At 47.4% G+C, this 181,674-nt stretch carries 163 protein-coding genes, 6 tRNA genes and 1 pseudogene (1 of these 170 only partly in view); 98 read left to right on the top strand and 72 right to left on the bottom strand.

Translation table 11 applies throughout. From position 1 onward, the window contains the following. Positions 1-569: 569 nt before the first annotated feature. The 23 genes from rpmH (at position 570) to FIU82_RS15040 (ending at position 21,778) form a co-directional block, all read left to right on the top strand. The gene (gene rpmH, locus FIU82_RS15150; RefSeq protein WP_045980711.1) at positions 570-704 is read left to right on the top strand and encodes a 50S ribosomal protein L34; all 135 of its coding nucleotides are present in this window, start codon (positions 570-572) and stop codon (positions 702-704) included. A gap of 3 nt (positions 705-707) precedes the next feature. Further along, complete coding sequence (gene rnpA, locus FIU82_RS15145) at positions 708-1,133, top strand: ribonuclease P protein component (protein WP_022944874.1); 426 nt, start codon at positions 708-710, stop codon at positions 1,131-1,133. A 93-nt stretch (positions 1,134-1,226) separates the two neighbouring features. Continuing rightward, entirely contained in the window at positions 1,227-1,478 is a 252-nt protein-coding gene (gene yidD, locus FIU82_RS15140) for a membrane protein insertion efficiency factor YidD (RefSeq protein WP_082079318.1), read from the top strand. 27 nt (positions 1,479-1,505) lie between these two features. Beyond that, a complete protein-coding gene (yidC, locus tag FIU82_RS15135; RefSeq protein ID WP_152441435.1) occupies positions 1,506-3,131 on the top strand; it encodes a membrane protein insertase YidC in 1,626 nt (541 codons plus the stop codon). 105 nt (positions 3,132-3,236) lie between these two features. Continuing rightward, positions 3,237-4,601, top strand: coding sequence for a tRNA uridine-5-carboxymethylaminomethyl(34) synthesis GTPase MnmE (mnmE, locus tag FIU82_RS15130; protein ID WP_152441434.1), 1,365 nt, complete (start codon positions 3,237-3,239; stop codon positions 4,599-4,601). A 906-nt stretch (positions 4,602-5,507) separates the two neighbouring features. Then, on the top strand, positions 5,508-5,945 hold the full coding sequence (gene mioC, locus FIU82_RS15125; RefSeq protein WP_053911005.1) for an FMN-binding protein MioC: 438 nt from the start codon (positions 5,508-5,510) through the stop codon (positions 5,943-5,945). Positions 5,946-6,355: 410 nt separating this feature from the next. Beyond that, positions 6,356-8,245, top strand: a complete 1,890-nt coding sequence (gene mnmG / locus FIU82_RS15120; RefSeq protein WP_152441433.1) for a tRNA uridine-5-carboxymethylaminomethyl(34) synthesis enzyme MnmG — start codon at positions 6,356-6,358, stop codon at positions 8,243-8,245. A 15-nt stretch (positions 8,246-8,260) separates the two neighbouring features. After that, entirely contained in the window at positions 8,261-8,881 is a 621-nt protein-coding gene (rsmG, locus tag FIU82_RS15115) for a 16S rRNA (guanine(527)-N(7))-methyltransferase RsmG (protein ID WP_130146647.1), read from the top strand. 16 nt (positions 8,882-8,897) lie between these two features. Next, a complete protein-coding gene (locus tag FIU82_RS15110; RefSeq protein WP_022944881.1) occupies positions 8,898-9,683 on the top strand; it encodes a ParA family protein in 786 nt (261 codons plus the stop codon). A 20-nt stretch (positions 9,684-9,703) separates the two neighbouring features. Further along, positions 9,704-10,624 carry a ParB/RepB/Spo0J family partition protein gene (locus FIU82_RS15105; RefSeq protein WP_045979461.1) on the top strand — a complete coding sequence of 307 codons (921 nt, stop codon included), beginning with the start codon at positions 9,704-9,706 and terminating at the stop codon, positions 10,622-10,624. 145 nt (positions 10,625-10,769) lie between these two features. Further along, the gene (locus tag FIU82_RS15100) at positions 10,770-11,150 is read left to right on the top strand and encodes an ATP synthase subunit I (RefSeq protein WP_045979460.1); all 381 of its coding nucleotides are present in this window, start codon (positions 10,770-10,772) and stop codon (positions 11,148-11,150) included. Between the two features lie 15 nt (positions 11,151-11,165). Next, positions 11,166-12,023 (top strand): F0F1 ATP synthase subunit A, encoded by an 858-nt coding sequence (gene atpB / locus FIU82_RS15095; RefSeq protein WP_022944884.1) that lies wholly within the window; start codon positions 11,166-11,168, stop codon positions 12,021-12,023. A 57-nt stretch (positions 12,024-12,080) separates the two neighbouring features. Beyond that, positions 12,081-12,314 (top strand): F0F1 ATP synthase subunit C, encoded by a 234-nt coding sequence (atpE, locus tag FIU82_RS15090; protein ID WP_022944885.1) that lies wholly within the window; start codon positions 12,081-12,083, stop codon positions 12,312-12,314. A 45-nt stretch (positions 12,315-12,359) separates the two neighbouring features. Then, positions 12,360-12,830, top strand: a complete 471-nt coding sequence (gene atpF, locus FIU82_RS15085; RefSeq protein ID WP_022944886.1) for a F0F1 ATP synthase subunit B — start codon at positions 12,360-12,362, stop codon at positions 12,828-12,830. Positions 12,831-12,846: 16 nt separating this feature from the next. Continuing rightward, a complete protein-coding gene (gene atpH, locus FIU82_RS15080) occupies positions 12,847-13,380 on the top strand; it encodes a F0F1 ATP synthase subunit delta (protein ID WP_022944887.1) in 534 nt (177 codons plus the stop codon). A gap of 14 nt (positions 13,381-13,394) precedes the next feature. After that, positions 13,395-14,936, top strand: a complete 1,542-nt coding sequence (atpA, locus tag FIU82_RS15075) for a F0F1 ATP synthase subunit alpha (RefSeq protein WP_022944888.1) — start codon at positions 13,395-13,397, stop codon at positions 14,934-14,936. Between the two features lie 53 nt (positions 14,937-14,989). Continuing rightward, positions 14,990-15,850, top strand: a complete 861-nt coding sequence (gene atpG, locus FIU82_RS15070) for a F0F1 ATP synthase subunit gamma (protein WP_022944889.1) — start codon at positions 14,990-14,992, stop codon at positions 15,848-15,850. A gap of 32 nt (positions 15,851-15,882) precedes the next feature. Beyond that, positions 15,883-17,268 (top strand): F0F1 ATP synthase subunit beta, encoded by a 1,386-nt coding sequence (gene atpD, locus FIU82_RS15065; protein WP_022944890.1) that lies wholly within the window; start codon positions 15,883-15,885, stop codon positions 17,266-17,268. Between the two features lie 13 nt (positions 17,269-17,281). After that, positions 17,282-17,704, top strand: coding sequence for a F0F1 ATP synthase subunit epsilon (locus FIU82_RS15060; protein WP_022944891.1), 423 nt, complete (start codon positions 17,282-17,284; stop codon positions 17,702-17,704). Between the two features lie 227 nt (positions 17,705-17,931). Beyond that, entirely contained in the window at positions 17,932-19,293 is a 1,362-nt protein-coding gene (gene glmU, locus FIU82_RS15055; RefSeq protein ID WP_152441432.1) for a bifunctional UDP-N-acetylglucosamine diphosphorylase/glucosamine-1-phosphate N-acetyltransferase GlmU, read from the top strand. 200 nt (positions 19,294-19,493) lie between these two features. After that, the gene (locus FIU82_RS15050; protein WP_152441431.1) at positions 19,494-20,441 is read left to right on the top strand and encodes a hypothetical protein; all 948 of its coding nucleotides are present in this window, start codon (positions 19,494-19,496) and stop codon (positions 20,439-20,441) included. Then, entirely contained in the window at positions 20,442-20,978 is a 537-nt protein-coding gene (locus FIU82_RS15045; RefSeq protein ID WP_152441430.1) for a hypothetical protein, read from the top strand. Positions 20,979-21,103: 125 nt separating this feature from the next. Continuing rightward, entirely contained in the window at positions 21,104-21,778 is a 675-nt protein-coding gene (locus tag FIU82_RS15040; protein ID WP_152441429.1) for a hypothetical protein, read from the top strand. On the opposite strand, the gene FIU82_RS15035 is transcribed toward FIU82_RS15040, so the two are convergent. The 3 genes from FIU82_RS15035 to FIU82_RS15025 all read right to left on the bottom strand — a co-directional run bounded on the left by FIU82_RS15035 (position 21,775) and on the right by FIU82_RS15025 (position 25,896). Beyond that, positions 21,775-23,004, bottom strand: coding sequence for a LysM peptidoglycan-binding domain-containing protein (locus FIU82_RS15035; protein ID WP_172972736.1), 1,230 nt, complete (start codon positions 23,002-23,004; stop codon positions 21,775-21,777). The two genes, FIU82_RS15040 and FIU82_RS15035, sit on opposite strands and share 4 nt — an antisense overlap. Positions 23,005-23,197: 193 nt before the next feature. Next, the gene (locus FIU82_RS15030) at positions 23,198-24,493 is read right to left on the bottom strand and encodes a PAS domain-containing sensor histidine kinase (protein ID WP_151173664.1); all 1,296 of its coding nucleotides are present in this window, start codon (positions 24,491-24,493) and stop codon (positions 23,198-23,200) included. Positions 24,494-24,498: 5 nt separating this feature from the next. Next, a complete protein-coding gene (locus FIU82_RS15025) occupies positions 24,499-25,896 on the bottom strand; it encodes a sigma-54 dependent transcriptional regulator (RefSeq protein WP_152441427.1) in 1,398 nt (465 codons plus the stop codon). Positions 25,897-26,115: 219 nt separating this feature from the next. Here FIU82_RS15025 and FIU82_RS15020 point away from each other — a divergent pair, with 219 nt between their 5' ends. The 5 genes from FIU82_RS15020 (at position 26,116) to FIU82_RS15000 (ending at position 33,477) form a co-directional block, all read left to right on the top strand. Further along, positions 26,116-27,369 (top strand): efflux RND transporter periplasmic adaptor subunit, encoded by a 1,254-nt coding sequence (locus FIU82_RS15020; RefSeq protein WP_152441426.1) that lies wholly within the window; start codon positions 26,116-26,118, stop codon positions 27,367-27,369. Positions 27,370-27,379: 10 nt separating this feature from the next. After that, positions 27,380-28,087 carry an ABC transporter ATP-binding protein gene (locus FIU82_RS15015; RefSeq protein ID WP_152441425.1) on the top strand — a complete coding sequence of 236 codons (708 nt, stop codon included), beginning with the start codon at positions 27,380-27,382 and terminating at the stop codon, positions 28,085-28,087. A gap of 2 nt (positions 28,088-28,089) precedes the next feature. Then, a complete protein-coding gene (locus FIU82_RS15010) occupies positions 28,090-30,483 on the top strand; it encodes an FtsX-like permease family protein (RefSeq protein ID WP_152441424.1) in 2,394 nt (797 codons plus the stop codon). Between the two features lie 169 nt (positions 30,484-30,652). Then, a complete protein-coding gene (locus FIU82_RS15005) occupies positions 30,653-33,058 on the top strand; it encodes an ABC transporter permease (RefSeq protein WP_152441423.1) in 2,406 nt (801 codons plus the stop codon). Positions 33,059-33,156: 98 nt separating this feature from the next. Continuing rightward, a complete protein-coding gene (locus tag FIU82_RS15000) occupies positions 33,157-33,477 on the top strand; it encodes a DUF6482 family protein (RefSeq protein WP_138507928.1) in 321 nt (106 codons plus the stop codon). 5 nt (positions 33,478-33,482) lie between these two features. Here the strand turns inward: FIU82_RS15000 and FIU82_RS14995 are convergent, their stop codons facing one another. After that, a complete protein-coding gene (locus tag FIU82_RS14995) occupies positions 33,483-33,977 on the bottom strand; it encodes a DUF6436 domain-containing protein (protein WP_152441422.1) in 495 nt (164 codons plus the stop codon). 10 nt (positions 33,978-33,987) lie between these two features. Then, positions 33,988-35,460, bottom strand: a complete 1,473-nt coding sequence (locus FIU82_RS14990; RefSeq protein WP_152441421.1) for a methyl-accepting chemotaxis protein — start codon at positions 35,458-35,460, stop codon at positions 33,988-33,990. A gap of 241 nt (positions 35,461-35,701) precedes the next feature. On the opposite strand from FIU82_RS14990, the gene FIU82_RS14985 reads away from it, so the two are divergent. Then, positions 35,702-36,466 (top strand): DeoR/GlpR family DNA-binding transcription regulator, encoded by a 765-nt coding sequence (locus tag FIU82_RS14985; RefSeq protein ID WP_022944907.1) that lies wholly within the window; start codon positions 35,702-35,704, stop codon positions 36,464-36,466. A 63-nt stretch (positions 36,467-36,529) separates the two neighbouring features. Further along, positions 36,530-38,350: a glutamine--fructose-6-phosphate transaminase (isomerizing) gene (glmS, locus tag FIU82_RS14980; protein ID WP_022944908.1), complete on the top strand. Its 1,821-nt coding sequence runs from the start codon at positions 36,530-36,532 to the stop codon at positions 38,348-38,350. 390 nt (positions 38,351-38,740) lie between these two features. On the opposite strand, the gene FIU82_RS18805 is transcribed toward glmS, so the two are convergent. From FIU82_RS18805 to FIU82_RS14945, 5 genes are all read right to left on the bottom strand, one after another. Next, positions 38,741-38,863, bottom strand: coding sequence for a hypothetical protein (locus FIU82_RS18805; protein WP_301539933.1), 123 nt, complete (start codon positions 38,861-38,863; stop codon positions 38,741-38,743). Positions 38,864-39,369: 506 nt separating this feature from the next. Further along, complete coding sequence (locus tag FIU82_RS14965; protein ID WP_152441420.1) at positions 39,370-39,735, bottom strand: hypothetical protein; 366 nt, start codon at positions 39,733-39,735, stop codon at positions 39,370-39,372. Positions 39,736-39,816: 81 nt separating this feature from the next. Continuing rightward, the gene (locus FIU82_RS14960; RefSeq protein ID WP_152441419.1) at positions 39,817-40,161 is read right to left on the bottom strand and encodes a hypothetical protein; all 345 of its coding nucleotides are present in this window, start codon (positions 40,159-40,161) and stop codon (positions 39,817-39,819) included. Positions 40,162-40,288: 127 nt separating this feature from the next. Further along, the gene (locus tag FIU82_RS14950; protein WP_152441418.1) at positions 40,289-41,659 is read right to left on the bottom strand and encodes a HEPN domain-containing protein; all 1,371 of its coding nucleotides are present in this window, start codon (positions 41,657-41,659) and stop codon (positions 40,289-40,291) included. A 295-nt stretch (positions 41,660-41,954) separates the two neighbouring features. Then, entirely contained in the window at positions 41,955-42,194 is a 240-nt protein-coding gene (locus tag FIU82_RS14945) for a hypothetical protein (RefSeq protein WP_045979442.1), read from the bottom strand. Between the two features lie 284 nt (positions 42,195-42,478). Here FIU82_RS14945 and FIU82_RS14940 point away from each other — a divergent pair, with 284 nt between their 5' ends. Further along, positions 42,479-43,267 carry a hypothetical protein gene (locus FIU82_RS14940; RefSeq protein ID WP_152441417.1) on the top strand — a complete coding sequence of 263 codons (789 nt, stop codon included), beginning with the start codon at positions 42,479-42,481 and terminating at the stop codon, positions 43,265-43,267. A 175-nt stretch (positions 43,268-43,442) separates the two neighbouring features. On the opposite strand, the gene FIU82_RS14935 is transcribed toward FIU82_RS14940, so the two are convergent. Both FIU82_RS14935 and FIU82_RS14930 read right to left on the bottom strand, forming a co-directional pair. Further along, positions 43,443-43,796, bottom strand: a complete 354-nt coding sequence (locus FIU82_RS14935) for a hypothetical protein (protein ID WP_152441416.1) — start codon at positions 43,794-43,796, stop codon at positions 43,443-43,445. A 59-nt stretch (positions 43,797-43,855) separates the two neighbouring features. Continuing rightward, positions 43,856-44,821, bottom strand: a complete 966-nt coding sequence (locus FIU82_RS14930) for a calcium/sodium antiporter (RefSeq protein ID WP_152441415.1) — start codon at positions 44,819-44,821, stop codon at positions 43,856-43,858. 171 nt (positions 44,822-44,992) lie between these two features. Between FIU82_RS14930 and FIU82_RS14925 the strand changes: the two genes are divergently transcribed. Further along, entirely contained in the window at positions 44,993-45,235 is a 243-nt protein-coding gene (locus tag FIU82_RS14925) for a TIGR02647 family protein (protein WP_022944921.1), read from the top strand. Between the two features lie 70 nt (positions 45,236-45,305). Further along, positions 45,306-45,818: a hypothetical protein gene (locus tag FIU82_RS14920; RefSeq protein WP_152441414.1), complete on the top strand. Its 513-nt coding sequence runs from the start codon at positions 45,306-45,308 to the stop codon at positions 45,816-45,818. On the opposite strand, the gene FIU82_RS14915 is transcribed toward FIU82_RS14920, so the two are convergent. Further along, entirely contained in the window at positions 45,788-46,405 is a 618-nt protein-coding gene (locus FIU82_RS14915) for an aspartyl/asparaginyl beta-hydroxylase domain-containing protein (RefSeq protein ID WP_152441413.1), read from the bottom strand. The genes FIU82_RS14920 and FIU82_RS14915 overlap by 31 nt on opposite strands. A gap of 140 nt (positions 46,406-46,545) precedes the next feature. Here FIU82_RS14915 and FIU82_RS14910 point away from each other — a divergent pair, with 140 nt between their 5' ends. The 5 genes from FIU82_RS14910 to FIU82_RS14890 all read left to right on the top strand — a co-directional run bounded on the left by FIU82_RS14910 (position 46,546) and on the right by FIU82_RS14890 (position 51,310). Then, positions 46,546-47,028 (top strand): DUF523 domain-containing protein, encoded by a 483-nt coding sequence (locus tag FIU82_RS14910; RefSeq protein ID WP_151173767.1) that lies wholly within the window; start codon positions 46,546-46,548, stop codon positions 47,026-47,028. Between the two features lie 81 nt (positions 47,029-47,109). Continuing rightward, the gene (locus FIU82_RS14905) at positions 47,110-47,487 is read left to right on the top strand and encodes a DUF3703 domain-containing protein (RefSeq protein ID WP_152441412.1); all 378 of its coding nucleotides are present in this window, start codon (positions 47,110-47,112) and stop codon (positions 47,485-47,487) included. Continuing rightward, on the top strand, positions 47,484-47,942 hold the full coding sequence (locus tag FIU82_RS14900) for a GNAT family N-acetyltransferase (protein WP_026111105.1): 459 nt from the start codon (positions 47,484-47,486) through the stop codon (positions 47,940-47,942). The genes FIU82_RS14905 and FIU82_RS14900 overlap by 4 nt, the downstream gene beginning before the upstream one ends. Positions 47,943-48,096: 154 nt before the next feature. Then, positions 48,097-50,175, top strand: coding sequence for a TonB-dependent siderophore receptor (locus FIU82_RS14895; protein ID WP_152441411.1), 2,079 nt, complete (start codon positions 48,097-48,099; stop codon positions 50,173-50,175). Next, positions 50,165-51,310 carry a DUF1624 domain-containing protein gene (locus FIU82_RS14890; RefSeq protein WP_152441410.1) on the top strand — a complete coding sequence of 382 codons (1,146 nt, stop codon included), beginning with the start codon at positions 50,165-50,167 and terminating at the stop codon, positions 51,308-51,310. The genes FIU82_RS14895 and FIU82_RS14890 overlap by 11 nt, the downstream gene beginning before the upstream one ends. 29 nt (positions 51,311-51,339) lie before the next feature. Here the strand turns inward: FIU82_RS14890 and FIU82_RS14885 are convergent, their stop codons facing one another. From FIU82_RS14885 to FIU82_RS14860, 6 genes are all read right to left on the bottom strand, one after another. Beyond that, positions 51,340-52,080: a sulfite exporter TauE/SafE family protein gene (locus tag FIU82_RS14885; protein WP_152441409.1), complete on the bottom strand. Its 741-nt coding sequence runs from the start codon at positions 52,078-52,080 to the stop codon at positions 51,340-51,342. Next, the gene (locus FIU82_RS14880) at positions 52,080-52,766 is read right to left on the bottom strand and encodes a pirin family protein (protein ID WP_022944930.1); all 687 of its coding nucleotides are present in this window, start codon (positions 52,764-52,766) and stop codon (positions 52,080-52,082) included. Before FIU82_RS14880 ends, FIU82_RS14885 begins: the two co-directional genes overlap by 1 nt. Before the next feature lie 119 nt (positions 52,767-52,885). Next, positions 52,886-53,770: a LysR family transcriptional regulator gene (locus FIU82_RS14875; RefSeq protein ID WP_138548759.1), complete on the bottom strand. Its 885-nt coding sequence runs from the start codon at positions 53,768-53,770 to the stop codon at positions 52,886-52,888. Beyond that, the gene (locus tag FIU82_RS14870; RefSeq protein WP_152441408.1) at positions 53,771-55,600 is read right to left on the bottom strand and encodes a monovalent cation:proton antiporter-2 (CPA2) family protein; all 1,830 of its coding nucleotides are present in this window, start codon (positions 55,598-55,600) and stop codon (positions 53,771-53,773) included. A gap of 56 nt (positions 55,601-55,656) precedes the next feature. Beyond that, positions 55,657-56,508, bottom strand: coding sequence for a pirin family protein (locus tag FIU82_RS14865; protein WP_152441407.1), 852 nt, complete (start codon positions 56,506-56,508; stop codon positions 55,657-55,659). A gap of 43 nt (positions 56,509-56,551) precedes the next feature. Then, on the bottom strand, positions 56,552-56,971 hold the full coding sequence (locus FIU82_RS14860) for a DoxX family protein (protein WP_152441406.1): 420 nt from the start codon (positions 56,969-56,971) through the stop codon (positions 56,552-56,554). A gap of 190 nt (positions 56,972-57,161) precedes the next feature. Between FIU82_RS14860 and FIU82_RS14855 the strand changes: the two genes are divergently transcribed. Next, positions 57,162-57,587, top strand: a complete 426-nt coding sequence (locus FIU82_RS14855; RefSeq protein ID WP_152441405.1) for a carboxymuconolactone decarboxylase family protein — start codon at positions 57,162-57,164, stop codon at positions 57,585-57,587. A gap of 18 nt (positions 57,588-57,605) precedes the next feature. On the opposite strand, the gene FIU82_RS14850 is transcribed toward FIU82_RS14855, so the two are convergent. From FIU82_RS14850 to FIU82_RS14840, 3 genes and pseudogenes are all read right to left on the bottom strand, one after another. Then, entirely contained in the window at positions 57,606-59,465 is a 1,860-nt protein-coding gene (locus FIU82_RS14850) for a hypothetical protein (protein WP_152441404.1), read from the bottom strand. A gap of 12 nt (positions 59,466-59,477) precedes the next feature. Continuing rightward, a complete protein-coding gene (locus FIU82_RS14845; RefSeq protein ID WP_152441403.1) occupies positions 59,478-59,918 on the bottom strand; it encodes an energy transducer TonB in 441 nt (146 codons plus the stop codon). Positions 59,919-60,134: 216 nt separating this feature from the next. Beyond that, a pseudogene (locus tag FIU82_RS14840) lies at positions 60,135-60,482 on the bottom strand (YbaN family protein); the annotation flags it as partial. A 212-nt stretch (positions 60,483-60,694) separates the two neighbouring features. Here FIU82_RS14840 and FIU82_RS14835 point away from each other — a divergent pair. The 5 genes from FIU82_RS14835 to asnB all read left to right on the top strand — a co-directional run bounded on the left by FIU82_RS14835 (position 60,695) and on the right by asnB (position 67,299). After that, complete coding sequence (locus FIU82_RS14835; protein ID WP_152441402.1) at positions 60,695-62,005, top strand: Zn-dependent hydrolase; 1,311 nt, start codon at positions 60,695-60,697, stop codon at positions 62,003-62,005. A 124-nt stretch (positions 62,006-62,129) separates the two neighbouring features. Continuing rightward, entirely contained in the window at positions 62,130-62,615 is a 486-nt protein-coding gene (locus tag FIU82_RS14830; protein ID WP_152441401.1) for a hypothetical protein, read from the top strand. 8 nt (positions 62,616-62,623) lie between these two features. Further along, entirely contained in the window at positions 62,624-64,048 is a 1,425-nt protein-coding gene (locus FIU82_RS14825; RefSeq protein WP_152441400.1) for a sodium:solute symporter family protein, read from the top strand. A 102-nt stretch (positions 64,049-64,150) separates the two neighbouring features. Then, positions 64,151-65,230, top strand: a complete 1,080-nt coding sequence (locus FIU82_RS14820) for an aspartate carbamoyltransferase (RefSeq protein WP_022944944.1) — start codon at positions 64,151-64,153, stop codon at positions 65,228-65,230. A gap of 29 nt (positions 65,231-65,259) precedes the next feature. Further along, positions 65,260-67,299, top strand: coding sequence for an asparagine synthase (glutamine-hydrolyzing) (gene asnB, locus FIU82_RS14815; protein WP_022944945.1), 2,040 nt, complete (start codon positions 65,260-65,262; stop codon positions 67,297-67,299). A gap of 39 nt (positions 67,300-67,338) precedes the next feature. Here asnB and FIU82_RS14810 read toward each other — a convergent pair whose 3' ends face one another. The 3 genes from FIU82_RS14810 to FIU82_RS14800 form a co-directional block, all read right to left on the bottom strand. Beyond that, positions 67,339-67,878, bottom strand: coding sequence for a carboxymuconolactone decarboxylase family protein (locus tag FIU82_RS14810; protein WP_022944946.1), 540 nt, complete (start codon positions 67,876-67,878; stop codon positions 67,339-67,341). 180 nt (positions 67,879-68,058) lie between these two features. Next, the gene (locus FIU82_RS14805; RefSeq protein WP_022944947.1) at positions 68,059-69,381 is read right to left on the bottom strand and encodes a porin; all 1,323 of its coding nucleotides are present in this window, start codon (positions 69,379-69,381) and stop codon (positions 68,059-68,061) included. Positions 69,382-69,578: 197 nt separating this feature from the next. After that, the gene (locus tag FIU82_RS14800; RefSeq protein WP_022944948.1) at positions 69,579-70,073 is read right to left on the bottom strand and encodes a MarR family winged helix-turn-helix transcriptional regulator; all 495 of its coding nucleotides are present in this window, start codon (positions 70,071-70,073) and stop codon (positions 69,579-69,581) included. 158 nt (positions 70,074-70,231) lie between these two features. Between FIU82_RS14800 and FIU82_RS14795 the strand changes: the two genes are divergently transcribed. From FIU82_RS14795 to FIU82_RS14780, 4 genes are all read left to right on the top strand, one after another. Then, a complete protein-coding gene (locus tag FIU82_RS14795; RefSeq protein WP_152441399.1) occupies positions 70,232-72,190 on the top strand; it encodes a methyl-accepting chemotaxis protein in 1,959 nt (652 codons plus the stop codon). A 112-nt stretch (positions 72,191-72,302) separates the two neighbouring features. Beyond that, the gene (locus tag FIU82_RS14790) at positions 72,303-73,157 is read left to right on the top strand and encodes a D-hexose-6-phosphate mutarotase (protein WP_152441398.1); all 855 of its coding nucleotides are present in this window, start codon (positions 72,303-72,305) and stop codon (positions 73,155-73,157) included. Positions 73,158-73,166: 9 nt separating this feature from the next. Beyond that, entirely contained in the window at positions 73,167-73,682 is a 516-nt protein-coding gene (locus FIU82_RS14785; RefSeq protein ID WP_152441397.1) for a PH domain-containing protein, read from the top strand. Further along, a complete protein-coding gene (locus tag FIU82_RS14780; RefSeq protein WP_152441396.1) occupies positions 73,672-75,210 on the top strand; it encodes a PH domain-containing protein in 1,539 nt (512 codons plus the stop codon). The genes FIU82_RS14785 and FIU82_RS14780 overlap by 11 nt, the downstream gene beginning before the upstream one ends. A gap of 12 nt (positions 75,211-75,222) precedes the next feature. Here the strand turns inward: FIU82_RS14780 and FIU82_RS14775 are convergent, their stop codons facing one another. Then, complete coding sequence (locus tag FIU82_RS14775) at positions 75,223-76,362, bottom strand: PepSY domain-containing protein (RefSeq protein WP_152441395.1); 1,140 nt, start codon at positions 76,360-76,362, stop codon at positions 75,223-75,225. 274 nt (positions 76,363-76,636) lie between these two features. On the opposite strand from FIU82_RS14775, the gene FIU82_RS14770 reads away from it, so the two are divergent. From FIU82_RS14770 to FIU82_RS14745, 6 genes are all read left to right on the top strand, one after another. Further along, positions 76,637-77,251 carry a PQ-loop domain-containing transporter gene (locus FIU82_RS14770; RefSeq protein WP_040643146.1) on the top strand — a complete coding sequence of 205 codons (615 nt, stop codon included), beginning with the start codon at positions 76,637-76,639 and terminating at the stop codon, positions 77,249-77,251. 329 nt (positions 77,252-77,580) lie between these two features. Beyond that, entirely contained in the window at positions 77,581-78,675 is a 1,095-nt protein-coding gene (locus FIU82_RS14765) for an efflux RND transporter periplasmic adaptor subunit (RefSeq protein ID WP_253946369.1), read from the top strand. Between the two features lie 9 nt (positions 78,676-78,684). Then, positions 78,685-81,807: an efflux RND transporter permease subunit gene (locus tag FIU82_RS14760; RefSeq protein ID WP_152441393.1), complete on the top strand. Its 3,123-nt coding sequence runs from the start codon at positions 78,685-78,687 to the stop codon at positions 81,805-81,807. Positions 81,808-82,018: 211 nt separating this feature from the next. Further along, complete coding sequence (locus FIU82_RS14755; RefSeq protein WP_022944957.1) at positions 82,019-82,588, top strand: hypothetical protein; 570 nt, start codon at positions 82,019-82,021, stop codon at positions 82,586-82,588. 58 nt (positions 82,589-82,646) lie between these two features. After that, a complete protein-coding gene (locus tag FIU82_RS14750; RefSeq protein ID WP_253946327.1) occupies positions 82,647-84,719 on the top strand; it encodes a S9 family peptidase in 2,073 nt (690 codons plus the stop codon). Further along, the gene (locus tag FIU82_RS14745; protein WP_138588062.1) at positions 84,712-85,308 is read left to right on the top strand and encodes a DUF938 domain-containing protein; all 597 of its coding nucleotides are present in this window, start codon (positions 84,712-84,714) and stop codon (positions 85,306-85,308) included. Before FIU82_RS14750 ends, FIU82_RS14745 begins: the two co-directional genes overlap by 8 nt. Here FIU82_RS14745 and FIU82_RS14740 read toward each other — a convergent pair. From FIU82_RS14740 to FIU82_RS14730, 3 genes are all read right to left on the bottom strand, one after another. After that, on the bottom strand, positions 85,279-86,418 hold the full coding sequence (locus tag FIU82_RS14740; RefSeq protein WP_152441391.1) for a GNAT family N-acetyltransferase: 1,140 nt from the start codon (positions 86,416-86,418) through the stop codon (positions 85,279-85,281). The genes FIU82_RS14745 and FIU82_RS14740 overlap by 30 nt on opposite strands. Position 86,419: 1 nt before the next feature. Further along, complete coding sequence (locus FIU82_RS14735; RefSeq protein ID WP_152441390.1) at positions 86,420-87,760, bottom strand: carboxylesterase; 1,341 nt, start codon at positions 87,758-87,760, stop codon at positions 86,420-86,422. Between the two features lie 85 nt (positions 87,761-87,845). After that, positions 87,846-88,331, bottom strand: a complete 486-nt coding sequence (locus FIU82_RS14730) for an Lrp/AsnC family transcriptional regulator (RefSeq protein WP_045979413.1) — start codon at positions 88,329-88,331, stop codon at positions 87,846-87,848. 116 nt (positions 88,332-88,447) lie between these two features. Here FIU82_RS14730 and FIU82_RS14725 point away from each other — a divergent pair, with 116 nt between their 5' ends. Together FIU82_RS14725 and FIU82_RS14720 are read left to right on the top strand one after the other, a co-directional pair. Next, positions 88,448-89,623, top strand: a complete 1,176-nt coding sequence (locus FIU82_RS14725; RefSeq protein WP_151173627.1) for a monodechloroaminopyrrolnitrin synthase PrnB family protein — start codon at positions 88,448-88,450, stop codon at positions 89,621-89,623. After that, the gene (locus FIU82_RS14720; RefSeq protein WP_152441389.1) at positions 89,623-90,738 is read left to right on the top strand and encodes an aminotransferase class V-fold PLP-dependent enzyme; all 1,116 of its coding nucleotides are present in this window, start codon (positions 89,623-89,625) and stop codon (positions 90,736-90,738) included. Before FIU82_RS14725 ends, FIU82_RS14720 begins: the two co-directional genes overlap by 1 nt. Here FIU82_RS14720 and FIU82_RS14715 read toward each other — a convergent pair. The 4 genes from FIU82_RS14715 to FIU82_RS18675 form a co-directional block, all read right to left on the bottom strand. Beyond that, entirely contained in the window at positions 90,716-91,330 is a 615-nt protein-coding gene (locus FIU82_RS14715) for a flavin reductase family protein (RefSeq protein ID WP_152441388.1), read from the bottom strand. The genes FIU82_RS14720 and FIU82_RS14715 overlap by 23 nt on opposite strands. Before the next feature lie 521 nt (positions 91,331-91,851). Further along, positions 91,852-91,944, bottom strand: a tRNA-Ser gene (locus tag FIU82_RS14710). 23 nt (positions 91,945-91,967) lie between these two features. After that, positions 91,968-92,058, bottom strand: a tRNA-Ser gene (locus tag FIU82_RS14705). Positions 92,059-92,231: 173 nt separating this feature from the next. After that, the gene (locus tag FIU82_RS18675; protein WP_022944967.1) at positions 92,232-92,372 is read right to left on the bottom strand and encodes a hypothetical protein; all 141 of its coding nucleotides are present in this window, start codon (positions 92,370-92,372) and stop codon (positions 92,232-92,234) included. A gap of 277 nt (positions 92,373-92,649) precedes the next feature. Between FIU82_RS18675 and FIU82_RS14700 the strand changes: the two genes are divergently transcribed. Further along, on the top strand, positions 92,650-93,513 hold the full coding sequence (locus FIU82_RS14700; protein ID WP_152441387.1) for a diacylglycerol kinase family protein: 864 nt from the start codon (positions 92,650-92,652) through the stop codon (positions 93,511-93,513). On the opposite strand, the gene FIU82_RS14695 is transcribed toward FIU82_RS14700, so the two are convergent. Next, positions 93,470-94,417: a DMT family transporter gene (locus FIU82_RS14695; RefSeq protein WP_152441386.1), complete on the bottom strand. Its 948-nt coding sequence runs from the start codon at positions 94,415-94,417 to the stop codon at positions 93,470-93,472. The two genes, FIU82_RS14700 and FIU82_RS14695, sit on opposite strands and share 44 nt — an antisense overlap. A gap of 92 nt (positions 94,418-94,509) precedes the next feature. On the opposite strand from FIU82_RS14695, the gene FIU82_RS14690 reads away from it, so the two are divergent. Further along, complete coding sequence (locus FIU82_RS14690) at positions 94,510-95,955, top strand: PLP-dependent aminotransferase family protein (RefSeq protein WP_045979408.1); 1,446 nt, start codon at positions 94,510-94,512, stop codon at positions 95,953-95,955. Positions 95,956-95,964: 9 nt separating this feature from the next. Here the strand turns inward: FIU82_RS14690 and FIU82_RS14685 are convergent, their stop codons facing one another. Continuing rightward, positions 95,965-96,756 carry a YggN family protein gene (locus tag FIU82_RS14685; protein ID WP_022944971.1) on the bottom strand — a complete coding sequence of 264 codons (792 nt, stop codon included), beginning with the start codon at positions 96,754-96,756 and terminating at the stop codon, positions 95,965-95,967. Between the two features lie 340 nt (positions 96,757-97,096). Between FIU82_RS14685 and FIU82_RS14680 the strand changes: the two genes are divergently transcribed. Next, a complete protein-coding gene (locus tag FIU82_RS14680; protein ID WP_022944972.1) occupies positions 97,097-97,285 on the top strand; it encodes a PA3496 family putative envelope integrity protein in 189 nt (62 codons plus the stop codon). Between the two features lie 33 nt (positions 97,286-97,318). Here the strand turns inward: FIU82_RS14680 and FIU82_RS14675 are convergent, their stop codons facing one another. Continuing rightward, the gene (locus FIU82_RS14675) at positions 97,319-97,618 is read right to left on the bottom strand and encodes an AzlD domain-containing protein (protein WP_026111113.1); all 300 of its coding nucleotides are present in this window, start codon (positions 97,616-97,618) and stop codon (positions 97,319-97,321) included. Beyond that, the gene (locus FIU82_RS14670) at positions 97,618-98,334 is read right to left on the bottom strand and encodes an AzlC family ABC transporter permease (protein WP_152441385.1); all 717 of its coding nucleotides are present in this window, start codon (positions 98,332-98,334) and stop codon (positions 97,618-97,620) included. The genes FIU82_RS14675 and FIU82_RS14670 overlap by 1 nt, the downstream gene beginning before the upstream one ends. Positions 98,335-98,416: 82 nt before the next feature. Here FIU82_RS14670 and FIU82_RS14665 point away from each other — a divergent pair, with 82 nt between their 5' ends. Both FIU82_RS14665 and FIU82_RS14660 read left to right on the top strand, forming a co-directional pair. Further along, entirely contained in the window at positions 98,417-99,052 is a 636-nt protein-coding gene (locus FIU82_RS14665) for a cytochrome b/b6 domain-containing protein (RefSeq protein WP_152441384.1), read from the top strand. A 172-nt stretch (positions 99,053-99,224) separates the two neighbouring features. Further along, positions 99,225-102,617, top strand: coding sequence for a S8 family serine peptidase (locus FIU82_RS14660; RefSeq protein ID WP_152441383.1), 3,393 nt, complete (start codon positions 99,225-99,227; stop codon positions 102,615-102,617). Between the two features lie 115 nt (positions 102,618-102,732). Here FIU82_RS14660 and FIU82_RS14655 read toward each other — a convergent pair whose 3' ends face one another. Together FIU82_RS14655 and FIU82_RS14650 are read right to left on the bottom strand one after the other, a co-directional pair. Continuing rightward, a complete protein-coding gene (locus tag FIU82_RS14655) occupies positions 102,733-103,182 on the bottom strand; it encodes a cytochrome c (RefSeq protein WP_045979403.1) in 450 nt (149 codons plus the stop codon). A 132-nt stretch (positions 103,183-103,314) separates the two neighbouring features. Next, positions 103,315-103,785 carry a DUF2721 domain-containing protein gene (locus tag FIU82_RS14650; protein ID WP_022944979.1) on the bottom strand — a complete coding sequence of 157 codons (471 nt, stop codon included), beginning with the start codon at positions 103,783-103,785 and terminating at the stop codon, positions 103,315-103,317. A 268-nt stretch (positions 103,786-104,053) separates the two neighbouring features. On the opposite strand from FIU82_RS14650, the gene FIU82_RS14645 reads away from it, so the two are divergent. Both FIU82_RS14645 and FIU82_RS14640 read left to right on the top strand, forming a co-directional pair. After that, a complete protein-coding gene (locus FIU82_RS14645) occupies positions 104,054-104,368 on the top strand; it encodes a DUF4870 domain-containing protein (RefSeq protein ID WP_045979475.1) in 315 nt (104 codons plus the stop codon). A 39-nt stretch (positions 104,369-104,407) separates the two neighbouring features. After that, positions 104,408-104,866: a YqaA family protein gene (locus FIU82_RS14640; RefSeq protein ID WP_026111116.1), complete on the top strand. Its 459-nt coding sequence runs from the start codon at positions 104,408-104,410 to the stop codon at positions 104,864-104,866. A 27-nt stretch (positions 104,867-104,893) separates the two neighbouring features. On the opposite strand, the gene folX is transcribed toward FIU82_RS14640, so the two are convergent. The 6 genes from folX to ycaO all read right to left on the bottom strand — a co-directional run bounded on the left by folX (position 104,894) and on the right by ycaO (position 113,916). Continuing rightward, positions 104,894-105,250: a dihydroneopterin triphosphate 2'-epimerase gene (gene folX / locus FIU82_RS14635; RefSeq protein WP_022944982.1), complete on the bottom strand. Its 357-nt coding sequence runs from the start codon at positions 105,248-105,250 to the stop codon at positions 104,894-104,896. An 8-nt stretch (positions 105,251-105,258) separates the two neighbouring features. After that, complete coding sequence (gene folE, locus FIU82_RS14630) at positions 105,259-105,813, bottom strand: GTP cyclohydrolase I FolE (protein ID WP_022944983.1); 555 nt, start codon at positions 105,811-105,813, stop codon at positions 105,259-105,261. Positions 105,814-105,824: 11 nt separating this feature from the next. After that, positions 105,825-106,532: a dihydromonapterin reductase gene (folM, locus tag FIU82_RS14625; protein ID WP_152441382.1), complete on the bottom strand. Its 708-nt coding sequence runs from the start codon at positions 106,530-106,532 to the stop codon at positions 105,825-105,827. A 151-nt stretch (positions 106,533-106,683) separates the two neighbouring features. Further along, a complete protein-coding gene (gene nadE / locus FIU82_RS14620) occupies positions 106,684-107,514 on the bottom strand; it encodes an ammonia-dependent NAD(+) synthetase (protein WP_151173619.1) in 831 nt (276 codons plus the stop codon). A 95-nt stretch (positions 107,515-107,609) separates the two neighbouring features. Continuing rightward, positions 107,610-112,013, bottom strand: a complete 4,404-nt coding sequence (locus FIU82_RS14615) for a PAS domain-containing protein (RefSeq protein WP_152441381.1) — start codon at positions 112,011-112,013, stop codon at positions 107,610-107,612. 142 nt (positions 112,014-112,155) lie between these two features. Further along, positions 112,156-113,916, bottom strand: coding sequence for a 30S ribosomal protein S12 methylthiotransferase accessory factor YcaO (ycaO, locus tag FIU82_RS14610; protein WP_026111117.1), 1,761 nt, complete (start codon positions 113,914-113,916; stop codon positions 112,156-112,158). 153 nt (positions 113,917-114,069) lie between these two features. Here ycaO and FIU82_RS14605 point away from each other — a divergent pair, with 153 nt between their 5' ends. After that, positions 114,070-116,328, top strand: coding sequence for a penicillin acylase family protein (locus FIU82_RS14605; RefSeq protein ID WP_152441380.1), 2,259 nt, complete (start codon positions 114,070-114,072; stop codon positions 116,326-116,328). On the opposite strand, the gene FIU82_RS14600 is transcribed toward FIU82_RS14605, so the two are convergent. Further along, positions 116,325-117,419, bottom strand: a complete 1,095-nt coding sequence (locus tag FIU82_RS14600) for a GGDEF domain-containing protein (RefSeq protein WP_022944989.1) — start codon at positions 117,417-117,419, stop codon at positions 116,325-116,327. The two genes, FIU82_RS14605 and FIU82_RS14600, sit on opposite strands and share 4 nt — an antisense overlap. Positions 117,420-117,646: 227 nt before the next feature. On the opposite strand from FIU82_RS14600, the gene FIU82_RS14595 reads away from it, so the two are divergent. From FIU82_RS14595 to FIU82_RS14585, 3 genes are all read left to right on the top strand, one after another. After that, positions 117,647-118,519: an MBL fold metallo-hydrolase gene (locus FIU82_RS14595; protein WP_172972735.1), complete on the top strand. Its 873-nt coding sequence runs from the start codon at positions 117,647-117,649 to the stop codon at positions 118,517-118,519. Between the two features lie 80 nt (positions 118,520-118,599). Next, positions 118,600-119,526 carry a prohibitin family protein gene (locus FIU82_RS14590; RefSeq protein ID WP_022944991.1) on the top strand — a complete coding sequence of 309 codons (927 nt, stop codon included), beginning with the start codon at positions 118,600-118,602 and terminating at the stop codon, positions 119,524-119,526. A 39-nt stretch (positions 119,527-119,565) separates the two neighbouring features. Beyond that, on the top strand, positions 119,566-120,300 hold the full coding sequence (locus FIU82_RS14585; RefSeq protein WP_152441379.1) for an SDR family oxidoreductase: 735 nt from the start codon (positions 119,566-119,568) through the stop codon (positions 120,298-120,300). Positions 120,301-120,305: 5 nt separating this feature from the next. On the opposite strand, the gene FIU82_RS14580 is transcribed toward FIU82_RS14585, so the two are convergent. From FIU82_RS14580 to FIU82_RS14555, 6 genes are all read right to left on the bottom strand, one after another. Continuing rightward, positions 120,306-120,542, bottom strand: a complete 237-nt coding sequence (locus tag FIU82_RS14580; protein ID WP_152441378.1) for a hypothetical protein — start codon at positions 120,540-120,542, stop codon at positions 120,306-120,308. Next, on the bottom strand, positions 120,539-122,146 hold the full coding sequence (locus FIU82_RS14575; protein WP_152441377.1) for a PepSY domain-containing protein: 1,608 nt from the start codon (positions 122,144-122,146) through the stop codon (positions 120,539-120,541). Before FIU82_RS14575 ends, FIU82_RS14580 begins: the two co-directional genes overlap by 4 nt. Then, on the bottom strand, positions 122,143-122,430 hold the full coding sequence (locus FIU82_RS14570; RefSeq protein ID WP_022944995.1) for a hypothetical protein: 288 nt from the start codon (positions 122,428-122,430) through the stop codon (positions 122,143-122,145). The genes FIU82_RS14575 and FIU82_RS14570 overlap by 4 nt, the downstream gene beginning before the upstream one ends. A 47-nt stretch (positions 122,431-122,477) precedes the next feature. Beyond that, positions 122,478-124,805 carry a TonB-dependent receptor gene (locus FIU82_RS14565; protein ID WP_152441376.1) on the bottom strand — a complete coding sequence of 776 codons (2,328 nt, stop codon included), beginning with the start codon at positions 124,803-124,805 and terminating at the stop codon, positions 122,478-122,480. Positions 124,806-124,988: 183 nt separating this feature from the next. Next, positions 124,989-126,203 (bottom strand): PepSY domain-containing protein, encoded by a 1,215-nt coding sequence (locus FIU82_RS14560; RefSeq protein WP_152441375.1) that lies wholly within the window; start codon positions 126,201-126,203, stop codon positions 124,989-124,991. A gap of 9 nt (positions 126,204-126,212) precedes the next feature. After that, positions 126,213-128,354, bottom strand: a complete 2,142-nt coding sequence (locus FIU82_RS14555; RefSeq protein ID WP_152441374.1) for a TonB-dependent siderophore receptor — start codon at positions 128,352-128,354, stop codon at positions 126,213-126,215. Positions 128,355-128,671: 317 nt separating this feature from the next. On the opposite strand from FIU82_RS14555, the gene FIU82_RS14550 reads away from it, so the two are divergent. Continuing rightward, positions 128,672-130,504, top strand: coding sequence for a fasciclin domain-containing protein (locus FIU82_RS14550; RefSeq protein WP_152441373.1), 1,833 nt, complete (start codon positions 128,672-128,674; stop codon positions 130,502-130,504). 67 nt (positions 130,505-130,571) lie between these two features. On the opposite strand, the gene FIU82_RS14545 is transcribed toward FIU82_RS14550, so the two are convergent. Then, on the bottom strand, positions 130,572-134,744 hold the full coding sequence (locus tag FIU82_RS14545) for a DEAD/DEAH box helicase (protein ID WP_152441372.1): 4,173 nt from the start codon (positions 134,742-134,744) through the stop codon (positions 130,572-130,574). Between the two features lie 122 nt (positions 134,745-134,866). On the opposite strand from FIU82_RS14545, the gene FIU82_RS14540 reads away from it, so the two are divergent. Continuing rightward, entirely contained in the window at positions 134,867-135,553 is a 687-nt protein-coding gene (locus tag FIU82_RS14540) for an SDR family oxidoreductase (protein WP_045979392.1), read from the top strand. Between the two features lie 40 nt (positions 135,554-135,593). Here FIU82_RS14540 and FIU82_RS14535 read toward each other — a convergent pair whose 3' ends face one another. Continuing rightward, positions 135,594-136,748, bottom strand: a complete 1,155-nt coding sequence (locus tag FIU82_RS14535; protein WP_152441371.1) for an iron-containing alcohol dehydrogenase — start codon at positions 136,746-136,748, stop codon at positions 135,594-135,596. A gap of 12 nt (positions 136,749-136,760) precedes the next feature. Further along, positions 136,761-137,615 carry a type 1 glutamine amidotransferase domain-containing protein gene (locus FIU82_RS14530; RefSeq protein WP_152441370.1) on the bottom strand — a complete coding sequence of 285 codons (855 nt, stop codon included), beginning with the start codon at positions 137,613-137,615 and terminating at the stop codon, positions 136,761-136,763. Between the two features lie 103 nt (positions 137,616-137,718). Between FIU82_RS14530 and FIU82_RS14525 the strand changes: the two genes are divergently transcribed. The 3 genes from FIU82_RS14525 (at position 137,719) to FIU82_RS14515 (ending at position 140,548) form a co-directional block, all read left to right on the top strand. Further along, positions 137,719-138,627 carry a LysR family transcriptional regulator gene (locus FIU82_RS14525; protein WP_045979389.1) on the top strand — a complete coding sequence of 303 codons (909 nt, stop codon included), beginning with the start codon at positions 137,719-137,721 and terminating at the stop codon, positions 138,625-138,627. 71 nt (positions 138,628-138,698) lie between these two features. Next, a complete protein-coding gene (locus FIU82_RS14520) occupies positions 138,699-140,231 on the top strand; it encodes a carbon-nitrogen hydrolase family protein (protein WP_045979388.1) in 1,533 nt (510 codons plus the stop codon). Then, the gene (locus FIU82_RS14515) at positions 140,231-140,548 is read left to right on the top strand and encodes a multidrug efflux SMR transporter (RefSeq protein WP_022945006.1); all 318 of its coding nucleotides are present in this window, start codon (positions 140,231-140,233) and stop codon (positions 140,546-140,548) included. Before FIU82_RS14520 ends, FIU82_RS14515 begins: the two co-directional genes overlap by 1 nt. Here FIU82_RS14515 and FIU82_RS14510 read toward each other — a convergent pair. Beyond that, positions 140,545-141,012 carry a hypothetical protein gene (locus tag FIU82_RS14510; RefSeq protein ID WP_152441369.1) on the bottom strand — a complete coding sequence of 156 codons (468 nt, stop codon included), beginning with the start codon at positions 141,010-141,012 and terminating at the stop codon, positions 140,545-140,547. The two genes, FIU82_RS14515 and FIU82_RS14510, sit on opposite strands and share 4 nt — an antisense overlap. 232 nt (positions 141,013-141,244) lie before the next feature. On the opposite strand from FIU82_RS14510, the gene FIU82_RS14505 reads away from it, so the two are divergent. Next, positions 141,245-141,766 carry a hypothetical protein gene (locus FIU82_RS14505; protein WP_152441368.1) on the top strand — a complete coding sequence of 174 codons (522 nt, stop codon included), beginning with the start codon at positions 141,245-141,247 and terminating at the stop codon, positions 141,764-141,766. A gap of 60 nt (positions 141,767-141,826) precedes the next feature. Here the strand turns inward: FIU82_RS14505 and FIU82_RS14500 are convergent, their stop codons facing one another. From FIU82_RS14500 to FIU82_RS14475, 6 genes are all read right to left on the bottom strand, one after another. Next, positions 141,827-142,375, bottom strand: a complete 549-nt coding sequence (locus tag FIU82_RS14500; protein ID WP_045979385.1) for a sugar transferase — start codon at positions 142,373-142,375, stop codon at positions 141,827-141,829. Between the two features lie 51 nt (positions 142,376-142,426). Then, complete coding sequence (locus FIU82_RS14495) at positions 142,427-143,317, bottom strand: NAD-dependent epimerase/dehydratase family protein (protein WP_216651815.1); 891 nt, start codon at positions 143,315-143,317, stop codon at positions 142,427-142,429. Between the two features lie 65 nt (positions 143,318-143,382). Then, positions 143,383-144,156, bottom strand: coding sequence for a glycosyltransferase family 2 protein (locus FIU82_RS14490; RefSeq protein WP_152441366.1), 774 nt, complete (start codon positions 144,154-144,156; stop codon positions 143,383-143,385). Between the two features lie 206 nt (positions 144,157-144,362). After that, a complete protein-coding gene (locus tag FIU82_RS14485; protein WP_152441365.1) occupies positions 144,363-145,235 on the bottom strand; it encodes a DMT family transporter in 873 nt (290 codons plus the stop codon). A 175-nt stretch (positions 145,236-145,410) separates the two neighbouring features. Next, positions 145,411-146,535, bottom strand: coding sequence for a DUF4785 domain-containing protein (locus tag FIU82_RS14480; RefSeq protein ID WP_152441364.1), 1,125 nt, complete (start codon positions 146,533-146,535; stop codon positions 145,411-145,413). A gap of 9 nt (positions 146,536-146,544) precedes the next feature. Next, complete coding sequence (locus FIU82_RS14475) at positions 146,545-147,399, bottom strand: hypothetical protein (RefSeq protein ID WP_022945011.1); 855 nt, start codon at positions 147,397-147,399, stop codon at positions 146,545-146,547. Between the two features lie 227 nt (positions 147,400-147,626). Between FIU82_RS14475 and FIU82_RS14470 the strand changes: the two genes are divergently transcribed. Then, positions 147,627-148,010, top strand: a complete 384-nt coding sequence (locus tag FIU82_RS14470) for an MAPEG family protein (protein WP_152441363.1) — start codon at positions 147,627-147,629, stop codon at positions 148,008-148,010. A gap of 79 nt (positions 148,011-148,089) precedes the next feature. On the opposite strand, the gene FIU82_RS14465 is transcribed toward FIU82_RS14470, so the two are convergent. The 3 genes from FIU82_RS14465 to FIU82_RS14455 form a co-directional block, all read right to left on the bottom strand. Continuing rightward, a complete protein-coding gene (locus tag FIU82_RS14465) occupies positions 148,090-149,289 on the bottom strand; it encodes a M56 family metallopeptidase (protein WP_152441362.1) in 1,200 nt (399 codons plus the stop codon). 1 nt (position 149,290) lies between these two features. Next, positions 149,291-149,668, bottom strand: coding sequence for a BlaI/MecI/CopY family transcriptional regulator (locus FIU82_RS14460; protein WP_022945014.1), 378 nt, complete (start codon positions 149,666-149,668; stop codon positions 149,291-149,293). Positions 149,669-149,729: 61 nt separating this feature from the next. Continuing rightward, entirely contained in the window at positions 149,730-150,428 is a 699-nt protein-coding gene (locus tag FIU82_RS14455) for a pseudouridine synthase (RefSeq protein WP_152441361.1), read from the bottom strand. Positions 150,429-150,528: 100 nt separating this feature from the next. Here FIU82_RS14455 and FIU82_RS14450 point away from each other — a divergent pair, with 100 nt between their 5' ends. From FIU82_RS14450 to FIU82_RS14415, 8 genes are all read left to right on the top strand, one after another. Next, the gene (locus FIU82_RS14450) at positions 150,529-150,834 is read left to right on the top strand and encodes a DUF6482 family protein (RefSeq protein ID WP_152441360.1); all 306 of its coding nucleotides are present in this window, start codon (positions 150,529-150,531) and stop codon (positions 150,832-150,834) included. 128 nt (positions 150,835-150,962) lie between these two features. After that, on the top strand, positions 150,963-152,444 hold the full coding sequence (locus FIU82_RS14445) for an FMN-binding glutamate synthase family protein (RefSeq protein WP_152441359.1): 1,482 nt from the start codon (positions 150,963-150,965) through the stop codon (positions 152,442-152,444). A 96-nt stretch (positions 152,445-152,540) separates the two neighbouring features. Continuing rightward, the gene (locus FIU82_RS14440; protein ID WP_152441358.1) at positions 152,541-154,241 is read left to right on the top strand and encodes an alkaline phosphatase D family protein; all 1,701 of its coding nucleotides are present in this window, start codon (positions 152,541-152,543) and stop codon (positions 154,239-154,241) included. Positions 154,242-154,345: 104 nt separating this feature from the next. Beyond that, positions 154,346-154,585 (top strand): VF530 family DNA-binding protein, encoded by a 240-nt coding sequence (locus FIU82_RS14435; RefSeq protein ID WP_022945019.1) that lies wholly within the window; start codon positions 154,346-154,348, stop codon positions 154,583-154,585. A gap of 87 nt (positions 154,586-154,672) precedes the next feature. Next, positions 154,673-156,403 (top strand): DUF4153 domain-containing protein, encoded by a 1,731-nt coding sequence (locus tag FIU82_RS14430; protein ID WP_152441357.1) that lies wholly within the window; start codon positions 154,673-154,675, stop codon positions 156,401-156,403. A gap of 2 nt (positions 156,404-156,405) precedes the next feature. Beyond that, positions 156,406-157,179 carry an amidohydrolase gene (locus FIU82_RS14425; protein WP_152441356.1) on the top strand — a complete coding sequence of 258 codons (774 nt, stop codon included), beginning with the start codon at positions 156,406-156,408 and terminating at the stop codon, positions 157,177-157,179. Positions 157,180-157,250: 71 nt separating this feature from the next. After that, the gene (locus FIU82_RS14420) at positions 157,251-157,907 is read left to right on the top strand and encodes a glutathione S-transferase family protein (RefSeq protein WP_152441355.1); all 657 of its coding nucleotides are present in this window, start codon (positions 157,251-157,253) and stop codon (positions 157,905-157,907) included. Between the two features lie 55 nt (positions 157,908-157,962). Then, a complete protein-coding gene (locus FIU82_RS14415; RefSeq protein WP_152441354.1) occupies positions 157,963-159,372 on the top strand; it encodes a mannose-1-phosphate guanylyltransferase/mannose-6-phosphate isomerase in 1,410 nt (469 codons plus the stop codon). Here the strand turns inward: FIU82_RS14415 and FIU82_RS14410 are convergent. Next, complete coding sequence (locus FIU82_RS14410; protein ID WP_152441353.1) at positions 159,369-161,528, bottom strand: ATP-binding protein; 2,160 nt, start codon at positions 161,526-161,528, stop codon at positions 159,369-159,371. The two genes, FIU82_RS14415 and FIU82_RS14410, sit on opposite strands and share 4 nt — an antisense overlap. Before the next feature lie 95 nt (positions 161,529-161,623). Next, positions 161,624-161,923, bottom strand: a complete 300-nt coding sequence (locus FIU82_RS14405; protein WP_197275966.1) for a helix-turn-helix domain-containing protein — start codon at positions 161,921-161,923, stop codon at positions 161,624-161,626. Between the two features lie 191 nt (positions 161,924-162,114). Between FIU82_RS14405 and FIU82_RS14400 the strand changes: the two genes are divergently transcribed. The 5 genes from FIU82_RS14400 to FIU82_RS14380 all read left to right on the top strand — a co-directional run bounded on the left by FIU82_RS14400 (position 162,115) and on the right by FIU82_RS14380 (position 164,470). Next, a complete protein-coding gene (locus tag FIU82_RS14400) occupies positions 162,115-162,744 on the top strand; it encodes a glutathione binding-like protein (RefSeq protein ID WP_152441352.1) in 630 nt (209 codons plus the stop codon). Beyond that, complete coding sequence (locus FIU82_RS14395) at positions 162,741-163,109, top strand: nuclear transport factor 2 family protein (RefSeq protein WP_053911097.1); 369 nt, start codon at positions 162,741-162,743, stop codon at positions 163,107-163,109. The genes FIU82_RS14400 and FIU82_RS14395 overlap by 4 nt, the downstream gene beginning before the upstream one ends. Positions 163,110-163,119: 10 nt before the next feature. Beyond that, positions 163,120-163,326: a 4-oxalocrotonate tautomerase family protein gene (locus FIU82_RS14390; protein WP_045979368.1), complete on the top strand. Its 207-nt coding sequence runs from the start codon at positions 163,120-163,122 to the stop codon at positions 163,324-163,326. A 121-nt stretch (positions 163,327-163,447) separates the two neighbouring features. Continuing rightward, on the top strand, positions 163,448-164,086 hold the full coding sequence (locus FIU82_RS14385) for a hypothetical protein (RefSeq protein WP_152441351.1): 639 nt from the start codon (positions 163,448-163,450) through the stop codon (positions 164,084-164,086). A gap of 117 nt (positions 164,087-164,203) precedes the next feature. Next, positions 164,204-164,470, top strand: a complete 267-nt coding sequence (locus FIU82_RS14380; protein WP_152441350.1) for a hypothetical protein — start codon at positions 164,204-164,206, stop codon at positions 164,468-164,470. Positions 164,471-165,174: 704 nt separating this feature from the next. On the opposite strand, the gene FIU82_RS14375 is transcribed toward FIU82_RS14380, so the two are convergent. Both FIU82_RS14375 and FIU82_RS14370 read right to left on the bottom strand, forming a co-directional pair. Further along, positions 165,175-165,831, bottom strand: a complete 657-nt coding sequence (locus FIU82_RS14375) for a helix-turn-helix transcriptional regulator (RefSeq protein ID WP_022946419.1) — start codon at positions 165,829-165,831, stop codon at positions 165,175-165,177. A 216-nt stretch (positions 165,832-166,047) separates the two neighbouring features. After that, positions 166,048-166,413 carry a histidine triad nucleotide-binding protein gene (locus FIU82_RS14370; RefSeq protein WP_045979365.1) on the bottom strand — a complete coding sequence of 122 codons (366 nt, stop codon included), beginning with the start codon at positions 166,411-166,413 and terminating at the stop codon, positions 166,048-166,050. Between the two features lie 98 nt (positions 166,414-166,511). Here FIU82_RS14370 and FIU82_RS14365 point away from each other — a divergent pair, with 98 nt between their 5' ends. Further along, entirely contained in the window at positions 166,512-167,102 is a 591-nt protein-coding gene (locus FIU82_RS14365) for a DUF2057 family protein (RefSeq protein WP_152441349.1), read from the top strand. An 82-nt stretch (positions 167,103-167,184) separates the two neighbouring features. Here the strand turns inward: FIU82_RS14365 and FIU82_RS14360 are convergent, their stop codons facing one another. Further along, entirely contained in the window at positions 167,185-169,023 is a 1,839-nt protein-coding gene (locus FIU82_RS14360; RefSeq protein ID WP_138510047.1) for a M1 family metallopeptidase, read from the bottom strand. A gap of 118 nt (positions 169,024-169,141) precedes the next feature. Between FIU82_RS14360 and murB the strand changes: the two genes are divergently transcribed. The 9 genes from murB (at position 169,142) to FIU82_RS14315 (ending at position 174,730) form a co-directional block, all read left to right on the top strand. After that, positions 169,142-170,170, top strand: a complete 1,029-nt coding sequence (gene murB / locus FIU82_RS14355) for a UDP-N-acetylmuramate dehydrogenase (RefSeq protein WP_152441348.1) — start codon at positions 169,142-169,144, stop codon at positions 170,168-170,170. After that, the gene (birA, locus tag FIU82_RS14350; protein ID WP_152441347.1) at positions 170,157-171,143 is read left to right on the top strand and encodes a bifunctional biotin--[acetyl-CoA-carboxylase] ligase/biotin operon repressor BirA; all 987 of its coding nucleotides are present in this window, start codon (positions 170,157-170,159) and stop codon (positions 171,141-171,143) included. The genes murB and birA overlap by 14 nt, the downstream gene beginning before the upstream one ends. Further along, complete coding sequence (locus tag FIU82_RS14345) at positions 171,140-171,844, top strand: type III pantothenate kinase (protein WP_045979360.1); 705 nt, start codon at positions 171,140-171,142, stop codon at positions 171,842-171,844. The genes birA and FIU82_RS14345 overlap by 4 nt, the downstream gene beginning before the upstream one ends. Positions 171,845-171,961: 117 nt before the next feature. Next, positions 171,962-172,037: transfer RNA gene (locus FIU82_RS14340), tRNA-Thr, on the top strand. Between the two features lie 41 nt (positions 172,038-172,078). Then, positions 172,079-172,163, top strand: a tRNA-Tyr gene (locus FIU82_RS14335). 46 nt (positions 172,164-172,209) lie between these two features. After that, a tRNA-Gly gene (locus FIU82_RS14330) sits at positions 172,210-172,284 on the top strand. A 13-nt stretch (positions 172,285-172,297) separates the two neighbouring features. Continuing rightward, positions 172,298-172,373: transfer RNA gene (locus FIU82_RS14325), tRNA-Thr, on the top strand. Positions 172,374-172,507: 134 nt separating this feature from the next. After that, entirely contained in the window at positions 172,508-173,692 is a 1,185-nt protein-coding gene (gene tuf, locus FIU82_RS14320; protein WP_022946954.1) for an elongation factor Tu, read from the top strand. 426 nt (positions 173,693-174,118) lie between these two features. Beyond that, positions 174,119-174,730 carry a 1-acyl-sn-glycerol-3-phosphate acyltransferase gene (locus FIU82_RS14315; RefSeq protein WP_152441346.1) on the top strand — a complete coding sequence of 204 codons (612 nt, stop codon included), beginning with the start codon at positions 174,119-174,121 and terminating at the stop codon, positions 174,728-174,730. Here FIU82_RS14315 and FIU82_RS14310 read toward each other — a convergent pair. Next, positions 174,724-177,687 (bottom strand): DUF3857 domain-containing transglutaminase family protein, encoded by a 2,964-nt coding sequence (locus FIU82_RS14310; RefSeq protein ID WP_152441345.1) that lies wholly within the window; start codon positions 177,685-177,687, stop codon positions 174,724-174,726. The two genes, FIU82_RS14315 and FIU82_RS14310, sit on opposite strands and share 7 nt — an antisense overlap. Before the next feature lie 127 nt (positions 177,688-177,814). Here FIU82_RS14310 and FIU82_RS14305 point away from each other — a divergent pair, with 127 nt between their 5' ends. Next, positions 177,815-181,261 (top strand): PAS domain-containing hybrid sensor histidine kinase/response regulator, encoded by a 3,447-nt coding sequence (locus FIU82_RS14305; protein WP_152441344.1) that lies wholly within the window; start codon positions 177,815-177,817, stop codon positions 181,259-181,261. A 212-nt stretch (positions 181,262-181,473) separates the two neighbouring features. Here FIU82_RS14305 and FIU82_RS14300 read toward each other — a convergent pair whose 3' ends face one another. Next, positions 181,474-181,674, bottom strand: partial view of a response regulator transcription factor gene (locus FIU82_RS14300; RefSeq protein ID WP_151173577.1) — the 3' end only. Its footprint extends 456 nt past the window's final position; the window shows 201 of its 657 coding nt (coding positions 457-657); its start codon lies beyond the right edge, outside the window — the gene reads right to left on this strand; its stop codon occupies positions 181,474-181,476.

The following is a 181,674-nucleotide window of genomic DNA, read 5'->3' as shown; positions in this document are numbered from 1 at the left end:
AGTGTACTCCCGAAATTAGGTTTGTATTATTGATACCCGTACATCACGGGTGAAGGTTGTCGTTGCTTGTCTTCCCTGAATCTGCGCCTTGGTGCGATCCGGCTGTCCATTATGACGCCTATTTATCCACAACTTCAATATTGATTTTTTTAGAAATTATGCTCCCTGCGCAAAATTTACATAAGGTATTGTTTTTATTTAATATAAATTTTAAAAATAGAAGTTAGGCAGACCATTAATTAGGGTTTGATCGGATTCAATTTTTAAGATCAATTAAGGTTATTAAGTGGATTTATGCACTTTTTAAACAGAGCCTGTGGAAAACTTCAATAAATCACCGATCTTTTTAGGATCGCTCGCCGATCTGAGCACACTTTTTTCGCACCCCTTCTCCTATAGCACTGTTATTTTCATTGACTTTGACCAAGACTATCTATAGAATTCCGCGCTCGCTAAGGCACCGCTTATTGTCCGGTGTAAATCACTTGGCTTTGTGCAGTGTCTGCGTCTGTGTGAGGATCGCGACCCACACAGTTAATTTAAACCTTAACCGATCGGATGGAATTGTTATGAAAAGAACTTTTCAACCTAGCGTACTTAAGCGCAAGCGTACTCACGGTTTCCGTGCTCGCATGGCGTCAGCAAATGGCCGTAAAGTACTAGCACGTCGTCGTGCTAAAGGCCGCAAAGTACTTTCTGCTTAATTAGTGGAAGACTTTCGCTTTGGCAGGGAGTTACGACTGTTAACTCCCTCGCATTATTCCCGCATTTTTAACGAGCCCGCTCGGGCAGCAACCGCCCTATTCACATTACTAGCTAAACCAAACGACTTAGATAATCCTCGCATTGGTTTAACCGTAGCTAAAAAAAATGTGAAGCAAGCCAACCAACGCAACCGCATTAAGCGTATCGCCCGTGAGAGTTTTCGTCTCAATCAACATCAGTTAGATAACATTGATATTGTGCTTATGGTTAAGCGCGGTATTGATGAGCGTTCTAATGCCGAGATTCGTGCTGAACTTGATAAGTTATGGCGAAAAATCAATGAGCGTTGTAAACCCGGATACAAGCCACCACCCAGACGTCATGGCAAAAAGCGTCCTAATGGGCAGCAAAAGCGCCAGCAATCATAGAATTTAGCGTCTTTTTCAGGTATCTTTAGCTCACCTTTTAATCGACACTCACTGAGTATTCACAATCACTCTGCTCAGTACTGAGGCTTACCTATGATCGCCCATATTTTGGCCATACCAAAACACAGCCTCATTATTGTAATTAGAGGTTATCAAAAGTGGATAAGCCCCCTACTTGGGCCCAGTTGTCGCTTTAATCCGAGCTGCTCTTCGTATGCTCTGCAAGCTATAAAAATGCACGGAGCAATAAAAGGCAGTTGGTTGGCAACGAAACGAATAGTAAAATGCCATCCTTTACATGCTGGTGGGGATGACCCCGTACCCAGCAAACGTAACCATCATTAATCTAAACGACGAGAAATAAGAGCTGTTATGGAATCGCAACGCACGTTTTTAATAATCGGCCTGTTGTTGGTGTCGTTTTTATTATTCCAAGAGTGGAATAATGACTACAACCAACCGCAGCAGCCTAGTGCCCAAACGCAACAAAAGACGCAAAGCCAGCAGGCCGGTCAGTCAGATGTACCGCAATCAGACGTTGATAATTCCCTTACTGCCACTGCTGTGGACCGTAAAATTATCGAAGTGACTACCGATGTATTTGCCGTAAAAATTGATACCTTGGGCGGTGACATCATCGAAACTAAGTTGCTTAAGCACGCTGAAACCCATGGCAGCGATACTCCTTACCTATTATTAGGGGAGTTTGATGGCAATCAGTACTTCTCACAAAGTGGCTTAATTGGTTTAAATGGTCCTGATGCGCAGGCCGAACGCCCAGTGTATGACTCTGAGAAGCTACAATATACTCTCAATGGCGATACCTTAACGGTGCCACTGACTTTCGTTGATGAGCAAGGCGTTCGCTTTACTAAAACTTACACCTTTAAACAGGGTCAGTACGATGTAGCGATGGACTACAACGTAGAAAATACCACCGCTGCGCCACTGCAAGTGCAGTTGTTTGCACAAGTTAAACGTACAGTGCAAGAAAAAGGCAGCTTAATTGACCAAAGCTACCTTGGTGGAGCTTACGGTACAGACGAGATAAATTATGAAAAATACTCGTTCTCTGATATTGAAGACAAACAATTAAATAAAACCACCCAAGGCGGCTATATCGCTTTTCTTCAGCACTACTTTGTCAGTGCCTGGGTACCAAACCAAGAGCAACAAAACACCGTCTATATGCGCCTTATCACGCCTTCAGTTGCGCAAATTGGTGTAAAGTCAGAGCCAATTACGGTGGCAGCCAATAGCACAGCGGACATCAGCGCCACTTACTATATGGGCCCTAAAGACACTGATGTCCTTGAAGCCATTCACCCTAACCTTGATTTGGCTGTTGACTATGGCTGGCTGTGGTTTATTTCGCAACCATTGCTCACCCTACTTAAGTTCCTTTACAGCTTCTTAGGTAACTGGGGTCTGGCTATTATTGCCATCACTATTGTGGTGAAGTCATTACTCTTCCCATTAACGAAAGCACAGTACACCTCTATGGCGAAGATGCGTGCCCTGCAACCGAAAATGCAAGCACTGAAAGAGCGCTACGGTGATGACCGCCAGAAGTTCGGTCAGGCCATGATGGATATGTACAAGAAGGAAAAAGTAAACCCGATGGGTGGCTGTTTCCCGCTGTTACTGCAAATGCCAATCTTCTTGGCGCTGTTCTATGTCTTCCTAGAGTCGCCAGAATTACGTCATGCTGAGTTCGGCCTATGGCTAACTGACCTGTCATCAAAAGACCCTTACTACGTACTGCCTATCTTGTTCGGTGCGAGTATGTTCTTGATGCAGAAACTACAGCCAATGACGGTTACCGACCCGATGCAACAAAAGATGATGACCTGGATGCCAGTAATCTTCTCGGTTTTCTTCTTATGGTTCCCATCAGGTCTCGTTCTATACTGGCTCGTGTCTAACCTTATCTCCATTGCGCAAATGCTGATTATTTATCGCGGTATGGAGAAAAAAGGCATGAAAGTGCGCGGTTAACAACCCGCTATTGAAGCTAAAAAAAGCGGCCTAAGAGCCGCTTTTTTATTGTTTATAACAACATTAGGTTACAATACATCCATTCAGGCTTTATCGAGTAATTCTATGCTTTCACAAGATACAATCGTTGCTCAAGCCACCGCGCCAGGTCGTGGTGGTGTGGGTATTATTCGTGTTTCTGGCAGCCATGCAAAGCTGGTCGCAGAGCGCATTTTAGGACGCTGCCCACGTACCCGCTACGCCGAATACCTGCCTTTTAATGACCTGCAGCGACAACAATTAGACCAGGGCATAGCGCTGTTCTTTCAAGGCCCACATTCTTTCACCGGCGAAGACGTGCTAGAACTACAAGGCCATGGCGGCCCTGTGATTCTCGACATGTTGTTAAAAGAGATTAGCCAACTTGAAGGCGTACGCTTGGCCAAGCCTGGTGAGTTCTCGGAGCGGGCTTTTCTCAATGATAAGCTTGATTTAACCCAAGCCGAAGCAATTGCCGATTTAATTAATGCAACCTCAGAACAAGCGGCTAAAAGTGCCCTGCACTCACTACAAGGCGAGTTTTCAAAACATATTGAAGAGCTGGTGGAGCAAGTTATTCACTTGCGCATGTATGTGGAAGCGGCCATTGACTTCCCTGATGAAGAAATCGATTTTCTTAGTGATGGTAAGGTTGGCAACGACTTGCAAGCTATTCTCGATAAGGTCGCGGCAGTAAGCAAACAAGCGAAGCAAGGCAGCATTATTCGTGATGGTATGCGCGTGGTCATTGCTGGTCGCCCTAATGCCGGTAAATCAAGCTTGCTTAACACCCTTGCTGGGCGTGATGCCGCCATTGTCACTGATATCGCAGGCACCACTCGTGATGTACTAAAAGAACATATCCATATTGATGGGATGCCTTTGCATATTATTGATACTGCAGGACTACGTGAAAGCCCAGATAAGGTCGAGCAAATAGGAATAGAACGCGCTTGGGAAGAAATCAACCAAGCCGATCGCGTGCTGTTTATGGTTGATGCCACGGAGACGGATGCCACCACTCCAGAGCAAATTTGGCCAGAGTTTACCGCTAAGCTGCCCGCCAATATGGGCATTACCGTGATCAGGAATAAGGTCGATCTCAGTGGCGAGCAACCAGGGTTTGATGACCACCCTACTCATCCGGTTATTCGCCTCAGCGCCAAACAAGCACAAGGCATTGACCATGTGCGAGAGCACCTTAAATCATGCATTGGCTTTGAGGGCACCCAAGAAGGCAGCTTTATGGCTCGCCGCCGTCATTTAGATGCATTAGAGCGAGCGCAGCAGCACTTGTATACCGGTCAAGAGCAACTTGAAGCCCATGTTGCCGGGGAGATCTTGGCAGAAGAGCTGCGTTTAACCCAGCAGTATTTAAGCGAGATCACCGGCGAATTCACCTCTGACGATCTACTCGGCAAGATCTTCAGCTCCTTTTGTATCGGTAAATAGATTAATAAAGTCTAGCGAGCCCACCTTTGTGTGGGCTTTTTTCAGCTCCCTCTCAGTAACCCAACACTCCAAAAAAACGCTTATCATCAGAAAAGCAAAGCTCGGAGCACCTAATAGTCAACAACTCAATCCTAAGATGACAGCTATCAGGGCAAAACGAACACATAAGTGAGCTCGTCGCTCCCTAATTTATTGGCAAAAAACAACGCTAAACTAGCGTTAAATAAGATCCCAGCGATGCTAGGTGCCCACAGCAACAACATAGTGATTATGCATATTTGCGACAAATATCGGCACTATTTTGTGTGAATATTGGCTACCAGCGACTCGTTACTGAGCAATTTTTATAGCGATCAATTAAAAACTGACATGCCTATCTGCATCAAAAAGTGTGATTAACAGTGAAAAGATCAGTCACACATAGCTAGTTTGGGTAGCAGTCATTCATGCGTTTTAACATTAACAAAGCATTTGAGGCTGGAGACTTGGCACATTAAGGGCATCAGATCCAAAAATACGGGCACTCACAAAAGAAATGAAGCCAATAAATAGAAAATTTATAGAAGTATTGGATCTATTAAATGAGTTTTATAGATCCAAAAATACGCCGAGATAATCTCTATTGATCATTATCCACAAGCAAAGCATACACACCCATGCAATTTTTCTTTATCAGTAGAAAATAGTGTGAAATTACCCAGTTATGATGAACGGGTATGGCTTTTTAACCTAAGCTTATCGACTTTTTATCAACAGCTTTAAAAATTAAAAACTCTATATTTATCATGAATATATATTCATTTTAAACAGCTATTGATGTTCAGAACTACACACAGGGATTAAGATCAATTGAGCCTAACCACAGATCAGGTATCATGGGCGCAACAACATTTAGGCGTAGTAACAATGAGCCAGCTCGAAATTATTATTGGTAGTCAAATGGGCGGCACTGAATATGTGGCCGAACAGTTAAGTGACTTAATGGAAGATCAAGGCATAAGCTGTACTTTACATGAGCAACCTGATCTTAAGGATATGAAAATGGAGGCTGCGTGGTTGATTTGCACATCAACCCATGGCGCTGGGGACTATCCTGATAATTTGCAGCCTTTTGTTGAAGATCTCAATGCCCTCACTAATCTCGACAATATTCGCTTTGCGATCATTGGTATAGGAGATTCTAGTTACGATACCTATAACTATGCGGCCAAAAACATCGAGCAATTGTTGCTGTCAAAACAAGCTCAGCCACTCTTACCTCGCTTGGAGATAGATGTTCTTGGCGAAGATCTACCTGAAGATACGGCTGAAAGGTGGTTACCAGAACTATTAAAACACTTGTAAGAAAACGATCTTACTAAAAAGTTATGCACATATTTATTGTTTTTTCGATCGGTATGTGGATAAAAGCTTGATATCTTGCGATCTTAACCATGATTATACACTTGATAAGATCGAAGCGAATCTTGCCTGTGTATAAAAGGGCCTTTTGATCAGATGTTCTCCCCTACTAGATCCGATCATACTCACAATAACTTAGATCGCTTAATTTATTGTTAATCATACGTTTTATAGGGTTATCAACAGAAAGGTAGGATCCTAGTAGTAAGATCAATAAAAGATCTCTTTAAAAGATCCTTTTATATATAAGATCTCTTTACCTTGAGTGAACATTATTTAACCATTTCCCTTAAGCTAATTTCTAGGTAGAATACGCCTCCTCTTAATATTTCACTGGTTGTAGGAAGCATTAAATGATTTTTCATGAGCACTTTGATGTCATTGTCGTTGGCGGCGGTCACGCTGGTACAGAAGCCGCTCTGGCCTCTGCACGAATGGGCATGAATACGCTATTGCTAACGCATAATATGGACACCTTAGGGCAAATGTCATGCAACCCTGCAATTGGTGGGATCGGCAAAGGTCATTTGGTGAAAGAGATCGATGCTCTTGGCGGTGCCATGGCAAAAGCGATCGACAAAGGCGGGATCCAATTTCGAACATTAAACTCATCGAAGGGCCCTGCTGTACGTGCAACTCGTGCCCAAGCTGATAGAGCGTTGTACAAAGCGGAAATACAAGCGATTCTGCAGCGCCAAGAAAACTTAAAGATCTTCCAGCAATCCTGTGATGATCTGATTGTAGAGGGTGATAAAGTTACAGGTGTTGTCACCCAGATGGGATTGAAGTTCAGTGCGCCATCCGTGGTACTTACCGTAGGAACCTTCTTAGGTGGCCAAATCCATATTGGCTTAGAAAACTTTAAAGGTGGCCGCGCTGGGGATCCGCCTTCAATTGCGTTAGCACAGCGCTTACGTGAATTACCTTTTCGCGTTGATCGTCTGAAAACAGGCACGCCTCCACGAATAGATGCTCGCACCGTCGACTTCAGCAAAATGCAAACACAACCTGGTGATACGCCCACACCTGTGTTTTCGTTTATGGGTAAGGTGGAAGATCATCCGCAGCAGATCCCTTGTTATATCACCTACACAAACGACAAAACGCACGAGATTATCAATGAGAATCTGCACCGATCGCCTATGTATTCAGGCGTGATTGAGGGGATCGGTCCGCGTTACTGCCCATCGATTGAAGATAAAATAGTTCGTTTTGCCGATAAAGATAAGCACCAAATCTTTGTTGAACCAGAAGGGTTAACCTCTTATGAGCTATACCCAAATGGTATTTCCACGAGTTTGCCATTTGACGTACAGATGCAAATAGTCAACAGCATCGCTGGATTTGAGCAAGCCCACATCTGTCGTCCTGGTTATGCCATTGAGTATGACTTTTTCGACCCTCGGGATCTTAAGCCGTCATTAGAAACTAAGTTTATTCAAGGGCTTTTCTTTGCTGGACAAATAAACGGCACCACTGGCTATGAAGAGGCCGGAGCACAAGGGCTTATTGCTGGTATGAATGCCGCGTTGCAAGTGCAAGGCAAAGAAGCTTGGACTCCACGCCGTGATGAAGCATACACAGGGGTATTAATTGATGACTTAGCCACGCTAGGTACCAAAGAGCCCTATCGCATGTTTACTTCACGTGCCGAATACCGATTGCTACTTCGCGAAGATAATGCTGACTTGCGCCTTACCGAGAAAGGCCGAGAACTGGGCTTGGTCGATGACCAGCGTTGGGCTGCATTTAATGAAAAATTAGAAGTGATGGAACAAGAAACACAGCGTATTCGTTCCACTTGGATCCATAAAGATCACCCAGCACAGGAAGCCGTGAACGCGTTATTAAAATCACCGATGACTCGTGAAGCCAGTTTAGAAGAGTTGATCCGTCGCCCTGAGATCAATTATCGCGATCTTACCGCTATCGAAGGTTTAGCGAGTGAGTCAGACAACCAGCAAGCACTTGAGCAGGTAGCGATTCAAACAAAGTATGCTGGTTACATTGCTCGTCAACAAGACGAGATCGCAAAGCAGTTGCGCCATGAGCAAACTATTTTGCCAGCGGAGTTTGATTACAGCCAAGTATCTGGCTTATCAAATGAGGTTGTTGCCAAGCTTAGCGAAGCTCGCCCGGACACCATTGGCCAAGCGTCGCGTATTTCTGGTATTACTCCAGCGGCGGTTTCGCTATTATTGGTGTATCTGAAAAAGCAGGGCATGTTACGCAAATCAGCGTAACCACATAACACATCCATGTTAGAAAAAAAATTTACGCAGTTATTGGCCGCAGCCAATATCTCTCTAAGCGAGCAACAAATTAATCAGTTGCTCGCTTATGTTGCTTTATTAAACAAGTGGAACAAAGCATACAATTTAACGTCTGTTCGCGACCCTAATGAGATGCTGGTTAAGCATATTATGGATAGTTTGGTGGTAGCTGAACATTTAGAGGGTAAACACTACATTGATGTTGGCACCGGCCCAGGTTTACCGGGTATGGTGTTAGCCATTGCCCTACCCGACACCGAATTTGTACTACTGGATAGCCTTGGCAAGCGTGTGACTTTTCTTAAGCAAGTAAAACATGAGCTTGGCCTAAAAAATGTAACCGCCGTACAGAGTCGAGTTGAAGATTATCAGCCAAGTGTTAAATTAGATGGAGTGCTTTCTCGTGCCTTTGCCTCTATTGATGATATGTTGCATTGGTGCGCGCATTTAATTGATCAAGATGGACGTTTTATAGCTTTGAAAGGCCAATATCCTGAGCAGGAACTTGCCAACCTCCCTGCTGGATTTTCGTTTACCCAGGACATTGAGTTATCAGTTCCAGAGCTTCAGGGCGAACGTCATCTTATAATTCTAAAAAAAGCTTAATTGGCAGAGGATCACCGTGGCTAAAGTCATTGCAATTGCAAACCAAAAAGGAGGCGTGGGTAAAACCACCACAGCCGTGAATTTGGCGGCCTCTATGGCTGCGACCAAGCGTAAAGTTTTACTTATCGATCTCGATCCTCAAGGCAATGCGACCATGGGTAGCGGCGTTGATAAGTACGATGATGTCGCCACTATTTATGACTTACTCATTGAAGAACAACCTTTTGATGATGTTGTCATCCAGCAAACCTCGGGTGAGTATCATTTAATTGCTGCCAATGGCGATGTGACTGCCGCTGAAGTTAAGCTTATGGAATTGTTCGCGCGCGAAGTGCGCCTGCGCAACGCGTTGGAGAAAATTCTTGAGCAATATGATTATATCTTCATCGATTGCCCACCCTCACTGAACATGCTGACCGTCAATGCCATGGCCGCCGCTGATTCGGTACTCGTGCCTATGCAGTGTGAGTACTATGCCCTTGAGGGAATTACAGCGCTGATGGGAACCATCGAGCAATTGGCGCAGTTAGTGAACCCTAAATTACAGATTGAAGGCATCTTGCGAACCATGTACGATCCGCGCAACCGCCTTGCCAATGATGTTTCTGAGCAATTGAAACAGCACTTTGGCGATAAGGTCTACCGAACCGTTATTCCGCGCAATGTTCGTCTCGCAGAAGCCCCTAGCTTTGGTGCGCCGGCCATGTATTATGACCGAGCCTCTGCAGGCGCCAAAGCCTACCTTGCCTTGGCCGGTGAAATACTGCGCAGAAAAGAAAAACAAACACCTGCAGTCGCCTAAACGTAGAGGTAAGCCAACCAATGTCTGCTAAAAAACGTGGATTAGGACGGGGTCTAGATGCCCTACTGACGTCATCTAAGCCTGCACCTGGCCCAGCGCCAAGCGCAGATGCACCTGTTGAAGAACACTCACAAGCGCAAGCGAACGCGCAAAGTGGTGAGTTGCAAAAGTTAGCGATCGAATTTTTACGTCCTGGAAAGTATCAGCCGCGAAAAGATATGTCAGAGGAAGCGTTAGAAGAACTTGCTTCCTCCATTCGTGCACAAGGTATTATTCAGCCCATCGTCGTGCGCCAAGTTGCACCTGACAGCTATGAAATCATCGCTGGTGAGCGCCGTTGGCGCGCCGCCCAGTTAGCTAAACTTGATGTGGTGCCTTGCCTTATCAAGGCAGTTCCGGATGAAGCAGCAGTTGCTATTGCGTTGATTGAAAACATTCAACGTGAAGATTTAAATGCGATGGAAGAAGCCATCGCTTTAGGTCGACTGATTGATGAATTTGAGTTAACGCACCAGCAAGTGGCTGATGCCGTTGGCAAATCGCGCACCACTGTCACTAACTTATTACGGCTCAATAATCTTAACGATGATGTTAAAATCATGTTAGAGCATGGCGATATTGAAATGGGTCATGCTCGGTGTTTATTAGCGTTAAGTGGTGAGTTGCAGTCTGAAGCGGCACGCACTGCCGTAGCTAAAGCGCTAACCGTGCGTGAAACCGAAAAACTCGTGCGTTCTATTCTGGAGCCCGTAGAAAAGCCGCAGAAGAAAGAAAAAGATCCAGATGTCATACAGTTAGAGCAAAAGCTCGAAGATAATCTCGGCGCGAAGGTAGAAATTAACTACAACCAAAAAGGAAAAGGTAAGTTGGTGATTTCTTACACAAACCTTGAGGAGTTAGACGGAATTCTTCACCGTATTGACCCACAGTTTAAAGATTAGTCGCTAAGGCGCTCTCACCCCTGTTTTACGGGGGTGAAATTCCCCCAAATCGCACTGACTCAAGTTGCAAATCAGCCAAAAACAAGTATAATTTCGCCAGTTTTCACACCCTAATAAAATTTAACGTTATTAAGGTTAATAAAAAGTGACGCAAAGGTTAGCAGGTCCGTATCGCCGCGCCGCATTTAAGGGCGTTCTTTTTCAGGGTGTCGTAGCAACAATCGCTGCAGTAATAGTTTTAGTAGGTTGGGGAGTAGAAGCCGGTCTCTCAGCATGGCTTGGAGGCTTGACTGTTGTACTCCCTAATTTTGTATTTGCCGCTTATGCATTTAGATATATGGGCGCAAGCAAATCAGAACAAGTCCTAAGCTCGTTGAAACGAGGAAAGGCGTTAAAGTTTTTGCTCACTGTGTGTATGTTCGTACTGGCTTTTAAACATTTTTTATTGCTTCCAGTACCCTTTTTCAGCGCTTATGTGCTGATATTTGCCACACAGTGGATAGCACCGATTTTTTTTAATCATTAACTTTTGGGATAAAACATGGCTGCAGAAGAAGTGACTCTATCGAGCCATATTCAGCACCACTTGACCAATGCAAAGATGTGCTCAACCGATGCCGGTATTGAGTTCAACAAAGCATGTGCGGACAGTGGCTTCTGGACATGGCATGTAGATACCCTCGCATGGTCAATCGGATTAGGTCTTATATTCTTATGGATCTTCCGTGGCGCCGCTAAAAAAGCACACACAGGTGTACCTGGTAAGTTTCAATGTTTCATTGAGATGATTGTTGAGTTTGTTGGTGACAACGTACGCGACACTTACCACGGTAAAAGTAAGTTAATTGCCCCCCTTGCCTTAACGATTTTCGTTTGGGTATTCCTAATGAACCTTATGGATTTGATCCCGGTTGATTTCCTTCCTGCATTTGCAGGCTGGGTGGGCGAAACAGCATTTGGTATGGACTCTCATGACGTATACATGAAAATCGTACCAACCACTGACTTGAACATGACTGCAGGTCTTGCCATTGGCGTATTCTTGCTAATGATTGGTTACTCAATTCGCATTAAAGGCATCGGTGGTTTCCTTGCTGAGTTAACGCTGCACCCGTTTAGCACTAAGAACAAGCTAGCAATGGTGTTCTTAATTCCATGTAACTTGCTGTTAGAGCTAATTTCATTGATTGCTAAGCCGTTTTCATTGGCACTGCGTTTATTCGGTAACCTGTATGCAGGTGAGATGATCTTCATCCTTATCGGCGCTGTGGGTTTAATGCAGTTACCACTGCACTTTGTATGGGCGGTATTCCATATCTTGGTTATCGTACTACAGGCATTCGTATTTATGATGCTGACCATTGTTTATCTAAGCATGGCTAGCTCAGACAACCACTAATAAACTGATTTATTAACTTTTATTTTTTAATTTACTTTAAAAACTTTGGAGAAAAAAATGGAACTAGTATTAGGTCTTAAGTATATCGCTGTTGCTCTACTTATCGGCTTCGGTGCAATCGGTACTGCAGTTGGTTTCGGTAACATGGGTGGTAAATTCCTAGAAGCGTGTGCGCGTCAGCCTGAGCTTGCACCTTCACTACAGGTTAAAATGTTCATCCTTGCTGGTCTTATCGATGCCGTAGCTATGATCGGTGTTGGTATCTCTATGTACATGTTGTTCGCACTTTAATTCACTAGTAGCTCTTAGAACAACTGTCAATAAGGAGGAGCGGTCGTGAATATTAACGCCACTCTTATCGGTGAATTAATCGCATTTACGGTGTTCGTGCTGTTCTGTATGAAGTACGTATGGCCACCGCTAAATAGTGCGATTGAAGCTCGCCAAAAGAAAATTGAAGATGGTTTAGCTGCTTCTGATAAAGCTGAGAAAGACTTGGAACTGGCTCGTCAAAAAGCCACGGAACAGTTAAAAGAAGCGAAAGCTCAAGCTGCTGAAATCATCGAGCAAGCTAAAAAGCGTGCCTCGCTTATTGTTGACGAAGAGACAACTCGTGGTCAGCAAGAGCGTGAAAACATCATAGCTCAAGGTCACTCTGAGATTGAAGCAGAGCGTAACCGCGTGAAAGAAGATTTACGTAAGCAAGTTGCTACTCTAGCAGTAGTCGGTGCTGAGCGTATTCTTGAGCGCGAGATCGACCAAGCCGCACACAGCGACATCGTTGAAAAACTTGTCGCAGAGCTGTAACTAGGAGGGTATGAGCATGTCTGAATTGACTACCATCGCTCGCCCATACGCTAAAGCGGCTTTTGAGCTTGCCGTTGAGAAAAACGCGGTTGCCCAATGGCATGAAATGCTGCACTTCGCTGGCCAAGTGGCCAGCGATGAGCAGGTTAATGCAGTCATTGGCAGCCTGCCGTCTGTGTCTGACCAAGCCGATGTAATCATCAAGGTTTGTGCTGACCAACTCAACGAACAGGGTCAAAATCTTATCAAGCTAATGGCCGAAAATGAACGTTTAGCCGCCCTGCCTGACGTTGCCGAACTATTTGCCGAGTTTAAGGCTGAGTTCGACAAAGAAATCGAAGTCACAGTGATTTCTGCAACGGAGCTTGCTGCAGCGCAGCAAGAGAAACTAGGCGCGGCACTCGAACAACGTTTCGCACGCAAAGTTAAGCTGAATTGTAGTGTTGATGCCTCCGTCGTTGGCGGGTTGGTAATTCGTGCCGGTGACACCGTAATCGACGGGTCTATACGCGGCCAAGTTGACCGCTTAGCGGCCACACTACAATCGTAATTGGGAAAAAGAGCATGCAACTTAATTCCACAGAAATTTCTGCGCTGATCAAGCAACGCATTGAGCAGTTTGAAGTTGTAAGTGAAGCACGTAACGAAGGTACTATCGTATCTGTTACTGACGGTATCATCCGCATCCACGGTCTAGCTGACTGTATGCAAGGTGAGATGATCGAGCTTCCTGGCAACCGTTATGCTATCGCATTGAACCTTGAGCGTGACTCAGTAGGTGCAGTAGTAATGGGTCCTTACGCTGACCTTAAAGAAGGCGTAAAAGTTAAATCAACAGGTCGTATTCTTGAAGTACCAGTCGGTAATGGTCTTCTAGGTCGTGTAGTAAACACCCTAGGTCAGCCTATCGATGGTAAAGGTGCACTGGACAGCGAAGGTTTCGAGCCAATCGAAAAAATCGCCCCAGGTGTAATCGACCGTCAATCAGTAGATGAGCCAGTTCAAACTGGTTATAAGTCTATCGATGCCATGATTCCAGTTGGTCGCGGCCAGCGTGAATTGGTTATCGGTGACCGTCAAACTGGTAAAACTGCATTAGCAATCGACGCTATCATCAACCAAAAAGACACAGGCATTAAGTGTGTGTATGTAGCGGTTGGTCAAAAAGCATCGACTATTGCTAACGTAGTACGTAAATTAGAAGAGCACGGTGCCCTAGAAAACACGATTGTTGTTGTAGCATCTGCTTCTGAATCTGCAGCCCTACAGTACCTAGCACCGTTTGCTGGTTGTACTATGGGTGAATTCTTCCGTGACCGTGGTGAAGACGCGCTTATCGTATACGATGACCTGTCTAAGCAAGCGGTAGCGTATCGTCAGATTTCACTTCTACTTAAGCGTCCACCGGGCCGTGAAGCATACCCAGGTGACGTTTTCTACCTTCACTCACGTCTTCTAGAGCGTGCAGCACGTGTAAATGCTGACTACGTTGAGAAGTTCACCAATGGTGAAGTGAAAGGTCAAACAGGTTCATTGACGGCATTGCCAATCATTGAAACTCAAGGTGGTGACGTTTCTGCCTTCGTACCAACCAACGTGATTTCAATCACCGATGGTCAGATCTTCTTGGAAACTGACTTGTTTAACTCAGGTATTCGTCCTGCTGTTAACGCCGGTATTTCTGTATCGCGTGTAGGTGGTGCTGCGCAAACTAAGATCGTTAAGAAACTAGGTGGTGGTATCCGTCTAGCGCTTGCTCAGTATCGTGAACTTGCGGCGTTCTCGCAGTTCGCTTCTGACCTTGACGAAGCAACACGTGCTCAACTTGAGCATGGTGAGCGCGTAACCGAGCTAATGAAGCAGAAACAGTACACGCCAATGTCTGTTGCGGAAATGTCTCTATCACTTTTCGCTGCTGAAAAAGGCTTCCTTGCTGACATCGAAGTAAGCAAAATCATGGACTTCGAAGCAAGTCTAATCGGCTTCGCTAAAAGCGAGTACGCAGAGCTAATGGCGCAAATCAATGAAACTGGTAACTACAACGCCGAGATTGAAGCACAGTTGAAAGAACTTCTTGAGAAGTTCAAGTCAACGCAAACTTGGTAATTTAGTTATCTAAGGTGAGTGCATTGCGCTCACCGAGATTCGGAGAGAGAGTCATGGCCAGCGGAAAAGAGATTAAAAGCAAGATCGGGAGTATTAAAAATACTCAGAAGATCACCAGCGCAATGGAAATGGTTGCCGCTTCAAAAATGAAGCGCGCACAGGAGCGTGTTGCTTCTAGCCGTCCATACGCTGAGAACTTACGCAAAGTGATCGGTCGTATTGCTCAAGCGAATCTTGACTTTAGTCACGCTTATTTAGAAGAGCGTGATGTAAAGCGAGTTGGTTATATTGTTATCTCTACAGACCGTGGTCTGTGTGGCGGCTTGAACACTAATGAGTTCAAGAAAGTCTCACAAGACGTAAAGGCTTGGAAAGAAAAGGGCGTTGACGCTACTTACGCGACCCTAGGCAGCAAAGCTGCTGGGTTCTTCCAAAGCTTTGGTGGTCAGCTTGCCGCGAAAAAGGCAGGCCTTGGAGATGCCCCTTCAGTTCAGGACGTAATTGGTCCTGTGAAAGTGATGCTCGATGAGTTCGCTGAAGGCAAAATTGACCGTTTGTTCGTGGTATATAACCATTTCGTTAATACCATGAAGCAAGAGCCAGTAATCGATCAGTTATTACCTTTGCCAAAAGCTGAAGAAGAAGTATCAGCCCACGCTTGGGACTACTTGTACGAGCCAACACCAGAGGCCATTTTGGAAACTCTGTTGGTGCGTTTCATTGAGTCACAAGTTTATCAAGGTGTGGTTGAGAATGCTGCCTCTGAGCAGGCTGCCCGTATGGTTGCAATGAAAGCTGCAACTGATAATGCCGGCGACCTGATGGATCAGTTGCAATTGCAGTACAACAAAGCGCGTCAAGCAGCAATCACACAAGAGATCAGTGAGATTGTGAGCGGTTCGGCAGCGGTTTAACGCTTCGGCAAAGTTTAACGAGAGGAATTGACATGAGTTTAGGTAAGGTCGTCCAAATTATCGGCGCCGTTGTGGACATCGAGTTTCCACAAGACAACGTGCCAGCCGTATATGACGCACTAAAAATTACAGAAGGCGACCTAGCAGGTTTGACACTAGAAGTGCAACAGCAGCTAGGTGGCGGTGTGGTACGTGCTATCGCACTAGGTACTACTGACGGTCTACGTCGTAGTACAGCAGTAGAGAATACTGGCGAGCCAATCATGGTTCCAGTTGGTACTAAGACCCTAGGTCGTATCATGGACGTATTGGGTAACCCAATTGATGAAGCTGGCCCAATCGGTGAAGAAGACCGTATGTCTATCCACCGAGCTGCACCTTCATACGAAGAGCAGAGCAACTCAGTTGAACTTTTAGAGACTGGTATCAAGGTAATCGACCTTGTATGTCCATTCGCTAAAGGTGGTAAAGTTGGTCTATTCGGTGGTGCCGGTGTAGGTAAAACCGTAAACATGATGGAGCTTATCCGTAACATCGCAATCGAGCACAGCGGCTTCTCAGTATTCGCTGGTGTTGGTGAGCGTACGCGTGAGGGTAATGACTTCTATCACGAAATGAACGACTCAAACGTACTCGATAAAGTATCGCTAGTATATGGTCAGATGAACGAGCCACCAGGTAACCGTCTACGTGTTGCATTGACTGGTCTAACTATGGCTGAGAAGTTCCGTGACGAAGGTCGTGACGTACTATTCTTCGTAGATAACATCTATCGTTATACCCTAGCCGGTACTGAAGTATCAGCACTACTAGGTCGTATGCCATCAGCAGTAGGTTATCAGCCTACACTTGCTGAAGAGATGGGTGTACTACAGGAGCGTATCGCGTCAACTAAAACCGGTTCAATCACTTCAATCCAAGCGGTATACGTACCAGCGGATGACTTGACTGACCCGTCACCAGCAACGACGTTCGCGCACTTGGATGCAACAGTTGTACTATCTCGTGATATCGCATCACTAGGTATCTATCCAGCGGTTGACCCACTTGACTCATCTTCACGTCAGCTAGATCCGCTTGTTATCGGTCAAGAGCACTACGACATCGCGCGTGGCGTTCAAACCGTACTACAGCGCTATAAAGAGCTGAAAGACATCATCGCCATCCTAGGTATGGACGAGCTGTCTGATGAAGATAAGCAAGTAGTATCACGTGCACGTAAGATCCAGCGTTTCCTATCTCAGCCGTTCTTCGTTGCTGAGGTATTTACAGGTGCGCCAGGTAAATACGTTTCATTGAAAGACACTATCGCAGGCTTTAAAGGCATTCTTGACGGCGAATACGATGAGCTACCAGAGCAAGCGTTCTACATGGTAGGTTCAATCGAAGAAGCCGTTGAAAAAGCGAAAAGCATGTAACTAGGAGGGGAGTATGGCAGCTATGACCGTACATCTTGATGTTGTAAGCGCTGAAGAGATGATTTTCTCTGGCCGCGTAGAATCACTTCAAGTGACAGGTAGTGAAGGTGAGCTTGGTATTATGCCTGGCCACGCACCGCTACTAACTGCCCTCAAACCTGGAATGGTCCGTTTAGTAAAGCAACTAGGTGGTGAAGAAATCATCTATGTTGCTGGCGGTACATTAGAGGTACAACCTCATAATGTAACTGTCCTTGCAGATACCGCTGTACGAGCTGAAGAGCTTGACGAACAAGCGGCAGAGCAGGCTAAGCGTGAAGCGCAAGAGCAAATGGATAAAGCTGGCAGTGGCGAGCTTGATTACCATAAAGCAGCGATCCAACTCGAAGAGGCGCTTGCGCAGCTTCGTGTTATTCGTCAATTGCGTAACAGCTAAACGCTTCCAACCTCATAGGTTTGCAAAAACCCGCGCTTTAAGCGCGGGTTTTTTTATGTCTGTTCTTTCTATGTTCACACTGTTGCAGATACAATAGTCGGTATTGTCGATAGCCATACCAGAACATCGCTGGCGGCTTTTTAGCCAGCTGTGTTCGGACACAGGATGTGCCAACTTAAAGCGTGAGCTGAGTGTGCGCTGTCACGTCGCGAAAAAAGGATATTAGAATGAATTTAACGACTGTAATTTTAGCTGCGGGTAAAGGTACACGCATGCGTTCTAAGTTGCCTAAGGTGCTGCATCTGGTTGCCGGCAAGCCGATGGTTCAACACGTCATTGATAATGCCAAGGCCTTAGGGGCCACCAGCACTAACCTAGTTTATGGCCATGGTGGCGAGTTGCTTAAACAACAACTCGGTCATAATGAGGTCAATTGGGTGCTACAAGAGCAGCAGCTAGGCACGGGCCATGCTGTCGCTGTAGCCAAAGAACATATTGGTGATGACGATAGAGTACTAATCTTATATGGCGACGTACCACTGACCAAGCAAGAAACCTTAGAAGGGTTATTAAAAGCCACTCCTGAGCGTGGCCTAGCGGTGCTTACCGTGGATTTGGCCAATCCTAATGGCTATGGACGTATGCTGCGCGATAATGGCAAACTGGTGGGCATTGTCGAGCAAAAAGATGCCAATGAAGAGCAACTGAAAATTACCGAAATTAATACCGGTATCATGGCCTGTCATGGCGGGTTGTTGAAAAAGTGGTTGGGTAATCTATCGAACAGTAATGCTCAAGGCGAATACTACCTTACCGATATTGTCGCTATGGCCCACTCAGAAGGCGTTGAAATCAGTTCAAGCCAACCATCGCACCCTATGGAAGTTGAAGGCGCTAACAATCGCGTACAGCTCGCTCAGTTGGAGCGTGCCTATCAAGGTTGGCAAGCAGAGCAGTTGATGATCAACGGTGCGAGTCTAGCCGACCCGGCCCGCATCGATGTACGTGGCACAGTGACCACAGGTCAGGATGTACACATTGATGTTAATGTCATCTTTGAAGGTCAGGTAGAACTCGGCGACGATGTTGTTATCGGCCCGAACTGCGTATTAAAAGACTGCAAAATTGGTGATGGTGTGGTGATTAAGGCTAATACCTTGATTGAAGATGCCAGTGTCGCGGCGAAGTGCACCTTAGGCCCATATGCGCGCCTACGCCCCGGGGCAGTTATGGAAGAAGACTCTCATATCGGCAATTTTGTGGAAATGAAAAAGTCCCGTCTAGGAAAAGGCTCAAAAGCCAATCACCTGACTTACTTGGGCGATGCACAGATAGGCGAAAAGGTGAATATAGGCGCCGGCACAATCACCTGTAATTATGATGGCGTTAATAAGTCGCAAACTATTATCGGCGATCATGCCTTTATTGGCTCTAACTCCTCGCTGGTGGCTCCGGTAGAAATTGGCGCCACTGCCACAGTGGGTGCCGGCTCAGTCGTGACCACCAATGTGGGCGATAAGCAGCTGGCGGTAGCGCGGGGCAAGCAGCGTAATTTAGACGGCTGGCAACGGCCTACAAAAAAGAGCTAAGCTGTTAAGCACTCGCCAAGTGATAATAAAACAAGCCGCGCCATGCGGCTTGTTCTTTATAAAAACTATTTTAAAGACGGTTGCAGAGCCTGCTATAATTACTAGTACGACATATATTTAATTTATGTTTCAAAGTTGATAACATTGCCGAAAAGGCTCCAGGATTGAGTCTAAACTTTTACATTAGCAAGGAGTGCAAAATGCCAGGCCCATTTTTACATCAAAAACCCCATCAACACCCAAGTATCACTCGCGGCCGTAATCAGGCTGCTCTCAGAAGAGATCTAAACAAAGAGCAACACGATATTTATGCACTGACAAAAGAAGAGTTTGTCAGGCTGTGGATTGAGTTTCATAAACGTAGAAATAAAACCATAGAAGAAGTTAAAGACTATTTCTCCAGAGTTACAGCACTTTCTGCAATCGAGAGCGCGGCTTGGTTTGGTGCAAACTTAGGTGCAGCGGTCAAGGACACTCCCTCATTTCTAAAATTAGCCAATGACTTTAGAAGGTCTGGGAATATTCTTGGTAGGCACACCTTTGTAACTAAGAATGGTAAAGAATATATAATTTTCAAAGGTAATCATAGACTTAGAAGTATTATTACGGGAACGCGTTATGTGGCTAATAACCCAAAGCTTTTGACAGTAGGAGTCGGACGAAAAGCATTAAATGCTGGAGCGAAACAAGGCTTTCTAATTTCGATTTTCTTTTCTATTACTCTAAATACAATTGACTGGATATTTCAGGATGAATATCGATGGACTAATTGGCTTGCCACAACAGCTACTGATATTGTGAAAATTGTCATTGCTTCAGTTTTAGCTTTAGGAACGGCAATTGCTGTAGGAAGTGTAACTGTTGTTGCTTTGGGTCTAGGTATAGTTGTAGGAGTTATAGCAGGTTTTGCACTTTCTTGGGGTGATGATCAAGTGGGAGTTACGGATGCTTTAATTGAGGTCCTAAATAAGTTTGAAGAGCGTTTAAAGCGCGAAGAGCAGCTAATTAAATATAAGATCGATGAATATATACAAAAAGTTTATTACGTTACCTCTAAAGTCATTGTTAAAACAGTCGAAATAGCAATTTCAGAGCGGTTACGGCGCTTGCTAGCCAGTTACCCTTACTCTTATAGGAGATACTATTAAATGCGGCGGGAAGTTGACTCTGTATATTTATATTCTGTAGCAATTGTTTTCTTGGGGATGGTTGGGCTGACATGGTTTATGTTTGCAGCTGGATTTGAGCTCACTGTAATACACTTTACCTACCCAACCAGTGGCTTAGCCTTGGTTTTATTTGAGCCCATTGTATCTTGTTTAGTTCTCGGCTGGATGATTAGTGTATTTGTTTTTATATTCAGTGTATTAAATTGTATAAATGAATTTTGGTTGGAAAGTAAAAATATAAATCTAGCTTTAAATTGGCTGGGAAAGGTTTTATTGACCTTGCTGCTCTTGACTATTTTAATGGTGGTAGCAAATTACTTTTTTTGGCCACTATGGGCGTCGCACAATGGCTATCAGCCCTGCCCAAGTTATACTCTATTTTGGGGAGAGCCCTTCGTCACCGCATGGGTGACGGATATTGAAATCTGTCACAACGACAAGGTCGATGCCGTATTGGAAAACAGCTTGCATGAGACCGTTCTGCGTGCCAATAAGCTCATTGAAAACCTGAAGTAGTTAGTTTTTAACGCAAGTTAAACAAGCCGCGCTATGCGGCTTGTTCTATTTTTACGCAGCCCCATGAACTAAATCGTCGTATCTGCAGTCCTTATAAGGTGATGTTATTTATGTAGCATAGGGATATGTTTTTACGCGCCTTACTCATTTCAATTACTTGCCATATGCTAATTCTTGGGTATGTGTTGAGCACCGCCACTCCGGCGATAATGCGAGCGCATCAGGAAGAGTCACCGGCCACCATGCAGGTGGTGATGATGAGCTTGCCACCGCCAGAAAATAAGATAGAGCAGCCCGTGCATGCGCCAGAGCCGATTAAGCCGCAGCGCTCAGTGAATAATGACTCTCACTCAGCCACGCCCGTTCAAAAAGAGGAAGGTGAAGGAAAAGCTAATCAGCACAGTGAAGCTCTAAAAAGCCGAGCGGCTACTGCTGAAAAAGCAGACAAAACCCCGGTGAGAATAAACCCTTATGCGCACTTTGAGCAACGCGTCACTCGTGCGTTTGCAAAAACTCAGTCATCAGCTAGGGTGGGCAAGGTACAGCTTGATGAGCTTCCTCGTTACTCCGGTCCAGATATCACTTCAATGCAGCAATCAACAGGCGTGATGCAGGTGCTCGCCGGTGACAAGGTGACGGGTAACTACCTGTTACGCCAAGATGGCCGCTGTTTTGTCATGGATGCTTCTTCACCGATGGCGCAAGCGGATATGCCCGCAGGTGAAGTCATTTGCCCGCATCTCAAACAAAGAAAGCAGGCCGCCTTTGATGCGGCCATGAGTAAATGGTTGCAGGATTAACTGCGTGATAGAAACACGGTGAGGGTGTCGCCAACCTGTAATATATTGCTTGAAAGGTTGTTCCACTGTTTTAATTTGGCAATGCTCACTTGGTAATGGCGGGCAATTTTCCATAAGCTCTCCCCCGAGCTGACCTTATGTTCGATTTGCTCATCGGCTAATACCGGTAAAATCAGCTTATCACCAATGCGAATGCGATCGGAGCTAAGGTTATTGAACGTCTTTAGTTGCTTAACACTAAGAGCATAACGCTCGGCAATAACACTTAAACTATCTCCCTTGGCAATGGTGTAATGCTGCCATTGGCTGTAATCACTACTTTGTTGTTTGGCAATGGCTTGCTGCCAGTGTTGCTGTTTAGCCTTGGGTACGACCAAATGCGGAGCATCGATGATCGCAGGAAAGCGGATTACGCCGTGATTGAGGTCTTGCACATCTTGCCATTGCGACTTATCGGCTAAAATAACTGCGCCTTTGATGGGGAGAGGCGAAATGGCTGGGCTGTTATCAATTGCTGGGAAGTCCATTTTTTCATGTTTTAGCAAATGCACTGCAGCAAGCAGTTTGGGCACATATTTGCGTGTTTGTTTGGGCAGTTTGAGTGCGAAAAAGTCCGTGCTTTTCCCAGCTTTTTTATTGGCCGCAATAGCATTGCGCACTCGACCTTCGCCAACATTGTATGCAGCAATAGTATGATACCAGTTGCCATCAAAACGCTTATACAGGTACTCAATAAAGTCCAGCGCCGCCGCTGTGCTGTCGAATACATCTTGGCGGCCATCGTACCAAGGCGTGATTTTAACGCCAAAGTATTGAGCAAGCGAAGGCGTTAACTGCCATAGGCCGCTAGCATGCTTGTGAGAGTAGGCGCTGGCATCAAAGTCACTCTCAATCAGCGGCATTAGCGCTAATTCTATCGGCAGGTTTCGCGCTTCTACCTCTGTCACTATATGATACAAGTAAGGCTCGGCACGACGGCTTATTTCATCCATATAATTAGGATGTGATAAATACCAGTCAACGCGCTTCATCACATCCGGGTGAGTCGAGTCTGAAAAGCTCAATTGCATACGGATACGCTGCCATACATCGTCCACTTGTTGCGGTGTGTGTTGCGGCTGTTTCGGTTGCACTGACGGCGGTACCGCCTTTTCACTTGCACTTGGGGACTGAGCCTCGGTTTTTATGGTGTCATTGTTTACAGGGGGCTGGGGCTTCGAGCTCATGCTCTGGCAACCCGCGAGGAACAAAAAAACTAATAGCGCTGAAATTCGATACATAAATGCTACTTAAATAATAAACTGAATTCGGTCATTTCGGCGAATCAGCTTAGCGTTGGCACCTTAACATAAGGTGAGCTAAATCTGAGCGGCCGCTGAAGCGAGGGCTTGCTAAATGCGCCCTCAGAGCCCATTGGCGTTAGCCAAATACGCAGCGTAAACATGCCCCTTGGGGTTGCTCATGGTAGGTTAGGTCGCCACCATGGCTAACCATAATTTGTTTGCTTAGCGCTAAACCTATCCCTGAACCTTGCTGTTTAGTGGTGAAAAAAGGCACAAACATCATTTCTTGAGCTTGTTTACTGATGCCACCACCGGTATCACACACGGCAATGTATAACTGCCCTTGGTTATTTTTATCAACAACCATAGACAAGGTTTTGTCTGCACAGTTCACACTCATCGCTTCTATGGCATTTTTGATCAGGTTAATTAATACCTGCTCAATTTGCTGGGCATCACACATCACTAAAGTATCGCTGTGGGTTTGTAGCTTTAGAGCAATATGCTGCTGCTCCAAGTCTGTTTTGAATAGGGCACAACAACGAGTTACCACATCTGCAAGAGATTGCGCCTTGAGATCTGGCTTGGGCAGATTACTGATGGATCGAAAACGTGCGATAAAGGCGCTTAACCCTTCAGTGCGGCTATGCAGGGTTTGTAAGGCGAGTGCTAAGTCTTCTTTATCTTCGCTATCGGTAAAACTCAGTCCTTGTGGCAACAGACCGGTGCAGGTGTGTGCCAATGATGACAGTGGGGTAATCGAGTTGGCAATTTCGTGCGTGAGAACGCGCGTTAAGCGCTTATAGGCTTGTTGTTCTTTTAGTAGTAACTGCTCATGAATCGACTGCAAAGTCACAATTTTTAGCTCTTGCCCTTGGATGGTGGCCAAGCTTATTTGTATAGACAAGGTGTCCTGCTGTTCTCCTCGCTGCCATAGAGCGGTTGATTGACACTGACTTTGTGCTTCACTAATAAACTCACCGAGCTGCGCTAACGATTGCAGGTCTTTCACGGGAGCCCCGAGCAGCCTTGCGACAGCCGGGTTTTGCTCAATAATATTGCCCTGCGCATCGAACACTAACACCGCCATATCGATATGGATTAGCAGGGTTTGCATAAACTGGGCTTGTTGCTCCGCAGCCAACCGGGCTTGCAATATTTGCTCTTTAACTTCGTTATACTGTACCCGCATAGGATGGTTGCGAGGCAACCCTAGGCTACTATCCCCGTTAGCCAGGGCTTTAAGTGCTAATTGCGCTTGCCGGCTTTGGCGTTTAAATAGCACTAAAATACTGCAAATGCAGGCTAGTGCGACCAATACCATGCCTGTGGTTAGCGCCGGTAATTGTAAGCTGTACCAACTATATTGGGCGCCTAATGCCGTGAGTATAACGCCAGCTAACAATAACGACAGTTTTGTATTTGCAGACATCAGTGTTAAAGCCCGTATTTTTCTAAGCGTCGATACATGGCACCACGAGTCAGCCCTAATGCTTTAGCGGCGTGGCTCACATTACCTTGGAAGTGAGTGAGTGCAGCGCGAATTGCGCGATGTTCAAGCTCTTCTAGGTTGAAGGTATCGTACTGCTCACCTTGCTGTGGTGCTGCGCTACCGGTGGTCGCCGGTGTGCTAATAACTGAGCCAATATCTAGCTCAGTGCCGGTAGAGAGGATCACCGCTCGTTCTATTGCATGCGCTAATTCGCGTACATTGCCTGGCCATTGATAGCTACTTAACGCCTGCATGCTGGAGTTGCTAACGCTAAGTTCGCGTTTGTATTTTTGGCCAAAATGGTTGAGGTAGTAGTCAACCAGTAAAGGAATGTCCTGATGACGCTCGCGCAGCGGCGGCAGGGCAATTTCTACGGTATTGATTCGATACAGTAAATCTTGACGAAAACGGCCTTCGCCGACTGCCTCATGTAAATTATCATTGGTGGCGCTGATTAAACGAATGTCGACATCGATGGTTTTGCTGCCACCAATGGGCGTGATTTGCCGATTTTGCAATGCGGCCAACAGCTTCACTTGTTGCTCCAGCGGCAAATTGCCCAGTTCATCCAAGAATAAACTGCCACCGCCAGCGAGTTCGAAGCGGCCAACGCGGTCTTCTTTGGCATCAGTGAAAGCGCCTTTTTTATGGCCAAATAATTCGCTCTCCATCAGTGATGCGCTCATGGCTCCCATATCAACGCTAATAAAAGGGCCGCTATGACGTAGGCTTTGCTGGTGGATAGCGTGGGCAGTGAGCTCTTTACCGGTACCACTTTCACCGGTGATAAGAATATTGGCGTCGGTTTGGGCTGCTCGTTCGATGGTATCGAATACTTTTAACATCGCATCGCTTTGCCCTAAAAAGGCAAACTTATTGCTATTTAATGCATCGTTTAAGCCTTGGGTTTGGCGCTTGAGCTGACCCACTTGGCGCTTATCTTTGGCGTGGCTAAAAGCAGCAGCGACACTGGCTAACAGCTGGTCGTTTTGCCATGGCTTGGCGATAAAATCTGCGGCACCAGCCTTTATTGCATCTACAGCCAGTTGAATATCGCTGTACGCGGTCATAAGCAGCACCACAATCGTGGGGTCTTGCGCGGCGATTTTTTTTAGCCAGTAGAATCCCTCTTGGCCACTGATGGAGTCTTGGGTAAAGTTCATATCCAATAAAATCACATCAATGGGCTGGTCAGCCTGTTGTTGCTCGTTAACAATACCTTCTATATCAAAAGGGTTGTCCGTGGTTTTAACGCTTTGATAATGCTGTTTAAGTAATAAACGCGCGGCGATAAGAATATCGGGGTTGTCATCAACCACTAGTATAGAGCCTGCCTGTTTCATATCCCTGCCTTGGCTTTTTCTTTTTAGCCTACCCCAGTTATTCATTCCCTGTCCACAAATGGGCACTGTAAAGAATTGAGGTGTTCTATAAGCGGACACCTCATTGATCAGAATAATCCCGTATTAATATTAAGCCTATGAAATTTATGGAAATTAAATCTTGGCACGGAGCTTGATAGTTACCCCTTATATAGCGAACACATATATTGGGTGACTGAGATGGATAGAAAAATAGAATCATCAGGCTTAAAAAAGCACGCGAAGAAAGTCGCAATGTCGGTTATTGCTCTCAGTGTTGCGGCCGCTGCTTACGGGTTTAGTCAAAGCTCTTCACAAGGTCGGAGCCAAACGGTTAATGCCAGTAATTTAACGGTAAGCACGGTAAACCAAGGCGAATTCGTTGATGCACTAAGTTTACGCGGACAAGTAGTACCAAAAACCACCATCTACCTCGACACCATTGCCGGTGGGCAGGTGGAAGAGCGTCTTGTAGAGCAGGGTGAGTTTGTCAAAAAAGGTCAGCCTTTGGTGCGTTTAAGTAACACCAATTTGCAACTTGATGTAATGAGCCGGGAAGCACAAGTTACTGAGCAACTTAACTTTCTGCGTAACACCCAGATGAATATGGAGACCAGCCGCTTAAACTTACGTCGAGATTTATTAGAAATTGAACTGAAAATCACTCATCTAACTCGCCGCCTTAAGCAAACTGCGCCCTTGGTAGAAAAAGGCATGCTTTCTCAAGAGCAGCTCTCTGAGATAAAAGAAGACTTAGCTTATTATCAAGCGCGTAAAGAGCTCACCATTGAGCGTCAACAGCAAGAGAAAAGCATTCGCGAAGTGCAGCTGGCACAGCTACAAGATAGTGCTGAAATGCTCGAGAAAAACCTTCAGTTTGCGCGCCGCAACCTCGATAACTTGCTGATCACTGCCCCAGTGGACGGGTATTTGAGTGAGTTGGATGTTGAAATTGGCGCATCAAAGAGCCGTGGCGCGCGTTTAGGTCAGATTGATATACCCAACGAGTACAAGCTAGTGATCCGCTTAGACGAGTTTTATCTCAGCCAAGTACGCTCTGGTATGGAGGTCATTATTGAACTTGAACAAGGGGATGTCAGCGCCACAGTCACCAAAATAGACAGTCGCGTGCAGCAATCACAATTTCAAATTGAAGTCGAACTGCCAGAGCAAGCGAGCAACATCAAGCGGGGACAGAGCTTGGATGTCGAGCTGATGCTTGGCGGTAGTCAAGATAATGCGCTGTTGTTGTCACGAGGCGCATTCTTTAGCAGCTCAGGCGGTAACTGGGTGTATGTCATGAATGATGATAACAGTGGCGCCGTTCGCCGCGACATCCGCCTAGGTCGAAAAAACCAAGATTATTACGAAGTGCTCAGCGGTCTTGAGCCCGGTGACAAAGTGATCACCTCAAGCTACGCCAACTTCGATAAAGCACAACAATTACAATTTTAAAGGAACAATGATGATCAAGCTAACTAACTTATCGCGCGTATTTCGTACTCAAGACGTTGAAACAACTGCACTTAACGATATAAACCTCAGCGTTAAAGAGGGTGATTTCTTGGCCATTATGGGCCCTTCAGGGTGTGGTAAATCTACCTTGTTATCTACCCTTGGCATGCTTGATTCGCCAACTAGCGGACAGTTTGAGTTTCTGGGTGAGGACATTGCTGGCTACAACGAAAAGCAATTAGCGCAGCTGAGAAAAGCCAGCATTGGCTTTGTGTTCCAAAGCTTTAACCTTATCGATGAGCTCACCGTGTATGAAAACGTTGAGCTGCCGCTGCAATATCAAAAAATAGATAAAGCTGAGCGCAAGCAACGTGTTGAAGCTATTTTAAAGCGCGTAGGCATCGATCACCGTGGCGACCACTTACCGCAACAGCTTTCCGGTGGTCAGCAGCAGCGCGTCGCCGTCGCGCGAGCACTGGTAATTAATCCTAAGCTGATCCTCGCCGATGAGCCCACCGGTAATTTGGACTCTAAAAACGGGGATGAAGTCATGACCATGCTGCGTGAACTTAATCGCGAGGGCACCACAGTGATCATGGTGACGCACTCAGAGAAAGAAGGGAACTATGCCGACCGCCTAGTTCGCCTGCTTGATGGCCAAATCATGGTGGATAAAGCCAATGCCGCTAATCCTGCGGTTAATACAGAGGTGGCATAGCCATGATCTTAAGTTACATAATTACAGCGCTGCGTGCTTTTAAGCTACAAAAGCAGCACTTCGCGCTCAACGTGTTTGGTTTGAGCGTGGGCTTAGCCGCAGCTATTTTGGTAGCGCTTTTTGCCGTCAATGAGCTTTCCTATGACGCGCAGCAGCCTGACGCTGAGCGGGTTTATCGCGTGGGCCAAGACTTTAGCAAACTTGGCTTGGCGGTGATCCCTATCTCTAACTACACGCAGGCAAAAAATGCGCAAAGTTACAGTCAAATCGAGGATGTGTTTGCCCTAACTTTGTCAGAGCAAACTCAGGCCACCCCTGCCAATGTGACCTATCGCTCGCAAGGTTATAAGTTGGATGGCTTGTTTGGCGCCACCGCTAATATTGAGCGTTTTATTGCCTTGCGCACCTTAGATGGTTCATTAAGTCAGGCGTTGAGTACGCCAAATGGCTTGGCATTGAGCGAATCCGAGGCACAGCGTATCTTCGGGAAGGTGAATGCAGTGGGTGAAACCTTGGTGCACGAGCATGGCCAGTACACCGTGCGAGCCGTGTTCGCCGATTTGGCCGACAACACCCATTTTGCCTTTAAGTCCCTGGCCTATTTTGAACATAACCCGGAAAACCTGCGTGCCAACCACAGCTATGTATATTTAAAGCTGGCTCCTAACACCGACACCCAGGCTCTGGCGAAAACGCTCACAGAGCAGTACTTCGCTAATGATGAAAGCTATCAGGTGAGCATTGAGTTACACCCACTGCGTGATCTGCATTTAACTGCCAAATCACCGTTTGAAATGAAAACGGGGGGTGCCAAACAGGTGGTAGTGATTTGTGCAGGGCTGAGTGTATTACTGATTCTTATCGCTGGCTTTAACTTCATTAACATGACCGTGGCGCAATCGGCTAAACGCGCCAAAGAAGTGGGTGTGCGCAAGGCCCTAGGTGCAAGTAAAGCTCAGCTTGTGACGCAGTTCTTATCAGAGTCGGTGTTGGTATCGTTGCTGTCTATGGTACTCGCATGCATTGCCGTTGAGCTTATTCTCCCTAGTTTTAATACCTTGGTAGATAGAGAACTGGTGGTTAACTACGCCTCTATGTTTAGCGTTGTGGTGCTTGCGGTGGCCGTAGCGGTGGGCTTACTTGCAGGGCTGTATCCTGCCTTCTTTATTTCGTCATTTAGCGCGAAACGGGTGTTAAGTGGCGATTTACAGCGAGGTAATACAGCAATATTTGTTCGTAAGAGCTTACTTACCTTACAGGCCTCGTTATCTATAGCTTTAATTATCGCCACTGTGACTTTGCAGCAGCAATTAGCCTACTTACAAAGCTTACCTTTGGGGTATGAAACGCAACAGCGCTTAGTTATCTCTGAGTTACCGCGCAAAATGGTGCTGACCAAAGAGCCCAGTGCCTTAGTTAAAAATCTCGCTGCAATTGAAGGCGTAAACAATGTCAGTGTGGTGGATACTCAGCTCACTGTCTCAATCAACAATACCGTGGCACCGGTGTGGCCTAATGGTGAAAGTACCGAAGGCTTAACGCCAATTATAGGTACCGATTTTAATGTTGTGGAAACCTTAGGTCTTAAGCTCGTTGCCGGCCGTGGCTTTAGCGTCGAGTATGCTGGTGATTGGGCGCAGCGAATTAACGGTACCACTCAGGTTGGCACCTTGGTAACCGAATCTATTGCTAAGCAAGCGGGGTATTCACAGCCGAGTGAGATGGTGGGTAAAACCATCACCACTCAAGGGCAAGGGATGGCAATGCGAGTGGTCGGTGTGGTAGCCGATGTAAAAGTGGGCAATGCCCAAGATGCAAACTCGAACATCATGTTCCTATGTGGGCTGAGTTATGGCCCTGTGGCTGAGGTCATAATGAACATCGATCAGCAAAACTTGCCATACATTCAGCAGCAAGTAACAACGGTATTAGCCAATCATGCCAAGATTTATGAGCCTAAAATCAGTTTACTCTCAGAGGACTATAAAAACTTACTGCGTGGCGATGAGCGCGTGTCGCAAGTGGTGTTTGTATTCACTGCGTTGGCTGTGTTCTTAACCTGCTTAGGCACCTTTGGTTTGGCGTCATTCGCGACCATTCGCCGACAAAAGGAAATTGCTGTACGCAAAGTTCTTGGTGCCTCTCGAACCAGTATTATCAACATTTTAGCTAAAGAATTCTTACTACTAGTGGCGCTGAGCATTGCTATAGCCTATCCAGTGACCTACTGGCTGGTGGGTGATTGGTTAGCAAACTTCAACGACCGTATTGAGCAGGCTATCTGGGTGTATGGCATCGCCGCTCTCGCTGTTGCCGGTATTACCTGGCTGACGGTTGCGGGGCTAGCCTTTAAAGCGGCCAGTACCCGCCCTTCGTTAACACTGAGATACGAATAAGGTGTAGGCGGCGCCATTAGGGCGTCGCCGCAAAAAATCACAATGATAAAAAACATATGCAATATGTCGGCGAACAACAATAACGACTTCGAAGTGGCGAACAATAGCGCGCGAAGCAGACAGATATTGGCATTACTCAGCTTGTATATACATCAGCAGGAGTGCACCTATGCTCACTAGTTACTTATCGGCTGCGCTACGCGCATTCGTAACCCATAAACAACATTTTCTATTAAACGTATTTGGCTTGGCGGTGGGCTTGGCTGCGGCTATTTTAATGGCACTGTTTGCCCGTTTTGAGGCCAGTGTAGACGCGCATCAGCCCCACTTTGAGCACACCTATCGGTTATCGCAACACTTTCGTGAAATGGGAGTGAATGCGCCGATTACTAATTACTACGCAGCGCAAGAAGTGGCAAAAAATGGTGCGGTAGAGGATATCTTTGCCTTGAAAATGCACCCTCGGCTATCTGGAGATTTTAGTGCCCATGGCAACTATTACAAAATGAAAGATTTATTTGCTACAGGCACCAATATCACCGACTTTGTTGCGCTCGATGTGCTGTTTGGTGATTTGCAGCGCACGCTGAGCGCACCGAACAGAATCGCGTTGAGCGAACATGAAGCCATACGTATTTTTGGCCAGGCTAATGCCATTGGTGAGACCTTAAGCAAAGGGCAAACGACCTATACAGTTACCGCCGTATTCGCCGATTTGCAAGATAATACCCACTTTGCTTTTTCCGGGTTAGTGGCAATGCAGAACGAAAATCCTAATTACCAGCTCAATAACTTTTATGTGTATGTACGCTTTGCTGCCGACGCTGATATCAAAGCCGAGCAAGCACGTTTTGCCGAGGCTTACCCTGAACTTGTTTACCCAGATCAGCCGCTCGGTTTCGTGACCTTATCCTTTGAGCACCTACCTGGCATTCACCTGCATTCCAATAGCCGTTATGAGCTTAAAGAAAATGGCTCGTACACCGTGGTGTTGATCAGCTTTTCGCTGAGTATTCTATTAATCGTGTTGGCGTCTTTTAATTTCATTAATATGAGCATCGCGCAGTCGGCTAAACGAGCCAAAGAAGTAGGTGTACGTAAGGCTCTGGGGGCGAGCAAGGCGCAAATTATTAATCAATTCCTAGTGGAATCCTTATTGGTAACCAGTGTGGCTGCAGTGCTTGCGTGCGCGTTATTGGAATTAGCATTACCAGCGTTTAACCAATTGGTAGGACGCACCTTGGTGATCAACTATTTTTCAGAGTTTGGCATTATTTTAGTCGCGGTCGTGGTATCGGTGGGCGTGTTAGCTGGCGCGTACCCCGCATTTTTTATGTCAGCGTTTAGTGCGAAACGCGTGCTCAGCGGTGATATTCAGCGTGGCCGTACTGCTATTTTGGTGCGCAAGTTGTTGCTGACTTTGCAAGCCTCTTTATCTATTGCCCTGATCATCGGCGCATTCTCCTTGCATCAGCAACTTAGTCACTTGCAATCGCTGGCGGTTGGTTATGAAAAACAATACCGTTTAGAAGTGGATGATATCCCGGCTAGGCAATTGTACTTCAAGCACAACAATGTCTTGAGTCAGCGCATCAATGCTGTACCTGGCGTGATCTCTAGCAGCATTACCGATGCCTCTTTTACCTCGTCATTCAACACCAGCTTTACTGTGACTTCGGATAACGGTGAGTTAAATGATGCTGTGATCCCTTTTATTGGCGTGGGCTTTAATATTGCTAAAACCGCTGGGCTAGAGGTTATCGCTGGGCGCGACCTGAGCGCCGACTACGGCAGTGATTGGCATAGCTTAGGCGACGATGGCAACGGCCGGGCTGGGGTGCTGGTATCGCAATCATTCGTTAAAGTGGCCGGTTATGACAGTGCTGAGCAAGCCATTGGCAAAGAGCTTTACAGCAGCTCCGGAGACAACCAGGAAGTGCTCAAAATTGTGGGCGTGATCAATGATGTCACCATTGGTTCAGCACGTGAGGCTTCGGCATCGCCTTTAATCTTGGTGTGCGGCTTTAGCTGGGCCAACGAGGGCAAGTTGATTATTAACTTTGAGCCGAGCCAGCTTAACGCAGTAAAAACGCAGGTGCAGCAGATCGTCAGTGACCAGTTAAATGTGCACAATGCTGATATTGAGCTGGTAGCAGATAACTACCGCGCGTTATATAAAAACGATGAACGTGTTTCTACCTTAGTTGCCATCTTCTGTATTTTGGCAATCTTATTAACCTGCCTAGGTACCTTTGGATTAGCTGCATTCTCTACCTTACGCCGTCAAAAAGAAGTAGCTGTGCGCAAAGTGCTCGGTGCGTCTAGGTTAAGTATCGTTAACTTGCTCGCCAAAGAGTTCCTACTGCTGGTGGCCATAAGTACTGCCATTGCCTTTCCGTTAACCTACTGGCTAGTGGGTGACTGGCTGGCAAACTTTAACGAGCGTATTGATCAGGCTATGTGGTTTTACGTTGTCGCCGCCGCTTTGGTAGCCATGATCACCTGGTTAACTGTGGCTAGCCTCGCCTTTAGAGCGGCTAGCACCCGGCCTTCGTTAACGCTGCGCTATGAATAATTAACCCAACCCTACTCAAAGCGCACGAAAGTGCGCTTTTTTTAATCCATTCCCGTTGTTGCTGCGTTTAACAGTTAATAGAGTGAGGAGTGCAACCCATGCAAGCAAATCAACTTAAAGCCGCGTTAGCCGATAGCCAATATCGCGCCATCATCCTTAGTTACGCCGATGCTAATCATTATTTAGCCGGAGCCCTTGATACCGACGGTAATTATCATATTCTGAGTGATAACAACGACGCATTGAAACCCTTTAATTCTTTGCGTGAAGCCGAGTGTGCGCTGGTTGAACTCGGCGCGACTCAAGCATTATTGAAAATGCAGTCTGCGTATGAAGAAATAGGACCCAGTGATTTTTGTGGTGATGGCATCAGCAATATGGAAATTCGTCAGCTCAAGCGAGCCGGCTCAACGGTGTAGCGCTGCTACACACGGCAGTAGCAGCCAGATACCTTGCTTACTAGCATCGAGCTGTGGAAGCCATTTTCGTAGTTACTTATAACAGTATCAATAATGCCATCTTCGATGGCACATCCGAGCCCCACAGAGAGGGGGCCAGCGTAAAGCACGCTGCCCTGCGCTAACATAATGGCGGCGGGCACAGCAGGTAGCAGGCCTGTGGGCAGTGACGATGCATCGACCTGGCGAACCTTTATTCCTGCTCGGCGAGCATCAGCTATGACCTTACTTTGGTGAGGCGCAGCGACTCGTTGGCAACGACATTGCTCATTGCCCACCAATAGCAAGGTGGTGCTGTGCTTTTCACTATCAATATCCGCCAATACCGGCAGTAACGAGCGTTGCCACTGTGGCTGCTGCAACATGTTGTTTGGATCAAATACAGTGGCCCGTTTGTCGGCCACAAACCATAAGGCGACTGCACTACACAACAGCCACAGGCCGCTGATAACCAACTTCAATATTTGTTTGTTAGCGCTGGACAAAACGAGATACCTGAGCCTTCAAACCATCTAAAGCATTGAGCATATTGGCCACCTGCTCATCAAGCTGATGGATGTTGATGCTGTCTTTTTCTGATAGTTCGCGTACATGAACACTTTGCTGGGCTATTTGCTGAGTATTACTGGCTTGCTGCAAAACAATTCCTTTAACATTATCAGAATCATCCTTAATCACTATCATGGTTTGTTCCACCGCTGAGATAGCCTCTAGGACTGAGGAACTCAGTTGCTCGACAATATTCACTTTATCAATGCAGTGCCCCATGGAGGTGGTCGACTTATCGCTGTTAGCGACCAGCTCTTTAAGCGTATGCGCTATTTTGTCGGTGGCTTGCTTTGAGGTATTGGCAAGCGATCTTACTTCATCGGCGACTACCGCGAAGCCTCGGCCTTGCTCGCCCGCCCGGGCTGCCTCTATAGCGGCATTCAATGCTAATAGATTGGTTTGCTCGGCAATGGCATTTATGTCATTGAGCAGGTTAGAGATAAGTGCACAGCTAGACTCCAAATCCTTTAACTGCTGCTGCGTGGTGTCGAGCATTTGCGCTAAAGCATGGCTTTGTGCATCGGTCTCATGGACTTCTTTCATGGCACCTTGCAGTTGCGTTGAAATCATCGCGTATTGGTCGGCCACGTGCTCGCTTTGGCTTTGAACTTGGCTAAAGCCATCACTCACTTGCTCTCCTGCTTGAGAAATCAGGTTATTTTGCGTTTGCTTATGTTCGGCGTTTTGGGTGAGTAATTGTTGTAGCTCAGCCACCTTGGTGGCGCCTTGAATAAGCGCTTGCTGCTCTTTATGGACCGAATCAACAACGCTACTGAGTTGATCGAGTAGGGTATTGAATTGTGCCAGTGCATTGCTATCTTTCGCATCAACACGCACAGAAAGGTCTAACTTCATTGGGTCGCGGGCTATCTTCTCTATGGCAGACTCCAGCGCTTTTCCACCTTGATATTCCTGATACAACATGTGTGCGATGTAAGCAGCAATGAGTGCTTCTGCTGTGGCGTATACAGCGTGGATAAGCACGGTACTAAAGGCGAGTCTTTGTGGATCGAATACGTAAACGCCCACGTCGCCCGTTTGCATAAAGTAAAAACTGATGTGATGCGCAGCGACTAATAAAAGTGCGGTGATAAAAATGCGCCAGTTTTTAAAAATGACCAAAATCGCCATAAAGATAAAAATCTCAAAATGCACTTCAATTAGGCCGTAGGCTTGATGAATATGCAAAAATGAGAACATCATCAATGCTGCAGCACTCACATGGTGTGTCAGCCGACTTTGCGGGGCGCTTTTAAGCAGGTATATGGGTAAAGAAGCGATAATAAAGCTGATGACTAAGCCTTGCCCGATATTGTCGTAATACAGACCCAGTGCCAGCGACTCAACGGTGAGAATAACAAACAGCGATATGAACAATGATGAGGATTTAACCAAGTTGAACTTCCTTTATTAAACACTCCGTTGTTTTAGGCTAGGCGCTGGCAAGAGTAAGCGCAAATTAAGTAATAAATTTATTACGTTGCTCGTATCAGTGTTGATCACTCACTGATTGTGCTTAAGCCGTAATTAAGCTTTTTGCGACTATTTTTGCGTGCATACCATTTGTGCATTGAGCTTGACATAAAGTTTCGACTATAATGGTTTATCTTTCGAATCGAAACTTAAGTGTAACTGAATGACTAAGCGCAATACCCAGCAACGCCGCCACACTATTCTTAGCCAAGTTAATGAAGTGGGTGAAGTCTCAGTAGAGGCGCTAGCGGAGCAGCTGCAAACATCAGAAGTTACGATTCGAAAGGACTTAGCAACACTTGAAAAAAACGGCCTCTTGCTACGCCGATACGGTGGCGCGATTGCTTTACCCAATGAAATCGTTGCCAGTGAAGAGCCGCAAGACTCAGCCCGTAAACGCGCCATTGCCAAGGCAGCCGCTCAGCTTATTAAAGATCATCATCGCATTATCATCGATAGCGGGCGCACTACCGCCGCCTTGATCCCTGAACTGGCGAGCAAACGAGGCCTAGTGGTGATGACCAATGCCATTAATGTTGCAAATCGCTTGCTGGCGTTAGAGAACGAGCCGACCTTATTGATGACCGGTGGCACCTGGGACCCACATTCAGAGTCTTTTCAAGGGCAAGTAGCAGAGCAGGTATTGCGCTCATATGATTTCGATACTTTATTTATCGGTGCTGATGGCATCGATGTTTCCCGTGGAACCACTACTTTCAACGAACTTATTGGCCTAAGCCAAGTGATGGCTGAAGCGGCCCGTGAAGTGGTGGTGATGGTGGAGTCTGACAAGATAGGCCGCCGTATCCCAAATTTAGAACTGCCTTGGCACAAGGTCAGCACTCTGATCACCGACAACACACTGGCTGCAGACTTGCGCCAAGAGATCAGCGCGCATGGCGTACATTTAATTTGTGCCAAGGTATAAACACATAACCCGACCGACAACATCGGGCTTTTTAACAACACATACTGTGCAAATGGAGAATCTATGTGTGGAATAGTAGGGGCTGTTGCCGAACGCCCCGTGAACCGAATTTTAATTGAGGGCCTTAAGCGTCTTGAATACCGAGGCTACGACTCAGCAGGCGTAGCGCTATCGCAACAAAGCACCTTAAATTGCGTTAAAGCTGTGGGTAAGGTGGCGGCGTTGGAAAGTGCGCTCAATGAAGCCAATGTTTCCGGCACAACGGGCATCGCCCACACTCGCTGGGCGACCCATGGTGGCGTTACCGAAGCTAATGCCCACCCGCATGTCTCTAACAGTGAATTAGCATTGGTTCATAACGGTATTATCGAAAACCATGCCAGTTTGCGCGAAGCGCTACAAGGCGATGGCTACGAGTTTGTATCGCAAACGGATACCGAAGTTATGGTGCACCTTATCCATCAATTGCGCCAACAGCACAACTCCTTGCTCAGTGCCGTACAAGCGGCGGTGAAACAACTAGAAGGTGCCTACGGCACGGTGGTATTTGATAAAGCCAACGATAATGAAGTGATTGTTGCGCGCTCAGGAAGCCCGCTGGTTATCGGCTTAGGACTCGGCGAGAACTTTATTGCCTCTGATCAGCTTGCACTATTACCTGTAACTCGCAGCTTTATCTTCCTAGAAGAGGGCGATGTGGCACGTATTACCCGCGATAGCGTGGAAATATTCGATAGCAACGGTCACAGTGTTGAGCGTGAAGTGGTGGAGTCTAACATTACCCAAGATGCCTCTGGCAAGGGCGACTACCGCCATTACATGTTGAAGGAAATTTACGAGCAGCCATTGGCAGTGCGTAATACCTTGGATGGTCGTTTACACGATGAGCGCGTTAGTGTTGATGCCTTTGGTGAGGGCGCAACGCAAATTTTTAAAGACGTAAAACACGTGCAAATTATCGCCTGTGGTACCTCGTATCACTCGGGAATGGTCGCGCGTTACTGGCTCGAGCAGTTTGCCGGCGTTAGCTGTAATGTCGAAATTGCCTCAGAATTCCGCTATCGCGAATCGTTCGTGCACGAAAATAGCCTATTAGTAACGATTTCCCAGTCGGGTGAAACGGCTGATACCTTAGCTGCCTTGCGTTTGGCTAAAGAGCAGGGGTACATGGCGTCGATGACCATTTGTAACGTACCGGGCTCATCGCTGGTACGCGAGTCTGATCTAGCCTTTATGACCAAAGCAGGGGCTGAAATTGGCGTGGCTTCAACAAAAGCCTTTACTACTCAGTTAGTTGGCTTATTGATGCTAACGGCGTCTATCGCCCAAGAAAAAGGCCTTAATCAACGTGCTATTGTAAGTGCAATTAAGACCTTACCTAACAAGCTTGAAGAAGCGTTGACCTTGGCCGAGGGCATTGAGGAGTTAGCGGAAGAGTTCGCCGATAAACACCACTCGTTATTCCTAGGTCGTGGCTCACAGTACCCTATTGCTATGGAAGGGGCATTGAAACTCAAAGAAATTTCCTACATTCACGCCGAAGCCTATGCTGCGGGTGAGCTCAAACATGGCCCATTAGCCTTGATTGATGCCGATATGCCGATCATCGTCGTGGCGCCGAATAACGAGTTGCTCGAAAAGCTGAAATCGAATGTAGAGGAAGTGCGTGCCCGTGGCGGTATCATTTACGTGTTTGCTGATAAGGACTCACACTTTGCATCGGATGAGACCATGCGCGTAATCAATGTAAACCATGTGGAAAACATCATTGCCCCAGTGGTTTATACCATCCCACTGCAATTGCTTTCGTACTACGTTGCGGTTATTAAAGGCACCGACGTTGACCAACCCCGAAACCTAGCCAAATCGGTAACGGTGGAATAAGAATAAATTGAAAAAGGCGCGCAAGCGCCTTTTTTGTTGCAATGGCATAAAGTGTTAGACCGAACGGTTATTAGTCGTTAGCCCAACGGTCAGCGCAGTGCTATTAACCGCCATTCAACCATTAGTCACCCATGCTTTATGTTATGAGAAAGAAACTGGTAAAGGTCAGCGGATTGAGTCGGTATAGCCTTTGTCTTTAAGGGGTGTAGGGACGAGTTAGTGACAAGCTTTGGTAGCCAGTCAAGCCTCGGTCCAAAGGTCATCATCAGACTCGGGAAGTTGTTTAGGTTTGTAATCGACCTCGCTATTCTCCGGCCATGAAATGTCTAATGCCTCTTTTAAGGTGTTTGCAGAAACATGCGCAATGATCTTGCCTTTTTGATCCGTTTCCTAGTTGCTGCCACTCCAAAGCAGAAAATCGTAAACACCGAGGTCCGGGCCTAGTTTAATAGCAACAAAGTAAATTCCGGGCTCTTTTGGGTGGTCAAATTCCCAAGGTAATTCTGCTGTCATTATTAACTCCTAGAAGCTGCGGTTGCTGAAGGAAACAGTGAACATCCACTTAAGGTGCAGTTCCACTTGGGCTAAAATCCGAGCGAAGCGGCTTAAAGTATATTTGTTATGTTTTGTTGATAAAAACAACATACCGAAAGATAAATGCTTGAATTGAAGAAATTAAGCCAAGAACCCAAGGGCCATTAGTCATGCTACTGACTAATAAAAAAGTAACTGGTATAGCCATGTAAAAAAAATAGTTTGTGCATCCGAACTTGCAAGCCAGCCAGTGGACCGGGAACCCTACTAATAACCAACCAATTATTGATACTAGAAGAAAAACTGCAATATAGAGCAAGAAAGTTACAATCACTCCTGGTATTTCGGAAGCCTGTAAATTTCCTGCCTCGACAAGCAAGAAGATCGGCAGTAGTAAACTGGACAATAGCAAACTTATGATTATCGCTTTATCCCAATCACCGAAGGTCAAATGGTCTCCTGAAAAGCATAACGCCTTGTTATGTTTATTTTTTCTGTAGTGCTGACAAAGTATCGTCGATGGCTTCTTTAAGAGTTTTATAAACCGCTGGATCTTCTCCGTGTTTCCAACGCTCTCTAAGCTGTCCCAGTAAGTTCTGGCTTAGTTCCGAGTATTCTTTAAAGTTGCGTAACTCATATATATAGTCAACTTGACTAACTAACTTCAGCACACCATCTTCATCTGAGCCTTTGCTAACTGCTTTTACAATGCCATGGTATGTCTTGAACCTTTCACTCGCCAATTCTTGATTTCGAATTGATATATATCTTCTGGCAGAAAACAAAATACTGATTAAAGTTACGAAAAATGCGATAACAGTAGTGATCGCAGCCAAATCTGACACTAACATCAATTTTTACTCCATAAACATAACGCTAAGCGCCGCTGCGTTACTGTCCCAGTGAACGAAGTGAACGTGTTTAGTGCTTTGTTAGTCGTCATTGCCTGTTACATCCATTAGGCCGAATTTTTGTTTAATTTTAAAGGCATTGCTAACAATGATGCTTTTTGAGGTTTTTGACCATTCATTGCAATGGACTTCAAGCTTAATCAGATGACCTCCTTCGCTGAACTCTTCCTCGGGTATAAAAAATTCAAACCAAAGAGTGTTTCCTTCTTTGTCTTCGAATGAACCAGTTGCTACGGTGAAGTTAAGATATTGAACCCGCTGTTTTTCGTACAGCGGGGTGAAGATATCATAAATTTCAGTAATGACATCCATGTTCAGTTGATCTAGTTTCCAACCATTTTCAGGGCTTAAAATTATCTGTTTCATACCTGACGCCTAACGCCCTGTTAAGGTGTGAGCAACGCAATACCGAAGATCCTGCATACCACCTTAAACACCAAACGCAACGCATAGTGAAAATGCCACGCGTTGCGAATCACTCTTAAACAGTTTGTTATGTTGGTTTGATTGATGGCAACGAATTTTCTAAAACCGATTGACAACGTTTATTTTTTTTAACGATTATATTCATTTCATTTTCAGAAATACCGATTAACTCCATAAATAGAAACTGAAATAGTAGCCTGGTAGTTTTTCGTAAATCAGTCATCGATTGACCTTTCAAGCATTGCTTCACACCATTTCCACCTAGATGAGTTAACAAATTTCTACACTTAAAAATATTTTCAGACATATATTTTCTTTGTTTCGAGTTACCAAAGTGGTTTGGGTATCTGTTGATTAACTCTTTAACTCTTTTACTAAATGGCGGTACATTAGCAAACTCAAGTTTACTGTTTATCCAATCATGGTAAGTCGATGGACTTACTTTTAATATGTTTTCCAGTAATTCTTCATATTCATTTTCTGGCATAAAGGATCCGACTTGATATTTATTTCTATGTAGAGATTCTAACCCTTGCGCATAATGAAGAAATTCCATTTCCTCATCGAGTGCTTTTCCTGATTGAACGGAAAAGTACAACTCCATTACGTCAATGTTTTCATCATAAATTTTCAGCCAATTATTTATTATCTTTGAAAAATCCTCCTTTATAAATTGGTAGCCAAACAACATACTGTCTTGTCTTATTTTTGATGGGGTCAATTTGAAATTCCCATCTTTTTGAAAAACCCTATATCTCTTATATGGAAAACAGTCTTGGGTTTGAGGAGAGTGTAAAATAACATTAGATAGGAAAGCGCTATGATCTACTCCAAGAGTAATAAAATCACGAATTGAATATGCTCTTGAATACAACTCATTTATCGTCAACAACGTTTGAGATGAATAACGAATATATGCCGTCTGAGTTATTTCTAAAACACTTGAAACTGGTTGAGATGGTCCCTCAGTACCAAAATGGATAGTAACAATATCCCCATTTTCCAATTGATGCTCTATCGGTTCAAAGGTACTTACAGTAACTATAGAGTAATCTCTATTGACTTTAATTGCAGACAAGCCTAGCCATTCTATTAGGCAATCAGTAGAAAACGAGATTTCATCAAATAAAGGGTCTTGATCTTTTAAAAAGTGTACACCTAAAATCGCTCTTTCCGAATTTATAGAAGCAGTGGGAACTCCTTCATTAAACAATGTTCTTCTGACATAGTGACAATTTTTTAAAGTAATCCCATGATTATTTTCTAAAAAACCCAAAATATCAAAATATTTATCAACATTTAAACCTTCATGGAAAATACCAAAAAGATTTAAACTAATAGAACCACCATCTTCAATCGTAACTTCTCCAGATACTTTTTCTGACTCTTTTCCCCGAAGCCAGAAATGCCCTTTTTTGATAATCGTTTTTGTTCTCATCTATTTATTCCAATACTACCGATACAAACTCTCTAGCAACATAACAATTTAATATCGAGCGATTGGGTCGTTTTTCTGCCGCAACCTGTCTCGTTTTAGTCTTTAGACCATTGATAGCAAATTTAGGAAATACTTACTAGCGTTGAAGTTACGCGACATAGCTTTAACCGTAGACTCGACAAAAACGACCCAGAGGGTCGTTTTCCTGACTATGGGAGAAACTCAACGATTATGGGTGTATCACTGTGGTTTTGGTGGGAGTGGCCGTCTGACGCTCGCTTTAAGCTACCGTAGACTACGGTCTAGAGGTGCGAGCTAATTCAGCATGATTTTTTAACTTTTTCACGCAACGTATAAATACTGATATTGCTGTGATCCCCCCACAAATAATGCCGATTTGCAGAATTGATAGCTCAACCGTTGCGGTGATAAATAGACTGCCAATAAGCGAACCAATTATATATGTTGCAGCAATAAATACAGCGAATGAAATCACTAACATTAACCATGTTGTAACCTTTTCCCGTTGAGACATATGACCTCCGTGACTTTCAAAACTGCGCACAAAACCTCCACTGACTAAAATGATGATAAGTTTACTTTGGTCGCTGATTTATTAATATCAAATAATGTAAGTTATTGCCATTATGGGTTTTTATTGCGCTTAATTATCATAGTGAACCTTTGATTCTTTTATCTGGCGCTGCACGTTATTTGTGCTTTTTTACTGTTGCAGTTGCCTACTAATGTGTGTATTTTCGAAAAGAATCATATATCTATCGTCTATGCGCTTTTGCGCAATGTAACAGGGAGGTGATCATGTCGATAAAACCTTTAGCGATATCCTTCATAGCCTTTATAGGGCTAAACCTAACGGCCTGTGGCTCTGGCACAAAAAATGATGAGCCGAAGCAACTGACACCAACACCGACAGGTAACATCGTTGATAATAGTGCTGTTGCTGACTATCGATTGGTTATTTATGGTAACAGTCATAGCTCACAATTAGGTTCAATCATTGAAACACTGATCAGTGACCAACTTCCAAATAAGACGATTGAAACGGTAACAATTAGTGGGCGGTTTTTAGATGAAATTGCTGCGGTTACTGCAAACGTAGAGCAATTAGAAAAAAGCACTTGGAGCCACGCCATATTTCAAGGGCAAAAGTACTCTCAGTCCGGCGCAACCGACTATCCAACGCACGCAACTGAGCGTTTAATTGCAAAGGCTAAATCAAACAACATCACACCGATATTATTTCCAGAGCACCCACAACGTGGTGACCCATCTGAGGCAGAGCGGGTGTATAATTTACATCAATCAATTAGCCAACAAGAGCTTAGCTGTGTCGCGCCCGTAGGCTTGGTTTGGAATCGTTTATTAGACGTTATGCCAACGGTTGAGCTACATCATGCAGATGGTAATCATGCATCCTATGCAGGGAAGGTGCTCACGGCAATGACCTTTTATGAGGTCATTACTGGCGAATTGGCGGACGCCATTCCTTATAATCCGGCGCTTCAGCTAGACCAGCAGCAGCAAGCGTTGTTTGGGCAAATTGTCACGCAAGTGCTTTTAGAACACCCTGCGTGCCCACAGAGTTAACAGTCATTGCCCTAGTTACCTAGGGCGACGTTAAAGCCAGAGAGTACCTGCTGGTAAGAATGGCTGTGGTGTAGCGGGCAGAGGCATCGGCTTGTTGCGCCTGCATCACAAGGCCAGTACTTGATTACAGCGCACACCATATTAAAGGGTAACAGTTATGTGTTTATCGTACAGATTAAGGTGCGTATTCTGGCGTTCGCAAGAAAAATAGAATGATTAACTCGGCGAGGCTAATGGAGGCCAATTGCGCCGTTACGCCTAGCATAACGCCGATACCTGACTGTGGGTCTGATTGAATCCCAAACACTAATCCCAGCATGATGAAAAAGCTGAATATCGCCGGCGTGGCTCGCATCACGGTTAATTTTGTATTGCGATAGCTGTGACTGTTGGCCAAAAAATACAAGATAGCATAGGGCGATAGCAGCAATAACAGAGCTAGACCGGCTCCCCAATATGTAAAAGCAATGGCAGCAAAAGATAAAACAGCGAGTGCCTTAATTGCATAATATGTTTTCTTATATTGCATAGGTTGTCCTTAACTAAGGTGTTCAATGATTAGAGAGTAGGTTTGCTCGCATTCGCGATTTACACTAAGTTCCACAGCAAGTAGCCGTTGTAGGCGAGATAACCGCTGAGCAATAGCCCACCTTCTGCCCGGTTGATACGGCCTTGACGGCCGATGCCATAGGCCATGATCAGCAAAGCAAGCGTTAACACCAGCATCACTCCCCAATCACGATAAAAAATATCTGCGCCAAGGCCGAAGGGTTCAATCGCTCCAGCAATACCAATAACGGCAAGAATATTAAACATGTTCGAGCCCACCACGTTGCCAATGGCAATATCATGCTCGCCTTTTTTCGCCGCAATAATAGACGCAGCTAACTCTGGTAGTGAAGTGCCCAAAGCGACTATGGTAAGGCCAATGACTAAATCACTGACTCCCAATGCTGAGGCGACTTGCACTGCACCCCACACTAATATGCGTGAACTTAACACCAGTACCACTAAGCCACAAACTAACCAAAACAATGCGCTTTTTAACCCCATGCTTTGACTGGTAACACCCTGCTCGGTGTCGTTTGCCAGTGGGTCGTTGTGGTGGCGTAGGCCTGAATATATTGACCATGCCACCACGCTAACAAAGCCACCAAGCAGCAAGGTGGCGTCGAATGTGGTCAATTGACCATCGTAGAGCAAATAGCCACACAGCAACACCACAGCCAAAAGCAGTGGTAGCTCTTTGCGAACAATATTCGAGTGCACTGTGATGGGAGCAATCAGTGCAGTGACCCCTAAAATTAGGCCAATATTGACAATGTTTGAGCCAAGAGCGTTGCCTAGTGCTAGCGCCGGATTGCCATCACTCGCAGCCATCGCCGAGACAACCATTTCCGGTGCTGATGTGCCAAACCCGACAATAAGCATACCGATCAAAATAGTGGGTAACCCTGCGTGTGCCGCTGTGGCCGCAGCGCCGTCTACAAAGCGTCCGGCACTGTAAACCAGTAGTATAAAACCAGCTACAATCGCAGTTATTGCAAGCAACATTGTTCCTCCGCCATCTTGGCTTTTATGGCCTTAATATGGGCGCATTAGTTGCCCTTGTAAAGCATTTACTTTCATCTACTTAGCAAGAAATAAAGTACTTTAAAAAAGCGGCATAAATTTGATCTTCAACTAGCATTAAAGTGATAGCAACAACAATTATAAGGAATCACCGTGCGCATAAATAAAACCATGATTGATGAAATGGAGCTGTTGGCAAAGTTTCCACGTGCTAGCCACATGCAGGGCATAAAGGTACACAGTGATGCTGATGCAACGTTGCGTGATGCCGCGCAGCGGTTGTTCGATAAAGGCATTACAGATAGTCCCGATGGGGGGTATTTAACCGATTTAGGTCTCGACTTAGTGAAACATTTAGACACTCTTTATGCGGCATTAAGCTCAAAAGCCGGGTAATGGTCTGTAATAGCAAGCGTGAGTGTCGCCGCTGTAAGCTGCAAGTAGCACAACAGCTGACGAGGTGATCATGGTGCACACTCACTTGCCTGCTATTTTGCAGTTCTTCGATGATATCGAGCTGCCTTATCGCTTTGCTCCAGTGACTGAAGAGAGCTTTCTTCCGGGTATCAATATTCATCAAGGGATATTAGTGATTGATAAAAAGCGCTTAGCCCATGAAGGGGATTTACTCCATGAGGCTGGGCACTTAGCGGTTACAGACCGACATCACCGAGCCTCACTCAGCGGTGATGTTAAACAATGGGGTCACCAAGGCGGCGAAGAAATGGCGGCAATGGCGTGGTCGTGGGCAGCACTTCAAGCGATAGGTCTGCCGCCTAGTGTCGTGTTTCACGAACACGGCTATCGCGGCGCTGCCGCTAACTTAATTACTGCCTTTAGCACTAACCCAGGCCCGGGTGTGCCGCTACTTTATCGTTGGTTTATGTGTCTTGCACCCGAGCAACCACAGGGGTTTCCCGTTATGCAACAGTGGTTTCGTGATGACGCTTATACCCACAGGCAATTAGCACTGTTATAAACTTGGTGAGTAAGCCAGGCGTTACTTTGGCAGTCGATCACCACATTGATGCGGTCTTCAGTACTGCGGTTGTGCACGCTATGTGTCATGTTGGCATTGAGATACCAAAGCTCTCCGCACTGCATCGGCACACGATGATCAGCTACGTTGAATATAAGGTGCTCGTCGCTACGCAATGGCAAGTGTAATCTGGCCTCGCCGAATTCCAGTACGAGCCCTGGGTCTTGATGGGGTTTTATTTCCGCGCCAGCTCGTAAGCGCATGAGTCGCACAGCTTTTACCGGACAAGGCAGACTCGCCAACACCTCAACAAGCGCATGACTGTTTTGTAATAACGCTAAGTTGGTCCAATGTTCGCCTTGGTCAATACTAAAGCTTTGTAAGATCTCATGGGCGCTTTTATGGTGGGCTTGGCAACGTAACGGAACAACATCCCACTGGCCCTGATAATGTTGGGTATTTACATGAGGAACCCAAGGCAGAGTTGTTAACTCAGGCAATGAATTGAGAATATCCAACGGCGAAAAACAGAGCGAGAGCTGCGCAAATGCGGCTACTTGGCTGCTGAGTTGATGATTCTGACACATAGTAAAAAAAGCCGAAAAAGCATGCCATTAGTACAACACCCTCAAAATTATTAACCATTACGGGTCATTACAGCGCCTTACTAGCCGAGCGCTGATATTTTCGCTAAGTTACTGGCTGATATCAGCCATTTATTATCGTGATGACCCCAGTTTTAGTGAGTGCCTGCCTGTTGGGCAGTAAAGTGCGTTATAACGCCACCTGCGTAAGTGCAGAGTGCGAACATATGCAATGGCTGCGTAGCCATTGTCATATCATGCCATTGTGCCCAGAGGTTGCTGCGGGCTTGCCGATTCCCAGAGCGGCAGCAGAAATTGTAGGGGGTGATGGCGATGATGTGCTCGCAGGGCGGGCTAAAATAGTGACCGCAGATGGTGAAGATGTCACAGCGGTATTTTTGCAAGGCGCTCGCCAGGCACTAGCATTGTGCAAACAGCACGACATTCGCTATGCGGTGTTAACAGAATCGAGCCCTTCCTGTGGTAGCAATACCATTTACAATGGCGAGTTTGGTGCTCGTAAGGTGCCGGGGCAAGGGGTCGTGAGTGCACTGCTACGAGCAAATCACGTGAGTGTGTTTAGTCAACATACCTTAAAACAATTGCGAGTTCAGCTCAGCGATTAAGAAGTCACCATTTAATGCTTGCCTTGGAGCTAACTCTAAGTAGTATGCTAGGTGAAAGTTTGTTCACTTTTAAGAGCGTCCATGACCTTTAGTCAAGCCATTCGGTTTAGTGTGTTACGTGAGTTGGTGTATGCACGCCAAGCCCAGCATGCCAACGACCCCAATAAACAGTTTTTTCATTTGCAAAATGCCCATGTATTGGGTCAAGAGTCCACCTATTGGCATACTTATGTGCATATGTTGATGTTACGTTGGGCGTGGTGTAACCGCGTTTTACCAGAGTTTACGGGGCAACTTTTGCGGATTCTCGGAGCCGCCAGCAAAACCGCATTGGGCTGGGTACCTAGGGGCAACACCGGTGGTGCTAATGTCAGCCCGTTTAAAGTGATGCCCATCCCTGCAAATTACGCTCAAACCATTGCTAACGCTAAAAAGAGGGTCGCAACATGGGAGCAATAAGTTTGTCGTTGCGCGCGATTACTAAAGGCAACTATGAGGCCGTATGTGATCTTGATGTAAGTGAGCAGCAACAAGATTATGTGGCCTGTAATATGTGGTCCTTAGTTGAAGCGCAGTTTAATAGCGGCTATAGCACCCGGGCAATTTACTTGGGTGAGCAGCCCATCGGATTCTTTATGTGGGTACAGGAAAGTGCGCACAAAGTATCAATCTGGCGGTTTATGATTGACGAGCGCTATCAGCGCCAAGGGTATGGCCGTTATGCTTTAACGTTGGCCATTGCCGAAATTAAAGAACAGCCACAGATCACAGAAATTGAAATTTGCTATAACCCTTCCAACCCTGTTGCGAAGCAGTTTTACAGCCAATTTGGATTCATTGAACAGGGCATGGATGACGATGAGGAAGACATGTTGGCCTTGTTGTATATAGAAAACCAAACTCCCTGGCACTAGCTATCTGATGGGTAGCGTAGAGCCGTTTTAACCTATCCATAAGAATTAGCCCATCACTGCATCGGTTGGTCGCGATAAGTCATATTTATCATACAAGCATTTTGTTACTTTATATCATTTGCTATGATATAACAAATTCTACTTGGGTGATGTTATGAAGTATCCACTTTCGCTTTTAGTGCTGGCTTTGCCGAGTTGGGCATTTGCACAGCAAAACAATGATATAGAAATGATTACCGTTGAGCACAAGCAAGCTTTTCGCGGTGATATTCCCGCACAAGAGTTGCCACAATCAATTACCACACTGGGCAAAGACTTAATTTCCGATAATGGCATTACACGTTTTCGTGATGCTCTTGATTTCTCTGCTAGTATCTCGCGCAAAAATAATGGTGGCGCGCTGTGGGATAGCTATTCGATTCGTGGCCTGTCGGGCAACGAAAATATGCCCTCGGGCTATCTTATCAATGGTTTCAGCGGTGGCCGTGGCTTTGCTGGGCCGCGAGATGTATCAAATATTGAATATATTGAGGTACTTAAAGGGCCAGGCTCGGCATTATATGGGCGCTCAGAGCCGGGCGGTACAGTTAATATTATTACTAAAAAGCCACAGTTTTATCAGCAAGGACAGTTACAGGCTGAAATAGGCAGTGACAATCACACGCGTGTGCAAGGAGATTACACGAACGCAGTTAACGACGATGTTGCTTTTCGCATCAACGGGGCTTGGCAAGACAGTGATAGTTACCGGGATTATGTGCACCATGATAAGTTCGCAATTACGCCGTCTCTGTACTATCAAGTGGGGGATGACTCTTCACTGACCTATGAGTTTGAGTATGTTGATCAGCAGCAAATGTACGACCGTGGTATTGTGATTTTAAATGGTGATATTGAAACCTTGCCCGAGTCGCGATTTTTAGGAAACCCCAACGATACGCCTACCAAGGTACATTCGCGCGGCCACCAGCTGCAATATCATAATGACTTAAATAGCGATTGGTCACTGCTTGTCGGTGCCAGTTATCGAACGGGCACGTTAACGGGTTATTCTTCTGATGCGGAATTGTCGCCGTCAAGACAGTCTGTATACGATGATGGTCGTACCCTCACGCGCCAGCATCGTTATCGCGACTATAAGTCTGATGACCTATCGGCACGTATCGAGCTAAGCGGCCACTTTGAGGTTGCCGGCATTACTAACCATGTGCTGATCGGTGTGGATGGTTATGACTATGAGTTGCGCACGGGCCTATATCGGTATCGGGGTGGCTACGCCACCTATACCCTAGATATATTCGAGCCTGATTATAACTCTATGCCGGGCCCTGATGTGAGCATGCAATATGAGAACAATGAACAGCAAGATGCCTATGGTATCTATGTACAAGATCAGCTCGACCTAGGTGATTCGCTCAAAGTGATGCTCGGGCTCAGATTTGATGAAATAGCCCAAGATATTTTCGAAACCAAGTCTGGGGTGGCTTCAAAAAGCACTAAAAACCGTATAAGCCCGCGCTTTGGTGTGGTTTACGACGTTAATAGCGCTATTAATTTATATGCCAGCTATTCAGAAGGCTTTTTACCGCTTAGTGGCACCGATGCCAACGGCAAGCCGTTTGGCTTTGAGGAAAGTGACTCGTTTGAGGTCGGAATAAAATTTAGTATCGAACACCTTAGCGGTACGTTGGCGTGGTTTGATGCGACCAAGAGTAACATGCTGGTGTCTGATCCAATCAATGTCGGTTACTCAGCGCCGGTAGGTGAGGCGAATAGCCGAGGCATTGAGCTTGATTTATCCGGCTCGCTCGGTAGTAACACCGATTACACCTTGTCTTATGCCTATGTTGATGCAAAAACGGCCAACGATGTAATTAACGCTGACTGGTTAGTACCGATACCCAAAGGCAGCCCGCTGGTAAACGTACCCAAGCATAATGCTGCTGTGGCTATAAACCATGCCCTGACACTGTGGCAGCAAGACATAAAAGTAGGGGCTCATTACAAGTATAACTCCGACCGCCTGGGCGACCCCGCCAATCTTAGCTTTCGTATTCCCAGCTACCAACTTGTTGGTCTATACGCAAAATGGTTTGCATCACAGCAGCTATCGGTGGCGCTGAATGTCGATAACATTTTTAATGAGCACTATATTGCCAGTAGTTACAATGCTATGTGGGCATATCCGGGTGCGCCAACACAGTTTAAGCTGAGTGTCGGTTATGACTTCTGAGCAGCTAAAGAAGCGTATTCATAGCATTGATATTATGCGCGGTGTGGTGATTTTGCTGATGCTGGTGGATCACGTGCGTGAGCGTTTCTTTTTACACATGCAAGTGAGCGACCCTATGGTCATAGAAACGACTTCGCCGGGGTTATTTTGGAGTCGTTTCGCCGCTCATTTTTGCGCGCCTGCATTTATCTTTTTAACTGGCATGTCGGCGTGGTTATATCAGCACGCCAGGCAAGGCCAACCACGCAGTGCCACCGGGTTTTTGCTCAAACGTGGGCTTTTTATTATAGCCCTTGAAGTAACCCTGATTAGCTACTCGTGGATGGGCAGTTACCATACCCTATGGCTACAGGTTATGTGGGCGATTGGGCTGTGTATGCTGGTGCTGGCGATATTGCACAAGCTACCTATGCCGGTGTTGCTGACCTTAGGTTTAACCATTGTATTTACTCATAACATGCTCACCCCTATCGAGTTTAATGAGAATGAGTGGGGGTATACGCTGTGGCGTATTCTGCATAATCGCGGATACATCTTGGAAACAAGTTGGCTCAATGTGAAGGTCAGCTATCCAGTGCTACCATGGATTGGCGTAATCTTGCTTGGTTATTGTGCTGGACCGCTGTATGGCAAAGGTATCGCGATGCCACGACGTCAGGCTTGGCTATTAGGGCTTGCGTTAATCTGTGTATTGCTCTTTGCTTTGTTACGCGGTGGCAATATTTATGGTGAAACATTGCCTTGGCACTCTTTCGACTCGGTGATGCAAACGACCATGTCGATTTTCAATATCACTAAGTATCCCCCCTCTTTGAGCTTTTTACTCATTACTCTGGCGGGTATGTTTGTCGGCCTCTATGTCTTTGAAAAGCCGCTGGGAAGCGTCACCAACATGTTGCGTACCTTTGGTTCGGTACCCATGTTCTTTTACGTCGTCCATTTGTATGTGTTACTGGCATTATACCAAGCTGCTTATTGGCTGGTGGGAAATAACCAGGGCGATTATGTGGGGGTTAATCACATTGCTTGGATATGGCTTATCGCTGTGGTGCTTGCCGTGGCTCTTTACTTGCCTGTGAAGTGGTTTAGCGATTACAAGCGCACTCATCATCAGTGGTGGCTAAAATATCTATAACATTAGGCCACAGCATTGCTGTGGCTTGGTTAACTGAGCATGAGCTTGATAAATAACACGGCGGCCAGTAACAGCAGTAACCCATTCATCACCCGCACAAAACGCTGGGCGTCGAACCTTTGCTGAATTTTGACCCCCAGCCAATTACCTACTAGCGCCAAAGGGGAGAAAGCCAGGGCGAGCAGCAGGATATCGAGGGTTAACAACCCTTGGCTGCTAAAGGTAATCAGTTTTACGCCATTCATCAGTGCAAACAGGGCGGCGGCGGTGGCAACATAGTGGTGGGGCGGCAGTGCTTTAGCATTAAAGTACATAATCAGTGGTGGGCCGCCGGCATGAACCAAGGTGCTGGCTAAACCACAGAGCAGGCCCATCGCTTTCGCTCCCCAATGACTGGCCAACAACGCATAACGAGTATTAGCAAAAAATAGGCTGCGAATGGCAAAACCTGCACTAAAAGTGGCGATGGCCGCGCTTAACCAGCGTCCATCGATCGCAGTAATGAGCCACTGCGCGACAATCACACCCACTATCACCGCAGGTAATAGCTGGGTGATTAAATCTCCCCGCCACTGACGCCAGTAGCTTTTTAAGCTCAATACATCAGCAACAATTAAAATTGGCAGCATCAGGGCGATAGCGTCTACCGCCGGCATTACCAGCAGTAACAGAGGCACAGCAAACACCCCGAGGGCGCCAGCAAATCCGGATTTGGAAATGCCGGTCAGCACCACGACCAAAGCGATAACAGCAAGAGCGGGTAAGGTCATTAAGGCAGCTCGAAATACAATGCTTCTAGCGCGCTTTCAGCCTGTAGCTCTATACTTTGCTCGCGCTCCAAGGCAAATCCATCGCCGCTGGAAAAATGCGCGCCATCGGCTGTTAATGCACCTTTGACAATATGCACATAGCCAAGGTTAGTACCGCTTTGTAAGCGAAACTTTTGCTGCGCGGTGAGCATCAGCCGCGATAAGCGCGTTTGCTGGTTAATGCTTAGGGTGTTGCCTTCACCTTGCGGTGTCACTAGCGGGGTCATCGCCCCCTGCTGTGGTATGCGCCGTTGCTCATAACTGGGGGTGATCCCTTTAAACTTTGGCAGAATCCAAATTTGTAGGAAATGCGCATGTTCGCTTTGCGAGGCGTTATATTCGCTGTGCATAATGCCGCTGCCGGCACTCATTCGTTGTACTTCGCCGGCAGTGAGGGTAAAAGTGTTGCCCTGGCTATCTTGATGGGTTAAAGCGCCCTCAATGACATAGGAAATGATTTCCATATCGCGGTGGCCATGGGTGGCAAAGCCTTGGCCCGGTTCCACCTTATCCTCGTTAATAACGCGTAAGGTGGACAGGCCCATATGCTGAGGGTCATAGTAATGACCGAATGAAAAGCTATGCTGGCTTTGCAACCAACCTAGATTAACCTGACCTCGCTGCTCAGCGCGACGAATATAGTTCATAGTAGACTCCAAAAGTATGTTGATAGAGCCAGTTTAAGAGCATACAAAAGTGAATAAAATGAGTAAAAAAAGCACTTAGCGTTCGTTTTTAACGAATGTGTTTGCTTTAGAGCTCGGGCTTATTCGTCTGCCATCAGTCGGTAGCGCAGCTCACCAATAAATGTACGCGCGGCGGGGCCGAGATTATCGCCATCTTTAAAGAGCAGATATAACAACGCCGTACGGGTGTCTGCGCCGGCAATATTAAGCGCCTTAAGGGTGCCCTGCTCAAGCTGCTCGGTAATAGCGATGCGGGGCAGCCAGGCAAAGCCCAATCCCTTGCTGATCATATTGATAGAGGTGTGTAAATGGCTGACCGTCCAGCGCTGCTCAGCGCCGAGCCAACCGGAACTTTGCTGCGCATTTAGCGCTGAATCGCGCACCACGATTTGCCGATGTGCTTTGAGGTCTTCAAAGGTGAGGGCGCGGGGGATTTGCTGCAATGCGTGCTGCGGATGCGCAACCGCGATAAACTCAAAGTGGCCAAGCTCCTCACAAAAATCATCATTGGCCAATGGCGAGATGGCGATATCCACTTTATTGTCTTGCAGTAGTTCGTTGGCACCGGCTAGTACCGATTCAAACAGTTCAATGCGCAGCAGCGGGAACTGGCTGCTGGTGGCTTCAAGCACACTGAAGAGCAGCTCTTTGGGGAGTAACTCGTCAACGGCAATACGCAATTGTGATTCAATGCCTTCACCTAGAGTATGGCCCATGGCTTCGACCTTCGCGGCCTCATCAAGCAGGTACTGAGCGCGGCGCAGCATCATATTACCGGCCTCGGTCAGGGTGGTTTTACGGCCATGTACGGTAAATAGCTTCACGCCTAAAGCGGCCTCTATTTTTGCCACGGCATTATGGATACTGGACTGGCTTTTATGCACGCCTGCGGCGGCTTGGTTGAAGCCGCCATATTCCACCACGGCGCGAAACATGCGCCACTGTTCTAACGTTATTCTTAACACTTAACAATCACCATTATCACAGGTATTGAGTTTCTGCTGTGCTTGCTTATCTTGCGCTAACACATGTTTTAAATCGTCCATACGCTGGCGTACCGCGACACCATAACTGTGATCATCGCCCCATAACTCAGCCAGTTGCAATAGCGATTCCCGATCATGGTTGCGAAACAGCTCACCGGCGCGTTGTGCATCGGGCGTGCTATTTCCTAGTAGTTGCAGTGACTCAACGGCAAGGTTAATGGCGGAGTCGACTGTTTCACGATTAAAGGCATCAATATCGGCACCAATAAGTTGGTAAGCATGGCGTCTATCACGTGCGCGAGCGACCAATTTCAGGTGCGGATAATGTTTTTTCGCCAGCTCGATAATGGCCAAGGTTTTATCGGCATCATCAATGGCAATAACGAGCATTTGCGCATGTTCAGCACCCGCAGCATCGAGTAGTTCTTTGCGGCCGGCATCGCCGTAGAAAACTTGCGTACCAAAGCGTCGCAACAACTCGATTTGGCTAGGGCTATGGTCTAGCACGGTGATATCGTAGCCTTGAGCGCTTAGTAAGCGTCCTATGACCTGGCCAAAGCGACCATAGCCAGCGATGATCACATTTTTGCTGGCCGCGATGTGCTCGGGTTTATCATAGGCCGGTGTATTACTGCTATTGCTGCGACGTTGTAAGCGTTCATAAAGGATCAGTAAAAGAGGGGCCATCAACATCGAAATAGCCACCACTAAGGTCACTAGATTGACTTGCTCGGTGGTTAAAATTTGCAGTGATGAAGAAGTGGTCAGCAACACAAAAGCAAATTCGCCCCCTTGAGCGAGCGCCAGGGTAAATAGCAGCTTGTGACCACTTGCAAGCTTAAATATATGGGCAAGGGCAAATAGAATCACTGTCTTAACGGTGATGAGTATCAACACCATTAGCAACACGTCGGCGAAGTTGTCGGCCAACAAGGCAAAGTCGATATTGGCGCCAACAGCAACAAAAAATAGCCCCAATAATAACCCCTTAAAGGGTTCGATATCGGCTTCTAACTCATGACGAAAGTCACTCTCTGCCAGTACCACGCCTGCGAGAAAGGTGCCTAACGCCGGGGACAGCCCCACCAGCTGCATAAGCAAAGCGATCGCCACCACTAAGAACAGCGCAAACACAGTGAAGATTTCGCGCATACGGGTTTCCGCTATAAACCTAAACAGCGGTGCGGATACATATTTGCCGGCGAGAATAATTGCGGCAATAAGAGTGGTGGAAATACCTACTTGCGCCAGCACCGGCAAGTCTTCAATAAGGTTACTGTGGGCCGTTGGCGCGGACGTGGGCGCAAACGCCAACAGTGGCAGCAGAGCGAGCATGGGTATAACGGCGATATCCTGAAATAACAGCACCGAAAATGCGTTTTGTCCCGCTTCAATACGCAACCAGCCTTTTTCTTCGAGCGATTGTAAGACGATGGCGGTGGATGACAGCGCCAGCATTAAGCCAATGGCTAATGCACTTTGCCAAGGTAATGGCAACAGCCAGTAACACAGGGCAAATAGTACTGCCGCCGTTAAAGTGACTTGCAAGCCACCCAGGCCAAGGATGGCATGACGCATGCGCCAAAGCCGTGCCGGATGCAGTTCTAGACCGACGAGAAAGAGCATCATCACTACGCCAAATTCGGCAAAGTGCATCACCTCGGTTTGATCGCCGACCAAGCCCAAAGCATAGGGGCCAATCAGGATACCGGCGAGCAGATAACCTAATACCGAGCCCAAACCAAGGCGTTTAGCAAGCGGCACAGCAATAATCGCTGCTCCCAAATAAATAAGGGCCATCAATAACATAGATTATCCTACTCAATCAGGGTTAGGCCACTTAGAGTGGCGGAACTACAAACTAATTACAACGGCATAAACTCGTTATCGTCTCCGGGAATATCGGCAAAGAGGCGTTGTTGCCAATCCGATTTAGCTTGCTCGATGCGCTCGCGACTGTAAGCAACAAAATTCCAGTGTAAATAAGGCGCTTTGTTAAAGGCATTGCCACCGAGCAGAATAAAGCGACAGTCACTTTGGCATATGAGTTCGGTATCCCCCTCTTGTAGAAGCACAAACTGATGAGCTGTTGCAGTGATCTCGCCTACTTCGACAGCGCCAAAAATAACGTAGATGGCCGCTTCTTGCAGCGGGTTAGGGTGCGCAATATGGCTATGAGCCGTGGCGATAATATCGAGGTAAAACAGCGGTGAGTAGGTTTTTACCGGGGAACTCATGGCAAAGGCATCGCCAGCAATAAGGCGCATGGTGACCCCATCAACGATACGCTGTGGCAAGGCGGCCTTATTGATATGTGTAAAACTAGGCGCAATTTCACATAAAGTTGGCGGTAGCGCGACCCAGCATTGTAAGCCATTTATATCGTGGTGACTGGCCCGGACTTCTATCGACTCGCGTTCAGAATGGACGATACCGCGCCCTGCGGTCATCCAATTCACATCGCCAGGGCTTACCTCAACGTGATTTCCTAGCGAGTCGCGATGTAACAAGCTGCCAGTAAATAAGTAGGTGAGGGTAGAGAGACCTATGTGTGGGTGCGGGCGAACATTCACACCTTGTCCCGGTGCAAAGGTGGTGGGGCCCATATGGTCAAAGAAGATAAAGGGGCCAACCATTTTCTTTTCTAGGTGCGGCAGTATCCGCTTGACCGTGAGGCCGCCAATATCGTGCTGCGTTGCTTCTAGTATTTTTGCCATAGTATATGGGGTGAGCCAGCGCTTTGGCACTGGCTCTGTGCTCTTAACTGCGGTCTTTAAGTAATAGTTGATCTAGGCTGTATTTTCCTGCGCCACTAGCTGCGAGAGCTAAAAAGCCGCCGGCAATGGCGATATTTTTATAAAACATCAAAAACTGTGTTTGCTCACCCAAGTCAAAGTGGAATAGCAGGGCGCTGACGATACTAAAAATGGCGAAGGCCAGTGCGGTTAAGCGGGTAAGTAGACCTAGTACCACCATTGCGCCGCCAATCACCTCAAGAGCAATAACTAAAGGCAGTAAGATGCCGGGTACACCCATTGTTGCCATGTACTGGGCGGTAGCATCGTAAAACTCAACCTTACTGAGTCCTGTAAGTATGAACAGCGCTGCTAAAGCAAAACGAGCAAGTAGCTTGGTAATGTTGTTAAAGGCTTCGGTGTGGGTGATGTTAATGATATTCATGGTTCTCTCCTCGATAAAAGTGTGCCACCTCAGTGGCGATGTAATCACTATAGGTTTAACCCGAGAGAATGAAAATTAGTTAAATTGCGCTATTTCGTTCGTTTTAAAAGAATGAAATGACGTAAACGTTCAAGTGTTCCATTGTGGCGCGCTGTAAGCTGATAGTGATTATTCATAGGAGGAACTAACCATGCTATCTCAGCAGCAGCTTTATCAACTATTACCACAACTCCCTGAAGCATTGATGGCGATGACCGAATCCGCAGAGCATCAACTTGAGCCAGAGTTAATACATATGGTGCGTTTGCGCGTATCGGCTATTAATGGCTGCCGCTTTTGTATTGCCATGCATACTTGTGAAGCCCAGCAAAGCAATATTACTGAGGCGACGATAGCTGCATTGCTAAACTCGCCAGCGGCATCAACTTTTACAGCGGCTCAATGGGCGGCGCTGCAATGGGCTGAGGCATTAACCTCACTTACGAGGCATGAATCGATGGAGGCTGATATACAAAGACTGCAGGCGCACTACAATACTGAGCAAATAGTGGCTTTATGCGCGGTTATTATTCAAATTAACGGCTGGAATCGAGTGGCCATCGGCTTTGACTTTTAGTGAGGGCAAGCAGCTTAGCTAAAACTGGCTGCTACAGTCATACTCAGGCAGCGGCGCGTCTTGATGGCGTAGCTGTGGGTGACGAGTGTGCAACTGCTGGTATAGTGTTGGGTTTTTGCGGGCGATGAGTGCCAACATACTACGGTGCCAGGGTGTAAGCGAAGGCTGATAGGTCATCACCTCATCGAGTACCTGCAAGCTCGGTGCTTGGCCCGCGAATAGCTCAATGCCCTGTAGGCTCAGGGCAAGCGGATCCATCGCGGTTATGCCTTGATGGTAGGGGACGCCAGCGGCCACTAATTGCGTTAGTAGCTCGGTATCGTAGTGGCTAATCGCATAATACAGTAGCGAATGTCCGTGACTATCGAATCGCGGCAAATACTCCCGTAGTTGCGGGAGCGTCAAACCTGCGGGCAAGCGCACGTAGTCCAGCTGGGATTGACCCAGTTGTGAGCTCTGCAGTCGTGTGAATGACTGTGCCCCGACGCGGCTCAGTGAGGCGTAAAATAGATCTCGGCGTAACGCTTCGGTGAGAGGTTGCTGATATAACGATGCTAAGGCGGCCTCTAACCCCTCTCTGCGCAGCACCTTTAAATAAGCTTTTGCAGCTTGACTGTGATGAACGGTACGCTCGGCGTTGCGCGCTTGGTTGCGGGTGTAACACTCGTAAAGTTGCACGGAGCGAGCATTCAACGCGGCCAAATCAACGTCGTCTTCGTAACTCACCTGAGCCAGAACATGCGCTAACCCGAGCGGTTGCCAGTCAGTACGAAACTCTCTCAGTAAACTAGGGCATTGGCTTAAACGGCTTTTCAATTGTTGGCTTATAACCAGTTGCTGGTCGGCGCGCTGCTGCAGTTGCTGAATCAGCGGCTGAGCAAGGTCCAAGTGCAAAGCATCTCTTTGCCATAGGCTGTCAAAATCGAGTTGGTGGTGAGTATATATTTGCTGTATGCGCTCAGCGGTCAACTTAAAGAGACGCCCCTGCGCTTCAATAATGTCGCCCTTTTCGTTGTAGATAAATGCTGCTCTAGCCCCCTGGCTGGTCAATAACTCAATCACCTCGACATAATCCGGCCAACGAGACTGTGGAGCGTTACTCAACCCCCATATTGCCCACTCTAATGTGGAAGGCAGATAATTGTCGTCACTCAGCGCGGCCCCTTTGTTTAATAGGGCTTTAACCACCTCCGTTCGTCCTGCTCTGGCGGCTAAATCAATTAACCGCAAGGCATCAGCATAATCTTGTGATACGACGAGGTTAATGTCATCAAAGTGCTTAATAACGGTGACAATCTGCGCATCTAAAATGTCAATATTACTAATTAGCCAGGCTATATCGTCGACATATAACTGTTGCCCTGGCGCGAGGGAGAATGAAGGATGAGCTAACTTTTCCAGTAGCCAAGGTTGTGGAGAGTGCGGCTGAACGAGTAGCTCCGTTGCGGTATCTTCACTGAACTGTTGGCTGGCAGTCGCGATTCGCTGCGCCATTTGTGTATTGGCTTTTAATTGTTGATAGCGCCATGTTGTTGCATGGCTTGGCCCGAGAAAGTGCGCGATAGCGAGAGTGACTTGATCTAAGGAGTACCCTTGGCGTAATAGGGCCTGGTAATTCAAAGTGGTGAAATACCTGAGTCGTTGATTTTCATACTGGGCCAATTCGTTGGTGCATTGATGGATGCTGGGCTTTGCTAGTGAAGTGGACGCATCACTGAGTGATAGCACTGGCTCTTTATCAACCGTAAAGCTCGTTGAGCTTGTAACCCTTGGTGTGCTGGTTTCGTGTGTTTGTTGCTCGATTGGTAATAATTTCTGCCAAGCAAGCCACATCGCCGTAACAGTAATAAGCACAATAACGATGGGCTTGTGGCGCATAATTGATCGTGGCTAAGCGCAGGGTTTGGTAATCGCCTTAGCGCATAAAGCCTGGGCTTGTTCGTCATTTTTACCGCCAATGCAATAATCGAAGCGTAAAGCCATAGGCAGATCCTCGCTACTTTCTCTGGATGGCAATTGCCAATTGCGAATGTACTCGCGTGTTGCTTTACGAAGCTCCCGAGCATGACGCTGTGGCTGGCGAGCAATGACCTCGATATTTTTAGGCTTGCCTTCAGGGCTAATATCAAAGCCTACAACTGCACAGCCAGCAATTCCATCCCGTGCTAGTTCAATAGGGTAGCGGGGGGTATTTATGGTATCAAGTGGCTGCCAAAGCTGCTCCCCGTCTTGGCTTACTAGGTAGTGCACTTTCACATCGGCGTGAATCACCTCTTTGGCTTCTGAAGCACTGGCTGCCAGCGCCAGTACCAGTGGTATGGTTTTAAGCATAATACATCCTTGTTTACAGTAATAAAAAATGTCGGTGCGAAACACCTTCCTTAGCTAGCTTAAAGTTTAAGCGAGAACATGTGAAGAGGGTGACTAAAATTTATTCATTAGCCAGGCCATAAGACAACACCCACCTAGGAATAGCACAGCGCTTACAACGGCAATGATGGCGCGAGCGCGGTGCGCAGGTTGTTGAGGATAGCTTGGGCAATAAGCTAAATAGGCCAATACCAAGGCTTCAATTGCCGCAACTATCGCAACAGCCCACGTCGGGGCAGAGGAATGCATCATAAAATATAGGCCTATGCTCATTCCTATCGCGGCGAGCCACTTGGCTTTATGTGGCACTACTTTATGGCTCTGCCAGTTGTGTAAAATTGGCCCGAAGCGCGCGTGATTGAGTAGCCATTCTTCCAGGCGTTGTGAGGAATGAGTGAAACATGCCAAGGCAAGAATAAAGAAAATGGTGGTGGGCATCACTGGCAGCGCAATACCAATGACACCGAGGCCAACAAAACCAAGCCCTAGGCCTTGTAAGCAGTAGTTTTTATAGCGAATAAGCATATTCGTTGATTTATTTTTATTGCTCACTTCAAGCCTAAGTCAATCAGGTCGATGGTTTACTGATTCTGTCAACCAGCCGGGCGGACGTCGTCTAAGGTACATAAATAGTCGTTAATTGTATATTTCAAAATACTGAATTAAAGCACTAGCACCTGACAAACAGGCGCTTTCTTCTACACTGTGGGGACAGCTGTTCTGCTTTTGGAGGGAGTATGTACAACGTTAATATCGAACGCTTAAAAGAGACTTTATTTACTTTGTCGCGGATCGGGTATAACGAGGAAGATAAGGGAATTTATCGTCCTGGCTTTAGCGCCGCCGATTTTGAGGCGCGCAATTGGCTCATGGATTTGGCCCAAAGCGAAGGCTTTCGCACCCACATGGATGGTGCAGGCAATGTACACATTGAGTATGGACCAGAAAATGCCAGTGCGGTTGTAGTCGGCTCACACCTTGACTCCGTGCCTGCGGGGGGCATGTTTGATGGCACTTTGGGGGTGATTGCTGGGCTCGAATGTTTACGGGTATTGAAACACCATGACGTTGTCTTGAAGCACCCTGTGCGGGTAGTTGCTACTGCAGAAGAAGAAGGGCGCTTTGGCGGGATGTTTGGTGCGCAGGCACTGACCGGTAAATTAACCCCGCACGATATCCTCACTATGCATGATGCAGACGGCTACCTACTTAGTGACGCTATGAAAAGTTGCGGCCTTGATCCTATGCAAGCGCTGAGCGCAGCGTTTAGCCCAGAGGATTTAAAATGCTTTATTGAACTGCATATCGAACAAGGCCCTGTGCTTGACCAAACCGGTATACAAATAGGCGTTGTTGATGGCATTTCTGGTGTATTTAAGTGGATTGTGAAGCTGGTGGGTAAGGCCGACCATGCGGGTACCGCGCCGATGGAAATGCGTTCTGATGCGTTTATGGGGCTGGCAGATTTTGCCCATGAAATAAACCGTATTATTGATGAAGATGGCACTGAGTACAGCCGTATTACCGTAGGCAAAGCTGAGTTAAAGCCCGGGTTTGCTCATACTATTGCCGGTGAGGTGGATTTCACCTTAGTGGTTCGTGATATGGACCAACATATCATGGAGGCGTTGAGCCAAGCCTGCCGTAAAGCCCTTTCTGCTATCGCTCGACGCCATCAATTAATGTTTGAATACGAGCAGGTAAGTTGGTTAGCACCGCAGCATTGCAGCCCTGTGTTAACAGACTTTATTGCCGAGCAAGCGCAGCAGCTGGGGCTGAACTATCAACGTATGCCCAGTGGTGCAGGCCATGATTGTCAGTTTTTTACCAGTCTCACAGAAACTGGGCTGATATTTATCCCTTCGGTCAATGGTATAAGCCATGCCCCTGATGAGTGGTCGCATTGGCATGACGTAGAGGCCGGAGCCAACTTGTTGCTGGCCTGCGTTGCCACCCAAGCAACCAGTTCTGGGTTAGTCAAAGCGACGCGTAAAGGCGATAAAAAAGTCACAAAGATTGCTAATAACTCAAATAAAAAAGTGGGCTAGCAGCAATTGCATAAAGATGTACTAGGCTTATTTCACTAAACTTTTTTAATTAAATGCTTAGTTTGAATTCAAAAAATTTGAGTGTTAGGGTTAATTTTTACGCATTAGGGACGCCTGCGGCAGTATGAAATTACTAAGTCAGTGTGTATTGGTAAGCTTCACCATCTTTGCGCTTGCAATGGGATGGGGTGTGGCTGCCGCGCAGAGTCAGCGTCCTATTGTTATTGAACCCGCAGAGCAAAACGTCAGCGCTGGCTATTTTGATGTAAAGTTGCGTGCTGCACCGTCCTTGGCCCTTAGTGAGCAAGAACTCACCTCAATATTAGCCAATGCGCACTTGCATATTGAATCTGATTCCCACCTGTTTCCCATAGAAGCTGCAGTCAATGGCCAGCAAGCCGTTACTATTAGTGGTTTGGCAGAGGGTCATTACACCGTCAATTTAGTTGCAGAGGGTCAAGCACTCAGCGACAGCGCCACTGTTGTTGTGCAGCACCACAGTATGACTTTGGTTTGGCCACTATTTACGCTTGGCTTGGTGCTTTTCATCGCTTTGTTCGTGGTACTAATGCGGGGCTATGTAGCCGATAACCGAGCGCCGGATTCTTAGGAAGTAGCATGTTAGATACGCAAACTGCGCTCATTATCACCGCTATTTTTGCTATCGTTTGGGTTGTTTTCGGCTGGTGGCTTGGACGTCATATTAAATCCCATGAAGACTTTGCTTTGGCAGGACGTAATGTTGGCTTTGCCTTTGCGACCGCCACCGCGATGGCAACCTGGGTCACCAGTAATACCACCTTGGTGGCACCACAATTGACGTACCAATTTGGTATTTGGGGGATGGTAGGTTACTCCTTTGCCGCGTTAGGGCTGCTGTTATTTGCTCCGCTTAGTCAACGCATTAAGCGGCTGTTGCCCACAGGGTTTACCAGTGGCGACTTTATTCGCTTACGCTTTGGTCGCTTTAGTTGGCGCATATTTCTCATTATTTCCTTGGTTTACGCTTTTAGCTGGCTAGTCAGTTTAGGCATGGCAGGGGGGGTTTTACTGGAATCACTCAGTGGCCTAGATTATCACTTGGGGATGACTGTAATCCTCACCATGTGCGTGCTATACACCTTATTCGGTGGGATGCGCGCGGTGATCGCTACCGATTTTATTCAAGCGCTGATTATCGTGATTGGCGTGATCATTGTGGCTGGTGTGGTGATCGATAACTACAGCTTGGAAACGGTGCATCAGAACCTCGCCGCAGAGCATCCCATGCTGTTGGATTTATTGTTTCCTGCGGCATTACTGTTTTTGTTTAACAACATCTTTTTTGGCTTAGGAGAGATCTTTCACTCTAACGTATGGTGGTCACGGGCTTTCGCCTTTCGTGTTGATACCGCTAAAAAAGCGTACTTCACCGCCGGATTATTATGGTTGCCGATACCCATAGTGACAGGGTTTATTGCCCTTGCCGCGCCAACCTTAGGTATTTTCCCTCCCAGTGCGGATATGGTCGGCCCCATGGTGGCGGCAAATGTGCTTGGTTATGGGGGCGCTATTTTACTGTTTATCATTGTTTTCTCGGCGCTTGCCTCGAGTCTTGATTCACTTTTAGCAGCCACCTCTGACCTTATTACTCAGGATATTTATAACAAGCATATTAATCCTGATGCTGACTCTGAAACGTTAATGCGTATCGGTAAGCGAGTTATCGTCATTCTAGGGGTCGCTACATGGGTGTTGTGCCTGCCCAAACTAGCGACTCTGGGTGCCTTACTTAATTTTGCCGGTGCGTTCGTTGCGAGCACCATTTGGCCCATCGTACTTGGCTTATATTACCGCCGCTTAATTGGCAAAAGTGCTGGTTTGGCCATGCTTTTGGGCACAACAAGTGGGTTGATTGGTTACTTTGCAATTGGTTTTTACGTCGCGGCATTAATTTCCTGTGCCGTGTCCTTGGTGGTTTGCATCATTGCATGCAAGCTGAATAACACGCCCTTTAATTGGCAGCAACTAAAGACACCAACGGAGGACAACCATGATCTCTAGCAGTTTGTTTTCTCTGTTGATATACGCCGCTCTGGTGCTGGCGTTGTTGTGTCCTATTTTACTCGTGACCTTATTTGTTCGCGATCATATTAAGGGAAAATTATGGTAAGTGCCCTCGCCATTGAAAAAGCCGCTTTTGATAGAGCTCGCCCTGATGTTTACGGTGATGCTCACCCGAAGGCGTTATTACGAGCAATTGAAGAGGATGGAGACTTACTCCATCAAGTCGAAAATCAGCATATCATCAGTGCTGATCAGTTGAACCGCGATATTTTGGTGCAGCTATTTCGTCTGGCTGCGAAATATGAAAGTAACCCTGCACGCTATCGCTCGCCGCTGCAAGGGAAGATTCTCATCAGTGCTTTTTATGAACCAAGTACGCGTACGCGGTTATCATTCGAAAGTGCCTGGCATCGCCTAGGTGGCGATATCATGTCAATTACCGATCGCTCCTCTACAGGGATTGCCAAAGGGGAGTCTCTTGCCGATGTCGCAGAGATGTTTAATAACTACGGCGACTGTGTGGTATTGCGAGATAATGCCAATGAGTCTATAGCGGAGATGGTTGGGCCGCTGCGTATTCCTATTATTAATGCCGGTAACGGTATTGATGAACACCCAACACAAGCAATGTCCGACCTATACACTATTTTCAAATGGTGCCCAGCGCTACTTAATCCAGAGCATGAGGATTTTCGCCAGCTAAAAATCGGCATTGTTGGCGTTCCGAATCAAATGCGCACGGTGCGTAGTCTGCTTAAAATGTTTGTGCATTTCCCCGAGATTGTCGATGAAATAGTATTACTCAACGACCAAGATGAAGACACCATATTCGACTCTGGCCAAAAACAGCAACTCATTGATGCCGGTATCCATATTCGTACCAGCAAGGAGATGGATGAGGTTCTGCCTCAGCTAGATGTGGTGTACATCAATGCCATTGCTTGGGTAGGCGATAGTTTTGAAACCTATGGCAAAAAATACGGCCTCAATTGCAAATCTCAGCTGAAAAAAGACGCCATCATCTTACACCCTTTAGCTCGAGGTGAAGAGCTCTCCACTTGTTTAGATGATACGCCTCATAATTGGTATTTCTCCCAAGCGCGTGGCGCAGTATTTTTACGTATGGCACTTCTCACTTGTATGGTGCAGCGAGCCGATACAGTGATGGATGTCATTTAGCTAGCAGTTTAATTTAGTAAGGATTTTACATGTGCGGTATAGCGGGAGTATTTAATCTCGATCCAACTCAATCCATTGATCCACAGCTGCTTGTCAATATGGCGGCTATCCAACACCATCGCGGCCCCGATGGTTTCGGCTATCGTCGTATCGAGGGTAAAGGCATCGGCTTTAGTCATGCCCGCCTTTCTATTATTGACCTGAATGAGCAACGAGCACGACAGCCTTTTATGAACAGTGATGAGCAACTGATGCTTACACACAACGGCGAGTTCTATGATTATGCCCGAATTCGTGCCGACTTAGTGGCTCAAGGCGCTCGTTTTCAATCGAAAAGTGACTCAGAAATTGTGCTCCATCTTTATCAGCGCCAAGGGATGCAAGCGATGCTGGAGCAACTGCGTGGGGAGTTTGCTTTTGCACTGTATGACAACAAAGAAGACACACTGCATTTAGTGCGTGACCGCTTCGGGATAAAGCCCCTGTATTACACGCAAACACAAGACGAAGTGGTGTTTGGCTCAGAGCTAAAAGTGCTGTTTGCGCACCCCAAGGTTAAACGACAGTTTTCCAGTGCTGGGCTCTATCATCAGCTTATTCAAGTGATGGTGCCGGGGAGCACGGCATTCGCTGACGTACACCAAGTCAAGCCGGGTCATGTTGTCAGTTTTAAACGGCAAAATGGGCAGTGGCAAATCACGGATAACCGCTATTGGGACGTTAACTTTCCCCGCGCTGAGGAGCACCAAAATGACGCCGATGAACAGTTGTATATACAAGGAGTCCGCGAAAAGTTACTAGAAGCGGTGCAGCTGCGTTTAACAGCAGATGTGCCAGTTGGCTGTTACCTGTCGGGTGGCATTGATTCTTGCGCGATTCTCGGACTCTCTTCGGCGGCGAGTCAGCAACCTATCAAGGCATTCACCATTGGCTTTGATAGCGACGATTATGATGAAACCCCCATAGCAAAAGAAATGGCCGAAGCCACGCAGGCTGATCATCACATTATGTCACTAAGCGGTGATGAGCTTTACAGTCATTTTGAGCGCACCTTATGGCATACCGAGCGCACCATTTACAACACCTTAGGTGTGGCAAAATACCTCATGAGCCAGCAGGTGAACGACGTAAACTATAAAGTGGTGATGACTGGAGAAGGGTCCGATGAGCTCTTTGCTGGCTACCCTTCGTTCCGTAACGACTTGTTCCTTTATGGTATGGATGAAGTGGATGCCGATGAGCGCGCAAAGTGGCAGAGCATGTTACAAAAAACCAATAAGCTCTTTAAGGGCGCGATGCTCTCGCGCAATGAGTGTCGTAATGAGGCCTTGGAAAGCCTAGTTGGTTTTACCCCCAGTTGTTTACAACCTTGGCTGGCTTGTGGTGAGTTCGCCGATGGGTTGGTGGCTGAGCAACATAAAACAGCCTTAGCTGATTATGATGCTGGCAAAGCCATTGCGGACACCTTTGACAACGATATGTTAGCAGGGCGTCATCCCCTCGATAAGGCGCAGTATGTATGGATTAAAACCATGCTCGAAGGGCAGATTCTCACTTGGGGTGGTGACAGAGTCGATATGGCTAACTCGATGGAGGCGCGGCCAGCGTTCTTAGATCATCACCTTGCTGAGTTTGCTTTTAACATCCCTCCTCATCTGCGTATTAAAGACAACAAAGAAAAATACGTGTTACGTGAGGCAATGAAAGGGTTGCTGCCGGAGACCTTATATAAACGGGAAAAGTTTGCTTTTATGGCGCCGCCCGCTCACACCGATGAGAAAAAGTGGCAAGCGATGAAGCAGTTAGCTGACAAGTACCTAAGCGACGAGGCATTAGCACAATCAGGCCTGTTAGACCCGCAAGCTGTGGCGGATTTATTTGCCCTTCACGATGCCCCTGACACTGATGATGCATTGAAGGTGCAGTTGGATGCGGTGATTAATCACATGATTGGCGTTCAGGTATTGCATCAGCAGTTTGTAGCAACCGATGTGCCTCAACAGGCTGCACAATTGGCGCAACATTATGGTTGGCGTGCTGACGACGCGCACCAAGGTGCGCAAATATAAAAACTGAATAGGGCTGCAAGCGCAGCCCTTTTTATGGTGTTAGGCAAAAGGTTTAAAGGCATCGTCCAGTGGTGTGTCGGCGAGGTGATTTACGTAGTTACTCATCACTTTTTGGCTGAGAGCAAGAATAATATCCAATAAATTCTGCTGACTATAGCCGGCAGCGAAAAAGGTCTTACTTTGTTCATCGCTCAAGTGACCACGCTGACGCACAATTTCGAGCGTGGTATCACGCAGTACTTCTAGCTTGTCGTCACCTAATGGCGCCTGGTCACGCAAAGCCTGATTAAGGTCGTCATCTACCTTCATTGATTTGGCAATAGCTGAGTGCGCAGGGACACAGTAATGGCATTCGTGTTCAACGTTAATACTCTGCCATACCACTGTTTTTTCGGCATTATTGAATGAGCTGTTTAAAAAGGCTTCATGCAATACTTGGTATCCGTGTAAAAGCTGTGGCGATTCGGCCATGACTGCGTGCAAATTAGGAATACTACCAAAAGCTTGTTGTGACTTCTCTAGTAAGGGTTTGCTGCTTTCTGGCGCGGTCTCTGGGGTATGTAAAGTAAATTCTTTCATCGCTATCTCCTTTTGGTGTGTAGGAAGTAGACTAGGCTTATTTGAACGCTTATTCAAATAAGCTTTAGTTATATCTGACTTCACACCCATCTAAGGTGCGGTGAAATAAAATAACGGTACATCGGGTCGCACAGGGCAATAAAAAAGGGCCATCAGGCCCTTTTTCAAATAACTCACTACTTAGAAGTAATAACCAATATTGATATTGAAACGGCGTTCTGTTTCGTCACTGTCACCAGCAATAGAACCCCCTACAAATGGCTGATTCTTAGCATGTACTAAGTCAAAGTAGGTGAATAACCCGCCTGCGGCAACAGAAACGCCGGTTACGTTCATCCATGTGTCTTCGCTGTTGTCAGACTTATCGTAGATGATGCCGTAGTCATTGTAAAACTGCAGATTGGTGACCGGACCCCACTCAACAGGAAGGCTGTAGGCAATGTTGGCGTTGGTCATTGTGGCTTCTGCGGCAATACTGTCATAGAAGGAGTAAGCACCTACCGCCATGCGATCGACGTTGTCGATATCGTAGTTGTAGTCACCATGTTGCAACTGGAAGTTCCAGGGGCCGATGTTGCTATTTACGTGTACAGCCCACGCTTGGTAATCTCCGGCACGGTCATTACCATCATGCAGGCCACCGGCTAAGCCAGAAACACCAATCTCAGTTTTGCCACCTTCATGCTCTAAGTGGTAAGCGTAACGACCTGAAAAAGTGTTGTATTCACCAATCGGGTTGGTTGGCTCTGCGTAGATACCATCACCTACATTTCTAAAGCCAACAACATCATAAGAGTAACGATCACTGCGATTATCGACGTAACCATCAACGCCACCTAGCTCATCATTTTTGAAAAAGCCAAGATCGAGTTGCCAGTTATCGGCTACTTTACGCTTAAATAGCACACCCATGTCATGGTCATCTTCTAAACCAATGTAGTAAGTGGTGCCGAAGAACCAGTTGTGTGAGTTGTACGGCCAATTACCAAAAGGCACTTTGGTAATACCGGCCTGCACTTGCCAGTCTTCCGCGAAATCGTAGCCAACATAGGCATATTTCACGGCCGTCATGTAGTCGAAGAAGCGAATCTCAGCGTTGAGCTCGACATCACCAATATCGCCAGAGAAATTTAACCGGAAGATATCGAAGTCAAAGTCGCCGCCACGATTTTTATTATCATCATCGTAAGAGGTATGGCTGAAGTTAGTACGTACTGCACCACCTACATGAATGCCATCTTCTTTCTCGGCGCTCTTTTCCATCGCCACTGTTTGCTCAAGCTGCTGCTCTTGTTGAGCAATACGGGTATTAATCTCTTCTTGCTGCTGTGCTTGTTGCTCTGCACTTTGCTCAGCGGCATCAAGCTTTTTCTGCAACTGCTGCATTTGCTTTTGCAACTGTGCCAGTTGCTCCTTCATTGCCTCCATTTCTGGGTTCGCCATTGCGGTGCCAGAAACACAGGTAATGGCAAGAGCCAATGCGGTCTTCTTGAACGTAGTCATAATTGCCCTATGTTGTTGCCATAATCACTTAGCCTAGACTAAGTATTTGAATTTTTCGAAGTTGATTAACCAGATTAAATACTGGCCAGTGGCGTTAAGGGATCATCCTAGATACGACCCCTCTATGCCAAACCGTGCTTTAGTGTAGCAAGAGGAACCGTTTTGGGGAAATGTGTAAGTGTTTACTAATATTAGAGTTATTCTGATTTTCCAGGGTCAACCTGACGGGTAATTGCACCCACTTCCAGTAGCGGAGAGGCATCTATGTTATCTGCGTCCATCATTGCGGCGATGCGCTGCATCGACGAAAGTAGCAGAGTTTGCTCCCATTCAGAGAGGCTGCTGAACTTCTCGATAAAGTGATCTTGAAGTGGTTGTGGTGCCTGATCAAGCAGCGCTTTGCCTTGTTCGGTTAAATATAAGCTCACTCGGCGTTTATCAAGTTGGCTGCGCACGCGGCTTACCAGGGCTCGACTCTCTAGCCTATCTAAAATATTGGTGACTGTTGCCGGGCTAAGATTCACATTTTGGGCAATGCGGCTGGCCGTGATGCCGTCGGTTTGTGCCACTTCATGCATAATTAGCAGCTGGGGGCCAGTGAGGCCGGACGTTTTGTTCAGTTGTTTGGAGTGCAGATCAATGGCGCGGATGACCTTACGCAGGGCAATTAATAACTCGTCATACTTTTGCATTTCCAACCTCCAACTGACTAAAGCAGCCATTATACCTTTAAATACCAAGCGGACTACACCCCCTTGATAAAAACCGTTACGTTTAAGGTTTATAAAAACGTGGCGAGTTTAGGCTATTGAAACTAAAGTTAATCATTATTACCTAGCGCAATACAACTATGAGTATTAGAAGCAAGTTATTACTGGCCTTTGTCAGTGCAATTATTCTACCTCTGGGTATCATTGCTGTAATTGTTATTAATCAAGCGCGTGACCAAGCGCTGAGTAACTTTCAAGACTTAACTAATCGCGAAGTCATCCAGATTGATAGAGGCCTCAGTTCGTTTTTTGCCGAGATAGTGAAAGATGTGGACTTTCTCGCCTCACATCCCAAAGTGTTGGCAGCAACCACGGATGTCACTCTGTATAAAAACAGTGACACCAGCAGCGAACTCGATGCGCTAGCTGGCTCGCAAATTGAGCGGCAGGCGTTTACGTTGTTTAGTCATTTTGGCGAAACCCATCCGGGCCTTGCCTATGTGTATATGGGCAACCAAGAGGGCGGCTATATTCAGTGGCCACAATCAGCAGTTGGCCCTCGCTACGACCCGACCCAACGTCCGTGGTATCAACATGGTGCAAATGCAAATGGCGAGACGGTGCGCACCAATGCTTATTATTGGGCTGCTGATGATACGGTAATCGTGTCCACCGTAAAAGCGGTGAAAGAAGGCGGGCAAGTCGTGGGTGTGCAGGGGATGGATGTGTCGTTAAAGGCACTCACCGATATGGTTAAAAAAATCACTTTAGGTGAGTCGGGTTACCTCATGCTGGTAGAAGATAGCGGCACGGTATTAGTTAACCCTAAGGATCCGGAGCATAATTTTAAACAATTCTCCCAAGTCAGCAACGGCGCTTTTAGTGAATTGGCGCAAAGCCGTAATGGCGACTTTGAAGTGACGTTGGCCGGTGAGGATTACTATGCCCACCTCTATACCTCGCCACAGCTAGGTTGGAAGTTCATTGGTTTAGTGCCGCAAAGCGAGGTGATGGCGGCGGCCAACGCCATGACGTGGACGATTATAATTGTTTGCCTGGTACTTGCTGGGATATTTGCGTTGTTAGGTAATACCATAGCGGGGCTTATCAGCGGCCCAATTATTACTGTTAGCAAAGGCTTAGAGGATATCTCCGAAGGGGATGGCGATCTTACCCAGCGGCTGCAAGTAAGCTCGAAAGATGAGACGGGTGCTTTGGCAGCGAACTTCAATGTGTTCTTAACTTCTATTGCCAAGTTGGTGGCACAAATAAATGACACCGCGAAAGAAGTGAATGAGGCAGCAACACATTCGCTGTCACTTTCGAGTAGCTTAAATGGTTATACTGACCAGCAGCAGCAGGCACTTGCAATGGCTGCTACGGCCATTAACGAAATGGCGGCAACCGCAAATGAAGTGGCGCAAAGTTGTGCCAATGCCGCCGATTTAGCGCAGCAAACACGCGATGCCTCCGAGCAAGGGCAAGAAGTCATTACCGAAGCCGTGGCCAGTGTCACTGAGTTGTCGCAGGCGATTACCTCGGCGGCAAGTGACATTACCCAGCTCGCACAAGAGAGCGAAAGTATTACCTCCATTTTGGATGTTATTCGCGCCATTGCTGAGCAAACTAACTTATTAGCACTCAATGCCGCAATTGAGGCGGCCCGTGCCGGTGAGCATGGACGCGGCTTTTCCGTTGTTGCCGATGAGGTGCGGGCGCTGTCGCAACGAACCTCACAATCGACAGAAGAAATCGCCACGCAACTGGATAAGCTCAGAGCGATGAGCGAGAGGGTTGCGGGGGAGATGAATCAAAGCTTGGCTCGCAGCACCCAAACTGTTGAGCAAACCAATGCGGCGCAACAGCAGTTTGTGGAAATTAATCGCTCAGTGATGGATATTAGTGATCTCAATACGCAGATAGCGACGGCTGCAGAGGAACAGCAGCACGTGGCGGAAGATATTAATCGTAATGTCGTAGAGATTAAAACCGCCGCTGATGAAGTCAGTGAGGTGGCGACTAAAACAGACAGCAGTGGCCAGCGTTTAGATGCGCTTGCGAAACAATTGGCCGCTCTAGTTGGGCGCTTTAAAACCTAAATGCAAAGTAAAAACATGACCGCGAGATGAATTATTTTCGCGATATATTTACTTAATTATGATTATTTGGGTATGGTGAAGCTGCATTGGCTTTTTTAAGAAGGAACGAAGTATGCAGCTTTCACCTAGTGTTACTATTGCTCGATGTGAGTCGGGTTTAGAATACTTACAGGTTAATTCACCCTTGTGCCAAGCCCGTATTTTTCTTCAAGGCGCACAACTGACCGAATACACTCCAGCTAACCAAAAGCCACTTATTTGGGTATCGAGCGAGGAGGATTACCAAGAGGGCAAAAGTATTCGTGGCGGGATCCCCATCTGTTGGCCTTGGTTTGGGGTGCATCAAAATCCCGAATGGCCCATTCATGGTGTGGCTCGAGTATCGTTATGGCGTGCAGAAGAAGTAAAAGAAGAACAAGACGCCATTCGCATCAGCTTGTCTTTGCCGATGGCGCAGGTGGATAAAACCTATTGGCCTCACAACACCAAGTTAGAGGTTGAATATGTACTGAGCGATAAACAGCTCGAGGTACGGTTGACTAACACCAACTTAGGTGACGGCCCAGTGCAACTAACACAAGCACTGCATAGCTACTTACCGACCCCAGATATTACGCAAACATCCGTAGACGGCCTGCAGGGGGCACAGTATATCGAGTTTGGTGAAGGGCCCTTTGAGCAACAAGAAGTGGTTCACTTTGGCCGTGAAACCGATATGGTTTACAGTGATGCACAGCCATTGCAGCGTATTCGCACCCCTGACGGCACCATTGAGGTTGCCCGGGAAAACTCGCGTTCGTGTGTTTTATGGAATCCCTGGGTAGATAAGTCTCAGCGGTTATCGAACTTTGCAGACGACGAATACCATAAAATGCTGTGCTTAGAGGCCGCAAATGTGCTTGACGATAAAGTTGAACTTGCGGCGCAGCAAAGCCATACACTAGCAACCATTGTTCGCTGGGGCTAGTAACGGTCTATGGACTCGTCATTTGGTAATGAGCAGATTGAGCACCTGCCACAGCACCAAACCGTGCAATTACAACCTTTGCCGGGAGCGGCGTTAGGTTATCGGCTAACGCGGGCCTTGTTGTGGTTAGTGGGGTTGCTCGTTGCTACAGCCGCTGTTGCCTATTTGCGACCGCTTGATTTTGCCGCTTTGCGGCCTTGGTTGCCCTACGTTCTCCCAGCTTATGCATGTCTACACATACTCTGGCAGTACCTTACTTATCGCCATAGCGGTTATGCGATTCGCGAGCATGATGTGATGTATCAACGGGGGGTTATTTGGCGAACAACCACCCTACTTCCTTTTGCTCGTATTCAGCACAGCGAAATTCATCATGGGCCACTTGAGCGGCTCTGGTCTGTAAGTACCTTGCAGTTATTTAGTGCCGGTGGTTTTGCTGCCGACCTAACCATGAGTGGACTGCATCATCAACAAAACCAAGCCCTGCGCGACGTTATACAGCAGTACCACAACGATGAGCAATAATAGCAGTAATACGGCTGAACCAGCGCAGCAGTGGCAGCGCTTGAGCCCATGGGCGATTCTTTATTTCATTGTGAATACCGGTTACCGACTTATCGCTGATGGCTTCTTAAATATGTTGCCGGTCTTGGTGCTCTTTGTTGTAAATGTTGAACGTAAGATATTTTGGGCAGCATGGGGTGGAGGAATCGCGCTGCTGGCATTAGTTGCGTATGGCTGTGCTTATTACGCAACATTTCGTTTTCGGGTGCAAGGCGATGCTCAAGTGTTGCTTCATAAAGGTGTGTTTACTAAAGAGCGTCTGGCGTTACGTTTTACACGGGTGCAAAATATTAACCTTGCCACGCCTTTTTACTTTGCTCCTCTGGGAAGAACAAACTGCCAGTTTGACGCTGCTGGTAGCAGTGACAAAGAGATAGTCTTACCCGCCTTGAGTAATGCCTATGCGCAGCAACTACGTCGCTTTATTTTAGCGTCGAAGCAGCGCAGTGATGAAGTGGAGGGCGATACAGAGCAAGAGGCTCAAGTAGCAACCTCGGCTGATTTAGCCTTGCCGAACCATGAAGTGGCCAAATATGGGTTAATGTCGAATATGGCATTGCTGGCGCTAGCGGCCCTCATGCCTATTGTGAATATGGTCGATGGACTATTTGAGCAACTGGTGATCGCTAACTTAGATGCCTTTTTCAATGCTCACGACCTCTTGGCTGCATACGCTGAAGAGTTAACCCTGATCACTTTGCTTATCGCCGCAGTGATACTTACTGTCGGTGGTTCAGTGATCATGGCGTTATTACGGTTTTATAATTTTGAACTTTTTATCGAGCAGGCCCGTTTTCGTCGAGTTGCTGGGTTGTTAGAGCGCCAGCAACTCAGTATGCGTTTTACCAAGGTGCAAAGCGCGACCATTAAGCAAAACTGGGTCGCGGTATTATTGCGCCGTTATACCCTGAGTTTTGCGCAAGTGGCTACCTTCGGCCCGAAACACCAGCAGGATAAGCAATCGCTGTTATTGCCGGTGTTAACGCATGCGCAGATGACCCAGATGATGGCAACGATGTTTCCTTGGTTTGCTAACTATGACAGTGATTTGCAGCCGGTATCTCGGCGCTACTTTTGGCATCGCGTCGGTTTATTTGCCGCATTGCCGTTAGCTACAGTGAGTTGTTCATTGGCGGCTTTTATGCATTGGGCGTTCATTGCGTTGGCGCTGTTAATACTGCCTTTAGCGCTTTACCATTATTGTATATACAAGCGTCTTGGCTGGCAGTTAGTCAGTCATCAAGGGCAGGAGTTTTTAATCCATCGCAGTGGCCTAATTGGCAGTGTGCTCACGGTGTGTGAGCTCTTTAAAGCGCAGCAGGTCAGCGTGGTGCAAACAGCATTAATGGCCAAAGCACAGGTCGCAACCATTAGTATTCAGTTTGCGTCAAAGCGCCTCACCTTGCCATTTATGCCTGAGCAGCAAGCACGGATGCTGGCCGATCGACTGTTATTTCATATCGAAACCGACCAGCGCGCTTGGTTCTAATGGCTTTTTAGCCTAGCTATAAGCCCGCTTGTGGTGTGTTTGTGTACGACGGTTACGCTTAGAAGCCTTCTTACGGCGGCTTCGCACATACCACAAGTAAAACCCTGTGCCCGCCAACCAAACTGGGCTTAAACCGATCACCGCCCAGATGATTTTGCTAACAAGACCGGCAAAATAGCCAAAGTGTAACTTGCGAAAGCTATCGATTAATTGCCAACCAAATGCTACCTCACGGATATCCCAGTTGCTCATATGGGCACCCGTGTCACGGTTATAAGTCACCATATTACCGTATTCACTGAAAAGCGGATTGCTGCTGTCGACTTCTCCCCAAAAGGTAATATGGTCATCTCCCTCATGAGGTAACGTGATAAAAGTTGGCTTAAAGCTGGCAATTTGTGTGCGACTGTCGTCCATTAATGACTGCAGTGATAAGTTTGCCGAATGTTGTTTGTTCATCACCACAGGGTGCTCTTCATCGGCATGTTCAATTACTTCGTGATACCACACAGCGTAGTTAAAGTAGCCCCCGGTGATCGCCAAAATAATGAGAATGGGAGAGCCAAAAACCCCCGTCATTTTATGAATGTCACTGAGCACAATTTGCAGCGTTGCTCGCCAGCGTAAAGTGAACAAACGACGCCAAAATTTGCGATAAATGATAAGTCCCGTAACCCCTAACACCAGTAAGAACAGTGCGAAGAAAAACCCCAGTACTGTTCCTGTTTGTCCTGGTAAGGAGTCCAAGTCATTGAGCATAAAGGTGTAATGCAGCTCTACCAAGAAATCGGTAATGTAATGTGTGGTGCTAACAGGTTCAGAAAGTGTCTCGCCAGTGTATTGATTGACGTGGAACTTGTACCAATCCTCGGTGCCTTTTTTGATTGTGTACACTCTATCTGCAGTGTCATTATCAAACACTTCCCACGCAGCAATAACGTGTTCTGGATAACGTTGTTCGATGTGCTCGGTGAGCGTATCAAGCGACAACCGCTGTTCAGTATTGGCGACGGCAAAGTGTTTTTGCGGCATTAGCCAGCCATCTATTTCGCTTTTAAACACCAAAATAGCACCAGTGATACTGATCAACAGTAATGGCAGCATGGCAGCAAGAGCTAACCAGCTATGAATTTTAAATAGGGTTTTACGCATGGGACTAAGCGAGCTTTCTGACGGTTATGCAAATAATAACGATTATCAAAAATAATACAACCATACTCGTTAAGCGTAAACATAAGCTGAAACTGTAATTATATCTTTACGTTTGCATGATGCGTTGAGTGCCGTATTGCTATTGCTTAGTAGGCTAGCATCTATACAATGCGCGCCTTCAAAAAGTTGTTAATAATCATGTGTTTACATTAATTTTTTGTTTATTAACGGCTTGTTTTCTATTTTAACGATTAGTTTAACAAAAGAGGTTGCTTTGACTGAGTATTTGCCCATTATTTCGTCTTTTATCTTAGCTTTTAGCTTTATGCCGATGCTAAATAAAGTTCGCAAAAACCGCAGCGTTTCTGGGCTTTCTTTGCTTATGATGAGTTTTGGCGTAGCACAAAGTATTTACTTTATTGCCTTCAACCTATTTTTTGAGCGTTACTACATGGTTTTACCTTTTGTGGTGACCGGTATGCTCAGTAGCCTTATTTTGTACTATTTTCTTCGTTACGATGCCGCAGCCAAGCAACGTAAGCAATTATTGTACATGCTACTATTCAGCGTGGCGCCGTTCTCTTTATTGGCTAGCCCTTACGTTGATGCCGATAGTCTGCTTATCGCTCTGACGTATGTTGGTCTGGTTATGAGCTCAATTCGCGTTATGCCACAAACCTATAAAACTTTGCGCAGTGGTGATGTTAGTAACTTGAGTGCGCGCTATTTTATGTTGCAGCTTTTGGCAGGGTGCTTTGGTCTGACGGCTGAACTTTATATGGCGGCGCCCAGCGTGTCGCATATTCTTAACTTTGTGATGATCTTATTGACCAATGCAGCGCAATTAGCCTGTATTCAATATTACCGTCATCGTCCTGCTATGGCATAAGTTCGAAGTAAAAAAGGCTGCCCGTATGCAGCCTTTTTCATCGTTTAATTACCCCACTTTATGCCCTCTATTGTCGCCCATTCAAGTCGCCTAATCTCTCCATCTCGTTGATACGTATTCTCGGTCATGGCTACAGGTGGTGCCGTGGTGTAAAGAAACTGCAAAGTAGTAATACTTCCTTACAAATGTCACCTTACTTATACACGGCAACTTGTTAATATAACGTGAGGATAGATTTATCAAGGTAAGTGGGTATGCACAAGGTACTGAAAAAGTTGTTGGTGGCGCTGGGAGTCGTGTTAGTAACGGGGCTTGCTGGAGCCGCTGTTATGGTGTCGGCAAAGAAGCCAGATGAGACCAAGCAAGTTGATACACGCCCAGTCGTTGAGGTAGAGCAGCTTGCGGCCAACGATCATCAAGTGTTGCTATCCACATATGGTGAGGTACGGCCTCTTGAAAGCACTCAGCTTGCCGCGCAGGTTACCGGCGAGGTGGTAAGCTGGAACGAACGCTTTGTTGCAGGCGGTATTGTTGAGCGCGGTGAGCTGCTGTTCACTATTGAAAAAGATAACTATGAAGCTGCGGTATTACAAGCCGAATCAGAGCTTGCTCGGGCCCAAGCGGCATTAATTGAAGAACAAGCACAACAAGACGTCGCCAAAGACGAAGCTGCCCGTACGCCGGGTGTAAAGCGTTCAGCATTATTCCTGCGTGAACCTCAGGTGCTCAGCGCCAAAGCTGCTGTGAAATCAGCAGAAGCAGCGTTAAAGCGTGCTCAGCGTGATTTAGACAACTGCGAAGTCCGCGCCCCCTACGATGCCTTAGTGATCAGCCGAAACGTAGGCCAAGGACAGTTCGTTTCTGTTGGTAGCCAAGTAGCTGAACTTAACAATATCGAAACGGCGGAAGTGATTGTCCCCGTGGCTGGTTTTGACAGTGCCTTTTTACCACAGCGTGTTGCCGGCACACCAGCCACCATTATCCGGGAGGGGTTAAACGGCTTCACTCGCAGTGCCGTGATCGATCGCGATTTAGGCGTGGTCGACAGCGCTACGCGTATGAGTAACTTGGTGGTGCGTGTTAACGATCCCTACGCTATGCACGGGCAATTGCCTAAGCTGAAGTTTGGCAGCTATGTGCAAGTGCAGTTCGCCGGACAAACTTTGAAAGAGATTTTCCGCCTGCCGCAAGAGCTGGTGAATAACCAGACGGTGTGGGTGGTGAATAAAGACAACCTGCTGCAACCTCGACAAGTGAAAGTGGTACGTGAAGAAGATGAGTTTTTTCTGATCAGTGGTGGCCTTGATGCTGACGACCGTGTGGTTGTCACTTTGCCTGAGTACCCGCAAGAAGGCATGGAAGTGCGTATTGCCGGAGCTGTAAATAGCTCTGAAAATAGCCCCAAGACAACGGATCAACTGTAGGAGCCGATAATGCAACAGCAAAAACAAACCGGTATTATCGCTTACTTTGCCAATAACCCTGTGGCTGCCAACTTGATGATGTTATTCATCATCATCATGGGTATTGTGAGTTACATCACCATCCAGCGGCAGATGTTTCCCAATGTTGAAGTCAACTATATCACCGTTCAGGCTAATTACCCGGGAGCCTCACCACAAGAGATTGAAGAAAGCATCCTGATCAAAATTGAAGAGTCACTTAAGGATGTCACTGAAATCGAAAAAGGGGTGTATCGTGCCTTTCGCAACACAGGAAGCGCGCAGTTAGAGATAGACCCAGATGTTGAGCTCACCGATGTTTTAGATAAAGTTAAGCTGCGTGTTGATGGCATCGCGACCTTTCCTGCGGGAATGGAGCCTGTCACCATTAGCCAAGTAGAGTTCCGCCAAGATGTCATAGGCATGTCTTTGGTGGCTGATTTACCTCTGACAGAACTTAAGCCTATAGCCAATAACATTGAGGATGAGTTACTACAGCTAAGCAATGTGTCGTTGGTGCAAAACGATGTGCCACTCGATGAGATTGCTATTGAAATCAAGCCTGATACTTTGCGCCGTTATAGCCTCACACTCAATGATGTGGCTAGTGCGGTAAGACGTTATTCGGCTAACTTCTCCGCTGGTCAATTACGTACCGATGCCGGCATTATCTCTGTGCGTGTAGAGGCGCAGTCATACTCTGGTGAGGAGTTCCGCTCTATTCCAGTGAAAGTCGGTGCTAATGGCGCTAAGGTCTTACTGCAAGATGTGGCGGTAATAAAAGACGGTTTCACCGAGGGTGAACGTTATTTCAAGTTCAATGGTAAAAACGCCATTTACCTCAGTGTGAAAGCAACCAAAGAACAAAATATGATTCCCGTGGCCGAATCAGTTAAAGCCTATATCGACAGTAAGAATGAGTCGCTCCCCTCTGGAGTGCGTCTTGTACCCTTGATGGATATGACTTACTACCTCAATGCGCGCTTGGACATGATGCTGAAAAACTTGTTCCAAGGGGCCATTTTGGTAGCCATTATGTTGAGCTTGTTTTTACGTTTTAAATTGGCTCTGTGGGTGATGGTGGGCTTACCAGTCTGCTTCTTGGGTGCCCTGATGACCATGCCGTTATTTGGCATTAGCATCAATATCGTATCGTTATTCGCCTTTATCATGGTACTTGGAATCGTGGTGGATGATGCCATTGTCATAGGCGAAAGTGCCTATACCGAGATTGAGAGAAAAGGCGGTGGCGTTGAAAATGTGGTGCGCGGCGCTAAACGTGTCGCCACGCCGGCGACCTTCGGGGTGCTTACCACGATGGCGGTATTCGCGCCGTTTACATTATCAAGTGGTCCTGAACGAGCCTTCTTCTTCGGTATCGCCGTGGTAGTGATGGCGTGTTTGGCGTTTAGCTTGATTGAATCAAAACTGATTTTACCTGCGCACATCGCTCATACTAAGTTCCCACCTATTAAAAAAGATGGGTTCAGAACACGCTTTAATACTCGGTTCTTTGCTTTCGTTAATGGCCCTTACCGACGCACGGTAGAAAAGTGCATCGAGTGGCGTTGGGTGGTGCTATTAGGTTTCATCGGTATGTTAGTGCTCAGTTATACACTTATAGCCAGCAACCATGTGCGCATGGTTCCTACACCAAAAGTGCCGCATGACTTCCCGCAAATTAATATCGAGATGAACGATAACGCCTCGGACATGCAAACTATCCGAGCGGTGCAAAAAATTGAAGCCATGGTGCGTGAAGTTGATCGCGAAACCGAACAACAAGCTGGGCAAAAAATGGTGCGTGATTTGTTGGTGTTTAACCAAGGCCGCACGGAAGCCACAGTATTGGCGCCACTCGTTGAAGAAGAAATTCGCCCTTATAACGCCTTTGAATTGTCGCGCCGTTGGCGCGAAGCTATGCCAGAAATAGCCGGCATTAAATCACTGACTATCCAAGATGATGTCAACGGTAATCCAGGAGGAGACGGCGAATTCGGTTACCTACTATTTGGTTCCGATATCGATACGCTTAATGCCGCTGGGCGTCAGTTTATCTCCATGCTGCAACAGCAAAAGGGGTTGTTTGATATTAGTTCAACCATCGACCCAGCAAGCAAGGAAGTGCAGCTTAGTCTTAAGCCAGTGGCCTATGACTTGGGTCTAGATTTGCAAGATATTGCTAATCAAGTTGGGGCAAGTTTCTATGGTGGTGAAGCGCAACGGGTGATCCGCAATGGTGAAGAAGTAAGGGTGATGGTGCGTTACCCTAAACTCACGCGCGAGGCGTTCTCATCGTTAAAACACACCGTAGTGATGACTCCTAGCGGTCAAGAAGTGATGTTAGGTGATGTGGTTGAACTTCAAGAGCGCCCGGGCGTGAGCTATATTCGCCGCGAGGGGGGTTACCGCACCGTCTATGTGTATGGCAGCATCGATGAAGAAATGGTGGAGCCAACAGCCGTTGTTAAACGCATTAAAGAAGACCTACTGCCACAGCTAAAAGAGGACTTTCCCTCGGTTAAAACTGAGCTTGGCGGCTCCATTGAAGAGCAGCAAGCACAGGCAAATGAGCAAGTGCTGTTTTTCATTGCGGGAATGATCATTGTTTATATTCTTTTGGCTGTGCCGCTGAAGAGTTATAGCCAGCCATTCATTGTGATGTCGGTGATCCCGTTCAGCTTAACAGGGGCATTGTGGGGGCATTTTTGGTTCGGCCTTGACCTCAGTACCATGTCTTTCTTCGGCCTAATCGCCGCCGCCGGTGTGGTTATCAATGACTCATTGGTGATGACTGACTTTGTCAACCAAGCGCGCCGTGAAGGACACAGCACGGCCAGGGCAGTGGTTGAGGGTGGCTGCGCCCGTTTTCGTGCTATTACCCTGACGTCGATTACTACCTTTGCCGGTGTCTTACCCATTATGTTCGAAACCAGCCTACAAGCTAAATTCGTCATCCCTATGGCCGTAGCATTAGGCTTTGCGGTAATGTACGCAACGTTACTGACACTCATTTTAGTACCTTGCTTATATATGATACTCGCTGACGTGCGCCGAGCATTTGTTAAGTTCTGGCAGTTATTCAGTCGCAGGCCAAAAGCGGCAAAGGCGTAAGCAACTAATAGAAGGGAAGGAGACTTCCCTTTTTTAGTATCAAAGTATTATATTGCTTCAATAAACCAATACTTTATTGCGCTATGGCAAAGGGTGAAAGTAGAATATTAATCTTTCAGCTGGTTAAAAATTAAGTTACCTTTAAGTTTTAATTAAGCTTTATTGAGTTGCTACCTGGTTTGTTTAGGAAAGCCAAATTGTGAGGTTTGCAATGGTGAAGTCTTTACCCGAAAGTGAATGGATCAGCGTGGGCACGCTCAGTAGTCATACCCAGTTGTTTCGTGGCGACGTGGTTGAAGTAGAAGTATACGACACCCAAGGGCTAGTCAAAGATCTCAGTTTTGTCATCAATATTGAATCGGACCAGCAAGGGGAACCTCAGAATTGGTCCCGTGAAGTGGCGCAATACATTAACACTCATATTCCTTTAATGCAGGCTGGGCGCATGACCGAGCAAGGATTGATTGTTGGCTATCGTGGTAATGAAATTTATGCCAGTAGTCGCTGTGGCATTACTGAAGTAGTCATTAATTATAACTGTGTAGCTAAAAGCCAAGATCAGGTAGGGGAAATGGCTTCCGGCTATGATCACATTTTTCCTGTTAACCACGAGTCCTATCGCGCTGGTGACCGAGTACTGCATTTAGCGACTGGTAAGGTGTACCGTTGCAAGCCTTGGCCGTATACCGAACTGTGTCGTTTGGGTGGTAAAAACCACGATCAATACGAACCAGGCGTTGGCTTAAATTGGCAAACAGCTTGGCAAGAAGTAGAGGAATAGTCGCCTTGTTGAGCAAATGATACACTGACGGCTCAGTTTCAGTGTATTGAGGTCATTTGTGCAAGCACCCATCGCCAAAAAGGTTCCCCACTTACTTTCCCACCATGGTCAGCAGCGCCAAGATGATTACTATTGGATGCGTGACGATAAGCGTGAAAACCCCGAAGTTCTCGCGCACTTAGAGGCGGAAAATCATTATTGTCAGCAAATGCTTTCGTCAACTGCGCAGCGCCAGCAACAGCTGTTCGCCGAGCTCAAAGGGCGCATAAAGAAAGACGACAATACCGTGCCGGTCAAAGATGGCGCTTATTGGTATCACAGCGAAGTCAGTGGTGATGAAGAGTATGGCCGACATTTTCGTGCCACCAGTTTTAGTGGTGATAATAAAGCCCTACTGTTGGATGTTAATCAGCTTGCACAAGGCCATGACTTCTATGATTTAGGTGAGGTGGCAGTGAGCCCCAATGAGCAGCTTCTTGCCTATGCCGAAGATACCTCGGGAAGACGTATCTACACCGTGGCGTTTAAGGATCTCGCCACCGGTGAGCTGCTTAGCGACACCCTCACTAACACCGAGGGCCAGGTAGTCTGGGCCAACGACAACCGCACGGTTTTTTATGTGCGTAAAGATGAACAAACACTGCTGGGTTATCAGGTGTTTCGTCATCGCTTAGGTACGGCGCAAGAGCAAGACGTGCTGGTATACGAAGAGAGTGACCGCAGCTTTTACATGGGGCTGGGCAAAAGCCGTGACGAGAGCCTGATCTTTATCGATTTAGAAGCCACAGAAACCAGCCATACCTTTGCTATTGATGCCGATAACCCGTGTGCTCCAGTAACGGAGCTGCTGCCGCGCACCCAAGGACACCTGTATGATATTGATAAGCTAGGTGAACACTTTTATATCGTCAGCAATTGGCAGGCGAAGAACTTCCGCTTTATGCAAGCCACTGCCGCGCAATTAGCCGACTTACAGCAATGGCAAGAGCTCGTTGCCCACCGCGAGGATGTGCTGTTAGAGAGTGTCGAGCTGTTTGAGCACTATTGGTTGCTCACCGAGCGCCAGCAAGGGCAGATAGGCTTTGTGGTGTACCAGCACCGCCAAGGCAAGGTGGCGGGAACGCCCATGCCACTGCAATTTGCCGACCCCTGTTACTTTGCCGGTGTGGCCATGAATCCCGAGCCGAATGTGAGTAAGGCGCGGGTGTTTTATTCGAGCTTAACAACGCCGGGTAGCTTGTTTGAGTTTGATTTGGCCACGGGTGAGAAAACCTTGTTGAAGCAGCAGCAGGTGGTGGGTGAGTTTAATGCCGATGACTACGCCAGCGAACGCTTGTTTATCACTGCGCGTGACGGTGAGCAAGTGCCTGTTTCTCTGGTATACCGTCGTGATTTATTTAAAGGCGATGGCAGCAACCCGTTGTTACAGTACGGTTATGGTGCCTATGGCATTACCATCGATCCAAGCTTTTCCAGCACCATCCTGAGTTTACTCGATCGTGGCTTCGTCTACGCTATTGCGCATATTCGTGGCTCAGAGATGCTGGGCCGGCAATGGTATGAAGCAGGCAAGCTCAAACATAAGCAAAATAGCTTCAATGACTTTATTGATGTTACCGAGGCGCTGGTTGCCAAGGGTTATGGTGCCGAGGATAAAGTGTTCGCCAGCGGCGGCAGTGCCGGTGGCCTACTGATGGGGGCGGTCATTAACCAAGCTCCGCATTTGTATCGTGCGATTGGCTGTCATGTGCCCTTCCTTGATGTGCTGACCACCATGCTGGATGAGAGCATTCCGCTGACCACCAACGAGTATGATGAATGGGGTAACCCCAACGATGAGGGCGATTATCAAACCATCGCGGCTTATTCCCCGTACGATAATATCAAGGCGCAAGATTACCCCCATATTTTGGTAACCACTGGGCTGCATGATTCACAAGTGCAGTACTGGGAACCGATGAAATGGGTTGCGAAAATGCGCGAGTACAAAACCGATAATCATCTATTGTTATTTAAAACCGACATGGAGTCGGGTCATGGTGGGGCTTCTGGGCGATTCAAAAGCCTGCAAGAGAAAGCTCTTGAGTTTAACTTCTTCCTACATACTTTGGCTGAAGATGAGCATCAATAAACCTTTTTCACAGGCGTGTGAAAACAATAAAGCGCCAATATTGGCGCAATTACAGCGTATTTTTAAAAATACTGAGCAGGTGCTTGAGATTGGCTCGGGCACCGGTCAGCATGCTGCTTATTTCGCTCCTCGATTGCCGCACTTATTGTGGCAAACCAGCGACTTACCTGCTAACCATGATGGCATCGAGCTATGGCTGCAAGAGGTACAGTGTGACACCTTGTTACCGCCATTGTCTCTCGATATTGGCGAGCCTTGGCCGGTATCGCAACCAGATGGTATGTTCACTGCCAATACCCTTCATATTGTCAGCGAAGCGCTGGTTGAGGCGTTCTTTGCAGGGGTTAGTGAGCATTTGCCATTACATGGCCAGTTATGTATTTACGGGCCTTTTAAGTATCAAGGTCAGTTCACCAGTGCCAGCAATGCACAGTTTGATGCCATGCTCAAACAACGCGATCCACGCAGTGGTATTAGGGAGCAACAATGGCTGGTCGCCTTAGCCAAGCAAGCGGGGTTGACCTTGATTGATGATGTAGCGATGCCTGCGAATAATCAGTTACTGCACTTTGAACGGACTAAGCGCTAAGCATTGTTGTCTATACAAGTCCAGCTGCGCACTTTCGCGAGCCACAAAGTCCGTTAATGCGGCAGTGAATGGGCTGTCACAAAAGCGATGGCAGGAGTGGGTGAAAATCGGCGCAAAGCCACGGGCGATTTTATGTTCCCCTTGAGCGCCGCTGTTAAAAGTTGCTAGCCCCTCGTTTATACACAATTCAATGCCTTGGTAATAGCATAGTTCGAAGTGCAAATGCTGGAATTGCTCATCGCAACCCCAATATCGACCGTATAAGGTTTGCTGGTCGCGCAGATAAAGGCTTGCGGCGACGATGGTGCCTTGGTGCCAAGCGCTGATAATGACCAAATGGTCAGCCATCAGCGTGAGTAGCCGGGTGAAAAAGTCTGCAGTTAAATAGCCCAGATGGCCTGAGCGCTTGAGGTAAGTTTGCTGGTAAAAGCGGATCATTGCATGCATTAACTCGGGGCTAATTTCCCGGCCTTGATGCACTTGTACCTGCAACTGCTGCGCCGCAATCTGTGCTCGTTCTTTTAATACTTGCTTGCGCTTACGAGACTTCAGTGCGCTACAGAAGTGTTCAAAGTTGTTATAGCCGTTATTGCGCCACTGAAACTGTACGGTTTGACGCTTCAGTAAAGGGGGATGTGCCAAGTGTTGGCTGACGTCGTCATTGTAAAAGTTGATATGCCATCCCGACCATTGCTGTTGTTCGGCTTCGTGATCTAGGGCGTTGGCGAGGGCGACAGCCGCTTGCTGTGGGTCAATATCATGGTAAGCGATACGCGGGCCGGTGATGGGCGTAAAGGGGATGGCGCTAAGCCATTTAGGGTAATAGTCAAAGCCGTATTGCTGGTAGGCCTCGGCAATACTCCAATCAAATACATACTCGCCATAAGAGTGAGATTTTATATAGCCTATACATAGGGCGACCAGCTCCTCACCTCGGTATAAACCTAGGTGGTAGGGCTGCCAGCCGGATTGTGCGCAGGCGCTCCCGGATTGCTCTAGGGCGTAAATAAACGAATATTGGCTAAAAGGGTGAGCGCTGAAAAACCGTTGCCAAGTGGGTTGTCCAACCTCAGTGACCGACGTAAAGAAGCGATGCGTCAGTGCCCCCATGTTACTGCATGACCCGAGCCAAAAACACGCTCATATCTTGCTCTAGCTGCGCATAAAACGGGTTATAGGTCAGGCGCTTGAGCGGCCGCTGCTGCGAGAGGTTAGCGGCGGTGCGCTCACCGACGATCACCTCACCCACTTTGCATTGGCGGTAGCGGGCATCATCCTCTAAATAGCTGCCGCAGTTACGATAAAGCCCTTGCCGACCATAGTACGGGTGCTGTGGCGCGTTGACCACTCCAATATGAGAGATATCAATAACGTCCTCACAAGGAGGCTGTCCACGCTGACATGAATAACTCCGAATATCGAACGCGGCCCCTAACAATGCTCTGGCAGCTTGTTGTTGACCATAAAACACCAACATATCGTGCCGAGTTTGCGGACGTTTTTGTGGCTCATGCCATACCTTGAGCATATTTAAGGTCGCGCGTGCATCAATGGTGGTATCGACCTCGCTTTGAACAACAAATAACGGAATATTGGGCAGCTCGGCTTCAGTCAGCGCATCTTGACTAATACGCGACATGGCTTGATGGGCTAGGGCTGCGGCAGCGAAAGGAAAGCTTTCATATTTGGCGAAATCTATGTCGGCGTCTTTATCGATCCAGTTTACGAATGGAACCCGATCAATCCACTTTGCTAGCCAGCCATTTTTATTATGTGGTTCACTGGCGGGAGACCAAAGCATAAGGGCTCGGATATTGGCTCTATCAGGCTCGGCTACAAGCTCGGCCATGGCTAACGCCGCACCGGTTGAGTAGCCGCCAATCACCACCTGTTCGAACTCGTTAGCGGCACGGTTTATGGCATAGCGAGCAAGTTGCTGCCACTGCGAAAACTCGGCGTCCTGAAGCTGAGCTGCGGCACTGCCATGGCCTGGTAACAGTACTGTCCGCACGGTGAAACCTTGGCGATAGAAATAGGCCGCGAGGCTATGATAGCTAAAAGGGGAGTCGGTAAGGCCGTGAAACAGCAACGCGATCTTGTCATTATTATGCTGACGCAGCTCAAACGGACTGAGTAAATGATGCACTTGAGTATTGGCAGGAAGCTGTTGTTGCTGCTGCAGCAGTTGCACTGTGGCTGTGTTTACGGGGCAAGGAGTGTGGGCGCGGGGGTTGTGTGTCTTTAGCCACTGATTGGCACGGCGTAAATAGGTAGCAAAGCTGGGGTTGTCGCTGATATCAACCGCAGCTTGGCCATCACCAATGGCGTAGCGGTAGCGGCCTTGTTCTTTCGCCGCCATTATGGTGTCGACATCGCTGATTATATCGAGGCAAGTTTCGCTGCTGTGGCCTACACCGCTGATCAACATCAGCATAAAAATAACGATACGCATGGGAGTACTCCATCAATCCAAGTTAGCAGCATACCAAAGCACTGCACTGACAGCTAGCTGATAGCGAGCAACCCTGTATATACAACTACAGCGGCAGCTGCCAGCGAGAGAAGCGTTGTTTTAAAACCACGGTGGAGTCAATGGCGGCAATCTCCGCAAGGCCTCCGAGAGTATGTTTGACGAAGTGTTCGTAGTCACCGAGATCTTTGGCAATAATTTTTAGCAAATAATCATACTCACCGGTGATCACCGCACATTCCTGTACCGCTAAAAAGCCATCCACTTGGCTTTCGAAGTTATCGGCAGCCTGAGCGGAGTTTTGCTGCAATTTAATAAGCGCATAGACGGTAACATGAAACCCCAGTTGTTGGGCATTTAAACGGGCATGGTAACCACGAATATAGCCGGCTTGCTGCAGCTTAGTGATGCGGCGAATACAAGGAGTATCTGACAGATTAACGCGCTGCGCTAACTCGCTGACACTCATCCGGCCATTGTCTTGCAGCAGCGCAAGCAACTGCAGGTCCTTGGCATCTATTTTGATTTTTGAGTGGTTATCGCTATTTATCATTTATTAAATGGTGATTTTTATTATTTTTATGCGTTTATGTTAGTGGAGGTTAATAAAAAGCACCACCGGCTTTATGCTATTTTTACCTTATGTAAGGCAATATTTTTGTAGCTCCTATGACACCGCACGCACAGCAATTTGATGACTGGATCCGCAGTCGCTTTGTCGAAATTAATAATCAATTAGAACAGCGCTACCAAGTACAGGCCGATCGTGCCAATGTCCATGGTGTCGGCGATGCACTGAAGCAGCAACTCACAGACGAAGGAGACGCGTTAATAGCTAATTTAGTTGATGAGGGCAATACCGATGAGGGCTTCGATAGTGCCTTTGATTTGCTCGGCAATGTTGGCTTATATATGGCGGCGTGTCGGCGTCATGAAATCACCGAGCCGTCACGAGAAACGCATTCTCCGCTGCAACAAGCGTCGACTCTGGCCATGCACATTGGCGCGTCAATAGGCGTTACCCCTCGTTTTGCAACGGCGCATTTAACCACCCATAATCGCGCTATCAATGGCCAATATAAACGCTTTACCGATCTGCCCGATGAACGCTTGTTTGTAGACTACAACACTAAGGGTATAGTGGCCTTCAAGCGGGCCGCCGATGCGTTGTTGCGTATCCAGCCCTTGGGCATTTCTCACCCTGTGGTTCCTGATTTATTGTTAGTGGCCGAACAAGCGCTAAAAGATGTACTGGAAAGTAACCGCTATTTATTTCAACACCTTGATGCACAGCAGTTCTTTTATGCCGTGCGCCCTTATTACAAGCCTTACCGGGTTGGCAAAGAGGTCTATCGGGGCGCCAATGCCGGTGATTTTGCTGGTATTAACGTGATCGATATGTTGTTGGGGTTATGTTGTGCCAATGAACCGGCTTATTCACAAATGCTGGTAGAGAAGTTTTTATACATGATGCCAGAGGATCAGCGCGTACTGCGCAATTGCATGCGTTTGCCATCGATTATGGATGAGTTTTTAGCGGTGGCACCGCAGCAGCATAGCAGTTCCTGGTTTCAGCAAAACCTCAGAGCATTTTTGAGGGTGTGTAAATTGCATGGGCAAACGGCAATTCAGCACCATAACCAGCTGGTTGATAAGTATATTCGTATTCCTAATGAAAATCTTGGTAGCCAGCATCAAACTAAGGTAACGGCCAGTGGACCGCCCTTACCTGTGCTGTTAGCCGAACTCGCTAATCTGCGCGATAAGCGCGCCGCGCGCGAGCGCGATGATATTCACACCCGTTATCACGATATCGCCACATTAACGGCGTTGGTGGACAACTAATGAAAGATACCTTTGCCTTGCCTCAAGGGCCCTACTTACTCAGCCACTCGGTGGGTCGGCCATTAACAACCGCACAGCACGCCTTCAATGAGGCGTTCTTTGCGCCTTGGCAACAGGGCCAACAAGAGCCTTGGTCACAATGGCTGCAGGCTATTGAACAGTTTACTCAAGCACTCGCGAGGTTGTTTAATAGCTCTGCTGGGCAATTTTGCCCGCAGGTTAATTTATCCAGTGCATTGACCAAGCTGCTGATGGCCCACCCACGGCTAACGAGAGGTGGGTGCAAAGTGCTGCTCAGTGAGCAAGACTTCCCGAGCATGGGCTTTGTGCTGCAAAAAGCCTTACCTGAGGATTGTCAGCTGCGATTTATACCGGCTCACGAAGATGTCAGTGATGCTCAGGTATGGCAGCATTACTTAGACACTGAGGTTGATTTGGTGTTTGTTAGTCAGGTGTATTCCAACTCTGGGCAGCAAGCCCCGGTTGCTCATATCTGTGAGTACGCGAAAAAGCGGGGAGTGTTGTCGCTAATCGATGTAGCTCAGGGAGCGGGGGTGATCCCTTTGGATTTAACCGCAGTGGAACCCGGCTTTATGATCGGCTCGAGCGTAAAATGGCTCTGTGGTGGGCCAGGCGCCGCTTACTTATGGGTTAGTGAGCAGCAATTAGCGCACTGTCAGCCCAAAGACGTGGGCTGGTTTTCCCATAGTAATCCTTTTGAATTTGATATTCATCATTTTGACTACCATCCCAGTGCCTTACGTTTTTGGGGCGGCACCCCCAATATTGCACCTTATGTTTTGGCCGCGCACAGTATTAGCTGGTTCAATGAGTACGGCATCGATAAGGTGCGCAACCATAACCTGGCCATGCAACAACTGCTGTGGTCGCACCTGCAGCAGTGGATTGTCTCGCCTAAGGAGCCTGAGAAGCGCAGTGGTACCCTGATTGTCCATGGCGGACGTCACCAACGGGCCCTGCTAGCGGAACTAAGCAAAGCCTGTATCAGCGTCGATGAACGCCGCTTGGGTATTCGTATCTCACCGCACATCTACAATGATGAGCAAGATATTGCGGCGTTACTCAGCGTTGCTAGTCGAGTACTGGGCGACTAAGCACGCTTTGACGGGTGGTATGCGCGTAGGCATCGCCACCTAGCTTACCTATAGTAGGCAAGCGGTCCGGTGCGATGCGACCATCGACCAACAGAGCATCATCAATGTCGATGGTTTTAACGTCGAGTAACATCACTTGCCCGCTTCCCGGCTCTGAGCCAAGTTCAATCACCTCTCGCAGCGTGCACTCGTAACGTACTGGCGCAGCAGCAACGCCTGGCACCGATACACTGTGGCTAGTATGTTTATCAATACCCACGGCCGTGAATTCACTGATATCACTCGGGTAGTTGGCGCAGCTTTGATTCATCGCCGTGAGCAAGTCTTCGGTGACGATATTGACGACACATTCTTTGGTCGCCAGCAAGTTTTTCAATGTGTCTTTCGGCTCTCCTGTGCGAGGTGTCACATGAGTAACTGATAACACCGGCGGTTGGCAGCTGGCCACGCTAAAAAATGAGTAAGGAGCTACATTATCGACGCCAGTGGCGCTGCGGGTGCTGACCCAAGCAATAGGACGAGGGGTGATGGCACCGACAAGGTGCTGATAAAGTTGTTGGCTAGACTCTGCGTCTTGGGTATGTAATAGCATAGTGAATATTCATCGCTGTTGATAATGGGGCGCTATGGTGGCAAACGTGGTGAAAAAGTAAAGGCCAGGTTCTGATAACGGTTGTCGGGATAAGCGCGCGTACATCCTGTACTCGCCCCTACGGGGGCCTTCGCAGTTCTGAGACGCCGAAGGCTGGACGCTTGCGACTGGACGCCGAAAAGCAAAAAACCGCAACAATGTGCGGTTTTTTAACTTAACTAATGGCTTCGACTCGGGATGAGCATTCGTGTATCCATACACTCGCCCCTGCGGGCGCCTTCGCGGCTCAAAATGCTCCCGACATTTTGTCGAACAAAGGGTCCTCACCAAGTCCGCCTTCTCGAAATTTAGTTATAAAAAAACCCGCAGCTAGTGCGGGTTCTTTTATAACTAATGGCGGAGAAGGGTCGAAGAAATCGAAGTATTGCTTCGCAGTTCTGAGGCGCCGAAGGCTGGACGCTTGCGACTGGACGCCGAAAAGCAAAAAACCGCAACAATGTGCGGTTTTTTAACTTAACTAATGGCGGAGAAGGAGGGATTCGAACCCTCGATAGGGCTACAAACCCTATACTCCCTTAGCAGGGGAGCGCCTTCAGCCACTCGGCCACCTCTCCGGCGCGAATCAGTTTGTAAAATGTGGCGGAGAGATAGGGATTCGAACCCTAGATGGGCTATTAACCCATGCCGGTTTTCAAGACCGGTGCATTCAACCGCTCTGCCATCTCTCCATGGGCTAGGATAATACTGAGGCAAAACGCAGGTGTAAATAGAAAAACGGTCGTTTGCTTGATTTTTGTGCTAATTCAGTGAAATAGAGGGTATTTTAGACTGCTATGGGGGGAAGGTTGAGGGTGTAAAGCTGGTTGGTGCCTTACACCCCAAGTAACATTAATCTAACTTATTACTTGTAACGAACGACGCCACTAAGAGCGAGTTCCTTACCGAAGCGGTTTAACTTTGCCAGCATTTTTGCTTTACGCTTGCTGGGCTTAACTGCGACTTGGCTTGCTGCCGTTTGGTTTAATGTGTTTACTGGGTTCATCTTGGTTGCTCCGCGCTATGTCTGTGTCTGAAAACATGGCTATTGTGAGGCTGAAGTGGTTAAAAATAAAACGATAAATTTTGGCCCTTTCGCATAAGTTTTTTTTATGCATTTTGCTTTTGTTAAGTTTCAGTTTAGCGTGTTCTATGCATGATTATATTTGTATGCTTTTACCTTGAACCATATTATATTAGGGGTTTAAAGCTTGATAAGCTTTCTGTATTAAAATAGGCTGCATATTTATTCAGATAAAACATATTTGTTTTAAGGTGTCCATTTGCCGACTTGTTCATCTTGGTTGGTGGTCTATCACCCCAGTTACCAAAAAAAGTTGCTCGACCAACTCGAAAAATGTTTGCAGCAAGCGTCTATTGGTTACTCCTGCTTGGCTACGTCTGGGGATTTTGCGCGTGACTTAAAACGTTTGAAAGCGTGCAGCAATGGTTTAACAAGGGTTGTGGTGCTCGGTGGCGATGGCACCTTACACTTGGTTGTCAATGCGTTTGCCTACACCGCTGTTGAGGTGGCGTTGATCCCTTGTGGCAGTGGCAACGACTTTGCTCGGCAGTGGCGTGTTAGCCAAGCGCATTGGTTAGCTACAGCGTTGCGGGCGCCGGCGCAGCGTATCGACTTGGGGCGAATTAACGATCGTTACTTTGTTAATGTGGCTGGAGTTGGTTATGACGCTGAGGTGGTGCGCGCAACGCAGAACAAAAAAGGCCGACTAGCCCGTTGGCGATATAGCTGGGAGGGGCTTAGGCACTTGTATACCTACTCTAACCCACAGGTCAGGGTAGAAATTGATGGCAAGGTGACTAACCAGCGCCAGCTGATGTGCTGCTTTGCCAATGGTCAGTTTTTTGGTGGTGGCATGAAGGTCGCGCCGGATGCTAATGTGACAAGCGGCGCTCTAAATTACCTCAGCGTTGCTCAAGGCGCGCCACTGCGCCAAGGCGTGGCGCTATTACTCAGTTACTTTGGCGCGCATACGCGCCTTGCACAGATCACCACAGCGGTTATAAAGCGCTGTGAGGTGACAACTGTAGGGTTGGGTATTGAAGCCGATGGCGAATACCTTGGCACCACGCCTGCCGTGATTAGCTGCCAAGCGGACGCACTGCTTTTGGTGGTACCTCGGTAACACGGGGCTTACGAAAGCGAGCCGTTATTTTGTGTACTGGCGTGAGCACAATGGCATTGCCAAGCAGTACACAGGCGAAGCCATACAAGGTGTTCGCTTGCCATACGAAGCCTTCGAATAGGGTGCTCAGTACCACCGCTACGAGCGGGAATAAGACGATCACATAGCTGGCTTTCTCAGGGCCAATATTTTTTAATAGCACGAAGTAGCAGGCAAAGGCGATGACCGTACCAAAGGTACTTAAGTAAAGCAGCGATAGCCAGTAACTCATTGTGGTTGCTGCGAAATCGACACTGGCGCCAGTGAGTATCACATACAAGCTTAAACCTAGGGTGGCATACAACATGCCCCAGGCATTGCCTTGTAAAATTCCGACCTCGGCTTGTGAGTTACGAACACTGACCATATTCCCTAACGATGCCACTAAGGTGCCCGATAACGCCAGCAGCAGACCAATTAATACGCCATTGTTTAAATCCAACGACGAAATTGCCGGCCAAAACAGTACGGCAATCCCTACCACGCCCAGTAGGGCGCCAAAATAAATGCGTTTGGCGATGGGGCGAGAGAAAAACAGCTTGGTATTAATGATATTCATCAACAACAGCATACTGAACGCAATCGAGGCTAGTGCCGAGGTTAGATAGGCTTGTGCCCAGTAGAGAATAAGATAATTAGCGCCAAAATTGCACAATGCCAATAAGGCAAAAAAGACATGATCGCGGCGATTAAAACGCATAGGGAGGCGCTTGATGAGCACATATCCCCACATCAATAGCGCTGCTATGGCAAAGCGCAGCAACAGTGATACCTCCACGGGGACGCTACCTAGTTGAAACTCAATCGCCAGCCAAGTTGAGCCCCAAATGAGCACAGTGACCACATAAAGCAGGATGTTGTTCATGATGAATTCTCGTGATCGTAAAAGGTGGTATTTTAAAGTGATTCTGTATACTGTACATACACAGAAAAGTGATTTTGATACCTATACAGATTATGTCGCGGACGATTAATAAGCAGCGCGCTGTTTATCTTTATCAGCAAGTTGTCGACCTGATTAAAGATATGCAGCAACACGGCACCTTAAATGCAGGGGAAAAACTTCCCTCGCTGCGGGCCATGGCGCAGAAGCTCTCGGTTAGCATTCCTACGGTACAGCAAGCGTATCAGGAGTTAGAACGTCAAGGGGTGGTTAGCGCCCGGGAAAAGTCTGGGTTTTACTTAAATGCGGCGGTGCTCCCGTGCAGCCAGCCAAAGCGCTCGCGATTGGCGCGCTCGCCCGTGGCAGTTAACAAGCAGGCATTAATTGAACAGGTTTTCGATGGTTTACATCAGCCCGGTGTGATCCCGCTGGGGATCGCCAACCCGGTGGCGGTGAGTGCCACCGATAAAGTACTGAGCCGAACTATGCGCAAGGTAATGAACGCAGCCGGCGACCAAGCGATTAACTATGGCCCACTGGACGGCTTTGCACCGCTAAAAAAAGAGATCATCGGTCGATATTTAGATTTTGCCATCGGTGTGAATAGTGACGAGCTCGTTATTACCAATGGCGCGCAAGAAGCATTAAACATTGCGCTGCAATGCGTTACGCAAATGGGTGATATTGTCGCTATCGAATCGCCCTGTTACTTCGGCATCATTGAGATGATTGAAAGCTTGGGGCTGAAAGCCATAGAGATCCCAATGTGCCCGGAAGAAGGTGTCTGTGCAGATGATTTGGCGCGTGCCTTCGCAGAGCACGACATCAAAGCCTGTATTTTCTCTACTACAATTAGCAACCCCTTGGGCTCGCAAATGTCCGATGAGCGCCGCCAGCAACTGGTGCGCATGATTGAGGAACGAGGGGCGGTGCTTATTGAGGATGATGTGTATGGTGAATTGGCGTATGAACATAGTCATGCTAAACCGGCGCAATACTTTTCTCGCAAAGGGCAAGTGATCACCTGCTCGTCGCTTTCCAAAACAGCGGCGCCGAGTTATCGCGTAGGATGGATGATTGCTGGTAAGTATGCAGCGCAAGCGCGACGCTTAAAACGGGCGATTAGCTGTTCATCATCATTGATGAATCAGTGGACCCTGTACGAGTTTATGAGTAGTGGCGATTACGACAAAAACTTACGTACACTACGCCAGCGCCTAGCCTTGAACAAGGAGCGCATGCGGGCGCTGGTGTTACAGCATTTTCCGGAAAAAACGCGGATGACTAATCCCAAGGGCGGCTGTGTCTTGTGGCTGCAGTTACCAAGCCAATACGATGTGATTGAACTTTTTCATTTGGCGTTGGACGCGGGGATCAGCATTACACCGGGCTCAATATTTAGCGCTACCGATAAATACCGTCAATGTGTGCGCCTGAGTTATGGTATTCCTTGGAGCGATAAAGTGGAAGTGGCAGTAGCGCGGTTGGGAGCGCTCTGCCAGCAAGTGCGAAAGGGGTGATTATTCCGACTATTTAGTAATTAAAAGCTGGAAGTCACTTAGTTCAGGGACCATGCTCACCAGTTGGGCCTCTTGCTCTGCCAACTCTGAGAATGAATGGCACAGGGCGTCTGCGCGCTGCTCGATATTGGCAGCTTGAAGCTCAACACGCTGTTCAATTTGCTCACCCATGCGTTCCATGCGCTGCTCGAACTCATCCATGTCGCCACCTGAGCTAACCATTTGTGAGCCCAGCGCCATCAGCACACTGCCCATGGATTGCACCATCGCCTGTTCAACGGCTTGCTCAAAGTTTTCATCGAATTGTTGCTCAATATCTTCACCTAGCTCATCAAAGCTTTGTTTGCCCATCACAAACTCGCCATTTTGATAAAAGCTATGCTCGATATTATTGCCAATATTATCCACGACCTGCTGTAACGCGTCATTATGCTCAATGCCAAATGCTGCACTCACTTCCTCAATGGCCACACCGGCTATTTTCACGCCATCAAGGGCAATCTGAGCAACTTCAGGGACGTAACTACGTAGTTGCTGAGAGTAATTATCCAGTGCTTGCTGCTGAGCTGCAGTCAGAGGCATAACTTCACCATCAACGAGCAGCTGCTGACCATCGTATACCATGTGTTGATTATCGACATTGGTGATTTGTATGCGTTCAGGGTTGATACGAATATCACTTTTAAACTCAATATCGCACTGTTGTGAACCAAATGAGAGGTTATCTGGCTTTTGCTCGTGTGCCAGTGCGCTTGTGGTTACCGTCATGGATGCAAAAAGAAGGGCTGCTGTCGTTTTCATTGTCATTATTCCCGTTGATTGTTGTTACGAGAGATACATTACAAATTCGGTGCCAAAATTATTACTCCATAATAAACAATAGGTTATTAATTTATAGTGAGCTGGCTTTTGCTAGAGATTTAAAAAAAAGCTAACTTTTAGTTGTTTTCAACAAGGTGTTAGTGAAAGTCGCACATTGATGATCATCGTCAATAAAAGATATTTGTTGAAACGATAAAAAAATCTCACTTTCCAGTTTTGCCATTTGCAGCTATTTATTCATTTTAAGGGCGTAGGCTCTTGGTCGTGGTGAAGCTAAGCTTGAGCCGCGCACAATGATTGTAATTAACTGGAGTGTATTGTGGGTAAAACATATTCCTATGATGCGTTAGATGACGAATTTGTTGAAGATGAATACGAAGCGATGGGGCGTAACCAACATGACCGTCGTAAGCGCAAGGTCAAAAAGAAGCTTGATGATTATCTAGAGCAGCGTAAGCTGCGGAAAAATCTCGGCTACGATGATTTTGACGATTACCTCAACGAGTAAAGTTAGGAAGGGGCGAAAGCCCCTTTTTTGTTTTCAGCGCAGCAGAAAATAAGCAGCCATCCCTACTAAAGTGGTGAGATAGATACTTTTACTGCGATAAGCAACAATAATGGCCAGTACGGCGGCCAGTAAATAAGGATTGCGATAACTAATATGCCACTGCCCCTCAGGAAGGAGGACAATGGGCACCCAAATAGCGGTCAGTACCGCCGGCGCACTGAAGCTTAAAAAGCGCTGTAATTTGGGCCCGACCCGAAAGGGTAAGGCGCGATGTAAAAACAGGTAACGGCTGGCAAAGGTGATACATGCCATAAGCACTATGGTCGTCAGTATCATTGGTTACCCTTACTGACCATGTAGCCCACCGTCATACCACTTAGGGCGCTAAGTACCAACCAGAGTTCCAGCCCCCAAGCTTTGAAAGTGGCGGCGCAAATCCCGGTGATCACCACGCAGGCTAAGGTTGCTTTGTTTTTTATGGTGGGCACAACCAAGGCAATAAAAGTAGTGGCGATGGCAAAGTCTAAGCCTAAATTGGTTAAATCGGGTAATAGTTGGCCTGCCAAGATGCCCAATAGAGTCCATATATTCCAGGCCACATAAAAGCTAAAGCCAGCGCTGAGCGCATAAATAAGGCGTGTTTTCGTTTGATATGCCTTGCGGTGGTGGGAAAAGGCGAATAGCTCGTCGGTTAACACGAAGCTGACGGGCAAGCGCCAGCGCAGCGGTTGGCTAATCACTTTTTGGCGTACTGCCAGACCATAGAGAAAGTGGCGAGAGCTAATAATGAAGGTCGTAAACAGCAGTGTCAGCAGTGGCGTATGATCAGCGATAAGCTCGATGGCCACCAGTTGCGCCGAGCCGGCAAAGACCAACAACGACATCAATTGCGTTTCCCAGGCGCTGAAGCCGTTTTGCATCGCCAACGAGCCACATAATAGCCCCCAAGGTAAAACCGCTAAGTTTAACGGCAACATATCGAGCTGACCTTTGATAAGGGCCAGTCGATGTAAGCGGGTTCGGTTTTTAGCGTTTGTAACAGCAGACATAAGCAAAGTTTTTTACGATCAAGCACGCAGCATGACACAGAGTTTGGCATAATCGCAATATTGCCAAGTTAAGGAGTCAAAAATGAAAGTTTGGGATGGGTTTATACGCTTTTTTCATTGGAGTTTAGTGCTGTGTATCGCTGGCCTCTATTTCTCTGCGGAGGAGGGCGCGATGGAGTTACACTTTGTGCTCGCCTACATTACCTTAGCATTGCTTGCAACTCGCTTGTTATGGGGGCTTTTTGGTAGCGAAAGTGCCCGTTTGCGCAAGTTATTACACTCACCCAAAGCCGTGTTTAGGGCGCTCAAACAAAGCGAACAAGTGGCCGGGCATAATGCGGCGGGCAGCTATATGGTGTTGCTATTTTTTGCACTGTTATTGGTGCAACTGCTCAGCGGATTGATGACCACAGACGACATTCTTACCGATGGTCCTTTAGTCCAATATGTATCTTACGATTGGGTTGAGTGGGCCTCGTCCGTGCACCATCAAAACTTTGACTTTATCCTAGCCGCCATTGCTTTGCATATTGCTGCTATTGTGATTTATGCATTGAAAGGTAAAAGGCTGGTGCCAGCGATGGTCACCGGTCGCAATAATGCAATGCAAGAAACAGCGGTAGTCAAGCCTGCTTGGCCTGCGTTCGTGGTTTTTGCAGCTATACTGGCTGCGCTGTTATGTACTTGGGGTTACGAGCCGCTCGTAAGTCTTATTTAAAACATACTTTGTTACATATTCATGAGGTCCATTGAAAGTCCATTGAGCGGGCATAGCCCGCTTTCCAACTTACTTATAATAATTTTACATTAATTTAATCTTGCCCCTCTTTTTGTTTTCATTATAGTTGCAATTGAACAACAACAATAATGATGTCTTTCAGAGGAAAATTATGGCTTCAAATAAACTCAAATTGAGTGCATTAGCACTGGGCGTGTCGTCTGCCCTGCTTGGCACTCAAGTCGCAGCTTCAGAGCTAGAACCACAGAATAAAATTTTTACACCGCAGCATCAAAGCAAAATTGAGCGCCAACTTGGCGACATTAAAAAACAGAACAAACGTGCTGTATCTTGGCTTATTGAGCTTAACAGTGAGCCGATGTTTTCAGTAAGCAAAGATCAGCAAGCCACGCAAAGTGCGCATATCTCGCAAGCGCAAGAGCGCGTATTAAGTAATATTCAAAGCGCCGATTTAAACCTCAATGTGATCACACGCACCACTAAGCTGGTTAATGCGCTTGTTGTTAACGGCGATGAGTCTGAAGTGAGAAAAGTGCTGGCGCACGAGGATGTGAAAGAAATCTACCCGGTTTACGACTATGAGCTTAATGTTGCTGATAGTGCTGATTACATCAAAGCAACGCCCTTAGTTGAGAGCCAAATCGCGACTGGTGAAGGAGTTCGAGTGGCCGTGCTTGATACCGGCATTGATTATACCCACGCAGTATTTGGTGGTGAGGGTACGCAAGCGGCTTATGACGCAGCCACTGCTGATCCCACGACGGTAACTTGGCCGCAAGGTATTGTTAAAGGCGGTTATGACTACTTTAATGATGATGCCGATCCGATTGACTTCGGCACGAGCCACGGTACACATGTTTCACACTCGGTAACGGGGATTGCACCTAATGTAGAATTGTTTGTGTATTCGGTGTGTGGCGGTGGTTGTCCAGGGCTTGCACAATTACTGGCGCTAGAATCAGCGATGGACCCCAATGGCGACATGGATATTGAAGACCGTGTTGATGTAGTTAACATGTCTTTAGGTGGCGACTACGGTGACCTTGCGGAAGATGCGGTAGGCTTATTTATTAATCGCGCCGCCAAGTTAGGTACAAGTGTGGTTATCTCTGCCGGCAACGATGGTGCATATCCATTTATCGTTGGTGGCCCAAGCACCACTGAAAATGCACTTTCTGTGGGAGCCATGACTCACCCAACGGATGAGACTCGTGTGGCTGAAGGCACAGTGGCAGGCGAAGAAGCTGTTATTCAGGGCGCCAATTTTGGCCCAGGTGCGTTCAGCTTTAGCAGCGATGACATTGAGCTGGTTTATCCAGATGCCAACCAAACCGCTTGTGAGCCTTTTGCTGAAGGTGTTGATTTTACAGGCAAGGCTGTAGTGGTGGACCGTGGTGGCTGTAATTTCACTGATAAAGTACTGGCTGCCCAAACTAAGGGTGCTGCTTTTGTTATTATCGCCAATAACGTTGATGATGGCACGCCTGCGCCTATGGGCGGATTTGACGAAGCAGTGAGTATTCCATCAGTGGGGGTTACTTTTGCCACTGGGGCGCAATTAAAAGGCGGCGCTAGCTTCAATATTTCCTCTGAGTTAGTGGCAACACCTGGTGCAATGGCCGATTTCACCTCTCGTGGACCTTCGGTCAGCGGCCTATTAAAACCTGAGATCACTGCCCCCGGTGTTAATATCATGACCGCCGAGCCTGGCACAGGCACAGGGCTTTCTGGAGCAACAGGCACGTCATTCTCAGGCCCAATTACTGCTGGTACTATCAGTATGCTTAAAGAGGCTTTACCAGAGCGCAATGCGATGGAACTTAAAGCAACCTTGATGAACGCAGCAAACCTTGATGTTACCGTCACCCCACGTGCGCTTGATGAGAACGCAGCAATGGCACCGATTAGCGCCATTGGCTCTGGTTTGGTTGACGTAGAAAAGGCTGCGAACCTACCGGTAGCGGCGTGGGCAAAAGACACGCATCAAGCTGCGCTGTCATTCGGGCTGCAAAGCTTAAGTGAAACAACCACGATGACTAAAACCGTGGTAGTTAAAAACTTCTCAAGCAGTGCTAAGACATATGAGCTCAGTTTAGAGCAGCGTTTTGCAGACGATGTTGAACGCGGCAGCTTAATGGCTGAGTATCCCACTTCAGTGACTATTCCGGCGGGCCAATCCGTCGAGTTTGAAGTGGCAATGACTATTGACCCCACAACATTACCAGAGTGGCAGCTAAGTGGCAGCAATATTGACACCTTAGCAGCGACTGAGTTGCTGACAGACTCAGAGCTAGATGGTGCGTTGGTCTTTAGTGAAGGCGGTGAACAGGCCTTGCACTTGGTTTATCATGTACTTCCACGTGCAGCGGCAAAACCTGTGATCAGCGCCGAAAAAGGTGAGCAAGGTGTTGTTTATACACTGCACAACCAAGGTGCTGCGGAGCTCACACCGGTGATTGTTGAAAATACAGTAACAGACACAGTGGGTGATGGTGGTCGTTTAGATATTGTAGCTGGTAGTGTCGAGACATTGGCTGTGCCAGCCTCGTTCTGTGAATCAGGTTATGGCGTATTTACAACTTTAGTTGTTGACCAGCCTGTAGCCCACGCTGATATGGGTGGCTTCGCCGCAGATTTTGATATGGATGGTGATGGCCGCTGGGATGTCACAGCCCACTCGCTAAACTACTCACTGTTTAATGGCCCGACACCTACACCTATTACCTTTACAACGCCTTATGGTCAACTAAGCGGTAATCTGAGTAACTTGTACTTCGACAGTGCGACTAACTATGTAACACTGCAAAATTGTATTGGTGATTATGGTCTGACTGCGGCGGACTTGGGCAATGTCAATGCTACGGTACGTTTCAGAACCGCGCCTGATAACTTCCCAACAGGTGGCAGTAACGCCGTTGATACTGCTCAAGGTAACTATAACTTCGCACCTGCACAAATTGTGGCAATGGCAGTAGATGCTCAAGGTGATGAAGTACAGAGTATTGCGCCTGGTGAAAGTGCACAGTTCTTATTTGCTGATGCTAACTTCACTATTCTATCTACCAATGGCGCTAAAGCCGTTGTCACCTCACCGCGCAATGATATGCAAGTGGCGCCTAGTTTGGCTGACGCGCAGTTCTCGGTAGACGAAAACACCGAACAAGGTACGGTTATTGGTACACTTACCGCTGAGCGTAATGCGACCTTTGCTGGCGCTATTTCAGAGTTTATTGTTGTGAGCTCAAGCTCGACCGCCGTTGATATTAACAGCGATGGTGAGGTCATTGTGGCCAATGCCGAACAGCTTGATTATGACAGTGGTCTTGAACAGGTGATGTTTGAAGTTGTTGCCACAGATACCAGCGGCAATATTTCTAACACGGCAACGGTGATGGTCAATGTCACTAACCTAGCTGATGAAGCATCTGAGCAACCAGAACCACAGCCTCAAGTTCCTGTGAAGAAGAGCACTAGCTCGGGCTCATTAGGGTGGCTAGCGCTACTGATGGCACCACTAATGTGGTTGCGTCGTCGTCGCAGCTAATTCGTTGAGCTATGGACATAAAAACGGCGCCTGAAGGCGCCGTTTTTTATAGGTGTTCCAACATGGTAATCAGCTTGAGCTTCATACTGGTTGATACCGCCATGAGCGGGTTTGTTTAGTCTTTAAATGACTTGTGGCAATCTTTACAGCCTTTCGCCCAGTTTTTAAAAGCAGGAGCGATTTGCTTTTTATCACCACTTTTAGCAGCAACAGCAAGTTCTTGGGCATATTGCGCAAAGGAGTTGGCTTTTTTATCAAAGGTGGCCTTGTCTTCCCAGATGGCTGCTAAGGCATCGGTATTACCCTGATCTGAGCCCGCAGTGAACGCTTCCCAAGGCATTTGTGATAGCGCTGCAGCGTTATCTGCGCGTTGTTGAAAGCGTGCCGCGTCAAAAGGAACCTTACCCTTAAGCATGTCGCCCATGTCACCAATTTGCACCCGGATCAATGAAAAGACCGACTGCCGATACTCAATCGCATCTTCCGGCTTCTCGAACACGGAGTTTGCTAGTGCTGAACCCGATGTGGCGATCAGAGTCGCCGCCAATAATGTTTTTAGTTTCATTCCATTTGCCCCTTTTCGTAAAACAACCTTCTTTTTACCTAAGCAGGGCAGTGAACACAAGAGCAAGTGTGCTAATAATCGCTGCAATGACTAATAAGTCCTACTAAACGCTGAAGGTATGGGCAATTGTGGTTATTCTCCGAGATCAATGTCTGCGAATATCATGCCCCTGCGCATACTTCTAGTCGCTAAAAAGACTTCTCCTAATAACGCGATAAATGCCAATATAAGCAGCAGCATCGCGACCATAAAACACCCAGCAATAGCAGTACCAAGGTTAATGGCTTGGATATTTGCCATAAACAACAGCATAACGACAGCACTCACTAAGGTAGCGCTGAGTACACTGAAACTAAAAGCGATATGAATACAACGCGCACGCTTTAACAGGGCGCGCAGCTCAGTTGCTAGTGAGCGATTAAACTCTTCATCGCTGCTGATTTTTAGTTTTCTCTCCAAGGCACGAGCACGGTCGGTGATCCGCGCCAAGCGGTTTGATAGTACCCCAAGGGTGGCCGCAATCCCTGTGATTAGAAATACCGGAGCGACGGCTGTTTGAATGACCTTTGCCATGGTTAAAATATTAACAACTTCAGTACCCACGTTAACTCCGACGATGATATTACAAGAGCCCTAGTCTAGCGCTAATACGCCGTAATACCAATGCTTAGGCTGTCCTCACAGAGCCAACCTATACGCACCTGGTTTGTTATTAATACTGAGCGGGTATCTAGACACAAGCAAGAAAACCTGCGAATCTGAATACCAAACCCATAAAGCAGGAGAGAATATGGAACCCGTATTACCAGAGAAGAATGACACCCCGCCACCGGCAAACAATAACAACAAGCAAAGCAATGATGAGAAAACCATGGCGATGCTGTGTCACTTAGCCGCACTCGCGGGTTTTATAGTGCCATTTGGATCTATCATTGGCCCGTTGATTGTCTGGTTGGTGAAAAAAGATGAGATGGAAGTGGTTGACCGTCATGGCCGCGCGTCATTGAACTTTCAGCTAACTATGCTTATTGCTTTCATCGTCTGCTTCTTACTTATTTTTGTTGCTATTGGGGTTGTGCTACTGCCTTTAGTCGCCATTTTCTCATTCGTAATGGTGATTATTGCTAGCATCAAAGCCTACGAAGGCAAAGAGTTTAAGTATCCGCTGTGTATTAAGTTTTTATAAGCATTAGACATACAAAAATAGCAATACAGGAGCGTTTTGCTGGCCTATTTTAGTTTATTTTTAACCGCCTTTGTGTCGGCAACGCTCCTACCTAGCTCATCGGAATTGGTACTTACTGCGATGGTGACGCAAGGGGGCTATCACCTAGTGTTGTTATGGTTGTTTGCAACGCTCGGGAATGTTCTTGGTAGCTGTGTCAATTATGCCTTGGGGACCCAAGTTACACGCTTTCAGCACAAAAAGTGGTTTCCGGTCTCAGCCGCAGCGATGGAAAAAGCGACACGCCGTTTTCATCGTTACGGTGTGTATAGCCTATTTTTCGCATGGCTGCCGGTGATTGGCGATCCACTCACCGTGATAGGTGGTATCTTTCGGGTCCGGTTTTGGCTGTTTGTTGCTATTGTCAGTATCGGTAAAGGCGTGCGGTATTGGGTGGTTATATTGATGGCTCTTGGCATACAGTCATTGTATGGCGGGGGGGAAGCACTCGCCAATTAATGCGAGTGCTTAATCATAGCTAGACAGCTAAGCGTGCCAATCCAAGGTCAACGATACAGAGTCGGCAAATCGCAACGCATGTGGCTTGTCCACCCGTACTTTAGCGTAATGCACACTAGGGTGCTGGTGGCAGAGCGCTAAGATATCCGCGACTAGCTTTTCTAAAAGTAAAAACTGTCCTTGCTCTACCAGTGCGATCACTTCCTTGGTGACAGTCTTATAGTTGAGTGCCTCTTGCACCTCATCACTGGTACACGCCTTATCTGCCGGATAGTGGATCTCGATATTAATCACAACATCTTGCTTTTTTTCCCGTTCTTCGGGGTTGAACCCAATATAGGTTCTTAGCCGGAGATTAGTAACATTGATAATGGCGTTGGTCATGGTGTGTCCTAATTCTTCACTAGCTGCAGAAATTCATTGCGCGTTTTCGGATCAGTGCGGAAATTACCAAGCATAACTGACGTACGCATTTTAGAGTTTTGCTTTTCGACCCCACGCATCATCATACACATGTGCTTAGCTTCAACGATCACGCCAACGCCTTTGGCGCCAGTGACTTCTTCAACTGCTTGAGCGATTTGATGAGTCAATTGCTCTTGGATCTGGAAGCGACGGGCAAACATGTCAACGATACGGGCAAACTTCGAAAGCCCTAAGACCTTACCGTCGGGAATGTAAGCAATATGTGCTTTGCCGACAAAGGGTAACAGGTGATGCTCACACATTGAGTAAAGCTCTATATCTTGGATCAGAACCATGTCATCAGCATCAGAGGTAAACACCGCATTATTGGTGATTTCTGCTAATGTCTGACGGTAGCCTTGAGTAAGGTACTCCATGGCTTTGGCTGCACGCTTGGGGGTATCTAGTAGGCCTTCGCGTTGTGGGTCTTCGCCAACGGCGGAGATTAATTGTTGGTAACTTTGTTTTAATTCGTCGTGCATAATGTTCTCAATTACTTTAGATGACGGCCGCCATCAACGGCTAAGCTGCGTCCGGTTATATAGTCGCTGGTTAGCAGAAGCTCGACAGCATTAATAATTTCTCGACATCCAGGTTCAATGCCCATGAGGGATTTTTGTAATGTCTTGTGTTTATACTGTTCACTGTCGCCCTCGTTAAAAATAATCAGCGAAGGGGCAACAGCGTTCACTTTTATATGTGGTGCGTACTTGGCCGCAAATGACTTAGTTAAATTATCCAATGCCGCTTTGCTGGCTGCGTAGGCAAGGTGTTTGGCACTGCCTGTCTCGACCACAAAGTCGGTTAAATGAATAATGTCGCTATAGCCATCGCTGTGCTCGAGCATGTCTTGGCAATGTTGATTGATAAGGTAAGGTACCTTGGCATGAATACGCATCATATTATCGAACAAGGCTGCGTAGTCGTCGTTTTTACTCTCACTATCCCAACTTGATGCGTTATGAATAATAGCGCGTAACTTTGGCGTATGGACTCGTAACTCATTGATAAAATGCACAATGCTTTCATCGTCACTAAAATCTGCTTGAATACAAGTAACACCTTGCGCCGCTAACTCATCTACTGCATTGTGCCGAGTACGGTAGGTAATAATGACATCGTGCTGCTCAGCTACAAAATGCTGGGCAAGGGCAAGACCTATACGTTGTCCGGCCCCGGTTATTAAAATTGGAAAGGACATAACTTCTTCAGTTTAAGCGTGAACTGCTCTTACTATAAACAAATGACAAAAGGATTGCAGTGTTTACGCATGGGCGAGAGCGGTCGATCATTTACGCCTGAGGTTAGTTTTGTTGTAGTCATAGCCCATGTACTGACATGGGCTATGTGCACTAATCGTAAATGGTCGGAATCGGTTGACGCTTATGCTGAGTGCGCTGATATATGGCGATTATGCGTTGCTCTATTTCTGCACTTAAGGGTTTCGCCTCAAGGAAGTCGTCGATTTGGTCATAACTTAAGCCCAGTGCTTCTTCGTCTGTGAGGCCGGGGCGATCGCACTCTAAGTCGGCGGTCGGTGCCTTGGTAACTAAGGCGTCAGGCGCTCCGAGGTGTTGAGCAAGTGCACGTACTTGGCGTTTAGATAAGCCAAACAGCGGCGCTAGATCGCACGCACCATCCCCAAACTTAGTATAAAACCCGGTAATGTTCTCCGCGCTATGATCGGTGCCAACGACTAAACCTTGATGTAGACCCGCTAGCTCATACTGGGCAATCATGCGTTGGCGCGCTTTGACATTGCCCTTAACGAAATCAATATGGCTTTGTGCGGGTAAACTTAAATCACTGCCAGCGAGGCTGCTTAGCACCTGTTCATGCATATGGTCGGTAGCGGGTTTGATGTTCACGGTAACACGCTGACTGGGTTGAATAAAATCGAGCGCCAGCTGCGCCTCATCCTCGTCGGCTTGTACACCATAAGGTAAGCGCACGGCAATGAACTGATATTGTTCAGTATCGTGATCGGCGTTGAGCTCTTCAATGGCAAGCTGGCAAAGACGGCCGCAAGTAGAGGAATCAACACCGCCACTGATGCCAAGCACCAAGGTGCGACAGTGGGCTTGTTGAAGCTTGTGTTTTAAAAATGACACCCGACGAGTAACTTCTTGTTGGACATCAATGCTAGGTTGCACTTTCATTTCGGCAACGATTTCGGCTCGCATAATTCCCCCGCTTGAGCAAGATGGTAAGCAGCTATTATGTAAGCATTTACAAAAAAATTAAAGCGCCGACCTCGGGGTTGCTATTTTGCTTCGCGCTATTCACACGGCGGTGCCATATGTGCCCAGATGGTCAGCTTCTCGTAGAGCGCGTCTGGCTTAAGGGGCTTACTCAAATAATCGTTCATACCCGATTGCAAACATTTTTCCTTGTCGCCCTCCATTGCATTGGCGGTCAGGGCAATAATCGCAATGTTTTGATGTTGCTCTCCGGCCTTGCCTTGGCGGATTTGAGTGGCTGCTTGGTAGCCATCAAGAATGGGCATTTGGCAATCCATCAGCACCACATCAAAATACCCCGAAGGACACTGTTGCAAGCGTGTTATCGCTTGTTGTCCATCATTGGCAATTTCGTAGTTGCAACCGTGCTTGTCCAATAAGGATGAGGTAACAATTTGATTGACCTGATTATCTTCTACAAGCAAACAGTTAATAGTCCCTGAGAGCTGCTGCGCACCAGTCTCTTCTGAGCGCGTATAACCGCTGAAAATATCAAAGCTAGTTAATGGATGAAACGCCAATCGGAAGTGTTCAAATTCCAATTGCTCGCTGACTTCATTAGTTTGCTCCATATTCGCTAAGACCAACAGCTGACATTGTTCGCTAAGCGTGCTTTTCAGTCGATGCTGTAACTCATGGGTATTTTTTAATAGCGGTTCGGCATCGATAATGAGGCGCTCGACGCTTTGGTTAGCCAAATGCTCAAGCAAGTCATTGCCATCCGTAAAGCAGGTGACCTTTGCTCCCATCAACTCACAGTGTTGCCGAGCGAGGGTACTCTCTTGGCGGTCATGACAGAAAATAGCCACGTGCTCACCCACCAGGTGTTGAGTGATGGTAGATTGCTCATCGGCTTCCAGTTGAATGAAGAACGTAAATGTACTGCCTTGATCCACAGTGCTTTTCACACTGACATCGCCATGCATGAGCTGACATAGCTGACGGACAATGGCAAGACCTAAACCGGTGCCGCCAAAGCGCCGGGTGGTGGAGCTGTCAGCCTGGGTAAAGGCATCAAATAATTGCGCTTGAGCTTGCTTAGAGATACCAATACCGGTGTCTTGGACACTGCAGGTAAATACCCCATGCTCATCGAGTGTTGCGGTAATCGTTATCTCACCGTCTTCGGTAAATTTAATCGCATTCGATAACAAGTTGGCCAGCACTTGTCGCAAGCGGTTGGGATCACCCTCAACTATTTGCTGTGGTAGCTGATGCGCATCCAGATATAAACGGTTGTTTTGTTGCTGTGCTTTCAAGGCTAGCGACTCAACAACCTGTGACAACACTTGGTGAATATCAAAACTTATGTGTTCAATTTCTACCTTGCCCGCTTCAATTTTAGAAAAATCCAATATGTCGTTGATAATACTTAACAAGGTGTTGGCAGAAGAGCGGGCTAGTTGCAGGTGATGATGCTGCGAGTCATTTAATGTGCTGTGATCCAGTAGCTCTAACATGCCCAATACGCCATTCATCGGCGTACGTATTTCATGACTCATACTGGCAAGAAACTCACTTTTTACGAGCGCCGCATGCTCAGCTTTATTTTTCGCGTTGCGAAGGGCAATTTCCGTTAGTTGTCTTTCGTGGTTGGCATAGACACCACCGATGATATTAGCGATAGCAATAAGAAAGTTTTCATCATTCTCACTCCATACACGCGGTTCATGAAGCTGTTCTGCGCACACCACACCGACCATGCCATGGCGCCCCGGAATGGCACAGTCGAGAAGCGCATGAATATTGAGCGGCTGCAAATAGTCCTGTAAAAATTCCCTGGTCAGCGGATCGTTGTGAGCATCACTGATGCTTAATACCGCTCGCTTTTGTATCGCGTTAAAGTAAGTTGGGTATTGCTCCCCGACTAATACACCGCTCTCGCTATGGCTGTTTTTCTCTTGCTCGTACAGTGACAGTAAATGCATTTTTTGATGGGCATCGTCAAACAACCAGATACTGACCCTATGGGTGTTTAAGGTGCGGCTGACCATGCGGGTGATAATGTGTTTAGCCGCGTCTAAATCACCATTGAGAATCGCGTCATCGACCGTGAGCCCTGCTAAAGCGCTATTCCGTTGTGCTAATTGCTGTTGTGCGAGCTGGCCGCGCTTTTCGCCATCTATATCTTGGGTAGAGCCAAAGATGCGAATACAGCGTTGCTGGTCAAACTCCGCCTCACCGCGTACGCGTACCCATTTCTTATCGCCTTGAGCGGTGACTATTTGTAGCTCAGTACAAAATGGCTGACGGTTATTGATAGTGCGACTAATGAGCGTATTTAGCTGGGATTGGGAACTGGGTGTGAAAAAGTGAAAAAGATTATCTGCGGTGATCAGGTAGCTATCATCGACGCCATGAATCTCGCGGTTCACTTTGGACCAGAACGCGTGGTTAGTATCGTTATTCAGCTCCCATGCGCCAATGCGCGCCTGGGTACTCATTGCTTCGAGCATTTGTTTATGCGTCAACAGCTGCTTGCTGATTCGTTGCTGCTCAGTGATGTCGCTAGCAACCATATAAATTTTGCTATTCTCTTGATCCAGAGCCAAGTTAATACGGCACAGCAGCTGTTTATGTGAGTGGGTACGCAAGTAGCAATCAAATTGAGTTTCATTGTCTTGCTGGCTCAACTTATTAAATTGTTGTTGTACGCGCTCTTTATCATCACAGGCGACAAAGTCGAGCAGCGGCTTGGCAAGTATTTCACTGGCTGTAAAGCCCAAGCCCCGGTATATGCGTGAGTTGGCGCGTTCGAAAAAGCCATGTACGTTGAGAATAGCCATAAAGTTAGCACTGAGCTCAAAGAAGCGCTCGATCTCTTGCTTAGCATGGCGTAGTGCCGCCTCAGTCGACTTTTGTGAGCTAATATCTAAGTGCGTGCCAATCATACGTTTTGGTCGACCATCGTCGCACCATTCAATGACTCGGCCGGTATCCAGAACCCACACCCAATGGCCTAATTTATGACGCATTCGGGCTTCACATACATACTGTTCACTGTGTCCCTGCCAGTGTTGCTCCAAACGTAGTCCTGATTCTTTTAAGTCATCAGGGTGGGTGTGATTGAGCCAAGTATCAATATTAATGGGGGTGAGCTCTTCGAGATCATAACCAATGATTTGCGCCCAACGCTCGTTAAACGTCACTTCGCCGCTTTGTACTTGCCAATCCCAGGTTCCAACACCGATATTTTCAACGATCAATGCTAGGCGCTGACTCTTTTCAAGTATTTCTGCTTGTGTCGCCTTCTTTTCGCGCAAATCTTCAATGAGTAGCCACACAAAAGGTTCACCCTGAGCATTGGTAAATTGCACCCCATTCACATTCACCGGGAAGGTATCGTTGTTTTGCCACAGAGCTTCTCCAGCAACAATATGTTGACCATGGCGCAATTGATCTAAGGCCGGTACTGTGCGCTCGTTGAAGCGCAGAGTGTTGGCGAAGTGTTGTTGTTTTAGCTGTTGTAAGTGGGTATCGAGCGAGTTTAGTAAGGCTTTATTAGCATTGATATAGCGGCCCGTTTTGGCATCACATAACGCGATACCTAGCGGAAAAAGGTCAAATAACGCTTGAAGGCGCTGCTCATTGACCATGAGTTTTAAGAATAAGGCTCGAAGCCAAGCTAAAAACAGTACCACTAACAAAGTGGTTAAAATAATCGCGATGCGCGCATAGCCAAAGTTCTCCCACGGAGGCTGCCAGCCCGCTTGCGGTTGAACTGCCAAATACCAAGTATCATTAGGTAGACTAATCGATAGTTCAATGGGGTCGCTATAGCGAATAGCGGTATCGCCAAACATGTGTTTATCTGGATTACGCTTATATAAGGCGACATTGAATTGCTCTTGTAACTGTACGAGCCCGCCATTGCTATAGACCTTGTTGGCGTCGAGCACGACCGATATCAGCCCCCAAAACTCTTGTTTCGGCTGCTGCATATAAATGGGCAGTCGAGCAATAATACCAACGCCGCCTTGCACTAAATTAACAGGGGCGGCGATCACTATTTCTCCTCCTTCCTTAGCTGCCAAAGCCGCATCACGTTGACTGGGGGTGGCCATATAGTCGAGGCCAATGGCTCCCTCATTACCCTTGAGAGGGTAGGTCATTCGAATAACCATATCCGGTGCAGCACCTATAGTGCGCAGTTCTTTAGAACTGGTAAATAGGCTTTGCGCAATAACACTGAATTGTTGTTGGTTGAGGTTAGGCTGGGCAGCGATGGCCGGTATTAATCCGCGTACAAGTTGAATATTGGCGGTCATCAGTGCCTGTAATTGGCTGCGATAACTTTGTGCTACTTCCCGCACATCTTGGCGATATTGTTGCTCAGCTTTTTGATAATTGAGGTGATCGAGAAATACAGCCACAGCCAAGGTTAGGGCTATTAGGCCGTAAAAGGCAATGGCATAAAAGCGGCTTTTCGAAGCTGGTGGCATGGCTGCAGATAGTCGGTGGTTGAACAACACCTTAAACTATAGTGCAGTAGCGGGGCTTGTCTAATTAATATATCAGCTAAGGTGCTGATTTTTAGAGTATAGGAACAATGCGCCCAGGCTTTGGGCGCATCATCAAAAGAGTTTAGCTATCGCTTACTTGGCGATCCCAAAACTGCGCTTTTGCTCTGTGTAGTTTACGGTAGCCATCGAGTAGTGCGTGGTGCTTTTTAAAGCCTTCAAGTGCTAAGCCTGGGAAGCTAAGCCCGTGGAATTGTATCCGCGCTTCTGCTATTTCAATCGCGAGTTCAACATTGTCAGCACCAAACATCAGCGCCAATGAGCTTTGATAAGTGCTGTAAGCTCGTTGTTCGTCATATTTGATTTCCAAGACCGCTTTTAAGCAGCGGAAGAAGCGAATACGCTCGGGGCTAATTTGATCGGTATGCAGAATCCACTCGACCCAATCAATGGCTTCCTCGCTTTGTGCTGCAAGGCATAGATGCGCTTTTAGCTCGCCGATGCGCAGCGTATGCCAAGGCGTGTCGGCATCAGTCACCACACCGATAAATTCGGCAGCGCGGATAATATCGCTATGTCCTGCTTCTTCTAAGCGGTCGTAGATTTCCAGCCATTGTTCGGCGTCGTATTGATCTAGTGACAGGAAGTCCTGGCGGAATTTAGCGCCTTCATTATTGTTGCGCCAGATGAGCTCATCCACAGGGTAAATATCGGATAAACCGGGTACCAAGATACGACAGGCGTACACGTTTAAGTGCGTGTAATCCATGATGTAGATGTCATAGCCCATGTCGTGGATCAGATCCGTGCAGAATTGGTACTCTTGTTCGGTGTTGCCGCTGAAATCCCAGTGCACAAAGTCAAAATCGGCTTGGTCACGGAAGAAGTCATAGGAGATCAGGCCGCTGGAGTCGATAAAATGTAATTCGATATTTTCTGCTGACGCTACTTCGTCGTTATCGAAAGTGGCGCATTGGAATACGTCAAGTTGGTCAAGGCGACGGCCTTGAAGAAGCTCAGTAACGGTACGCTCTAACGCCACTTCAAATGACGGGTGAGCACCGAATGAAGCGAACACCGAGCCATCAACTGGATTGATTAGGGTCACACTCATAACCGGGTATTTACCGCCCAACGACGCATCGGCGATGCGCAAATGAAACCCATGGCTGCGTAGCTCTTCACAGGCTTGGTGAATCTTCGGATATTGCTTCACCACCTCTTCAGGTACTTCGGGTAGGCAAATTCCTTCGGCGATAATTTGGTTTTTAATGGCGCGCTCAAACACTTCTGAAAGGCCTTGCACGCGAGCTTCATATTTGGTGTTACCGGCACTCATGCCGTTAGATACAAAGATGTTGCCGATGACATTGACGGGGATGTAGGCAATTTCTTCATCGCGCACACGTGTATATGGCAGCGCACAAATACCGCGCTCGGTATTGCCGGAGTTAAAGTCATAAAGGTGAGATGGGGTGAGTTCGCGCTCAGGGTCAAAATAGTCCCATAGCTGCTCATTCATCAAACCTTCTGGCACTTGTTCGCCGTCAACGGCAAACCACTTTTCACTGGGGTAGTGGGTGAATTCGGCGTTCGCGAACTCTTCGCCTAAGTAAAAATCGGCGAAGAAGTAGTTGCAGCTTAAACGCTCAAAATACTCCCCTAGTGCCGACGCTAAACACGCTTTATCGGTAGCCCCTTTACCATTAGTGAACATCACCCCACAGTCTTTATCACGGATGTGGACCGAGTAGCAGTTAGCCACTGGATTCAGCCACAAAGCCTCCTCCACATTGATATCTAATGCCACGAGTTTGTTTTGCATGGTAGAGATAGACGATTCTAAGTCTCGGTCTTTACCTTTGATAAAAGTCTGTTCAGTCATAATGTTCTCAATAAAGCGACACGCAGTTGATTGCGAAGAAATCTTACTATGGCCGTTATTATATCGGTAACTTGCCTTTAACACGAACAAAGCTTAAAAAATGTCATACACTAGCTGTGGGCAGAATAACAATAAACTCGATATGGACAGGTTATGTTGATGTGGATTAAGCGCTTAGCGATAGCAGTCATTGTTTTGCTACTTCTGGTAACGGCACTCCTTTATGCCATTTTATATCTCAGTTTGCCAAGCCTAGATGGTCGCGGTCAAAGTCAGAGTATTGATAAAGTGGTGACCATAAAGCGCGATGCGCTAGGGCAAGCCATTGTCGATGCTCACTCAATGGCCGATGCCGCATATGGGCTGGGTTTTGCCCATTCGCAAGACCGTTTCTTTCAAATGGATTTACTGCGGCGTAATGCGGCGGGCGAACTCAGTGCGCTTTTTGGTGAGGCCGCTTTGCCATTGGATAAGAAAATGCGTTTCCATCAACTGCGTCAACGCTCAAAGCGCATTTATGCTCAGCTTAAACCGGCACAACAGCAATTGCTTCAGCGTTATAGCCAAGGCGTGAATGATGCCCAGCAGGCGCAGAGTTTAAAAACCTTTGAATACTTGTTAGTGGGCGCCGATATTGAGCCTTGGCAGCCAGTCGACAGCTTATTAGTGATTTACAGCATGTACCTCGATTTACAAGCCGGTACTTTTGCCCGTGACATGGTGCTAGAGCGTATCGAGCAGCAGTTTGGTTCGCCAATGCGGCAGTTTTTAACTCAGCCTTCATCTTATCAATCTGCACTCGATAACAGCGAACTCTTGGCACCACAGATGACGATTCCATTGCTGCCGGCTTCAGCTCAGCATGCTCAGATACGGGAAATCATTCCTAGTTTGGAAGTGGGGAGCAACAATTGGGCTGTGTCGGGGGAGTTAACCACAAGCGGCCAGCCTATGGTCGCCGATGACATGCATTTAGGCTTAGCGGTGCCCATTATTTGGTATCGTGCGCAGCTGAATATTGCCGATACCCAAGTAACAGGCGTGTCGTTACCGGGTGCGCCCACCATTGTTGTTGGCAGTAATAACCACATTGCGTGGGGATTCACCAATGCCTACGTCGACACATCTGATTGGATTCGCCTTAGCGACGACGCTGATTTAGTCGAGGTACAAGAGAGCATCGCCCTTGATGATGGCAGTGTGCATCAATATCGCTTACTCATGAGCGATTATGGCCCGGTGCGCGAAGTCGGTGGTCAGCGCTACGCGCTTAGTTGGGTGGGCCATTACGATTATGCCTTGAACCTTGATTTAGCTGAACTCGCCACCACCAAAACGGTCACCGAAGCCTTTCAGTTAGCGAATACAGCCGGTATGCCGGTGCAAAATCTAGTGGTTGTTGATGCCCAAGGCCAGCTAGGCTGGCAGCCCATGGGTGCTATTGCAGCACGCACTCAACCTAGTGATACCGCTATCACCGAGCAGCAATTTGAACAAGCTTGGTTTAGTAATGAGCCGCAGCGACCACGCGTGATGAACCCTAAACAGGGGCGCATTTGGACCGCCAATGCGCGTGTTATGTCAGCACAGCAGCATCAGCGCTTTGGTGATGGAGGCTATGCGCTAGGAGCGCGCCAGCAACAAATCCGCGACCGTCTCGCTGCACGTGAACAGTTTGATGAGCAGGCATTCCTTAACCTGCAACTTGATAATGAAGCGCGCTTTTTAGGCAAATGGCAGGCGCTATTGGTGACGACTTTGCAGAGCGAACCTAAGTCCTCATACTTAGAGGCGGTTCGCAATTGGCAGGGCTGTGCATGCACTGATTCCATTGGCTATACCTTAGTTCGCTACTTCCGCAGCGCAGTGATGGACACCGTGTTTGCCGATATTGAGTCGGCGCTAGCACAAGAGTCTTTGTCTCTAGGGCCTATCAAACGCAATCTTGAGCCCGCCACCTGGCAGCTTTTGGCGCAGCCTCAGCGCTGGCAGTTGGGTGATAAACAGAGCTTACTGATACGCAGCTTCGCGCTCGCGACTCAGCGTTTGCGTGACAAATTTGGCGATGATATGCAGCAATGGCAATGGGGCAATGTGAATGCGTTAGCGCTCAAGCATCCGTTTAGCAAACAGGTACCGTTGCTGAGCTCATGGCTGAATATGCCAATTACCCCCGGGTTTGGTGATAGCTTTATGCCCGCAGTGCAGCGCCCAGAATTTGGCGCTTCACAGCGATTTATTGCGCAACCGGGGCGTTTGGAACACGCTATTTTAGCCATTCCTGGTGGTCAATCGGCACATCCGTTGTCTTCGTTTTATCGGGCGGGTTATCAGCAGTTTGCTGAGCATCAAGCGACGTCTTTATTACCTGGCGAGCCCTTGCATCGCATTGAATTTCGGGCTGCTGATTAGGTGACTTGTGTCAGTGTCACTGGCGCTGACGCCGCTAAGGTCGTTTGGTCACGACCGTTGGATTTACTGCGATACAGAGCGTCATCAGCGACGTTGATAACGTCCTCCACGCTCTGCTGTGGTTGCCACTGGCTAAGACCAAAGCTCATAGTCAATGACAATTCGGGGCTTACCTGCCGTGCGTCCATGGTTTTGATGGCACTGCGGATAGATTCTATCCTTGCCGAGGCGGTATCAATATCAATATTGGGCAGGGCAATAATAAATTCTTCCCCTCCCCAGCGCGCGACAACATCGCTGGCGCGAGTGTGTTCAAGTAATGTTTGCGACAGTGCTACCAGCACTTTGTCACCGACTTCGTGGCCATATTGGTCGTTAATCTGCTTAAAATAATCGATATCGCCGATAGCGACACACATGGGTTGCTCTGCTGTGCTGCAGCGATTGTGTAACTTCAACATAAGTTCTTTGGCAAAGCGTCGATTATATAATCCGGTAAGAAAATCTTTGGCTGCCATATCTGCGAGCGTAGAGCGTTGTTCTAAAGTGATACGGCGGATCAGTGCAAGGGTATAAATCATCGGCACTCCGGCGACAAGAATATTAGCGACCTCGATATAGCGTAAAAACTCACCATACGCATAGGGATAGGCAACACCGGAGAACAAAATGTATATGGCAGCAAATATAGCGATCAAGGTCAGGCTGAAGCCCACTGCACTACCCATTCGCATTTTATAATCAACCATTAAAATACATGAGACACTCCATAGATAAAACTGAAAGCCCGTTTCCGTGCCCATAAAGGCACAGGCGGCAATTGAATGTACCACTACCTCAACGCTGACCACCCTTAACCCCCAACTTTGTCGGTTATTTTTAATTAACCAAATCCCGAGTAGCCAGCTTAAGGTACTAAATATGTTCAAAATCGCTAAAGGAGTCGCGCCGATGACATAAAAGCCGGGGATCAGAGCAGCGTGAATCGCGGCAGCGAAGATAGCAACGCGTACAATAATCTTAAACTTGAGCTCTTCAACCTGCTCAAAAATGCCTTCAGCTGAGTGTGTATTGCTGGGTAGCTTCTGCAATGGACGACCTACTGCCGATGAAAAATCGTATGACTATTGAGTATAGTGCATAAGGGTAATTTTGTTAGGCTGGCAACTATATGATTTATATGGCTATTGATAGTTGTTAACAAGTCATTGGGTACTGTTACCGCCACAAAGTGACGCCGCCAAAAGCGCGAATATGAACTAAACTGCAGACAATTGCGTTCTCTACAGTAATAACAACACCATCAACAGGAAAAACAATGAAATTACCCTCGTTATTTACAGCGGCAGTGGTGGCGACTACCATGAGCGTCTCACTTCAAGCTGAAGAAGTAGAAATAAAAACTCAGCAATTGAGCGAACACATTCATGTTCTTTTCGGTCAAGGAGGCAACATAGCCGCGCACCTAGGTAAAGATGGCACCTACATCATTGATGACCAATTTGCCAAGTTAGCCCCAAAAATAAAAGCAGTGCTGAAAAATCTCAACCCGAATGCGCCAGAGTTTGTGATCAATACCCATCACCATGGTGACCATACCGGCGGCAACGAAGTGTTTGCCCAATCTGGTGCCCATGTTATTGCCCATCACAATGTTCATAAGCGTTTGCAGCAAAAGCATGGTGAGGGTTCACAGTACTTACCCAAGCTAAGCTTTGGCCAAGACTTAACATTACATTTTAACGGCGAGCATGCTAGAGCGGTACACTTTGCCCATGCGCATACCGATGGCGATGCGGTGATTTTTTTCGATACCGCCAATGTCGTGCATATGGGCGATATCTACTTTAATTTAGGTAGCTTGCCTTTTGTTGATGTGGATAGCGGAGGCAGTGTGGACGGCATCTTAGCAGCGGTTGAGCAAGTGATGGCACAAATAGATGACTCCACTCAGGTGATCCCAGGGCACGGGCCGATGAGCAATAAAGCAGGGCTGCAGAGATATTATCAGTTGCTCAGCAAAGCGAAATCACTGATGGTGGCTGCGATTGATGAGCATCAAGACCTCGAGTCAGTATTGGCGGCAGACCCACTCGGGGCGCTTGAGCTTGAATACGCCAACTGGTTACCCAAAGAGCGAGTAACCACCCTATTTTACCGTAGTTTAACCATTGAGAATCATGGGCATTAATATGAATGCTTAGTTAACAAATGTGAATGGTTAATTTATACTCGTTGTTCCTACAGTGAAGTAATTAAGGAACAACGAGGATGAACGATAATAACCTACCTGATTTAACCGCCTCGGTAGGCAAGAAAAAAGGACTTATCATTTCTGTCATTGCCATGGTGTTAGCCGTATTTTTGGTAATGAGTGCGATGTACACCGTTGATGAAGGCCATGTTGGCATCATTAAACGCTTTGGCGAAGCCACCGAACAAGTGAATCCCGGGCTGCACACCAAAATACCTTTCGTCGACAGTGTCGAGATGTTAGAAATCCGCACACGCAAAAACGTAGAAAAGCTGCGTGCGGCTACTCACGAGCAAATGCCCTTAACCGCTGAAGTGAGTATCAACTGGACAGTGATCCGCACCGAAGCTTTTGACCTTTTTAAAAGCTATGGCGGGTTGACCCAGTTCGAAAATCGCATTTTGGACCCGAAGCTTCGCTCGGCAACAAAAGATGCGCTGGCGCGTTACAAAGCAGAAGAGCTGATTCAAAACCGCTCGCAAGTTATCGCCCGTATCGAGGAGCTGTTACTTGATGAAATGAAAGCTTATCCGGTGAAGTTAGACTCGGCGCAAATCGAAGACTTGGTATTGCCGCAAAAATACATCCAATCTATCGAGACCAAGCAAACAGAAAAGAACCTTGCGGCGGCTGAAAAGCACCGTCTAGAGCGCCAGAAGCTTGAGGCTCAGCGTGAAGTAAATACCGCAATGGCTCAACGTGATGCCGCAAAAGCAAAAGCAGACGGTAAAGCCTATTCGATTAAAATCGAGGCGCAGGCCGAAGCGGAAGCAATTAAACTAAAAGGTTTAGCGGAAGCTGAAGCGATGCAGAAGAAAGCTGAAGCCATTAAGAATAATGCCACCCTAGTTGAGTACATGCGTGCACAGCAATGGAATGGTCAGATGCCGACTACGGTTATGGGCTCAGACCAAGGTATTCTTTGGAATATGAAAGAAAAATAAGAGAAGCGGCGTTAGCCGCTTTTTTTGTGCAGTTAAGTTATGAATAAACATACCGTACTGGTCACCGGCGCAAGTCGAGGCATTGGCGCAGCAACAGCCTGGTTGTTGGCCGAGCAAGGTTATCAAGTCGTCATTAACTACCTGAATAATCATCGCGCCGCGCATGCACTCGTAGCAGAGATTGAACAAGGTGGTGGCGTAGCGCTCGCCGTGGCTGGCGACGTCAGCCAAGAATCAGAGGTAGAGCGTCTCTTTGCGACCATTGATGAGCATTACGGCGGCCTTACTCATTTGGTGAATAATGTTGGCATCTTGGCAGCGCAAACCTCGCTGGCAGGGCTCAATGCTCAGCGCATCAATCGCATTTTGAGCGTGAACGTAACCAGCGCCTTCTTATGTGCTCAAGCAGCATTACTACGTATGCCTGATAACGGCGCTATCGTTAATGTGTCTTCAGCTGCAGCGCGCACGGGTGCGCCCTTTGAATACCTCGATTACGCAGCATCAAAAGGGGCCATGGATAGCTTCACTATCGGCTTGGCAAAAGAGGTTGCCGCGCGAGGGATCCGCGTCAATGGCGTGCGCCCAGGCGTGATTGCCACTGATATTCATGGCGACGGCGGGGAACCAGAGCGTGTGCATCGCCTTGGGCCGCAGTTACCCTTAGGCCGTTGTGGGCATGCTCACGAAGTAGCACAAGCCATTGCCTGGCTACTCGGAGAACAAGCAAGTTTCACCACTGGCACTTTTATTGAGGTCAGTGGTGGCGCTTGAGGCTGTTATTGCCGGTCAGGCTTGCCTAAGCTCAAGGCGATAACTATCCCTGCTAATAAGGCACTAGCAATGAAAGTGAAAGCGCCGCCGATAACGCCGTAGACATAAACAAACCCCCAGGCTGCTGAGCCATAACCAAGCACCGAGCTCAGCACAGTGAGTGGGGTTTTAGGGTGTTTACGCACTAACCCGGTGGCGGCCAACAGTAGCATCGAGACACACACGAGTATTATTAGCTTCATACTTGTTGCTCCTGATTAACAAGCTGCGACCGAGTTGCGGCGCCTTTATAGAGGCGCCTAAGGGCGTAGTAGCAACCTAAGCCAATAGCAAAAAAGCCGATATCAACACTACTTACCAATAAGCTGCCAGCATTAAACACGTGGTTTTCAGAGAGTAAAACGTTAAGCGGTAGCACCAACAACGCTAAGCTGCCTATGCATGCTAATGTCGCTTGGAAATAGCGATGATAATGCCAAGGTAATGCGCCCAGCAGTAACCAGAGCAACCATGAATAGAAAAACAGCGGGCCGATAACGGCATTGTGCGCGGTGGGTGGAACATAGGCATTGATGAGCACTTGCGCCGGAAACAGTAACATACAGGCCAGTACTAAGCCGCCACAGCTGCCAATGATAAAACGATTCCAGCGCTGATAAGCTTTGTGGCTTAAGCTCGGGTTGTTGCCTCGAGCGCGTTTACTTAACCACATCATGATCCCTGACAGTGGCAATAGTGCTGTGGTTAAGCCCAGCGCAGTCCACACGAGCTTGATAAAAATCCCACCGAAATTACCAAAGTGCAAGGGAAACAATAGCTCTAACACTTTGATGGACACGCCGGGGATATCGCCAAAGCTACTCATTGATTTTATGTACTCGCCATCGCCGTGATAATGCAGTAACTGCGAGGCCACCGACTCCCCGCCAAGCAAACGCAGATAGACTTCGCTGTTGGCATCGTTATGCGCCATAATCGTGGCATCAAGAATATGGGCATCGGCGAAGCGCTGCTCGGCATCAGCAAGAATGTCGGCCAGTTGGGTCGGTTGATACTGATGGCTAATGACTGGCTCAGGAATGGCGGTAAATGTTTCCACCAGCTTATCTTGATCGCCGCCAAAGCTAACCAAAGCGGCGGCTGGCAATAAAATAACCGTGGCTAGGCCAAGGAATGCCCCAGTAAAACCAATCACGCCATGAAAGAGACTTCCCCAAATCCCCATGATTTTGTGCCCGTCACTTACCCACAGAGTGGTCCCTTTGTGGCGGCGAAAGGTAAACAGTTGCCGCAAAAACTGACGGTGGATAAACAGCCCGGTGAGCGTCGACACCAACAGCGTCAAACCTAGCACCCCTGTGAGTATTAGCCCAATCGGTCGGCCGAGATGTAAGTCGGCATGAAAGTGGCCAATAAAGCTGGCAGCATCTGTTTTGCGCTTAGCATAGAAGGTTTGGCTCGGACCATAGTAAGTCGATTGCAACGCCAAGGTGTTGGGGTGAAATTGAAAAACGTGCGCCACAGCTTGGTCGTAATTGTCATCACCATGATGCGACTCAAATAACAAGGTCAGTAAATGAGTGTTATGGCCGCTAGGCAGATACACATGAATATTTTCACCGAATGGTGCGGGTACTTGCTCATGGTATTGGTTCACAAGCTCAGTGATTGCTTGCGCTGGTATTTTTGGAGCCTGTTGAATTTCGGGGTTCGCCCATATTTTCAGCTCAGGGCGACTCAATACCGCAATAGCACCACTAAAGGCGACAATAAATAGCAATACAGCGGTAATAACTCCCACCCAACTATGGATATTAAAGAGCTTCTTGATGGTTAATGATTTCATCCTGTTGCTCCTGTTAGGGCGATAAAACTTAATACGCCATGAATAACTATCAGCAGTACCATTACTGCCAACGGATGCCATGCCTTTTCCGCCATATATGCGTACATAAATAGCGCCGTCCAAATAAGCGGAAACAGCATAATTGGCATGAGAATTTGCTCGCTCATGGCAAAAGGTAAATAGGTTGTCATGCCCGGAATAATCACTACCGAGGTGAGCAGTGCCAACACGCAGGCAAGAAAGTGCCGACGCTTGGTGGCACTGAAGGTGCGTTTTTTTGTCATATTATTGCCCCTTGAGCGCGGCGCTGGGCCGCGCGATGAATGCCTAACTAAAATTGCGCTTCAAAGCGCACACTGAAGGTGCGCGGAGCGCCTAAGGTTTGGTTGCCAAGCCCCGCTGGGGCTAACACAACATATTGCTCATCAAGCGCATTTTGCACTAAGGCGTACACACCATAATGCTGCCATTGGTAGCCGACACGGGCATTGACCAGCCAGTGGGCGTCATTGCGTGGGTCTAACCCCTGCTCTAAGGGTGTGGATAGGCGTTGGGAGCTGCCGGTGTAGCTGGCATTCACATTGGCGACCCAACCTTGATGAGAGAAATAATCAACTCCCATTAGCGCAGTCCATTGCGGCGCACCGGCGAATTCGCGTCCGCTGTAATTGGTCTCAACGCCATTAAAGAGTTGCACGAAGTCGTCAAACTCTGTTTGCGAATAACCAATACCGCCATAGAAGCGAGTGCTTGGGTTGAGCGAGTAACTTAATTCGGTTTCAAAACCTTGGACATGGGACGCGCCAACGTTGCGAACCTCACGATCATATTGGTTACTGGATAGATAGACATCAACTTGCTGGTCTTCCCAGTCCAAATAAAAGAGGTTGGCATTAAGTACTAATGCGTCGTCAAGCCACACGGAACGCATTGCTAACTCGTAGTTCCAAGTGTATTCAGGGTCGAACGTAAAGGGCGTCGACTGGGCGATATTAGTGCCCACACCACCTGAGCGATAACCGCGTTGCACTGTAAAACTAGATGATACGTCATCATTGAAGCGATACGTAGCGCCCACTTTGGGCAGCCAAGCATCAAAGTCAGCGTCTTCAACGGGCTCGTCGCCTGAGGCGTCGGCGGCCATCGCGTATAATTGCTGATTAATACCGCCAATCAGTTGTGCCAGCATGGGATCAAACGCATAGTCACTGGGTTGTGGTAGCGCTTGTTCGGTGCGTGCACTGATACTGATATCGGTGGTGTTGCCGTTTTCCTGTTGTTCGCGGTCATAGCGTAGGCCAGCGAATACGTCCCAGTGGTTGTTTAGCTCATAGGTAAAATCAGCGAACAAGGCGGTGGTGGTGATCCCTTGCACATAATGGGCAGACTGGCTAATAAACAAGGGGTCAGCGCCACGGTATAATTGCAGAACTTGTTCGGCTAACACAGCGGGTAGTCCCAGCCCGCCAAACTCTGGGGGGGCTGTCAGTAACGTGCGTACACCCAGCTGCTCAAAGGTGACACCACGCTCGCCACTGCTGATGTCATTAACATCAACATCGGAATAGTAAAGCCCGATTAACCCACTGAGGCGTTCACCATCATAGGTTAAGCGCAGTTCTTGAGAAGTGGTTTTGTCTTCGCGGCGATCGGTGAGTGTTGATTGCGGTCCAACCATCGACGCATCGCCATCCCATTCATAGCCATACTTTGAGTTAGAGTAAGTGGTGATTGCAGTGAGGCGCCAAAAATCAGTAAGGTCGTACTGCATATTGAGCGCGTACATGTCGGTATTGGTAAACTCAAAGGTTGGTGAGTCGAGATAAACGTAACGATCAGCGAAGATATCGTTAATCGGATAAGCCGTATTACCGCTTTGTGTCGCTACCCATTCGATGCCTTTTTCGTTTTCGCTGTGCATCAAGCTCAGTTGTGCTTCAAACTGGGGTAAGGCTGTCGGCGTATAGCGTAGCTTAGCGCGATAGAATTCATTGTCGTCAAAGTCCGACTCTTCACCGGTAGCCACATTGGTGTTGTAACCATCGCTATCACGTTTTTCAGCACTGAGACGAAATGCCAGTTCATCCTCAACCAGGCCACCTCCAAGAGCAATAGCGGCTTCTTGAGCACCGTATTCGCCCATGCCCAGGCGAGCTTTCAAACTGTATTCTTGCTCTGCATCGCGGGTATTCATGACCACCGCGCCTGCCAGTGCATTACGGCCTTGCAGGGTCGATTGCGGGCCTCGAAGAACCTCCACCTGGCTGATATCCCAAGTAGAAAAGCCGCCTTGTTGCATCATTCTGTACGGCACAGGCGCGCCATCGATATACACACTGGCTAAACCGCCAGAGCCGCCGCCGGTAACATTAAACGCATCAATGCCACGAATATTAAAGCCTGCACCGTCAGTTCCAGATACGTTGGGGGTCCGAGCAAGGACATCATAGAAGGTATTGAGGTTCTCACGCTCTACCGTTTGCTCTGTTATTACGGCAACGCTGGTGGGGGTTTCTTGTAGACCGCGATCAATTTTTTGACCACTGACAATAATCTTTTCGATATCCTGAACATCGGCGTGAACGGTTAAGCTGTTTGCTGCACATAACGCCAAAGTAATAGCACTGGCTAAGGGAGCGAGAGCGGGAGAGGACTTCATAATAATTCCCTGTATGAAAAATGAAAATCGTTCTCATTATAGATCTGTTATGTAAGTACAAACAATAATCATTTGTTCATTTTTTGCTAATAAAGCTGATTAATCGCTAATTTTCTACTTTCAACTCAATAGTTAAGGGATTAATTGTTATTTTTAGAGTGGTAGCACTATTGCAACACCCTCTTACTTCTCAACGCCGAGCACTGGCGAAAATAACTGCGCCGGAACGTTGCGCACACTAAATGACATACTCGTGGCAACCACCGAGGCGAGCACTAAGGCAATAGCGATAATGCCGGATAGCCCCAGCCAGCGAATAGCAGAGGTTTTGCGTCGCACTCGTAACCAGCCCATCACCACACCGGCACCGCTTACAAAGGTCATCAGCGCGCCAAAGAACGCCCAAATGAGCTTAGTGCCGAGGCCGGCAAAGTTACCAAAGTGCAATGGATCGGCGGTGTCTTTTAGGCGCGGTACTAAGGGCAGCTGCTCGCCTTTTTGAATACCTAATACGGCACCTGTTGCCGGGTGCAAATAGACCTTATTGGCGCGTAGACGCAGCAGTATATCGTCGTTGTAACCGCGAATTTGGATAGCCTGATGACTGTGTTGTGGGTAGCTGATATAGCGAATATCCAAGCTTGGGAAGGCCTGCTTTGCTGCCTGATAAGCGGCGCTCAAAGTGAGCGGCGGGCGTGTGCTCTTTTCATTTTGATTGGCCAATTGGGTCACTGCTGGCGGCGGTGCAACATAATGATCTATCTTCGCCGTTTGTAGGCCGTGTTCAAGTAAATACCATAACCCCGTTAGTGCCATCACCAAGATAAACCAGTAACTCCACAGGCCGAGGAGTTTATGCCAATCGGACCAGCTATTGCGCTTGCTAAGTGTGAGAGCAGCGGGGCGCTTCAAAAAATGACGCCACCACTGACGATATACGTAAAGGCTGGACACCAACAACACCACTAACAGTAAGCTTAAGCTGGTGATGATCAGCTTCCCCGTCCAACCCATGGATAGGGTCATATGCCAGTTACGTAAGAATCGTGAGATACGTGCCCACGGCCCCTCTCCGAGTAATGCACCGGTGGCACCATCCACATACACGAAGCGAAAAGACCCTTGTATTTTTAACTGAACTTCAGTGGCGAGATAGTCTTGTTTATGGCGAGTTAGATACATCACCTGAGCACCGGGGTAATGCGTATTCAAGGTGCGTTCAATGGCGGCAAAATCGGTGTCGCCACTGTCACTGATAGCGCGAAACTGACGATCACTCAGGTACTCAAGCTCGTGACTGAGCGTTGCCAAAGTACCCGATAAACAAGTCACAAAAAGCAGGGCGCCAACAAACAGCCCTGCCCATGAGTGCACATTAAACCACTGCCTAGCGCTCACTGGTATTCCTTAAAAACGATACTTGGCGCTCACATAAATGCGACGAGGCTCGCCAGGGAAGTGCCCTGTACGGGTAATAAAGCCGCTGGATGCATACTCTTTGTCGAAGAGGTTTTTAACCGAGAGCTGCCATTGCCAGTTTTGATACTGGGTTTGCCATGCCATATTGTAAATGGTGTAAGGCTTCACCGGCAATCCACCTAGGCTCATTTGCTCGTCGACATAGTCTAAACCTGCGGAAATTGAAGAATTAAGCTGTGGCAACTCATAGCGGGTCCAGACTCCCAGCGTGTTTTGTGGCGCATTAGCAAACTTGTCGCTGTCGGGAATTTGGTTGCGAATGCTATCACTGGATTCGGTGATTCGCGTGTCGTTGTATGCATAGCTTGCGGTGATCACCCAACGCTCGGTAATATCTCCCACCACTTCCAGCTCGATACCCTTACTTTGCACTTCTCCCAAGGCCACCAAATCATCGGTGCCATCATTGCCACTATCACCGAGCAAGCTAGGCTGTAAGATATTCTCGCGAACAATATCGTAGGTGGCCATGTTCACTGCGAGGCTGTCATCGAAAAGCTTAGTTCTTAGCCCTAACTCATTGATACGGCTGTGTTCTGGGTCAAACGGGCCACCAGCAGCAGGGTCTTGATTGCTCGCGCTTTGCGGCACAAATCCGGTACCGTGCAAGGCATAAGGGAAGAACATGTCATTGATGTTATAGCTGGTGCCGAGACGATAAGTTATATCGCTGTCCGAGAATTTGGTGTGATTGAGCTCATCACGGTCTTCAAAGTGATCGTAACGTAGCCCTGCGATCACACTCCATTGGTCGGTTAAATCGATTTGGTCTTGTGCATAGACCCCCCAACGTGTCAGCGTAGTCGCGCTCAAGCGAGAGGCAATGGCGTCCATGTTATAGTCGGCACGTGAAGTCAGACCATACTCAGGGTTGTGTAGGTCGAGCCCGGGCACGGGGCCGCCTTTACTCTGTTGCCGTGCAGTACGGTAATCGCCAGCAAAGTCATGTTTATACCAATCACTACCAAGCAGTATTTGATGCTGCGTATCGCCAAGTTGCAACTCAGCAATAGCGTTGGCTGTTAGACTAAGACCTTCATTTTCGCGTATTTGGTCACGAAATTCGCGATGGCTCCAGTCAGCCACGCCGTCGTTGTCAGTATCAACTAGGCCGCGAGGCTCATGGTAATTCTGCAGTTCCTCGTTGTCGAAGTAACGTGCGGTGATATCCATTCGCCAAGTATCATTCAGGTCATGTTTTATAATGGCTTGATAAACATGGGCCTCAACGTTCTGAAAGTCAGTCGCTTCGTTGTGATTCCAACTAATGTCGGTGATGAAGTTACCTTGTTCGTCTACAGGAACGCCACGCAAGCGTGCGCCACCTAGCTCTTGTTCTATATAGGTATACTGTAGCGTCAGCTCGGTATCGTGAGTAGCCAGCCAGGTATAGCCTAGATCGACAATGGTGTTGTCGGTGGTGGTGTTGGCGCGAAAAGGCTCTTCACTATCGCGGTATAGACCAACGCGATAGGCATGAGCGTCGGAGTCACTGATGGCGCCGGTGCTTTCAAACGCTCCGCTAAGATAATCATCATTACCAATCTCTAGCTCTACCGTGGTTTGCTCACTAAACTGCGGCTTTTTAGTCACATAGTTGATAATGCCGCCTGGGTTACCACTGCCATACACTGCGCCAGCTGGTCCTTTGAGCACGGCGACTTGTTCAATATTAAATAGCTGGGGAACGGCAAAACCATTAAATGGGTCGCCCTTTACACCATCATAGAGAATTTCGTCTTGGCGAAAGCCGCGAAAGGTCACCCCTGAATAACTAAACGCATTAACGCCGGCGATATTGCTGTATAAATCGGTGATCTGCCTTGCAGCTTGATCGCTTATTAATGCTTGTGGCAGTACCTGAATCGACTGTGGAATTTTTTCCAAAGGCGTATTGGTGCGGGTACCGAAACTTGACTCTGTTGGCCGATAAAGAGAAAACGCGCGACCAACTACCTCAATTTTCTCTATGGTATCGTTATTCGCTTGATCTTGCTCGGTGGCCGTATTGGCAAGAGTAAGAGCCGGTAAAGAGCTAATTACAGCTAAGAAAATAGAACAGTAGCGCATAGTTATTGTAGTAAGTAAAACTGAAAACAGAACTTAAGTATAATGAAAATAATTATCACTTACAATGTGGTTGTATAAGGCTTATATAAAATTGAGCAATAGTTAGGAGCACTCTCGGTGCTTTATCTTTGCTCTGGAAGTGATAAAAATATCAATTTATTTAGATAGTTACTATGTGGTTGTGATAGAGAGAATCACCGTTGTTTGTTGATGAGGCAGGCACAGCTTGTATAAATAAAGTAACACTTTATTGATCTTTTATTATCGTTACCGACGTAGTTGAGTTTGCTGTCTCACTCAAAAAAAAGGAAGCAAACGTGAAAGACTATCTGAAATTAACGCTTATAGCAGGTTTGTTGGCGCTTACTACTGCTTGTAGCGATGATGATGACAACGATACTGCTGTCGTCGAACCGCCCGAAGCGCCCATTACTACAGTGGTTGATGTTGCCGCTGCGTCTGAGGATTTTGAAACCTTGACCGCTGCACTTCAGGCCACCGGGCTAGATGCCACTCTCAGCGATACCGACAGTCAATTTACAGTGTTCGTACCCACTGATGACGCTTTTGCCTTGCTTGGGCAAGAAACCATTGATGCCTTGCTTGAGGACCCTGATACCCTCTCGGCAATCCTCACTTATCATGTTTTGGACTCTCGGGTCAGCTCAAGTGCCGCAATTGACGCCTCAGGCTCAACTATTGCGACAGTCAATGGTGCAGCATTGGGCTTGTCTTTATCTGGTGACGAGTTATTGGTCAACACGGCCACCGTGACCACCACGGATATTAGCGCCAACAACGGCGTGATCCATGTGATTGATGCGGTATTGACGCCGCCACAATCGCAACCGCAGCAGCCAACGATGAATATTATTGAAACAGCGGTTGCCAGCGACGACTTCACCACCTTAGCGGCGGCTCTTGAAGCGACTAATTTGGTCGCAACCTTGAGTGACGAATCGCAGGAGTTCACTGTTTTTGCTCCGACTGATGCGGCTTTTGCGGCATTGGGGCAAGCCACTATCGACACGTTACTGGCCAACCCAGAAGTGCTCAAAGAGATATTGTTGCAGCATGTTGTCAGTGGCTCGGTAGACTCAATCACGGCATTTTCTTTGAATGGCCAACAAGCACAGACGGTATCAGGCAATCAGATAGATATAACCATTGATGGTGAAAACGACACGCTAAAATTTGGTGATGCCACAGTGATCATGACAGACATCCAAACTACTAACGGTATTATCCATGTGCTCGATACTGTTGTTGTTGGTGAAGTTCAAGTCCCGGCACCAGCACAATCTGTGGTCGATGTCGCCGTCGGTAATGGCAACTTCAGCACTTTGGTGGCGGCTTTGCAAACCACAGGGCTGGATACCACTTTAGCCGATTTAGAGCGTGAATTTACCGTTTTTGCCCCGACCGATGCGGCCTTTGAGCAGCTTGACCAAGCTACTGTCGATGCGCTATTTGCCGACGCTGAAGCGCTATCAGATTTGTTGCTTTATCACGTACTTCCTGATGCCACAGTGCAATCAGACGCGGCCATTGCTGTGGCTAACTCAGAACAGCCGATGATCACCATGGCCAATGGCGATACAGCGACGTTATCGCTGCAAAATGACATGTTGTACATTGGCAATGCTCAGGTAACCACCGCCAATGTGGCTGCTGACAACGGTGTTATTCATGTGATTGATAGCGTGCTAATGCCGCCTAATGAGCAGTCAATCGTGGATGTTGCCGTAGCCGATGGTAATTTCACAACCCTAGTTAGTGCGTTGCAAGAGGCTGGGCTTGAGCAAACCTTGGCAGACTTAGAGCGCGAGTTTACGGTGTTTGCCCCCACCGATGCGGCGTTTGATAAGCTTGACCAAGCGACCTTAGATGCGCTGTTAGCCGATCCTGAAGCGCTTACAAATGTACTTTTATATCATGTAGTTGCTGATGCTACGGTGAGCTCTGATGCGGCCATTGATATCGCTAATTCAGACAACCCAATGGTCACCATGGCCAATGGTGATATGAGCACTTTGTCACTGCAAGATGGAGCGCTGTATATCGACGAGTCGGTGGTGAGCTCGGCGGATGTGGCAAGTGACAATGGCGTCATCCACGTCATCGACACCGTTTTGATGCCCATGCAATAAGTACAACTCAGTGTAGACAGCCGGCCCGCTTATTTAAGCGGGCTTTTGTGCTTGTTGTGGTACAGAGTTAAAAGGTGTCTTTAAGCATAGCCATCATCTCGCTGACACTGAGCTGTGCAGTGCTATCAAAATCACTGAGTAAGGTGTCGGCTAATTCGCGCTTGTGCTGATGCAGGGCGAGAATCCTTTCTTCAATGGTGCCTTTGGCAATGAGTCGGTAGATGGTTACTGGTCGTGTTTGCCCCATACGGTGAACGCGATCAGAAGCCTGTTGCTCCACCGCTGGGTTCCACCAAGGATCCATATGAATAACATAGTCGGCCGCCGTGAGGTTCAAGCCTGAGCCACCGGCTTTAAGGCTAATTAAGAACACTTCCCCTTGGCCTTGCTGGAAGGCCTCAATACGTGCTTTGCGCGCAGCGGCTGGGGTGCTGCCGTCTAGATATTGATAGGCGATGCCACGGCGCTTAATATGCGCTTCCAATAACCGCAAATGACCGACAAATTGGCTAAAAATAAGTGCTTTATGATTATTCTCAAGTAGCTCCTGTAGTAGTTCATCAAGGGCTTCGAGTTTACTACTGGTTAAGGTGCTTTGTGGCATTGCTAATTGTGGGTGACAACTGGCCTGACGCAACTTAGTCAACTGCGCCAACATTTGGATGCGTTGTTCACCGGGATTATCGAGTTGCTCTAGTTGTTGCAGTTGCTCAAGGGCCTGCTGGCGCAGCGCTTCATAAAAATGCTGTTCTTCGTCGCTCAATGGGACTAACTGGTTAATTTCAGTCTTTTGCGGCAGCTCCTGCAAAACTTGCGACTTTAAGCGGCGTAGCATAAAAGGTTTGATCAGTTCCTTGAGCGCCCGGCGTGCCTTTAAGGCCTTGGCCGGCTCCTGCTCGGCATTCTCAATGACGTGGGTAAAGCGGCGACTAAAGCGTTTTAAGTTGCCCAGCAAACCAGGATTAATAAAGCGAAACAAACTCCACAGTTCGGTGAGGTTGTTCTCAATGGGGGTGCCTGTGGTGATCAGTTTAAATTCGCCTTTTAGGGCGTACGCAGCGCGAGTGCGTTTAGCCAGCGGGTTTTTTAACGCCTGAGCTTCGTCGGCAATAATGCTATGCCAGCGGATGGGCTCAAGTAACTCAATATGACGCTGTAGTTGCTGGTAGCTGATCACTAAACCATCGCCGGCGCCAAGCGCCTGCACTTTCTGCGCTCTTCTCTGGTGATCTTTTAGTTCTGAGAATTGTGTTAGCGTTAAGGTCGGAGCGAAGTGCTGCGCCTCTTGCTGCCAATTAAAGCACACCGAGGTAGGGGCAATGATCAACGCTGGGCCATCCCCGGCGCGGGCAACTAATACCGCCAAAGCCTGCACCGTTTTGCCTAAGCCCATATCATCGGCTAAACATCCTCCCGCACCCCAGTGGGCGAGACGCATGGCCCAGTCAAAACCTTGCAATTGATAATCGCGTAAATGTGCTTGAAAGGTGCTGGGGAGTGGCGGCTGTAACGTATTGGCTTCACGCATGCGGCGATCTAATTGCTCCCAGCCAGGCACAGTTTGCATGCGCATACCCGTGGTATGGTCGCGAATTAAGCGGCTGGTTAGCGGGTGATATAAGCCCTGATCTGCCGCCCCGCTGAGCACTTCGAGCTGCTGTTTGAGCTGCTCGCTGAGCGCCACAATACGATTATCTTCCAAGGTAATAAAGCGCCCCCCACTGGTGGCGAAAGCGGTGATCAAAGCTTGCCACTCCAGCACCTTGCCATCGTCCAATGTGGCGCTGCCGGTAATATCAAACCACTCATTTTTTTGGCTGATACTGAGTTGTAAATGCTCACTTTTTAGTGGCTGTGTTAGGGTAATAGCTTTTCCTCGCGGCCAACGCAGCTTGAGCGGTAAATCAGGGTGTTGGTTGGCTAACGCCAATTGCAATTGCTCTAAAGTGACCAGCGCAGGTTGCCAATCGGGTTGTGACAAGCTGGTGTCGCTCATGGCCTGGAAATCACTGCAATGCTCATCGAGTTGCTCGAGCAAACGTTGTTCGTAGGCGAGATCGCGCTGTAGAGCAATACGCTTGCCGTGAATATGAGCACTGACATTGCGGCTGCCCACCCCCGGCTTCATGGTCGGGCCATGCTCGCCAAAAGGCATCACTACGCAGTCGAACTTTAACCCCGACGCCAAAGGGGTAATATTGATCACTAATTCAGCAGCGGGTGCTGTTTGTATGAGTGCTTCGCCGATGCCATCGATGTCTGACTCGATGTTTATCAATGGCGCAATAGCGCGGATGCTTTGCAGTGCTTTTGCTTTCGCGTGACTGGGTATGGTGAGCCCCGCTTCGCCAACGATATTAACCACTTGCAGATGCTGTTGCTGAAAAATAGTGAACTCACACACCCCAGGGCGAGGCATACGTACCGAGGTAAGTGGCGGCTCTGCCTGATAAATCTGGGTGGGCAACTGGGCGATACTGAGGCTAAGCTCATCGCCATGGGTGACGATGCGGAGGCTAGGCTCGCGCTGCACCAGCTCCAAAGCATGGCCTTGCTCATCAACAATATTGTCGGCGCCAACGGCACAGGGTAGGGCGCTGGCAAGGGGTAAATGGTATTCTTTGCTGCGGTAGAAGTCATGGCCGGTGCGCACGTCGATTTGGGCGCAGATAGCCTGGTCTTGGTGGCTCAGGTTAAAGCTCTGAGGCTCTTTATGCAGGCGCTGTAACGACACGGCTTTGCCTTTACTCCAACCATGTTTACTGCGTTTTTGTTGTTTTGGTTTGAGCGTTGCTGCAAAACGCTCAGAGGTTAATTGCCATACTAACCGAGTGTCTTCATCGCGTGTGTTGTCAGTTTGAGTATCAAGCGCAAGCAGCTGTTCAAGGGCAATATCCCAGCTTTCTTGGCTTCGGAGTAAATGCGCAATGTTGATGGGAACGTCGGTAGATAAGCCGTCAAACTGCTGTAAAAATGCGCCAAATAGCTGGCATTGGCTATGTTCGAAGAAGCGTTGAGCTGGGTCTTTGAGCGCTAATAACCACGGCTCCGGTGATTGCGAACTCCAGCGGTACGCTGCCAGCGCAAACACCACATAAAGCTGATAATTCAACTCCCCTTTGCGACAGAACCCCAAGTAATCGGCGCGAAATCGGTAACTATCACGGCCTTTGAGATGATGCATAAAGCGCCTTAAAACCAACTCGATAGTCAGTGCAAATTCGCTGCGTTGCTTGTCTTGTTGTTGGTGATCCAGTTGCTGCTCTAGGGTCTGCAAGGGGCTGCGGTCTTGGCCACTGCCTAGAGTGAGCAAGGTGAGCTGGTAAAAAAGGCCGTAGATCCCTTCCAGGTATTGCTTTTTTCGCCGTTGATATCGACTTTTGGCCTGTAGTGCCTGTTCAAATAACTGCTTCGCTGCTGCGAATTGTTGTTGTAAAAAAGCAGCACTGCCTTGCAGTAATAAACTATATAACTCGGTATCTTGCGGATTAATATGGGCCGCCAGTTGAGTGATATCGCCACGCCATAGATATTGCTCCGCCTTTAGATTGTGTAGCCAGGTGTTGTCCGGCACTGCGACACAAGCTTGATGCAAGTACTGCACTAGTACTGCCGTGCTTTGGCCTTGTTGCCGATGTGTTGCCATTAGGGTGGCGAAGGCTTGATACTGTAAACGTGCATCCAGGGTCTTGAACTCATCAAGGTTAAAGGGATAGAACACCAAGCCGCACAGCGCCGGACTTTGTTGCCAATCAAGTTGTAGTGGATTTTTAGGCAGTGCCAACAGCTCCATTACCCGCTTGTGTTCACCAAGGAAATACATATCTCGAATAAGGCGACGCTGATCGGCGGTTTGCTCTTGCCACTGGTAACTACTCAACACCGGAACCACGGTCTCGGCAGCGGTCAGCATCGCCAAGTAATGATTTTTAGCTATGGCGCTGCGTACCAGTGAATTGGCGACTAAACGGTTAATGACCACGCCGTGGCGACTTTGCTGCACCAGTTCTAAGGCTTTTAACTCGGTAATGGCATGTTTCAAGGTTTTGTCGCTGAAGTGCGCGATTGCAGCCATGTCCGGATGCTGCACAATGCGTGTCAGGGCATGCAACTCAATCGGTTTATAAATGGCGGCTAACACTCGGGCAAGGTGTTGTTGCTCTTGGCTAAGCTCATTAAAGCGGTGCAATAGCTCAGCAATGGTGTCGTTCAATTCAGCGGTTAGGGCGATAAAATGCATGGTTATGGCAGTGCAATGGTGGTTGCGACACGCTAGCAAAGCCAAGGTTTTTGCACAAGTGGGTTGTTTTTGCCTGTAACCCCCCAAGGTCTATAAGGTCAGTTTAATTAAAAGGAGAGTGTATGAGCGAGAAAATTGTGTTGATCACTGGCGCTTCCAGCGGCATTGGTGAAGCCACGGCACGTAAACTTGTGGCTGAGGGGCATAAGGTGGCATTGACCGCCCGCAGTGAGGATAAGCTTACTCAGTTGGTACAAGAGCTTGGCGAAGACTTTGCCGTAGCGTTTGCCTGTGATGCCACCGATTATGATGCACTTAAAGATGTTGTTGAGCGTACGGTGATGCATTATGGGCGCTTGGATGTGGCTTTTGCTAATGCCGGTACTGGAGTGAGCAAAGCGGGCACAGAAAAGGGCGACCCACAGCAATGGCAGAAGATGATAGACATTAATATTAATGCCTTGCTATATACCGCTCATGCCAGCTTGCCACATTTGCGGAAAACCCAAGGGCAATTCATTCTTACTAGCTCGGTTGCTGGGCGCATGCCATTGAAGGGGTCTATTTATGGCGCGAGTAAGTGGTTTGCCTATGGCTTTGGTCAAAACCTGGCGCTAGAAATGGCTCAGTGGCAGGGGCGTTGCACCACTATCACCCCGGGCATGGTGGACACGCCATTTTTCGACGAACCGAAACCGGATAAGCTTGCCGCTGACGATATTGCCGACGCGGTTTACTATGCTATCAGCGCTGATGCTAGGGCGAATGTGCGTGAGGTGCATGTCATGCCGACACAGATGGACAGCTAGCAAGATTGATAAGTAAGGGCCGCTTGGCGGCCCTATCACCTTAGTGTGCCAGTTCGAGAATGGACTGGGCAACTTGAGGGGTAATATCACCGTGTTCGCCGAGTTCATGCAAATCATTGCGACGCAGGTTCTCAGCTGCTTCGCTAGCCGCTTGGCTATCTAATCCGTAATCACTGAGGCGGGTTTTCACCCCCATCTGCTCGAAGAAATCTTGCACCGCTTTGATGGTGGCATCGATGAGTGCCTCTTCATCGGCGTTCTCTAAAGCGAAGACTCGCCGTCCTAGCTGCATGATTTTCTCACGCTTTTGCTCTTTTTTCACAAACATCAGCGCCGGTAGCACAATGGCCAAAGTTTGCGCGTGGTCGAGGTTATAAAGCGCTGTCAGCTCATGGCCTATCATGTGCGTGGCCCAATCTTGCGGCACGCCTTTACCAATTAAACCATTAAGTGCCATGGTCGCTGACCACATGATATTAGCCCGTACAGCGTAATCATGCGGTGTACTTAGCGCTTGCGGGCCCTGCTCAATAAGAGTCGACAAAATGCCTTCGGCAAAACGGTCCTGCAGCGGCGCGTTCACCGGGTAGGTTAAGTACTGTTCAATCACATGGACAAAGGCATCAACCACACCATTAGCCACTTGTCGAGTGGGCAGCGAATAGGTGTAAGTTGGGTCTAACACCGCAAATTGGGGTTGCACTAAAGGCGAGCCAAATGCGCGCTTTTGCTGTGTGGCCTTTTTGGTAACCACCGAATTACCGTTACTTTCCGACCCCGTGGCCGGCAGCGTAAGCACGGCGCCAATAGGCAGCGCGCTTGTTACCTCAGCCCCTTCAACGAGAATATCCCAACCGTCGCCAGGATAGTGCGCTGCTGCGGCAATATATTTCGCTCCATCGATCACGCTGCCACCGCCGACGGCAAGAATAAAGTTGATATCTTGCTCTTTGACCACTTGCAGAGCCTCACTGAGAGTTTCATAGGTGGGGTTAGGTTCCACTCCGGCGAACTCAACAAATTCGAACCCGGCAAGGGCGGCGACGACATCGTCATAAACGCCGTTTTTCTTAATCGAGCCGCCACCGTATAGCAATAAGATTTTGTCATTGCTATTAAGGCGCTCGGCGATAAGCTTGCTTTGGCCTTCGCCAAAGAGGATCTCTGTGGTGTTTTTAAATTCAAAGTTTAACATGGTGTTACTACCCTACTGGCTACGTTGACGCAATGCGGAAATAAGTGCATCGGCAAGTTTGTTATCGGAAAAAGGGTTTTGCGCGGTGATCAGCTCTCTATCAACCACTACATTAGGTTGCCATTTGTCGGCAAAGCTCATATCGCCACCGGCTTGGGCCATGGCTTTGGCTGGATAATAACGTAGTTTTTTACCTGCCAACGAGGCTTCAAAGCTGGCTTCCTCGGGATTTGAGAAAATAGTCATACGGTAACCATCATAGAGCCAGTCTGTGGCTGACGCGTTTTGCCCAGAGGCAATCTTTTGCTCGTAAGCGCTGGGGTTTTGCTGTGCTGATAACAGCGCGATAGGCCCGTGGCAAATAGCCGCCGTAGGTTTCTGCTGACGATGAAAGTGCGCCAAAATGGTGCCTACTTCTGGGTTATTGGCCAAATCTATCAAAGGTGCGTGGCCACCAGGAATGAATACACCGCTGTACTGGTCTAGGCCGTTGTCGATCACTTGCGTGAGGCTCAAGGTGTCGTTAATGCCATCTAAGTTCGCTACGACCTGTTTAATACGTGCCATTTCTTGTTCATTACCCCCAAAGTACATGGCTTTGACCGAGTTTTCGTCTACTTGTGGGGCGTTCCCTTTCGGTGTTGCAAGCACTAACTCATAGCCCGCTTTTTGCAACTTATCAGCGGGTACGCCAAATTCATTGAGGTAATACCCTGTTTCATAGGTACTGCCATCGGCGAGGGTCATGTGCGTTTCACTAGAGAGCAGCACCAGCACTTGCTCTGCATTGCTATTGGCGCTAACGGTCGCCGTGGTTAGTAAGGTCGCCACGGTGGCGATTAGGGTGGTAATTGATCTGATACGCATACTTGCTCCAATCAAGTTTAGGATGAGACAAGTATAGCGGAGGGCTATAATAAGCAGAATTCAGTTTAATTTGGGTTAGGTATAAAATATCTGATATCAGTTTATGTCTTACTTTGTGCAATTACGAACCTTCGTTGAAGTCTATCGCTGTTTGAATATCTCTCGAGCGGCGAAAAATCTGGGGCTATCACAGCCGGCGGCGACAGCGCATATTCAAACGGTGGAGTCGGCCGTGGGAAAATCGCTCTTTACGCGCCGTCATCGCGGGGTTGAGCCGACCAACATAGCGCATGAGTTGGCGGCCCAGTTGGGCAGCCATTTCGATGCCATAGAACAAAAAATGGCGTCAACGCGCAGTCGCTCTACCGATGTGCAAGGAACCATTACCCTCGCCGGGCCCGCCGAATACATTAGTTACGTGGCCTCCGCGCAGCTAGCAAATCTATTGCAGGGGGGCAATGTGACGGTCACCATCTTGCCCGGTAACCGCGAGCAAATTTATTCGGCATTGGACAGCGGCAATGCCGATTTAGCGATCACCGCCTCATTACCCGATAGCAAGGTTTATGACTATCAGGTGCTCGATAGTGAGAGGCTGATGCTGGTTGCACACCGCTTGCTTGCCGATGCGCTTGCCCAAGCACCAATCGATGCCAGCGTTTTGAACACTTTGCCAGTGGTGAGCTACGATGCTCAGCTACCGCTTATTCGAGAATATTTTGATGTGATTTTCAAAGCTCATTGTCGCTCGCCAATCGTAGCGACCTGCCCTGATATTCGTGCCCTGGCGGGGATTGTGCGCACCGGCGTGGGTTATTCGGTGTTGCCGGACTACTTGTGTCATGACGATATTCGCAGCGGACGTTTGGTGCAGTTGGGCCCCGAAGGACCGGAAAACAATATTTATTTGGCCTGGCGCAAAGGCGCGTTGGCACATCCTAGAGTTAACTATGCACGAGATATTATGATGGCGTTTTCCAACATTAATCGCTACGCATTTCATCGCGAATAAGTGTATTGGCTCTTTTGTTTTGCCTGCACTAACACCACAATAGAGTTTTACAGTGCCCATGGGAGGGAATGATGTCGGTAGAAAAAACCCGCTTAGCCATTTGTAATCTGACCAAAGAGCAATACCCACAGATTAAAACACTAATGGACGAAGCTTACCCCGATTTAGGTGGTGCTTGGCCTAGCCACACGATTTTCCGTTTGATTGACCAGTTTCCCGAAGGGCAAATTGGCATTGTTGATGATGAGCAGTTAGTAGGCATCGCCCTCAGTGTGCAGGTTGACTATGCGCGCTTCTCTAACCCTCATACTTATGATGATATCGTCGATGGCCATGACCGAGTGTTTAGCGACCCTAATGGCGATGCATTGTACGGCTTAGATGTGGCGATTGCCGCGAGTCACCGAGGCATGCGTTTAGGAAGACGTTTGTATGATGCGCGTAAAGAGCTATGCCGGCAGTATAATTTAAGGGCTATTTTAGCCGGAGGTCGTATACCGCTCTATCACAACTATCGCGCCCAGATGTCGCCTATGGAATACATCGAAAAAGTGGATAGGAAAGAGGTGTATGACCCAATCCTCAGCTTTCAGCTTGCCAACGACTTTCAGGTCAAGCGGCTGTTAAAAAAGTACCTGCCAGAGGATGAAGAGTCGGTGGGTTATGCCACCTTATTGGAGTGGAATAATATTCTCTTTGAGCCTACGGATACGGTTATTGAAAGCACCAAGTCGATTGTTCGTGTGGGTGCGGTGCAATGGCAGATGCGCAGTGTTGAAAGTGTCGATGAGCTGCTTAAGCAAGTGGAGTATTTTGTCGATACTGTTTCCGATTACCAAAGTGATTTCATCCTCTTCCCTGAGTTTTTCAATATGCCGTTGATGGGCATACAAGAACATCGCAGCCAGACCGAGGCGATTCGCTTTTTAGCTGAGTATACCAGCACGCTCGTTGATGCGATGTCGCGTATGGCGGTGGAGTACAACGCCAATATTATCACCGGCTCAATGCCGGTTGCTGAGAATGACACTATTTATAATGTCAGTTACCTGTGCCATCGCAGTGGTAAAGTGGATGAACAACGCAAAATCCATATAACACCTCATGAGGCCAATGACTGGGTGATCCAAGGTGGTGATAAAATAGCGGTATTTGACACTGATGCCGGACGAGTAGGAATTCAGATTTGCTACGACGTAGAGTTTCCCGAACTGGCGCGTATTCTTGCCGAGCAGGGATTGGATATTCTCTTTGTACCCTTTTGGACTGATACCAAAAACAGCTACTTACGCGTGCGCCATTGTGCCCAAGCGCGCGCCATTGAAAATGAATGCTATGTAGTCATCGCAGGCAGTGTGGGTAATTTACCGGAAGTGGAAAGCTTAGATGTGCAGTACTCGCAAGCTGCGGTATTAACGCCATCGGATTTTTCTTTTCCTCATGATGCTTGCTTGAACGAAGCCACGCCTAACACTGAGATGTTGTTGTTCTCTGATCTTGATATGGATAAGTTGAAAATCCTCCACAGTGAAGGCACAGTGCGCAACCTTAAGGATCGTCGCGATGATCTGTACCAAGTAAAGTTAGTTAAAGGAGCCTCTTAATGGCGTGGTTGTATTTGATTTGCGCAGGGTTATTTGAAATTGGTTGGCCAGTGGGGTTAAAGCTGGCTCAGGAGCCACAAACGCGCTGGTTAGGGATAGCCATGGCAATTGTATTTATGGGTGTTAGTGGCTTTTTACTTTGGCTGGCGCAAAAGACCATTCCCATTGGCACAGCCTATGCGGTTTGGACAGGCATAGGCGCCGCAGGCACCTTCTTGGTTGGGGTGTTCTTCTACGGCGATAGCTCATCATTAATGCGCTATTTCGGCGTGTTATTGATTATCGCTGGAGTGATTACCTTAAAGGTGGCGAACTAAGGGTAGGTGACGGTGATTAAATCACCGTCGACCACACACTTAAAAATTTTATCATTTATCCATTTTTGGCTTACCATATAAGTGCTTGCGCCCACCTCCTCTCGAGTGGCGACGACATCCTTATCGATATGCAGTAACTCGCCACTACTAGGTAATAGCATTGACATCCAACCATATTCCTCTGGGGTACCTAGGTGTAAAACCCAAATCAGCCTTGCTTCTTGCCAAAACATATAAGTGTATTCGCTGCCTTCGCGGTAGTGAGCAACATAAAAGTGGTGCTGCCCCGATAGTTCAGGTCTTCTTTGCTCGATAACTTGTAATAAGGTGGATTTAAAGTATTTAAAACCTGGGTTATCCGTTATGGAAGTTAGCTCTTTTTCTTCAGAATGAGCCTGTGCAGTGAACATTGTTAAGAGGATAACGATAAGGGTAATATAAGTGAGCTGCTTAGTTCCTTGCATGGGGGGTTCCTTTTCTATCCGTGCCCAAAAATACTACTACATACAATGGCTATTAAATAAATGAGATAAGCAATTTTGAGCCTAAAAGCGGTGCCTATACAACAGAGGCTTTCTCAATTAATCGCTGAGCTTCAATAGCGTAACTAAGCGAATGCAGAAAAGGCGGGCAGCGACAACAAGTAAGGGAAGATGCTTGCTCTCACCTTTAAAGTTAAACCAGGAGATTTAAACAATGAAGAGCTATCGCTTTTTCGCTTCGATTATTTTTCTTTTATTAAGCCAATTCGTTAGTGCTTCTGATTGCCTCGCTATCAAAGTTACTAAGCCTATTGAGGTTGTTAATAACAAAGCCGATGTGGATTTTACTCAGGTAAAGCTTCTCCATAAAGATAAATCAGGAATTTGCTTGCCGACCCAAGACACTTATATTCTCAGTTACGATGAGAATAAGGTGCCATTTTTGGCTGCCAGGATACAAGGGCACACGCCGAGTATCACTTTCGTCAACAAAGACGGTGTTGATTATGCGCTCGTGAAGTATCACTCGGGGAATAAGCTACTGGTTTTGAAAGGGTTTGTGTATAAACATTCTAGCCTGGAAGCGATCGGCGACTTTACACTGACGAGTAATATCAGCCGCATAGAAGTGAGTGATACCGATATCACCGTCTATAATTCAGAGCGTCATGAAGACGATGTCACAATAACGTCGACTACCTTTGGCTTCGATACATCGGGTACGTTTATTAAGTAGTCGACATAGATGTTTTGGCTCGGCATTCACCTACATGCGTCTTGAGCCATAAATATTGTGTTATTTCACCCTATCGCCTTGTCCGTTACCCACCACAGTTAAAAAGATGTACTTGAAGTATTTTTTTAAGCTCATGGATTCAATCATTTTCTTGTCAGTCGTAGCTAGTAGTTTGGGAGTTGACATATCTATCTCGCTAACTTGGGCTAACCCAGTTATACCAGGTCTAACGGAGTAAATATCTAATTTTTCCCTTTCTTCCGTCAATTCAATTTGACTAAATAACCCTGGTCTTGGTCCTACAATGCTCATTTCTCCTCTCAGAACATTCCATAGCTGAGGAAGCTCATCGAGCTTTGATTTCCGAAGAAACTTCCCCAGTTTTGTTATGGAATTAGAACTAGCTAGGTGGGTGGCTACAGACTTCGTGTCGACTGTCATTGTTCTGAACTTTACTAGTACAAACTCTTTTTTATCCTTTCCAACTCTGACCTGCGAGAAAAGTGGCGAGCCGGTATCAAATAAACCAATGACATATATGACAAGTAGGATAGGTGAAAATAACATAAGCCCAAATAAGGCGAATAAGAAATCTAAAGTTCGAATCAATTTTATACTCTCTGTTTGTTTTGTGTTTTTTTAAACTTTTGATACTAGTGATCAAATTTTATTTGATTCATGAAAAGCAGACTTTTCAAGAGATTCCTCAATAGTGAGAGGCGGTTTCCAGTCTAATAAAGATATGGATTTATTCATTTCTATCGTAACGTTTGATGTTATTTTTTCTAAAGCCTTTTCTTTTCCAATAAGCTTTAAAGCAGGGCGTAAAATAGACCACGGCAAAGATATTAGTAAAGTGCGTTGCTTATAGGACGATATAATCTTATTTACGAAGTCTGATGTGCTAATGTCCTGTTCGTCACTCACTAAAAATACTTCATTTGCCGCATTAGGGTGTTCTATAGTAGCTTCGATAAAGCTAACTAGATTATAAATGGATACAAAGCTTCTCTGGTTATCAATTCCTCCCATAGGAATAATAGGAGTTTTCTTGACTAATCTTACTAGCTTTTGAAAGTTTCCTGGAGCAAAAGGCCCATAAATTAACGGCGGGCGAATTATAACGTATTCCATATCAGATGAAGCACAAATAGCTTGTATCTCTTGCTCGGCTAAATATTTTGATCTTGAGTAGCTTTCTTTTGGGGCAGGTATATCGCTGGCTGTAAAAGGGGTGCTAGATGATGAGCCATTAACACCTATAGAGCTAAGCTGAATAAAGCGTTTACACCCAAGCATTGCAGCTTTTCTTGCCAAATATTTTGTTAGCTCTACATTGACCTTTAAATAATCACTCTCTGTAAGCTCGGGTTTATGAGCCGCTCCTGCGAGGTGAATGAAAACATCGCATGAAGAGTTTTTTAGCGCATCTTCTAAGGCAATAGCGAAGTCATCGGCGTAATAATGAGATACACTTTTATGTTGAAATGAGACTAAACTTTTCTTTCTGTTAAGGGTAGATATTTTATAGCCTGACTCGCATAGTTTCATTAGCAGGTTGTTTCCTACAAAGCCGGAACAGCCTGTCATTATTATATGGGGCTTTTTAGAAACGCTCATTTTAGAAAATAGTTATTGTAAATGGAGGGGCTAAATTTTTTTACGCACACTATACTTAAATAACATAAAAGATTGTAAGAGCTTTTAGCAACTGAGCATTTTCCAACATCTCTCAATATCTGCCAATAAAATTTGATGGCATCAACTTTGCTCTTTGATAAAGAGCCACCTCTGATTCTATATTGAGCAAGAGATGATTGCAGTCCATATGCCTGTCCAGTTAATTTAAGCAACTTAAGCCACAGAGCATAGTCTTGCCTCTTCCTATACAGAGGCATACTCTGTTTGCCTAGCCTAGCTGTGTCATACATCACTGTTAAACACCCTATATAGTTAGACTTAAGAAGATCACTAAAGCTAACTTTTTTAGGGCATTCAACTTCGTTTAAGTACTTACCAGTCTCACTGATATTTGAATATCCAGTGAAGCAAAATTGATATCCATTTGAAAGCATGAAATCAACTTGTTGTTCTAGCTTTTCTGGACTCCATAAATCATCTGAGTCTAAAAAGGCGATAAACCTTCCTGAAGCCATATCAATCCCTCGATTACGAGTCCCCGCTCCACCCAAATTGCATTCATTTACGAGCAGCTTTATCCTATTGTCGGCTAAAAAAGGCTCCACTTTACTAATGGTCTGGTCTGTTGAGCGATCATCGATGATGATTAGCTCCCAGTTACTATATGTTTGTTCTATAACTGACCTAATAGACTCTTCAATATAGTCTTCGACGTTGTAGGCAGGCATTATGATAGATACTGATTCCATTTAACTCTCATAAGCTTTAGTAGATAAAGCAAAACTGATTCCGGCAAAGGTCTGCAAGATTTGTAAACGGCTATTATAACCTGACTTCTCTAAGTTTATTAAGTAATCCCTTGTTACCTGCCTTAAGTTTTTGTTTCTCTATTGCACCTACTATGCATAAGCGTGAGCAAGACTAAAGTAAATATTTAAACACATATAACCCGCTGTTATCCCCACATCACTGCAATTGCTGCTATAGCAATCAGCAGCAGGCCTAGGCTGTCACGGCGTTTTACTGGCTGTTTGAGCCATAGATAGGAGATTAGCATGGTGAAAAATACCTCCACTTGGCCCAAGGTTTTTACATAGGCGACGTGCTCTAAACTCATCGCACTAAACCAGCCAATAGAGCCAATGCAGCTGGTTAAGCTGATCCAAGCCGTTAGCCGCCGATATCGCCATAAGCTTAATAATGCGGGCCGATCTTTATAGCCGAGATAGGCCAGTAAAATGAGGGTTTGCAGGGTAATTACAAACAATAAAACCCAAGCAGCACTATGCGGAAAGGTCAGTCCTGAACTGAGACTCGCTTGGCGCACCCATAAAGAGGTGAGGGCGAAACTACCGCCACAGGCCAGCCCCAGCAACACCGTTGGCCCATTGAGAGCGCGCAAGCTTGGGCCCGACAACAGCATGACCGCAATGGCGCCGAGAATAACCCCAAACCAGCCCAGTAACGAGAGCGTTGAGCCAAAAAATAACATACCTAAAATAGCCGCGACCAAGGCTTCGCTCTTTGCCAGCCCTGCGCCCACAGCGTAGTTGTTCATTTTGAATAACCGTACAATCAAGGCGGTGGCGAGTATTTGCATAAGCGCTGCGCCAACGACGTAGTAGAGTAAGGTCGGTGATGGGGTGATCAGCTGGGTTGGTTGAACTTGGTAAAGCACAACAAGATAAACACCAGCGAGTGGGCCGGCAACGATAAACCGTGCAAGGGTGACCGCAAGGCTGGAGGTATGGCAGCTCAGCTGGCTCTGCAGAGCGTTGCGCCAGCTTTGCGAAAAGGCCGCTAACAATGTCAACAACACCCAAGCCATGAATTCAACCAACAAGAAAAACTTTAAGTTATCATGGTGTTGTAGCGTTGGCGAATGAGGAAATTAGATACTCATTATTAACCAAGGTAATAACTACCCCAAGGTACTTGTAGGCGTAGGTAGGATAAACCCAATACCAAGCCAAGCCTGATATTGGGTGCATATCATCGTGCGCTTAAAACCCGGCTACCGGGCCTTTAACAAACTTCTGGGTGGGGGTGAATTTCAGCATCCGAGTGTGGTCACTTAACTCAACATCCACCAACTTGAATGGCCCCGTTGCCGCTGTGGCAACATCGAAAGGCAGGGTAAAGGTATCAACACCTTTTATCGCTTTCGCGACCTCGACAGTAGCCAGCTTGGTTGCCTTACCTGCTACCATTCCTTGCAGCGTAGCGCGAATAGCGTAACGGCCTTCATCACTCACATTCACCGGTACGCTGGCTTGGAAACGGTTATTACCGAGCGCACTTACTTTTGCGGTTTTCATGGTAATAGTGTCTTTACTATACACAAAAGGCAGTTTTATGGTGCGTTTAACCTGTTGGCCGTTAATGTTTACTGTGGTGTCGGCTTCTATTTCATAAAATCCTTGCGCCGCTCCTACATGCTGTAACGGCTGGCTGAAAATCACTTTACCATTGGCGTACCGAGCAGAGAGTTGTTCATCCACCGGGCTGTGAACGCGCAGCGAAACATTGTTGGCAGCCTTGCTAGCGTTGCCCTGCTGCGCCATAGATAAATCCATAGCAAGAGAACGCTGTTGTTCATCGACCCTGAAATCGGCGTGGGCTTTCAGTGCATAGGGCGAACCTTTCTCTACCACATGCACTAAGTATTGGTCATCGTCACCCAGTGGCTGAGTACTTTGTAGCATCGGTTTGCCCTGCGCACTGACATTTTTGAGTTGAATGGCAACACTGCCATCTTTAAAGCCCGCTTGGTGCATTTGTTGCTGTGCAGCTATACTTTTTAGCGCCAGTGTGGCGTTAGTTTTTGCATCTCGCAGTTGCAGTTTATCCATTTTCAACTGCTGCGGTTTAATCACAGTGCCGCTGTCAAAACGTGCTTTTGGCGCAACGCGGATGAGGTGGTCGGCTTGGGTTACGTGCACAGCCACACCTTGTTTAAGCTCTCGACCACTGACCGTTTGCCAGTATTCATGGCTGCTTTTTGTTAACTGTTGCAAGCTGGTGTTGTCGCCTTGATATACATTAGGCCACTGATATATGGTTTGTTCATTGGCCATTGCGGCGCTGGTCATCATCGCCAGAGCACTCAGGGTTAGTGTGTATTTCATGTCTGGCTCCTATATTCTGTTTTTCAGCATATCGCCCAGGCCAAAGCAGTCGCGACGACTTTGCTGGTGGCTTAGTGGCTCACTGCCACGGGTGCGTGATTTATCGGTAAACCATACCGAGCCCGCTAGAGCTTGAGAACTGCACTCCAGAAAGCCGTCGGAGCAGTTATCAAGCCAGTTTTGCGTGACCTCTAGGCCAACTTGATTTTGATAACCACCGCAATAACTATCCGAATCCCATACCGCAGATTCAACGTCGCTGCCGATCACGGTTTCAAAACGTGAGGGGAGGGTTGGGCGATTCGGCGTACCTTTTAACCACTCGGCATTATAAGCAGCCATCCAAGACACTTGTTGTTGTTTTACTGCGTCATTGCCGTAGCCGAGGATCCAACCTAACCCTTGTTCAAAGGTGTTACCGGCAATCACCGCATCGGCCAAAGGGGTGCCGCCACTGGAAGGGGCCAAGGCGATGGTGTGATTGACTTTATTGATGATACTTGGGTAACGGCTATCCCACGTGGGGTTGGAAAGGATCCAACGCACGACATTGCCGCCGTTTGAATGAGTGATCAGCGTTAAGTCAGTAATATTTTTGTTAGCAATAAAGCTGTTTAATGAGTCGGCTAGGCAACCTGCGGCGCCTTCGGCCCACATAAACTGCTCAAAGTCACAATTAATCACCGTAAAGTTATTGGGGTTGGCAATGCCTTGACGAACCTTATCAACAAAACCACTGGTCCAGTAGTCGTTATAGGCATCGCTTTGCTGGCCTGTGCCGTGAATGAAGGCAACGCCCTCAGTTGCAAAAACGCCTTGGCTCATTCCGAGCGTAAGCGCGAGAGAGATTAGTTTTATTTTCATGTGTGTTCCTGTTGATTGTTATTTCCATCAGGGTAGAGGTGTGACCTCCGATCAGAAAATAGACTAAAGAGGTACAATTGCAAGCTGAAATTTACAATTATTTAACCTTGGTGTCTGTTTTAGGGGCTAAAATAGGAGCTGTGATGCGTAAAAAACAATAACCTAGCACCGGGCTTATCATTGGATTAGGGTAGTACCAAGCCTGTGGCCTTTAAAAAGGAACGATTATGAGTGTAATAGTTGTGTGTGCGTTGATCGCCTGTGTGTTACCTATACTTGCCAAAGCGCCGCTCGCTTGGGCGCAGAACCAGCAAGGGGGGTACGATAATCGCCATCCTAGAGCGCAACAACACGCGCTTACCGGCTTTGGCGCAAGAGCATTAGCAGCGCACCAAAATAGCTTCGAGTCCCTGATTATTTTTGCTGTGGCATTAGCTGTGGTGATTGGCGCCAATAAACAAGCCGCAGTTATGGATACCTTAGCTATCAGCTATATTGTTGCGCGGGTGTTGTACTGTCTTTGCTATTGGTTTGATTTACACTTGTTGCGCTCATTAATTTGGGCGGTTTCCTATGCCTGTCCCATTGCTATGATCGCACTGAGTATTTAGCACTTTTCTGGTGTTAACGAAAAACACAAAGCAAGCACCTAATTTAAGGGGCTTGCTTTGTGTTTTTGTTGGTCGCGAATTAGTGCGAAGTGACGTTAATGCGCTCGGTTAAATCAGGCAATTGCACGTCGTTGCTGAGTTTGAAATCAAGTTGCACTAGGTGCTCATGCTCAGGATCCGAATAAGGCTGGTACTGCCATTGTTCAAGCGCACGCACCGCCTCTTTGTCAAACACTTGGGCCGGCTGTGATTTCACCACCGTGACATTGTTCACCGAACCATCTTGCGCAATTTGGAATCGCAAAACCACAGAACCGGAAATGTTTTGTTCCGCAGCCTCAATTGGGTACTTTGGTTCTATGCGCATCACTGCTTGCGGTTGGTCGGTTTTGTCTTGATTGTGCCCTTCACCTGCTTGTGTTGTGGCAATCAGCGTTAGGCTCGCGAATGCGAGTAAAATACTCAGCACTTTAGCGACGATATGACCCCGATTCGCCGATTGCATATTATGTAAGCGTTGTAACATCATGTTTTTATCTCCGTAGTATGAATAAGCCAAGCTGTGCAGTTGCGAACGACTCGCACACTCGACCATGGATTTGCCATACAGCAAGCGCTGTGTGGCTGATTTGTTTGCCAATACCAGTTCATCGCAGGCCAGCTCTTGGGTGCGTCTTAAGCTGAAGTATCCTAGCCATATTAGTGGGTTGAACCACATTAAAATCACACAACCTAACGCAGCGGCATTAATGATGTTGTCATGGCGTCTTAGGTGCACATGCTCATGTTCAATCATCAAAGCCAAGGTGTCGGGGTTATGCTGTGTTACCAAATAGCTAGGTAGCACAATACGTGGCCTTATAAAGCCGATAAGCATGGGGGAGCTTATTTTTGTGCTCTCGTAAATAGGCAGTGATGCATTACTTACGCTGGCAGTGCTGGTCAGTTTAGCGCCTATGCGGCGTTGGAACTGTGCATGCTGCAAGAAAACACCTAGCAATAACACTGTGACCACAAACCAATAAGCGATTTCCCAATTCATGCTAACCTGCGTACTCGCTTGCTGCAGAGGCGTCACGATGTAACTGTTTAGCACTGTCGGTGATGCCACTGATTGGCTGAGCTCAACATGGTGCGCTATGAGCGCTGCAGGAACCACAAGCCACAGGCCATATATAAAACGGGCGGTCAATGATTTAAGGGCATAGCGCTCGACAATAACAAGTGTTATTAACAACGCAGAGAGCCAAGCTTGTTGGGCGATGATCCAGGCAAACATATTACTTTCCTTGTTGGTCTTCCCACTCTTTTATAACGGCTTTGAGTTCGTTGATATCTTGCTGTGACAGTTGCTCTGTTTTCGCAAAACCGCTGACTAATGGCGCAATACGGCCACTGAAAAATCGTTGTATTAGGCTTTTACTTTGCTTGAGGGTATATTCTTCGCGGCCAATTGTGGGTGTGTAACTGTATAAACGGCCCTGTTTTTCAAAGCTGACCGCCTGTTTTTTTACTAGTCGGCCTAACAGCGTTTTTATGGTTTTTTCATGCCACTGGGTGTCGTCGCTCAGGCGTGCAACCACCTCGCTGGCTTTCGCTGGGTGGCCTTGCCAAAGGGCTTCCATAACGGCAAATTCGGCTTTCGACAACTCGATCATAGTATTGCTCACAAATGTAATTCTTAAACTAAAGATTACACTTGTAGTCAATGTCGTCAAGTTATTTTTGTAATCCGTACACCTGCTCCGGTGTCAGTGCTTGAAAATGGTGTTCGTTGATCAGCTCGGGTTGCAGTACATAGTCTCCTATACGCACACGCATAAGGTCGGTAACCCGATAGCCGCAGTGCTTCGCCATTTTACGGATTTGCCGATTAAGCCCTTGGGTCAGGATGATTTTAAAGCGAGTTGTTGACAGAGGTTCGCAAACACAGGGACGCGTCGTGTGTTCGCCCAGAGTAATGCCACTGCGCATTTGCACAAAAAACTCGGGGTTTAATGGTTTATCAACTTCAACCCAATACTCTTTTTGATGCGCAAAGTCGGGGTGTGAGAGGCGTTGGCACAGCGCACCATCATTGGTCAGTATCAGTAACCCGCGTGAGTCTTTATCAAGGCGACCAACCGGGTAAACACGGGGTCCTGCTGGGAGGTGATGAATAAGACTATGAGGGTTGTGTGATTGCAGCTTGCAATCAATGCCCACCGGTTTGTGATAAGCAAAATAACGTTTCGGCGCCAGTCCCAGCACTTCCTCGCCATCCACGGTGACATGGTCATGGGGACTGACATGGGTAATGTGTTGCGCCAAGGCACCGTTGACTCTCACTCGCTCGGCGGTAATCAGTCTTGAGGCTTGTCGGCGTGAGCAAACGCCAGCATGAGATAAAAACTTAGCGACACGAATAGGCGGTGACATGATTATTACTGTAACTAACGGACAAGGCCATCATAGCATGCTTTAATCGCCATGGCCTTTGCTTACGTATAGCTTTAAACCTTAATGTTTGGAGCAAATCATGGGTATCGACTTTACTAACCTGCAGCATCATCAACCGATTCAAAAAGTAGTGATCCACTCATTGGATATGGCGTTGTATCAAGTATCGGTAGTAATCAACAATATTGAATACTATGTCAAAGACCCTCGAGGCGAGATCCTCAAAGCCATTAGCCCATTGCATATTCAAAAGCTGTTCGATGATATTGCCTATCACGCCATGGTACTGCGCCATAGCAGTGCTTACGATGAAATGTGCGGTCAGCCGACTCGCCAACAAGATAACACTTTAGAAGTGCCCTACGGCAAAAACGGTTATTACTAATGGTGCTGCGTACTTTTGTTTCAATCGCTGTACTCTGGGTAGAGATAAAATAACCCTGTTAACAGTCTGGTCAATTGCCTCACTATATGTAAATCTGCATAGCATTAGGGACAACAAGGGGTTAGCTGATGAGCGACTTTTTCATTTACGCCATCGACTTTTTGACCAGTCTGTTTTTACTGGCGTTGGGCATCATCGTACTGGTGGTGATTTATTTTTATATTGTTGATGTTAATCAGAACAAGCATGCAATTCGTCGAAACTATCCAGTTATTGGTCGGTTTCGTTATTTTTTCGAGCGCCAAGGCGAGTTTTTTCGGCAATATTTCTTCGCCATGGACCGCGAGGAAATGCCGTTCAACCGTGCCGAGCGCAGCTGGGTATACAAGGCAGCGAAAAATGTTGATCGCACCTCCGCATTTGGCTCCACACAAAGCTTAGACCCAGCCGGCACTATTATGTTTATGAATTGTGCCTTTCCCACCTTAGAAGAAGACGCCATCGACCCAGAGCCCATTGTACTCGGTGAGCAATCTCGCCACCCCTATACCGCGAAGGCGGTGTTTAATATCTCTGGCATGAGTTATGGCGCTTTATCTAAACGCGCCGTGTTGGCGCTATCGCGCGGAGCCCGTCAAGCGGGGTGCTGGATGAATACCGGTGAGGGGGGATTGAGCCCCTATCACCTTGAGGGTGGCGCCGATATTGTCTTTCAAATTGGCACCGCCAAATATGGGGTGCGTGATGAGCATGGCCAGCTCAGTGATCATAAACTCAAGGAAGTGGCGGCCCATGAGCAAGTGAAAATGTTCGAGATCAAAATGAGTCAAGGTGCAAAGCCCGGTAAAGGCGGGATGTTACCTGGGGTTAAGGTCAACGCTGAAATCGCCAAAATTCGTGGTATTCCTGAGGGCAAAGACTCCATTAGCCCGAATGGACATCCGGAAATTAAAAGCGTTAGTGATTTGCTGGATATGATAAACCACGTGCGTGAGGTGACCGGGAAGCCAACGGGATTTAAAGCGGTATTAGGGGAAACTCAGTGGCTTGAGCAACTGGTGGCCCTGATTAAAAAACGTGGCGAGCACAGTGCGCCAGATTTTATCACTATTGATAGCGCCGATGGTGGCACTGGCGCCGCCCCTCAACCGCTGCTGGACTCGGTTGGTTTGCCATTGAAAGAGAGCCTGCCTTGGGTGGTCGACTTGCTAGAGCGTAATGGATTACGTGGTCGTATTCGTGTCATTGTTTCTGGCAAGTTGATTGTGCCTTCCAAAGTGGCCTGGGCGGTTGCCTTGGGCGCTGACTTTGTGGTCTCGGCTCGTGGCCACATGTTTTCCTTGGGGTGTATTCAGGCGCTGCAATGCAACAAAGACACTTGTCCCACAGGGATCACCACCCATAACCCGAAACTGATGAAAGGGCTTGATGTGGTTGATAAAACTCAGCGCGTTGCGAACTACAATAAATATATTCACTATGGCATCGGTCTGATTGCTCACTCCTGTGGGGTGAATAACATACGTGGCCTGAATCGTCAGCATGTGCGCGTGGTGCAAGAAGACGGTTTGTCGCAAACCTTGGATGAGATGTACGCGCATTATAAGTAACGCCTAAAAGGGTGAGCTGCTGACTTTAACTTCTTTTTAACATTCCTTCGGTAGACTGTTTCTTTTAAAGGAACTTTACAACTTACCGAGGATATAATGAAAAAAACATTAAGTGTTATGGTGGCACTGTTCAGTAGCGCAGCCTTGGCTGAGCCCGAAGTGCACTATGAAGCGTGTAAAAAGCGCTTCAGCTATATGGGCACTGATTATCAAGGCACAACCGACAGAAATAATAGCGGTTCGCAATGGTGTTATTTACAAGAAGCCATAGACGGTGCGACATGGGGGCATGTTCGTAATGAAACTATCCCTCAATTTATGACCGTGCAGGGAGAGCGCTGCCAGGCCCCTTCGCAGTATCAAGGCGAATCTTTTTATGGATGTAGCACACGTAATCACAGTGCACCTTGGTGTTATGTTGCTGATGGCAGTTGGCAAGAGTGCGCGCCAGTGCCGCCACCTGAGCTACTTAAACATACGCAGCCGCAGCAAAGTAAACGTTTAGATCGCATTGCTTTGGGTTCGTGCTTCAAAACCAAGGGCGACATGCCAGAGGCCTTGGCGCGACTGATCTCTCATCAACCCGATTTATTTTTATGGCTGGGGGATAATATTTATGCCGACACCCAAGATATGAAGGTTATGCGGCAAAAATACGACGATAAGAAGCAAAACCCACATTATCGACAATTTTTGGCTGCACAAATCCCTGTTATGGCGACTTGGGACGATCATGACTTTGGCCGCAACAACGACGGTAAGCATTACCCCAAGCGCGAGCAAGCGCAGCAGGAGTATCTACGTCACTTCGATATCCCCGAAACTGACCCACGTCATCAGCAACAACAGGGCATATATGAAGCCAAAATGCTTGGCCCCAGCGGTGAGCGTACTCATGTGATCACCCTAGATGCACGCTACTTCCGTTCGCCCACATTTAGCCAATATGGCCAATGCGAGGGTGAGCAAAGTACCATTCTTGGTGAGCAGCAATGGCAGTGGCTAGAGCACCAGCTGCAACAACCAGCTCAAGTCACCTTAATAGCCAGTGGCATTCAAGTGCTGCCACCGTTACACCAACAACGTAGCCGCAGCAGCTATTGTGCTTATGGTGATGGCCAGGCCTTTGAGGACGCGCTCAGCAGTATGCAAGAGCAAACAATGTCAGGAACGAGTTATGAGTCTTGGGCAGAGATGCCAGCTCAACGCGCGCGATTGTTACGCTTAGTTCAGCAAGCCGTGAATGAAGGACGTACCCAAGCTGTTATTTTCTTATCGGGCGACCAACATTGGGGCGAACTTCTACAGAAAAAAATTCCCGCCAGTGCTGAGTATGGCAAAGCGGTCACAGTTTATGAGGTAACGGCCTCTGGGTTTGGGCAAAACTGGCCGTATCATATAGAAAACCCATTGCGTATGCCTATCTATGCAGATCATCAAGGCGACGGTGTTTATCGGCATCAGTGTCAACTGCCGTTTACTTACGCGGGAGTAACTTATCAAGGTTGTATTACTCGAGATCATGATAAGCCGTGGTGTTATACCGAAACCGACACAAACGGCCAAGGCGTTGCTCAGCAATGGGGAAACTGTGCTGGCAGTGGTACTCAGATCCCGGGTGGTGAAGTGGGCACGGTGAGCAATAATATTGGCCGCCTCAGCACAGGTAATCGCCATTTGATCAATAAATCGGGCAGCAACTATGGCATGGTTGATATTGACTGGCAGCAACGAACAATTACCTTATCCATTGAAACGGCTGACGAACAAGCGGTTTCTACCATAATAAACTTTTAGATTGAGACTAAATGATGCACAGCGGCAGTTTTCAGTCGCTGTGCATTGCGTGGTATTCTTAGCGTTATGAGGCCAATCGCGCCCTATTTAAAAGGCTAAGTACAATGGATAATCAACCCAATAACCCCCTGCATGGCGTTAAGCTGGAACAAATAGTGACTCGTCTAGTCGAGCATTATGGCTGGCAGGTGCTAGCGCAGCATATCAATATTAACAGCTTTAAGAATGACCCCTCGGTGAAATCATCGCTGAAGTTCTTACGTCGTACTCCTTGGGCGAGAGAGGAAGTAGAGCAGCTTTATATTAAAACCTTCCACACGTGGCCATACAACGTCCAACAATAATGTTATTCGTGTCCCGATAAGGATTTTGCGCAACGCGCTAAAAATAGCGTATGGTGAGTATGAACGACTAAGGATAGGAACATACTCATGACCCAGAAACAGCACTTTATTTTACGATGGCTAGTGCCTCAGGCTTTGCTGCAAAGTGCCTTGCTGGTGTGGCTGTACTTAGCCGTTGATAATGGCAACTGGCCAGCGCAATCGCCCACCTGGTTGGTGGGTTTAGTTACCCTGACTATCGTCTTTCCTGGATTATGCTACCTGCGATTAGAACGCGCAGGTTGGCGGCGCTTTTTAACTTTAGCCGTGCCCTACTCGCTGTTGTTGAGTGTGTTGGGGATGTATATCGGTGCGCAGCAGCCACAACAAGAGCTCTTTAATAACGACGCGTTGATTGTCACCTTTGTATTATGTGCCTTAATCACCACGTTAAAGCTACTTAATGTAGCCACTTTGTATAGCAGAGGCGAGCCGATCACCTATCGGCAGTTGTACGAGCTATCTTGGCAGCATTTTATTCAGTTCAGTTTATGTTGCTTCTTTGCTTTAGCTTTATGGCTTATTTTGCTTCTTGGTGGCGAGCTATTCAGCACCATCGGCATTGAAATTTTAGCTGATCTGCTCGATGAACCTTGGGTTAGTATTCCAGTGCTTACCTGTGCGTTTGCTGGGGCTGCTATTGCTCTTAGAAGCATGCTTTCGGCCGTCGAAAATATTGAAAAGCTACTGAAAATTTTAGCCAAATTTTTACTGCCCGTGCTTGCTGTGCTGGCCATTACCTTTATCGCCAGCTTGCCATTTACCGGATTAGAGTCGCTCTGGCGGCTGGAGAACAGCACCTTAATGCTGCTGTGGATGCAAGCGAGTTTGTTGTTCTTCTTTAATACCGTGTACAGCCGAACCGATGCTCTGTCTTACTATCACTGGTGGCGTGGGGTGATGCTATTGGCGCTGCTGACTTTACCGCTATACGCAATGTTAGCACATTACGGCCTGTGGCTGCGCATTGAACAGTATGGCCTGACAGTGAGCCGGGGGTGGGGAGTGCTGATCAGCGCCACCTTGGCATACTTTGCCTTCAGTTACTGCGGGGCTATCATCATCAAGCGCCAGCAGTGGCTCATTTGGGTGCACAAAATCAACGTTATCGGCTGCGCCGCATTATTTATGGCGTTGTTGGCGGTCAATTCACCGCTTGCTAATTTGCAACAGCTCAGTGCCCAAAGCCAAGTACACCGGTTGCAATCGGGGCAAGTCAGTGCCGATGAGTTTGATGTGTATTACTTTTACAGGGAACTTGGCAAGGCTGGCTTTGAGGCGCTGCAGCAAATACAACAGCATACTGATAATGACTCTCTTAAAGCGCGTATAGTTCGCTTATATGCTAATCGTGATGAACCCAGCGACTTTGAAAAATGGCAGTCACAATGGCTGCAAGGGGTGCGCATTGCCGGTGCGGCTAATCAACCTCCTTCCAGCTTGTTACAGTTTATCCATAGCAGTAACTTCTACAAATATTATGGCCAGGGGGCTTCTTTGTACCTCATCGCTGCCGATGTGAACCAAGATCAGCAGTTAGAATGGCTATTGCTGCACCAGCAACACAATTATCTGCAAGGGGTGATGTTCACCGAAAACCAGCAACAGCAGTGGCAGAGTTATCACTTGCAGGTGGCCAACGCCACTGACGATGAAGAGCAAATTAAGCAGGCTTTGGCTGCAGGGGAGTTTACTTTAACAACGCCGCAATGGCAGCATATCGATATAGGTGGGGCGCGTTTATCGGTGCCAGTAAATATCTATGAGCAACAGGAGTAACGATGTCGAAACTAACCGTCGCTTTGCTACAGCATGACATTCACTGGTTGGACGTAGAGGCAAACCTCGCACATTTAGCGACGCAGCTACAATCGCTACCAGAGGTTGATTTAATCTTGCTGAGTGAGACCTTTGCCACTGGATTCGCTGTCGCCGAACCAAATGTTGAGCGTCATAGCGAGCGCATTATTGCTTGGCTTAAAGACCAGGCCCAGCGCCGCCAAGCGGTTTTGTGCGCCAGTGTTATTAGTGCCGACGAGACAGGCAAGTTTAACCGACTATATTGGGTGCAGCCCAGTGGCGAGCTGGATTATTACGATAAACGCCATCTATTTTGCTTAGGCAAAGAGGGTGAGCACATGGACGCCGGCACAGCGCGCAAGGTGTTCACCGTAAAAGGGGTCAGAGTCCTTCCTCAAGTATGTTATGACCTGCGTTTTGGCGTATTCCAACGTAACCGTAATGATTATGATGTGATGGTTAATATTGCTAATTGGCCAGCTGCTCGGCGCGATGCCTGGGATACGTTATTAAAAGCCCGGGCCATAGAAAATCAGTGTTACGTGTTAGCGGTCAACCGGGTTGGTGAAGATGGTCAAGGTGTTGAGCACAATGGCGGCACCGCAGCTTATCGCTTCGATGGCAAGCTGCTCGCTTATGGCGAGGATAATAAGGCCCAGACGATTACGGTCACCTTGGATTTAGCGCAGCTAGAGGACTATAAGGAATCCTTTCCCGCATGGCAGGATGCGGATGACTTTGAGCTCAACTTGTAAACCTCTGGCCTCGGCATAATCACTTTTAAGCTGCTAGGCTAAGAGGATTAGCAATAACAAGGAGGTGTGCGGTGACTCAGATTACTCTTTTCACCTACGACTGGGTGCCAGAACTACCGCGTGGCTATGTGCGTGATTTGCGCGTACGTTGGGCATTAAAAGAAGCCGGTCTTGATTACCGCGTTGCCACTGTGGCGTATAAAAATAGAAGCGCTGAGCATTTTGCCCGGCAGCCGTTTGGGCAAATTCCCTGGCTCGAAGATGGCGAGCTGTCGGTGTTTGAAAGCGGCGCTATCTTGTTACATCTCGGCGAGAAAAGTACCGCACTGATGCCCAGTGTCGCCAGCGAACGGAGCAAGGTGATTGAATGGGTTTTTGCGGCGTTAAACTCGGTTGAAGCCGCTAGTTTACCCTGGTCTATTTACCAGTTCTGTGGTGATAGCAATGACACCCCAGCCCGACAACAGTTAGATGCCTTTTTACGCGCTCGACTGATGCACATGGAGCAAGTGTTGACGCAGCGGCAGTGGTTGGCCGCCGACTTTTCTATCGCCGATATTTTAATGGCCGATGTACTGCGGTTAGTGGCGCGCTTTGACGCCTTGGCCGAATTAAAAGCCTGTAATGCGTACCTTCAGCGGGCCTGTGCTCGGCCTGCATTTGAGGCGGCACTGCAAGAGCAACTAGCTCAGTATGGAGAGCCTTCTGCAGATCAACCCAAGGCTTAATCAACGCCATGAAGAACTGGTATAATTGTTATTCGATTATTAGTTCTGAGCTGGTATGTTGATTTTACCTGTGCTTTTAGCGGGCGGCAGCGGTACGCGTTTATGGCCGTTATCGCGCCAAGACCGTCCAAAACAATTCTTATGCCTAGATGGCGAGCATTCACTGTTACAGCAGGCTGCACTGCGAGTACAGTATCACTGCTTGCTGCCACCGCTGGTGGTGTGCAACGCCGAACATCGATTTATGGTCGCGCAGCAACTACTGGAGGTAGGCATTGATCCCTGCGCCATTATTCTCGAGCCACAGAGCAAAAATACTGCCGCAGCGGTGGCTATTGCCGCGCTGTGGGCACAGCAACATTATCCCGATGCCAGCTTATTTGTGACCCCGGCGGATCATGCGATTGCTAATCCCGCGTGTTTAATTGAGCGTTTACCGGCGTTAGCGCAGCACAGTGAGCAGGCGCTACTTACGTTCGCCATTGAACCCACGCGCGCCGCCACAGAATATGGCTACATTTTAAAAGGTAAAGCCGCAGAACAGGCGACCAATCTATTTCATGTACAGCACTTTAAGGAAAAGCCCTCATACGCGCTAGCGCAGCAGTATATCGAACACGGGAATTACTACTGGAATTCCGGTATGTTTATGTTTACCAGTGGCTGTTTTGTGCGAGAGCTAGAGCAACACCAACCACAGATGATGGCTGCGCTGCGCAAAGCGGCGCACTTTCACCGCGATCTTGATTTTGTTCGTATTGATGCCGATGCCTGGCAACACGTGCCCAGTGACTCTATTGATTATGCTTTGTTGGAACATAGCGAACAGGTGCTCACTTGCCCGCTGCCACTGCAATGGGCCGACCTAGGCAGCTTTGCGCAAGTATGGCAACACACAGAGCAAGATCATCATGGCAATGCGGTGATTGGTGAGGCGGTGCTGCAAGATAGTCATAACAACTTAGTGGTGACTGACGAGCATCAGGTGGTGGCGACCTTAGGAGTGCATGATTTGGCAGTAGTGCAAAGCGGTGATACCACCTTAGTGGCAGCCAAATCGCAGCTGCACACTATGCCAGCTCTGCTGAGCCAAGTCAGTGAGCAATACCCACAGCGACGTTTGCGTCACCGCCAAGTATTTCGACCTTGGGGCAGCTACGAGGTGCTCAATGAGGGGCCCGATTTTAAAGTAAAGCACATTATGCTTCATGCCAAGACGCGACTATCTTTGCAGCTACATCAACATCGCGCTGAACACTGGGTGGTTGTTAGCGGCACTGTGCTGGTGGAGATTGATGGCCAGCAAAGCCAGCTCAGCGCTGGACAATCAACCTTTATCGCTGCGGGACAAAAACACCGCCTGAGCAACGCCTCAAACACTGTCGCGCGGGTGATTGAGGTGCAAAGCGGTGCATACCTTGAAGAAGATGATATCGTCCGTTTTGATGATGATTATGGCCGCTAGACTTGGGCGCGCATTGATTTAAGGTACAGCTCTAAGCTTTGTTGCCATAACTCAAGGCAATCGCTTAGGTGAGTATCTAGCGGCTTATCCTCAAGCAATCGCCGTTCAATTTTCTTTAACGCCATGCCGTAGCGATTAAACCCGAGTTGCAAAGCTGTGCTGGCTTGGCGGTGTAACACTTTGATGCACTGCTCTTTATCACTGGCCATGAGTTGCTGGCAACGTAGCAGTTTGTTACGGGCTGAAAGCACGAACTCATTATAAATAGAGGTCAGCTCTTGCTCTTCAAAGGTATTGGCCATTTGCTCTGCGGCGGTTTCATCGTAGAGTACATCCTTAAGCTCAACGCTCAAATTAGGTGCTTGACTGGACTGCGAGTCACTTAATGCTTGGCGCAGCTTTTCTTGTTTTATAGGTTTGCCGACAATGTCTTTGATCCCTAAGGCCAGGTATTCTTTCACTTCATCGGGGCTGAGGCTGGCAGTGAAGGCTAAAAACGGCGTGCGATGATTGCGATGGTCGATATTCTTCAAGCGTCGGATTACCTCTTGGCCGCTTAAGTCGGGTAAATTCATGTCCAATAACACCACATCAAAATGATACTGCTGCATCAGTTCAATGGCGCTATGGCCATCGGTAGCGAGCTTCACTCGATGCTCGTCCTCGGCCATAAACTCTATGGCAATCTTTTGGTTAAGGTCGAGATCTTCTACTAACAACACATCAAGGCCGGTGAGGTAATGGGTCGTTTGCGGACGTTTCTCAACGAGGCTAAGCTCGCCCACAGTTAAGCGCATATCAAAGCTAAAGGTACTGCCTTTGCCAACTTCACTATCAATAATAAGCTGGCTGCCTAAGTGTTCCAGCAGCCGGCTGGTGATTGCTAAGCCCAAGCCAGAGCCGCCCTTGAGTTTACCGGCGCTACTTTGTACATAGGGTTCGGTTAAATACTGAATTTCTTCTTGTTCTATGCCGGGGCCTGAATCAATAACACTAAAGCGTAGGGTGTGCTCTTCTTGGCCTTCACGCAATAAATCTACCTGTAGAATCACTTCACCTCGGTCGGTAAATTTGATGGCATTACCTACTAGGTTAATCAGTACCTGTCGTATCTTTTGGTGGTCGCAGTAATAACAGGCTTGTCGCGGCAAGTTAAAGTTCAACTCAAACTTGACCCCTTTTTGCTCTGCCAGCGGGCTTAGCAACAAACACAGGTTATTAATCCAAGTGCGTAACTCTACGTCTTCTTCAAAGAGGGCTTCATCACTTTGGTCCAAGCTCGCATACTCAAGGACTTTATCAATGAGTAGGTTAAGCGACTCGGCTGAGTTGATAATGGCTTCACAATAGGGCTTGTTTTTGGGGTTATTGGATTGGTTCATGATCAATTGCGCACTGCCTAATATGCCATTGAGTGGGGTGCGGATCTCATGACTGACGGTAGATAAAAACAGGCCGCGAATTTCTAAATCTTTCTGCGCCTTGGCTGTGAGTTGATTAAGGTTAAGCTCGCGACGCTCGTTACAGAATAACGCCAAACCAGCAGCGTAGAGCATCGGCGCTAGCACGCCATTAATCAGCAGCGTCATACTAAACCAATCGTTACGGATCAGGCTGAAGCGGTCGATATCGCCAATCCAAATTGTGCGGGCGCTGAATATGCCTAAACACATCACCAAGGCAATTAAATACACCAAACTGGCACTGGGGTATTTATGTCGTCCGTAGCGAATAACAATGTAGGTTAGACACAGTGCTTCAGCAATATGTTGTAAGTCAGACAATAACACCCTAGTACGTAAGTTACTGTCGAAGAACATAAAGTAGGTAAAGCCAAGGAGTAAAAAGGCGCTAACGAAAATAAATAAGGTGGTAACAAAACCTTTGTAATCTAAAAAATGGCTGATTGCTAACACATGAATAATGGAGCCGAGCATAAAGCTAATGTTAGCCAGCACCACTAACGCCTGTGAGCCCACATCAACGGTGCTCTTCAACGCGAACAGTAAAATCGCTAATAACAAGCACACGGGATAAAACACGTACAAGCCAATACCGACAAAATTACGGTTGGCCCGCCAAGTAATAAAGTTCAACAGCGCCATAACAAATACGGCAGCGGCACTGGTGTAAAAAAGGGCTTTTGCGTCGAGCATCAACAAGTTAAAAGTTTACGTTAGATAGCCACTACTATACGCAAAATTCACTCGATGGCCATGCGAAAAGTCACAACTCATCCGTGATTATGGTGCTAGTCGTACTGCTTTTGTAGATAGCCCATGGTTTTAAGTTTGTGACCGACCTTCACGATTTCGTCTAATGCTGGAATAAGTTCTTGGCCAAGCTCGGTAAGCTCATACTCCACCGAGGGCGGAGAGGTATCACGTACATGGCGAACAATAACGCCGCGCTCTAATAGCTCAGTTAGGCGAGTTGAAAGTACCTTTGCCGAAATCGGCGGGATATCAATTCGCAGCTCATTAAAGCGGCGCGGTCCAGCGCGTAAACACCAAATTACATTGGGCGCCCAGGCACCGGAAATGACCGCCATACATTCTGTAAGCATGCAGGGTTGGGGTGGTTTAGGGCTTTTATTCAGCCTAACTTTCAATGACATAAGAGTGACTAAGTTTCTGTGCGGTAACCCAATTCTAGCACCAAATGCGTGGTTACTTCTAGTAATCTAATTTCCATTAGATATTATCTAAAGCTCCACAAGGACAACAACAGGAATACCGTGAAATGAAGCTTTACTACAAACCTGGCGCCTGCTCTATGGCCTCGCATATTATCCTCAATGAGCTTGAGGTCGACTTTAAACTTGAGCGTGTTGACACCGATAAAGGTCAAACCGAGACGGGGGGTAACTACAGCGAAATTAATAGCAAAGGCTATGTGCCTGCGCTGGCCGTTGATAACCAAAAAATACTGACAGAGAACCCAGCCATTCTTGAGTATTTAGCCGATCTAAAACCACAACTAGCGCTTGCCCCAAGCATTGGCACATGGCAGCGCTATCAGCTTCGTGAGCAGCTTGCTTACCTAAGCTCTGAGCTGCATAAGAGCTTTAGCCCCTTTTTCTCAGGAGCTGAATTAACAGCCACACAGCGCCAGGCGGCACAGGCGAAAATTGGCAAACGTCTCGCACCGATTGAAGCTCAGTTAAGTACTGGCAGCTTATATTTGCAAGGCGATACCTTTACCGTGGCTGATGCCTATGCCTTTGTCATTATTAACTGGTCACAGTTTATTGGCTTTTCACTGACGCCATGGCCTGCCATTAATGCCTTCTGGCAGCGAGTTAATGCTCGTCCAAGTGTGCGCAAAGCGATGCACACCGAAGGGCTGGTGTCTGAGCAGGTCACCTCATGAAGCAGTTGCCAGAAATTACTGCGTTGTTGCAACGCTACTTCGATACCTTGTACCACTGCGACTTGCAGAAGTTCGATAGCGTTTTTCATCCCCAAGCTATTTATGTGAGCGCAGATAAGCAACCTTTGCTGTATCGCGATATGCCCACCTATCGTGAGGTGATCGCTCAGCGTACATCGCCCGCTTCTTGCGGTGAGCAGCGTCAAGACAGCATAGATGCAATAGAGCTGCTTGGCGATAACACTGCACAGGCTAGGGTGCGTTGCTCTATCGGTGCTCAGGACTATGTTGATTTATTGTCATTGGTACGCAGTGCTGGGCAGTGGCGCATTATTGCAAAAGTATTTCATATTATTGATAAGTAAGGAGAAGGATATGCCCTATGTGAATATTAAAGTAACGCAAGAGGGAGTCACCCAAGCGCAAAAATCAGCCTTAATAAAAGGGGTTACCGAGTTACTGGTTGAGGTATTAAATAAGTCCCCAGCGACCACTATGGTGGTGATTGATGAAGTCGAACTCGACAGCTGGGGCATCGGTGGCCTGCCGGTCGAGCAATACCGACGTACAGCGCTTGAATAGCCCCGCCCGGCACATTTATACAGAGCTCTCGCGCTAGTAATGGTGCATCTTACCCTTACAAGGTATGCTACCTTGTAAGGTCTTACTAATATGTTGTTAGGGCTACAAGGAGAGTTTGTGCATGAGTTCTAATCTGATGTGGGATGCACGGAAATTTCAAGAAAACTTAGGTTCTCTAATTTCAAAATTCAATACATTATTTTTAAGCGACATAGCACCGATCATTTCTAACCCTAGTGGTGATAGAAAAGCATCTTTGAAAGCCATAATTGCTCTAAACGTTCCCCAAATACAAACAGATCTTCATAAAGTTCTTAGTGAGATTGAGCATGAATTAAGGGATAACGCTCATTTTTTATTAATACAATCTGGTTTCTCTGAAATTGAATCCCAAACATATTTATCAAGTAATTTTCATTCTGGCTGTATTAAGTCAAGTGTAATTAATGAGCTCAATTCAACTGTTGGCTTACTTAACGAATTAACTACTTTAGCAATAGCCCATCTAAATGTGTTAGAAACAAATTCAGGGTTTGGAGGTATGCTAAGAGGGCTATTCAAGGGATACTCTAATCCAGTTGATGGCATTTCCCATGCATTTGGGCAAGGAAGTATGCAAATTGAAGTAAGTTCAAGTCTACAGGGTTTTAATTCGGCTGCGCTTTTAGTCGGTCAATCTATCGATTCCGTTTCTACTTCATTACATACAGTTGTTTTGGAAAAATGGAATAGTTTTGGGGCTATGCTGGAAAATTTGTAGCCCTAACAAACAACTTATGTGGGACTGCTAAGGCTTGGCTCGGTTCTGCTTCGCTTCACAATTTAGCAAGCAATTATCAGCCCCTGGTTGGGGTGTTATACATAGAAAGGGTTCGGCTTGGTAAACATTGAAAGTACATCAGTAATTATCGCAACAGTAATATTACTAATACTGTTTATGTTCTTTGCTGCCAATCTGGGAATGCTTGTTTTAGAAAGAAAAATGTCCACTGCCAGCTTACATGCATTTGCTTCAGGCTTGGCGCAGATGATAAACAAAAAAGACAATCCTAGTAGTTACAAGCAAGCTAGGATTTACATGGCTGGGAGTGTTTTATCACTTTTTGCATTTATGACTCTTTTTGAGTTTGGGTATGCATCATAAACCGTTGTAAACGCGCGCGGGGTGTTGGGACGAAAACAAGTGGGCTGTCCTTGCGCTTCGCTCGTTATTATAGCCTGCTCCTAAGAGGAGTGTTATGAGTATGAATGGCGAAGAACTAAGAGAATTTAATCGGAGGCAAGCATCGAAGCTAAGAATTGTTGGGTATTCCTTCGTCGTGTTTATTCCGATAATTTTAGTAATAGTGTTTTTCACTAAGAATATGGAAAAGGACATTACCTCCCCGCTGATTTTTGCGATAAATTCGCACGAGGCTAATGCTGTCCTTTGCTCGGAAATAGCGTTAGATGTCGAAGAGTTAAAAAATCCTTCGAGGGAGTCTTTACTTCAAAAGTTAGCGGCTCGCATCCCACCGAGCGAGTTTCGATTAGTTTAAACGGAGTTGAACGTATTGTTGGCCGAGACTCCAGAGAGGTAGATTTGATTTGGGTTATGCCTAGAGAAAAAAGTGGAGAATTACAGATTTTGGTGGGTGGGTATGTTCGCTCTGTCTACCTTTCTGAACACATTGGTGAGTGTGTAAACAAAAGTCTAATATCACCCATTAGTGCGAAGCGCTGAGACAACACCTTACAGGTTCTCACAAAAGCTCTCCATGCGTGTCTATCTCCGCTAAAGCCGCCATTGGGTAAATAAATTTTACCGACAAAAAAGCCGGCAATAGGCGGCTTTTTTGATATCAGCGATTAGCGTAATTCATTGGGCATGTTAGTTTGAGCCCAAGATAATAGCTCCACACGGTTACGACACTTGGTCTTACGAAATGCACTGTATAAGTGAGTTTTAACCGTATGCGGGCTGATATTTAAATCTTCGGCAATTTCTTTGTTCTTAGCGCCTTTACTCATTAACGCGACGATGGCTTTCTCGCGCTTGGTCAGCTTCACCGGCTCAATATCACCTTCAGTGAGTTTGTGCAGCGAATCTTTATTAAATTGCAGCATGCGGTTCAGCACGTTACACATAACATCACGGCGATACCACAACTGGTTCTCTTGAAGTAAGCGAATGCCTTTCATCATCACATCGGCATTATCTGTGGTGTAAAACACGCCACGAATACCACTTAGTAGCGCCCGATTAGCGAGCTCTGGATTCTCATCTAGATTGAACAGCACAATGTCACATTCCACTTTTAAATTGACTAAGTGCTCTTTTAAACGACTCCACGCATCGTCTGATGATGTTTCGATAAATAAGTAAGTGGTGCCAGGCTTAACCTGAGCAACGTCGGTGCCTTTATGGACTTCGAGTCCCTGTGTACGCAGAAGTGGCTCAAGGACATTGACGCCTATTTGGTTGATGGGGTCTTGTTCAAGTAATAGAAAGACAGTCTTACTCATTGTGGTTAGCGGCTCTTTTACATTATTGCCACTATCGTATCATGGAGCTCACTTCTTTTGTATTAGGTGGCTCAGAATTATTAGTGAAAAAAGATTAATAATCTTCAACTTCTGGGTATATACAGGCAGAATGCGAGGTACAGGGCAGCGGAGCCAATGATAACACCTTCTTTACCTCTGCCCATATTTGTTAACCTTATAAAAGATAAGCGAAAGTTATACTTTTTTCTTATCCTGATAAGGAGGCCAACCCATTTCTTTGCCGGCCAGCATGTGCAAATGAATGTGGTAAACAGTTTGTCCGCCATGATCATTGCAATTCATTACCACGCGATAACCTTCATCTGCAAAGCCTTGTTCTTTAGCTAGTTTTGCAGCAACAACATACAAATGCCCGACTGTGGCGGCATGTTCGTCGGTAATATCGTTAATGGTAGCTATCGGGGTTTTTGGGATAATAAGCACATGGAACGGCGCTTGGGGATTAATATCTTTAAATGCTAAAGCATGTTCATCTTCGTACACGATATCTGCTGGAATTTCGCGGTTAATAATCTTACTGAAAATGGTTTCTTCACTCACGATGTGATCCTTATCTTTTCATGGATGAGCCAGTAATGACAAAGAAAAGCAGAAGTGTCAAACTGAAGCTTAATCCATTTGCTAACAAGGAAATGACTATGTGGAAGAAAACGATAATGACCAGCCTAATAACACTGGCTTTGGCCCCTCAGGTGCAGGCCGAGATGGTGTACTTCCCGGAGGAAATCATTCCGTTACAGGTGGATGATAAAGAGATAGAGCAGTCATTTTTCTCAACGGTCGATGAATTGGAGCTAGCTCCAGGGCAATACCGTTTGAAGCTGCAATACAGCGATTTGTATGAAAGTGGGTTTGATGATCATCAAGTGGTGGAGTCAGAACCATTTTGGGTAAATTTAGAGGTAAAAGCGGGCGAGGATTACGATGTGATCTTTGAACGTGCCAGTAATGCCGCAGCGGCCGAGCTTTATGCCGAAGCACCGACAGTGCGTTTACAGGCGCGGGGGCAAAAATTAGCAGCGCCGATGGCTTCTGTTGCGCCAGCTGAGGCACCACAGGCGAAGACGGTAGTCAGCGCCAATAACCCTGATAAAGAGAGCCTTGAAGCGGCCCAAGTCGTGGTTAATAACAACGTCAGTGCTGCGGCTATGCTGGACTTTTGGTGGCAGCGAGCCAGTGCGCAAGAGCGCCAAGCTTTCTTGGAGAAAGTAAATGCAAACCAACAATAGTAAAACTAGCATCGTTGTTACAAGTACAAAAAAGGGCGAGATTTCTCGCCCTTTTTGCAACGTTTAAACTGGCAAAGCCCAGTTACTTGAATAAGGCGTCGATCGTACCTTGTGCTAAGGGGTGGTAGCCTGGGCGTGCGCCCTGATAAACGTCATACGCCCAGTCGCGCTTACCGTTTGCGATAAGTGCTTTGTATAAGGGCACAATGAGTTTACGGCGGCCAATGCTGCTCAAGTGTTGGTCTAATGCAGGGTAAATCGCTTCATAACCATTGCCTACCGCTAACATAAACCATGCAAACGCCACTTCTTTATTTGTCGATGCCGTGAGGTTGAACTGCGCGTCTAGCTCTGCCATTTTATCATTGTTTAAATCACGCGGCAGATTGTTCAAAAAGTGCAACCACTCGTGCACAGTCCAGTCAGCCGTTGGCAAGTCGCTGAGCTGCTTATCGCCTGCTAGCCAAGCTTGAGTGTGTGCATCTACTTTATCAAACACGTCAGAGGTGGGGTTAGGCGCATCGGCGGGTAACCCTGGCTGGTAAATCCACTCTTTTGCTTTTTCTAAGCTGACCACGCCCGGGTGGGCCTTTAATAAATGCTTGTCTAAGTAGGCCACAAACTCGTCGGTAGTCACAGATTGGAAAGCGTGATCGCTGAAGTATTGCTTCACAAAGGTATCGAAGGTGTCACGACCAAATTGCTGCTCCAAGTAGATAAGGAACAATTGACCTTTGGTGTATGGCACTGAGCTAAAGGCATCGTCTGGGTCACGGCCGTTTAGCTTTAAGTTTAGGCGCGTATCGGGAGCGTCAATGGTTTTGAGTTGAGCGCGTAACCCGGCGCTGTCCAGAGCTTGCTCCATCACTGCGCGCTCGCGGCCAAATACCTCTTCCATGATGCGGTTTTCCACATACGAAGTAAAACCTTCGTTAAGCCATAAATCTTCCCAAGTTGCGTTCGTCACCAGGTTACCAGACCAAGAGTGGGCCAGCTCATGAGCGATAAGGTTCACTAAACTCTTATCACCGGCGACAACGGTTGGGGTGATAAAGGATAGGCGCGGGTTTTCCATACCGCCAAACGGAAAGCTTGGCGGCAGCATGAGTAAGTCGTAGCGGCCCCATGCGTATTCACCGTACATACCTTCGGTTTTATCAATCATCGCCTGAGTGTCATTAAACTCGGCAACTGACGCATCAAGAATTTGAGGCTCAGCAAAAATAGCGGTTTGATGCGACATTTCCTTGTATTCCAAGTTACCGGCACCAATAGCGATCAGGTAAGGAGGAATGGCCTGCGGCATATCAAAGAAGTAATCGCCGTCTTTAATGAAAGCCCCGGTGTTGTCGGCACTCATTACCGCACGCACGTTTTCTGGTGTTTCAATGCGGGCGCTATAGGTTACGCGCATCGCTGGTGTATCTTGAACTGGGATCCAGCTACGGGCATGGATAGCTTGCGATTGGCTATACATGAACGGCTGGGTTTTGCTGGCAGTTTGCTCTGGCGTAAGCCACTGCAAGCCAGAAGCTTGTGGCAAGCTGTTGTAGTAAATTCGTACTTTAGGAGCCTGCTGGGCGAAGCGAATGGTCAGTTTGGCGCCTTTAACATCGTTGCGCGGGGCTAAGGTAAAGTCAGCTTTATGCCATTTGCCTTGATTGTCTTCGTAAATAACGCGATCAATTTCCAAATCGCGAGTATCAAGCACCAAGGTGCGCGCACTTTTATCTTTCCACTCTAGGCTATGTTCCACAAAGCCTTCAAGTTGTTTGTCGGCGAAATCAACATCTAAGTCTAAAAAAAGGTGAGTTGAGACAACTTCATCCAAGTTGGCATAGGTGTGTTCATCTTGGGCAGCTAACGCATGCTGGCTTAAGCCTGCCATGGCCAATGCCAAAGCGAGTGGTTTTAATTTCATAGTATCCTCAGAACGAGCGAAATAAGAAGAACTCGTTATACCAGATCTCAACCAGCACTGACAGCTATGTCAGACGAGCTCCTTGGGTTACACTAGCTTTGCCTTAAGTAATAAATTAATGACAAGAGAGTGCCTTTTGCCTGCATTACAAAGCCTTCATACTTTTGCCCTTGCGGCTCAGTGCCAACAACTGTTGATTGTCGAAGATCCTGAGCAGCTGCATGATATTGATTTTACGCAGCCGTTTTGCGTGCTGGGTGAGGGCAGCAATACTATTTTTACGGCCCCGTATCAGGGGAGCGTGGTGTTAATTGCCAACAAAGGCTTGGTAATAGAAGAGCATAGCGACGCGTGGCTACTGCATTGTGAAGCAGGTGAAAACTGGCATCAGCTGGTGCAGCAAAGTTTAGCCTTGGCAATGCCAGGGTTAGAAAACTTAGCACTGATCCCCGGGACCGTGGGCGCAGCACCTGTGCAGAATATTGGGGCCTATGGTGTTGAATTGGCAAAGTTTGTAGATTACGTGCAAGGTTACGATATTACTAAGGGTTGCTTTCACACTTTGCGTGCTGAGGAGTGTGAGTTTGGCTATCGCGATTCGATATTTAAGCATGCCTTAAAAGAGCGTTTTATTATTACTCGGGTGGGTTTGCGGTTACCGAAAGCGTGGCAGGCAAACACCAGTTATGGGCCACTGCAAGAGCTGCATCAACCCGCAGCGCAACAAATTTTTGAGCAGGTGGTCGCTGTACGCCAAAGTAAACTCCCTGACCCATATCAACTAGCTAATTCAGGCAGCTTTTTTAAAAACCCAATTTTGCCGCGCCAACAAGTGGCTAGTCTTCGACAACGCGACCCCCATATGCCCTGTTACGATGTGGACAACGAGTTCCAAAAAGTAGCGGCGGGTTGGCTCATTGAACAAGCAGGGTTAAAGGGTTACTGCATTGGTGATATTGCTGTACACGATAAGCAAGCTTTGGTTTTGGTGAATCGTGGCACGGGCACCGCAGAGCAACTTATGGCAATGATTAAGCATATTCAGCGTACTATCTTGGCGCAATTTGGTATTGCTTTGGAGCATGAAGTGCGATTGCTGGGCGCGCAAGGTGAAATCCATGTGGAGGCTTACAATGAAAGCGCCTGATGGCAATAAACTGGCTATATTGGAGCGTCTCAATCAAGGACGCTTTTTGTCTGGTCAAGTGCTGGGGGACGAACTGGGCATTAGCCGCGCAGCGGTTGCCAAACATATTCACTCGCTGCAAAAAATGGGCATCGACATTTATAAGGTCAATGGTAAGGGTTACCGTATTAGCCGACCATTAAGCTTACTATCTCAACCAGCAATTACCGAGGTGTATGAGCAATTACAAGGGCAGGCGGGGCGCTTCGAAGTACAACCGATTATCGATTCCACCAACAGTGAGCTTATGCGCCGTATCCAGGCGAATAACCTTGAGCCTGATACGGTGTTAGTGGCGGAAATGCAGCGCCAAGGCAAAGGGCGTCGCGGTAGAGTGTGGCAATCGCCCTTTGCGGCGAATTTATATTACAGTTACTACTGGCGCTTAGACGATGGCATGCACGCTGCAATGGGGCTGTCTATTGCCGTTGGTTTAGCCATTTATGACTGTTTAAAAGCGCTTTATGGCTTAGAAGTACAGTTAAAGTGGCCGAATGACGTGTTGGTCGCTGGGCGAAAATTAGCCGGGGTATTGGTGGAGCTTGACGGCACCGCCGAGGGGCCCTGTCACTTGGTGATTGGCATCGGCTTGAATGTCAGTATGCCCGACAATGCGGCTCAGCATATCGACCAACCTTGGTGTGACCTTAACGAATTTACGACCGAATTAGACAAAAACCAACTAGTGGCGGCGTTGACTTGCTTCTTACAAAAGCGCTTATATCAGTATCAGCGTCAGGGGTTAACGCATATGCATCAGCAATGGAATGATGTGCATGCGTTTGCCGGTCAATGTGTGGAGTTGAGTTCTGGCAACAACCATTGGCGCGGAATATGTGAGGGCATTGATGAACAGGGCGCGGTGGTGATCCGTGTTGATGGCCAGAGTAAGCGCTATTTTGGTGGCGAAATCAGTTTGCGAGCGACGACATGAAACTACTAGTAGATGCTGGTAATTCGGCAGTAAAGCTAATGTTGGCCACAGAGCAAAGTGAGCTCAGTGCTGTGGGGCTGCAAGAAGTACCTTGGTCACACGTGGAGGAGGTGTTGGTATCGGCTGTTGCTGAATCCAGTGCGCTCACTCAGGTGCTGGCATTAGCGGCAGCGCAAGGTAAGCAAGTGCACTATGCTCGCGTGAGTGGCCATTGGCAGCAGTTGCAGTGCGCTTATGAAAACCCCAATACCTTGGGAATTGACCGCTGGTTGGCGGTGATTGCTGGCTACAGTGAAAACCCACAAGGCGAGACCGTGATTGTGGATGCGGGCACAGCACTGACGATTGATGTGGTAAACAGTGAACACCAACATTTAGGTGGCTATATCTTGCCTGGCCTCGATCTTACCGAGCACAGTATTGTTAGTCGCGCACAGAAGGTGTTCAGTGTTGATGGCTTACGTCGCCATATCAGTCCTGGGCGCTCGACACCCAGCGCAGTAAAAAATGGTGCCTTGCTCAGTGCTTTGGGAGCAGTGGAGTATGTTCTTTCACATTATTGTCATGGCGACCAGGCGCAGTTATATATAACCGGCGGTGATGGTTTAGCGTTACATAACCACCTGAGGGCAAGTGTGTATCGGCCGCATTTTGTTTTTGAAGGCTTACTTAAGTGGCGAATTGGTGCGCAAACTGTTTAAAAACCCGCAGTTCTGCGCGAATATTGAACGTTTAAGCACGAAACCGTAACTTTTTTTGATTTTATAGTTGCATCACTCAAAACCATGCCTTAGAATCTCGCCCCGTACTAAAGCAGTGCCGACTTAGCTCAGTTGGTAGAGCAACTGACTTGTAATCAGTAGGTCATCCGTTCGACTCGGATAGTCGGCACCATTTTCCTCAACTTGGAAAGGCTTTAGAAAGAATTTTAGCGTGGAGGGGTTCCCGAGCGGCCAAAGGGATCAGACTGTAAATCTGACGGCATTGCCTTCGCTGGTTCGAATCCAGCTCCCTCCACCACTTTTATTCTTGACGGTTAGAGGTAGTTAAGAACAGGTTCCTAAAAGCGGGCATCGTATAATGGCTATTACCTCAGCCTTCCAAGCTGATGATGCGGGTTCGATTCCCGCTGCCCGCTCCAGTTTTTCTGGTGTGCTGATATAGCTCAGTTGGTAGAGCGCACCCTTGGTAAGGGTGAGGTCGGCAGTTCAAATCTGCCTATCAGCACCAGTCCCTGACTTTTCCTGAATTACTCCCTTTGATTTGTCTAAAAAATATTCAATAATTGAAGAATTGAATTGACCGGCGCTTGCGTCGATCGTTTGATATGTAATCTAGATACACAAAAACTTATAGGTTCCGTCATGGCAAAAGAAAAGTTTGAACGTTCGAAACCGCACGTAAACGTAGGTACAATCGGCCACGTTGACCACGGTAAAACAACTCTAACTGCAGCGATCACTAACGTACTAGCAAAAGTATACGGTGGTGTAGCACGTGATTTCGCACAAATCGATAACGCTCCAGAAGAGCGTGAGCGTGGTATCACAATCGCAACTTCACACGTAGAGTACGATACTCCGACACGTCACTATGCACACGTTGACTGTCCAGGACACGCTGACTACGTTAAAAACATGATCACAGGTGCTGCACAGATGGACGGCGCGATCCTAGTAGTTGCGGCTACTGACGGTCCTATGCCACAGACACGTGAGCACATCCTACTATCTCGTCAGGTTGGCGTACCTTACATCATCGTATTCATGAACAAATGTGACATGGTTGATGACGAAGAGCTACTAGAGCTAGTAGAAATGGAAGTACGTGAACTACTTTCAGAGTACGACTTCCCAGGTGACGACCTACCACTAATCCAAGGTTCAGCTCTTAAAGCGCTAGAAGGCGAGAAAGAGTGGGAAGACAAGATTGTAGAGCTTGCAGAAGCACTAGATTCTTACATCCCAGAGCCAGAGCGTGACATCGATAAGCCATTCATCATGCCTATCGAAGACGTATTCTCAATTCAGGGTCGTGGTACAGTAGTAACTGGTCGTGTAGAAGCGGGTATCATCAACGTAAACGACGAAGTTGAAATCGTAGGTATCAAAGAAACTACGAAGACAACGTGTACAGGTGTTGAGATGTTCCGTAAGCTTCTAGACGAAGGCCGTGCAGGTGAGAACATTGGTGCCCTACTACGTGGTACTAAGCGTGACGAAGTAGAGCGTGGTCAAGTACTAGCAGCTCCAGGCACAATCACTCCGCACACGAAGTTCGAAGCAGAAGTATACGTACTGTCTAAAGATGAAGGTGGTCGTCACACGCCATTCTTCAAAGGCTACCGTCCACAGTTCTACTTCCGTACAACTGACGTAACTGGTGACATCCAGCTACCAGAAGGCGTAGAAATGGTAATGCCAGGTGACAACATCAAGATGGTAGTAGAGCTAATCTGCCCAATCGCGATGGATGAAGGTCTACGTTTCGCAATCCGTGAAGGTGGCCGTACAGTTGGTGCTGGTGTTGTAGCATCAATCGTAGAGTAATAGCTACTCTCGAGAAAAAGGTCGCTTAGGCGACCTTTTTTTATGCCTGAAATTTGGGTGTTGTTGTAGGTTAGGCTAAAGCCCAACCCACAGAAACAAGTGTTGTAGGCAAGGCTTTAGCCTTGCAACCGGCAAAGGTGGTCATATTCCAGAGGCCAGAGCCTAGCCAAAACCGTGTTCCTTACCTGTCTATCTTACATAGTTAGGCTAAAGCCCAACCTACAGGGGGTGTTGTTGTAGGCAAGGCTTTAGCCTTGCAACCGCCAAAGACGGTCACATCCCAGAGATCGGGGCTTAGTACACGGTCAATAATTCCCCAAAATGGTTAGGCTAAAGCCTAACCTACAAGGGAGCATTAACAGAAAAGTTGACTAAACAGTCGTTGAGCATCAGTCTAAGATTATAACTAGACTGTTATTCCTTGCTATGAATGAAATAAATATCCCCGCATGCATTCCTCGTACCCACAGTCGCTTTGGTCAATGGCTTGGCTCCAAGGTGTTGAATTGGTTTGGTTGGCAGGTTATAGGCGCGTTTCCAGAGCACAGTAAGTTTGTGGCGGCGGTTGCACCGCACACATCGAATTGGGATTTTATTATAGCGATTGCAGTGAAAATGCACTTGCAAGTGCGTATTCGCTTCTTGGGTAAGCACAGCATCTTTATTTGGCCACTAAGTATACTGCTACGTAAGTGGGGTGGGATAGCGGTTGATAGGCGAGCAGCCAATGGTGTTGTGGGGCAAGTGAAGGCGTTGTTTGATGAGACCGATGCATTGATTTTAGGACTCGCTCCTGAGGGCACACGTAAGCACATGCCGAATTGGAAAACCGGTTTTATTCATATCGCCAATGCTGCGCAAGTCCCTGTGGTGCCAATGGCTTTGGACTACAGCAAGAAGCAGTTTGTTATAATGCCGGCTATCTATGTGAGTGATGATATTGAACACACACTTGTGCAAGTACAGCAGCAGTTTTCAACGGCTATGGGCAAGTACCCGCAACAAGTGTCTGGTGCAGTCAGAAAGACGCGTTATTGAGCCAAAGGTTGTCGCCAACGGGTTTGTAGCGCTTGAACAAACTTATTGTCTCCTTTTTCTTCGCTAGAGAGTATTAACCGAAAGCTACTGCCATCAGCGCGCTCTATATCAATAGTGGTGTAGCCGTCATCTTGGTTAGCAAACTCGGTATGCACATTAACAATATCACCAAAGTCCGCACGTTCTACTTGCAGCTGCCCTTGATCACGGTAATAACTGAATACGCCTTGCTCGGTAATGCCATTACCATCATCACGGATATTCCAAGCGGCATCTGAGTAAAAATAAAGCAGTTGCTCATTTTGATTGAGAACTTCATGACGCAGCATAAAGCGCTTATCGTGCTGCCATACTTTATCTCCTGAAACTACCGCCACATTGGCGGTGAGACCAATATCTTGCGCCAGACCTAAGGTGAGTATGGGCAGCAGTACCACAGCAAGTAAAACTTGACGCACCCGCCAGCGACTATAGTAAGGCAATGAATCGTCATGCTGATTTATGTGCGCCGTGTAATTTACCAAGGGTAACCACAGCAGCGGCCACACTAAATAGAACACCGTGCCGTAAAAATCTAACGATGTCGCGATATGCAGTACCACCACTAATATCGCAAAGAGTGCCGCCAGCCACTTTGGTGGGAGGTATTGCTGCGTCCCCAGCTCTTTACCCTCTTGATAAAAACGTAAATACAGAGGGTAGTACCAAAGCCAAGCGAAGAACCCTCGGGCTATTGGCATCATCGCTTCATTATGCTGCTGCTTAATGTATTGCCAGTTTTTGTAACACCAGTAAAAAGGAAAGATATTAAAAGTGAGCAGCGAGTAAAGGCAAAATTTCACAGTCGAAACAGGGTAGTAACGTTGTTCGGAGAATGTCGGTCGCTTACCTGCTTCAACGCGCCACAGGGTTACAAAGGCGGTGATAACAACTAAAGCAAGAATGCAATAGCCTATAACGGCGTAGCCGAGTAATAGGAAATTATCCTGCTCGGCTTCATTTACATGGCTGTAAGCTTGGCGGATACCATATTGGGTGGCATCGAGAAGTTGCTCTCGTGCGTCAAGGTAGGCCGGCATTTCTGCAACTGGCACATGGTCTGTTTTGCTGCGGAACTGGTATGTAAGAGTCAGTGTATTTGAGCTAAAGCGCACTTGCGATGCCAATGAAAAATAAGGGTTATCAATAGAGCTCTTACTATTATTAAAGTACCAGTCACGCTCATTTAACTTCACCTCTATGGTGTAATTAACGTTATAAGGGTGCTGCAGATAGAGCGGGCTGATACGGGTTTTAGTATCGGGTTGATAGATTGCATTTTGAATATCATCAGCGTAAAAGTAAGCTGTCTGGCCATTCTCCTCATCACTCCAAAAGTCGTCAATTTGATAAAATTCAGTGACTTCGATTGCTCCCTTTTGCGGGTGCTCGCGAACTTGCGGTAGCCGGGTGTGCTGGGTGCCAGCAAAGTAGTCTTGGTAGTAATTGGTATAGTTTTCTTGGAGTGTTTGCAATGCCGTAGTTGCCAGCTCTTGGCGTTTACTGATGGCATCGGCGTCGCTGAATATGCTTTGTACACTGAATAGTGCCAATGGTTCGTTGGCATTAGGAAGCTCGTAGCGCTCGGTGATGTCACGGTGAATACGCTCTACCGGTTTGTGCATGCTGGTGAGAGTATTTTGCGAGGGTTTGACGATTAACGCATAACCAAAGTCGGGCTCACTCAATGCTAGCAGTGGACCAGTTTGATAACTAGTGGTCGGGTCAAGCCAGTAGCGCTCGTCATCGTGCTCCAGCGTAACCAAAACGTGATTGAAGCGTGCCGATGAGGGGGATGTCTCGGCTAAGCCTTTATCTAATTGCGTGTTTACAAGCGCAGGGTGAGACTCCACTCCCAGTGCGCGCAGTATGCTTATTAATAGTACGGTTTTGTCTTTGCAATCGCCATAGCGGTTTTGCAGAGTTTCTTGGGCGGGGGTTGGCAGGTGAGAGTTGCTGCCCATTTCCAAGCCTAAATAGCGAATTTCATCTTGTGTATACTTTAATGCTGCACCAATCTGCGTTGGCAAAGTAGGGTGCTGTTGGCGTATTTGTTCAGAAATGGCAGTGATATCATCGCCTGTGGAGAGCGCCTGCTGATACATTGGCAACGCCCAGTCTACGACCTCTTGCCAACGATTAAACTCGCTAAAAAATACCATATGATAAGGGTCGTGCCATAACGGTGTTTGCGAGTCATAGCGCTGCATGTCTGGGGAAGCGATATACAGACTATACTCTTTGCCGTTCGCCGTATCTGTTACGTTTATCTGAGCATCGCCATTGTTTTGTTGAATATGTAATGGTTGCGGTTTTTGCCAATCGATACGGATATATTGCTCGGCGACCGGCACACTCCAGTCTAATTGCGCTGAATAGCTAAAGCGGCCTTGGTAGATAGGATTACGACCAATGCGCGTGAAAGCATAATCCAAAGAGTCACCTGGGCGCACATCATCAACAATAATATTCAGTGTTTGCGTACCATCATAAATTAGTTGCTCCGCTTCAGTTTCTCGCTGCAACACTTTTAATTGAGCTGTAGGGATTTTATCTATTACTTGCCCATCGCGTATCACTCGAAGGTGGTTGAGCTCAATACGCTGGTAGCTGGGATCATAATCTAAGTTCAGCTGGGAGATGTTCTCGACACCGCTTTGGTTGGTGGCGTGCATAACATAGCGGATGTAGTGGCTGACGGCATTGGGGTTATCGCCTGGGACCTGAATCTGATCTTCCAACAGGCGATAGTAAGTACCATCAGAGAGTTGTTCTGTGGGAATTGTTTCTGCAACCAAAGGGGGCAGTTTAGCTGGGGCAACCCAATCAGCTGCAGGCGTTATCTGATAGTTGGCTAAGGCCGTATTAGGGGTAAGAGTGCAGGCTAGTAGCCAGCATAAAAGCAGTATTCTTATCATTATAATTTCTCAGTTGCATACATCCATGATGCTAGGTGGGTAGCCTGCAGGGGTAGCACTAAAGTCAGTGATGTTTTTATAAGCAGATATCGTTATGCTATCAGAAAATAATAAAAAATGATCTCTGATGTTTTCGATTGGTGTTATTAGCCTGATTGCTTTGGCTTACCTAGGCGTGCTTTTTGCCGTTGCTTGGTATGCCGATAAGCACACAAAGAATCACTCGAGTGGTTGGATTTATGGCCTTTCGTTGGGGGTGTATTGTACCTCTTGGGCTTTTTATGGCACCACTGCTCAGGCCGCTAACAATGGTTGGTGGTTAGCACCGACCTACGCCGGCACCATTTTGTTGTTCACCTTTGGTTGGGCCATCTACCGCCGTATTGCTCATGTTTGTCGGCAGCAACAGCTGACTTCCTTGGCCGATTTTCTTGCCACCCGTTATGGTCAGTCGTCGCAGCTCTCCGGGTTAGTGTCATTGATCTCGGTAATAGCCATCGTGCCTTATATTGCGCTGCAACTTAACGCAACCAGTGCCAGTATCGCTATGCTCACCGATAGGCCGGTACAAGGCGGTTATTTTTGGCAAGATAGCACCTTCTTTATTACCGCCTTGTTGGCGCTTTTTGCCATCTTATTCGGTGCTCGCCGGGTACGCCCCAGTGAGCATAACCCCGGGTTGATGGCTTCTATTGCTTTTGAGTCGGTGGTGAAACTGTTGGCTTTTTTAGGAGTGGGGCTGTTTATTTGTTTTGAGATTTTCGATTCTCCACACGCCCTGTACTCGGCCGCTCAGCAGCAAGATATTTCAGCCCAGGTTGCGGCGACAGCAAGCCCCACCTACGTGTATTGGGTACATGTAGGTCTGGGTTTTTTAGCGACCCTGTGCTTACCTCGTCAGTTTCATACCGCCTTTATTGAGCACGACAACGAACATCAACTCGTTACTGCTCGCTGGTTATTTCCGATTTATTTGTTGTTGATTAATCTGTTTATTCTGCCCATCGCCTACGCTGGCTTAGTTTATTTTCAAGACCAGAGTGTGGGCTATGACACCTTTGTGTTAGCACTGCCTATTGCAGTGCAGTCGCCAAGTTTCTCATTGCTGGCCTTTCTAGGTGGGTTTTCTGCTGCGACCAGTATGGTGATTGTCTCTACCATTGTTTTGTCAATTATGATCACCAATGACTTCATCAACCAATTCTTATTACGGCGCTCACAACTAAGTTCATCTCATCGCGGTCTCTCGAAGTTTAAGCTACTGCAAGCACGGCGGGCCGTGATTGTCGCGGTGTTATTACTAAGCTACGCCAGTCACCGAGTATTGGCGGAGGGCAATACTCTAGCCAATATGGGCCTGATGTCATTCACGCTCGTTGCGCAGTTTGCGCCAGCGATGATTATCGGCTTGTGGTGGTCTAAAGCGTCATGTCGTGGAGCGCAGTGGGGGATTATCGCGGGTTTTGCAATTTGGTTTTACACCTTGCTGTTACCCAATTTGTACGCCGCATTGTTTGGCGAGGCGTTGTGGCTATCAACTGGGCCCTGGGGCATGGAGTGGTTGGCTCCGCGAGATTTATTTGCATTGGGGCTCGATGAGCTTAGCCAGGCGGTATTGTTATCTCTAGGGGTGAATACGCTGGTATACATTAGTGTGCCTTTACTGAGTTCAGCGCAGCTTGCCGAGCGTTTACAAAGTAATAAATTTATCATCACAGCAAGCCCACAGCGTAGCGGGCATATTGCCCTAAGTTATCAAGACTTGGCGCTGCTGTTGCAGCGCTTTAGTGAGCCAGAACGAGCTAAAGCACTGGTGAGTCATTATTTTCCTGCAAGCTCCAGTCGCTGGAAAGAACAAGCCCCAGAACACATTGAGCAACGAGTTGAACGCGAAATGTCGGCGTTAGTTGGAGGCGCATCAGCACGGCTTATACTCGATGTGGCCAAGGATGAGAAACGTCAGCCTTTTGAGCAAGTCGCCGATTTCGTTGACGAAGCTTCCCAAGTATTGCGATTTAACCGTGATTTACTGCAAGCGACTATCGAAAACATCGAGCAGGGGATCAGTGTGGTTGATAGTGACCTTAAGTTGGTTGCATGGAACCAAGGTTATCAAAGTATGTTTTCGTATCCTGACGACTCGCTGGTCGTTGGTCGCCCGGTTGCCGAGTTGATCCGTTTTAATGCCGAGCGTGGACTATTCGCCTATCAAGATATTGATACTGAGGTTGAGAAGCGCATAGCCCACTTGCGTCGCGGCAGCGCCTACAAATATCGACGTCAGCACAATGATGGACGAGTATTTGAAATGCAAGGTAACCCATTACCCGGTGGCGGCTTTGTGACCACGTACACCGATATTACCGATTTTATAAACCAGCAGCGTGAGCTTGAGCAAGCCAACTTAAATCTAGAAGAAAAAATTGCAGCGCGCACCCAGCAACTGGTGGCGACTAATCATGCCCTAGCAGAGGCAAAACGCGAGGCCGAGCAAGCTACCGAGAGCAAAACGCGCTTCTTTGCTGCCGCCAGCCATGATTTGCTGCAACCGTTTAATGCCGCAAGTTTGTTCTGCTCGTTGATGAGTGAAAAAGCCAGCAATACAGAGCTGAGCGAGCTGGCCAATAATATACGCAGCTCATTGGCAAGTGCGGAAGACTTGTTATCAAGCATATTGCAGCTAACCAAGCTCGAGTCCGGCTCTTTTAAGGTTAATAGTAGTGATTTCTCTCTTTCGAGCTTGCTGCAACCTTTGGCCAATGAATACGGTGCCCTAGCCCGAGACAAAGGGCTCGCCTTTCAAGTGCAAGGCGCTGAAGTAATGCTAAAGACCGATAAAGCCTTGCTTAAACGGGTATTGGGTAATTTGCTTAGCAATGCCATTCGTTACACTGAACAGGGTGAAATACGGTTACTGTGCGAAAGTCATCAAGGCCAGCTGTCGATTATGGTGGAAGATACTGGCTCCGGTATTGCTCAGCAAGATCAAGAACTTATTTTTGAGGAATTTAAACAACTGCAAGGCAAAGAGCAGGCGCAGGGGCTAGGCTTGGGCCTTGCTATTAGTAAGCGCATTTGCTCGGTATTAGCCATTAACCTCACGCTCGGCTCGCAACTTGGTAAGGGCACGCAATTTACCCTTACTTTGCCTTGTTTTGCGTCAACAAGCGAAGAGACCTCCTCCCCATTAGAGACGCGGCATGTCGATAACCAGCTTGAAGGGCTGCGTATCTGGTTGTTAGATAATGATGACAATGTACTCAGTGCGCTCTCACAAGTGCTAGAGAACTGGGGCTGCAAAGTACAAGTGGCGCGTAATCAAGCGCAGCTGCGTGATGTGCAAGCTCATAGCGAAGCCGATATTTTAATTGCTGACTATCAACTTGATGATGGTGTCACCGGCTTAGAGGTGATCAGTGCGCTGAATTTAACGACTATGGCTATTGTGATTAACACCGCTAATCACGATGAGAATATTCGTGAGCAAGTGAGCGACTGCGGTTATCCACTGCTTTACAAACCACTGAAAACGCCCGCGCTTAAACGGATGCTGAAACGCTTAAAGCCGAAATAGCTCTGCTTGAAAAGTATTATACCTTTAACCAACTTGCTATACCTTACATAGGGTTAAGGTTGTATTGGAAGAGGAGGCTTAATGGATTTTGATATGGCTACAGAGGATAATTTCGCGTCATTTTTTTACGCTTTATTAGCTCGCATTTAGATTATGACTAAAGAAACGGTGCGTCAGCTTAAAGAGTATGGAAGCTGACGACTACGCTATGATTAGTTCTCCATATTATCTGCCACAGTGGCCATTTGCTTAAATAAGATACCCGCTTGAGTGCGATTGTACACATTAAGTTTTTTTAGGATTGCTGAGACATGTTGCTTGATGGTGGTTTCTTGAATCGACATCGCATAGGCGATTTGTTTATTCAGCATGCCATCGGCAATCATACTCAATACTCGATACTGTTGCGGGGT

The organism is Pseudoalteromonas sp. THAF3 (assembly GCF_009363775.1).
Lineage (GTDB): Bacteria > Pseudomonadota > Gammaproteobacteria > Enterobacterales > Alteromonadaceae > Pseudoalteromonas > Pseudoalteromonas ruthenica.
This window is presented reverse-complemented; position numbering and strand designations above follow the sequence as displayed.

Bases quoted from the DNA above. Each gene is read 5' to 3' on its own strand.
- rpmH (WP_045980711.1), top strand. From the start codon at position 570: ATGAAAAGAACTTTTCAACCTAGCGTACTTAAGCGCAAGCGTACTCAC.
- yidD (WP_082079318.1), top strand. From the start codon at position 1,227: ATGATCGCCCATATTTTGGCCATACCAAAACACAGCCTCATTATTGTA.
- yidC (WP_152441435.1), top strand. From the start codon at position 1,506: ATGGAATCGCAACGCACGTTTTTAATAATCGGCCTGTTGTTGGTGTCG.
- mnmE (WP_152441434.1), top strand. From the start codon at position 3,237: ATGCTTTCACAAGATACAATCGTTGCTCAAGCCACCGCGCCAGGTCGT.
- mioC (WP_053911005.1), top strand. From the start codon at position 5,508: ATGAGCCAGCTCGAAATTATTATTGGTAGTCAAATGGGCGGCACTGAA.
- mnmG (WP_152441433.1), top strand. From the start codon at position 6,356: ATGATTTTTCATGAGCACTTTGATGTCATTGTCGTTGGCGGCGGTCAC.
- rsmG (WP_130146647.1), top strand. From the start codon at position 8,261: ATGTTAGAAAAAAAATTTACGCAGTTATTGGCCGCAGCCAATATCTCT.
- FIU82_RS15105 (WP_045979461.1), top strand. From the start codon at position 9,704: ATGTCTGCTAAAAAACGTGGATTAGGACGGGGTCTAGATGCCCTACTG.
- atpB (WP_022944884.1), top strand. From the start codon at position 11,166: ATGGCTGCAGAAGAAGTGACTCTATCGAGCCATATTCAGCACCACTTG.
- atpE (WP_022944885.1), top strand. From the start codon at position 12,081: ATGGAACTAGTATTAGGTCTTAAGTATATCGCTGTTGCTCTACTTATC.
- atpH (WP_022944887.1), top strand. From the start codon at position 12,847: ATGTCTGAATTGACTACCATCGCTCGCCCATACGCTAAAGCGGCTTTT.
- atpA (WP_022944888.1), top strand. From the start codon at position 13,395: ATGCAACTTAATTCCACAGAAATTTCTGCGCTGATCAAGCAACGCATT.
- atpG (WP_022944889.1), top strand. From the start codon at position 14,990: ATGGCCAGCGGAAAAGAGATTAAAAGCAAGATCGGGAGTATTAAAAAT.
- atpD (WP_022944890.1), top strand. From the start codon at position 15,883: ATGAGTTTAGGTAAGGTCGTCCAAATTATCGGCGCCGTTGTGGACATC.
- FIU82_RS15060 (WP_022944891.1), top strand. From the start codon at position 17,282: ATGGCAGCTATGACCGTACATCTTGATGTTGTAAGCGCTGAAGAGATG.
- glmU (WP_152441432.1), top strand. From the start codon at position 17,932: ATGAATTTAACGACTGTAATTTTAGCTGCGGGTAAAGGTACACGCATG.
- FIU82_RS15050 (WP_152441431.1), top strand. From the start codon at position 19,494: ATGCCAGGCCCATTTTTACATCAAAAACCCCATCAACACCCAAGTATC.
- FIU82_RS15045 (WP_152441430.1), top strand. From the start codon at position 20,442: ATGCGGCGGGAAGTTGACTCTGTATATTTATATTCTGTAGCAATTGTT.
- FIU82_RS15040 (WP_152441429.1), top strand. From the start codon at position 21,104: ATGTTTTTACGCGCCTTACTCATTTCAATTACTTGCCATATGCTAATT.
- FIU82_RS15035 (WP_172972736.1), bottom strand. From the start codon at position 23,004: ATGAGCTCGAAGCCCCAGCCCCCTGTAAACAATGACACCATAAAAACC.
- FIU82_RS15030 (WP_151173664.1), bottom strand. From the start codon at position 24,493: ATGTCTGCAAATACAAAACTGTCGTTATTGTTAGCTGGCGTTATACTC.
- FIU82_RS15025 (WP_152441427.1), bottom strand. From the start codon at position 25,896: ATGAAACAGGCAGGCTCTATACTAGTGGTTGATGACAACCCCGATATT.
- FIU82_RS15020 (WP_152441426.1), top strand. From the start codon at position 26,116: ATGGATAGAAAAATAGAATCATCAGGCTTAAAAAAGCACGCGAAGAAA.
- FIU82_RS15015 (WP_152441425.1), top strand. From the start codon at position 27,380: ATGATCAAGCTAACTAACTTATCGCGCGTATTTCGTACTCAAGACGTT.
- FIU82_RS15010 (WP_152441424.1), top strand. From the start codon at position 28,090: ATGATCTTAAGTTACATAATTACAGCGCTGCGTGCTTTTAAGCTACAA.
- FIU82_RS15005 (WP_152441423.1), top strand. From the start codon at position 30,653: ATGCTCACTAGTTACTTATCGGCTGCGCTACGCGCATTCGTAACCCAT.
- FIU82_RS15000 (WP_138507928.1), top strand. From the start codon at position 33,157: ATGCAAGCAAATCAACTTAAAGCCGCGTTAGCCGATAGCCAATATCGC.
- FIU82_RS14985 (WP_022944907.1), top strand. From the start codon at position 35,702: ATGACTAAGCGCAATACCCAGCAACGCCGCCACACTATTCTTAGCCAA.
- glmS (WP_022944908.1), top strand. From the start codon at position 36,530: ATGTGTGGAATAGTAGGGGCTGTTGCCGAACGCCCCGTGAACCGAATT.
- FIU82_RS18805 (WP_301539933.1), bottom strand. From the start codon at position 38,863: ATGACAGCAGAATTACCTTGGGAATTTGACCACCCAAAAGAGCCCGGA.
- FIU82_RS14965 (WP_152441420.1), bottom strand. From the start codon at position 39,735: ATGTTAGTGTCAGATTTGGCTGCGATCACTACTGTTATCGCATTTTTC.
- FIU82_RS14960 (WP_152441419.1), bottom strand. From the start codon at position 40,161: ATGAAACAGATAATTTTAAGCCCTGAAAATGGTTGGAAACTAGATCAA.
- FIU82_RS14950 (WP_152441418.1), bottom strand. From the start codon at position 41,659: ATGAGAACAAAAACGATTATCAAAAAAGGGCATTTCTGGCTTCGGGGA.
- FIU82_RS14945 (WP_045979442.1), bottom strand. From the start codon at position 42,194: ATGTCTCAACGGGAAAAGGTTACAACATGGTTAATGTTAGTGATTTCA.
- FIU82_RS14940 (WP_152441417.1), top strand. From the start codon at position 42,479: ATGTCGATAAAACCTTTAGCGATATCCTTCATAGCCTTTATAGGGCTA.
- FIU82_RS14935 (WP_152441416.1), bottom strand. From the start codon at position 43,796: ATGCAATATAAGAAAACATATTATGCAATTAAGGCACTCGCTGTTTTA.
- FIU82_RS14930 (WP_152441415.1), bottom strand. From the start codon at position 44,821: ATGTTGCTTGCAATAACTGCGATTGTAGCTGGTTTTATACTACTGGTT.
- FIU82_RS14920 (WP_152441414.1), top strand. From the start codon at position 45,306: ATGGTGCACACTCACTTGCCTGCTATTTTGCAGTTCTTCGATGATATC.
- FIU82_RS14915 (WP_152441413.1), bottom strand. From the start codon at position 46,405: ATGTGTCAGAATCATCAACTCAGCAGCCAAGTAGCCGCATTTGCGCAG.
- FIU82_RS14910 (WP_151173767.1), top strand. From the start codon at position 46,546: ATGACCCCAGTTTTAGTGAGTGCCTGCCTGTTGGGCAGTAAAGTGCGT.
- FIU82_RS14905 (WP_152441412.1), top strand. From the start codon at position 47,110: ATGACCTTTAGTCAAGCCATTCGGTTTAGTGTGTTACGTGAGTTGGTG.
- FIU82_RS14895 (WP_152441411.1), top strand. From the start codon at position 48,097: ATGAAGTATCCACTTTCGCTTTTAGTGCTGGCTTTGCCGAGTTGGGCA.
- FIU82_RS14890 (WP_152441410.1), top strand. From the start codon at position 50,165: ATGACTTCTGAGCAGCTAAAGAAGCGTATTCATAGCATTGATATTATG.
- FIU82_RS14885 (WP_152441409.1), bottom strand. From the start codon at position 52,080: ATGACCTTACCCGCTCTTGCTGTTATCGCTTTGGTCGTGGTGCTGACC.
- FIU82_RS14880 (WP_022944930.1), bottom strand. From the start codon at position 52,766: ATGAACTATATTCGTCGCGCTGAGCAGCGAGGTCAGGTTAATCTAGGT.
- FIU82_RS14870 (WP_152441408.1), bottom strand. From the start codon at position 55,600: ATGTTATTGATGGCCCTTATTTATTTGGGAGCAGCGATTATTGCTGTG.
- FIU82_RS14865 (WP_152441407.1), bottom strand. From the start codon at position 56,508: ATGGCAAAAATACTAGAAGCAACGCAGCACGATATTGGCGGCCTCACG.
- FIU82_RS14860 (WP_152441406.1), bottom strand. From the start codon at position 56,971: ATGAATATCATTAACATCACCCACACCGAAGCCTTTAACAACATTACC.
- FIU82_RS14855 (WP_152441405.1), top strand. From the start codon at position 57,162: ATGCTATCTCAGCAGCAGCTTTATCAACTATTACCACAACTCCCTGAA.
- FIU82_RS14850 (WP_152441404.1), bottom strand. From the start codon at position 59,465: ATGCGCCACAAGCCCATCGTTATTGTGCTTATTACTGTTACGGCGATG.
- FIU82_RS14845 (WP_152441403.1), bottom strand. From the start codon at position 59,918: ATGCTTAAAACCATACCACTGGTACTGGCGCTGGCAGCCAGTGCTTCA.
- FIU82_RS14835 (WP_152441402.1), top strand. From the start codon at position 60,695: ATGTACAACGTTAATATCGAACGCTTAAAAGAGACTTTATTTACTTTG.
- FIU82_RS14830 (WP_152441401.1), top strand. From the start codon at position 62,130: ATGAAATTACTAAGTCAGTGTGTATTGGTAAGCTTCACCATCTTTGCG.
- FIU82_RS14825 (WP_152441400.1), top strand. From the start codon at position 62,624: ATGTTAGATACGCAAACTGCGCTCATTATCACCGCTATTTTTGCTATC.
- FIU82_RS14820 (WP_022944944.1), top strand. From the start codon at position 64,151: ATGGTAAGTGCCCTCGCCATTGAAAAAGCCGCTTTTGATAGAGCTCGC.
- asnB (WP_022944945.1), top strand. From the start codon at position 65,260: ATGTGCGGTATAGCGGGAGTATTTAATCTCGATCCAACTCAATCCATT.
- FIU82_RS14810 (WP_022944946.1), bottom strand. From the start codon at position 67,878: ATGAAAGAATTTACTTTACATACCCCAGAGACCGCGCCAGAAAGCAGC.
- FIU82_RS14805 (WP_022944947.1), bottom strand. From the start codon at position 69,381: ATGACTACGTTCAAGAAGACCGCATTGGCTCTTGCCATTACCTGTGTT.
- FIU82_RS14800 (WP_022944948.1), bottom strand. From the start codon at position 70,073: ATGCAAAAGTATGACGAGTTATTAATTGCCCTGCGTAAGGTCATCCGC.
- FIU82_RS14795 (WP_152441399.1), top strand. From the start codon at position 70,232: ATGAGTATTAGAAGCAAGTTATTACTGGCCTTTGTCAGTGCAATTATT.
- FIU82_RS14790 (WP_152441398.1), top strand. From the start codon at position 72,303: ATGCAGCTTTCACCTAGTGTTACTATTGCTCGATGTGAGTCGGGTTTA.
- FIU82_RS14785 (WP_152441397.1), top strand. From the start codon at position 73,167: ATGGACTCGTCATTTGGTAATGAGCAGATTGAGCACCTGCCACAGCAC.
- FIU82_RS14780 (WP_152441396.1), top strand. From the start codon at position 73,672: ATGAGCAATAATAGCAGTAATACGGCTGAACCAGCGCAGCAGTGGCAG.
- FIU82_RS14775 (WP_152441395.1), bottom strand. From the start codon at position 76,362: ATGCGTAAAACCCTATTTAAAATTCATAGCTGGTTAGCTCTTGCTGCC.
- FIU82_RS14765 (WP_253946369.1), top strand. From the start codon at position 77,581: ATGGTGTCGGCAAAGAAGCCAGATGAGACCAAGCAAGTTGATACACGC.
- FIU82_RS14760 (WP_152441393.1), top strand. From the start codon at position 78,685: ATGCAACAGCAAAAACAAACCGGTATTATCGCTTACTTTGCCAATAAC.
- FIU82_RS14755 (WP_022944957.1), top strand. From the start codon at position 82,019: ATGGTGAAGTCTTTACCCGAAAGTGAATGGATCAGCGTGGGCACGCTC.
- FIU82_RS14740 (WP_152441391.1), bottom strand. From the start codon at position 86,418: ATGGGGGCACTGACGCATCGCTTCTTTACGTCGGTCACTGAGGTTGGA.
- FIU82_RS14735 (WP_152441390.1), bottom strand. From the start codon at position 87,760: ATGCGTATCGTTATTTTTATGCTGATGTTGATCAGCGGTGTAGGCCAC.
- FIU82_RS14730 (WP_045979413.1), bottom strand. From the start codon at position 88,331: ATGATAAATAGCGATAACCACTCAAAAATCAAAATAGATGCCAAGGAC.
- FIU82_RS14725 (WP_151173627.1), top strand. From the start codon at position 88,448: ATGACACCGCACGCACAGCAATTTGATGACTGGATCCGCAGTCGCTTT.
- FIU82_RS14720 (WP_152441389.1), top strand. From the start codon at position 89,623: ATGAAAGATACCTTTGCCTTGCCTCAAGGGCCCTACTTACTCAGCCAC.
- FIU82_RS14715 (WP_152441388.1), bottom strand. From the start codon at position 91,330: ATGCTATTACATACCCAAGACGCAGAGTCTAGCCAACAACTTTATCAG.
- FIU82_RS18675 (WP_022944967.1), bottom strand. From the start codon at position 92,372: ATGAACCCAGTAAACACATTAAACCAAACGGCAGCAAGCCAAGTCGCA.
- FIU82_RS14695 (WP_152441386.1), bottom strand. From the start codon at position 94,417: ATGAACAACATCCTGCTTTATGTGGTCACTGTGCTCATTTGGGGCTCA.
- FIU82_RS14690 (WP_045979408.1), top strand. From the start codon at position 94,510: ATGTCGCGGACGATTAATAAGCAGCGCGCTGTTTATCTTTATCAGCAA.
- FIU82_RS14685 (WP_022944971.1), bottom strand. From the start codon at position 96,756: ATGAAAACGACAGCAGCCCTTCTTTTTGCATCCATGACGGTAACCACA.
- FIU82_RS14670 (WP_152441385.1), bottom strand. From the start codon at position 98,334: ATGTCTGCTGTTACAAACGCTAAAAACCGAACCCGCTTACATCGACTG.
- FIU82_RS14665 (WP_152441384.1), top strand. From the start codon at position 98,417: ATGAAAGTTTGGGATGGGTTTATACGCTTTTTTCATTGGAGTTTAGTG.
- FIU82_RS14660 (WP_152441383.1), top strand. From the start codon at position 99,225: ATGGCTTCAAATAAACTCAAATTGAGTGCATTAGCACTGGGCGTGTCG.
- FIU82_RS14655 (WP_045979403.1), bottom strand. From the start codon at position 103,182: ATGAAACTAAAAACATTATTGGCGGCGACTCTGATCGCCACATCGGGT.
- FIU82_RS14645 (WP_045979475.1), top strand. From the start codon at position 104,054: ATGGCGATGCTGTGTCACTTAGCCGCACTCGCGGGTTTTATAGTGCCA.
- folX (WP_022944982.1), bottom strand. From the start codon at position 105,250: ATGACCAACGCCATTATCAATGTTACTAATCTCCGGCTAAGAACCTAT.
- folE (WP_022944983.1), bottom strand. From the start codon at position 105,813: ATGCACGACGAATTAAAACAAAGTTACCAACAATTAATCTCCGCCGTT.
- folM (WP_152441382.1), bottom strand. From the start codon at position 106,532: ATGTCCTTTCCAATTTTAATAACCGGGGCCGGACAACGTATAGGTCTT.
- nadE (WP_151173619.1), bottom strand. From the start codon at position 107,514: ATGCGAGCCGAAATCGTTGCCGAAATGAAAGTGCAACCTAGCATTGAT.
- FIU82_RS14615 (WP_152441381.1), bottom strand. From the start codon at position 112,013: ATGCCACCAGCTTCGAAAAGCCGCTTTTATGCCATTGCCTTTTACGGC.
- ycaO (WP_026111117.1), bottom strand. From the start codon at position 113,916: ATGACTGAACAGACTTTTATCAAAGGTAAAGACCGAGACTTAGAATCG.
- FIU82_RS14605 (WP_152441380.1), top strand. From the start codon at position 114,070: ATGTTGATGTGGATTAAGCGCTTAGCGATAGCAGTCATTGTTTTGCTA.
- FIU82_RS14595 (WP_172972735.1), top strand. From the start codon at position 117,647: ATGAAATTACCCTCGTTATTTACAGCGGCAGTGGTGGCGACTACCATG.
- FIU82_RS14590 (WP_022944991.1), top strand. From the start codon at position 118,600: ATGAACGATAATAACCTACCTGATTTAACCGCCTCGGTAGGCAAGAAA.
- FIU82_RS14585 (WP_152441379.1), top strand. From the start codon at position 119,566: ATGAATAAACATACCGTACTGGTCACCGGCGCAAGTCGAGGCATTGGC.
- FIU82_RS14580 (WP_152441378.1), bottom strand. From the start codon at position 120,542: ATGAAGCTAATAATACTCGTGTGTGTCTCGATGCTACTGTTGGCCGCC.
- FIU82_RS14575 (WP_152441377.1), bottom strand. From the start codon at position 122,146: ATGAAATCATTAACCATCAAGAAGCTCTTTAATATCCATAGTTGGGTG.
- FIU82_RS14570 (WP_022944995.1), bottom strand. From the start codon at position 122,430: ATGACAAAAAAACGCACCTTCAGTGCCACCAAGCGTCGGCACTTTCTT.
- FIU82_RS14565 (WP_152441376.1), bottom strand. From the start codon at position 124,805: ATGAAGTCCTCTCCCGCTCTCGCTCCCTTAGCCAGTGCTATTACTTTG.
- FIU82_RS14555 (WP_152441374.1), bottom strand. From the start codon at position 128,354: ATGCGCTACTGTTCTATTTTCTTAGCTGTAATTAGCTCTTTACCGGCT.
- FIU82_RS14545 (WP_152441372.1), bottom strand. From the start codon at position 134,744: ATGCATTTTATCGCCCTAACCGCTGAATTGAACGACACCATTGCTGAG.
- FIU82_RS14540 (WP_045979392.1), top strand. From the start codon at position 134,867: ATGAGCGAGAAAATTGTGTTGATCACTGGCGCTTCCAGCGGCATTGGT.
- FIU82_RS14535 (WP_152441371.1), bottom strand. From the start codon at position 136,748: ATGTTAAACTTTGAATTTAAAAACACCACAGAGATCCTCTTTGGCGAA.
- FIU82_RS14530 (WP_152441370.1), bottom strand. From the start codon at position 137,615: ATGCGTATCAGATCAATTACCACCCTAATCGCCACCGTGGCGACCTTA.
- FIU82_RS14525 (WP_045979389.1), top strand. From the start codon at position 137,719: ATGTCTTACTTTGTGCAATTACGAACCTTCGTTGAAGTCTATCGCTGT.
- FIU82_RS14520 (WP_045979388.1), top strand. From the start codon at position 138,699: ATGTCGGTAGAAAAAACCCGCTTAGCCATTTGTAATCTGACCAAAGAG.
- FIU82_RS14515 (WP_022945006.1), top strand. From the start codon at position 140,231: ATGGCGTGGTTGTATTTGATTTGCGCAGGGTTATTTGAAATTGGTTGG.
- FIU82_RS14510 (WP_152441369.1), bottom strand. From the start codon at position 141,012: ATGCAAGGAACTAAGCAGCTCACTTATATTACCCTTATCGTTATCCTC.
- FIU82_RS14505 (WP_152441368.1), top strand. From the start codon at position 141,245: ATGAAGAGCTATCGCTTTTTCGCTTCGATTATTTTTCTTTTATTAAGC.
- FIU82_RS14495 (WP_216651815.1), bottom strand. From the start codon at position 143,317: ATGAAACTATGCGAGTCAGGCTATAAAATATCTACCCTTAACAGAAAG.
- FIU82_RS14490 (WP_152441366.1), bottom strand. From the start codon at position 144,156: ATGGAATCAGTATCTATCATAATGCCTGCCTACAACGTCGAAGACTAT.
- FIU82_RS14485 (WP_152441365.1), bottom strand. From the start codon at position 145,235: ATGGCTTGGGTGTTGTTGACATTGTTAGCGGCCTTTTCGCAAAGCTGG.
- FIU82_RS14480 (WP_152441364.1), bottom strand. From the start codon at position 146,535: ATGAAATACACACTAACCCTGAGTGCTCTGGCGATGATGACCAGCGCC.
- FIU82_RS14475 (WP_022945011.1), bottom strand. From the start codon at position 147,399: ATGAAAATAAAACTAATCTCTCTCGCGCTTACGCTCGGAATGAGCCAA.
- FIU82_RS14470 (WP_152441363.1), top strand. From the start codon at position 147,627: ATGAGTGTAATAGTTGTGTGTGCGTTGATCGCCTGTGTGTTACCTATA.
- FIU82_RS14465 (WP_152441362.1), bottom strand. From the start codon at position 149,289: ATGTTTGCCTGGATCATCGCCCAACAAGCTTGGCTCTCTGCGTTGTTA.
- FIU82_RS14460 (WP_022945014.1), bottom strand. From the start codon at position 149,668: ATGATCGAGTTGTCGAAAGCCGAATTTGCCGTTATGGAAGCCCTTTGG.
- FIU82_RS14455 (WP_152441361.1), bottom strand. From the start codon at position 150,428: ATGTCACCGCCTATTCGTGTCGCTAAGTTTTTATCTCATGCTGGCGTT.
- FIU82_RS14450 (WP_152441360.1), top strand. From the start codon at position 150,529: ATGGGTATCGACTTTACTAACCTGCAGCATCATCAACCGATTCAAAAA.
- FIU82_RS14445 (WP_152441359.1), top strand. From the start codon at position 150,963: ATGAGCGACTTTTTCATTTACGCCATCGACTTTTTGACCAGTCTGTTT.
- FIU82_RS14440 (WP_152441358.1), top strand. From the start codon at position 152,541: ATGAAAAAAACATTAAGTGTTATGGTGGCACTGTTCAGTAGCGCAGCC.
- FIU82_RS14435 (WP_022945019.1), top strand. From the start codon at position 154,346: ATGGATAATCAACCCAATAACCCCCTGCATGGCGTTAAGCTGGAACAA.
- FIU82_RS14430 (WP_152441357.1), top strand. From the start codon at position 154,673: ATGACCCAGAAACAGCACTTTATTTTACGATGGCTAGTGCCTCAGGCT.
- FIU82_RS14425 (WP_152441356.1), top strand. From the start codon at position 156,406: ATGTCGAAACTAACCGTCGCTTTGCTACAGCATGACATTCACTGGTTG.
- FIU82_RS14415 (WP_152441354.1), top strand. From the start codon at position 157,963: ATGTTGATTTTACCTGTGCTTTTAGCGGGCGGCAGCGGTACGCGTTTA.
- FIU82_RS14410 (WP_152441353.1), bottom strand. From the start codon at position 161,528: ATGCTCGACGCAAAAGCCCTTTTTTACACCAGTGCCGCTGCCGTATTT.
- FIU82_RS14405 (WP_197275966.1), bottom strand. From the start codon at position 161,923: ATGGCGGTCATTTCCGGTGCCTGGGCGCCCAATGTAATTTGGTGTTTA.
- FIU82_RS14400 (WP_152441352.1), top strand. From the start codon at position 162,115: ATGAAGCTTTACTACAAACCTGGCGCCTGCTCTATGGCCTCGCATATT.
- FIU82_RS14395 (WP_053911097.1), top strand. From the start codon at position 162,741: ATGAAGCAGTTGCCAGAAATTACTGCGTTGTTGCAACGCTACTTCGAT.
- FIU82_RS14390 (WP_045979368.1), top strand. From the start codon at position 163,120: ATGCCCTATGTGAATATTAAAGTAACGCAAGAGGGAGTCACCCAAGCG.
- FIU82_RS14385 (WP_152441351.1), top strand. From the start codon at position 163,448: ATGAGTTCTAATCTGATGTGGGATGCACGGAAATTTCAAGAAAACTTA.
- FIU82_RS14375 (WP_022946419.1), bottom strand. From the start codon at position 165,831: ATGAGTAAGACTGTCTTTCTATTACTTGAACAAGACCCCATCAACCAA.
- FIU82_RS14365 (WP_152441349.1), top strand. From the start codon at position 166,512: ATGTGGAAGAAAACGATAATGACCAGCCTAATAACACTGGCTTTGGCC.
- FIU82_RS14360 (WP_138510047.1), bottom strand. From the start codon at position 169,023: ATGAAATTAAAACCACTCGCTTTGGCATTGGCCATGGCAGGCTTAAGC.
- murB (WP_152441348.1), top strand. From the start codon at position 169,142: ATGACAAGAGAGTGCCTTTTGCCTGCATTACAAAGCCTTCATACTTTT.
- birA (WP_152441347.1), top strand. From the start codon at position 170,157: ATGAAAGCGCCTGATGGCAATAAACTGGCTATATTGGAGCGTCTCAAT.
- FIU82_RS14345 (WP_045979360.1), top strand. From the start codon at position 171,140: ATGAAACTACTAGTAGATGCTGGTAATTCGGCAGTAAAGCTAATGTTG.
- tuf (WP_022946954.1), top strand. From the start codon at position 172,508: ATGGCAAAAGAAAAGTTTGAACGTTCGAAACCGCACGTAAACGTAGGT.
- FIU82_RS14315 (WP_152441346.1), top strand. From the start codon at position 174,119: ATGAATGAAATAAATATCCCCGCATGCATTCCTCGTACCCACAGTCGC.
- FIU82_RS14310 (WP_152441345.1), bottom strand. From the start codon at position 177,687: ATGATAAGAATACTGCTTTTATGCTGGCTACTAGCCTGCACTCTTACC.
- FIU82_RS14305 (WP_152441344.1), top strand. From the start codon at position 177,815: ATGTTTTCGATTGGTGTTATTAGCCTGATTGCTTTGGCTTACCTAGGC.